This is a genomic window from Syntrophus buswellii (assembly GCF_046097065.1).
Taxonomy (GTDB): domain Bacteria; phylum Desulfobacterota; class Syntrophia; order Syntrophales; family Syntrophaceae; genus Syntrophus; species Syntrophus buswellii.
Genome location: NZ_CP175563.1, coordinates 458535 through 688754, shown reverse-complemented (window position 1 = coordinate 688754; position 230220 = coordinate 458535). Strand labels below are relative to the sequence as shown.

At 53.4% G+C, this 230220-nt stretch carries 219 protein-coding genes, 7 tRNA genes and 1 pseudogene (1 of these 227 cut by a window edge); 45 read left to right on the top strand and 182 right to left on the bottom strand.

Annotation, left to right across the window (positions count from 1 at the left end; genetic code table 11):
- From murF to ruvX, 8 genes are all read right to left on the bottom strand, one after another.
- Positions 1-1192: the 5' portion of a UDP-N-acetylmuramoyl-tripeptide--D-alanyl-D-alanine ligase gene (gene murF / locus ACJ77P_RS03150; protein ID WP_367360977.1), read on the bottom strand. It extends 236 nt beyond the left edge of the window; only the first 1192 of its 1428 coding nucleotides appear in the window; its start codon is at positions 1190-1192; its stop codon lies beyond the left edge, outside the window.
- Between the two features lie 186 nt (positions 1193-1378).
- Complete coding sequence (locus tag ACJ77P_RS03145; protein ID WP_367360978.1) at positions 1379-2935, bottom strand: UDP-N-acetylmuramoyl-L-alanyl-D-glutamate--2,6-diaminopimelate ligase; 1557 nt, start codon at positions 2933-2935, stop codon at positions 1379-1381.
- A gap of 18 nt (positions 2936-2953) precedes the next feature.
- Entirely contained in the window at positions 2954-4951 is a 1998-nt protein-coding gene (locus ACJ77P_RS03140; protein WP_367360979.1) for a penicillin-binding protein, read from the bottom strand.
- Entirely contained in the window at positions 4948-5295 is a 348-nt protein-coding gene (locus ACJ77P_RS03135; RefSeq protein ID WP_367360980.1) for a cell division protein FtsL, read from the bottom strand. Before ACJ77P_RS03135 ends, ACJ77P_RS03140 begins: the two co-directional genes overlap by 4 nt.
- A gap of 3 nt (positions 5296-5298) precedes the next feature.
- On the bottom strand, positions 5299-6246 hold the full coding sequence (gene rsmH / locus ACJ77P_RS03130; RefSeq protein ID WP_367360981.1) for a 16S rRNA (cytosine(1402)-N(4))-methyltransferase RsmH: 948 nt from the start codon (positions 6244-6246) through the stop codon (positions 5299-5301).
- 2 nt (positions 6247-6248) lie between these two features.
- Positions 6249-6695, bottom strand: a complete 447-nt coding sequence (mraZ, locus tag ACJ77P_RS03125; protein ID WP_367360982.1) for a division/cell wall cluster transcriptional repressor MraZ — start codon at positions 6693-6695, stop codon at positions 6249-6251.
- A gap of 83 nt (positions 6696-6778) precedes the next feature.
- Positions 6779-7801, bottom strand: coding sequence for an endolytic transglycosylase MltG (mltG, locus tag ACJ77P_RS03120; RefSeq protein WP_367360983.1), 1023 nt, complete (start codon positions 7799-7801; stop codon positions 6779-6781).
- A complete protein-coding gene (gene ruvX, locus ACJ77P_RS03115; protein ID WP_367360984.1) occupies positions 7798-8250 on the bottom strand; it encodes a Holliday junction resolvase RuvX in 453 nt (150 codons plus the stop codon). The genes mltG and ruvX overlap by 4 nt, the downstream gene beginning before the upstream one ends.
- Before the next feature lie 215 nt (positions 8251-8465).
- Here ruvX and eno point away from each other — a divergent pair, with 215 nt between their 5' ends.
- Positions 8466-9752 (top strand): phosphopyruvate hydratase, encoded by a 1287-nt coding sequence (gene eno / locus ACJ77P_RS03110; RefSeq protein WP_367360985.1) that lies wholly within the window; start codon positions 8466-8468, stop codon positions 9750-9752.
- A gap of 475 nt (positions 9753-10227) precedes the next feature.
- On the top strand, positions 10228-10575 hold the full coding sequence (locus tag ACJ77P_RS03105; RefSeq protein WP_367360986.1) for a hypothetical protein: 348 nt from the start codon (positions 10228-10230) through the stop codon (positions 10573-10575).
- Positions 10576-10624: 49 nt separating this feature from the next.
- Here the strand turns inward: ACJ77P_RS03105 and ptsP are convergent, their stop codons facing one another.
- The 3 genes from ptsP to ACJ77P_RS03090 are packed head-to-tail and all read right to left on the bottom strand — an operon-like array spanning position 10625 to position 13424.
- Positions 10625-12409, bottom strand: coding sequence for a phosphoenolpyruvate--protein phosphotransferase (gene ptsP / locus ACJ77P_RS03100; protein ID WP_408998953.1), 1785 nt, complete (start codon positions 12407-12409; stop codon positions 10625-10627).
- Positions 12406-12675 carry an HPr family phosphocarrier protein gene (locus ACJ77P_RS03095; protein ID WP_367360988.1) on the bottom strand — a complete coding sequence of 90 codons (270 nt, stop codon included), beginning with the start codon at positions 12673-12675 and terminating at the stop codon, positions 12406-12408. Before ACJ77P_RS03095 ends, ptsP begins: the two co-directional genes overlap by 4 nt.
- Entirely contained in the window at positions 12672-13424 is a 753-nt protein-coding gene (locus tag ACJ77P_RS03090) for a PTS system mannose/fructose/sorbose family transporter subunit IID (RefSeq protein ID WP_367361034.1), read from the bottom strand. Before ACJ77P_RS03090 ends, ACJ77P_RS03095 begins: the two co-directional genes overlap by 4 nt.
- A gap of 189 nt (positions 13425-13613) precedes the next feature.
- Here ACJ77P_RS03090 and ACJ77P_RS03085 point away from each other — a divergent pair, with 189 nt between their 5' ends.
- A complete protein-coding gene (locus ACJ77P_RS03085) occupies positions 13614-13895 on the top strand; it encodes a PxxKW family cysteine-rich protein (RefSeq protein WP_408998952.1) in 282 nt (93 codons plus the stop codon).
- 195 nt (positions 13896-14090) lie between these two features.
- Here the strand turns inward: ACJ77P_RS03085 and ACJ77P_RS03080 are convergent, their stop codons facing one another.
- From ACJ77P_RS03080 to rsmI, 13 genes are all read right to left on the bottom strand, one after another.
- Positions 14091-14438 carry a MerR family transcriptional regulator gene (locus ACJ77P_RS03080; RefSeq protein ID WP_367360990.1) on the bottom strand — a complete coding sequence of 116 codons (348 nt, stop codon included), beginning with the start codon at positions 14436-14438 and terminating at the stop codon, positions 14091-14093.
- Between the two features lie 154 nt (positions 14439-14592).
- Positions 14593-14868 (bottom strand): integration host factor subunit alpha, encoded by a 276-nt coding sequence (locus ACJ77P_RS03075; protein ID WP_367360991.1) that lies wholly within the window; start codon positions 14866-14868, stop codon positions 14593-14595.
- 40 nt (positions 14869-14908) lie between these two features.
- On the bottom strand, positions 14909-17323 hold the full coding sequence (pheT, locus tag ACJ77P_RS03070) for a phenylalanine--tRNA ligase subunit beta (protein WP_408998951.1): 2415 nt from the start codon (positions 17321-17323) through the stop codon (positions 14909-14911).
- Positions 17324-17361: 38 nt separating this feature from the next.
- Positions 17362-18378 carry a phenylalanine--tRNA ligase subunit alpha gene (gene pheS, locus ACJ77P_RS03065; RefSeq protein ID WP_367360993.1) on the bottom strand — a complete coding sequence of 339 codons (1017 nt, stop codon included), beginning with the start codon at positions 18376-18378 and terminating at the stop codon, positions 17362-17364.
- Positions 18375-18734, bottom strand: a complete 360-nt coding sequence (gene rplT, locus ACJ77P_RS03060; protein ID WP_367360994.1) for a 50S ribosomal protein L20 — start codon at positions 18732-18734, stop codon at positions 18375-18377. Before rplT ends, pheS begins: the two co-directional genes overlap by 4 nt.
- Before the next feature lie 63 nt (positions 18735-18797).
- A complete protein-coding gene (gene rpmI, locus ACJ77P_RS03055) occupies positions 18798-18995 on the bottom strand; it encodes a 50S ribosomal protein L35 (RefSeq protein WP_367360995.1) in 198 nt (65 codons plus the stop codon).
- 141 nt (positions 18996-19136) lie between these two features.
- A complete protein-coding gene (infC, locus tag ACJ77P_RS03050; RefSeq protein ID WP_367361035.1) occupies positions 19137-19646 on the bottom strand; it encodes a translation initiation factor IF-3 in 510 nt (169 codons plus the stop codon).
- Positions 19647-19724: 78 nt separating this feature from the next.
- Positions 19725-21641, bottom strand: coding sequence for a threonine--tRNA ligase (thrS, locus tag ACJ77P_RS03045; RefSeq protein ID WP_367360996.1), 1917 nt, complete (start codon positions 21639-21641; stop codon positions 19725-19727).
- Positions 21642-21795: 154 nt separating this feature from the next.
- A tRNA-Val gene (locus ACJ77P_RS03040) sits at positions 21796-21870 on the bottom strand.
- A 200-nt stretch (positions 21871-22070) separates the two neighbouring features.
- On the bottom strand, positions 22071-22610 hold the full coding sequence (locus ACJ77P_RS03035; protein ID WP_367360997.1) for a CDP-alcohol phosphatidyltransferase family protein: 540 nt from the start codon (positions 22608-22610) through the stop codon (positions 22071-22073).
- 164 nt (positions 22611-22774) lie between these two features.
- Complete coding sequence (locus ACJ77P_RS03030) at positions 22775-23380, bottom strand: GNA1162 family protein (protein ID WP_408998950.1); 606 nt, start codon at positions 23378-23380, stop codon at positions 22775-22777.
- A gap of 1 nt (position 23381) precedes the next feature.
- Positions 23382-23837 carry a hypothetical protein gene (locus ACJ77P_RS03025; protein ID WP_408998949.1) on the bottom strand — a complete coding sequence of 152 codons (456 nt, stop codon included), beginning with the start codon at positions 23835-23837 and terminating at the stop codon, positions 23382-23384.
- A 169-nt stretch (positions 23838-24006) separates the two neighbouring features.
- The gene (gene rsmI / locus ACJ77P_RS03020; RefSeq protein WP_408998948.1) at positions 24007-24867 is read right to left on the bottom strand and encodes a 16S rRNA (cytidine(1402)-2'-O)-methyltransferase; all 861 of its coding nucleotides are present in this window, start codon (positions 24865-24867) and stop codon (positions 24007-24009) included.
- A gap of 240 nt (positions 24868-25107) precedes the next feature.
- Here rsmI and ACJ77P_RS03015 point away from each other — a divergent pair, with 240 nt between their 5' ends.
- Both ACJ77P_RS03015 and ACJ77P_RS03010 read left to right on the top strand, forming a co-directional pair.
- Complete coding sequence (locus tag ACJ77P_RS03015) at positions 25108-26040, top strand: UDP-glucuronic acid decarboxylase family protein (RefSeq protein ID WP_367361001.1); 933 nt, start codon at positions 25108-25110, stop codon at positions 26038-26040.
- 46 nt (positions 26041-26086) lie between these two features.
- Complete coding sequence (locus ACJ77P_RS03010; protein ID WP_408998947.1) at positions 26087-27463, top strand: nucleotide sugar dehydrogenase; 1377 nt, start codon at positions 26087-26089, stop codon at positions 27461-27463.
- Between the two features lie 4 nt (positions 27464-27467).
- Here ACJ77P_RS03010 and ACJ77P_RS03005 read toward each other — a convergent pair whose 3' ends face one another.
- From ACJ77P_RS03005 to ACJ77P_RS02965, 9 genes are all read right to left on the bottom strand, one after another.
- The gene (locus ACJ77P_RS03005) at positions 27468-30122 is read right to left on the bottom strand and encodes a CBS domain-containing protein (protein ID WP_408998946.1); all 2655 of its coding nucleotides are present in this window, start codon (positions 30120-30122) and stop codon (positions 27468-27470) included.
- Positions 30123-30128: 6 nt separating this feature from the next.
- Positions 30129-31325 (bottom strand): metallophosphoesterase, encoded by a 1197-nt coding sequence (locus ACJ77P_RS03000; RefSeq protein WP_367361004.1) that lies wholly within the window; start codon positions 31323-31325, stop codon positions 30129-30131.
- 4 nt (positions 31326-31329) lie between these two features.
- Positions 31330-31905 carry a LemA family protein gene (locus ACJ77P_RS02995; RefSeq protein ID WP_367361005.1) on the bottom strand — a complete coding sequence of 192 codons (576 nt, stop codon included), beginning with the start codon at positions 31903-31905 and terminating at the stop codon, positions 31330-31332.
- Positions 31906-32050: 145 nt separating this feature from the next.
- Complete coding sequence (locus tag ACJ77P_RS02990; RefSeq protein ID WP_367361006.1) at positions 32051-32776, bottom strand: hypothetical protein; 726 nt, start codon at positions 32774-32776, stop codon at positions 32051-32053.
- Between the two features lie 13 nt (positions 32777-32789).
- Positions 32790-33605, bottom strand: coding sequence for a TPM domain-containing protein (locus ACJ77P_RS02985; protein WP_408998945.1), 816 nt, complete (start codon positions 33603-33605; stop codon positions 32790-32792).
- A gap of 139 nt (positions 33606-33744) precedes the next feature.
- Positions 33745-34038 (bottom strand): GYD domain-containing protein, encoded by a 294-nt coding sequence (locus ACJ77P_RS02980; RefSeq protein ID WP_408998944.1) that lies wholly within the window; start codon positions 34036-34038, stop codon positions 33745-33747.
- Positions 34039-34270: 232 nt separating this feature from the next.
- Positions 34271-35812 (bottom strand): B12-binding domain-containing radical SAM protein, encoded by a 1542-nt coding sequence (locus tag ACJ77P_RS02975; protein WP_408998943.1) that lies wholly within the window; start codon positions 35810-35812, stop codon positions 34271-34273.
- A 31-nt stretch (positions 35813-35843) separates the two neighbouring features.
- Complete coding sequence (locus ACJ77P_RS02970; RefSeq protein ID WP_367361010.1) at positions 35844-36395, bottom strand: NUDIX hydrolase; 552 nt, start codon at positions 36393-36395, stop codon at positions 35844-35846.
- 240 nt (positions 36396-36635) lie between these two features.
- A complete protein-coding gene (locus ACJ77P_RS02965; protein ID WP_408998942.1) occupies positions 36636-37553 on the bottom strand; it encodes a class I SAM-dependent methyltransferase in 918 nt (305 codons plus the stop codon).
- A 440-nt stretch (positions 37554-37993) separates the two neighbouring features.
- Between ACJ77P_RS02965 and greA the strand changes: the two genes are divergently transcribed.
- The gene (gene greA / locus ACJ77P_RS02960) at positions 37994-38479 is read left to right on the top strand and encodes a transcription elongation factor GreA (RefSeq protein ID WP_367361011.1); all 486 of its coding nucleotides are present in this window, start codon (positions 37994-37996) and stop codon (positions 38477-38479) included.
- Between the two features lie 123 nt (positions 38480-38602).
- Here the strand turns inward: greA and ACJ77P_RS02955 are convergent, their stop codons facing one another.
- The 12 genes from ACJ77P_RS02955 to ACJ77P_RS02900 form a co-directional block, all read right to left on the bottom strand.
- The gene (locus tag ACJ77P_RS02955) at positions 38603-39010 is read right to left on the bottom strand and encodes a F0F1 ATP synthase subunit epsilon (protein WP_367361012.1); all 408 of its coding nucleotides are present in this window, start codon (positions 39008-39010) and stop codon (positions 38603-38605) included.
- 15 nt (positions 39011-39025) lie between these two features.
- Positions 39026-40435: a F0F1 ATP synthase subunit beta gene (atpD, locus tag ACJ77P_RS02950; protein ID WP_408998941.1), complete on the bottom strand. Its 1410-nt coding sequence runs from the start codon at positions 40433-40435 to the stop codon at positions 39026-39028.
- A gap of 100 nt (positions 40436-40535) precedes the next feature.
- Positions 40536-41411 (bottom strand): ATP synthase F1 subunit gamma, encoded by an 876-nt coding sequence (gene atpG / locus ACJ77P_RS02945; protein ID WP_367361014.1) that lies wholly within the window; start codon positions 41409-41411, stop codon positions 40536-40538.
- A 100-nt stretch (positions 41412-41511) separates the two neighbouring features.
- Positions 41512-43026, bottom strand: a complete 1515-nt coding sequence (gene atpA, locus ACJ77P_RS02940; RefSeq protein WP_367361015.1) for a F0F1 ATP synthase subunit alpha — start codon at positions 43024-43026, stop codon at positions 41512-41514.
- 3 nt (positions 43027-43029) lie between these two features.
- Entirely contained in the window at positions 43030-43575 is a 546-nt protein-coding gene (gene atpH, locus ACJ77P_RS02935; protein WP_367361016.1) for an ATP synthase F1 subunit delta, read from the bottom strand.
- Positions 43572-44180, bottom strand: coding sequence for a hypothetical protein (locus ACJ77P_RS02930; protein ID WP_367361017.1), 609 nt, complete (start codon positions 44178-44180; stop codon positions 43572-43574). The genes atpH and ACJ77P_RS02930 overlap by 4 nt, the downstream gene beginning before the upstream one ends.
- Positions 44177-44608 (bottom strand): ATP synthase F0 subunit B, encoded by a 432-nt coding sequence (locus ACJ77P_RS02925; protein WP_367361018.1) that lies wholly within the window; start codon positions 44606-44608, stop codon positions 44177-44179. Before ACJ77P_RS02925 ends, ACJ77P_RS02930 begins: the two co-directional genes overlap by 4 nt.
- Positions 44609-45065: 457 nt before the next feature.
- A complete protein-coding gene (gene rodA / locus ACJ77P_RS02920) occupies positions 45066-46175 on the bottom strand; it encodes a rod shape-determining protein RodA (RefSeq protein WP_408998940.1) in 1110 nt (369 codons plus the stop codon).
- 39 nt (positions 46176-46214) lie between these two features.
- Complete coding sequence (mrdA, locus tag ACJ77P_RS02915; protein ID WP_408998939.1) at positions 46215-48158, bottom strand: penicillin-binding protein 2; 1944 nt, start codon at positions 48156-48158, stop codon at positions 46215-46217.
- Positions 48115-48636: a hypothetical protein gene (locus ACJ77P_RS02910; protein ID WP_408998938.1), complete on the bottom strand. Its 522-nt coding sequence runs from the start codon at positions 48634-48636 to the stop codon at positions 48115-48117. The genes mrdA and ACJ77P_RS02910 overlap by 44 nt, the downstream gene beginning before the upstream one ends.
- Positions 48633-49466, bottom strand: a complete 834-nt coding sequence (gene mreC / locus ACJ77P_RS02905; protein WP_408998937.1) for a rod shape-determining protein MreC — start codon at positions 49464-49466, stop codon at positions 48633-48635. The genes ACJ77P_RS02910 and mreC overlap by 4 nt, the downstream gene beginning before the upstream one ends.
- A gap of 62 nt (positions 49467-49528) precedes the next feature.
- A complete protein-coding gene (locus tag ACJ77P_RS02900) occupies positions 49529-50566 on the bottom strand; it encodes a rod shape-determining protein (RefSeq protein WP_408998936.1) in 1038 nt (345 codons plus the stop codon).
- Positions 50567-50749: 183 nt separating this feature from the next.
- Between ACJ77P_RS02900 and ACJ77P_RS02895 the strand changes: the two genes are divergently transcribed.
- Positions 50750-52351, top strand: a complete 1602-nt coding sequence (locus ACJ77P_RS02895) for a SurA N-terminal domain-containing protein (RefSeq protein WP_408998935.1) — start codon at positions 50750-50752, stop codon at positions 52349-52351.
- Between the two features lie 119 nt (positions 52352-52470).
- Here ACJ77P_RS02895 and ACJ77P_RS02890 read toward each other — a convergent pair whose 3' ends face one another.
- The 15 genes from ACJ77P_RS02890 to ACJ77P_RS02820 form a co-directional block, all read right to left on the bottom strand.
- Positions 52471-52674, bottom strand: a complete 204-nt coding sequence (locus tag ACJ77P_RS02890) for a rubredoxin (protein WP_367361025.1) — start codon at positions 52672-52674, stop codon at positions 52471-52473.
- Positions 52675-52984: 310 nt separating this feature from the next.
- Positions 52985-53821 (bottom strand): hydrogenase iron-sulfur subunit, encoded by an 837-nt coding sequence (locus ACJ77P_RS02885; RefSeq protein ID WP_408998934.1) that lies wholly within the window; start codon positions 53819-53821, stop codon positions 52985-52987.
- Between the two features lie 54 nt (positions 53822-53875).
- Positions 53876-56947 (bottom strand): FAD-dependent oxidoreductase, encoded by a 3072-nt coding sequence (locus tag ACJ77P_RS02880; RefSeq protein WP_408998933.1) that lies wholly within the window; start codon positions 56945-56947, stop codon positions 53876-53878.
- Positions 56948-57006: 59 nt separating this feature from the next.
- Positions 57007-58158: a (Fe-S)-binding protein gene (locus ACJ77P_RS02875; RefSeq protein ID WP_367359594.1), complete on the bottom strand. Its 1152-nt coding sequence runs from the start codon at positions 58156-58158 to the stop codon at positions 57007-57009.
- A 139-nt stretch (positions 58159-58297) separates the two neighbouring features.
- On the bottom strand, positions 58298-58837 hold the full coding sequence (locus ACJ77P_RS02870) for a (4Fe-4S)-binding protein (RefSeq protein WP_367361026.1): 540 nt from the start codon (positions 58835-58837) through the stop codon (positions 58298-58300).
- Position 58838: 1 nt separating this feature from the next.
- On the bottom strand, positions 58839-60815 hold the full coding sequence (locus ACJ77P_RS02865; RefSeq protein WP_367361027.1) for an aldehyde ferredoxin oxidoreductase N-terminal domain-containing protein: 1977 nt from the start codon (positions 60813-60815) through the stop codon (positions 58839-58841).
- A gap of 569 nt (positions 60816-61384) precedes the next feature.
- Entirely contained in the window at positions 61385-62215 is an 831-nt protein-coding gene (locus ACJ77P_RS02860) for a uridine kinase (RefSeq protein ID WP_408998932.1), read from the bottom strand.
- 12 nt (positions 62216-62227) lie between these two features.
- The gene (locus ACJ77P_RS02855) at positions 62228-62449 is read right to left on the bottom strand and encodes a hypothetical protein (protein ID WP_367361029.1); all 222 of its coding nucleotides are present in this window, start codon (positions 62447-62449) and stop codon (positions 62228-62230) included.
- Positions 62450-62472: 23 nt separating this feature from the next.
- Positions 62473-63192 carry a hypothetical protein gene (locus tag ACJ77P_RS02850; protein ID WP_408998931.1) on the bottom strand — a complete coding sequence of 240 codons (720 nt, stop codon included), beginning with the start codon at positions 63190-63192 and terminating at the stop codon, positions 62473-62475.
- A gap of 163 nt (positions 63193-63355) precedes the next feature.
- Positions 63356-64456 carry an ABC transporter ATP-binding protein gene (locus tag ACJ77P_RS02845; protein WP_367361031.1) on the bottom strand — a complete coding sequence of 367 codons (1101 nt, stop codon included), beginning with the start codon at positions 64454-64456 and terminating at the stop codon, positions 63356-63358.
- The gene (locus ACJ77P_RS02840; protein ID WP_367361032.1) at positions 64453-65151 is read right to left on the bottom strand and encodes an ABC transporter permease; all 699 of its coding nucleotides are present in this window, start codon (positions 65149-65151) and stop codon (positions 64453-64455) included. Before ACJ77P_RS02840 ends, ACJ77P_RS02845 begins: the two co-directional genes overlap by 4 nt.
- The gene (locus ACJ77P_RS02835) at positions 65152-66027 is read right to left on the bottom strand and encodes a substrate-binding domain-containing protein (protein WP_408998930.1); all 876 of its coding nucleotides are present in this window, start codon (positions 66025-66027) and stop codon (positions 65152-65154) included.
- A gap of 125 nt (positions 66028-66152) precedes the next feature.
- The gene (locus ACJ77P_RS02830; protein WP_408998929.1) at positions 66153-67016 is read right to left on the bottom strand and encodes a substrate-binding domain-containing protein; all 864 of its coding nucleotides are present in this window, start codon (positions 67014-67016) and stop codon (positions 66153-66155) included.
- 289 nt (positions 67017-67305) lie between these two features.
- On the bottom strand, positions 67306-68223 hold the full coding sequence (locus tag ACJ77P_RS02825) for a substrate-binding domain-containing protein (protein ID WP_408998928.1): 918 nt from the start codon (positions 68221-68223) through the stop codon (positions 67306-67308).
- A gap of 253 nt (positions 68224-68476) precedes the next feature.
- Positions 68477-69766 (bottom strand): IS701 family transposase, encoded by a 1290-nt coding sequence (locus ACJ77P_RS02820; protein ID WP_408997908.1) that lies wholly within the window; start codon positions 69764-69766, stop codon positions 68477-68479.
- 299 nt (positions 69767-70065) lie between these two features.
- On the opposite strand from ACJ77P_RS02820, the gene ACJ77P_RS02815 reads away from it, so the two are divergent.
- Complete coding sequence (locus ACJ77P_RS02815) at positions 70066-70386, top strand: hypothetical protein (RefSeq protein WP_408998927.1); 321 nt, start codon at positions 70066-70068, stop codon at positions 70384-70386.
- 888 nt (positions 70387-71274) lie between these two features.
- Positions 71275-73965 carry a LamG-like jellyroll fold domain-containing protein gene (locus ACJ77P_RS02810; protein ID WP_408998926.1) on the top strand — a complete coding sequence of 897 codons (2691 nt, stop codon included), beginning with the start codon at positions 71275-71277 and terminating at the stop codon, positions 73963-73965.
- Between the two features lie 32 nt (positions 73966-73997).
- Here the strand turns inward: ACJ77P_RS02810 and ACJ77P_RS02805 are convergent, their stop codons facing one another.
- The 23 genes from ACJ77P_RS02805 to ACJ77P_RS02695 all read right to left on the bottom strand — a co-directional run bounded on the left by ACJ77P_RS02805 (position 73998) and on the right by ACJ77P_RS02695 (position 105241).
- A complete protein-coding gene (locus ACJ77P_RS02805) occupies positions 73998-74846 on the bottom strand; it encodes an AAA family ATPase (protein WP_408998925.1) in 849 nt (282 codons plus the stop codon).
- A 70-nt stretch (positions 74847-74916) separates the two neighbouring features.
- Positions 74917-76479, bottom strand: coding sequence for a GumC family protein (locus ACJ77P_RS02800; protein WP_408998924.1), 1563 nt, complete (start codon positions 76477-76479; stop codon positions 74917-74919).
- 57 nt (positions 76480-76536) lie between these two features.
- Positions 76537-77169, bottom strand: coding sequence for a polysaccharide biosynthesis/export family protein (locus ACJ77P_RS02795; protein WP_408998923.1), 633 nt, complete (start codon positions 77167-77169; stop codon positions 76537-76539).
- 157 nt (positions 77170-77326) lie between these two features.
- Entirely contained in the window at positions 77327-79546 is a 2220-nt protein-coding gene (locus ACJ77P_RS02790; RefSeq protein ID WP_408998922.1) for a tetratricopeptide repeat protein, read from the bottom strand.
- A gap of 34 nt (positions 79547-79580) precedes the next feature.
- A complete protein-coding gene (locus tag ACJ77P_RS02785; RefSeq protein ID WP_408998921.1) occupies positions 79581-81203 on the bottom strand; it encodes an MraY family glycosyltransferase in 1623 nt (540 codons plus the stop codon).
- Positions 81204-81226: 23 nt separating this feature from the next.
- Complete coding sequence (xrtD, locus tag ACJ77P_RS02780; protein WP_408998920.1) at positions 81227-82804, bottom strand: VPLPA-CTERM-specific exosortase XrtD; 1578 nt, start codon at positions 82802-82804, stop codon at positions 81227-81229.
- A gap of 42 nt (positions 82805-82846) precedes the next feature.
- A complete protein-coding gene (locus tag ACJ77P_RS02775) occupies positions 82847-83611 on the bottom strand; it encodes a WecB/TagA/CpsF family glycosyltransferase (RefSeq protein WP_408998919.1) in 765 nt (254 codons plus the stop codon).
- On the bottom strand, positions 83599-85299 hold the full coding sequence (locus ACJ77P_RS02770; protein WP_408998918.1) for an alginate lyase family protein: 1701 nt from the start codon (positions 85297-85299) through the stop codon (positions 83599-83601). The genes ACJ77P_RS02775 and ACJ77P_RS02770 overlap by 13 nt, the downstream gene beginning before the upstream one ends.
- A 113-nt stretch (positions 85300-85412) precedes the next feature.
- A complete protein-coding gene (locus ACJ77P_RS02765) occupies positions 85413-87572 on the bottom strand; it encodes a bi-domain-containing oxidoreductase (protein WP_408998917.1) in 2160 nt (719 codons plus the stop codon).
- Positions 87560-88927 (bottom strand): phenylacetate--CoA ligase family protein, encoded by a 1368-nt coding sequence (locus ACJ77P_RS02760; protein ID WP_408998916.1) that lies wholly within the window; start codon positions 88925-88927, stop codon positions 87560-87562. Before ACJ77P_RS02760 ends, ACJ77P_RS02765 begins: the two co-directional genes overlap by 13 nt.
- A gap of 35 nt (positions 88928-88962) precedes the next feature.
- The gene (locus ACJ77P_RS02755; RefSeq protein WP_408998915.1) at positions 88963-89997 is read right to left on the bottom strand and encodes an acyltransferase family protein; all 1035 of its coding nucleotides are present in this window, start codon (positions 89995-89997) and stop codon (positions 88963-88965) included.
- A gap of 114 nt (positions 89998-90111) precedes the next feature.
- Positions 90112-91212, bottom strand: a complete 1101-nt coding sequence (locus ACJ77P_RS02750; RefSeq protein WP_408998914.1) for a glycosyltransferase family 4 protein — start codon at positions 91210-91212, stop codon at positions 90112-90114.
- Positions 91209-92432, bottom strand: coding sequence for a lipopolysaccharide biosynthesis protein (locus ACJ77P_RS02745; RefSeq protein ID WP_408998913.1), 1224 nt, complete (start codon positions 92430-92432; stop codon positions 91209-91211). Before ACJ77P_RS02745 ends, ACJ77P_RS02750 begins: the two co-directional genes overlap by 4 nt.
- Positions 92433-92480: 48 nt before the next feature.
- The gene (locus ACJ77P_RS02740) at positions 92481-93587 is read right to left on the bottom strand and encodes a glycosyltransferase family 4 protein (RefSeq protein ID WP_408998912.1); all 1107 of its coding nucleotides are present in this window, start codon (positions 93585-93587) and stop codon (positions 92481-92483) included.
- Complete coding sequence (locus ACJ77P_RS02735; RefSeq protein WP_408998911.1) at positions 93514-94806, bottom strand: O-antigen ligase family protein; 1293 nt, start codon at positions 94804-94806, stop codon at positions 93514-93516. The genes ACJ77P_RS02740 and ACJ77P_RS02735 overlap by 74 nt, the downstream gene beginning before the upstream one ends.
- A gap of 178 nt (positions 94807-94984) precedes the next feature.
- Positions 94985-96454, bottom strand: coding sequence for a choice-of-anchor Q domain-containing protein (locus ACJ77P_RS02730; RefSeq protein ID WP_408998910.1), 1470 nt, complete (start codon positions 96452-96454; stop codon positions 94985-94987).
- A gap of 153 nt (positions 96455-96607) precedes the next feature.
- Positions 96608-97948, bottom strand: a complete 1341-nt coding sequence (locus ACJ77P_RS02725; protein ID WP_408998909.1) for an O-antigen ligase family protein — start codon at positions 97946-97948, stop codon at positions 96608-96610.
- A 245-nt stretch (positions 97949-98193) separates the two neighbouring features.
- Complete coding sequence (locus ACJ77P_RS02720; protein WP_408998908.1) at positions 98194-100233, bottom strand: choice-of-anchor Q domain-containing protein; 2040 nt, start codon at positions 100231-100233, stop codon at positions 98194-98196.
- Between the two features lie 128 nt (positions 100234-100361).
- Positions 100362-101582, bottom strand: coding sequence for a non-hydrolyzing UDP-N-acetylglucosamine 2-epimerase (wecB, locus tag ACJ77P_RS02715; protein ID WP_408998907.1), 1221 nt, complete (start codon positions 101580-101582; stop codon positions 100362-100364).
- Between the two features lie 22 nt (positions 101583-101604).
- Complete coding sequence (locus tag ACJ77P_RS02710) at positions 101605-102618, bottom strand: NAD-dependent epimerase (protein ID WP_408998906.1); 1014 nt, start codon at positions 102616-102618, stop codon at positions 101605-101607.
- A gap of 29 nt (positions 102619-102647) precedes the next feature.
- Positions 102648-103640 carry a UDP-glucose 4-epimerase GalE gene (galE, locus tag ACJ77P_RS02705; protein WP_408998905.1) on the bottom strand — a complete coding sequence of 331 codons (993 nt, stop codon included), beginning with the start codon at positions 103638-103640 and terminating at the stop codon, positions 102648-102650.
- A gap of 24 nt (positions 103641-103664) precedes the next feature.
- On the bottom strand, positions 103665-104621 hold the full coding sequence (locus ACJ77P_RS02700) for a Fic family protein (RefSeq protein ID WP_408998904.1): 957 nt from the start codon (positions 104619-104621) through the stop codon (positions 103665-103667).
- Between the two features lie 416 nt (positions 104622-105037).
- Positions 105038-105241 (bottom strand): DUF6485 family protein, encoded by a 204-nt coding sequence (locus tag ACJ77P_RS02695; RefSeq protein WP_408998903.1) that lies wholly within the window; start codon positions 105239-105241, stop codon positions 105038-105040.
- A 273-nt stretch (positions 105242-105514) separates the two neighbouring features.
- Between ACJ77P_RS02695 and ACJ77P_RS02690 the strand changes: the two genes are divergently transcribed.
- From ACJ77P_RS02690 to ACJ77P_RS02670, 5 genes are all read left to right on the top strand, one after another.
- The gene (locus ACJ77P_RS02690; protein ID WP_408998902.1) at positions 105515-107992 is read left to right on the top strand and encodes a Lon protease family protein; all 2478 of its coding nucleotides are present in this window, start codon (positions 105515-105517) and stop codon (positions 107990-107992) included.
- 13 nt (positions 107993-108005) lie between these two features.
- Positions 108006-108449 carry an Hsp20/alpha crystallin family protein gene (locus ACJ77P_RS02685; protein ID WP_408998901.1) on the top strand — a complete coding sequence of 148 codons (444 nt, stop codon included), beginning with the start codon at positions 108006-108008 and terminating at the stop codon, positions 108447-108449.
- Positions 108450-108460: 11 nt separating this feature from the next.
- On the top strand, positions 108461-109168 hold the full coding sequence (locus ACJ77P_RS02680) for an MBL fold metallo-hydrolase (RefSeq protein WP_408998900.1): 708 nt from the start codon (positions 108461-108463) through the stop codon (positions 109166-109168).
- A gap of 34 nt (positions 109169-109202) precedes the next feature.
- Complete coding sequence (locus ACJ77P_RS02675) at positions 109203-110231, top strand: zinc-dependent alcohol dehydrogenase family protein (RefSeq protein ID WP_408999391.1); 1029 nt, start codon at positions 109203-109205, stop codon at positions 110229-110231.
- Between the two features lie 130 nt (positions 110232-110361).
- Entirely contained in the window at positions 110362-111255 is an 894-nt protein-coding gene (locus ACJ77P_RS02670; RefSeq protein ID WP_408998899.1) for an HDOD domain-containing protein, read from the top strand.
- A 9-nt stretch (positions 111256-111264) separates the two neighbouring features.
- Here the strand turns inward: ACJ77P_RS02670 and ACJ77P_RS02665 are convergent, their stop codons facing one another.
- The gene (locus ACJ77P_RS02665) at positions 111265-111726 is read right to left on the bottom strand and encodes a hypothetical protein (protein ID WP_367360629.1); all 462 of its coding nucleotides are present in this window, start codon (positions 111724-111726) and stop codon (positions 111265-111267) included.
- A gap of 140 nt (positions 111727-111866) precedes the next feature.
- Positions 111867-112226 carry a hypothetical protein gene (locus tag ACJ77P_RS02660; RefSeq protein WP_367360630.1) on the bottom strand — a complete coding sequence of 120 codons (360 nt, stop codon included), beginning with the start codon at positions 112224-112226 and terminating at the stop codon, positions 111867-111869.
- Between the two features lie 609 nt (positions 112227-112835).
- Here ACJ77P_RS02660 and ACJ77P_RS02655 point away from each other — a divergent pair.
- The gene (locus tag ACJ77P_RS02655) at positions 112836-114191 is read left to right on the top strand and encodes a DegQ family serine endoprotease (protein WP_408998898.1); all 1356 of its coding nucleotides are present in this window, start codon (positions 112836-112838) and stop codon (positions 114189-114191) included.
- Positions 114192-114357: 166 nt separating this feature from the next.
- Positions 114358-114999 (top strand): metallophosphoesterase family protein, encoded by a 642-nt coding sequence (locus tag ACJ77P_RS02650; protein ID WP_408998897.1) that lies wholly within the window; start codon positions 114358-114360, stop codon positions 114997-114999.
- Positions 115000-115070: 71 nt separating this feature from the next.
- Here ACJ77P_RS02650 and ACJ77P_RS02645 read toward each other — a convergent pair whose 3' ends face one another.
- Both ACJ77P_RS02645 and ACJ77P_RS02640 read right to left on the bottom strand, forming a co-directional pair.
- On the bottom strand, positions 115071-115895 hold the full coding sequence (locus ACJ77P_RS02645; protein WP_408998896.1) for a phosphoribosylformylglycinamidine synthase subunit PurQ: 825 nt from the start codon (positions 115893-115895) through the stop codon (positions 115071-115073).
- 102 nt (positions 115896-115997) lie between these two features.
- The gene (locus ACJ77P_RS02640) at positions 115998-118979 is read right to left on the bottom strand and encodes an AIR synthase-related protein (RefSeq protein WP_408998895.1); all 2982 of its coding nucleotides are present in this window, start codon (positions 118977-118979) and stop codon (positions 115998-116000) included.
- 615 nt (positions 118980-119594) lie between these two features.
- On the opposite strand from ACJ77P_RS02640, the gene ACJ77P_RS02635 reads away from it, so the two are divergent.
- Entirely contained in the window at positions 119595-120833 is a 1239-nt protein-coding gene (locus tag ACJ77P_RS02635) for a hypothetical protein (protein ID WP_367360635.1), read from the top strand.
- Positions 120834-121129: 296 nt separating this feature from the next.
- Positions 121130-122518 carry an NAD-dependent malic enzyme gene (locus tag ACJ77P_RS02630; RefSeq protein WP_408999390.1) on the top strand — a complete coding sequence of 463 codons (1389 nt, stop codon included), beginning with the start codon at positions 121130-121132 and terminating at the stop codon, positions 122516-122518.
- A gap of 69 nt (positions 122519-122587) precedes the next feature.
- On the opposite strand, the gene ACJ77P_RS02625 is transcribed toward ACJ77P_RS02630, so the two are convergent.
- The 7 genes from ACJ77P_RS02625 to ACJ77P_RS02595 all read right to left on the bottom strand — a co-directional run bounded on the left by ACJ77P_RS02625 (position 122588) and on the right by ACJ77P_RS02595 (position 127667).
- Entirely contained in the window at positions 122588-123496 is a 909-nt protein-coding gene (locus ACJ77P_RS02625) for a hypothetical protein (protein ID WP_408998894.1), read from the bottom strand.
- Positions 123497-123665: 169 nt separating this feature from the next.
- A complete protein-coding gene (locus tag ACJ77P_RS02620; protein ID WP_367360638.1) occupies positions 123666-124322 on the bottom strand; it encodes a DedA family protein in 657 nt (218 codons plus the stop codon).
- A gap of 132 nt (positions 124323-124454) precedes the next feature.
- Positions 124455-125066: an NAD(P)H:quinone oxidoreductase gene (wrbA, locus tag ACJ77P_RS02615; protein ID WP_367360639.1), complete on the bottom strand. Its 612-nt coding sequence runs from the start codon at positions 125064-125066 to the stop codon at positions 124455-124457.
- Between the two features lie 57 nt (positions 125067-125123).
- Positions 125124-125522: a hypothetical protein gene (locus ACJ77P_RS02610; protein WP_408998893.1), complete on the bottom strand. Its 399-nt coding sequence runs from the start codon at positions 125520-125522 to the stop codon at positions 125124-125126.
- Between the two features lie 6 nt (positions 125523-125528).
- Entirely contained in the window at positions 125529-126002 is a 474-nt protein-coding gene (locus ACJ77P_RS02605; RefSeq protein WP_367360641.1) for a hypothetical protein, read from the bottom strand.
- Between the two features lie 257 nt (positions 126003-126259).
- Positions 126260-126880 (bottom strand): hypothetical protein, encoded by a 621-nt coding sequence (locus tag ACJ77P_RS02600; protein WP_408998892.1) that lies wholly within the window; start codon positions 126878-126880, stop codon positions 126260-126262.
- Between the two features lie 70 nt (positions 126881-126950).
- Complete coding sequence (locus ACJ77P_RS02595; protein ID WP_367360643.1) at positions 126951-127667, bottom strand: hypothetical protein; 717 nt, start codon at positions 127665-127667, stop codon at positions 126951-126953.
- A 553-nt stretch (positions 127668-128220) separates the two neighbouring features.
- Between ACJ77P_RS02595 and ACJ77P_RS02590 the strand changes: the two genes are divergently transcribed.
- The 6 genes from ACJ77P_RS02590 (at position 128221) to alaS (ending at position 134917) form a co-directional block, all read left to right on the top strand.
- Positions 128221-128640 carry a phosphatidylglycerophosphatase A gene (locus ACJ77P_RS02590; RefSeq protein WP_367360644.1) on the top strand — a complete coding sequence of 140 codons (420 nt, stop codon included), beginning with the start codon at positions 128221-128223 and terminating at the stop codon, positions 128638-128640.
- Positions 128641-128704: 64 nt separating this feature from the next.
- Positions 128705-129961: a competence/damage-inducible protein A gene (locus ACJ77P_RS02585; RefSeq protein ID WP_367360645.1), complete on the top strand. Its 1257-nt coding sequence runs from the start codon at positions 128705-128707 to the stop codon at positions 129959-129961.
- A gap of 108 nt (positions 129962-130069) precedes the next feature.
- Positions 130070-130675 carry an RNA 2',3'-cyclic phosphodiesterase gene (thpR, locus tag ACJ77P_RS02580; protein ID WP_367360646.1) on the top strand — a complete coding sequence of 202 codons (606 nt, stop codon included), beginning with the start codon at positions 130070-130072 and terminating at the stop codon, positions 130673-130675.
- A 78-nt stretch (positions 130676-130753) separates the two neighbouring features.
- Positions 130754-131785, top strand: coding sequence for a recombinase RecA (gene recA / locus ACJ77P_RS02575; protein ID WP_408998891.1), 1032 nt, complete (start codon positions 130754-130756; stop codon positions 131783-131785).
- Positions 131782-132300, top strand: a complete 519-nt coding sequence (locus ACJ77P_RS02570; protein WP_367360648.1) for a regulatory protein RecX — start codon at positions 131782-131784, stop codon at positions 132298-132300. The genes recA and ACJ77P_RS02570 overlap by 4 nt, the downstream gene beginning before the upstream one ends.
- The gene (gene alaS, locus ACJ77P_RS02565) at positions 132281-134917 is read left to right on the top strand and encodes an alanine--tRNA ligase (protein WP_408998890.1); all 2637 of its coding nucleotides are present in this window, start codon (positions 132281-132283) and stop codon (positions 134915-134917) included. Before ACJ77P_RS02570 ends, alaS begins: the two co-directional genes overlap by 20 nt.
- Before the next feature lie 135 nt (positions 134918-135052).
- Here alaS and ACJ77P_RS02560 read toward each other — a convergent pair whose 3' ends face one another.
- The 62 genes and pseudogenes from ACJ77P_RS02560 to ACJ77P_RS02255 all read right to left on the bottom strand — a co-directional run bounded on the left by ACJ77P_RS02560 (position 135053) and on the right by ACJ77P_RS02255 (position 181262).
- Positions 135053-135394 carry a hypothetical protein gene (locus ACJ77P_RS02560; RefSeq protein WP_367360650.1) on the bottom strand — a complete coding sequence of 114 codons (342 nt, stop codon included), beginning with the start codon at positions 135392-135394 and terminating at the stop codon, positions 135053-135055.
- A gap of 190 nt (positions 135395-135584) precedes the next feature.
- On the bottom strand, positions 135585-136835 hold the full coding sequence (locus ACJ77P_RS02555) for a hypothetical protein (RefSeq protein WP_408998889.1): 1251 nt from the start codon (positions 136833-136835) through the stop codon (positions 135585-135587).
- Positions 136836-137125: 290 nt separating this feature from the next.
- The gene (locus ACJ77P_RS02550; RefSeq protein WP_367360652.1) at positions 137126-137998 is read right to left on the bottom strand and encodes a patatin-like phospholipase family protein; all 873 of its coding nucleotides are present in this window, start codon (positions 137996-137998) and stop codon (positions 137126-137128) included.
- 150 nt (positions 137999-138148) lie between these two features.
- Complete coding sequence (locus tag ACJ77P_RS02545) at positions 138149-138541, bottom strand: hypothetical protein (protein ID WP_367360653.1); 393 nt, start codon at positions 138539-138541, stop codon at positions 138149-138151.
- 487 nt (positions 138542-139028) lie between these two features.
- Positions 139029-140513 (bottom strand): cysteine--tRNA ligase, encoded by a 1485-nt coding sequence (gene cysS, locus ACJ77P_RS02540; RefSeq protein ID WP_367360654.1) that lies wholly within the window; start codon positions 140511-140513, stop codon positions 139029-139031.
- A gap of 55 nt (positions 140514-140568) precedes the next feature.
- Positions 140569-141606, bottom strand: coding sequence for an N-acetyl-gamma-glutamyl-phosphate reductase (gene argC / locus ACJ77P_RS02535; protein WP_367360655.1), 1038 nt, complete (start codon positions 141604-141606; stop codon positions 140569-140571).
- A gap of 128 nt (positions 141607-141734) precedes the next feature.
- Positions 141735-142127, bottom strand: a complete 393-nt coding sequence (rpsI, locus tag ACJ77P_RS02530; protein ID WP_367360656.1) for a 30S ribosomal protein S9 — start codon at positions 142125-142127, stop codon at positions 141735-141737.
- Between the two features lie 63 nt (positions 142128-142190).
- Positions 142191-142619 carry a 50S ribosomal protein L13 gene (rplM, locus tag ACJ77P_RS02525; protein ID WP_367360657.1) on the bottom strand — a complete coding sequence of 143 codons (429 nt, stop codon included), beginning with the start codon at positions 142617-142619 and terminating at the stop codon, positions 142191-142193.
- 148 nt (positions 142620-142767) lie between these two features.
- Positions 142768-144951, bottom strand: a complete 2184-nt coding sequence (locus ACJ77P_RS02520; RefSeq protein WP_367360658.1) for an LPS-assembly protein LptD — start codon at positions 144949-144951, stop codon at positions 142768-142770.
- Between the two features lie 61 nt (positions 144952-145012).
- Entirely contained in the window at positions 145013-146314 is a 1302-nt protein-coding gene (locus ACJ77P_RS02515) for a bifunctional folylpolyglutamate synthase/dihydrofolate synthase (protein WP_408998888.1), read from the bottom strand.
- Between the two features lie 117 nt (positions 146315-146431).
- Positions 146432-146692 (bottom strand): EF-Tu/IF-2/RF-3 family GTPase, encoded by a 261-nt coding sequence (locus tag ACJ77P_RS02510; RefSeq protein WP_367360660.1) that lies wholly within the window; start codon positions 146690-146692, stop codon positions 146432-146434.
- A 105-nt stretch (positions 146693-146797) separates the two neighbouring features.
- Positions 146798-147145, bottom strand: a pseudogene (gene rplQ, locus ACJ77P_RS02505) (50S ribosomal protein L17); the annotation flags it as partial.
- Positions 147146-147172: 27 nt separating this feature from the next.
- A complete protein-coding gene (locus tag ACJ77P_RS02500; protein ID WP_367360661.1) occupies positions 147173-148204 on the bottom strand; it encodes a DNA-directed RNA polymerase subunit alpha in 1032 nt (343 codons plus the stop codon).
- 60 nt (positions 148205-148264) lie between these two features.
- Positions 148265-148894, bottom strand: a complete 630-nt coding sequence (rpsD, locus tag ACJ77P_RS02495; RefSeq protein ID WP_367360662.1) for a 30S ribosomal protein S4 — start codon at positions 148892-148894, stop codon at positions 148265-148267.
- Positions 148895-148985: 91 nt separating this feature from the next.
- On the bottom strand, positions 148986-149378 hold the full coding sequence (gene rpsK, locus ACJ77P_RS02490; RefSeq protein WP_093881985.1) for a 30S ribosomal protein S11: 393 nt from the start codon (positions 149376-149378) through the stop codon (positions 148986-148988).
- 40 nt (positions 149379-149418) lie between these two features.
- The gene (gene rpsM, locus ACJ77P_RS02485) at positions 149419-149787 is read right to left on the bottom strand and encodes a 30S ribosomal protein S13 (RefSeq protein ID WP_367360663.1); all 369 of its coding nucleotides are present in this window, start codon (positions 149785-149787) and stop codon (positions 149419-149421) included.
- 31 nt (positions 149788-149818) lie between these two features.
- Positions 149819-149932 carry a 50S ribosomal protein L36 gene (gene rpmJ, locus ACJ77P_RS02480; RefSeq protein ID WP_367360664.1) on the bottom strand — a complete coding sequence of 38 codons (114 nt, stop codon included), beginning with the start codon at positions 149930-149932 and terminating at the stop codon, positions 149819-149821.
- Positions 149933-150024: 92 nt separating this feature from the next.
- The gene (gene infA, locus ACJ77P_RS02475; RefSeq protein WP_093881988.1) at positions 150025-150243 is read right to left on the bottom strand and encodes a translation initiation factor IF-1; all 219 of its coding nucleotides are present in this window, start codon (positions 150241-150243) and stop codon (positions 150025-150027) included.
- Positions 150244-150353: 110 nt separating this feature from the next.
- The gene (gene map, locus ACJ77P_RS02470) at positions 150354-151103 is read right to left on the bottom strand and encodes a type I methionyl aminopeptidase (RefSeq protein WP_367360665.1); all 750 of its coding nucleotides are present in this window, start codon (positions 151101-151103) and stop codon (positions 150354-150356) included.
- 34 nt (positions 151104-151137) lie between these two features.
- The gene (secY, locus tag ACJ77P_RS02465; RefSeq protein WP_367360666.1) at positions 151138-152445 is read right to left on the bottom strand and encodes a preprotein translocase subunit SecY; all 1308 of its coding nucleotides are present in this window, start codon (positions 152443-152445) and stop codon (positions 151138-151140) included.
- Between the two features lies 1 nt (position 152446).
- Positions 152447-152890 (bottom strand): 50S ribosomal protein L15, encoded by a 444-nt coding sequence (gene rplO / locus ACJ77P_RS02460; protein WP_367360667.1) that lies wholly within the window; start codon positions 152888-152890, stop codon positions 152447-152449.
- The gene (gene rpmD / locus ACJ77P_RS02455) at positions 152890-153084 is read right to left on the bottom strand and encodes a 50S ribosomal protein L30 (RefSeq protein WP_367360668.1); all 195 of its coding nucleotides are present in this window, start codon (positions 153082-153084) and stop codon (positions 152890-152892) included. The genes rplO and rpmD overlap by 1 nt, the downstream gene beginning before the upstream one ends.
- Before the next feature lie 18 nt (positions 153085-153102).
- Positions 153103-153597 (bottom strand): 30S ribosomal protein S5, encoded by a 495-nt coding sequence (gene rpsE, locus ACJ77P_RS02450; protein WP_367360669.1) that lies wholly within the window; start codon positions 153595-153597, stop codon positions 153103-153105.
- A gap of 41 nt (positions 153598-153638) precedes the next feature.
- On the bottom strand, positions 153639-154004 hold the full coding sequence (gene rplR, locus ACJ77P_RS02445; protein WP_367360670.1) for a 50S ribosomal protein L18: 366 nt from the start codon (positions 154002-154004) through the stop codon (positions 153639-153641).
- A 52-nt stretch (positions 154005-154056) separates the two neighbouring features.
- Positions 154057-154596 (bottom strand): 50S ribosomal protein L6, encoded by a 540-nt coding sequence (gene rplF / locus ACJ77P_RS02440; RefSeq protein ID WP_367360671.1) that lies wholly within the window; start codon positions 154594-154596, stop codon positions 154057-154059.
- 54 nt (positions 154597-154650) lie between these two features.
- Positions 154651-155052, bottom strand: a complete 402-nt coding sequence (gene rpsH, locus ACJ77P_RS02435; RefSeq protein ID WP_367360672.1) for a 30S ribosomal protein S8 — start codon at positions 155050-155052, stop codon at positions 154651-154653.
- A gap of 24 nt (positions 155053-155076) precedes the next feature.
- The gene (locus ACJ77P_RS02430; RefSeq protein ID WP_367360673.1) at positions 155077-155262 is read right to left on the bottom strand and encodes a type Z 30S ribosomal protein S14; all 186 of its coding nucleotides are present in this window, start codon (positions 155260-155262) and stop codon (positions 155077-155079) included.
- Positions 155263-155302: 40 nt separating this feature from the next.
- Complete coding sequence (gene rplE / locus ACJ77P_RS02425) at positions 155303-155842, bottom strand: 50S ribosomal protein L5 (protein ID WP_367360674.1); 540 nt, start codon at positions 155840-155842, stop codon at positions 155303-155305.
- Positions 155843-155853: 11 nt separating this feature from the next.
- Positions 155854-156174: a 50S ribosomal protein L24 gene (rplX, locus tag ACJ77P_RS02420; RefSeq protein WP_367360675.1), complete on the bottom strand. Its 321-nt coding sequence runs from the start codon at positions 156172-156174 to the stop codon at positions 155854-155856.
- A gap of 69 nt (positions 156175-156243) precedes the next feature.
- The gene (gene rplN, locus ACJ77P_RS02415; RefSeq protein WP_367360676.1) at positions 156244-156612 is read right to left on the bottom strand and encodes a 50S ribosomal protein L14; all 369 of its coding nucleotides are present in this window, start codon (positions 156610-156612) and stop codon (positions 156244-156246) included.
- Between the two features lie 34 nt (positions 156613-156646).
- Positions 156647-156904 (bottom strand): 30S ribosomal protein S17, encoded by a 258-nt coding sequence (rpsQ, locus tag ACJ77P_RS02410; protein WP_367360677.1) that lies wholly within the window; start codon positions 156902-156904, stop codon positions 156647-156649.
- Positions 156901-157098: a 50S ribosomal protein L29 gene (rpmC, locus tag ACJ77P_RS02405; protein ID WP_367360678.1), complete on the bottom strand. Its 198-nt coding sequence runs from the start codon at positions 157096-157098 to the stop codon at positions 156901-156903. The genes rpsQ and rpmC overlap by 4 nt, the downstream gene beginning before the upstream one ends.
- Positions 157088-157510, bottom strand: a complete 423-nt coding sequence (gene rplP, locus ACJ77P_RS02400) for a 50S ribosomal protein L16 (protein ID WP_367360679.1) — start codon at positions 157508-157510, stop codon at positions 157088-157090. Before rplP ends, rpmC begins: the two co-directional genes overlap by 11 nt.
- A 55-nt stretch (positions 157511-157565) precedes the next feature.
- The gene (gene rpsC / locus ACJ77P_RS02395) at positions 157566-158216 is read right to left on the bottom strand and encodes a 30S ribosomal protein S3 (RefSeq protein ID WP_367360680.1); all 651 of its coding nucleotides are present in this window, start codon (positions 158214-158216) and stop codon (positions 157566-157568) included.
- 18 nt (positions 158217-158234) lie between these two features.
- A complete protein-coding gene (gene rplV / locus ACJ77P_RS02390) occupies positions 158235-158567 on the bottom strand; it encodes a 50S ribosomal protein L22 (RefSeq protein ID WP_408998887.1) in 333 nt (110 codons plus the stop codon).
- A gap of 54 nt (positions 158568-158621) precedes the next feature.
- A complete protein-coding gene (gene rpsS, locus ACJ77P_RS02385) occupies positions 158622-158903 on the bottom strand; it encodes a 30S ribosomal protein S19 (protein ID WP_367360682.1) in 282 nt (93 codons plus the stop codon).
- A 3-nt stretch (positions 158904-158906) separates the two neighbouring features.
- Positions 158907-159728, bottom strand: a complete 822-nt coding sequence (gene rplB / locus ACJ77P_RS02380) for a 50S ribosomal protein L2 (RefSeq protein ID WP_367360683.1) — start codon at positions 159726-159728, stop codon at positions 158907-158909.
- Between the two features lie 17 nt (positions 159729-159745).
- Entirely contained in the window at positions 159746-160030 is a 285-nt protein-coding gene (gene rplW, locus ACJ77P_RS02375) for a 50S ribosomal protein L23 (protein WP_367360766.1), read from the bottom strand.
- The gene (gene rplD / locus ACJ77P_RS02370; protein ID WP_367360684.1) at positions 160030-160653 is read right to left on the bottom strand and encodes a 50S ribosomal protein L4; all 624 of its coding nucleotides are present in this window, start codon (positions 160651-160653) and stop codon (positions 160030-160032) included. The genes rplW and rplD overlap by 1 nt, the downstream gene beginning before the upstream one ends.
- Before the next feature lie 27 nt (positions 160654-160680).
- On the bottom strand, positions 160681-161310 hold the full coding sequence (gene rplC / locus ACJ77P_RS02365; protein ID WP_367360685.1) for a 50S ribosomal protein L3: 630 nt from the start codon (positions 161308-161310) through the stop codon (positions 160681-160683).
- A 101-nt stretch (positions 161311-161411) separates the two neighbouring features.
- Positions 161412-161720, bottom strand: a complete 309-nt coding sequence (rpsJ, locus tag ACJ77P_RS02360; RefSeq protein WP_093882010.1) for a 30S ribosomal protein S10 — start codon at positions 161718-161720, stop codon at positions 161412-161414.
- A 45-nt stretch (positions 161721-161765) separates the two neighbouring features.
- Positions 161766-162959, bottom strand: a complete 1194-nt coding sequence (gene tuf / locus ACJ77P_RS02355; RefSeq protein ID WP_408998886.1) for an elongation factor Tu — start codon at positions 162957-162959, stop codon at positions 161766-161768.
- Between the two features lie 142 nt (positions 162960-163101).
- The gene (gene rpsG / locus ACJ77P_RS02350; RefSeq protein WP_367360687.1) at positions 163102-163572 is read right to left on the bottom strand and encodes a 30S ribosomal protein S7; all 471 of its coding nucleotides are present in this window, start codon (positions 163570-163572) and stop codon (positions 163102-163104) included.
- 15 nt (positions 163573-163587) lie between these two features.
- Positions 163588-163959, bottom strand: coding sequence for a 30S ribosomal protein S12 (gene rpsL / locus ACJ77P_RS02345; RefSeq protein ID WP_093882013.1), 372 nt, complete (start codon positions 163957-163959; stop codon positions 163588-163590).
- Between the two features lie 63 nt (positions 163960-164022).
- Positions 164023-168168 (bottom strand): DNA-directed RNA polymerase subunit beta', encoded by a 4146-nt coding sequence (gene rpoC, locus ACJ77P_RS02340; RefSeq protein WP_408998885.1) that lies wholly within the window; start codon positions 168166-168168, stop codon positions 164023-164025.
- Between the two features lie 54 nt (positions 168169-168222).
- Positions 168223-172314, bottom strand: a complete 4092-nt coding sequence (gene rpoB / locus ACJ77P_RS02335; RefSeq protein WP_367360689.1) for a DNA-directed RNA polymerase subunit beta — start codon at positions 172312-172314, stop codon at positions 168223-168225.
- Between the two features lie 53 nt (positions 172315-172367).
- Entirely contained in the window at positions 172368-172751 is a 384-nt protein-coding gene (gene rplL / locus ACJ77P_RS02330) for a 50S ribosomal protein L7/L12 (RefSeq protein WP_367360690.1), read from the bottom strand.
- Between the two features lie 51 nt (positions 172752-172802).
- A complete protein-coding gene (gene rplJ, locus ACJ77P_RS02325) occupies positions 172803-173327 on the bottom strand; it encodes a 50S ribosomal protein L10 (protein ID WP_367360691.1) in 525 nt (174 codons plus the stop codon).
- Positions 173328-173619: 292 nt separating this feature from the next.
- The gene (gene rplA, locus ACJ77P_RS02320) at positions 173620-174318 is read right to left on the bottom strand and encodes a 50S ribosomal protein L1 (protein WP_367360692.1); all 699 of its coding nucleotides are present in this window, start codon (positions 174316-174318) and stop codon (positions 173620-173622) included.
- 144 nt (positions 174319-174462) lie between these two features.
- A complete protein-coding gene (rplK, locus tag ACJ77P_RS02315) occupies positions 174463-174888 on the bottom strand; it encodes a 50S ribosomal protein L11 (RefSeq protein WP_367360693.1) in 426 nt (141 codons plus the stop codon).
- 54 nt (positions 174889-174942) lie between these two features.
- Positions 174943-175473: a transcription termination/antitermination protein NusG gene (nusG, locus tag ACJ77P_RS02310; RefSeq protein WP_367360694.1), complete on the bottom strand. Its 531-nt coding sequence runs from the start codon at positions 175471-175473 to the stop codon at positions 174943-174945.
- 6 nt (positions 175474-175479) lie between these two features.
- Positions 175480-175683: a preprotein translocase subunit SecE gene (gene secE / locus ACJ77P_RS02305; protein ID WP_367360695.1), complete on the bottom strand. Its 204-nt coding sequence runs from the start codon at positions 175681-175683 to the stop codon at positions 175480-175482.
- A 41-nt stretch (positions 175684-175724) separates the two neighbouring features.
- Positions 175725-175801: transfer RNA gene (locus tag ACJ77P_RS02300), tRNA-Trp, on the bottom strand.
- A gap of 26 nt (positions 175802-175827) precedes the next feature.
- Positions 175828-175977, bottom strand: a complete 150-nt coding sequence (rpmG, locus tag ACJ77P_RS02295) for a 50S ribosomal protein L33 (protein WP_011416199.1) — start codon at positions 175975-175977, stop codon at positions 175828-175830.
- A gap of 22 nt (positions 175978-175999) precedes the next feature.
- A tRNA-Thr gene (locus tag ACJ77P_RS02290) sits at positions 176000-176075 on the bottom strand.
- Between the two features lie 144 nt (positions 176076-176219).
- Positions 176220-176295, bottom strand: a tRNA-Gly gene (locus ACJ77P_RS02285).
- A 77-nt stretch (positions 176296-176372) separates the two neighbouring features.
- Positions 176373-176457, bottom strand: a tRNA-Tyr gene (locus ACJ77P_RS02280).
- Between the two features lie 20 nt (positions 176458-176477).
- Positions 176478-176553, bottom strand: a tRNA-Thr gene (locus tag ACJ77P_RS02275).
- 167 nt (positions 176554-176720) lie between these two features.
- On the bottom strand, positions 176721-177299 hold the full coding sequence (gene amrA, locus ACJ77P_RS02270) for an AmmeMemoRadiSam system protein A (RefSeq protein ID WP_367360696.1): 579 nt from the start codon (positions 177297-177299) through the stop codon (positions 176721-176723).
- A gap of 2 nt (positions 177300-177301) precedes the next feature.
- The gene (amrB, locus tag ACJ77P_RS02265; protein WP_367360697.1) at positions 177302-178129 is read right to left on the bottom strand and encodes an AmmeMemoRadiSam system protein B; all 828 of its coding nucleotides are present in this window, start codon (positions 178127-178129) and stop codon (positions 177302-177304) included.
- Positions 178130-178266: 137 nt separating this feature from the next.
- Complete coding sequence (gene cysS, locus ACJ77P_RS02260) at positions 178267-180576, bottom strand: cysteine--tRNA ligase (protein ID WP_408998884.1); 2310 nt, start codon at positions 180574-180576, stop codon at positions 178267-178269.
- A gap of 269 nt (positions 180577-180845) precedes the next feature.
- Entirely contained in the window at positions 180846-181262 is a 417-nt protein-coding gene (locus tag ACJ77P_RS02255; RefSeq protein ID WP_367360699.1) for a DUF1178 family protein, read from the bottom strand.
- Between the two features lie 236 nt (positions 181263-181498).
- Between ACJ77P_RS02255 and ACJ77P_RS02250 the strand changes: the two genes are divergently transcribed.
- Positions 181499-181575 (top strand) — tRNA-Pro (locus tag ACJ77P_RS02250).
- A 3-nt stretch (positions 181576-181578) separates the two neighbouring features.
- Here the strand turns inward: ACJ77P_RS02250 and ACJ77P_RS02245 are convergent.
- The 8 genes from ACJ77P_RS02245 to rfaE1 form a co-directional block, all read right to left on the bottom strand.
- A complete protein-coding gene (locus ACJ77P_RS02245; RefSeq protein WP_367360700.1) occupies positions 181579-182790 on the bottom strand; it encodes a type II secretion system F family protein in 1212 nt (403 codons plus the stop codon).
- 245 nt (positions 182791-183035) lie between these two features.
- A complete protein-coding gene (rlmB, locus tag ACJ77P_RS02240; protein ID WP_367360701.1) occupies positions 183036-183788 on the bottom strand; it encodes a 23S rRNA (guanosine(2251)-2'-O)-methyltransferase RlmB in 753 nt (250 codons plus the stop codon).
- A 159-nt stretch (positions 183789-183947) separates the two neighbouring features.
- The gene (pyrF, locus tag ACJ77P_RS02235) at positions 183948-184691 is read right to left on the bottom strand and encodes an orotidine-5'-phosphate decarboxylase (protein ID WP_408998883.1); all 744 of its coding nucleotides are present in this window, start codon (positions 184689-184691) and stop codon (positions 183948-183950) included.
- Positions 184681-184956: a DNA-directed RNA polymerase subunit omega gene (rpoZ, locus tag ACJ77P_RS02230; RefSeq protein ID WP_408998882.1), complete on the bottom strand. Its 276-nt coding sequence runs from the start codon at positions 184954-184956 to the stop codon at positions 184681-184683. The genes pyrF and rpoZ overlap by 11 nt, the downstream gene beginning before the upstream one ends.
- A 36-nt stretch (positions 184957-184992) precedes the next feature.
- A complete protein-coding gene (gene gmk / locus ACJ77P_RS02225; RefSeq protein WP_367360704.1) occupies positions 184993-185625 on the bottom strand; it encodes a guanylate kinase in 633 nt (210 codons plus the stop codon).
- Positions 185618-186502 carry a YicC/YloC family endoribonuclease gene (locus tag ACJ77P_RS02220; RefSeq protein ID WP_367360705.1) on the bottom strand — a complete coding sequence of 295 codons (885 nt, stop codon included), beginning with the start codon at positions 186500-186502 and terminating at the stop codon, positions 185618-185620. The genes gmk and ACJ77P_RS02220 overlap by 8 nt, the downstream gene beginning before the upstream one ends.
- A gap of 55 nt (positions 186503-186557) precedes the next feature.
- Positions 186558-187091, bottom strand: coding sequence for a DUF4416 family protein (locus ACJ77P_RS02215; RefSeq protein WP_367360706.1), 534 nt, complete (start codon positions 187089-187091; stop codon positions 186558-186560).
- The gene (gene rfaE1, locus ACJ77P_RS02210; RefSeq protein ID WP_367360707.1) at positions 187088-188086 is read right to left on the bottom strand and encodes a D-glycero-beta-D-manno-heptose-7-phosphate kinase; all 999 of its coding nucleotides are present in this window, start codon (positions 188084-188086) and stop codon (positions 187088-187090) included. Before rfaE1 ends, ACJ77P_RS02215 begins: the two co-directional genes overlap by 4 nt.
- 211 nt (positions 188087-188297) lie before the next feature.
- Between rfaE1 and ACJ77P_RS02205 the strand changes: the two genes are divergently transcribed.
- The 6 genes from ACJ77P_RS02205 (at position 188298) to ACJ77P_RS02180 (ending at position 195929) form a co-directional block, all read left to right on the top strand.
- Positions 188298-189059 (top strand): lysophospholipid acyltransferase family protein, encoded by a 762-nt coding sequence (locus ACJ77P_RS02205; RefSeq protein ID WP_367360708.1) that lies wholly within the window; start codon positions 188298-188300, stop codon positions 189057-189059.
- A gap of 1 nt (position 189060) precedes the next feature.
- Positions 189061-191268: a DNA translocase FtsK gene (locus ACJ77P_RS02200; protein WP_408998881.1), complete on the top strand. Its 2208-nt coding sequence runs from the start codon at positions 189061-189063 to the stop codon at positions 191266-191268.
- Entirely contained in the window at positions 191265-192629 is a 1365-nt protein-coding gene (rimO, locus tag ACJ77P_RS02195; RefSeq protein ID WP_367360710.1) for a 30S ribosomal protein S12 methylthiotransferase RimO, read from the top strand. Before ACJ77P_RS02200 ends, rimO begins: the two co-directional genes overlap by 4 nt.
- Positions 192630-192640: 11 nt before the next feature.
- A complete protein-coding gene (locus ACJ77P_RS02190) occupies positions 192641-194173 on the top strand; it encodes an ATP-binding protein (RefSeq protein WP_408998880.1) in 1533 nt (510 codons plus the stop codon).
- Between the two features lie 539 nt (positions 194174-194712).
- Positions 194713-195099 carry a hypothetical protein gene (locus ACJ77P_RS02185; protein WP_408998879.1) on the top strand — a complete coding sequence of 129 codons (387 nt, stop codon included), beginning with the start codon at positions 194713-194715 and terminating at the stop codon, positions 195097-195099.
- Between the two features lie 461 nt (positions 195100-195560).
- Complete coding sequence (locus ACJ77P_RS02180; protein ID WP_367360713.1) at positions 195561-195929, top strand: DUF3135 domain-containing protein; 369 nt, start codon at positions 195561-195563, stop codon at positions 195927-195929.
- Here the strand turns inward: ACJ77P_RS02180 and ACJ77P_RS02175 are convergent.
- Genes ACJ77P_RS02175 through ACJ77P_RS02150 form a run of 6 tightly spaced genes read right to left on the bottom strand, consistent with a single transcriptional unit; the run spans position 195926 to position 201070 of the window.
- On the bottom strand, positions 195926-196735 hold the full coding sequence (locus ACJ77P_RS02175; protein ID WP_367360714.1) for a hypothetical protein: 810 nt from the start codon (positions 196733-196735) through the stop codon (positions 195926-195928). The genes ACJ77P_RS02180 and ACJ77P_RS02175 overlap by 4 nt on opposite strands.
- A 44-nt stretch (positions 196736-196779) precedes the next feature.
- On the bottom strand, positions 196780-197844 hold the full coding sequence (locus ACJ77P_RS02170; protein WP_408998878.1) for an MlaA family lipoprotein: 1065 nt from the start codon (positions 197842-197844) through the stop codon (positions 196780-196782).
- A 32-nt stretch (positions 197845-197876) separates the two neighbouring features.
- A complete protein-coding gene (locus ACJ77P_RS02165; protein WP_367360716.1) occupies positions 197877-198476 on the bottom strand; it encodes a phospholipid-binding protein MlaC in 600 nt (199 codons plus the stop codon).
- Positions 198477-198496: 20 nt separating this feature from the next.
- The gene (gene mlaD, locus ACJ77P_RS02160) at positions 198497-198967 is read right to left on the bottom strand and encodes an outer membrane lipid asymmetry maintenance protein MlaD (protein WP_367360717.1); all 471 of its coding nucleotides are present in this window, start codon (positions 198965-198967) and stop codon (positions 198497-198499) included.
- Between the two features lie 4 nt (positions 198968-198971).
- Entirely contained in the window at positions 198972-200216 is a 1245-nt protein-coding gene (locus ACJ77P_RS02155) for an ABC transporter ATP-binding protein (RefSeq protein ID WP_367360718.1), read from the bottom strand.
- A 5-nt stretch (positions 200217-200221) separates the two neighbouring features.
- Positions 200222-201070, bottom strand: a complete 849-nt coding sequence (locus ACJ77P_RS02150) for an MlaE family ABC transporter permease (RefSeq protein WP_367360719.1) — start codon at positions 201068-201070, stop codon at positions 200222-200224.
- Positions 201071-201443: 373 nt separating this feature from the next.
- Here ACJ77P_RS02150 and msrB point away from each other — a divergent pair, with 373 nt between their 5' ends.
- The 3 genes from msrB to ACJ77P_RS02135 all read left to right on the top strand — a co-directional run bounded on the left by msrB (position 201444) and on the right by ACJ77P_RS02135 (position 204938).
- Positions 201444-202538, top strand: a complete 1095-nt coding sequence (gene msrB / locus ACJ77P_RS02145; RefSeq protein ID WP_367360720.1) for a peptide-methionine (R)-S-oxide reductase MsrB — start codon at positions 201444-201446, stop codon at positions 202536-202538.
- 336 nt (positions 202539-202874) lie between these two features.
- Positions 202875-203672 (top strand): LamG-like jellyroll fold domain-containing protein, encoded by a 798-nt coding sequence (locus ACJ77P_RS02140; protein ID WP_367360721.1) that lies wholly within the window; start codon positions 202875-202877, stop codon positions 203670-203672.
- Between the two features lie 291 nt (positions 203673-203963).
- Entirely contained in the window at positions 203964-204938 is a 975-nt protein-coding gene (locus tag ACJ77P_RS02135; RefSeq protein WP_367360722.1) for a polyprenyl synthetase family protein, read from the top strand.
- 14 nt (positions 204939-204952) lie between these two features.
- On the opposite strand, the gene ACJ77P_RS02130 is transcribed toward ACJ77P_RS02135, so the two are convergent.
- On the bottom strand, positions 204953-206527 hold the full coding sequence (locus ACJ77P_RS02130; protein ID WP_367360723.1) for an NAD(P)H-hydrate dehydratase: 1575 nt from the start codon (positions 206525-206527) through the stop codon (positions 204953-204955).
- Positions 206528-206800: 273 nt separating this feature from the next.
- Between ACJ77P_RS02130 and ACJ77P_RS02125 the strand changes: the two genes are divergently transcribed.
- The 4 genes from ACJ77P_RS02125 to ACJ77P_RS02110 are packed head-to-tail and all read left to right on the top strand — an operon-like array spanning position 206801 to position 210056.
- Positions 206801-207724, top strand: coding sequence for a DMT family transporter (locus tag ACJ77P_RS02125; RefSeq protein WP_367360724.1), 924 nt, complete (start codon positions 206801-206803; stop codon positions 207722-207724).
- A gap of 33 nt (positions 207725-207757) precedes the next feature.
- On the top strand, positions 207758-208291 hold the full coding sequence (locus tag ACJ77P_RS02120; RefSeq protein WP_367360725.1) for a hypothetical protein: 534 nt from the start codon (positions 207758-207760) through the stop codon (positions 208289-208291).
- 11 nt (positions 208292-208302) lie between these two features.
- A complete protein-coding gene (locus tag ACJ77P_RS02115; protein ID WP_367360726.1) occupies positions 208303-209298 on the top strand; it encodes a CoA transferase subunit A in 996 nt (331 codons plus the stop codon).
- Entirely contained in the window at positions 209295-210056 is a 762-nt protein-coding gene (locus tag ACJ77P_RS02110; RefSeq protein ID WP_367360727.1) for a CoA-transferase subunit beta, read from the top strand. The genes ACJ77P_RS02115 and ACJ77P_RS02110 overlap by 4 nt, the downstream gene beginning before the upstream one ends.
- Before the next feature lie 51 nt (positions 210057-210107).
- Here ACJ77P_RS02110 and ACJ77P_RS02105 read toward each other — a convergent pair whose 3' ends face one another.
- From ACJ77P_RS02105 to trxB, 9 genes are all read right to left on the bottom strand, one after another.
- Complete coding sequence (locus tag ACJ77P_RS02105) at positions 210108-211289, bottom strand: hypothetical protein (RefSeq protein ID WP_367360728.1); 1182 nt, start codon at positions 211287-211289, stop codon at positions 210108-210110.
- 240 nt (positions 211290-211529) lie between these two features.
- Positions 211530-213605 carry a thioredoxin domain-containing protein gene (locus ACJ77P_RS02100; protein WP_367360729.1) on the bottom strand — a complete coding sequence of 692 codons (2076 nt, stop codon included), beginning with the start codon at positions 213603-213605 and terminating at the stop codon, positions 211530-211532.
- A 40-nt stretch (positions 213606-213645) separates the two neighbouring features.
- Positions 213646-215715 (bottom strand): transketolase, encoded by a 2070-nt coding sequence (gene tkt / locus ACJ77P_RS02095; RefSeq protein WP_367360730.1) that lies wholly within the window; start codon positions 215713-215715, stop codon positions 213646-213648.
- 464 nt (positions 215716-216179) lie between these two features.
- Positions 216180-216500: a divalent-cation tolerance protein CutA gene (gene cutA / locus ACJ77P_RS02090; RefSeq protein WP_367360731.1), complete on the bottom strand. Its 321-nt coding sequence runs from the start codon at positions 216498-216500 to the stop codon at positions 216180-216182.
- A 47-nt stretch (positions 216501-216547) separates the two neighbouring features.
- Complete coding sequence (locus ACJ77P_RS02085) at positions 216548-217333, bottom strand: TrmH family RNA methyltransferase (protein ID WP_408998877.1); 786 nt, start codon at positions 217331-217333, stop codon at positions 216548-216550.
- 2 nt (positions 217334-217335) lie between these two features.
- Entirely contained in the window at positions 217336-218160 is an 825-nt protein-coding gene (locus ACJ77P_RS02080; RefSeq protein ID WP_367360733.1) for an AAA family ATPase, read from the bottom strand.
- A gap of 55 nt (positions 218161-218215) precedes the next feature.
- Positions 218216-219139: a DUF475 domain-containing protein gene (locus ACJ77P_RS02075; RefSeq protein ID WP_367360734.1), complete on the bottom strand. Its 924-nt coding sequence runs from the start codon at positions 219137-219139 to the stop codon at positions 218216-218218.
- 68 nt (positions 219140-219207) lie between these two features.
- Entirely contained in the window at positions 219208-220053 is an 846-nt protein-coding gene (gene lgt / locus ACJ77P_RS02070) for a prolipoprotein diacylglyceryl transferase (RefSeq protein WP_408998876.1), read from the bottom strand.
- Between the two features lie 3 nt (positions 220054-220056).
- Entirely contained in the window at positions 220057-221043 is a 987-nt protein-coding gene (trxB, locus tag ACJ77P_RS02065) for a thioredoxin-disulfide reductase (RefSeq protein WP_367360736.1), read from the bottom strand.
- 534 nt (positions 221044-221577) lie between these two features.
- On the opposite strand from trxB, the gene ACJ77P_RS02060 reads away from it, so the two are divergent.
- A complete protein-coding gene (locus tag ACJ77P_RS02060; RefSeq protein ID WP_041584579.1) occupies positions 221578-221778 on the top strand; it encodes a cold-shock protein in 201 nt (66 codons plus the stop codon).
- A 160-nt stretch (positions 221779-221938) separates the two neighbouring features.
- Here ACJ77P_RS02060 and ACJ77P_RS02055 read toward each other — a convergent pair whose 3' ends face one another.
- Positions 221939-222787 (bottom strand): universal stress protein, encoded by an 849-nt coding sequence (locus tag ACJ77P_RS02055; protein WP_408998875.1) that lies wholly within the window; start codon positions 222785-222787, stop codon positions 221939-221941.
- Positions 222788-223324: 537 nt separating this feature from the next.
- Here ACJ77P_RS02055 and ACJ77P_RS02050 point away from each other — a divergent pair.
- The 6 genes from ACJ77P_RS02050 to ACJ77P_RS02025 all read left to right on the top strand — a co-directional run bounded on the left by ACJ77P_RS02050 (position 223325) and on the right by ACJ77P_RS02025 (position 228881).
- On the top strand, positions 223325-224530 hold the full coding sequence (locus ACJ77P_RS02050) for a sodium ion-translocating decarboxylase subunit beta (RefSeq protein WP_367360738.1): 1206 nt from the start codon (positions 223325-223327) through the stop codon (positions 224528-224530).
- Positions 224530-224721 (top strand): hypothetical protein, encoded by a 192-nt coding sequence (locus ACJ77P_RS02045; RefSeq protein WP_367360739.1) that lies wholly within the window; start codon positions 224530-224532, stop codon positions 224719-224721. Before ACJ77P_RS02050 ends, ACJ77P_RS02045 begins: the two co-directional genes overlap by 1 nt.
- Before the next feature lie 198 nt (positions 224722-224919).
- A complete protein-coding gene (locus ACJ77P_RS02040) occupies positions 224920-226263 on the top strand; it encodes a sodium:proton antiporter (protein WP_367360740.1) in 1344 nt (447 codons plus the stop codon).
- Between the two features lie 790 nt (positions 226264-227053).
- Entirely contained in the window at positions 227054-227194 is a 141-nt protein-coding gene (locus ACJ77P_RS02035) for a hypothetical protein (protein ID WP_408998874.1), read from the top strand.
- A gap of 48 nt (positions 227195-227242) precedes the next feature.
- On the top strand, positions 227243-228574 hold the full coding sequence (locus ACJ77P_RS02030; RefSeq protein ID WP_408999389.1) for a sodium ion-translocating decarboxylase subunit beta: 1332 nt from the start codon (positions 227243-227245) through the stop codon (positions 228572-228574).
- Between the two features lie 109 nt (positions 228575-228683).
- Positions 228684-228881, top strand: a complete 198-nt coding sequence (locus tag ACJ77P_RS02025; RefSeq protein ID WP_408998873.1) for a hypothetical protein — start codon at positions 228684-228686, stop codon at positions 228879-228881.
- A 66-nt stretch (positions 228882-228947) separates the two neighbouring features.
- Here ACJ77P_RS02025 and ACJ77P_RS02020 read toward each other — a convergent pair whose 3' ends face one another.
- Positions 228948-230024 (bottom strand): PAS domain S-box protein, encoded by a 1077-nt coding sequence (locus tag ACJ77P_RS02020; RefSeq protein WP_408998872.1) that lies wholly within the window; start codon positions 230022-230024, stop codon positions 228948-228950.
- Positions 230025-230220 lie beyond the last annotated feature (196 nt).

Below are 230220 nucleotides of genomic sequence, written 5' to 3'. Positions count from 1 at the left end.
CGGCTTCGAGCCCGACGGCTTCGTGAAGCTGCTCCGCAGACGGCCCCAGCTCCAGCATGTCGCCCAGGATTGCCACGCTGCGTGAGCTCCCCTTCAGAGTCTGGATGGTTTTCAAGGCTTCGCGAACGGATGCCGGGTTGGCATTGTAGGTGTCATCAACGAGAAACGCGCCATTCGGCAGGCAGTGGATTTCGAAGCGAGCGGTTACAGGACGGAAATTCCGGAGACCTTGAGAAATTTTATCGATGCCGAGCCCAGAAGCCCTGGACAACGCGGCTGCAGCCAAGGCATTGTATATGTTGTGCATACCGGAAGCAGAAAGCCGGACGGAAACCGAATCCGGACCACAGTTCAAACGGAAAGACTGCCCCGCTACGCCCTCTTTCGCAATATCCGAAGCAGTCAAATCGGCCTGGGAGATCACCCCGTAGGTCACTGTTCTTCCCGTCCACAAACGCCTCAATGGCGCCATGGCCTCATCATCTGCATTAAATACGGCCACACCGGATCTGGACATGGTGCCATAGAGATCGCCCTTCTCCTCACGGATGTTCTCGAGCGTCTTCAAGCCTTCCAGATGGGCGGGGCCGATATTGGTAACGAGCCCGATATCAGGTTCCGCTATTTCTGTCAACCGCTTGATTTCACCCCGGGCATTGGTTCCCAGCTCCACAATGGCCAGGTCGTGGCTTCGTTCCAGGCGGAGCAGGGTGAGAGGCAACCCGATCAGGTTGTTGAGGTTCCCCTCCGTTTTCAGTACGGAAAACGTCTGCTCGAGGACGGCGGCGGTCATTTCCTTGGTCGTTGTCTTTCCGGAACTGCCCGTTATGGCTATGACGGGCTGGCCGGATCGTCTCCGCCAGAAGCGGGCCAGATCGCCCAGGGCCCTTAAGGTATCCTCCACGACAATGACCGGGCAGCTTCCGGGAATTTTTGAAACCGTCTCCAGCATACCGGCATGATGGGCATCCATCAGAAGCCCGCCGGCGCCTCTCGCAATGGCCTCCCCCAGGAAATCATGGCCGTCGAAACGATCCCCCTTCAAGGGAATATAGAGATTGCCCTGAACAAGCTGCCGGCTATCGGTTGACACACCGCGGAGACGGCAAGCCGCCTCGCCCTGCAGAAGCTTTCCTCCCGTCGCCGTGACTACCTCGTCAGCCGGGAATTCCGGCCCGAATTTCTGATTCAAAGGAAGACCTCCCCATCCTGTATGGAATTGTCCTGTCCGTCTTAAACGCAGGAGAAAGAACCATTCCGCTGTACCAGATTCTCTTCTTCGGCAAAGGATCGTTCAGCTTCAGGTTATCAGGAATTATTGTGAGCTCTCAGGCGAGCAGAGGAATTCCGAACAGAGCGGACCCGCACCAAACCGGCGTCATTCATGATCGATCTTTGTGCTTGAAGGTGAACTCTCCAGGATTTCTTTCGCAGTCTCCCTGTCATCGAAATGGAGACGATTTGTTCCAATAATCTGGTAATCTTCATGCCCTTTACCGGCAATCAAAACGATATCTGAAGGCCGGGCCGACCGGATCGCCGCCTCAATGGCCTGCCGCCGATCGGGGATCACGACATATCCCCTGCCGGCCGGCTCCAATGGCCATTGCTCCGGAGATCCCTTGGGAATGGACTGACGATTGATGCCCACCTCGATATCCCCAATGATGGCCAGCGGGTCTTCCGATCTTGGATTATCGGAAGTCAGGATCGTCAGGTCGCTGTAATTTGTCGCCACTTTCCCCATGAGGGGCCTCTTTCCCCGGTCGCGGTCGCCGCCGCATCCAAAGACCGTGATCATCCGTCCTTGTTTGAAGGGGCAGAGGCTCTCAAGCACCCGCCGAAGCGCATCATCCGTGTGGGCATAATCGACGAACACCCGGGGCTGGGCCAATCCGCTCACCTTTTCGAGCCGTCCGGGCACCGCCGTCATCGTTTCGATTCCCCGGCAAATGGCCTCCGTGGGGATCCGCAGGGCAATGGCGGCGGAAACAGCGGCCAGAACATTCGACAGATTAAATTTGCCGATCAGGGGAGAGGCCATTTCGAAACTCGCGGGACCTACCTCGATGACCGCTTTGATTCCGTCGAGGGAAAGATCAAAGCAAGAGGGGCGTACATCGGCATTCTCTTCGATTCCAAAGGTAAGAGGCCTGTTCCCCGCCCCGGTTTCCCGGACGAGACGCTTCCCCCAGGGATCATCGACATTCACCACCATGGAATGTCGGCGAAGCTTCCGCCCCCCGGGAAGCACTTCCGAAAAGAAACGCTTCTTCGCCTGGTAATAATTTTCCATGGTCTTGTGGTAGTCCAGATGGTCCTGGGTGAGATTGGTAAAAATTCCAAGATCAAAACGGCAATCGTCGACGCGCCGGAGGTCAATGGCATGGGAAGATACCTCGGCAACCAGATGGGTCACGCCGCTTTCCGCCATATCCCTCAAAATCCGCTGCAGGTCCATGGATTCAGGCGTCGTGTTGGGGGCGGCCATCCTGATTCCGGGATAACGGTAATTGACGGTGCCCAGAACGCCGCAGCGGAATCCCGCCGCCGCAAAAATCGATTCAAGGATATAGGTGATGGTGGTTTTGCCGTTCGTTCCCACCACGCCGACCGCAACCAGCGATGATGAAGGATCGCCGTAGAACGTTCTCGCCAGACGCCCCAGGGCTTTCCTCCCGTTTTCCACACAAATCTTCGTGATGTCCGGGGGCGTTGTAACTTCTCTCTCGCAAACGACGACCTTGGCGCCGTGGCCTATCGCATCGTCGATATAGTCATGGCCGTCGGATTTAAGACCTGATATCGCCACAAAGAGTGAATTCGACGAACACTGCCGTGAATTGTAGCACAGGGACGTCACGTCCATCGCGCTGTCCGCGGGGCCGGTCATTCCCATAATGTCGAGTCCATTCAATAAGGCGGAAAGATTCATTTTCGGCAGCCCTTTTTTTCAATTCCCGTGACTGAAGATCACGGAGCAGGAGGCGGTCCGTGTCATCGGAGTTCCAGGCGCGGGATGCTGCTGCGTCGCCCAGCCGTTGCCTGCGATTTTGACTTCAATGCCACGCTGTTTCGCTTTTCTGAGGACATCCCGGATACTGAGGCCGAGGAAATTGGGCATCAGGGCTTCATCGGTCAGCATGTTCGCCGGCGCCACGCCGGGTGAAAGATCACCGGAAGAAGAAACCAGCTTCAGCTTCATGTTTCCGCCTTCTTCCTGGTCCAGCTCCGGAGTTGGATTGGGACGAATGTGAGGTTTAAAGCATGTCAGGATCTGTTCTCCAATCGCCTTGAAAACCGGAGCGGCGGCAACGCCACCCCAGCGGTCTTTTTGCGGTTCATCGAGAATAACCAGGATCGCAACCTGGGGGTCCTCAGCAGGGAAAAATCCCATGAACGACGTTTTCACCCGTTCGGATGAATAAGCATTCCGTGCATGATCATATTTCTGCGAGGTCCCGGTCTTTCCGGCAACGGAGACGCTCTCTATCCGGGCGTTCTTCCCTGTTCCGTCCTCCTGCCCCACGATATCGGTCATGATGGCCGTGAGATGCCTCGCCGTATTCGGCGATATGACCCGCCGAACTGCCGTGGGCGAGTAGCTGCTTACAATCTGACCCTTTTTGTCCACAAGAGCCCGAACGACATAGGGTTTCATCATGGTTCCCTGATTGGCGATCGTGGACAGCGCGGTGATAAGCTGAATGGCGGTGACCGAAATTCCCTGCCCAAAAGCGACCGTTGCCGCGTCCACCCTCGTCCAGTCGCCGACGGGGCGGAGCAGTCCCGGAATCTCCCCTGGAAGATCGATCCCTGTCCTCGCCCCGAAACCGAAGCTGCGGATATAGTCGTAAAATTTTTCCTTTCCCAGCTTTTCCGCAATCTTGACCGATCCGATATTGCTCGAATATTTAAGAATATCATGAACGGAAAGCATGGCGTGGCGCTTCCGCTTGGCTTCGTGAATTACCCGGTTGCCGATGGCATAGGCCCCATTTTCACAGTAGAAGCGGTCGCTTTCCCGGACGGCCCCCTCTTCGAGGGCGGCAGCAACCAGGAAGGGTTTGAAGGTTGATCCGGGGTCAAAGCAGTCTGTAACCGCTCTGTTCTTTTTGTTTTCCGAAGAGACGGTCCTCAGCGCATTGGGATCGAAGCCCGGAGAATTGGCCAGCGCCAGGATTTCTCCCGTCTTGGGATCCATCACAATCGCCAGCCCCCCCTTGGCTCCTTTGTCCCGGACAGCGGCTTTGAGCTGAGATTCCACAAGGTGCTGAATGCGGCTGTCTATGGTGAGAACGAGGCTCAAGCTTTCGTCAGACGAAATCGAAGCCTTTTCCACCCTGGGGAAAAGCACGTTGCCTTTTGCATCCCGCGTCCAGACAAGCTTTTCCGGTGTGCCCTTCAGGTATTGATCGTATTTGATTTCCAGCCCCTCCAGCCCGACCGAATCGTAACCTACCAAACCGACCAGCTGGCTGGCCAGTTCTCCGTTGGGATAAAATCTTTTGGGCTCCTTGACGAGAAAAATTCCCTCGATGCCCGCATCCTCCACCTTCCTGGCAATCTCGGAAGGGATTCTGCGGGCAATCCAGCAGAATCTTTTCGAGTGAAGAAGCTTTTTCATCACTTCCTGCCGGTCAATGTCGAGAATGGAGGCTATTCTGACGGCCGCATCGACGGGGCGGGCCATTTTCGAAGGATCCGCACAGACCGAATCGACCTGCAGACTCGCCGCAAGTTTTTCACCATTCCGGTCAAAAATGATCCCCCGTTCCGGCGGCAGTTGGAGGGTCTTGGTATGCTGCCTCTGTGCAAGCTCCTTCAAGGCCTTGCTGGACATAATCTGCAGATGAATGGCCCTGGAAAAAAGGGCAACGAACAAAACGACAAAAAAGACCAGCAGCGTCACCAGCCGAAACCTCAGCCATTTGACGGATTCCGTGTTCATCGCTTAGCCCCGCTTCCTCCAAGATGGATGATCTGTTCCCTCTCAGGGTAGGTCATCTGCAGTTTCTCTTTCACAATCGCTTCAATGCGACCCGGCGCCTTGAGCGTTGCAATATCAACTTTCAACTGGCGCTGTTCTTCCAGGAGCTGCCCCCTGCGATTCATCTCCTCGGCAATTTTATAATCCAGCTCCGTCATTCGAACGTGCGACCAGACATACACCAGGGCTACGCCCATCAGAACGAAGGCCGCGATGATCAGGTGCGTATACTTCACCCCCGTTGATTTGCTCTGCTCCGGCGACTCCTCGGGAGGCGGCATGTCCGGCGAATCGTCGATCGTCAAGGGCTAAATCCTTTCCGCAGTTCGCAGTCTCGCACTTCGTGATCGGGGATTGGCATCCACCTCGCTTGAGGACGGCGTGATGGGCTTTCTGTTCAAAACGGTCAACCGGGGACGTTGTCCACAGACGCAAAAGGGAATGTCGGGCGGACAGATGCACCCCTTCTCCAGAGAGCGGAACCGGGTTTTGACCATGCCGTCTTCCAGGGAGTGAAAGGAAATGATGGAAAACCGCCCCCCCGGCTTCAGGCAGTCGATCCCCTCGTGGATGGCCCTGTGAAGGTTGGAAAGTTCATTGTTAACGTAAATCCTGAGTGCCTGGAAGGTGCGCGTCGCGGGATGAATTTTCCTGTGCCGGGCAGACCCGGGCAATGCGCCGGCGACGATGGCGGCCAATTCCGTCGTTGTCCGAATCGGGGCGTCTTTCCGTTTCGCTGCAATCGCCCGGGCTATCCGACCTGCCATGATTTCTTCTCCGTACCGTCTTATGATGTCCTTCAATTCCCTTTCGGAACAGGAATGAAGAACATCATAGGCGCTTCGACCGGATTGCGGGTCCATGCGCATGTCAAGAGGCGCCTCATGAAGGAAGCTGAACCCCCTTTCCGCTGTGTCCAACTGATGGGAAGAAACCCCAAGATCCAGTAAAATACCGTCGACTTCAGAGATCTTTTCGCCTGCAAGCACGGCTCGAATATCGGCATAGTTCGCCTTGACAAGCCGCTTTCGCCGGCCAAAGGCCTCCAGGCGTTTCCCTGCGGCCTCCAGGGCCTGGCCGTCGACATCCATCCCGAGAAGAAATCCAGCGGGGGCCGATCGTTCCAGGATGAGCGCGGCGTGCCCTCCCCCGCCAACCGTTCCGTCAACGTAAATACCGCCGCTATGGCAATTCAGTGAAGCAACGGCTTCTTCAAGAAGCACAGGCTCATGATAGGAATCCCCCTCGGCCGGCATTCTCAGAGCCCGAGTTCCGTCATGTAATCCCCGAAACCATCGAGATTCCCCGATGTATCCTGACAATCCTTCTCATAGAGGTCCCGATTCCAGATTTCGATAACCCGCAGCATGCCGGCAAGGACGATCTCTTTTTCCAGGCTTGCATAGGCGCGAAGGCTTGGGGGAATCAGGACCCGCCCCTGGTTGTCGATGGTGCAGCTGACGGCGCCCGCCATGAAAAAACGCTGAAAAGACCGGCTTCTTTTGTCGAGCAGGGGGGCCTGCCGGATTTTGTCTTCGAGAAGCGACCACTCCTTTTCAGGAAAAACCATGAGATAACCGTCCCATTTCGCAATGATCAGGCGATTGTCATAGTAAGCAGCCAGAACCTCACGGAATTTAGCCGGAAAAATGATACGCCCCTTGTCATCAATGGTATGGGAATATTCTCCCCGAAAGCCAGCCATCCCACCCCTCACATCCACTTTAAACCACTTTACTCCACTAGGCTGCAAATATAAAGAGGGGATTCCTGTTTGTCAAGGAAAAATCACGCGTCTTTTTCCTTTGCAAGTCGGTATCTTAGAATAGCATCATTGTGTTCTTTCAGAGTCTTGGAAAACTGGTGGGATCCGTTGCCCTTGGACACGAAATAAAGATACTCCACCCTGGCGGGATTCAGCACAGCCAGGAAAGAGTCCTTGCCCGGATTCGCGATGGGACCCGGTGGAAGACCTTCTATGCGGTAGGTATTGTGGGAGGTTGGCATCGACAAATGACGACGCGTGATTTTTCCTTCGAAAGGCGCCATGTGGTAAACGGCTGTGGGATCGCTTTGAAGACGCATGCCTATTTTCAATCTGTTGAAAAAAACCGCTGCGATGAGAGGTTTTTCCGCACGATGGCCCGTTTCCTTGCCGATCAGAGAAGCCAGCGTGACAAATTCGTTCAAGGTCAGCCCCATCGCTCCGGCCTTATCGATCATTCCGGGATCGATGACGCTCCAGAATTGTTCCACCATGCGGCGAATCAGCTGTTCCGGGGTGATGACGTCGTCGAAAAAATAGGTATCCGGATAGAGGTAACCCTCGGCACTGCCTTCTTCAATCCCCAGGCTCCGCAAAAACGTCCGGTCCGTTGCCAGGGACAGAAATTTTTTTTCATCAACAAGATGCAGCCTGGCCAAATGGGCGGCCAGCTCCCTCAAATTCATATCCTCGGGAACGGTAATTCTGCAGACATCGGTTTCACCTCGTGAAAGTTTGTTTACAATGGCCAGCGGGGTCATCTTCCCGGAGAAGGTATATTCTCCCGATCTCAGATGTCTTGCGGCACCCTTCGTCAGAACCAGGACGCAGAAAAAGGGGGTGTTGCGAACCAGCCCCTCCTTCTGCAGCTTGTCCACCACCTCGAAAAATCCTGTTCCCGGAAGAATTCTCACCTTTTTCACTGGAAGAACCGGGTCTACCGGCCGGTCGATATAAAGGAGAAACCAGCCCGCCGTCAAATAAGCCACGATCAGCAGGAGCCGCGTCAGCAGGACGTTTTTCTTACTTCTTTTTTTTCTTTTCATGAGCCCTTTTCAACTTCGGTATCCGGTGATCTTTTTTCTTTTGAAAAGGCGTCCAGGTAAGACTGGAGGATCAGGCTAGCCGCCAGGCTGTCAACCACGGCTTTTCGCTTTTTAGGGGGAACCCCGGACCGGAAAAGGATTTCTTCCGCCTCCTTCGTCGTCAGGGTTTCATCCCATAACACGACCGGGATGCCCAGGGAGGCCTCCAGACGGTGGGCAAAGCGTGCAACCTTTTCGCACTGGATCCCCTCCGTTCCATCAAGCCGAAGGGGATAACCGATGACGATTGTCTCCACTCCATATGTCGTGACAAGAGCGGCAACGGACTCCACATCCCTTCGCCAGGATTTGTGGAGGATCGTTGTCAGAGACTGGGCCGTCAATCCAAGTTCATCGCAGAGGGCGACGCCGATCCGCTTCTCCCCATAATCAAGGCCCAGGATGCGCATATCAGGACAGACTCCTTTTTTTAAGGGGACTGCTTAACAATACCCTCCTCCCTTTGCAACAGAAAAAAACAGTTCCTGTGCGTTCAACACGCTTGAATCGTGATCATTTCCCGGTTGTTTCCGGGATTAAAGGCTTCATCGGTCTTGAAAACTACGTGGTTATGGTTTAGAGTGACGTTTAACCTTTATCGGCTTCACCATTCAGGAGGATGCACATGACTGAAATCGTAGCGATTCACGCAAGAGAGATACTGGATTCGAGAGGAAATCCCACCGTTGAAGCAGAGGTTTCCCTGCTTTCAGGAATAACCGGCCGCGCATCGGTCCCCTCCGGTGCGTCGACGGGAGAACATGAAATGCTGGAATTAAGGGACGGGGATTCCAGGCGTTATCTGGGAAAAGGCGTCACACAGGCGATCCAAAACGTCATTGAAAAGATCGCCCCGGAAATCGTCGGGAGGGATTGCCTCAATCAAAGGGAAATCGATTATGCAATGGTTGCCCTGGATGGTACGGAAAACAAAGGGTCCCTCGGCGCCAATGCCATCCTGAGCGTATCACTGGCGTGCGCCAAGGCGGCGGCGGCGGCCACGGAGCTTCCCCTTTACCGATACCTCGGCGGCGTCCAGGCCAAGGACATTCCCGTTCCCATGATGAACATCATCAATGGGGGTCAGCATGCCGACAACAATGTCGACATCCAGGAGTTTATGATCATGCCCGCAGGAGCGCCGACGTTCCGCGAAGGCCTGCGCATGAGTGCGGAAGTTTTCCACAGGCTCAAGACCGTCCTGAAAGGCAAGGGATACAACACGGCTGTTGGAGACGAGGGGGGATTCGCCCCCAACCTGAAATCCAATGAGGAAGCCCTCGCCGTGATCATTGAAGCGATCGTCCTGGCGGGCTATGAGCCGGGGAAAGACATCTTCATCGCCCTGGATGCCGCTGCCAGTTCCTTCTATAAAGACGGGAAATATCTGCTGGCCGCGGAGAAAAACCCGGAAAAAACCGCAGAGGAGATGATCCGCTTCTATGAAGACCTGGTAAACCGCTACCCGATCATCTCCCTGGAAGACGGCCTGGCTGAAGACGACTGGGAGGGCTGGAAATCTCTCACAGAGGCCCTGGGGTCCCGGATACAGATTGTCGGAGACGACCTCTTCGTTACCAACAGGAAACGTCTCGAGATGGGCATTTCCAGGGGCATTGCCAACTCCATCCTGATCAAGCTGAATCAGATCGGCTCCTTGACGGAAACCCTGGAAACGATTCAGACAGCCAAAGAAGCCGGCTATACGAACATCGTCTCCCATCGTTCCGGAGAAACGGAAGACAGTTTCATGGCGGATGTCGCCGTCGCAACGAACTGCGGCCAGATCAAGAGCGGCTCCCTGTCCCGCAGCGAGCGTCTGGCCAAGTACAATCAACTGCTGCGCATCGAAGAGGAACTGGGAAGCTACGCCGTTTACCGCGGGAAGGCCACTTTTTATTCCATCAGGTAAGGTGCCTTTCCGCACAGAACGGGTGAATCGTATACGCATGCGGCAACGTCGGGCATTTATTGAACCCTGAATTCGGGATGCTTCCAGTTCAGGGTTCGTCTTTTTCATTACCGTCGCCGGAGCCTGCGACCGCACCTTCGCTTCTCTGAGTGCACCGAAAATGCCCCGAAGCGGCAGGGCATTCCCTAACCGCATTTCATTCAGCGTCATCGTCAACAGGTCCAGGTTTCCCAGGATCAGGGAAGAAGAAGATCGGGAAAGGACTCCGGGGGGCGAACGTTCGCAGGCCAGACTCGGGGAAGGTGGAGTGAGGTTGGAGCGCCGCCTTCCGCCAGGGATTGAAAATATCTTGACGGGCTGCAGAGTTTCCTTTAGGGTTAACCTTTCTTATCATCCATTGAACGTGATGCGCAGGCGGATAACATCCACAGGACGCTGAAGGCAATGCGAAAATCATCTGAGGAAAGGGAATTTTGTGGATAAATTTACTCAAGTACCGCTGAATAAAATTGAATTCAATCAGAACAACCTCTACCGGGAAGACTCCTTCACGGATATGCAGGTCGGTTCGATCCGCGTGCTCATCCCCGTAAAACCGGACGGCTCGGAGGATTCTTCCAGAGCGGCCCTCTTCATCGGTCAGGCCCAGGTCATGTCTCCACAGGGCCCCCTGCCTCTTCAGGGCCCTATTGAGGCAAAATCCCTGAGCGAAGCCATGGATAAATTCCCGCAGGCCATGGAGCAGGCGCTGAAACAAATGCTATCCGAGGTCAGAGAGTATCAGCGTCAGCAGGAATCAGGGCTCATCCTGCCTGGCAAATGATTCCAGCAGAAGGAGCCAAGGGGGATGCTCTGTACCGCGACGGGCGTCCCTATTGTCCAGCCCCCTGGAACTCCTCGGGAAACCGCCTCCTCATGTAATGCTCCACATAATCGCGTATTTCCGTCGCGGAATTGAATGCAAGGACTTTATTCAACAGTTCGCGGGATTCCTGCAGGGTGGCATTCTGGATGATCTTCTTCATCCGGGGAATCCCCAGGGGATTCATGCTCAGCTCATCCAGTTCAAGGCCAAGAAGAATCAGCGCGTAGAGGGGTTCCCCCGCCATCTCGCCGCACATCGCCACGCGGATGCCGTTTCGGTGCCCGGCGGCTGTAATCTGTGCGATGAGCCTTAACACGGCAGGATGAAGGGGCTCGTAGAGGTAAGCGACCCGCTCGTTGATCCGGTCGATCGCCAGGACATACTGGATCAGATCATTGGTGCCGATGCTGAAAAAATCCACTTCCTTCGCCAATTCTTCCGCAACGATGCCCGCGGAAGGCACTTCAATCATCACCCCGATTTCAATATCGCGGCCGATGGGAACATGTTCTTCAATCAGGTCCCCTTTGACGATATCGAAGATGCGCTTGGCTTCATGGATCTCCTCGATGCCGGAAACCATGGGGAACATGACCCGGAGCTTGCCGAAGGCGCCGGCGCGGATAATGGCCCGCAACTGCACCTTGAACTGCTCGACTTCCTTCAGACAGAAACGTATGGCCCGCAGTCCGAGCTGAGGGTTCATTTCTTTGGCCAGTTTCGGATCGGAGGTAAACTTATCGCCACCCAGATCGAAGGTCCGAATCGTCGACCAGGCCAGTCCCTCGATTCCGACGGCCTGACGGTAATGGGCAAAATGCTCCTCCTCTGTCGGCAGACGATCCCGGTTGATATAGATGAATTCCGTCCGATAAAGGCCGATTCCTTCTGCGCCATGAAGAACCGCTGAAGGGATTTCTTCAATAAATTCTATGTTGCAGCCGATATCAACGCGGCAGCGATCTTTCGTCATGGCCGGAAGCCGGGCATATTTCAGGAAATCTTCCTGAACGAGCTCATAATGCTTCTTCTTCTCCTGGTAACGCCTGGCCACTTCCGGATCGGGATTAACGATAATCAGCCCCGATGTTCCATCAATAATCAAGTCGTCATTGGTTTTAACGACGCGCGTGATGTTCTGCAGACCCACAATGGCCGGAATTTCAATCGAACGGGCGACAATGGCGGTGTGGGATGTTTTGCCACCCATATCCGTGGCGAATCCCAGGACCTTGTGAACCATCATCTGGGCCGTATCAGCCGGAGAAAGATCCGAAGCCACAACAATAACCTCTTCCCGGATTTCGGAAAAGGGCGTTCTCTTTTCTCCCGAAAGATTGCGGAGGATTCGCTTTCCCACATACTGGATGTCACTGAATCGACTGCGGATATATTCATCCTCCACCCGGTCGAACAATTCCCGGTATTGATCCAGGGTCATTCGGACGGCCCATTCGGCATTGACGCACGATTCCTTGATATGCCCGACGGTGTGGCGGATGAACGCCTGATCCCGTAACAGCATAAGATGGACATCAATAATATACAGGGGCTCGGAACCGATCTTGCCATGAATGCCATCCTTGATGGCACGGAGCTCCCTCTCGGACTCCTTTAAAGCGGCTTCAAAGCGCTTGATTTCCTGAGGGATCAGGGATGTGTCACTCAGTTTGTACAAGGAAAGATCACTTCCCAGCGGATCAAAGAGGAAAGCCTTCCCACAGGCGATCCCCGGGGAAACACCGATCCCTTTCAACACGAACGTCTTTTTAACATCGTCCGTTATGCTCATGATTCACCAAATTTATCCTCAAAAAGCCCTTCGAGACTTTCTATGGCCTGAAGGGCATCGGCACCTTCCGCCCGGACCGTCACCCGGCTTCCTTGAGGACAGGCCAGGGTCAGGATGCCCAGGAGACTTTTTCCATTAACCTCCCGACCATCTCTTTCCAGAACAATTTTTGACTTAAATCCTCTGGCGGCACTTACAAGTTTTGCCGCAGCGCGGGCATGAAGACCCAGTTTATTTTTCAGTTCAAACGTCCGAATTTCAGTCATTTTACTGTGCACAGAAGGAAAACGATCACCACCATCCCGTACAGAATGTGCGCGGGAGACACCCCCTTCTTGACGGCCCAGAAGCACAAGAGGATACAGAAAAGCACCCCGATTTTCATGCCGATCCGCACCAGGGGAACAAGGGAAACCGCAACGTCTTTCGAGGCGATGAATGCCGCCAGAAGGGCAAGAAAGGACAGGGAAATCCAGCGGATCTTCCTTGCCTTCCCGAGAAGGTCCAAGCGCCGCACAAAATCGATCCCCATTTTACCCAATCGGTAGCCCTCGGTAAATCCCTTCCATCGCACCCATAAAGCCACCGAATTGTACATGCAGAAGGCAATCAGAGGCGCGGCAACAGATTCATGAACGGCCAGCAGCACGCCGGCCAAGGCGGACAGCGGACGATACGCTCCCCAGAAAAATGAATCCCCTATAGCCGCGTAGGGTCCGCAAAGGGCGTTTTTCAAGGTGCCGGCATCTTCATTTTGGATGGATTGCTTCTTCAGGTTTTCCTCTTCAATGTGAACAACCGAGCCAAGAATGGGGCCGGTCATATAAGGATGGCTGTTAAACAATTGCAGGTGCCGCACCAGCAACTCCTGCGTGCGCCCCCGATCACGGTTCAGCAACCGGATAAAAGGAATCAGGGCATAGACAAAACCCAGATTTTGCATTCTCCAGAAATTAAAGGACGCCTGGATCAAGAGGGACCGCAAAAAAATTGAAACCAGCCGGGAAGATTTCATCACAAAGATCCCTTAATTTCCGCAACACAGCTTACTAGCACGAAACTGCCATGAAGTCAATGAATTCGGCTGAGGCTTACAAAAATTTTCTTCCGGGAAAGGACTCGCCAAGTTTTGCTTGACAGGCCCCGATTGTTCTGTTAGTGATCACGCCCTTGGATATTAAATAAAGCTCAAGAGGTAAGAGAAATGCTTTGTTCAACAATCAAACCGGGAACCGACTGCGGATTCATGACCAAAAAAGGGTGCAGCTATGCCGGCGGTTCCTGCAAACCCGTTATCGACAGTTGCCTCGGATGCAATAAGATCGTTGAATTTGAAAGTGGAAACTACTGCAAACTCTATCCCGAGCCTGCCACCAAATGGCTCAAGGGAAAATGTCCCAGCGCTTCCCATGTCAAGCTCGAAATCAAGGAAGTCCAGGCGATCAACCCGCTGAAGGCCTCCAAGCGGGCTTCCAAGAAAAAATAATCTCTTGATTGATCGGCCGGTGAAAAATCCGGCCATAGTCAACAATAAAGCCCTTTGAAAACACAGCCTGGTCCCGCCGGGTTCCGCATTTTTCAAAGGGCTGAGGAAAAAATCGTTCGACAGGCGCGGTGTGCGCCTCGACATCCTGTATGAAGATGCCTCACTGTGGCACGGTGAGGGAAAAAATCTGTTTTATTATTCTTTGAGCCACTCCCGAAGTTGTGTCAATCCCGTCTTGATTTCCGCCAGCTTCCGAGCCGTATCCGTTTCGCCGGCTTGAGCCTCGCGTCCCCGCTTCCGCAGAAGAAGCTGTCTTTTCGCACCTTTTATCGTAAAGAACTCTTCGTAGAGGAGGGTCTTGATCGTCATCAGTTCTTGAACATCCTGTCTCCGGTACAGCCTTTGATCGGCTTTTGTCCGAACCGGCCGCACGGACTTGAATTCCGATTCCCAGTAGCGGAGGACAGAAGGCTCAACCCCAAGAATTCGGCTCACTTCGCTGATGCGGAAATATGCTTTTTCCGGGGGAAGGACATCGTTCATTATGAATTTTGTCGCTGATCCCGATCTTCAGAAATCAGATAAAAAAAATGATGTTTTCAGTTCCCCTGCCTCAACACCTGAATGAACGGTGAGTTGAATCGAAAAGGCCTGCCCGGCTTTCCGAAGTTAAGGCATACCATTTTTCCTGAAGACTTCAATCGTTGAGCGCTTTCCTGAGGACCTGGCTGGATTTGAAAGTCAAAACCCTGCGTTCTGAGATGGAAATTTCATCTCCGGTCTGCGGGTTTCTTCCTCTTCGCGATTTTTTCTCTTTAACGACAAAATTACCGAAACCGGATATCTTGATCTTTTCACCCCGCCCGAGACTTTCCTTAATGATATCAAAAACAGACTCGACGATGCGGGCCGAGTCTTTTTTGGAAAAACCCAATTTTTCATATACATTCTGAATGATATCTATCTTAGTCATTTGAGACCTCCTTGAAATGGTACAGATGCTCTGGCGCCAATCATCTGATCTGAGCTCCCGTCCGGTCAACGATCCGTTGAACGATCGTTGAGTGAACCCGGTTCACCGTATCATCCGTTAATGTCGCAGTAAAGGACCGGTACGTAAACCTCAACCCCAGACTCTTCTTTCCTTCAGGAATGCCAGCACCGGCATATACATCAAAAATACGGACTCTTTCAAGCAAATCTTCACCTGTTGAAAGGGCCATATCCAGCATGTCACCCACTTCCATGGTCGAATCGATGACGAAGGCAACATCCCTCGAGCTCTCCGGATAACGTGAAAACTCCCTGTAGGTGACACTCTGTGGAACCTCCCCGGAGATGGCATCTACATCCAATTCAAAAACCAGGGCGCGGTTCTTCAAATCCATGCGGGAAAGCACATCCGGATGAACCTCCCCCATGAACCCTATGGATTTTTCACCGAGAAAAATTCCACAGGCCCTGCCCGGATGGAGGAAGGTCTCGCGCGCCTTTGAACGGAACTGAACCCCCTTCAGCCCCAAGCTGTCGGTCAGGCTTTCAACGCAGCCTTTCAAATCGTAGAAATCGACACCCGGTTCTCCCAAAGACCACAACTCATCATCCCGCATGCCTGTCATAAGACACCCCAACCGCTTCTTCTCCGTGGGCAGTTCTCCAGGCTTCCCCTGCAGAAAGATTTTGCCGAACTCAAAAATCTTCAGATTATAATCCCCGGCATTGACATTTTCGCGCATCACCTTAAGCAGGCCGTAAATCAAGGTGGTCCGCATGACCGACTGCTCTTCCGTCAGCGGATTTGAAATCGAAACGACCTTTCTGCGCTCATCCTCAACATTCAGCGCCAGGATATCAGCGGCATCTGGAGAAATAAAGCTGTAGGTAATGACTTCAGATAATCCATTGCTTGTCAGGTGGTTCCGAATCTTTTCCTCGAGGACTCTTCTTAAACTCCTGTGAGCCGGAACCATCCCCGCTAGAGGGAGCGTCACCGGGATATGATGGTAGCCATGGATTCTTGCGATTTCTTCCACGAGATCAATCTCGCGGGTAATATCGACTCTGAAGGAGGGGGGCTTGACCAGATATTCCTCTTCTCCGCCCTCTTTCCGGCTGACTTCCATACCCAGATTTTCCAGGATTTTCGCCATGTCCGCCGCAGGGATCTTCGTTCCCAGAACAGCATTGGCTCTCCCGCAGCGCAGGGAAATTTCCTCAACGGTCTTTACCTGCCTCGGATGTTCGTCAATCCTTCCCCTGCAGATCGACCCTCCAGAGAGCTGGGCGGTCAATTGGGCGGCCCTGTCCAGCGCCCGAACAAGGCCTTCCGGATCAATCCCGCGCTCGAAGCGAAAGGCCGCATCCGTACTCATGCCCAAATCCCTGGCTGAGCGCCGGATGGAGGAGGGCGTAAAGTAGGCGCTTTCCAGGAGGATATCCCGTGTATCCGGCTTTATTTCCGAATTGAATCCCCCCATGATGCCGGCAATAGCCACCGGTTTGACGCCGTCACAGATCATCAGGGTGTCGGCCTTGAGAATACGCTCCTTTTCGTCGAGGGAGACGAATCGCTCTCCCTGCGTTGACCGCCGGACCACGATACGGTTCTCCTCCAGAAAACGGTAGTCAAAGGCATGAAGGGGCTGCCCCAGTTCCATCATGACAAAGTTCGTCACATCGACGACATTGCTGATGGAACGAAGCCCGACGGCTTCAAGGCGCAACCGCATCCACAGGGGGGAAGGCCCCACCGTTACATTCCGGACCATGCGCGCCGTATAACGCGGGCAGAGATCGGGATCAAGGATTTGCACCGAAGCAAGCCCCTGGATGTCTTCATCCCTTTCCTGGAAGCGGATCTCCGGCAGACGGACCGTCCGGCCGGTGAGAGCGGCTATTTCCCGGGCGATGCCGATCATGGAGAGGCAGTCGGAACGGTTTGGCGTGATTCCGATGTCAAAGACCGTATCCTTCAAGTCGAGGACCTCGGCAAGGTCGCCTCCCAGGGGAAGATCGGGAGACAGGATCATGATGCCTGTCGCATCTTCACCGATGGCCAATTCCTCCTCGGAGCAGAGCATCCCATCCGAGTACTCGCCACGCAGCTTTGAACGCTTTATGGTATAACCTCCCGGAATGGTCGCACCCACCCTGGCCAGGGGCACAACATCACCCTCGTGGATATTGTCCGCTCCACAGACGATGGGCAGGGTTTCAGCTCCCGTTGTCACGTCACACAGGTGAAGTTTGTCGGCGTTGGGATGGGGGCGGATTGACAGAATCTTCGCCACCACGACATGAGTAAAGGAGGGTCCAACTTCCCGCACCGCATCAACTTCGAGGCCGGTCATGGTCAGACAGTCCGCAACCTCGGCGGGCGTCAGATCAATGTCCACATAGTCTTTAAGCCATCTTAAACTTACTTGCATAATGATCTTTTACTCACGAATGAGATACCACCCTGTTATTAAAACTGCTGAAGAAACCGCCATTCGTTCTCAAAGAAAAGGCGGATGTCGGTAATCCCGTATTTGAGCATGGCAATACGCTCCACTCCCAGGCCGAAGGCAAACCCTGTAAACTCTTCCGGATCATAACCGACATTCTCAAAAACGGCAGGATCTACCATGCCCGACCCGAGGATTTCCAGCCAGCCGCTCTGCCCGCATATGCGGCAGCCGCTGCCTTTGCACATGACGCACCGGATATCCACCTCTGCGCTGGGCTCCGTAAAGGGAAAATAGCTGGGCCGGAAGCGGATCACCGTTTCCTCCCCGAAGATCTGCTTGAGAAACGCGTCGAGAATGCCCTTGAGGTCGCCGAAAGTGACGCCCCTGTCGACAAGCAGGCCCTCAACCTGATGAAACATCGGCGTATGGGAAACGTCGGAATCCGGGCGATACACGCGCCCTGGAGAAATGATTCTCACCGGGGGCGCCTGCTTCTCCATGATCCGAATCTGAACGGGAGAGGTATGGGTACGCAGCACGACCGTTTCCTCGATATAAAACGTGTCCTGCATGTCCCTGGCGGGGTGATCCTTGGGGATGTTCAGAGCCTCGAAATTGTAATAATCCTTTTCAATCTCCGGCCCGTCAACAATGGAAAAACCGATTCCTGAAAATATGGCACAAATTTCTTCGAGAACCTGTGTAACCGGATGGATCCGGCCATAGCCGCTGCGCCTGCCGGGCAGCGTGACATCAATCGCCTCTCTGCGAAGGGCGTCCTCCCTTTTCAGAGCGGCCAGGGCCCCCTGGGCTTCTTCAAAGCTTGAAGCCAGGATGTCCTTGATCTCGTTTGCCCGCTTTCCGTAAAGCTGCTTCTCCTCGATGCTTAATTGGCCTAAATTGCGCAGATACTGGGTCAGCAGTCCCTTTCTTCCCAGGAATTTGACCCTTACGGCAGACAGATCCGCTTCGGCTTTCGCCGCCTTTATCTCAGTCTCCGCCTCCTTCCGCAGTTTCTCCAGATCTTCAATCATGAAACAGGCTCACGCTTTGCGAGAAGAACGATTTCCGAAAACCCGCGGGGGTCATTAATGGCGATATCGGCCAGCACTTTTCGGTCAATCTCTACATTGGCCTTTCTCAAGCCGTCCATGAGCCGGCTGTAGGTCAGACCCTGTGCGCGCGAAGCGGCATTGATTCTGGCAATCCATAGCTTCCTGAATTCCCTCTTCCGTACCCTGCGATCCCGAAAGGCATAACTCAAAGCCCGGTCCACGGCTTCCGTCGCCGTCCGCAGCAACCGGCTCCTCGCACCAAAGAACCCTTTGGCTAATTTGAAAATCTTTCTTCTCTTTTTCTTGGCGGTAACACTTCTTTTAACCCTAGGCATGATCCTAAGCCTCCTATGTGTAATTCCACTCCCTGTTCCTCGGCTCCGAAAAGACGGCGCCTCCTACAGATAGGGAATCAGTCGTTTAATCTGCCTTTCATCCCTTTTGTCAAGAATGGCGGATTTTCTCAGGTTTCTTTTACGCTTTGTCGTTTTTGTCGTCAGAATGTGGCTGGCATTGGCATGGTGCCTCCGGACTTTTCCGCTGCCGGTCAGTTTAAAGCGCTTCGCAGCGCCACGGTGTGTTTTTAGTTTCGGCATTCTTCTCCCCTTGGTCTCCAAGCTGCCCGCAGAGGCAGTTCAGTCTGTTAGAATATCGTACAATCAAATAAAACACGGCAAACAGGATTCCCTGCCCCTAAATCCCGGAAAGGAACGAAAACCCCGCTATGTCATGATCCGCTATTTCTTAGGGGATAAAACCATCACCATACTTCTGCCTTCCAGTTTCGGCTGTTGATCTATGGTGCAGCTGTCACCCAATACACTTTTTATCTCTTCCAGGAGCCTACGCCCGATCTCCGTAAAGGCGATTTCCCTTCCCCGGAACAGGACGCTCACTTTTACCTTGTCATGCTGTTCAAGAAACTTTTTGATATGCTTGACCTTGACTTGAAGATCGTGCTCCTCAGTCTTCGGTCTCAGCCGAATCTCCTTTACCTGGATGGTGCTCTGGCTTTTCTTGGCCGTCTGAAGCTTCTTGCTCTGCTGGTACCTGAACTTTCCGTAATCCATGATCCGGCAGACAGGCGGCGCGGAAGTGGCGGCGACTTCCACCAGATCCAATCCCTCTTTCCTCGCTTCAGCCAGCGCCTCAGCCAGGGTCAATATCCCCAACTGCTCTCCCGTATGGCCGATCACCCTGACCGCGGGCACCTTGATCTCAGTATTGATCTTCAGATCCTTAGCTATTGGACACCTCCTGCATCGTTAAAAGAATATACCTGGATTTCCTTCCCCTGCCGCTGAAGCATGGCGCTTCCGTCCGCATTACAAATACCGCCTGCACCTATCCTGCACAAGCTCAATAAAGGAAGAAACCGGCATGGCTCCCAGATTGTCCCCGCCACGCTCTCGGGGCGCGACCTGCCCCGACGCCATTTCCTTGTCGCCGATCACCAGCATGTACGGTATTTTCTGGGTCTGAGCTTCTCGAATCTTATAACCCAGCTTCTCGTTTCGAAAGTCTGACTCCACGCGAATCCCGGCTTCCAGAAGCTGCGAACAGACCGTTTCTCCATACGGGATGTGCCGGTCCGTGACCGTAACGAGAACGGCCTGCACCGGAGACAGCCAAAGGGGAAAGGCCCCGCCGTAATGCTCGATCAGAATTCCCATGAACCGCTCAATCGCACCGAGAATAACGCGATGAAGCATCACAGGCCGATGTTTTTCGCCATCCGCCCCGACATACGTGAGATCAAACCTCTCCGGCAGGGTAAAGTCGCATTGGATAGTCGCACACTGCCACTTTCGCTTCAGCGCGTCCTTGAGCTTGAAATCAATCTTGGGGCCGTAAAACGCGCCGTCGCCTTCGTTGATATCATAGCTCATGGCGTTGTCCTTTAGGGCGTTCTCCAGAGCGGAAGTCGCCAAGTCCCAGTCCTCGTCGGTCCCTATGGAGTTTCCCGGCCGGGTGCTCAATTCGACTTCATATTCGAACCCGAAGATTTTCATGGCATAGCCGACAAAATCCGCGATGGCCCGGATTTCCGAATTCAGCTGTTCCGGGGTGCAAAGGATGTGGGCGTCATCCTGGGTAAACTGCCGCGCACGCATCAGGCCGTGCAGAACCCCCGTCTTTTCATGCCGGTGGACTGTGCCAAGCTCAAAGTAGCGAAGGGGAAGATCCCGATAGCTCCGCATCTTGGATTTGTAAATCAGCATATGGGAAAGGCAGTTCATCGGCTTGATCCCGTAGGATTGCCCTTCCACTTCGGTGAAATACATGTTTTCCCGATAGTGATCGAAGTGGCCGGATTTCTTCCAGAGATCCACCTTCAGAATCTGAGGCCCCATGACCATGCCATACCCGCGCTTCAAATGTTCCTTCCTCTCCCAATCCTCTATCAGGGTGCGCAGCATGGTCCCCTTGGGATGGAAGATGATCAGCCCGGCTCCCGCCTCTTCGCTGACCTGGAAAAGATCGAGATCCCTTCCCAGCTTGCGGTGGTCCCGCTTTTTGGCCTCTTCGATAATCCGGAGATACTCCTCCAGATCCTTCCGCGTGGCGAAACCGGTTCCATAGATACGCTGGAGCATCTTGTTCCGCTCGTCTCCGCGCCAGTATGCGCCGGCGACGTTGAGAAGCTTGAAGGCACGGATCATGGACGTCGAGGGGATGTGAGGCCCCCGGCAGAGATCGGTGTAGCCGCCCTGCCTGTAAAGGCTGACGGTTTTCACCTCTTCGGGCAGATCCTTTAACAGCTCGACCTTGTAAGACTCGCCCTTGCCCTGGAAAAAGGATATGGCCTCCCCGCGGGAAACCTCTTCCCGCATAAACGGAAGATCTTCCTTTATAATTTCCTGCATCCGGGTTTCTATTTTTTCGAGATCCTCCAGGGTGAAGGTGTTGTCATATTCAAAATCGTAATAAAAGCCGTCTTCAATGGCCGGACCGATACTGACCAGCACCCCGGGGAAAATATCCTGAACGGCCTGAGCCATCACATGAGATATGCTGTGCCGAAGAATTTCCAGACCTTCACGGGACGCGACATCGACCAGTTCCAGTGTTCCGTCCTCGGTGAGCGAGCGGTTCATGTCAATGAGGCCCCTGTTGAATCTGGCCGCTACGGTCACAGCAAGCACTCTCGGATCCAAGGAAGATACGACTTCCTTTACGGTGACTCCTTCCGGATAAGCCCGCTTTGATCCATCGGGTAAAACAATCTTGATTTCCTTCATAATCCCAATATTAACATCCAGGTTAAGAACTCTTTAATTCCCTTTATTAAAGAAAGGGCATCAGCGCGTTATCTTTGCGGATGCCCTTTCCCAACAGATCATATCTTCTTGAGTCGGTGAGACGAATCGCTCTGCAGGCTTGCATTGTAAAAAATGGTAGGCACGCAGGGATTTGAACCCTGGACATCCACCGCGTCAGGATGGCGCTCTCCCCCTGAGCTACGTGCCTTCACGCTTATCTTACCGCCAAACAGGGCGTAATACCTAACAACAAATCGGTCTCTTGTCAAGGCAAAAACTAAACTCCCTTGCTTTTTCCCGCCTTCTTCCCATCCCTCGGGAAGAGAACCCGGGAAAAGATTTCTCGGCCTGCCATCTGACAGGTTTACCCGTTCAGTATCCCGCACACAAAGCCCGTTGCAAAAGGCCCTACTGCAGAGAATTGATTAAGCGAATGCCACGGATCAAATAGACAATTCCGGATAGAATCGTCACCAGGGCGGTTACCCAGTACATCAGATACATTCCGCTGTATTCCCCTCCGCCGGCCAGGCCATGGACCATCAACACCATCAGCACCGTCAGAAGTTGTAACATGGTGGTGACCTTGCTGATGAAGGCGGGGCGGATTTCAACGGATATGGACATAAAGGACAGAACCGCAATGCCGAGCAAAATGATGCAATCCCTGCTGATGACGACGACGGTGAGCCACCCGGGAAGAATTCCCAGGATGGCGAGCGTCAAAAAACTGCTGGTTAACAGGGCTTTATCGGCAATGGGATCCAGATAGGCCCCCAGCTTCGTCTGCTGCTTCAGAGTGCGCGCCAGAAATCCGTCCAGCCCGTCGGACAGACCGGAAACGGCAAATACGATGAGGGCCTTGAAATACGAGCCTTCCATCAGAAAGATGACCAACACGGGGGTGAGAATAATGCGCAGCAGAGTTAAAATATTAGGTATATTCATTCGAGGATCGGCGATTCCCCCGTTGCAGAAATCGGTAAAGAATGGCCCCTTTCAATTTCCGTCAGGAATGATAAAGAACCCGATGGGATTTCCGATAGAAAATCCGCTTTAATATTGATCCGGAAGCCCATCACCTTCCATCACAAAGCCGTCCGTCCGCCACTTCACCCAAGAACCTCGGAACTGTCAGGGATTCCCTTCATCGCCTGATCAACCAGTTCCTGAATCGCGTCTTCATAGACCTGGGCGCCCTTTAACCGAAGGGAATCCTTTGACAGGCCATAGGTTCTCTTGATGGTGCTGTAGGAACTCCGCCAGAGCAACTGGCCGCTTCTGGCGCTCCGCAATTCAAAAACAGCGGAAACGGACAGAGGCGAATAGAGCCAATAATAATGGGTCCGGCTTTCCTGCAGGTCGCAATAAAGAACGGCGTCAACCTGCATCTGCCTTCCCAGTTCCCGGGAACATTCCGCTTTATCCTGTATCTCCGGCTCCTTAACCTGTTCGCCGTTCAATGTCTCATCAACAAACTGGGCCATAATTTTGGGATATCCCTTGAAGTAAAGGGCGTTCTGGATCTTTTCCCTCAAAAGCCGGGCGGCCTGCTGATCAGAAGTCTCATTGAAAACGGGGAACACGGCAATCCGATGAACCTCTTCCCTGTTGCCGTCTTTCAACACAGCGGCCGATTTTCCCGGGCCACACCCCGAAAGAATCAGCACGGTCACCAACAGCACGGAAAAGATAACATTTCTGCTTCGGTATATCATACTATACAGCCTCCTCCTCAGAATCCTGTTTCAATTTTTCGATTTCTTCTCTAATGACTCTTTCCGCAATGACCGGAATCATTTCCCGGGCCATTTTTTCAACGGTTTCCGTAATCAGTCTCCCCACTTCTTCCTGCGAAAGGCCATGGGGCTGATCCAGGATCGGCTTTTCTTCTATGGCATCGACGAGATCATGGATGATATCTGCCGGCGGTGGTTCCTTTTCATAGCCTCTGCCATCGATCACCAGGACCTCATGAGGCTCCCTGTTCCGCAAAATATCCGGCTCCTCGACAACATCGTTGAGATCATAAATTTTTGTCCGGGAGTCCTCAACGATCTCGTTAAGATCATAAATCCTGTCCCCAGGCCCCGGCAGATGCTGTTTCATCGTGCCTTTATTTATGGCGAATTCCCCGCCCCCGCTGAATTCCGGAACCTCTGAATCTCCGCTCATCCCTTTACTCTCCGGTTTTTATGATCGCTGACCCTGCAATTCTTCCGTATGCCCTTCTCTGGTTAAAACCCGAATTCTTCAGGAAATTATCATAGATATCCACTTAGTTCAATACATTATCGCTGAAGCCCCCAATTTCCATCCTTCCGGGAACCGCGAAGGAAACGCCTCAGCGATCAGGTCCGGGATTTTCAGAAATGACGGCAATCACAATTGCATAAACCCGCTTCCTGGATATTCCCGTTTCTTCGACGATCCGGTCCACGACATCCCGATCGGACAAACCGGTTTCCTCCCGATGCCGGAAATAGAGGCTTCGAACGTCTTCGTCAGACCAGGCCCTGGACTCCGGCTCCCGCCCCGCGATGACCAGTGTGATTTCCCCTTTGATCCGCCTGTCGCGCAGGCCGGCCAGAAGGTCCTGCAGCCTGCCCCGTGAAATCTCCTCATGAAGCTTTGTCAGCTCTCGCGCAATCACGATCTCCCGGTTGCCGAAAGCAGAACCGATGTCTTCCAGGGAAGCCGGCAATCGGTGGGGAGCTTCATAGAAAATCATCGTCCGTGATTCATTGTGCAACGAAGCCAGCAACTCCCTCCGCCTGTTTCCCCTGGCAGGCAGGAACCCCATGAAAACAAAGGAATCCATTGGAATACCGGAAACGCACAGGGCCGCGATACAGGCGGACGCCCCCGGGATGGGAATCACCTGGATGCCGCATTCCAGGGCCTGGCGAATCAATACAAAACCCGGATCGGAGATCCCGGGGGTTCCCGCGTCAGAGACGTAGGCCACATCATGGCCTTCCCTGAGCCGATCCATCAACGTCCGGCTCCTTTTGAATTCATTGTGCTCATAAAGGCTGATCAGGGGCGTGCTGATCGAATAAGCTTCAAAGAGCGTGCGGGTTCTCCGGGTGTCCTCGGCGGCAACCAGAGAGACCTCCTTGAGAACCCGGATCGCCCGGAGGGTGATATCCTCCAGATTGCCGATCGGTGTCGCCACAACGAAAAGTTTTCCTGATTCTTGCATACTTTATTCCTTTTTAAGATATTCCCGATGAGACAGGTTCATCCCATGATCGCTCGGATACAACATCAAGGCGGCAGACGGGTCGATGAAAGTCTCAACACTGGCACGATATTTGACATAAAAAAGATTTTACATTTTGGTGCTGATGCTATAAGGATATCGGCGTAAAATCAAGCGTCCCGAACAGCTTCTGAAGAGTCTTGAACACAAATCAACGGAAACATCCCTGCAGGCATCGTCATGCGCATATTGATTACCGGTGGAGCCGGCTTTCTTGGGTCCCATCTCTGCGAGCGGCTGCTCGCTGAGGGTCATGATATCCTCTGCCTGGACAATTTTTTCACCGGCAGCAAGGACAACATCCTTCACATGGTCAGCAATCCCCGATTCGAGCTGATCCGTCACGACATCACCCTGCCCATCTACCTGGAGGTGGACCAGATTTACAATCTCGCTTGTCCGGCTTCTCCCGTTCATTATCAGCACAACCCCATTAAAACCATCAAAACCAACGTCATGGGCGCCATCAACGCTCTGGGGATCGCCAAGCGGGTTAAAGCCAGAATTCTTCAGGCGTCCACGTCGGAGGTCTACGGTGATCCGGAGGTCCATCCCCAGCATGAAGCATACTGGGGGCGGGTCAACCCCATCGGGATACGCAGCTGTTACGATGAAGGGAAAAGGGCCGCGGAATGCCTGATGATGGACTACCGCCGCCAGAATGGCGTGGATGCGAAGATCGCCAGGATTTTCAACACCTATGGCCCCCGCATGGCCTTGAACGACGGCCGTGTCGTCAGCAATTTCATGATTCAGGCCCTCACAGGAAGGGACATCACCATTTATGGCGACGGTTCGCAGACCCGGTCATTCTGTTATGTCGATGACCTGGTCGAAGGCCTGATCCGGTTGATGAACACACCGCCGGAAATCTCAGGACCGGTCAACCTGGGCAACCCGGTGGAATTCACCATTCTCGAGCTTGCCGAAAAAATTCTCGCCATGACGGCCTCATCTTCCCGGATTCTTTTTTTGCCCCTGCCTCAGGACGATCCCATCCAACGGAAGCCGGAGATTTCTCTCGCCAGGAGGATTCTGAACTGGCAGCCGGGCACTTCGCTTGAAAAGGGATTGGAACTTGCGATATCCTATTTCCGGAACAGGCTGGGTTGAACCCCGTTGACGGAATCTCCTCAACTCATTCCAAGGATGGAGTCTTATGACATTTGAAAAGCATATCCTCTGCATCGGCGCCGGTTACGTCGGCGGCCCCACCATGGCCATGATTGCCCACCAGTGCCCGCAGTACAGAGTGACGATTGTGGACATCAACCCCGACCGCATCGCCCAGTGGAATTCCGATGTCCTGCCGATCTATGAACCGGGCCTCGATGAGCTCGTCAAGGCCACCCGGAACCGCAACCTCTTTTTCAGTACGAACATCGAACAGGGCATCCGGGAAAACGAGATCATCTTCGTCAGCGTCAACACGCCCACCAAGACCTTCGGAACGGGAGCCGGCATGGCTGCGGATCTTCAGTACTGGGAGAAGACGGCCCGCCAGATCCTGGAACACTCCACTTCGCCGAAAATCGTCGTTGAAAAAAGCACCCTCCCGGTCCGCACCGCCCAAGCCATGGAGCGCATCCTCAACACATCGCAAAACCATGTCCGGTTTGACGTCCTTTCCAACCCGGAATTTCTTGCCGAAGGAACGGCCATCAATGATTTGAAAAACCCGGATCGGGTTCTCATCGGTTCCCGGGAGACGGAAGAGGGGTTGAAAGCAAGAAACACGCTGGTTGAAATTTATGCAAACTGGGTCCCCCGGGAGAAGATTCTCACCACCAACATCTGGAGCAGTGAGCTTTCGAAGCTGGTATCCAACGCCTTTCTGGCCCAGCGGGTTTCCTCCATCAATGCCATCTCCGCCCTCTGTGAAAAGACGGAGGCCGACATATCCGAAGTGGCAAGGGCCATCGGGACGGACAGCCGCATCGGCTCCCGCTTTCTGAATGCCAGCATCGGTTTCGGGGGCTCCTGCTTCAAGAAGGATATTCTCAACCTGGTCTATCTCTGCCGATACTACGGCCTCGAGGACGTGGCCGATTACTGGGAAGGCGTCATAAAAATCAACGGCTACCAGCAGGAACGGTTTGTCAGGAACATGCTGACCGCCATGTTCAACACCTTGTCAGGCAAGCGGATCTGCCTTTTCGGGTTCGCTTTCAAGGCCAACACGGGCGATACGCGGGAAAGCCCGGCCATTTACGTCGCCCGCCGGCTTCTGGAAGAACAGGCCGAGGTCGTGATCACGGATCCCAAAGCCCTTGATAACGCCAGAATCGATCTGGCCGACGCCCGGGGCACGGTCCATTTTGTGGATGATCCCTACGAGGCTGCCAGGGGATGCCATGCCATCGCGATCATGACCGAGTGGGCGCTCTACGGCGAACTCGATTATGCTCGGCTTTACCGTCAGGCGGAGAAGCCAGCCTTTATTTTTGACGGCCGGAATATTCTGGACCCCCGACGCTGTTTTGAGCTGGGCTTCAATGTCTTTTCCATCGGGAAGCGACCCCTGACCCATTTCTAGCCTCTCAGACCCGAGGCGGCTCCCCCGGGGATCGCTCCCCCCGGGTCTCTGCCAGCCGGGATTGCGCAAACGCCAGGGCACCGGCAAAATCGCGGATTTCCCCGTTCAGGCACCGGTCACGGATTTCCTTCAGGCAGGCGCCCAGCTCCCGGTTTCCGGAAAACCCGATAGCCAGAAGATCCCGGCCCGAAATCGGCGGTCTGTAGTTCCGCCACGTTGTCACGTAGGTGGAAAAGATCTTTTTGAAGCTGGCAGATTTGGATCGCGACATGGCGTACAGAATTTCTTCCAGGGACGCTTTTTCCAGGATGTCGACCGCCTGCGACGGCAGAATGTCAGGCAGGGACGCCATTCTTCGCATGATTTCCCGAACCTTCTCCCGTGAGGAAAGGAGGATTTCGGCATCTTCTCTCCTCAATCCGAAGGCATCCCCGAGAGCGACGACGGTTTGAGGATCCATGGACTCCGTCATCGCCAGAAAGTAGAGGAACCAGACCCGGACTTTTTCGCGGGTGTAGAGAAGGCGGAACCACAGGAGCGTTTCTCGAACCGCATGGAAGGCCTCCCGCATCGGCTCATCGAAAATCAGGTCCGGATGGATCGCCTCAAGCACCTTCAATTCCCGGAGCCGGTCCATGCAGCGGATCGGATCCTCTTCCTGGAGGATCTGCCTCATTTCATGAAAGATTCTTCTTCCCGGGATATTCCGGAGGAAACCGGCGTGAACGGCAGAGGAAACCAGGGAGATCGTCTGCTTGCCCAGGGAAAAGCCGCGACGCTTCTCAAATCGAACGGCCCGGAGAATCCGGGAAGGATCCTCGACAAAGCTCAGGGAGTGCAGGACCCGGATCTTCTTTTCCCGAATATCCCGCTGGGCGCCGAAGTAATCGATCAGCTCGCCAAACCGTTGGGGATTCAAGGCCACGGCCATGGTGTTGATCGTAAAGTCCCGCCGGGAAAGATCCAGTTTCAGATTGGATTCCTCCACCTCGGGAAATGCGCCGGGCATCCGGTAATATTCCAGCCTTGCCGTGGCCACGTCAATTCTCACCCCCCCGGGAAGGCGGATCACGGCCGTCTTGTACTTTTCATGTGGAGAGACCTTGGCGCCGAAAGCGTTTCCCAGAACCCTGGCGAACACCACGCCGTCCCCTTCCACCACCAGGTCCACATCCAGATTATTGACCCTCATCACCATGTCCCGGACAATCCCTCCCACAAGAAAAAGATGGAATCCCATGGTCTCGGCCAGCTCTCCCGCCTTTTTCAGCAGTTCATAGATATTCTCCGGCATTCTTTCCCGGAGAAGGTACCGTACGGATTTTCCTGGAACCCCTGCCGATGAGCCCTGCTCAATCTTTGTCATCCGCTCGTGGAGGATCCTCATCAGGTCCGTACGGGTGATGACTCCCACGGCCTTGCGGTCCTCAACGACCGGAACCAGTCGCTGATTCCCGTCAATCACGAGGCTGCGGATCTCTCCCACGGAAGCCTCCGGACGAACGGTCCGGACATCCCGGATCATGTAGTCCCTGACCTTTGCCGCCCCCAGATCATGGCCTTGGGCACGGCTGACCACCTGGCGCGTCACGATCCCGCGGATCCGTTCATCGGAAGATTTCACGATCAGGGCGTTGATATGGTACTTGTTCAGGAGTTCGCTTGCCCTGTTGATGCTTTCGTCGAGATCGATCCCTTTGACCGGGAAGGTCATGATCTCCCGGGCGGAGAGGAGGGGCCTCGTTTCCGCCCGGATATGCCGAATCAATGACGTCTCCGCCTGATGAAGATTCAGGTCTCGCAGGGAAGCCGCCGCCGCCGACGCATGGCCGCCACCGCCGAAGAACGCGGCGACCTGCGCCGCATTGAGCTGCGGTTGGGAGCTCCGGGCCACCAGATAGATGCGATCGCCCATCTGCCCCAGTGCGAACAGGGCATCCGCGGCATACATGGCCCTCAATTTGTGGACCAGGATGGCAAAGTCTTCCACGTAACCTGGTGAAGAGGCCTTCGAAACAAGGACATGGAGGCCGTTGACCTCCAGCGTGCGGATGTTTTTGATCAGCTGGTCGAGCACATCCACCTGCTCCGCACTGAGCTCCCGGTAAATCGTCCGTGCGACCTGATCCATATCCGCCCCCCAGGTCATCAGGGCCGCCAGCGCCAGGCAATCATCCGGCGTCGTGGAGGGGAAAAGAAGAGATCCCGTATCCTCATAGAGGCCCATGGCCATGACCGTGGCAATCTCAGGGGGAGGCCGCAGCCCCCGCTCATTGAGAACCTTGACCATGAGGGCCACCGTTGAGCCCAGTTCCTCGCAGTACTCCAGATCCCCGGCAATGTCATCGGGCGACGAGCCATGGTGATCATAAAGGATAACCGTCAATCCCTCCCGGCCCAGAAGTTGGGAAAACCTGCCGATCCGGGATGCCTGCCTTGTGTCCACCACGATCATTCTCGATACGGCATCCAGATCGAGCTGCCGGGTCTTCACCATGTCCTCACGAACCAGGGATGGAGCATCCAGTAGATAATCGCGGACACTCTTCTCCTGTGAACCGGGAAAGACGATCAGGGCATCGGGATACAGAATCTTCGCCGCTAGCATGGATCCCAGGGCATCAAAATCCGTCTGAATATGAGAGGTAATGATATCCATGAAGTGTCAGTTCCTCCCGCCGGATGATTGCCCTGTCTGCCTTCCGCTGACGCGCTCCACCGGATTGCCCGCCGCTACCAGATCGATCACCGTCACTTCCGGAGGGCTGAGAAAGCGGATGGGCGGCCCCCAGGTTCCCGTTCCCCGGCTCACATGAAGGCGGGAAATGTCGGATAGGCGGAAGGAGCCCGAGTGGAAGGGGAAATACCACCGGGTGATGAGGCTGAAGGGGAAGATCTGACCCTTATGGGTATGGCCGGACAGCTGAAGATCAAACCGGTCCACGGCATGTTTGTCCACCAGGGGCAGATGCTTCAACAGGAGGGTAAAATGCTGCACCGGCATCGTGTTCAGCAGCTCCCCTTCCTCAACCGGGCGATGCCCTTCCACCGCCCGTCCGGTCGGATCGTCGATCCCCACGATATTGATCAATCCGGCAACCGTCACCCCCTCTCCCCGAAGCATCTGAAACCCCGCCTTGCGGGTGAATTCCGACGCCTGCGCAATCCCGGCGTAGAATTCATGATTGCCCGTTACCGCGTACTTGCCCAGACGCGGCCGGAGTTCCTGGAAAAGGGGAAGAACCTTCTCTATGCTGTTGATCTGTCCGTCCACAAGATCTCCGGTGGAAAGGAGAAGATCCGGCCCCGCCTCCTGAATGACCCGGACCATCCTGGAGACAAACCCGGGACCGTTCATCAGGCCGATGTGGATGTCGGAAATCTGGACAAGCCGCAGGCGGCCTGTTTCCGGGGGGATCTTGTCCGTTTGTATGGTCAGCGACTCGATCCGTATGTTGCGGGCGTCAAACCAGCCGTAAACGAAGATTCCCAAAGCCAGGAACAAGGGGAGGAAGAAGGCAAACCGGGCTGACAACAGAAAGGGAACGGCTTCCATTCTCCAGACCAACCCCGAAAGGAAAACAAGAAGGCGGCAGAGGTCAAAGGCCAGGGCAAAAGCAGCAAAGAGGAACAGTATCCCCATCCAGGCATAACCCGCATGGGACAAGATCCGGGCGGTCCACTCCAGACCGTGCCGTTCCGAAATCCGGATCAGGGCCGGGGCGACAATCATCAAGGCCATGACCGCCGCCACAAGCACGGAGATCACGGGCCCCGGGAAAAAGGCCGATCGGATCTTCCAGAAGGCGTACCCGTGAAGGCCGCCGTAAAGCAGGAAGAACATCAGCAGAAATCGAAACATACTTTTAAAATTTGACCTTCGGTGCCGCCTTGGCCGCCCCGGGCGCCTCGAAAAAGGCCGCCGTCTGAAAGCCGGACGCCGCAGCCACAAGGCTGTTGGGAAAGCGACGGACGGCCACGTTGTAGTGTTTAACCGCTTCGTTATAACGGCGCCTTTCCACGGCTATGCGATTTTCCGTACCGGCCAGTTCATCCTGAAGGCGGAGAAAGTTCACATTGGACTTGAGATCGGGATATTGCTCCACCACCACCAGAAGCCGGCTCAAGGCTCCCGAAAGTTCGTTGTTGGCCTCGATCTTTTCCGGAACCGTTGCAGCCCCTCCGACACGGGCCCGGGCATTGGTCACTTCGATCAGGACCTCCTTTTCCTGATTGGCATATCCCTTCACTGCTTCAACGAGGTTCGGGATCAGGTCATATCGGCGCTGAAGCTGGTTCTCCACCTGGGCCCAGGAGCTGTTCATGGATTCGTCCAACGTAACAAAATTATTGTATATCCCCTTGACAAAGGAATACAGAGAAAAAAGGACAACCACCGCGACCGCCGCGCCGACAAGAAAATTTCTCCCGCCTGCCGTCATACCTCCACCTCCCCGCGTCATCTGTTGTTGTTCCTGACCCTCCATCAGCCTGAACAATGGACATGAAAGGCCTGAATCCTTGTCCCGGAACGGTCAGATTCAGGCGGGAAATCGCACATTTTGGATCCCCGGCCCTGAAGGCGGATCACGCCTCTTCGGCCAGCACACACAACCTGGAAATCTGCTTCATAAGCTCATTCAACAGGCTTCCCAATACAACGGCACTGTGGCTGTCTTCCCCGTCCCGGATTTCCGCAGCCCTCAGGAAGGGTCCCAGATCAAGGGAGAAGGCCGAGGCCATGGCCTTGATCACATCCCGCCTCAAGGAAGGAATCTCCCGCCCCTTGAGATACAGAAAGGCGCCGAAAAGAGCCGTGAAAGCGGTCAGAGATCTTGCAACAAGATCCCTCATCGCGGATTGGCGCCCCTCCGATTCCAGGTAGCCTTTCCTCAGAAGAAACAGCTTTCCCTTCAGCTCCCGTTCAAGCTGCAGGCGCAATGCCCCGGAATCGATGGCAAGAGACTGCAGGACATCCTGGCCATATACCAGGCGATAGTTCTTCTTCATATTCAGAAATTCAACGGGATAGGAATCCAGGGAGGAGCTCAGATCGCTCCGGGTCAAAATCAGGGGTGCAGCCACCCTCCTGCGTCTCCATTTCCCGGCGACCGGGACCGCCCTCTCCAGGCGCTCCACGCCTGCATCGTCCACAATCAGCAGAAAGTTCAAGTCCGATTTTCCCGGTCGGTAATCTCCCGTGCAGCCGCTGCCGTAGAGGATCACGGACGTCAGCCCCTCTCCGAAAACCTGTCGATAGTCCGCCGTCATTTCGGGAAAGATTTCCTCGGGATTGTTCGGAATCTTCACCATGCTTCTATTCCCCTTAAAAATGACGGCCGGCGCCGCCTCCGCCGCTGCTGCCTCCCCCGAACCCGCCGAACCCACCCCCGAAGCTCTCAAAGCCCTCAAAATCCCCGTCACCGCCAGCTCTCCGGCGGGCACCGCTGAACAAAAGAGGATCGATTTCACGCCCCTTCCGGGTTCCCATCAGGAGGAGGAGAAGAAGAATGAACAGGATAAGGAACCATGACCCGGCCCCACCGCTCCGCTGCCCAGCCGCGCGGCCCACAGGCCGCCCGGCTTCCGGTCGGTCTGTCAGTGTCACCCCGGCTTCTTCAGCCAGAACCCCGGAAATGGCTTCGACGGAGCTGGCAAGGCCACGGCTGTATTCCCCTCGCTTCAGATAGGGAAGAACCTTTTGATCCAGAATTTCCCCCACGCGCCCGTCGGGAAGGACCCCCTCCACACCGTAACCGGTTTCAATCCAGATCGTTCTCTCCTGCAGAACCAGGACAATCAACACCCCCCGGTCTTCCCCCCGCTTCCCTATCCCCCAGAAGGAGTAAAGACGATTGGCATACTCCTGGATGTCATGGACCCCAATCGCCGAAAAGGTTGCGACAACCACGGCCGCCCCTGTTTTCTCAAGGACTTCCCGGGCAAGGGCCTCCGTCCGGGCAACATCTCCGGCGGACATCACTCCGGCAAAATCATTGACGGCTCCCCGCGGCGAGGGGATGGCATCCTGGGCCCCTGATGATCCGGAGATGAACAGAGCCGTCAGGATCGTCAACAGAACGACAGGGACATTCCTCGACCAATCCATCCGAATCGCCCGAACCACGCCTGGATTTTTCAAGGCCTTCCCGCCCTGGAAAAAAGAGGGATCAATAAACCATAACCTTCTAAAAATTAATGAGGAATATAATGTTCGATCGGCAGGCGTTGAAGACACGCGGCACGCCTGTGCCCTTTTCTTCAGATCGCTTCCATTCCGGTTATCTATTTTTCATCTCGGACATCAGGGAGTCGAAATGGGTGATGTCGATCACAGGGGAGGTTGTGAAGGAAATGCCTGTCAGCATGCTCAGTGCGGCAGACACCGCCAGGGCCTTCTGAATCGTAGGAAATTCAACGGTAAAGACCAGATCATGAATTCCCAAAACGGCATACATGGAAATCACCCGGCCTCCGTTATGTTCGATGATCTCTACGGACTTCCCGGTTCGCTCCGGCGACATCCCCTCCAAAGAATCCCGGCTGTATTTCCCGAACATCATGAATACGGGCATTTCAGCTCCCCCTTCCTCAATCGCCTGTAAAGATCTCTCCTCATCGGCCTGCTCTCCAGGATAGCGATCGGGCCGCAAAAATGGAAACAGGATTCCGCAACCATCTGCTTTTCCACGCAACAGTATAGGCATAAGGCTCCCGCGTGTCAATGAAAGACAGACTCCCGGGTGCAGGCGGAGCAGGGATGCAGCCGGATCCGAATTGCGGCGTCTGACCGCCCCTGCTGCCGGGTCAGAGCCTGGACGTGCCGGAGGACAGGGAAAAAAACGGTGCATGATTGGATGTAAACACGGGAGGATCCCGGAGGAGAATTTCCCGGATCGCCGGATGACGTTTGAATCTGCGGTCCAGAAAATGCCGGACGCGGAGTCGATCCCAGCCCAGGGGATGGATAAAATCCAGATACAGGGAAAGATCGCCGGAATAAAAAGTTCGAGTTTGCAGGGATGACACCTCCGCACTCCAGGCCGGCAGGTTAAAGACCGCCACATTCAGATAATCGATGCAGTGCGCGTGTTCGGCAACAAAGGCAAGCGTTTTCTCTGCCGATTCCCGGGATTCGGCCGGTGTACCAAAAAGCAGATACACGTAAGAGGCAATCCCTGCTTTCTTCAGCGTTTTCAACACTTCCGAGGCCCTGGTCAGAGAGATACCCTTCAAAAGGGCATCCAGCACGTTCTGATCGCCGGATTCCAGCCCCAGTTTGAGAATGACGCAGCCGGAGCGTTTCAGTAAACGGCAGAACTCCGGATCTCCAAGATGCTCTTCAATTCTCGCAAAGCCATACCAGGGCGCTCCCGGCGGCGCCTCGATCACGGCATTGAGCAGAGCCGGACTGAGGGCGTTATCCAGGAGGTGGATCAGGGCCGGTCGGTACCTTTGAACCAGGACCTGGAGCTGAGAAACGGACCGGTCCGCGGGGATGGGCGCATAGGGTTGCCCTTCAGCCTTTTCGGGGCAGAAGGCGCAGCGTCGCCAGTAGCAGCCCCGGGAGGCGCTGTAGGGCAGAATAAAGCCGGGAGCCAGATACGGATTTTTCCACACATCCCCGTAATCGGGCAGACAGTCCTCATGGTCCAACCCGCTTCCCAGCAGTTCGAGAAGGGGCCCCTCGCCTGGTCCGGCGATCATGTCGTCCACAAGTCCGGAAAAGGGGTTCCGCCAGTTGGGGGAACTCATCCAGGAGGTCACCAGCCCTCCTCCCAGAACGAGCTTCACGGAAGGGTATTCCCGCCGCAGGAACCCCATCATGGCAAAGGTGCAGAGCGCCTGGCTGAGAAAATTCAGTGAAAAGCCGATCATCGGGGGAGAAAGGGCTTCCAGCAGCCCCGACAATCGGCCGTGGAAGTAAGGATAAAAAGGATTGGCTTCCGGAAGTGATGCGGCGGCAAGCAGGTCGTCACTGCGAAGGGGCGAGAGGTCTTTCTCCTCATAGTTGGCCAGGGTCAGATGGGTGCCGGATTTTCTGCCCGTTGAGAATTCCAGGACTCGATTCAGATCACGGATCGACCGCTGGTAGCGATCGCGGTTTCGATAGCCCCCCCAATCACCAAGATCCTGAAGGTGATCCTGGAGGTGATTTCGAGCGCGGCGGGTCCAGGTATCCGAAGCAGCGCCTGTCACGGCCTTATCCGTCAGAAGATAGAGCAGTCCCTCCAGATTGGCATCCACCACGGTACAGGTCCGTCCGTGGCATCTCAGTGCGCCGGCAAGCTTCGCCAGGCCGGCAGGGGATTCACAGGGCTTGACAACAGGGGGGTGGATTAAAAGCATCGTGCCGCTTCTTCAAGAGAACCTTTGTTTTTCATGGTTTGAACGGATGTTCCAAATAGAATCGACAGAAGGCCGCGATGACAAGGGCATGATTAATCTCGCCATCCCTGATCAGTCTGGGAATCTCCGATAGAGGCTTCAGGATGACCTCGATATCCTCCTCTTCATCCTGTTGCTGCACCCCGACAGGATAAACATCCTGGGCCAGAAACGTATGGCAGAGGTTGTTCTGGATGGCTGGATTGGGATAAACAGCCCCTAAAGGGGCGAGCACGCGTTCCGCATAACCCGTTTCCTCTCGGAGTTCCCGTCGCGCAGCTTCCTCCGGAGAATCGGAATCTTCCACAAGCCCGCCGGGAATTTCCAGGGTGACACTGCGTACTCCATGGCGGTACTGCCGGATAAGGACAACGTCGTTTTGGGATGTGATGGGAATAATATTGACCCAGGGAGACGCCTCCACCACAAAAAAGTCCGAGGGCCGGCCAGTCCGGGGAGAAACGGCACGATCCTTCCGCAGGGAAAAGAGCCGGCAGAAACGTTCCGGCTCACTTGATAACAGGGTCCAGTCTTTAAGGGGCATCGCTTATCTCACTCCTTTTCTTGCAGTCAACGAGCTTGAACTTGCCAAATTTTCTGGATTTCGTTTATCATGCATTCCAGATTATTTCAATTTTCCGTGGCGACAGAATAACAAGGATCCGGGGATGAGGGGGGTTGAGAATGGAGCAGAACAAATGGCGGGTTGCGTACGTGGCTTCAGGAATGACGAATGCCCATATTATAGAAGGACGCCTGAAAACAGAGGGGATTCCCACCCACCTCATTTATGAGACGGCTGGAATCCTTTATGCCACAAATCTGGACGGCCTCGGTGAGGTAAAAATCCTGGTTCCCGCTGAAGATCTGGAAAGAGCCCTTCATGCTCTGGATCAATCTTACGAGGATGATGACCTCCAGTGACCCCTTCCTGCTTCATCCCGATGGCAGCGCCCTGGAGGGCCTGGCTGCCCTTGGAATTGGCCCCCAGCGGTTCGCGGATCAAATCCTGGATGGTCCGGTAGGTAGCCTGAACGGAAAAGGAAAAGCCCAGGAAGGCCCCGAAGGGATTTTTTCTCATGGGAATATGCCGTTCGAGACCCGAAAGATACGTGTACCACTCCAATGGGAAAAAGAGGACGCTTCCCCAGTATATGGGAACTCCAGGCAGCAGGTTTCTGACCAGACGGACAAGCTGCAATCCTCCCAGAGGTTGAACGGGGCTTTCCCCCGTTGAGGAACAGAAAAATTCTCTGTGGCCGCCATGAGGATTCATGATGGCGTACCGGTTCCACGTCCCCAGAAAGACCCTGTCCCGTGAAACGCGGACCGCCTCGCTGACGGCTTTTTGGGGATCCTCGACGAATTCCAGCGAGGCAATCATGGTTACAATATCGAATTCATTGTCGGAAAATGGAAGGTCTTCAGCCCGCCCGGCATGAATATCCGCCCGATGCCCCAGCTTCCTTTGAGCAGCCTCAACTCTTTCACGGGACGGATCAATCCCTGTAACACTGCATCCCTGATTTCTGAAGAACATGAGATGTTCTCCCGTTCCGCATCCAACATCAAGGAGCCTTTCTCCAGCACGGGGAAAGACTAGATCACGGATCAATTCCTCCCTCCGGACTTGGACAAAGCTCTCCGCGAAAGATCTCTTTTCCTTGTCCAGGGAAGGATTTATACTCCCATGCACCAGCATACCTCTCCCCATCCCCTCGCTTTTCAGCCTGTTTGTGCCTTCCTCGCCGTTTCCATTTCTAACACACTTCCATTTTGCGGGCAAGAATTGATAAGTTGCGGAGGAAAAGGTGGAATTCTCCCTTGACAGGGTCATTTTTCTTTATTAGAAATTCTGCAATAAAAAGACTTCTCGTGAAGCTGGCCTTCGATCTTTTCTGATGTTTGCAGATTTTCTAAAGGATGTCTTGCCGCTCTATCCGGATTTTTCTGGCTTCTTCTAAACCTGCTATTCCACGGAACAGTATCTTCATACATTCTCCTGGTGCAAAGGCCTGAAAACTGCGAATCGATTTGTTTGTACCGGCATAATTTTTTCATTGAGAACGTCATCGCTTTAACGATACGACCGCAATAGGTTCATTTGACGGTTCATCATATTTGAAATACAGGGGGCAGGTCATGGAAAAGATGCCAATCACGAAATCGGGTTTCGAAAATCTCAAGAAAGAGCTTGAACATCTGAAGACGGTTCTGATTCCCGCCAACATAAAGGATATCGAAACGGCAAGAGGGCACGGAGATTTGTCAGAAAACGCCGAATACACGGCGGCCAAGGAAAAGCAGTCCTTTTTGCACGGAAAACTGCAGGAGATTGAAAACAATCTCGCCCTATCCAACATCATCGATCTGAGCAAGTTAAGCAACGACAAGGTTGTTTTCGGCGCTAAGGTTGTCATTGAAGAGATCAGTTCCGGAACACAGACAAATTATCAGCTTGTGGGTCCCTTCGAATCCAACATCAATGCAAACAAGATTTCTGTTACGTCTCCCATTGGAAAGGCCTTGATCGGCAAATCGATCGGCGACGAAGTGAAGGTTCAGACACCCGGAGGAACTCGCAATTTCGAGGTTGTGGATATTATGATTGACCCGTCCGAGTTTTAATGACCTGAACCGGAAAGGGTGCTTCTTTATCCAGCGAACCTCTTCAGCAGGAAATAAAAAGCCGGCACTGAGAAAAATCCTCACTGCCGGCTTTTATGTCCCGTCTATTCTGAACTTCAGACCTCAGGCCTTCTCCGATACACCGATCCGAGTGACAGCCCTCTGCAGAGCAATGCTGAGCATCTCGAATTCCAACTCATCCTTGGACAATTTGGTCAGTTTCTCCTCGGCACGCTCTTTGGCTCTCATTGCTCTTTCTCTGTTGATCGTTTCAGCACTTTCTGCCGTTTCAACGAGAACCGTTACTTTATTCGCTGTCACTTCCGTATAGCCCGTATTAACTGCGAAATATTGTTTCTTGCCTCCTACGGTAAAGCTTAACTCACCTATTTCTACAGAACTGAGCAACGTTTCGTGCCCTCTCAACACCCCGAATTCACCTTCCGTTCCAGGTATGGTGACTTCTTCAACCTCACCGCTGAAGGCCATTTTCTCCGGGGTGACGATCTCCAATAACAGTTCTTCGGCCATTGCTTTCCCCTGTCCTTATTGCTCCTGATATTTCTTCGCTTTTTCTACCGCCTCTTCAATTCCACCGACCATGTAGAAGGCCTGTTCGGGCAATTCGTCGTACTTGCCTTCGAGAATTTCCTTGAATCCTCTGACGGTATCAGGAACGGAAACGAACTTTCCATCGACTCCCGTAAACTGCGCGGCAACGAAGAACGGCTGAGAAAGGAATCTCTGAATTTTCCGCGCCCTGTTGACGGTCAGCTTATCTTCTTCAGACAGCTCGTCCATTCCGAGAATCGCGATGATATCCTGCAGATCCTTATACTTCTGCAGAGTCACCTGGACCTGTCGAGCTACCCGGTAATGCTCCTCACCCAGCACGATGGGATCGAGAATTCTCGATGTCGAATCCAGGGGATCCACTGCGGGATAGATTCCAAGCTCTGCAATGGGTCTGGACAAAACAACCGTTCCATCAAGGTGAGCAAAGGTCGTTGCCGGAGCAGGGTCGGTCAAGTCGTCCGCAGGGACATAGACGCACTGCACGGCCGTAATTGACCCTTTATCCGTCGAGGTAATCCGTTCCTGAAGCTCGCCAAGGTCCGTAGCCAGCGTCGGCTGGTAACCGACGGCGGAGGGCATTCTTCCCAGAAGGGCGGACACTTCAGCACCAGCCTGAGTAAACCTGAAGATGTTGTCGATAAAGAGGAGCACATCCTGCCCTTCTACATCGCGGAAATACTCTGCTGCAGCCAGTGCGGTCAGAGAGACTCTCGCCCGCGCTCCCGGAGGTTCCGTCATCTGGCCGTAAATCAGAGCCGCCTGCTTGATAACGCCGGACTCCAGCATCTCTCGATAGAGGTCGTTACCCTCGCGGGTTCTCTCTCCGACGCCGGCAAACACGGAAATACCACCATGGTGCATGGCGATGTTATGAATCATTTCCATCATGACAACGGTCTTGCCGCATCCGGCTCCACCGAACAACCCCATCTTTCCGCCACGGGGAAATGGAACGAGCAAATCGATGACCTTGACTCCCGTTTCAAGAACGTGAACCGTTGTATCCTGCTCCGTAAACGAAGGGGACTCCCTGTGAATCGGCATGTGGTTCTTGGCTTCCACAGGCCCCATTCCGTCGACCGGTCTGCCCACCACATTGAGGATCCTGCCGAGACATTCCTTTCCAACGGGCACCGTAATCGGTCCACCGGTGTCCTTTGCCGGCATCCCCCGGACCAGACCATCCGTAACGTCCATGGCGATACACCGCACGACGTTGTCGCCCAGATGCTGTGCGACTTCAACAACCAGATTATCCTCCTCGTCGTTGATGACGGGATTTGTTATGGTGATGGCATTCAAAATTGCCGGCAGCTGCCCCTCTTCGAATGCAACGTCAATGACCGGCCCAATCACCTGTATAATCTTACCAATATTCATGTTAGTCTCCTTTTCGCTACGGAAATCTTAGTCCTTCAATTATGATATCGGATGTTTCCTTCTCCGATTATTCCATAACTCTTCTTGAATATTTCTAAAGTTATCCTTTCGCCAAGGCTTCTGTTCCACCAACGATATCCATCAATTCCGCCGTGATCGCGGACTGCCTCACCTTGTTGTATTGCAGGGTCAGCGTTCTGATCATCTCGTCGCAGTTCCTCGTCGCGTTATCCATGGCTGCCATCCTGGCTCCATTTTCTCCGGCGGACGTCTCAAGGAGCGCCCTGAAAATGAGGACATGGAGATACATGGACAAAAGCTTCTCAATCAATACTTCTTCAGATGGCTCATAGACATAATCGATGGTTTTATCCGGGTCCATTTCGCCTTCCTGTCCGACGGAAGGCAGAGGCAGCAACCTGACAACAACGGGCCTCTGCATGGAGACATTTCGGAACTCGTTGTAAATAATGTAGAGCTCATCGAACTCCTCGTTTACAAAGGGCGTGATGACGTCATCCGATATCTCTACGGCCAGATTAATGTCGAATTTACCGAGGATATCCGTTTTCTCGTTGATGATGGGATATTTTCTTCTGAAGTAATCCCGGCTCTTCCTCCCCACGGGCGTCAGCTCCACAGAAAGTCCCGCCGCCATCTTTTCCTTTACAAATCGTTCGGATGATTTGATCAGATTGGTATTGAAACCGCCGCAAAGTCCCCTGTCGGAACTCATGCACAGGACCCTGATCTTCTTCGGCTCCCTTGCTGCAAGCAGCGGATGGGCCTCGGGGTTCACCCGAAGCGCAAGGCTGTCCAGCACCTCCATGAATTTCATGGCGTAGGGACGAAAGCTCTCCATCCTCGCCTGAGCCGCGCGGAACTTCGACGCAGCCACCATGTTCATGGCCCGGGTAATCTGTTTTGTTTTCTGTACCGCAGCTACTTTTCTTTTAATGTCCTTTAATGCGGCCATTAAAATTACTCCTTTATCTCTGGTTGTCGGCCCGATTCAAGCCTTAACTTCCTGATTGATATCTAAAAAAATCATCTTTTTTTCAGACGAGAATGTTATCTCAGCCGGCTACAAACACGGAGTCGAAGGCGGTAAGGGCGTCCTTTAACTTCTGCTCCAGTTCGGGAGACAATACCTTCTGATCATCAATGTCCTTCATGACGGCTGCGTACTTGTTCTTCATGAACGCCAGCACCTGCGGCTCGTATTCCTTAATCTTATCCACGTCATACTTGTCAAGGAAACCGCGCGTACCCGCATAGAGAACCACGACTTCCTCAGCCAGGCTCATCGGCTGGAACTGCGGCTGCTTCAAAATTTCAACCAGACGGACTCCTCGATCGAGCTGTGCCTGGGTTGCCTTGTCCAGGTCGCTTCCAAACTGTGCAAAGGACGCCAGTTCGCGATACTGGGCGAGATCAAGTTTCAGCGTACCGGCGACCTGTTTCATGGCCTTTACCTGGGCAGCCCCGCCGACTCGTGAGACGGACAAGCCGACATTAATCGCAGGACGAATACCGGAGAAGAACAGGTTCGGCTCCAGGTAAACCTGGCCGTCCGTAATGGAGATGACGTTCGTGGGAATATAGGCCGACACGTCGCCCGCCTGGGTTTCGATGATGGGAAGTGCCGTGAGGGAACCGCCCCCCAGATCTGCGCTGACTCGAGCCGATCGTTCCAGAAGCCTTGAGTGGTTGTAAAAAATGTCTCCCGGATAGGCTTCGCGTCCAGGCGGCCTTCTCAGCAGCAGGGAAATCTGGCGGTAAGCCACGGCCTGTTTGGAAAGATCATCATAGATGATGAGGGCATCCTGGCCCCGATCACGGAAATATTCACCGATGCTGCATCCTCCATAAGCGGCGATGTACTGCAGGGTCGCCGGGTCACTGGCACAAGCGGCAACGACGCAGGTGTAAGACATCGCGTCGTGCTTCCTCAAGTTTTCGACGATCTGTGAAACCGTTGATTTCTTCTGGCCGATGGCAACATAAATGCATTTCACGCCCGTGTCCTTCTGGCGGATGATAGCATCAATTCCAATGGCCGTTTTGCCGATCTGGCGGTCACCAATGATCAGTTCCCGCTGCCCTCTACCAATGGGGGTCATGGCATCAATCGCTTTAAGGCCGGTGTACATCGGCTCATTGACGGGCTGACGCTTGATAACACCCGGGGCAATCATTTCGATTCTACTGAACTCCGTAGCTCCCAGCGGCCCTTTTCCATCAATGGGCTCTCCTGTCGCGTCGATGACTCTTCCCAGTACCGCTTCTCCAACGGGAATCTGGGCAATCTTTCCTGTCCGCTTGACAATGTCCCCTTCTTTGATGTGGGTCACTTCGCCGAGAACGGCCACACCGACATTGTCGGCTTCGAGGTTAAGAACCATTCCCATAATTCCGCCGGGAAATTCCAGCAGCTCCATGGCCATTGCATTCTCAACGCCGTATACTCTGGCAATACCATCTCCAACGGAAAGCACGGTACCGGTTTCGCTGACATCAAGCTTCCGTTCATAGTCCCGAATTTGTTTGGAAATAATCTGACTTATTTCCTCTGCCTTGATTGTATCCATGGTTTATACTGCCTCCCCCAAGAGATTCCTTATATTGTTCAATTGAGTCTTCATGCTTCCATCGTAGAGTGTATCCCCAACCCGAATGACAATTCCACCGAGCAGGGAACGATCTTCCTCAATGGTAACCTCTGTCTGCTTCCCGGTCATCTGCTCGAGACCCTTCTTGATCTCCGTTGTTGCTTCTTCCTTCAAAGGAAAGGCCGTCTTCACACTGACCCGAACTCTCTTCAAGACGTCATCCATGAGTTCACGGTAGTAATCCGCAATCTCGGCAAGCATACCTATTCTCTTCTTGTCCACGAGCAATTTCAAAAAGTTCGACGTCATTGCAGACATCTTTATCTTCTGAAGGATCGCTTCCACAACAGCCTTCTTCTCTGCCTGACCAAAGACCGGATTTGCGAGAAACTCTTTCAGATTTTTGTCTTCCTTAACGATCCGCGCGAAGCTGCTTAACTCACCATAGTACTGTTCGTAAAGCTTGTCCTCGCCGGCAATGTCAAAGAACGCCCTGGCATATCGCTTTGCAATACCGCTGTTGATCAATGTTTTCTCACCACCTTATCCAAGTAATCTTTAACCATGCTTTCATGATCTTCCGGAGTTATGGACCGCTTCAGAATATCTTCAGCCATCTGGACGGACAACTGAACGGCCTCCACTCTTAACTTGCTGCTGGCCTTCTTGTACTCCTGTTCGATTCGCGCCTGAGTGTCTTCCTTCATCTTCTCGGCAGCTTTCTTCGCGTCCTCCAGCATTCTTTCCTTTTCGGCCAATCCCTGGGATTTGATCATCTCATAAAGACCTTCGATTTCGCCGGTCGCCTTGTCCAGCTTTGCCGAATATTCCTCAAACTTCCGCTGAGCCTCTTCCTTGGCCAGTCTTGCCTCTTCCAGCACCGTTTTTATTTCTTCCCGTCTTCCGCCGAAGAAACTCTTAATTTTGCCAGCCAAGAGCCACCAGAGAAGCCCGACCAGAGCGAGGAAATTAAAGACCCGCCATCCGAAGTTGACCCAGTCTGGCCCCTCACCACCGTGTTCCCCGCCTCCCGAGGCCATCACGGCCGATGGCACCAGGACAACGAAAAGGAGGAAAGCCGGGATCAGCCAGAAACCATCCTTAGGGCAATGCAACCGCGTAAACCCTCTCATTTGATACTCCTTCCCATCACTTTTTCGGCAATTTCCGTTGCTATATTTTCCGACTGCTCACGCAGAATACGTCTTGCTTCATTGACTTCCTTCGATACTTTCGCTTCAAACTGCTCAACCATCTTGGGAATTTCCGCACGTGCAGCGTCAAGAACGCCTTTGGCCTCATCGGACCCCTGCCGGACGATCTCCTTCTTCTGTTCCAGGGCATCGTTTTTCGCCAGACGCAGCTTTTCTTCGTAACGGGCTTCTTTCTGCTCAATCGTAAGATTCAAATCCCGGATTTCCTGTTCCGCTCCCTCGATCTGCCCCTTCCTCTTCTCAAGAATCCCCATAACCGGCTTATAAAGCACGATATTCAGAATAAATATCAGCAAAAGAAAGTTCACAAGTTGTATCCAAAACGTATAATCGAGACCGATTGTCATGACGCATCCCTCTCTATCTAAAATTCAACTTCTGTTAATCTTGTTTCACGGCCATGAAAAAAATTGATAAAAAAAACCGAATGAACACTAACCCCTGTCCATCCGGTTGGGACATAACAAAACAGCGACTTCCGTGCGACCTTTCTTTGCTCGATCAGAAAACTGCTTCATATGGAAAAAAGCAAAACCCATGTGTTCATTAACTCCAAATATTATCAGTCGGCAGGCGTGTTTGCATTAACCATAACTAAAATAGAATGTCAAGAACTTTTGGATAGAAATAACGTCCTTTAAATGACGTGCCATCACGAGCATATCATCGGTTTCGAATAACATTGACCGCAACCTGATGATATCACCTGCGTCCACATTTCAGCTTCAAAATAGCCATTTATTTCCCTGCGGCATCGGAGAGGAGCACGGAGGTTGAAAAAACGGTTTTGCGCCGATTTGCTTCTCAAGGCTGAAGAATATATCTCCGCATACTGACGTTCAAGAGCAGCCCGATGCACGTAAGGAGCGAAACAACGGCAGAGCCCCCATAGCTGAGGAAAGGCAGGGGGATGCCGACAACCGGCATCATCCCCAAAACCATTCCGGTATTGATGAAGACTTCCCAGAACAGAAGCGAGGCCAGTCCGAAAGCGATCAGAGTTCCCAGAAAATCCCGGGAATGGAGGGCTATTTTCAAGCTCCAGAGGACCAGGGAGGTAAAAAGGAGAATGAGAATCCCGCCCCCCAGGAAGCCCCATTCCTCAGCGAATACGGAAAAGACAAAGTCCGTCTGCTGTTCGGGAAGGAACTGAAGCTGTGTCTGCGTCCCTTTCAGAAACCCCTTGCCCAGAATCCCCCCGGAGCCGATGGCGATCATGGACTGGATGATATGATAACCGGACCCCAGAGGATCGCGCTCAGGATTCAGGAACGTCAAAACCCTCTCCCGCTGATACTCCTTCATGAAAAACCAGCCCACCGGCATCATGAAAACAGCCAGCGTCAGAACATACAGCAGAGACTTCAGGCGTATTCCCACAAACAGAAACATGGATGCCGAGACGAAAAGCAGAATGAGCCCCGTTCCCAGATCGGGCTGCTCCAAAATCATGAGAAAGGGCACAAGAAGAAGCAAAAAGGGAATCCACAGTTCCCGTAGATAATACCCCTGCTCCAGCTTGTGCTCATCAAAATATTTCGCCAGGGCCAGGATCAGGGTCAATTTTACCAATTCAGAGGGTTGCAGCGAAAAGCTGCCCAGAGAAATCCAGCGCTGCGAGCCATGCGTTGCAAAGCCGTAGAAGAACACGATAACCAGGCAGAAAATCGCTATTCCGTGGAGAACATAAGCATACTGGCAGATGAACCGGTAATCGATGCAAAAGGCGATGCTCATGCAGAAAATGCCGATGAGCACCCACTGAAGCTGTCTGATATAAAAGGGATTCGCCTTTGCGCCTGCAAAGGAGTAGCTGGCGCTGAAAATATTCAACACCCCGATGGTGCAGAGAATGAGAACGAGAATGAGCAACGTCCAGTCAAAGTTCAGAATAAGGCGTCTGTCAAACCTCATCGGTCAGCCTCCGCGAAGATCGGCTCTTCGAAGGCCTCATCATTCATCCTGATTCCCACTGGCGCGTCTCCTTCTCCCCTCTCCCGATGTCGAGCGATTCCGGGATGCCTCCTCCAGTTTCTCCTCTTCCTCCGCAGGCATCTTATCGCCGTATTTCTTTTTCTTGTAATAGGCATCGATCACTTTCCGGGCAACGGGCGCCGCCGCCGATCCCCCGTGGCCGCCATGCTCGACAATGACCGCTACGGTGATCTCCGGATTGCGGCAGGGCGCGAAGCAGGTGAACAGGGCGTGGTCCTGGTAAATCCTTGCGGATTGCATGGCCCGTCGGGCCTTTTCGCTGGCCGGCAGTCCGACAACCTGGGCCGTCCCGGTTTTGCCGCAAACGTCCATTTCCGCACGTCGCAGTGCGCCGCCGGTCCCGCGCGGTTCGTTGACAACCCCCCACAGCCCCTGCTTCAACAGTGCAGTTGTTTTGCTGCTCATGGGAACGGTTTCCTGCTTTTCCGGCTTCATGCCCTTGATCAATCGTCCATCGGTTGCCTCGATTTTTTTGACGATCTGCGGCCGGTAAACCGTTCCGCCATTGGCCAAGGCACTGTAGGCCACGGCCAACTGGAGAGGCGTCACGGAGTTGAAGCCCTGTCCGATGGACACCGAAATGGTCTCCCCCGCCTGCCACGGCTTCTTGAATCTGGCAAGCTTCCATTCACTGGTGGGAATCACTCCAGCCTTTTCCCGGGGCAGGTCGATCCCGGTAACGGCGCCGAAGCCGAACTTTTTTGCATACCAGGCAATCCTGTCCACCCCGAGCTTTTTCCCCAGCACATAAAAATACACGTCACAGGATTCAACAATGGCCCGGTGAAGGTCCACCATCCCATGCCCGTGTTTCTGCCAGCAACGATAGGAACGGGTTCCGAAATCGAAGGAGCCGGTGCAGAGAATCGAGCTTTCCGGTGAAATCAGCCCCTCCTCCAGCGCGGCTGCCGCAACAATCAGCTTATAGGTCGAGCCGGGCGGATACTGTCCCGATATCGCCCGCTGCTCCATGGGGTGCAGCGGGTCGCGTGAGAGCATGTTCCAGTTCTCCGTTGAAATCCCCCCGTTGAACAGGTTGGGGTCGAACCCGGGTGAACTCACCATGGCATAGATGGAACCGTCACGGGGATCCATCGCCACAACCGCACCCGACTTTCCGGCCATCGCCTTCCAGGCGACCTCCTGAAGATAGGCGTCAATGGTGAGGACAAGATTGCAGCCAGCTACAGGATTGATCCTTCCCAAGCTTCGAACGGCCTTGCCGAGAGCATTCACTTCAACCTGTTCCGCCCCGTTTTTCCCCCGGAGGTAGGCATCGTAATACCGTTCTATACCGGTCTTGCCCACCATGTCGCCCGGGCTGCGAGCCCCCTTGGACCGTTCCAGTTCATCCTGGCTGACCTCACTTACATACCCCACAATGTGCGCAATCATCTCTCCGGCCACGTATTTCCGGATGGGCACAACCTCAATCGCTACACCCGGCAGCTCCAGAGAATGGGTTTCGATCAGGGCTAGTTTCTCCCGGCTGATGTTTCTGTCAATTTTTGAAGGTATAAAAGGATGGGCCTTTGCAATCGAGGAAAACTCATCCGGGATCTTCCACGATCGTGACGCATAGAGCTCGGTAAGCTTGGAAATCACCTGCTTCTTGTCTTCCGGACGATTGGGGATATAAACCAGATCGAAGGATGTCTGGTTATCGACGAGGACATGACCGCCCTTGTCCAGGATCATCCCCCGCAGGGGATTGATCTTGCGAAGTCTCACGCTGTTGCTTTCCGAGCGCTGCCGTAGCTCCGATCCCTTGATCACCTGAAGGTACCACAGCCTCAGAATGAGAAGGGACATGGCAATCAGCACAATGGCGAAAATCAGCCTGAACCGCTGCCGATAATCAGCGATTTCGTGACCTTTTATTCGACCTTTCAACCCGAACATTCAATATGTCTCCAAAGCGCCGGAACGAGTTAAAGCATACCGGACTCACGAGGGTGACCACCAGGATCTGCGGAAGGAAAACGGTGTCAAATTTGTGGAATAAATCCAGGCCCTGGATATGCTTGTAAAACAGCAGCACCACCCCGCATTCGAAAAGGGCGCAGGCGAACACGTAGGACAGGATGAATAATGCCCTTTCCGCATAGACCCTCAGCGACACCAGCATCGAGATAAAGAAGATCGACAGGTAGAGGATAATATGCAGACCGACGATCGTCCCTGTGATGACGTCCAGGAAAAACCCCAGGGCAAAACTCAACAGCCCCCCTTTCAGGACGTCCATATGGAATCCGGCATAAATCACCAGAATGAGGGAAATCTCGACACTGACCAGGTTGAGAAAGAGCAGTTCGAAAACGGTTGTTTGCAGGACAATAAATAAAAATGAAAAAAATGGCAAAAGGAGGTAGTGAATCAATCGTTCCTCCCCTTTTTGGGTGATGTGAGGACGAGGACTTCCTCGATCTTTGCAAAATTCACGGAGGGCAGCACCTCCACGGTCTGAAAGAGGCCGCTTTCTCCCCTGGCAACCCTGGAAACCGTTCCAAGCAGCCACGATTTCGGGAATACGCCGCAGATCCCGGAGGTAATGACGGCATCTCCCAAACGGACTTCTTCCATTTTCGGGACATATTTGAGAAAGCAGCGGCTGCTTCCGTCGCCCGAAAGAATTCCCTGGCCGCGACCCCCCTGAATAATCGAATCCACATTGCTGCTTTCATCGATGATCAGCAGGACCCGGGAGACATGCCCGGAGGTCTCTATTACCCTTCCCACAACCCCACGGTCGGCAACCACCGGCATTCCCGTCTTGATACCGTGGATGCTTCCCTTGTCGATCATGATCGTCTGGTGCAGAGATTTCCGGTTTCGCCCTGTGACGGATGCCGCAACCGTTTCGTAGCTGATCGAATCGCTCAGGGAGAGCAGTTTTTTGAGTCTCTGAGCCTCCAGATAACCTTCCTGATGCTGCACCAGTTGCCGGGTCAGCAACGCGTTGTGCTGAACCAGGCGCCTGTTTTCCCTTTCGAGCCCGATGAGGAAGAGATATCGCTTCCAGATGTTTTCAAGAGCTTCAACGGGGGTGTTGACGCCACGTTCCATGGTAGCGGCCAGATCCAGAACGATCTTACGGACAGGACCCAGTTCCACGGAAGGATTCACAACATGGTAAGAAAGCATGACCAAGGAAATCACAACGAGTATGGTTGCTGCGATCAGGGACCGATGTTTCTTGAAAAACAGCATGTTGCGTATTGTCTCTATGTGAAGGAGGAACGCTTGGTTAAAGCTGTGGATGAATCGGAAAATCAGGCCTGTATTGCAACTTCCTTCAGCACATCCAGTTGATCAAGCGCCATACCGGCACCGATGGCCACCGTCGTCAGGGGATCGGACGCGATGGTGATGGGAAGACCCGTCTCTTCACGGATCAGGACATCAAGTTTTCTCAGGAGAGCGCCGCCTCCCGTCAGCACGATTCCCCGGTCGACAATGTCTCCGGCCAGTTCCGGCGGAGCATTCTCCAAGGCATCCTTTATGGTGTCCACAATCGTCCGGATCGGTTCCATGATCGCCTCTCGAATCTCGTCGGAATTGATTTCCACCGTTTTGGGAATCCCGGAAATCAGATCCCTTCCCTTTACGTCGACGGTACGGATTTCATCCTCGGGATATGCGCAGCCGATGGTCGTCTTGATGATCTCGCCGGTCCGTTCACCAATCAGCAGATTGTATTTTCTCTTGATAAAATTGACGATTTCCGCATCGATCCTGTCACCCGCCACCCGGACGGACTGAGAATACACGATGCCGGCCAGGGAAATGACAGCGACTTCCGTCGTTCCACCGCCTATGTCAACGATCATTGAACTGATGGGCTCTGAAACAGGCAGCCCCGCACCGATGGCAGCCGCCATCGGCTCCTCGATGAGATATATTTCACGAGCGCCCGCTGATTCCACCGTTTCCCGGACGGCCCGCCTTTCCACCTGCGTAATTCCCGAGGGAATGGACACGATGATCCGGGGCCTGACCAAGGCCCGGCGGTTGTGCACCCTGAGAATAAAATGACGCAGCATGGCTTCCGTAATGTCAAAATCGGCGATCACCCCTTCACGCATGGGCCGGATCGCCACAATGTTGCCCGGCGTCCTTCCCAGCATCTTCTTGGCCTCGGTGCCCACGGCGAGAACCTTCTTGACGCCCCGCGAATCCTTGTGAACAGCAACAACGGAGGGTTCACTCAAAACAATCCCCTTGTTCTTGACGTAAACAAGCGTATTGGCTGTTCCCAGGTCGATGGCCAGATCGTTGGAAAACTTCCCTAAGATGAAATCGAACAGCAATGTCCTTCCTCCTAATATTCCTGTGGATTCTCTGTAAGAAGGAGCGTACTTCCCTTATTGCAGGCTGTTTCCTATATCTTATTTCATGGCCCTAATCAATGCATTTTTCCAAAATCATATTGCATTTTACAGGTGACTATAATACAAGCGGCAGGGATTGATGCCACCTCATAGGAGAAAGCAATGCTTGAACTGATGCGGAAACATGCCAAAAACTGGCTGATGAAATTCCTACTCGGAATGATCGTCATTGTCTTTATTTTTTATTTCGGTACGCAAAGGGGAAACGAGCAGACCGAAACCGTCGCCATCGTCGACGGGAAGGAAATTGCGCTGGCCCAGGTTCAGAAAGAGTACAGCGAACTCGTGGAATTCTATCGCCGGCAGTACGGCAACGACCTGCCGGATGAACTTCTGAAAGGGCTTGACCTCAAACAGAGGGCGTTGAACAACCTCATCAGCCAGGCCATCCTCGTTGAGAAAGCCGACGGACTGGGCATTGCAGCCACCGGGGAGGAAGTTCGAAGCTTCATTATGGCCTACCCCGCTTTTCAACGAGGCGGCGCCTTTGATGAAGCGTTGTATCACCGGATGCTGCGTGTGAACAGGACAACCCCGGAAGTCTTTGAAGCAGAGCAGCAGAAAATGCTGTCCGCCTTCAAGCTGGAACAACTGATTACAGAAGCGGTCAAGGTTTCAGACGAGGAAATTTTCGATTTCTTCCGGTTTCAGAATGAGCAGATCAATTTGAACTATCTGATGTTCAGCCCTGCCAGCTATAAAAGCTCCATTTCGCCTTCGAGGAAGGATCTCGAGGATTATCTGAAAGATCACGGAAGTGAATTCCGAGTTCCCGAACAGATACAGATCAAGGCGCTTTTCTTCCCGTGGAGGGATTATGCCGCATCGTCCGGGATCTCTGAGGCGGAAATTGCCGATTACTATGAGCGTCACTCCTCCAATTTTGCAAAAAAAGGAGAAAAAGCCCCCCCCATATCCGACGTGAAACCCCGCATCGTACAGGAACTGATGCAGATTTCCGGAATGGCGGCGGCGGAGGAGGCCGCCAGGACAGCCCACGACACGATCTACCAGCAGGAAAATTTTGACGCTTACGCAACCCAGAACAAGCTGAAAACCGTCACGACGGATTTCTTTACCATGGACGGCATTCCGGCTCCTTTCAACAAGCTGGCCGGCTTTCCGCAGATGGTCATGGACCTGCAGAAAGGTGACCTCGGCAAGGTCCTGTCGAATGAAGAGGGATACGTTGTCATCCAGGTCGCCTCCCGGAAACCTCCTTATGTCCCTCAATTGAAGGACATCGAGCAGGCCGTGGAAAATCGATATACGGAAATGGAAGCCCGCAACCTGTGCAAGAAAACGGCGGATGCCATGCTCAGCCGCCTTAAAAAGGGGAAATCTCTGAACCAGATCGCCCTGGCCAACAGAATGTCCGTTGAGGAAACCGGATTCTTCAAGCCGGGAGACGCCATTCCGAAACTGGGGACGAACCAGCAGCTCTCCCTGGCCCTCTATCAACTCTCAGAGGGAGCCCCCTTGCCGGAGAGCACCTTTGAGGTCAATGGCGGATTTGTGATCGTCTCCTTCAAAGAGCGGGGCAAAATTGATACGGCGGATTATGAAGCCAAGAAGGAAAATTTCAAAAAAATTCTGCTCCAGGCAAAGCGGAACGAAACCTTCACAACCTGGCTGGAAAACACGAAAGCCTTGTTGATTAAAGAAGGGAAGTTGAAATTCAAGAAGGACATCAAGGAACTGTAGCCAGCAGCACGTCCAAGACCACAGAGAAAGGGGCCCAGCTGGAAGACTGGGCCCCTTTCATTAAGCACTTCTCAACCGTGACCCTGCTTGAAGGCCAGCCAGGTCAGCTAGTTCATTCATCACTCCTTCGACAGGGAAGGGCCGTAACCGGGGAAGGGGCGACGTTCGTAACGACTATACTTGGATTTGTCGCTTCCGCACCCTGGGCAGCGCCAGCTATTTGGGACATCCTTAAATTCTGTGCCTGGCGGGATGCCCTGTTTTTTGTCCCCACGTTCCGGATCATAAAAATGATTGCAGTTTGCACACTTGTATTTTCCCATTTTCCACTCCTTTTATCTTGTGTTATCTTGTTGCCAGTGTTTCTAACATGCTGAGCATCACCATGAACAGAAAGGAAGAGCGGCACGATACAACGTCTCCTTTCCTGGCAGGACAAACCATCAGCTGAGCTTAAAACATCGAATAACGCATCGCCTTTCGCGTCCGATCAGACGGAATCAGAAGGCAGGCGTTTTTGCAAGTCAACGGAGCGCAGAGAAGGATCTGACCGCTATCGGCAATGTTTCCCGTTCAAGGATGGGCCGGGCAGCTCTCTTCTGCCCAGGCCCGGAACAATCATTTCACCTCAAGTCACGCTGTCGCTTCCTTGCCCTTTTTGACGATGTCCCTCTGGCCCTCCGGGGGAGGCGGGGGAACAGTCTCACCTACCAGCTTCGTAATCGCGCTGAACTGAGGCGGACAGGCGGCGAAGCAGGCACCACAGCGGATGCATTTATCCTGCTGAATGATATGAACCTGTTTCTTCTCGCTGATAATCGCTTCAACGGGGCACCGGCGCGCACAGGTCATACAGGCCTGACACTTCTGGGGATCGATGTAGTACGACAGCTTCTCGCTGAAGAGCTTCTCGACCTCCTCCGTGGTGAACAGCTTCTCCACTTCCTCGTGGCTGTACACAGGAGTCCCCAGCTTTTCGTTCGTCATCACCTTGATGTAGGGGATCTGCTGGGAAAGTTCCTCCAGCCGGGCATCGAGGTCTTCCTTGGCGATTCCTTCCTTGACGCCGAGTGGACCGATTTCCTTGATCGTCTTGACGAAGGCGTTGACGCAGTCCGCATAAAGGTTCGCTTCCGCGCCGGACATGAAGTTCAGCCGCAGGCGCTCGGGATCCATTCCGATGCGCTCCAGAAGCTTCTTCGCCAGGGCCACCATGTTCTGCGCATGGTAATTGCCGTTCGTGATGTAATTGCACTCCCCGAGGTGGCATCCGCCGACGAACACCCCGTCGCAGCCGTTCATGAAAGCACGAAGCACATGGGTTAAATCTACCCGCCCCGTGCACATGACACGGACCAGCCTCATTTCGTGTGTATATTGCAGTCTGGAAACTCCAGCCAGGTCAGCGGCGCCGTATGCTCACCAGTGGCACACGAAGCCGATGATCCGGGGCTTAAATTTTTCAGCCATTTCTTTCTCCTTCCTGAGATTCTTTCTTGCTGCTTCTCAACGGCCGCCTCGACCCTACTGGACTTCAGCCGCCACCTGTTCCGGAACGATCGCATCGATCTGGGCCATCAGCTCATCTTCCGTATAGTGCTTCAGATAAATCGCTCCCGTCGGACACATGGCATTACAGAGGCCGTCACCCTTGCAGAGAACGGGATTCATGGTCGCCTTCCGGCCCTGCTTGGTCTCGCGCATCTCGATGGCCCCGTAAGTGCACACCGTCGCGCAGGCACCGCAGCCCATGCACCTCTTCTCATTCACCTCGCAGACGGAACCGGAGGCGGTGACCGTATCACGGGACAGCAGCGTCAGGACCCGGCCGGCACAACCGTAAGCCTGGTTGATCGTTTCCGTGATGTGCTTGGGATACTGAGCCAGACCGCAGAGGAACACGCCGTCCGTGGCGAACTCCACCGGCCGCAGTTTCACGTGGGCTTCCTTGAAGAAGCCGTCCAGGCTCAAAACAACTTTGAACTGCGCCGCCACTTCCTTGGTCGCTTCCGATGGAAGCGTTGCGGCGGACAGGACGAGATAATCGGCGTCCAGGGCCATATACTGCCCCAGAATCGGGTCGGGAACGGTCACCCGCAGGACGGGACGCCCTTCCTCGACAACCGGCTCCACCTGGGGGGCATCCGCCGGTTCAAAGCGGATGAATTTCACGTCCTTCTCTGATGCCTCCCGGTAATAATCCTCGGAGAACCCGTAGGTCCTCATATCCCGGAAGAGGATGTAGATATCCATTTCGGGATTCTTTTCCTTCAGCTTCAGGGCATTCTTGATGGCATGGGTGCAGCAGATCCTCGAACAGTAATTCCGGTCCTCGTTTCTGCAGCCTACGCACTGGATCATCACCAGAGACTGGGCATTGCCGATCCCTTCGTCTTCCTTGACGATCTTCTCCTCCAGCTCCAGCTGCGTCATGACCCGTTCATCCTGGCCGTAGAGGTATTCGGTCGGTTTGTATTCCTCCGCACCGATCGCAAGGACGGACGCCCCGTGTTTGATCTCCGTGGTTCCCCGCGGAGACGTTACCGTCGTGACGAAATTCCCGATATAACCGGCAGCCTCTGTAATGGTCGCATCCGTATAGACATGAACCATTGGATTCTGGTAGATTTTCTGCTTCAGATCGCTCAGGTAGGCCTGAACATCCAGCCCTTCCAGGGTGTAATGGACCCGGTTGGCGTTGCCGCCCAGATCCTTCCCCTTTTCGATCAGGTAGACATCGTGCCCCTGTTCGGCGATGGAGAGGGAGCAGACCATCCCGGCGATCCCGCCGCCCACGACCAGGGCGTTGTTGTTCACGGGGAGATCGAATTCCTGCAGGGGCTGCAGCATACGGGCCCGGGCTACGGACATCCGCGTGAGGTCCTTGGCCTTCTGCGTGGCCTCTTCCTTTTCCTTCTGGTGCACCCAGGAGTTGTGCTCCCGGATATTCGCCATTTCATAGTAATACTGGTTGATCCCCGCCTCCCGGACCGTATCCCGGAACAGAGGCTCCAGGGTTCTGGGCGAACAGGCCGAGATGATCACGCGGTTGAGCCCCAGTTCCCTGGTCTTATCGGAGATCTCCTGGGCGGAGTTCGTCGCGCACGAGAACAGCTGCTCCTGGGCGTAGACCACGTTGGGCAGGGTCAGGGCGTATTCGACCACCTCGGGGACATTGACGATCCTGCCGATGTTCGCCCCGCAGTGGCACACAAAGACGCCGATCTTCGGCTCCTCAGCGGACACATCCTTCTCCTCCGGATAGATCCGCTCCGTGGACAGATTGCCCCGGCGGTAGTCGAGAAGCTCGCCGATCTGGGAGCCGGCCCCGCTGGCGCTGAACACAGACTCGGGAATGTCCAGAGGACCCTGGAAGCCGCCGCTGACAAAGATCCCCGGCTTCGTCGTCTGGATCGGATTTGTGAGATCCGTTTTGGCGAAACCGTGCTCATTGAGCTCAATGCCGAATTTTTCCGCCATCTCCAGATAATTCTTGGGCGGCGCCAGGCCGACGGCCAGGACCACCATGTCGAATTCCTCTTCCTTCACCCCTTCGTCGGGGGTGGAGTACCGAAGGATGACATTCTTGGTGACCGGGTCCTCACGGACTATGGAGACATAGCTGCGGATGAACCGGATGCCCTCCAGGGCCTGGGTCCTGTCGACGTAACGCTCGAAGTCCTTCCCATAGGAACGCACATCGTTATGAAAGATCGTGCACTCCGCCGTGGCGTCGTGGTCCTTCGTCAGGATCGCATGCTTCTGGCTGTAGGTGCAGCACACCATGGAGCAGTAGCTGTTCTCCCCTTCGGTCACCCGGCGGGAACCGATGCAGGAAAGCCACGCAAGCTTGTGGGGATGCTTCAGGTCCGAAGCCCGCAGGATCTCGCCGCCGTAGGGACCGGTGGAACCCAGCAGACGCTCGAAGTCCATCCCCGTGACCACGTTGGCAAACTCCCCGTAGTGGTATTCCTCCTTCACCTTGGGATCGAAGGGCTCCATGCCCGCCGCCAGGATGATGGCTCCCACCTTGATGTCCAGAATCTCCTCCGTCTGCTTCAAATCAATGGCGTCCGCCTTGCAGACCGCCTGGCAGATCTTGCACTTCTCTTCCTTCAGATAAAGGCAGCTCTCGTCGATATAGGTGATCAGGGGAATGGCCTGGGCAAAATACACATGGATGGCCTTGTTCTTCGAGATCTCCTGGTTGTATTGATCGGGATAAACGACGGGGCAGTATTCCACGCAAACCGTACAGCCCGTGCACTTGTCCTCGATGATGTATCGGGGTTTCCTCCTCAAGGTGATTGTGAAGTTCCCCGCCTCTCCCTTGACGCGATCCACTTCCGTGTACGTCAGGACCTCTATGTTTGGATGCCGGCCGACCTCGACCAGTTTGGGTGCGAGAATTCACATGGAGCAGTCGTTGGTGGGGAAGGTCTTGTCCAGCTGGGCCATGTGGCCGCCGATGCTGGGCGACGTCTCCACCAGGAATACCCTGAAACCCGCGGTCGCCAGATCCAGCGAGGCCTGAATGCCGCTGATCCCGCCGCCGACGACCATTACGTCTCCAAAATTGTTCTTTTCTTTTTCCATTTATATACCCTCAGCGAATTGATGAATTCGTGAAAAAAAAATATCTCATCCTCTATGTGCTAGATCACTTCCGCAATCACTTCCGAGATCTCCTTGACCTCGATCTTCTCGTCAAACCCCATGGTCACCCGGCTGTCCTCGAAGTTCGTGATGCAGTACGGACACGCCGTCACCAGCACCTCCGCGCCGACGCCCACCGCCTGATCGATCCGAAGGTCGCAGAACCGCTCCCCTTTCACCGTCTCCATCCAGATCCGGCCACCGCCGCCGCCGCAGCACAGGCTGTTGGCGTGGTGCTCCGGAAGCTCCGTGAACTCCGCTCCGGGAACCGCCTGGAGAACCTCCCGGGGCTCGGCGTAGATGCCGTTGTGCCGGCCCAGGTAACAGGGGTCGTGCCACGTCAGCTTCTTGGCGAACTCCCCGCTGAGGGTCAGCTTCCCGTCCCGGATCAATTCGGCCAGGAACTGGGAAATATGGACGATCTCGAAGTTCACCATGAACTCCGGGTACTCGTTCTTGAAGGTGTGGTAGCAATGGGGGGAAGACACCAGGATCTTCTTCACCCCGGCGTCGACAAAGGCCTTGATGTTTTCCTTGGCCAGGCGCCTGAAAACCTCTTCGTCACCCGCCTTGCGGATGCTCTCGCCGCAGCACACTTCCTTCTCGCCCAGGATGCCGAAATTGACCCCCGCCTTCTGCAGAACCTTAGCCGTGGCCACGGCCACCCTCTTCATCCTCGGGTCATAGCAGGCGTAGCAGTCCGGAAAATAGAGGATGTCCATATCCTCGGTGAACTCCGGAACGTTCAGTCCCTTGGCCCAGTCCGCCCTCTTCCCCCGCTCTTCGTTCAGGGGGTTCCCCGAACCCACGAGGCTGCCTCGAATCGACTTGATGGGCAGAACGGAATGGGGAAATACCCCGTACTCCGTGGCGATCCTCCGCAGGGCAACCCCGGATTCGATCTGCTTTACGTCCCTCGGGCACTGCTGGGGACATCTCCCGCAGGTGGTGCAGCGCCACATGTCCTCGCTCTCAATGTCCGTCAGGCCAAAGGTGGCCTCCCGGACCAGCTTGCGCATACTGAAGGTCGTCACCCGGTTCCAGGGACAGACACTGTCGCACAACCCGCATTGAAAGCATCGCTTGAAGGCGTCTCCACCGTGCGATTTCACTTCGACGATAATCTCTTTGTAAGGAGCTATAGTCTCCATCGATTTCCTTCCTTAAATAATAATCCTGTTTCCGACTTCTTCCTCCGGCGCGGATGCAGGGCCGTCCAATGACCTGCACCCCGACGGATTCAACCGGATAATTTCACTGGATGTCGTTACGTTACGGAGCGCTAAGCCCTCAGTCCTTCAGCTGCATCCGGGCGAAGGTGTCCTTCATCTTCTCCCAGCCGTACTTGTCCACCAAAGCGGCCAACCCTGTCTCCACATCCTCCATCTCCACCTGCTCCTCCACTTCCTCTTCTCTCTCTTCGTAGGTCAGGGCGTCATTGGGGCACCATCTGACGCAGAGGGGTTCTTTCTGGGGAGGATCGTCTTCACACATGTCGCATTTCAAAGGAAGACCGGAATCGGGTTCATGGAAAAGATCCCTGGACGGGCAGGCGGCCCGGCAGAAATCGCACTCATCGTATTCCTTGTCGTCGATAATATATTTTTCTCTTCCCATACATTCCGCCTCAACATAAGGGCCGGCATACATGGGGAGATACAAATCTCTCAGCGGATCACGGAAAAGCCGGATGCGGGATCTCTCAGGATTCATGACGCTGTATTTCGGGTTTGCGTGAAAGGCTGAACAGATCATCTCGCACGCCCGGCAGCCATTACACTTGGATACATCGACGTTGATCGTCTTGATAATTTTCTTTATCGTGGCCATTTTATAAAATACCTCTCTTCTCAAAGTCTTCTACAACATACCCCAAGCCCAGCTCCAGCAACGTCTCCTTGGTGGGAATCCCGTCCATGTTCCAGCCCTTGAACTCATAGTACGCATCGAGGAGCTGCTTCTCATATTCCGGAAGCCGTTTCGCCCAGTGGTCTTCAGGCGGCGTATCGTCCTCTCTTCTCCATCCTCTGCGGACATTGTTGGCCCGGACCAGCTGCCGCTCCCGCTTGGTGAAGGTGATCAGCTTTTCCTCGTCAATATCGAGACCCGTTGCATAGGCAATAATGTTCGGATAGTTGTGGATATGATAGGGCGGCTTCAGGTGGAAAGCCGAAATGCCCGTGCAGACACCGGTGGCGTCATCGATGTAGTGCATCATCTCCATCCAGTTCACGATCTCACAGCACTCCTTGATTCCCGGATAGTAGGGCATTGCGAATTCTCCCTTGGGCTCCCATTTCAGGAAGTACTCCTTGTAATGCTCAGCGGGAACATGGAACCAGTCCTTCACAAAGGCCTCCCTGTCCGCCGGATCCTTGTAGGGCATCTGGGGCCATTGGCCTTCAATCTGGGTGATGTTCAGTTTTTCATTGGTGGCATACATCAGGTAGTAAAGGGGATTGACCATGCCGAGCTTGAGAGGAGTCTGCTCATGTTTCCGGATTGTATTGTGATCGTACACTTCCGCACCTTTACCGATCTTACGGGCCGCCCAGTAGACACCATTGGCCAGGATGTCTCCGATGCCCTGGCGGCGGACGATCCGATCCATCAGCCACTCGAACCTTTCGGCATTGTCACCCATGGGACAGGGAGGATATTCTTCCGTTCCCGCAAAATCCTCATCCGTGAGAATTCCCGCTTCCCAGAGTTCCCAGGCAAAGGCGATGACCTGGGGCGTCGAGAACCCGTCCAGACCGTATTCCGTAGCCTTCTGAGCCATCGTCAAGCTGAACTCCAATGAATCCACCATGGCGCCCAGGGCATAGGTGAGCTTGGTAAAGCATTTCATCATGTAGGCAGCCTGTCCCGGAATGGTGATGACGGCGCCGCACTTGATGGGACAGTTGTAGCAGCTGATCAGCCGTGTGCGCACGCTGACCTGAGTATGTGTCCAGGCTTCCTCGATTTCCGGCGTCCAGAAATTCTTTCTCCGGGTCCGGGCATTTCCCCACACGAAATTCTCCGTGTGCCACTTCTCGTCACATTCCATCATCTCCTGGGGAGATCCGAGGATGGCCATGATGGGCATCATCTTGGGAACCGGGTTCTCCTGGCGCCACATCATGTATTCCATCATCCAGTCGCATTCCTTGTGCAATTCGGCCGGCTTATATACATTGATATCCTTGGTGCCCCGAACCGCGATGGCCTTGACGCCCTTGTCTCCCATGACGCCGCCCAGTCCCTGACGGCTGGCGCTGGAACGTCCCTGTTCGATGGATGAATACCAGACCCTGTTCTCGCCCGCCAGACCAATGGCCGCCACGTGGGCCCGCGGTTCCTTCAATTCCGCACGGATCAGATCCTGCGTCTCCACAGCCCCCTTGCCGGAAAGATGAGCGGCATCGCGGATTTCCACCTTGTCGTCTTTAATCCAGATGTAAACCAGCTTCGGGGACTTGCCGCGAAGGATGATCTTGTCATAGCCGGCATACTTCATTTCCGGCGCAAAAAATCCCCCCATCATCGAATAGGCCATGAACCGCGTCTGGGGAGAAACCGTCGTAACGATTGTGCGATTCGCCCCAGGACACATCGTGCCGCACAAAAGGCCAGCGCCGAAGATGAGCAGATTTTCGGGATCAAAGGGTTCGACTTCCGGGGGTACCCTGTCCCACATGATTTTGGCGTTGGTACCCAAGCCCCCCAGCAATGCCTCTGTGTCTCTCGGGTCCGTTTCCACCTTCTCAATGTTTCCGGTGGTCAAATCAATTTCCAAATTGTACCCAGTCTCTGCGTACCTCATGTTTTTACTCCTCTATAGATGTTCATTACAATCTGTGATGCTACCTTTATCATAACGTAATCACTTGTCAAGTATAATGTAGCTTATTTTTGGACGGCAAAGAGATTCACATCTGATTCACTTACATAAAATCAATTTTAGATTACCGCGTGATTTCATATACATATAGCAGAAGCCAAAGAGTTGAATTCAAGAAGATTCTGACGGCAGGACGAGAAATAACTTGAATGACAGGACATACAACAGGTCAGATATCATTACAAATTGTAATGTTTATTTAAACAAGTGTAATCTGTTGTCAAGAAATATCGTTTATATTTGCCTGATTTTTTCGGAAAAATGGAGAGGACGGATTATTTCCAAGGAAGAGCCATCCAGGGCGCGAGAGCAAAACCTGGCGGATCATTTTCCTGACGGATAATACGGAATAACATGATGGCAGAACTAAAAGGAAAAATAGGAGAGGCCCTGCAGCTTCCGCGAGATTCCCGCTTCCACCGCAGGATTGGTTGCGGAGGGATGAAATGAATAGGACATTTCAGGATTCGCCCCCGGAGGCGATCATCCTTTCATTCCTTTACAATGATGGTTCCCACATGTTCGCCCTTCAACGCCCGGGTAATGTTGCCCTTTTCCAGACCGTTTATGATCTGGATGCTGTTGATGACCTCACTGTTCTGCAAAATTTCGAGGCAGGGGCGCTCAATGATCAAATCGTCAAAATCCCGGGCTAGAAGTTCGGTAGCGTTGATTATAGAAACGAATTCCGCCTCGGGATTTTTTTTGGGGTCATCCGTGTACAAACCCTTTTCATCCTTGATGTATATGCAACTGCGCGCACCGATCAAGTCTGCCAGGATAATGGTTCCCACATCCGTCCGGTGCACAGGAACCCGCCACCTCTTTGCCGGAATTGCGAAATAATCGTAGGGAGGCATTCCATGCATCACCGGGATGCAACCCTGGGCAAAATAGGTTGACAATTTAATGACTTCATCATGCCCGATCTTTATTCCACCCGAGGGTGACAGCATGGTCGACACCAGCAGAGCATTCTGTTCCGAAATCGAGCTGCCGAACTTGGCGATAATGCCCGTGGGCATGCCCAGCTCCAGTCCGATGGAATAGATATGCCGGCTGCGCGTGCCGCCCCCCGTGGTGATGAGCATCTTGTGATCGTTTTTGTTGGCAACGATCTCTTCGATGATTGAGGGGAGGGCCTTGACGCCCCGGTCACAGATGGACTGTCCGCCAATTTTTATAATGTCCACATCGGGGAAAAACCGCCGCTGCGGAGCAACGGTCATGCTCTCCATAAACGACCGGCTGACGAGGCTTTCCCCCATCAGTTTACTCTTTACATGCAGACGCCGTCCGTCCCGTTCACGCCAAAGCCCCATGAGACTCCCCCCTTAGTCCTTAACTTCCACTTCCTCTTCCTTTTCCTTTTCGCCATGAGTCAACAGGACAAGCTCCGCCCCTACCGCTTCAGCAATCTGCTCCAGCTCCTTTTTGCGCATGTGTTTCGGATAGAAGGTAAGATCCAGATCCGTCACGGCAACCAGAGTGTACCGCGGCTTCTTTTCCCCTTCACCGACTTTCCGGCGTTCCCGATAAAAAATTTTACCTGCCATGGTCATACCTCCTCTGTGATGTGTTATTGCTTTTTCCGTTTTCCACCCAAACTTTCCCACTGGCCTTTACCCGTCTGAATCACGGGCAAAACGGCGCTGTGCCCCCAATGCCTGGGACGCAGCCAGCCCTTTGTGAAAACCATATCTTCCGGATGCGGGATCACGGCGTCTCTATCCAGGGAAACAACGGTAATTCCGCACTCCGTCAATCTGGACACGGACAACACTTCTGGATGGGCCCTCAGATCCCTAAACTCAATGAATCGTCCGCTCCACCCCCAGGCTGAAAGCCCTACCGCGGCGGCCGCTCCGATGATTCCGCCATTCGTCCCGCCATGGCCGGACAGATGGACTCCCCTGGCTGCCTCCAAGGCCTCCTGCTGGGTGACAATTTTTTCCGTGCATCGTTTGCCGAAAGCGATCAGGGCGGACAGAACGGGGTGCCCTTCCAAGGCCACGCATAATCCGGGATCGCTCCCCGGCAGGGATTCCCTTTCGATATGCTCGACTGCCCGCTTTAGAATTGCCTCGTTAACCGACACATCGGACATCTCGATAACCACGCAGGCAGAACTGTTGTGAGAGGTGTAAGGTATTCCGGGATCAACGAGAAGTTGCTGTCTGACCACCCCCCACAGGCGGCAGCCTCCGGGAAGGAGGTCTTCAAAGTGACGCGCCAGCTTGCCGGTCCCGATTGTCGCTTCCGCATTGTCCGTGTCATCAAATCCAATGTACAATTTCATATAGGTGTTAAATCGATCCTTCTTGATTCCCAATTATCAGTACCATGAAATTCATTTAATCTATATTGGAAGAAACATAAAGCATTTTCTTCTTCAGACCTAAGCGTGAACCAATGGATGAACCAGGATCTTCCGCCCGGCGGAAGAAGGTGGCGGAAACAAACTACGATGATTTCTTGATTACATGGATGGCCGTGGCCTTGAAGGAGGCCTTGACGGTCTGGCCTTCGCGGAGCCCCAGAGAATCAAGGGATGAGCGGGTTATGTAAGAAATGAGGTCGAAGCCGCAGTTCAGATCCACGCGGTAAAACAGTCCATGGGGCGCGATGCGGACAATCCGGCCCGAAAAGGTGTTCCGGGCGCTGCTGTGCTCTGCAGGCGAGTCCGTCGAGAGGATGACATTCTCCGGACGAACAAAGCATAGCACATCCTCCCCTTTGGGCAGATCTCCCACAGCCTCTATTTCCCGTTTGCCGACGGCGAGAATCATCCGGTCGCCTTCCAGGATTTCCCGGACGGTACCGGTTAAAACCGTATCCATCCCGACGAAGGAGGCGACAAATTCATTGATCGGATGGTTCATCACCATGTCTGCCGAACCGGTCTGGGCAACCTTCCCCTGCTGGAGCACGGCGATGCGATCGGATAGGCGCAGGGCATCCATCTGATCGTGCGTGGCCATGACCGCCGTTGTGTCCGTTTCCTGCAGAAGCCGGTTGAGGTCCGAGATCAAGCCCTCGTGCGTGGGCGGGTCCAGCGCGGAAAAGGGCTCATCGAGAAAAAGGATGGCCGGACGAATCGCGAAGGCGCGGGCGATACTGGTCCGCTGAGCCTCTCCTCCGGAGAGCTTGCACGCTGAACGTTTCGCCAGATGCGGGATTCCCAAGCGCTCCAGGTAATCTTCCGCAATCCTTGTACGCTCGCGTTTATCCACCCCCCTTATTTTCAGGCCGGAAGACACATTCTCCAAAACCGTCGTATCAAAGAGAAGCGGATCCTGGAACACAACGGCAATCTGCCGTCGATAGTCGAGTTCGCTCTGTCGATTGTTGATCTGCCGCCCGTTGAAGATCAGCGTGCCCTTGTAGAGCTTCAGCAGGCAGGACAGGGTGAGAAGGAGCGTGGATTTTCCGGAACCGTTCGGTCCAATGAGGGAAAGGACCCCTCCCTTCTTGATCTCGAAGTCCGGAATATCCAGAACGGTAATTCCTCCACGCTTGACCACAAGTCTTTTTCCCTGGAGGATCGGGGCGGACATGGTCATCGGGGGCGCTCCCGCTGCTGGATCCGTGTCAGCAGGTAATTGATCATATAGGCCAGCAATAAGAGAATGATGCTCAGGGCGATGGCCGTGTCAAAGTTTCCCCGCCCCGTCTCCATAACGGTGGCCGTCGTGAGCACCCGGGAATATCCCTTGATGTTTCCACCCACCATAATGGAGGCACCAACCTCGGAAATGACCCCGCCGAAGCCGGCCATGACGGCGGCCAGCAGGGGCAGGCGGGCCTCCCGGATGAGAAGCCAGAGCATCTGAATGCGGGTAGCCCCGAGGGCCAGGATCTGGAGGCGCAGATTGGGAGGAAGATTCTGAATGGCGGCCAGGGTGATGCCGGTAACGATCGGCGTGGCAATGACCGCCTGGGCGATAATGATGGCTGTCGGCGTATAGAGAATCTCCAGAAAGCCGAAAGGCCCGTTTCTCCACAGGAAAATGGTGACAAAGAGCCCCACCACCACCGGAGGAAGTCCCATTCCGGTGTTGATCAGGCTGACCACGAACTTTCGGCCCGGGAACCGGGTGAGGGCCACCGCGGTTCCCGATGATATGCCGAGAAAAAGACTGATCAGAGTGGCTGTTCCTGATACCCTCAGTGACAGCAGCGTGATTCCAAGGACTTCAGGATCCAGGGAAACAAGCAGCTCGATGGCCTTCAGGAAGCCTTGAAGAATCAGTTCCATTTATTTCCCCAGGTCCTCCACGCGCTTGCCTGCATCGGGGAAAAACAGGGGGGAACCGTACTTGTCCACGCCGAAGGTCTTGATGACTTTCTGGGTTTGGGCGGAAACCATGAAATCGGCGAAGGCTTTGGCGCCTGCCGCATTGACTTTCGGCCACTTGGCATGGTTGACTTCTATGACATGATAGATGTTCAGCAGGATTGGGTCTCCCTGCATGAGGATGGGAAGCCCCAGATTTTTCTGCAGGGAGAGCCATGTCCCCCGGTCGGTAAGGGTGTAGCCCTTCTTCTCCGCGGCCACATTCAGGGTCTGCCCCATGCCCAGCCCTGTCTGCTGATACCATTTTCCGCCTTCAGGGTTGATCCCCGCGGCTTTCCAGATGGCCTTTTCCTTGGCATGCGTCCCCGAATTGTCTCCCCTGGAGACAAAAAGAAATCCCCCGGCAATCTTCTTGAAAGCTTCCGGCGACGATTTGGAGCCTTTAATAGCGGCTGGATCCGCAGGCGGACCCACGATCACGAAGTCATTGTGCATGACCAGGCGGCGATTGATCCCGTATTGCCCCTCCATGAATTTCTTTTCCGCATCAGGGGAATGGACGAGGAGAACATCCGCCTCACCCTTCTGCCCCATAGCCATCGCCTGTCCGGAGCCAACGGCGATCGTCTTGACGAAATAGCCTGTTTTCTTTTCAAACATCGGGATCAGCTTGTCCAGCAGGCCTGTATCCTGGGTGCTGGTCGTGGTGGCCAGAATCAGGTTTTTCTGTTTCGGGGCCGCCGAAGCGGTCGGAGTGGCGACAAGCCCTGCAATCAGGAACAGGAGCGCAAGAAACACCAGATGACGAAAGACAGGTTTTATCGGTTTTAGCTTCATGTGTGTCCTCCTTAAGATCTTATTTTTTATGTTATCCAATGGATGAGATAAGGGGCTGCATCTTCAAAAATGCTCGTCGATTCTATCGCTCCCGCCCCTGCTTCCGGAACTTGGAACCTTAAATTTCACTGATTTCCCTGCCCTTTCCTCCAGGCATCCGAATTGGGGAAGAAAAGCGGGGCGCCGTATTTTTCCTTACCGAAGTCCCGGATAATGATCTGTCCCTTGCTGGGGTCCGTCAGCCAGTTTATGAACTGCCTTGTATCACTTGCGTTGACATTTTTGAATTTTTTCTGATTGACGGGAATCAGGCTGATATAGTTCAGCAGGGCTTCGTCCCCTTCGACGAGGATGATCAGCGCAATTTGATCCTTCAGGGCCAGGTAGGTGGCCCGGTCAATCACTGTATAGGCCTTTTTCTCATTGGTGAACTTCAGCGTGGAGGCATTTCCCTCGGAACCCTTTTCATAAACCACATACCACGATCCGGCGGGTTTGAGGTCTGCCTTTTTCCAGAGTTCCATTTCAGCCACGTGGGTCCCCGATTTGTCTCCGCGGCTGACAAAGGGTGCGCTTTTTTCCGAAATCCGCTTAAGCGCTTCCGCAGCCGTTTTCAGCCCTTTAATTCCCGCCGGATCAGCTTCGGGGCCGACGATGACGAAGTCGTTGTACATTAACGCAATCCGGTGAGTTCCATACCCTTCCTGGACGAACTTTTCCTCCAGGGATTTGGCATGAACCATGACGAGATCGACATTGCCCTTACGGGCGATATCCAGCGCCAGGCCGGTGCCGGCGCCGACGTGACGCACCCGGATTCCCCTTTCCTTTTCAAAGGCATTCTCAAGAACATCCACGATGCCGGAATCGATGGGGCCAATGGTTGAAGACAGCAGAATGAATTTGCTTCCGTCAGCGGCACCAACCAATCCAGGAAAGCCCAGCACGAGAAACGCAAAAAGATACAAAAACAGCCTCTTCATCTTCATGGAACTTCTCTCCTTTCTCATGTCACGTTGTAATTAAAACATTTCCAGATATTCGCCCAAAAGCGCCAACAGCCACACGGCTTCTGTCTACACGACCAACTAGGCATACATCAATTAAAAATCGTAGGAAGTCAATATGTTATAAATAACAGAAAACAAGATGGGCTTGTGCAGGGACCAGGCATGGGAGGGATATCGGACGAGAGAACAAGACTTGTTGGCTAGTGACAGGCCCCCTGGAACGGCTCATGGCGGAAAGGCTTTGTTTTTGCCGGGAACGGCCAGGGCCTCAGGTGGTGGAATAAAGAATCCGTCCGGAATCGGAAAAGTCGTAGCGGCTCATTCCTTCAACCCGCTGACGGAATGCCGAGTCATGGAGAACATCCATCAGAGCCTGCACGGCCTTTTCAAAAAAAATCCCCTGATCCAGCACCATGTCAAAGCGTTCGCGGGTGATGGGCACAAAATCCAGTCCCAGAAAGTTGGCGATGGCGATGGAGGCGATTCCGACATCGGTCGTTCCCGCAAGCACGGCGAGGCCGACTTCAAGGTGGGTGCACACCTCCTCATCGTAACCAGATATCAGGCTCTTATCAATGCCGAGGCGCTCCAAGTGGATGTCCAGAAGCACCCGGGTTCCAGCCCCCGACTGGCGGTTGATGAAGCGGACCTCCTTGCCCACAAGGTCTTCAAATCCCTGGATGCCCAGGGGATTGCCCCGCGCAATCACGAAGCCCAGTTCACGGTAGAAAAGATTGACCACAACGCCTCTGCGGTCGGGCACATATTGGGCCAGGTAGGGAATGTTGTATGTGTCATTCCGGGGATCCCACAAGTGGGTCCAGGCGATATCGGTATAACCGGCATTGAGGGCCAGCAGTCCGTCCCTGCTTCCCGTACTGGCCGAGAAAATATAAAATTCCGGATGTTCCTTCCGCAGAGTGGCTTGAAGAATGTCCAGCATGGGATCGTTACTGCCGGCAGCCAGAAGGGCACCTCCCATTTTCCGGCTTCTCTGCCGTGCCTCACTCAGCCCTGTCCGGGCATCCTCAAGAAGCCATTCATCTATCAAATCCTTTGGAAAAAGCCACTTCCCCGTTACCCGGGTTGCCGGAATCCGTCCGGATTTAATCAGTGCATAGACCTGCTTTTCATTGATATCCAGGTACTCCGCAACTTCCCGCGTATTCATGAGAACATTTGACATAATCGGCGTTACCATCTTCAGCCTTTATTTTTGAAACTACAGCGCTATTTTATAATCACATCGCTTTGAGCTTGCAAGGAAAAAATGTGCGGCACCGATTACCCCTACAACGACAAATGAAAGTTAATGGAATTGCTTTTTCTTTCTATGAGACAAATAGGCACGATGATTTCGCCTTTGTATTCCGGCCACTAAAGAAATGGCGCTGTCAACATCAAATTTTCGGAGGGGAAGCACGACCTCCAATAAGATCCTAAGCTGCGATAGCGTAACAGAGGGTGCTTTTTTTCCCCAACCTGATCTTGAGGTGCCAGAGAAAAAAGTGAGCCAGCATACAGGTCAATATGTGATGATGCCATCCGGAGAATTTCCTGACCTCGTACTGATCAAGCCCCAATTCCGACTTGGCTTCTTCAAAACATTGTTCGATCGCCCATCGAACGCCGCTGAGCCAGACAAAAACCGGCAGGCGGGTGCTTCTGGGAGCATTGCTGATGAAGTAAGAATAAACGGGCTCCGCACCAAGGGTTCTTTTGACAATCAGCCACACGGATTTACAGGGCAGGCCATCTCGGTGCAGAAAGATCTTTCTCCTCATAAATTCGTAAGCAATCGGCCCTTTCGCGCCCTCGGCAACGATTCTCCTGTACCAGAAGTAGTTGTTCAAATTCCGGGCAAAAGCTTCCACCGTCACCGGGGCTTTTTCAGTTTCCGAAAGAACGGTCCGAGAGCGCTGCTCTCCTTTGTAAGTGTAGGCCTTCTTGTGGGTAACGGGAGAGGTGAGCCAACAAAGCGTGTCACAGGGCACCGCAAGAAGGTAAGTCTTTCCCGGATGTTTCTCAATGGCCTCGATAAACTCGATGCTTCTACCATAGGCCGTATCGGCAACCACGTATCGAAAGGGAAGAAGTTCCTCCTTCTGGACATGATCAAGCATCTCGATGGCCAGTTCCACCTTGGTCTTAAACGTTTCGCTATCGGGCAATCGGCACTTCGACCGCCTGTCTTTGTAAGGTTCGGAAAACCACTTCTCCGGAATAAACAATCGCTTGTCCAGAAGGGCATAGCCATGAGGAGAGGCATAGGCTGCAAAAACTCCGACCTGGCAGTTTTCCACTTTTCCCAGAGAGCCGCAGTATTGACGGGAAACACCGATGGAATCATTGCCCTTCTTGACAAACGATGTCTCATCAAAAATCAAAATGCCATCGCCATGCGCCATATCATCCCCGATCAATTGATGATAACGCTTCGCGATCAGGTCTTCGTCCCATTGGGCATCGCTGATCATCCGCTGCATGGAACGGACGGTCCCACCTTCGACCGTCAATGCAATAGGCTCTATCGATTTCCTGTCCAGTTCGCTGAATTGTCCAACCATGTAATGAAAGAAATTCTCGCGAGTTTCGCTACGCGTAAAGCAACTCTGAAAGGTGCTATGAAATCCTCTCAATTCATCCATGAACCCTTCAACGTCAGTCTTTTCTACAGCGAACTTTGGTATGCTAAAAATCTCTGTTTCACTGAAATTGTTAAAGATCATGCTGTCCTCCTTCTGGATAATTGATCCTTCAGGAGGATTATTGTTCATTTAATTTTTGTTGTCAAATATTATATGTCGTTGTAGTGTTACGGCCCAGGAAACCTCTTGACTTTTCCTTGACAGTTCATTGGGCTTTTTGTGCTCACTGGGTTCTCTAACCTTCTGAATTCATTCTATCGCTCTTTGAAAAAAACGAGGTCATCTCAAAACGATGGTGTCAAATGATCGGTTGATTGTTCTTGACATAGAGGAGCGTATTTCATATTCATGGGACGCTCAGAGAGGAAGAACTGTTCCAGATGCGCCAGGATCTGTCCAGTGGTCTGGGTATCGTTTTCTTCTATAACCACCTTTTTTTACATTTTGAGGGAGAAGAAACTCTTGGTCGACATGGTCACTGCAAGGATCATCGTTCCGATGTGAACCAGATAATTGTCGGTGTCATTCTCTACAACAATGGCAACCCCGTCTGTTGCGACATGTGGCCGGAAAACACGGCGGATGTCAAGGGGCTTATTTCCATTTTCAAAAGAACCCGGAGTCGCTTTCCTAATCGGCAGATTCTGTGTTGTTTCCGACCGGGGGATGATCCGTCATGCAATGCTGGCCTGGCTGGATAAAGAACAGATCCCTTACATTCTGGGAGCCCGGATGGGCAGGGTCAGGAAAATCAAAGAGAAAGTTCTCTCCGCGAACGGAAATTGCAGGAAGGTCTTGCCGGAGAGTACATCTTCCACCGATTCTTCTCTGTTCGAGGATGAGCGCTTCGACGGGAAATGGTTCCTCCGGACCAATACAGATTTTACGCCGGGGCAGGCAGCCCTCACATACAAGGAGTTCTGGCCAGTTGGAACATGTCTTCCGGGACATAAAAATCCGTCCTGGATGCACGGCCGATCTTTCAGCGGGGCGATGAGACCACCAGGGGCCATATCCTCTTAAGTTTCTTTTCCCTAGGTATTGCGGAAGGAATTAGTCGATATTTTTGCCCTGCTCACGGGAATTCAAGACGCCTTCCGGTGCATGAAATCAGAACTTGGGATGCGTCCCGTCCATCAACAAAATGAACCTCGGGCCAACGGTCATCTGTTCATTACAGTGCCTGGGTACCATGTTCTTCACGCCATTCGTCTCCATCGGCGGACTCAGGAAATAAACGACAGATGGACAACGGTCCGCAGAGGGTTGGCCACTCATGTCCGTATTACAACCAACATGAAAAGCGATGACCGGAACATCCTTCATGTCAGGACATCATCTCTGCCGGGACTATACCATATGGTATAACACGGCAGAAAATTTATGACGTCATGGGCCTGGCCCATAGGCCGGAAAATACGATCAAGACGATTCTCTGATATTTTAAAATGTGTAGTGCCCAAATGAGCCATTGCATAAAGGTAACATCAGGACACTACTTATAATATTTTTCGTGATCGTGAAGTTGGGTTAGCGTTGAGATCCTGAGGATAAGAAGTTGAATTCCCCCCATAATAATGAGGTAGAAAATGAAAATTAATGATTGCTTGTCAGACGTTATCGCGCCCCCTGTCTCCCATCTTATCCACAGCAAGCCTCAACGGCAGACCAAGAAAAGTTCCTTTATTTTAATTCTTTTCTCGCTCTATGCCCTCCTTCTCTTTCAGCTGATTGTCCCATTGCAGGCAACGGCAGGCTGGGAACACATTGGACCGGACGGGGGAGGCGAAAATTCTGCTGTTGTCATAGCGAGTTGGTCCGGAATAGACATCATCTTTGTCGGCAACGAGTTGGGTGGTCTCTATAGGAGCATGGATCAAGGTGAGACATACACTCCATGCAACGACGAAATGAAAGTCAATCCCACAATAAATGCGCTTGCTTATAATCCAGCTGTTCCGGGCGTCCTTTACGCGGCAACAAATATAGGAATTTACAGAAGTGCCAATTATGGAGATTCCTGGACGCTTATTTTCCGGGTCAGTTCAAAATCGACACAAATGTTTACGGCTGGGGGAAATCGATTGGTGGTTGACCCATTGAATCCAAAGTTGATCTATTATGCCTCCAACATTGAGGGACTCATCAAGAGTGATGATGGGGGAGATTCGTGGCGAAATATTCAGTCAGGCGCTTTACCTGGCAACCCCAATTCCATCACCATTGGAGAAAACGGCTATCTATTTGCTGCTATTTACGATTGTGGAATTTACAAGAGTATGGATGGCGGATCGACTTGGAGCTATGTTTCCAAAAGCATACCTCAAAAAGATATTCTGACAGTGAAGGCCAGCATCACCTGCCCAAATGTCATGTATGCTGTCAGTTACATGGGGGGAGTCTACAAGAGTATCGATGGAGGAAGATCCTGGATTGCTAAAAATAATGGCATCGAATTTTCGAATACATATGACTGCTATCGCGCTTTAGTCATTGATAACGAGAATCCTAACATTGTGTACTTGTCGGCTTACCGCTATAGCAAAGTCTTCAAGACTGTCGATGGTGGAGAAACATGGATCAAATCCAAGAATTTCGTTCAGGAAGATAAGCAGTCAGACGGATGGTCCAAAAGAGATATGGCTCTCGGGGTGGCCGACCCTGATGTTCTTGTATTAGTCACTGGCAATGCTGTTTTCAAAAGCGATGACGGAGGGGTGAATTGGCTCAGAAAACAAGTAGATATGAAGTCCGGCATGGTCGTTGATGTACAGTACGATCTAAACTCTTCGACACTATGGATGGGTAATTTTGACCAAGGGCTTTACACAAGCACAGACGCAGGCAAAAGTTGGTCAAATACAGCACGAGCCTCAACGAGGGGCTTATTGGTCGACAGCCGTGTAAATCCATCGAGAATTTATTGGTCTATTAGTGATGGTATCCGGAAAAGCATTGACGGTGGAAACAGTTGGTATAACACGACTGGACATCCTGGTGGTGGGCATATTTATCCGTGCGACCGCGCCCTTTCAACAATGTATGCAACCGCCAACAACGGCAAGGTCTACAAGAGCTCGAACGGGGGTGAATCCTGGTTTCTAACTCCAGCACAACCCGCTGAAGGGCTATATTTTGTGTTTACCATTGCTGTTGATCCGGTCAATCCGTCTATCGTCTTTGCAGGAACAGTATCGCCCGATGGGGGGATATACAAATCCACAGACGGCGGCTACAAATGGAACAGGTGTTTCGCTCTGGACAACGCTAATGTTCGATCTATCGCCGTGAGCAAATCAGATCCTGCCACGCTGGTAGCCGGGTATGAACGGTGGGTTCGTTATGAAGGACTCATCTACAAAAGCGAAGATGGCGGTGCAAACTTTACGAAAGTCTGGGAACAGCAGGGCATGCCTATACAAAAAATAGAGTTCAATAATGATCACGATGGAGTTCTTTATGCGGCCATAGGCTCTGACAATCCAAAACGGGAGCTTAGCGGTGGAATCATATCGAGTAATGACTGGGGGAAAACCTGGACCTCCCTTTCCGAAAGCTTACCGATCTACGGGTTCTGGACCGTGGCTAAAATCCCCGGTGAGAACAGCACCATCATGGCCGGAGGAAACGGGAGCAGTTTATGGAAACTCAATATCAATCCAGAACCAATCGTGCACTGGGCAATGGATGAAAATACGGGTTATATTATTACCGATAGTACCCCAAACGGCATAAGCGGTACGTTATCAGGAACAACCTGGACAAAGGACAGCGCAACCGGTCTTTCAGCTCTTGCATTTAACGGAACTGGAAGCCATGTGATTGTCCAAGACAATTATGGACTTTTCAACTTCACAGATCAGTTTTCTATAAGCGCTTGGATAAAGTATCGAGCAGGTGAATACTCTGCCGCTATAGCGGGAAAGAACTTCGGCACTTATCAATTCTACGTCGATCGCTTAAAGCATCGATTGATTCTGCAAGTCAATTCGCAAACGGTTGTTATTGGGCAGCCTAACAGTCTTTCACCGGATGTCTGGCACCATGTAGTCTGCACATACGATGCGGCAACAGGATCCAAAACCTATGTCAATGGTAAACTGGACATGATCAACGCCACCTTTAAACAGAGATTGGCAACATCTTCACTGCCTTTGAAAGTAGGATCCACCGGTTATGTGCCCACCGACTTTTTCTCAGGCATTATTGATGATGTAAGGATTTATGATAAAGCGTTGGGAGAGAAAGATGTAGAAGATTTATATAGCGGTAGTATATGATTTGAAAAAAAAGGAGGGGTTATCGCCCCTTTTCAGGGGTGATAACGGTTAAGGACCAGGCCCAGCAGCTTTTCTCTCGGGATCAGCTGCGCCGCTTTGTTCACTTCGCCAAGGGGCGTCTTGTCAGCCTGCACGACCATCACGATGAAATCGGCCAGCAGGGCGAAAGTCAGTGCGTCGGCGCCCACCAGAATCGATGGAACGTCAAAAAAGATGTACCGCTCCGGATAACGCCTTTTCATTTCCACAACGAGCTCTTTCATCCGGGGGGAACCCATGATTTCGCTGCTTTCGTTGATCGTTCCCCCCCCCGAAATAAGTGTCAATTTCTCGACGCCAGGCCAGACAAAGAGGTCTTCCACCGGGCAGTCCCCGATTAAATGATCGACCAGCCCCTTGTCACTTTGAAACCCCATCATCTCATGGATGCTCTGCTTCTTGAGATCGCAGTCCACAAGCAGGGCGGTCTGCCGGAATTCCCGGGCGAAGGTGAGGGCCAGATTGATGGCCGTCAGGGTTTTTCCCTCACCGGGTAAAGCACTGGTGATCATGATCAGATTGCCGCCGGATTCCCTGGTACGATTTAAAATCTGCGTCCGCAGGATCCGATAGGCCTCAACCTCTTCCCGGCTGGGGAACATGGCCACACAGCGGTTTCTTTCCATCACCTCGGGATCCAGCGAAACGTTTCGGGACTGGGTGTAGGACGGCGAAATCCGGTCAACTTTCTCGGGAACGACATCCCCTTCCCATATCTTCAGGGTAGGCAGATGGATATCGTCGACGGAATCCGGTGAGCTTTCCGGCATCCCCGTTGAATCCGAATAGGAATCGCCCCTCGCTTCCTTGGCTTTTTCTAATGCTTTCTGTAATTTGCTCATGGAATTGACCTTCCCTTTATCTTTCGTCAGATCCTGTTTGATTTTTTTGTTGCTGTCGTCTACTCATCATCTATAGCGCCAACTGCCTCATGATCCTGGCGATCAGGATATCAAGATCCATGATCATAAAATGAAAAATCAGGAGCCCGCATACAGCGGCAACGCCGGAGAGGATCAGCATCAATTTGCGTCTCTTTTTTCCCCGCTCCCGATCTTCATTGGTCACAATCTCGGGAATCGCCGCCAGGACATTCAGCTGGGTGATCCGTTCCAGATCCTCCGGCAGGTGTGCCGACTTGTCGCTGAATTCCCTCAGGGAAGCCGTTCCGACACCTGCACCCGTACCAAGTATCAACCCGAGGAGCAGCACGACAGGGATATTCGGACTGACAGGCTCTTCAGGCAGCCGGGCCGGATCGATGAGGGTGAAGCGTTCCCCCATCTGTGTTTTTTCCAATCCCTGGGCGACTTTCGCCTCCATGCCTTTCTTCATCAGGTCGTCATATTTGGCCTGAAGATTGTTGCGCTCCATGATTAGAAGCTTGTACTGCTCTTCCGTCCGCGGTCCCGACTCGATCCGGTTCCGGTAACTGTCCCGTCTGCTTCGGGTGTCACTGATCTGATTGTTGACCGAGTTGATATCCGACCGTATGCCAGCAAGCTGCGCGGACAGCGCGATATAAGCCGGGTTATCCGATTGCCCGCCCAGGGCCGTCTGCTGGCGGCCAGAACTCAACCTTCTCTCCAGCTCTGCAATCTCCTGCTTGCTCTTGACCACATCGGGATATTCCTCGGAGTAACGGGTGCGCAGACTGACAATCTTGGCCCGCAGTTCCTTGAGCCTCTCCTTGTCCGGATTGGCAAGATCCTGGGGAACGCTGGCCAACTGAGTCAGCAGTGAACTCTCCTTTTCCTTGAGGCTGCGAAGCTGGTTGTTCAATTGATCGATCTCCTGATCGCTTCGCTGCAGCGTTTGAAGATTAAACTGAGTCAGTTCCGGAAGGGAGTTGAGATTGCTCTGCTTGAACGTGGCGATCTTCCCATCCAACTCCGCCAACTGCGTCTGGATTTGCTTCCCCTCCTCTTCAATAAATCTCGATGCCCCGGCAGACTTTTCCTCCCGGCTCTTCAGATTCTCCTCGAGATAAAGGGATGCCAGGACGTTGGCCACCTGCTGCACCACTTCCGGCTTTTCCCCTTCGTAGGACACGGTAAACGCAATGGTGGCTGCCTTTGCCCGTCCCGTACGATCGATAACATCGGCGCTGATGGTCTCGAACTGAATGCTGTCGCGCATTTTCTGGACAACCTCTTCCATGCTGGATTTGCCCCGGATATCCGCATAGAGATTGAACCGGTTGATGATCTCCATCAGCCGGTTATACGTCATGATCCGCTGGCTGATCGTCTGCAGACGCTGCTCCGCGTAGCCCGTTACCGTAGACATGACATATTCCGGCGGGATTTCCTGCTCTTCGATCAGGATGGTTGACGAAGAGCGGTACGTCGGCGGCCAGAGTACGGCGCCAACCAGGGCAATCAGAAAAATCGCAATGATCGGCAGAATGATTTCCAATTTCCGCCGCTTGACGATCCTGGCAAGCGCTTTGAATTCCAGTGTATTTTCTTCCATGAAATGACCTCGCTTTGGTTCTTCCCTATGCCGGTAGCAAACTCCCTGGTATGACCTCTATGGAACAACTACGACATCACCCCGCAAAAGCAGGATATTCTGTTCCAGCCGCTTGCCTTCGATCACACTGTCATAATCAAAGTCGAGGATGCGGGTTTTGGGTCCTTCCTGGCGGAAAATCTTGATGCTGCCGCGTTTGGCAAAGGGATTAAGCCCGCCGGCGGTGGCCAGGACCTGTAGCACGTTAATCTGGGAATTCAGAATCTGGCGTCCGGGGTTGTTCACTTTGCCGATGACATAAATGATCATGCTGTTGATCTGCTGAACGTTGACATGGAGGTCCACGTCGGGAACATATCGGGACAGATTCCCCTCGATTTCCTTTTTCAACTGGGCAACCGTCTTTCCCTCCGCGATAAGCTCCCCGATCAACGGAAAGGAAATTTTTCCGTCCGGTCGAACCACCGGCGTTTTTGTGAGGGCTTCATCTTTCCAGACAGCGACTTCCAGCACATCACCGGGTCCGATAAGATAATCCCGGTCAGACTTCACCAGCAGAGGTTCTCCCGCTGTCTTTCCGGGCGTTGCCGAGGCCTTCGTCGGCTCGGCCGCCGGCAGCGGAGCCGCCGCCAGCAGAATTCCGCCGAGGATCACCAAGGTAAACAATACGGCTATTTTTCTGACTTTCATTCAATGTCTCCCCTTAAAAGATAAAAGCAAACGGCTTGTCATGCAGAAACCTTCTTCATCCCCTGAAGTATTTAGCAAAAAATATCCCACTTATGGCTTTCCTGCATAATTCATTTTTCGAAATCTGTCAAATAATCCATCTCCTTGCTTATTTTCTTCAGCGCATTCCAAGGATGGCCAGGGCTTCCTTCCTGCCGGTAAATTCCTCTCCGCTCTGGACCGCCCAATTCAACCTTTCCCTGCCTTTGTCCACCTGGCCGGTCTTGAGAAGAACCATTCCATAGTGATAATTGAGCAGGACACTGGACGGAGCCTTTGCCAGGGCTTTTGTGAGCATCTCCTGGGCATGGCGATAGTCGCCCATTTTGTAATAGATCCAGCCAAGTGTATCCAGAACCGCCGGGTTGTTCGGCTGCTTCCCGTAAGCTTTACCAGCCAGGGCGAAGGCCCGTTTCAGATCGTCCTGTTGCGTTCCGTATTCTGTCAGCAGAAACGCCAGATCGTTAGCGGCGATCCACTGGTCGGGCTGCCTTTCCAGGATTTTCTCATACACGGCCATTGCCTGCCGGTAGGCTTCCTCGGCCTTCCGCTCATTGCCCTGAGCGTTGTAGATCTGTCCGCTCATGCTGTGGGCGAGGGCATCCATGGGATTCTGTCGGAGCCGGTTTTCCAGTACGGCGAGAGCGGCGTTGTACTTTTTCTGCTTCATGTAAATCTGCACCAGGGAAACGGAAAGTGGCGCCGACCGGGGATCCAGTTTCAGGGCTTTCTCCAACTCCGCCGCAGCCCGGTCCAGCTGGCCCTGAGCCATGTAAAGGCTGCTGAGCCGGACATACCCGGCAGGATGCGCAGGAATCTTCTTGACCACATCCCCGTAAGCCGCTGCGGCACGGGTATAATCCCTCTGCGCCAGGTAAAGATCGCCCAGTGCAAGCCCTGCATCCGGATCGTCGGGCTTCTGGCTCAATATCCGACGGATGGTCTCCTCCGCCTTGGCATAGTTCTTCTGGGCCATGTCGAGTCGAATCATCGCCTGAGTCACTTCACGGGAATCCGGGCGGATCTTCAGGGCGTTCTGCAGGGTATCGGAAGCGAGGCTGTACTCCTTGTTCATCATGTGGGCTTCCGCCAGCCGGATATGGCCGAGGATAAACTGCGGGCTCTCGCTTGTTACAGTGCGGAACTCGGCAACGGCTTCCGTTCCGTTTTTGTTGATCAGGGCAATGTTCCCCTTGGTGAAATGGGCGTCCACATCCTTGGCGCTTTCTTTGATGACTTCGTCCACATACCGTGCCGCCTCTTTAACCTCCTGGCGGGCCAGGTAAACCCGGGCCAGGGCGTTTTTCGTCTGAAGGATATAGCGGTTTCCGGGGTCCTTCTCCAGCGCCAGGCACTCCTTCAGAAGCGCCAATGACCGATCCGTCATGCCGGAATTGAAGTAAAGGTCGCTCAGGGCAAAACGCAGCTTGAAACTTTTGGGTATTGCCGCAATCCCATTTTTCAGCTCACGTTCCGCATCGGCTGGTCGCCCCTTGGAAAGGTAGAACCCCCCGGCCTGAAGCCTGTTTTCTTCGTTGCCGGGCTCAGCAGCCACCAGTTCCGAAAGAAGCACTGTTGCCTTGTCCTGCTGGCCGGCCTGCCAGTATAAATTCGCCAGATTCAACCGGTAGCGGTTGTTTTTGGGCTCCAGGGCAATCACCTTCTGGAGGGTCGCCGCCGCCTCATCGATTTTCTTTTCCCGGGAATAGAGGTCCGCCAGGGTAAGATGGAGGACGATGCTCTTGGGATTGGCTGTGATTCCTTCATTTAAAATTCCCTGGGCCTCCAACAGCCTGCTGTTCTGGAGATGGGTGGAAGCCAGCAGCAGAAAAAGCTCCGGGCGTTTTATTCCCCTCTGCTGCATCTCCTGCAAAAGGGCGAGCGCTTCCGGGCTTTTTTTCATGGAGAGCAGAGCAGAGGTCTTGAGCAGCAGGGCATCCTCATTGGCGTTAGACAGTTTCAGAACCGTTTCCGCTTTTTCCAGGGCCTTCTCCGGCTGGCGGCTCATCATGTAAAGGTTCCCCAACTGTATCTGGGCATCCTGCAGGTTCGGATTCAATTCGACGGCCTTTGAAAGCTCCCCGAAGGCTCTCCTCGGATTCTTTTTCTTCAGCTCCACCATGCCCAGCATGTAATGGGCATCGGCAAACTTGGGATCAATCTGGATGGCATTGCGGAACTCAAGCCCGGCCTTGACGAAATCTCCCTTTTCATACAGAGACTTCCCCTTATTGAAGAACTTCTGCTTCTTTTCCTCCGGTCCGCTGCAGGCTGCAACCAGGGTGATCAGGAGGGCAAAGGCCACTCCCAGAGAAAGCATTCTTTTTCTCAATTTCATACCTCCTGAAATATTTATTGATCTATACATTTTTTTAAATCCCTCTGGCGGCTACAACGGCAAAGGCCAAAAATGTAAACAGAGCCGGCTTGCCGAGTTGCTCCCGAACTTCGCCAAAGATAATCTCAAAGGCAAAAAACATCAGGATCATCTTGACCCCCAAAAGCCCGAACTGTTCCCTCAGACCGGGCAGGGCCACGAGAACCAGTGCAAGAAACACAAGCAGATAATCCATCGGGGTTGTTTTGAAACCCTTTTTGCGCCGTGTTAAACGCAGGGTAAGGAAGCTCAGAATCGCCACAATCAGAAAAGACAGGTTATAGAGATTTTCCGGTACCCCGTTCATCCAGGACGCCATACGGACATCGTTCAAATAGATCAGGAAGGGGATGAAAAAATAGAGAAAGAGGTTCAGAATCCACCGGATCCAACGCCGGCCAAGGAACCAGACGCCTGCCAGGACGACGCACCCCGCAGCAGCAAAAAGAGAAAAGTACCGGGGAATCTCTGCAGGCGCCAGGGCGAACGCGATCAGAAGGACAAAGGTGAAACTCTCCAGGGACTGGAAGGCAATCCGAATGAAAATCCCCTGTTCCCGCATTCGTCTCAGTTGCTTTTTAACCTGCTCGATCAGGAAAAATCGGGGAATGAGCCGCCCGGAGCTTTCAACTTTATGAAACAACCACAGGACAAGCCCCGCAAAGACCAGGTAGCCCCCCAGGAGGAGATTTTCCGAATGAAACCGGAGCAGATAAGCCGATGCCACCAGCAGAGACTGAAAAACGTAAATGACAAAGACGGCCTCGCTTTGATACAGACCAAGGGCCATGAGCCTGTGGTGAAAGTGCCCCTTGTCCGGAGCAAAGGGAGACCTTCCCTCCACCATGCGCTTGACCATGACCGTTGCCGTATCCAGGATCGGCCATCCGAGGATGAGGAGCGGCAGCACAGGGCTGAAGGCCGTATTTTTCTGGGTCAGCGAAAGGGAAAGGCAGACAGCGGAAAACCCCAGAAGCTGGCTTCCGGTATCCCCCATGAACAGGACAGCCGGGTGGGTATTGTACCGCAGGAATCCAAAGATGGAGCCGGCAAGGGCCGCGGAAACCAGGACGATAAAGAGATCATCGTCCATCCAGGCAAGATAGCCGATGCAGAGCAGCATCAGAAGAGCGATCCCGCCCGCCAGCCCGTCCAGGCCGTCCGTCAGGTTGAGCGCATTGGTGACGCCGACGATGACCACCACGGCCAGAAAAATGCCGATCCCCTCCATCAGGATCATGTCGTCCGGCAGCAGTGAGCCCAATCGGGTGATGCGGATTCCGCCGTAGAGGACAACAATCAGGGCGGCGGCAATCTGGGCGGCGAACTTGATTTTAAAGTCCAGTTCAAAGAGATCGTCGAGCAGGCCGAACACCACAATCACCACCGCTCCGGCCAGAAAAGCCAAGGCAAAGGTATTCGCAACGCTGTAGATCAGGACGGGAACAAGGGCCCCCAATGCCATCGCCACTCCGCCGATTCGGGGAATCGGCTTCGAGTGGACCTTGCGGGCATCGGGCTGGTCATAGATCCCGGCCCTGATGGCCACCGCAATCAGGAGGGGAATCAGCGCGATCGTGACGATCAGGGAGAGAATAAAGGAAAAAAGAACCGTCATTCGGGGATAAATAACCTCGTCGTTTAATCCGGGATGAAGGCGGGAAGAAGTGGAACCGCCTCATTGAGGAAATTCCGAATCCGCATATCCGCATCCGCCGTTTTTTCCGAACTTGCAATGGGGGTAATGACACGGACCAATGCACCATCCGTCCGCTGTCTCGTCAAGGCGTCCCAGAAATTGTAGAGTTTCAACTGGTAGAGTTTTGTCAGCACCCGGCCCCGCATGGGGAACCAGTAGTAAGCCAACTGCTTTTCGCCGTCTTTTTCCATCAATACCCGATTGACCCGCATGGATTTGCCCTTTTTAGCTTTAATGACAACTTCCTCTGCCTGGCTGAATTTCCACCCACTCCCGGGAAGGCATGTATCCGGCGAATGGATGGATTCGCCCTTTTGCTGGTTTTCATAATAAGCAGTGTAAAAGTTAACGGCACGATTCTTTCGGTCTCTGTAGTTTACAATAACATAGTCGCTTAAATCCAGCGTATCAATAAATGCCTGCTCCATAGCCTCCCTGGTACCGCTCCATTCTCCGATCTGCAAGGGAAACTCATGAAGAGGCTGCTTACCTGGCGTTTTCCCCTGGAATTCAACGCCCTCTGACAGGCCGAGCGTCAGCGCCAAAAAGATACCTGCCGCCAGGAACTGCGGCTGCAAAAAAGACCGTTTCCAGTTGCCGGAATTCATAGTTTCTTCAACCACCTCAGTGCCGCTCTCACAAACCCGGGAAGCAGTCTCAAGATCATCCTTGCCGATTTTATTGAGAATCCACATTTCCACCAGCATAATCCCTGTCGTGAACAGAAAAATCAGCCAACCAGAAAAACCGTGAAAGAAGCCCTCCGCCACGGCAGGACCCCAAAAGCTATAAAGCACGCCTGTCAGGGCAATGCGGAAACTGTTTACAAAAATTGCCACCGGTATGGATGAAAGAAAAAGGACCGCTTTCTTCCAGAACCGGGCCTTGAACCAATAGGCCAGGATGAGACTCAAAACCATCAGCGGGAACAAATAGCGCAGACCGCTGCACGCATCCACGACCTGCAGCTGGGTAAAACCGAGGTCGATTACGTTCCCTTCCCGATAAGCCGACATTCCGTAGAGGTGCAGCATCCAGACGCCAATCTGGGAAGAGATCAGCTTCAACCCCAGGGATATTTTCGTATTGATGAAATGCGGCAGGGGAAACATGGCCAGCATCATGATGAAGGCGAAACCGATGGCCTTTATTTTCCGCCAGCCCAGATGTATCCAGCACACCCCTAAAACGACCAACCAGAGAGAAAAGTATTGGGCAAAGAGTTCGCCCCCCAACTCACCCAGCCAGAAGAAAACTAACCCCAGCCCCAGAGGAAACATCCCACCCCAGGAAGGTGTTGAAGGAAGTTCCGCCAACTCCCTGCGTTTTTCCCACAGCAAGTAGAGGACGACGAAGGGAATGAGGCAGGCATAAGAGTAGTCTTCTCTTGGCCAGTCATTGAGGATCAGCCATTGGAGGCTTGACCGATAGATTACCAGAAGAAGAAGTCCGTACAAGATCCCCTTCATCCAGCTTGCCGGTTTGATTCTCTGCAGATAAATCCTGAATTCTTCCATCATCTTTTGGCTTCCTTAATTAACCTCTGTTCTTATTTTATTGTCTCAGGAACGTCCCATTAATTGTACTTTGGCGGCAATGACACGCCAGGCAAATATCGGAAGGACCTTCTGCCTTCGGATTCGCTTCGGCTCGGAAAGAAGTCGATAAAGCCATTCAAGCCCCAGGTTGCACCAGAGTTCCGGCGCGCGAGTGACGTTGCCGGTGATGGCGTCCAAAGTGCCGCCGATCCCCTGGCAAACCCTTATCGTCTTCAGAGAATCTTTATAATCAGAATACCACTTTTCCTGCATCGGTGAACCAAGAGCCAGAAAAAGAATCTCCGCATTGGAATCGTTTATTTTCTGAATCAGCTCAGACATTTGCCCATCTTTTACGTATCCGTTGGCCCGACCGGTAATCCGGATTCCCGGATATCTCTCCATAAGAATTTCAACGGCTTTACGATTCACCTCTTCCTTCGCCCCGTAGATGAATATCCGATATTTTTTTTCAGCCGCCAGTTTGCAGATTCTCTCCATAAGTTCAACTCCGGGGACTCTCGACAGCGTCGCATGGTGCAGAATACGGGCGGCCATCACGACCCCGATCCCATCAGGAATGAGTAGATCCGCGTTTTTGAATGTCTCATACAGAAGAGGATTGGCCGGAACTGAAAAATTCTTCTCCGGGTTGACGGCAAAGATGCAATGGGGCCGATCGCCATTCTCAACGAATTGCCGGACTCTCTCCAGCGCCCCCTCCATATCGACGGGATCAACCCAAAGATCAATCACAGGAAGCCTGTTACCGATCTCTATACCCTGCATGCCAAAGCCTCCAATTCCCTCCCGCTGAGTACATCCCCGGTGCAGATGGCCGTGATAAATTCGACGGCATGCACATGGCCCGCTTTTCTGCATTGCAGGACGCTGCATGCGCTCTTCATGCCATAACTCGGGGAGAACCACCCCAGAAGAGGATTTTCCTTCCCACAAAACGGCAGCAATGAATCACCTTTCAGAAGAGTGAGATAAAGAGTTATTTTCCCGTGCTGAATCCGCCACCATCCCGACTCAAATGTGACCTCGGCATCCGGGTGAAGATGGTAATTCAGTTCAAATTCGTGTTGACCGACCCCATCAAACTGATCCTTGATAATGAATGTGTTGTGATCATTGAGGATTGTTCTCGAATGCCATACGTTGTTTTTCAGCATCGCATAACCGTCATGCTTCGCTTCAATCATCATCCCGTTTTGATCTATCCTGCTTCTGGTGATCCGGGACGAATAGGCATGGCTCCAGACAAAGCCTGTCTCCTGAACGGCCTGATCCATCTTATCTACAGTCACTGTGTTGTGCGCGCGCGTGCTTTTGAAATATCTTCGATATTCAGGATTTCCGTTGTAACGGTACGTTCCGGGATCAACGAGGAAGGGCAATCCCTCTTTGGACAGAATTATGGATAGTGCATCCGCATGACCGTGATTATACAGGGGCGGCATTCCCAAGGGGCCATGATCGAAGATCAAGCGCGTACCGTTTTGCGTGCAGAAAACTGAATATCCTGACTCAGGAAAGGTTTTATGTTCAACCGGAGCAAAGTCGGATTGCATCCGGCGAGGGATAACACCCGGTGCAACGGCATAGCCATCATCGCTGTCACCCAGAGCCGGCCAATCGGCCTTGCCGGTTTGCATGACAGACAGGAAATGCTCACCCGCAGATAGTCTCGGCATGAGACTTGCCAGTTCCGGATCGCCGTTTTTCTCCAGGAAGTCAAGGCAATACCAATATAAATCCAGGACAAAGCGGTGATAATTGATAGACTGCTCAGCGGGGCCGCCGTCGGGAAGAATCTGGTGATAAGCCTCCTGCTTAAGAATCGCTTTGCCGGTTTTTAACCAGCTCTTGCCCACCGGTGAATTTCTGAAAACAATCCCAGCGAAGACAAGACCTGCGCATTCCGCAATGGTGTGATTGCCAAGGGAAGAATAAAGGGAGAGTCTGTTGGATATCCACCATGCATGGAGGTAAATGGCTTGCGCTATGCGTCGGGAATCCTCAGGATCAAGATTTTTCAGAAGCTTGAGGATGTGCAGAAAAACAGGGATCCTCAAACCGCATTCCATTGCGGAGGCGTAATGCGGACCGCAGGGGAATGGATTGGAATCGAGCCATTTTAAAACCTCGCTCCCGACAAAATCAGCGATCTGCTCCTCCTGTTCAATATCTTGCCGAGAACAGAGAAGAAGGATCAGAAGATGCTGGAGACGGGCTGGTTCCCACAATGACCGTATGTCAGTGCGAGGTCCGGTTTCCAGCATTTTATCGTAGGGTTCCTCACAAGACTTTTGGTCATCATCTAAATAAAATGTCTTTCCTGCCAGAATCCGTTCGACAAGAGATTGATCAACCTTTAGAGAAAGCCCGGGTAATAAAATGCCATCCAGGATTTGAATGCTTAGTGACGGTATGCCTTGTATAAGGAATTGCCTTCGTTTTTTTGCATACAAGGCGGATAAAGCTTGCCTGATTCGATATAATAGCTCTCCCGTCGACGCGTTCTTAAATCGGAGTAGATAAAACTTAAGATTTCTTGGGGGCATGAATCACAGCAGGTGTGAGCTCATTGCAGCAGTCTAACTTGATTATTTCTAATCGATTCCAGGATTTCGAAGGTCACCAAAGACGTGCTGTACATCTCTTTGAAAGGAATTAATGGCGGCTTCCCCTCCACGATTGCCTCAATAAACAGTCCCACTTCTGATTTCTGCCCTTTGTCCTGGCTCAGAAGATGTTTCTCTTTTTTCCTGCCACCAGCATAGATCACCATGTTCTTGAAGTCATCAATTACGGCCGTACAGCCATGCGCAAAGATTTCGATACGTTCTTTGGCAAGCCCCTTATCTCCATTTGCCAGGTAGGATATTGAGCCAATGGAACCGTTTTGAAATTTCAGTGATATAACAAGGGTATCATTCAGCTTGTTGGAAGCCGCCATCACATCCGCATACACAGAAATGGGAAGAGAGCCGTTAAGAAAGGTAAGAAAGTCGACGAAATGACAAATCTCGCCAATTACCCTGCCTCCGCCAATTTCCATGTCTTGAATCCAGGAATCGGCGGGGATGGAGCCCGAATTTATCCGGTAGGTCATGGCCATGGGACCATCTCCAAATTCTTCTTTAACTCTTTTTGCCAGGGGTGAAAACCTCCGATTGTACCCTACCATCAACCCAATTGGATTTTCTTCGTGCCGCGATGACTCATAAACAGTCTTGATGTTATCCAAATCGGTCCGGGACAAGCACAGTGGTTTTTCGACAAATACATGTTTTCCCATGTTCAGCGCTTTTAAAACATAATCTCCATGAGAATCATGACGTGTTGCGATAAAAATCGTGTTGATCACCGGACTTTCAAGGATGTCTTTCTCATTCGCTGTACAGAAATCAAATCCGTACCGGTCGGAAACAGAACGAGAACTGGTCCCCGTGGCAGTCATGACCCCGACAAGATTGATCTCCTTGCTCCTGGGAATATTGGGCAGCAGATTGCTTTGCGCATATGATCCCGCTCCAATGAAACCAACGGAAACTGGCGATTTTCTTAGTTTCGCATCTAGCGGAACTGACCGCGGGCTGTCAATTGTCAATTTTTTTTCTGTATCGTATTCTATTAAAATACCAATATACGGTTCCGACTTGGCAAGGAGCATATCATAAGCGCTTCTCGCCTCGGCCAGTTTGAACGTGTGCGTCGTCAGGTAACTCACATCCATCTTACGAGAGTGAATCAGTTCCTGAAAGGCCTGCATGTTGCGCTTTTCCGTCCAGCGCACATAGGCAGCAGGATAGTCGATCCCTTTTTCCTCATAAAGAGGATCATAGCGTCCGGGACCGTAGGAACAGGACATTTTAACCTGAAGTTCCTTCCTGTAAAAATGGGGCTCGCGATCAAATCCTGTCGGAACCGCCCCGACAACAACAACGGTTCCCTTTTTTCTTGCAATGGAACCGGCAAAATTGATCGGGTCCAGTGAATTCGCTGCGGCGGTAATGATGACTGCATCACAACCAATTCCGCCTGTATATTCCATTATTTTATTCTCAATACCTGCAGAATGACGTGTAATTGCGAGATCTGCACAGTGATCTTTTGCTATGTCGACCATAGCTTGATCGATATCGGTTCCAACGACCCTGACGCCTGATGATTTCAGAAGGAGTGCCGTAATCTGCCCCAACAAACCCAACCCGATCACAGCGCAGGTTTCTTCCAACCGAAGGTCAGCCTGTCGGACTCCCTGCAGGGCAATGGCACCCAACGTGTTGTAGGCGGCCTGTCGCAAATCTGCATCCGCATGCAGCGTGACACAGAGATTGACCGGCACCGAAACGATTTCAGCATGGCATGCCGTCAAACCACCACAGGCAACAAGATCCCCAATGGAAAATTCCGTCACTCCCATACCAACTGCCACAACCTCGCCGACAGAGGAATAACCCATTGGCGAATGGGCATCCAACTTCTTCATCACCGCGCGATAAGCCTGTTCAACCCCCTGGCTCATGGCCACATCAATAACCTGCTTCACCTGCTGGGGACGCTCCTTCGCCTTGGCCAGATAACTGCTGCGGGCCGTTTTCACGGTGCTGCCTTCAGTGCCGGCACTGATCAGGGAATAATGGTTGCGCACCAGGACACAACCCTTGGCAATCGAGGGGGCAGGCACTTCAAGTACTTGTATCTTTCCATCTTTTAATTTCTGGGTCAGTTGCAGCACGTAGTTGAACCCCCTTCATCCATAAACGCACACGGAAGATAATCGCGGATATCCAATTCCTGCTCTACAAGTTTCGCCTTGCCGATAGGGCTTTTATCTATCGTCTCTGAATAGACGATCTTGATTGCCATCCGGTCACCCATTAAGTCCTTCATCCTGTTCTTCATCAAGTGAACAAGCTCTTCATGAAAGCCTTCCCCTTTCACAATTACAATTTCAATTGCACCAGGTTTGTGTTGGTGAACTTTAATCGACTCTATCCCATGGAACGCTTTGTAGTGTGGGCCCATAATGAAACTGGTTGCACTGATCAGGGACCCATGGGCATCAACAATAAATTCCTGCTGCCTGCCGATCACTTCATCGATAAGCAAATAATTCCGTCCACAACGGCAACTCTGGGATTCAGAAAGCACAGCATAATCACCGGTACGGTATCTAATCAACGGCATTACCCTGTTATTGAAGCCCGTCGCTATAATTTCGAATAGCTCTCTTCCGGATTCATCGGTAACGCCTGTCGGCAGTAACTCGGTGTAGCCATACTGTGGGTAAAAATGAAGAACATCAGAGCACTCACACGCGCCACCAAGCGCCAAACATTCACTGTGCCCATACCAGTGATAGACCTTGCAACCCAGGATCTCTTCAATTTTTGCCTTCTGGTATGGAAATAGTTTTTCCGACCCACAAAAAACGGCCGTGGGTTTGATCTGCAATTTTCTACCCGCATTTTCCATAAGTACAGCCAATTGATACATCGTTGACGGGTATCCATGGAGAAAACGGGGCATTATCCGATTAATGGCGGTGATATAGTCATTTACAGTTGTCATGCTTAGATCAAGCGACGACGCATAGTAGATGTTAAATAACATGTCATGATCTACAAAATGTCCCTTCTTGGGTGTTCTTCCCCTTAAGTTGAATATCGCATCACCAAAACGGTATCCTACTCTACCCCATTGATCAAAAATGAATGCCTTCTCTACCTGCCGAGTTACTAAGCGATCCAAATAGAATGCCATCGGATTGCCTGTTGAACCACCTGTGTAAACTTTAAGCCGTCTATATGCCGGACCGGTTAAAAAATTCTCAAGCTCATTACGTATTGCGTTTTTGTCTATTATTGGGAAAGAGGACAAAAATGTAAAAGGATCCTTATGATCACATATTTTGGGTTGCGATATATTTCGTTGGTAAAAGGGTATATTTCTGACCGCGTGGTGAAGAATTTTGTTTAATAAAGATGATTGCAAGTCATTCAGTTTTTCCCTGGTAAAAGTTTCTGTACGTCTTAGCAGATTTTTTTTCGCAATGTATGGAGGATATCCAATAATTATACTACGCAGCATTTCAGAACTCTCTCAAAGTGAAATATTGACTGATTCTACCTGAATAGTGTTGAATATATTTTATCGAAAAAAATCAGCCTTTTAGCAGAATATTCGATCCCCCAGCACATCAGGACAGTAACTATAAGAACAAATATTCCTATGAACACACAGGATAATGCGCTTTGAGAATGTTTGTTTACTACAAGGAACATGGAATTAATCAGTAGGATATGAAAGAGATAGGCAAACAACATATTTTTCGAAAGAGGTAACGTTATCAGTCGCACTGGCCTAAGACAGTTTATTTTAATTTTTTTAGATGTCATATAAATTAAAAGCAAGATCGTCATGGTTGGAAGAACAGGAACAAAAAAGGTAATGTATGCACCGGCACCCTCATCCGTAAAAAGGATCAAATATAAATAATAGAGGAGCACCAGCACACTTAATATTGTTAATGCATTACCTTTATAAAACTTCTCCATTAAGTTATCCCAATCCTGAGGATTTACAATTTTACCTACGCATCCGCCTATAAATCCAACAAGAAGTAATTTAATATTATAAGAATCCATTATGCCCATATTCACTTTTTCCATAAATCCAAGCAGTACGAATACGCACATTGCCAAAGGGAAAACCCACTTGTCTCTGACTAAAGCAAGCAGTACGCAAGTAATAATCATAGTATAAGCAATGGGAATCAACACTTCAAAACCAAAGATATCGTGCCTTTGTCCTAGTAAAATGTCCCTTAAAATTTGGTCAGGACTCAATAGAAGTAGCTTGCCAAATCTTTCGGGAAGAAGCACCATAATACTTAAATTACACAAGAAAAATAGCACAAAAAGCTTAAAAGACCCTTTGAAATATTTGGCAAAATAAAAAGATGGACGATGATTCATATAGTCAGTATGTTTAACGCCAACCACAAAACCTGATAACAAAACAAATCCTATGAGAACGCAGGAGGTAAAGTTCCCATTGAAAGTTTTTATGTAGAATTGCTCGAATGCATGCAAAAATACCATTGATGTAACGAGAAAAGCACGAACACTGTCAAAATCATAATCGTGTTTTTCCAGCAATCGCAAAAAAAATTCCTTTCATTTTATCGTTGTGTTGAAGCGTCTCTTTTTGCGTTTCTCAGTAGCTAGCGCTTCTACAATGATAAAATCACAAGATGATTCCAATGTTATAGATTAGTTCTTATTTTGAACTATTTCAGCAATTATCCGTCTGAATTCCTGCCTGAACTTATCAAGCGTATAGTGATTGAGAAATTTTGAACGGCCATTTCGGCCTAAGGATATTCTTAACTCAGGAGAATTGATTAGATGCGCTATTTTGTCAGCTAAATCCTGCGGATCTCTTTTTTGTGCAATTAGACCTGTTTTACCATTTTCGATAATCTCAGCAATTGCCCCTTCATCTGTTGTTACAATCGCTATTCCATAAGATAAAGCCTCAAGCAATACCAAGGGGAAACAGTCCTTGCACGTGGGAAGTACAAAAATATCGGCCTTTCTTAGAAGGGCTTTTTTTTCATCACCGTAGGCAGGCCCAAGATGCTTTATAAAACCTTGCAGACCGAGTTCCTTGATACGATCCTGAATAAAAGAAACGGAGATATCCCGGGAGGGCATACCAGCTAAAAAAAGATTAAATCTAAAACCAGCCTTCACCAGAAGTCCACACGCATTCATAAAATCTAGCATCCCCTTAGAAGAAACAAAATTAGACAAATACAATATATTTGGGGTTGATGAATCGTCGGTGCGGCTTTTACTAAAATCCTCGTACTCAATTCCATTGGCTAGAGAATATATCCTACAGCCTTCCGTTAAACCATCCAAATCCTTGAACAGCAAAGGTGAGAGATGTATGATATTTGTTCGGTTAAAAAAGAGCTTGTATGCGTGCCGATATAGCCGGTTACATGCCTGTTCCCGAATTCCCTTGCCATGTAAATGATAAATAATCTCTGTTCCAAATGCCTTGAACAGGATTGCAAGCGCAAAGTCCCTAAGGTAAGAAATTCCAATGACTGCGGGAACAAAGTACACATAGTGCGGTCGAAACATGACAAGGTTGATAAGTAACTTAACCCATATGACGAGAAATTGCACAGCTTTACTAAAGCGAAAACTGCCAATATCACTGATCTCACGGGCATACCTTATTGGCAAGATCCTGCTATTTACCAAATCGCCCAGTTCAATAGAAGCAACATACTGATTCACAACGTTGGAGCCATGCATAGGTGGTGGCATGGGCATAACGAGCAACATCCTTTTTTTCATACGCTCCTTTTTCTCGACACGAAGTTACCGAGTTTCACTGTGAAGAAACTAAGCATGACCAGCATCCCTGCTTGGGATAATATATAGCTGAGTGCGGCACCGGAAAGACCGTAGTAAAAAACTAACGGATAGCAGAGCAGCAAAGAAACTGCAGCCGAACCTATCCTCGAAAGAAAAATATATTTGGGCTTGCAAATTACACGTAGATATATATCAAAGGGTTTGAAAAAGATGTTTAGAGCAATTCCGAATGACAGTAACAATAATATAAATGCGAACTCACTATACTTACCATAAACCAGGTAGAGTAGTTCTTCAGCAAAGATATTTATGATGGCAAGATAGGCCAAAAGGATTAAACTGATTGTAACAAAAAAAGAACCAAGGTTAGCCTTAAATGCCTGATCCCCTTTTTTAGCATAGATACCCGAAAAATATGGAAGTACATAATTCATCAGGCTGACAAGCAAAATAGAAACCGGCGCTACAAAATTGCGAATGGCACCTAGCGCACCGGTTGCCTCATTACCAAGAACAAACGTTACGATATATACGTATAACTGGCCAGATAATACAAAGGGGAGCCAATCCAATAGTGTCCACTTGCCATAATCGAATATCTCAATCATGACTGGTTTCTTGAACTTCATCAAATGTAGATCTAATTTTATCTTTCTTAAACCGATCAGAATGCTTGTGAGAGAACCGAGCGAAATAAAATGGAGTACGATCACAGCACTGGACAAATCAAGAAAAAAAACTGCAACAAGCGCCAGTAATCTGATTGAATAAGCGATAATATCAAGTAAAAGTGTGTTACCAATATCAAGAATAGACAAAAAGGACTTGCGCAGCAGTTCACTGCCCATGAACGCAACAGCTGTAATGTTAAGGTTCAGAAGAACTATCGCGTTTCCACCATAAGTCGTACCCCTCAGTAAAAAGAAGGAAGTAGTCAAGGCAGCTATAACAAGCAGTGAGATAATTACATGAAAAATAAGGGAGTGAAAAACCAACTCACGCCATTCTGACCTGTTTTTACGTGCTGCAATCACATTTAGAGGTGCTGATACGAGATTGTTCTGCAACCCCTCTAGTATGATGAGAGTTGTAAAGCCGAATACATACAAGCCATATTCGGCAGCAACCATAAACCTTGCTAGTGCGAGGGAAATAAGGAAATTAGTTCCTGAAATTGTTACTTGATCGGCAATTGCCAAGAAAGGCTTTCTCATTTGTAATACAGAAAGCTCAAGTGTATCAAATATTTATTGAAAAGCACTGACAAATCGATCAATGAAATACTCAAATTTAACTTCATCTTCGATGACTTTGAAACAGCCTTGTCTCAATTTTTCCATACGCTCCTTGTTAGAATAGTTGTGAATTATCCATTCTTTTATATCTTCAAGACTTCTACCTATATAACCGTTGCAATCACTCTTCAGATAAGCGATTTCCGGACCATGCCCAGCGTCTTGAAATGTTATGAAAGGCAGACCACAGATAAAACTTGTAACTATTGACAATCCAACGGCCCCAGGTTGGACCATCATATCGGCTTTCATAAGAAGCGGCACTAAACTCTCAGGCTCATTGATCGTCCCATAAAAAACAACTCTATCTTCTACCCCCTTAACTTTCGCTAATGCCTCAAGACGTTCTCTTTCTGGACCGTCACCTATAATCAAAGCACTTACTTGAGGGTATGACGTCCTCAACAGCACCACCAAATCAATTAGAATTTCAATTTTTTTTGCTTTTGTAAGTCTGCCAACCATAGCAAGCTTCAGCTTTTCTTTATCGCTGCCGATTATCTTTTCGCTCGTCCGAAATTTCGTGATATAAAATTCATATAATTTTTCATTGATTGTGTTGTTAAGTATAATTATCTTCCTCGCAGGGATTCGCCAACGGATTAGTTCTTTGTAGCCATATTCGGTGTACAACAAAATTTTAAAGGCCATTCTCATAAGGATGGTCTTCACGAATCTGTCAACAAAGAACCTAATATTCTTCTCTTTCAAATGAACATTATATCCATGTGTCCAAAAGATCAGTTTAATTTTCCGTATCCGGCAAAGAACGGCAATAAGCAGGTTAGAAAGAATCTTTAGTTCCAATCCAAGAACCACATAATTATAATCATCAAAGAGAATTTGTTTGGTTAGTTTTTGGAGTGTGAAACCACGTACTTCTGTCATATTCACATGCTCGTTTGAAAAAGGGAAAGATAACGACTCAACCAGGCCATCATTGGATAAATAAGAAGAATGAAATATTTTAATACCTGGCACCCTCTTACACAACGCTATAAACAGTTCCTCTCGATAATGAGGGATTTTCACTTGTACAATGGCTACTTTCTCGTTCATGTAAGATACCTCTGTTATTATTTATGAGAAAAAACCATGATACCCAGAATAAAAGCCCACTTGAACTTGTAGGGCTCATAATGACGCTTTCTGTCATATTTGCCAAAGCAAAGAAAAATATGAAAAAGCAGAATAACCTTGAATCTTTTAACTCAACTTCTCGTATTGCTTTTTTAATTCCCGTAAGAAAGATTAAAAGGTAGAAAGAGAAGCCTATAATTCCGAGATCTGCAAGAGCCTGCACGTATCCATTATGTAAAGCTGCTTTAAAAGTTGAACGCTCGAACATATCAAATTTATGACGTGGCATATAGATACTACCAACTTCGTTTAAATTTGGATTGAAGGCTGTTCCTCCAAGACAATAGCCAAAGCCCGTTAATCGACCCATGGCATTAGGAACCGCCTTGGACCAAAGTTCAGTCCTTCCTGAAAGCTTGCTTAATGATCCACTTCGTAAATGCTGAGGATTATGTACAAAAGCAGCAACTATCAGAATAATTATCAGGAGAATTCCTCCAATTAGTTTATAACGTGTTTTTTGATCAATTTTAAATAGCAACAGACCGATGCCTAACAGGGAAAGTACAACAGATAGCAACATCCCGCGAGAACCACTTAACACTAACGAGATAAGCGCTACAGCAACAATAATAAATTGGTACTTTTTGTGTTTTACGTTAAATAAAGCAAACCCAACAAGAGCTCCACTAGTCAGTCCAAGAAGTGATGGTTCCCCATACATCCCGTTGAAACGCTTTATGCCACCTTCAATACTATACATTTCCTTCAAGCCGAATAAACCACCGAAAACACTCCCTAAAACAATAAAAAAATATATTATCATCATTACATTCAGCGCCTTGGAACCTCGATGAACAACCAAATATTGTCCGAAGGCGCAAGCAGAAATGAGCAACCCCACTTGTAATCCTGCTTGCACAAGTGAATATAGCGAATTTACAGATCCGACTGAACTCACGAATAAAAAAATAATATAACAGAATACGCCAATAAGTGGAATAACACCGCCATTGGTTAACTTTTTAAAATTAATATGAAAGATGCTATAAAGGCCACAAATGAATAAGACAAGAATTTTAAAAGCCAGAGTATAAGAAGCTAAGGAAGCTGCATATATTTGATAATACAATATATAACTAAAAAAAAGCAGCACCATAGGTAAAGTACTAATATCTCTAATTTTTATAAAATTCATTCTGGTTTACTTTTTTGTATGAAATTTACAAGGACGCTACAGGGTCCAACCTTTCGGATGGCCCCAGCACAGAGATCTGGGCGGTATAAAACTGAGCAGGTACAGAAGTGAAAAAACTGCTCTCCCTAAGATTCAGCAAAAGATGGAAGGTGTTGTCCTGAATACGCAGCACCACAACTTAAATATTCTCATGGGCTAGGACCTTCAACCCGCATGGCACAGATGGATGATAGGAAGTTGAAGATTGATATTCATAAGCACCAATGTCAGGCAGCCCTATTATTGGACTGCCAACGTAGTCGGACATAAGTCCTACATCTATTCCAGCGTTAATGGCTGGTGAGGTGGATTGGATACGATAGTCCGAGCTAGATATGAAGAGAGGATCAGCTATTACATTATTTTCTCCACCGGTACAATAATTATAAACATATATGGATTCTGTGTTGAAAAAAATATTATAGTTGATATCCAGGTTTATTGTCGCTGATACCCCAGTTTGATATATTGCCTTGGTAACTGTGTGCATGATATTGTTTTTTATATCTATAATATAGTTATTGGTTGGAAAAGTTATCCCCCCATGAGATTTATGCATTGTGTTATTATAAATATCAATAATAGTACCCGCAGGAGAATTGCTTTGAACAGAAATGGCATAATCACTGGCTCCGGACATAATGTTACTGTAAATATGAGCATTTCCAAGTGGAGTTATAGAGTGCTTTCCACCATAAAGTTTATTATACCTTACGATTTGTCCATTAGTAATGTCCTCAGCAGAAATAATTCTGCTATTAATACCTTCAACGGCAACTCCTTGAGTGCAAATATTACGTTCAAAAATTAGTGGTTTTCCAATAATTTTTGCTGTGTTAGTTCCAATAAAACAGTGTTTGGTAGCTTTTGAGCTATGATCTAATATGTTTCTATGAATCCATCCTCCAACCATATCACCGAGTTGAATGCAATCTCCTCCAGGGGTTCCTGTTGTTTGATCAACATCATGAATGTAGCATCCACTTATTGTGGTATTTGCCCCCACGTGATAAATTCCATCATACCAAATATTATATATAGTGGAGTTTGTTACAGTTAGTCCTACACCCCGGCCATCTATTCCATTACCAGCTAAGATATCATGAATATTACAATTGTTAATTGTAACTTGTAATGCTTCTGTGGAGGCACTACTAGTCGCTCTCAGCAAAACACCTACGGTTAGGCAATTTTTTATTTCCAAACTGTCAATAACTAAGTAATTCACCCCAACTTTGGGATACAATCCGTAAGTTAGTAGGCCACCTCCATCAACGGTACCTGGATGTCCCGGATAATCACCACGATATATTATAGGATGTCCAGTTTCTCCCGACGTCGGGGGACTAATCGTTGATGTAATAACATCGCACAAATAAAAAACATCATCCTTTGTCCATGTTCCAGAATTGTGATTGCTGACACTCATGGAATCTTCATATTTCAATCCATTTCTACTCCCTGATCCATTTTGAGTAACATAGTAAGTTGCAGCACTTGCCTTTTCTATTCCCCCATAAAGGGAAACCACTAACCACAATAAGACAAACAAAAGTTCCCCAATAAAACCCTTTTTTGTTTTTCTGAAGTATCCGTCTGATATACACATATTCACATCCTTTATTTTCTATGTGGGACACAACATCCGGAAAAGTTCAAGGAGGTCATGCCAAAATGGTTGCTTTCCCCTCAGCCGCCTGGCTCAAAATACCGGCACCAACTGATCCAACGCAACACTAATTTGTTTGGAATTGTCTGATTTTCATTGACACATTCCGGGATTATTCAGGCGCTGATGTTGTTTGCTCGCATTCAAGGCAAAGCCAATAAAGAGGAATGTGTAAAGCCCCAGACTCATTACATAGTCTATAGTATTGTCTGTAGCCATTGTGATCAGGTAAAATATTAAACTCGCAATAGCCAATCCAGAATATTTTCTCTTGAATTTTTCTTCAAATGTATTTCCACTGTCACTCCTTCTGAAGACTGCCAGCAACATGGCAAGATATTGGGTCATTGCCAAAATGAAGAGAACAATGCCAGTTATACCAACCTCGCACAGCAGTCTGAGATATTCAGAGTGAATTGCACCACCCCGATGCTTTTCATAATAAAAACCTTGTGTGGCTCCAAGGCCCGCGCCGATGATCGGGCTTTGGTGAAAAAACCTTTTGAGTCCCTTTTCCCACAGCTTTGTTCTTCCTGAGGTGTGTATGTTTTTAGCAAATGCTCCTGGTTTTTTCATTAATTGAGATAAAGATGCCTCTGAAGGATTTTGAAAACTTCTTTCCTTAAGCCTATCAAAGTTAAGAAAAGCAACTGTTATTCCCAAACAGAGCAAAACGGGCAGGAGCACCTTCAGTATTGTTGACTTAGCCAACAAGAAAATTAGGACTGAGCATGCGACGATCAGTCCTACAATTGAAATCCTTGTAAAGGCCCAAAAAACCGCTATGCTAAAGATTGCAAAAAGAAGAAGGTACGTTTTTCGCCTGTCGCTGATATAGTTGGCGAGCGAAAGCATCGCTCCGCAGGCCATGCTGAAAGAAAAAGGTGCCGGACTGTGGAAAGGAGCTGTGAGTATGTTCTTGACTCTCCATTCATCAGTCGAGGCATCGCCAAGAAATCCAGTAAAATGGTTGAGTAATGCTACGAAAAGCAGGATAAGGAGCCCGATAAAAGTAGCCTTCTCGATGGTAACAGTGTTAATATTATCAACAATCATCAAATGAGCTATCAATAGAAAAATGAATGGGGACAAAAGTTTCGCGAGCATTCGGAGGCTAAATACAAAGTTCGGTGCCCAAAAAATGGAAAGAATACAAAAGAAAAAAAATAAAAGTTGAACGGGGTATCTCAAAACATCACTAATGACATTGCTTTTTCCAAAGCTTAACAGAATAAGCGCCCCTCCCAATGTACCAAATAACTGGATAGAACCTGACCCCATACCCTCCAGCGATTGTAAGAGAGCTTCTCCCTTAGAGAAAATACTCCAAGGAATTCCATTAGCGATCAATATATAAATAATGAATGTTTTTTGATTAAGTAAAGCCAGCAATAATGGCAATAAGAATATAAGAAGACTTGACAGTATATGCAAATTTATGGTCCTCTCCAGTTGAATTTAAACGTTTGCATAAGTAGGGAATTTATTTGAATGCTCAAAATGGGTAAACGCAATCAGCTAAATATACTGAACATTCCGGATTGTGAATTTCCCTAGGATGAGAAATCCGCAGTTATGCAAACGTTTCGAATTTATTTGATAGTTAACCGGATACCCGTGTCCTCTCTTATTCTATTTCTCGTTACACTTTCTTGGGAACTCAGGCTACACATCTTTTGTTATTGAAAAAGAACCACCTGAATATTTTGTGGAGACTTGGGTACTGTAATTCCAAGATATTCATATGCACCTATGTCATAACCTGAACCGGTTGGAAGTGTTGTCCCGATATAGTCACTTGAAAAACCGACGTTCGTTCCTTTATCGATAGCGGGGGAGCTTGATTGAACGCGGAAGTCACCACCAACTGCATTTACAAACATAGGATTAGCATTAATCGAATGGGCATCTCTTCTCGTCTCATAAGAATAATAACCAGCTTCATCCCCTATGATTTTCTGGTAGTCATAAGTCTTATTGTTATAAACTATAGCGTTACCACTTTTTCTGTAGAACAAGTTGTAATCAGAAGATAATCCTGACAGTGCCCCGGTGTTCTCATAAATCAACAAATCGTTAGTTATGTTACAGGAAATGATATTATTTTTTATCTCAATAGAAGATGAAAGTGGCGCGGTAAAATTCTTATAAACAACTAACCCACCTCGTTTATTAGGATCGTTAGAAGCTAATCCATCGTTGTTGTATATGATTGAATTTAGAAGTTTAGTCCCATTCATTCCGGTTCCATAACTCGGTTTAATAATCACGCCTCCAGAAAAAGCTCCGTCGTTTGTGGCAATCTTACCATTACTATGTACTATACCATAAGCCAAAACGTTGTTATATCCATAAGCGCCATCAACTACTTCAACTCCGGCTCTAGCACAATTATAGACAAGAAAATTCCTCAGCAGAACATTATTTACTTGATAGAAAAAGATACCCAAGTTATTGGCGGATACATTATCCCCAACATCGTGGACTATTATATTGCTTAAAGTGAATCCGCTTGAAATTCCGTAACCATTTATACCAATACCTTCTCGATCCAGAGCGCTAAATCCTCTTGTATCATTCTCGAATTGAGCTATGTGGTGGACATGTAGATTATCAAAGGTTATATTTGTTACGCTATAAGATGGGGTCTCCCCGTGAACCTGAATTCCGTTTCCCGAATATGAAATTTCACTATTCTGAACAGTTATATCCTCTAAGTCCCTTGTAGCAGCCTTTATATACAATCCGGTAATCCATGAATATCTAACCAGTATATTATTAAGAGTTATATGCGTAGAATCTTTAATATCAAAAGTAGCTCCATCAGTAGAATAAAGGTTACCATTTCCACCTTGTACTGTTAAATCGTTGAAAGTTACATAGTCCTTGCCATTTACATAGACTGCCCGATATCTTCTTGCCGCCTCCAACGTATATTCTGAAGCTGCATGGCCTGCGGGCGGTTTGTACCACATCTGTCCACTTGAATAGTAGTAATAATCGGCATTTACGCTAGAACTTGTATCCTTTGGAATCAATAAGCCATCACGCAACATGGTACGTACTACCACCCCATAACCAGGATATAAGTTATATGTCGCATCAATAGTAGTCCATGTTGAATTATCAACCAGATCATAACAAGAGATAATAGGATTTGCTCCACTCCCATATGCCCCGAATGTTATAACACTTTCTGGACTACCACTAGAAGGCACGGTCAGTTGTTCCCTAAATGTGCAACCTCTCTTGAGATAAATATTATCTCCTGGGTTAAAGGCTGTTATATTTAGTTTTTTGATTGTTTTCCATGCAGCATTTTCATTTGTACCAACGTTATTGTCATCTCCCGAATTACAATCAACATAGTAATTTGTACCCCACCCCAAAGCGGGGAAAAGTATGAACATAAATATCAGAACAATGTTTCTCATTATGTTGGTGCTTTTTTTACTATGCTGCAGTGGATCATGATTGTCGGGAATTGGAACACTTATCGTTGAATTGATTAAATCTCCATTCGATAACGCTATCCTATTCAACTCAATTGCGTTACGATTGTCAGCATTGATCTCTGATTCAATATTGCTTCTCTTGGCAACGGAGAAACCTAAACCATGAAAAGTCCTTGGACACATGCAATCCTTATAATGCTCAGATTCATTTTGCATTTCATTTATGGTTAGAACAAACGTCTTTTTGGGGTCGCAAGTCTTCATTGGATATCCTCCGAGTTGTTATGAATAAGTAAAGGACTCTTTTTCCTTACTTGATCATCACTCAATATCCAAAATTGTACCAATATCGAAAGTTATTCCCAAAAGTTCATATACCATCGCCGTTTGACTTACCCAGAAGTTAATTGTTCACTCAGAACGGAAATGATTCGTTCAGCGGTTTGCCCATCCCACAAATCAGGACGTCTGCCCTTACGGCTTCGGCCCTCCAGCACCTTGCTCACTTCCGCAACGATTTTCTGCGGATCATCGTGGACCAGGACATTGGTCCCCTCCGTGACGGTAATGGGGCGCTCGGTTGAATCCCGGAGGGTAACGCAGGGAATGCCGAGGACGGTGGTCTCTTCCTGGATGCCCCCGGAATCCGTCAGAACGACCTTCGCGTTGGCCATGAGCTGCAAAAAGTCCAGGTAACCGAAAGGTTCAAAACAGTGGATTTTCGGCATTAATCCATTCTGATCCCTGTAGGATGACATGTCGACGGGCAACGCATCGTGGAAAACAAAGTTCCCGTCCAGTCCGAAGGTGTGCATCTGCTTTCGGGTCCGGGGATGCATGGGAAAGATAACGGGAATGCGAAGGGCAACTTCGAGCAGACCCGCCAGAATACGGTTGAAGGTTTCACGGTTATCGACACTGGCCGGCCGATGAAGCGTCAGCAGGGCATAGGGAATCGACGGCATGGCCGGATTCTCATCGGCGTTAGAATTGGAAAGTCCCAGGAGAGAGAGGATTGACGTTTTTTTTGCCTGCTCCAGGTTGAACAGAAGGCTGTCAATCATGATATTGCCGACCAGAAAGATCTTTTCTTTTGGGATTCCCCCCCCAAGGAGATGTTCATCTCCATCGGGTGACGGAGTAAAGAGAAAATCCGAGATGGCATCGGTGACGATCCGGTTGATCTCCTCCGGCATGTCCCGGTCGAAACTGCGCAGGCCCGCTTCCACATGGGCCACGGGAATGTGCAGTTTGACAGCCGCAAGGGCGCAGGCCAGGGTGGAGTTGACATCCCCCACCACGATAACGAGATCCGGCTGTTCCTGAAGCAGGATCTTTTCGAATTCGATTAAGACCTTACCCGTCTGCTCGCCGTGATTTCCCGACCCGACCCCCAGGTGGACATCCGGCTCCGGCAACTGGAGATCGCGGAAAAAGGCATCGGACATGCGGACATCGTAATGCTGCCCCGTATGAACGAGAAACGGCTCAATCCTGTTGCCGTTCTTGTTGTTGTGCGCGGCAATGGCCCGGATCAGAGGAGCTATCTTCATAAAATTCGGCCTGGCGCCAACCACCAGGATCCATTTAAACGTATCCGCAGTTCCTTTCACTTTTGTTTCTCCCTTCAGCCATTTATCCTTGGTTGTAATACTCCCGGTACCAGGCCACAAACCGCCGGAGCCCCTCTTCGATGGGGGTCGCCGGCTGAAAGCCCACATCCCGCACCAGGTCGTCCACATCGGCATAGGTGGCTGGAACATCGCCGGCCTGGAGGGGCAGGAAATTCTTTTCGGTCTTTTTCCCCAGGCAGTTTTCCAGGACCTCGATAAAGGTCAGCAGTTCCACCGGGTTGTTGTTGCCGATGTTGTAGACTTTGAACGGTGCATAGCTGGTTCCGGGGTCGGGATAAGCGCCGCTCCAGTCCGGATTGGCCTCGGGAACCCGATCCATCACCCGCACAACGCCCTCGACAATGTCATCGATGTAGGTAAAATCGCGCTGCATTTTCCCATAGTTAAACACAGGGATGGGTCTGCCTTCGAGAATCGCCCGGGTGAAGAGAAAATAGGCCATGTCCGGACGCCCCCAGGGGCCGTACACCGTAAAAAAGCGAAGGCCCGTGGTGGGCAGTTCATAAAGGCTGGAATACGTGTGCGCCATCAGCTCATTGGCCTTTTTGGTGGCGGCATAGAGGGAAACGGGATGATCCACATTCTGGTGCACGGAGAAGGGCATTGCCGTATTGGCGCCGTAGACGGAGCTGGAGGAGGCATAGACCAGATGCCGGACTCCGGAATGGCGGCATCCCTCGAGGAGATTGATGAAACCGACGATATTGCTGTCGATGTAGGCATAGGGGTTGGTCAGAGAATAGCGCACCCCCGGCTGGGCGGCCAGGTTGACGACGATCTCGAACTTTTCGTCTGCAAAGAGCCCGTGCAACGTATCCCGCTCTTCCAAACCCTGTCGGATAAAACGGAAATTCGGGATGGGCGCCAGCCGGGCCAGTCGGGCCTCTTTCAAGCGGACGTCATAGTAGGTGTTCAGATTGTCCAGGCCGACGACGGAATGACCCTCCGTCAGCAGCCGCCGGGACAGATGAAAGCCGATGAAACCGGCGGCGCCGGTGACCAGTATTTTTTTCATGAAATTCCCTGAGTTATTCTATACGAGGATTACAAGTTTGCCTTGAGCCGGGACGAATATTTCAACTCCCAATCCCAAGCAGTTTGGATAATGAACTCCAGATCGTCGTGGCGGGGCTGCCAGCCGGTTAGGCGGCGGAGCTTCGTGCTATCCGCAATGAGCTCCGGTGGGTCTCCTGCCCGGCGGTCCGTTTCCTCGACAGGAAAATCGATCCCCGTCACCTTTTTGGCAACGGAAACCACTTCCTTCACCGAGAAGCCATGACCGTAACCGCAGTTCATAATCTCCGTTCTGCCCGTCTCGACCAGGTAGTTCAGCGCCCGGATATGGGCGTCGGCAAGATCGTCCACGTGGATGTAGTCCCGGATGCAGGTCCCATCAGCGGTGGGGTAATCCGTTCCAAAGACGGACAATTTTGGATACTCGCCGTGGGCGGTCTTGAGGGCCCGGGTGATGAGGTGGGTGGCGTCCGCATAGGCCTGCCCGATACGGCTCTGCGCATCCGCGCCGGCTACGTTGAAGTAGCGCAGGGCAATGTAGCGGAAATTCCCCGCGGAGGCGATATCCCGAAGAACGGTCTCCATCATGACCTTGGAGGTCCCATAGGGATTGATGGGATTCAGGGGCATGGTCTCATCGGCGGGCATCCGGTCGGGAATGCCGTAAACAGCGGCGGTCGAGGAGTAGATGAGATTGCGGACCCCATGGCGTTCCATGGCATCCAGGAGGTTCAGTGAATTGGAAACATTGTTGCGATAGTAGCGCAAGGGCTTCCGGACCGACTCCTCCACCTGGATCGAAGCGGCAAAGTGCAGAACCGCTTCCGGCTTGAATGCGGAAAAAGCCTCGTCCAGGCAACGGGAATCCGCCAGCTCCCCTTTTACCAGTTTGCCGTAAAGGATCGCCCAGTCGTGCCCCGTGGAAAGATTGTCATAGACGAGCAGCTCATGGCCCTCCTCGCCCAGCGCCTTCACAACATGGCTGCCGATGTAACCGGCGCCGCCCGTCACCAGAATTTTCATCCACTTCTCCTTTCACGCGCCTTTTCAGCGCTTCCGTATTCTCCATTGCACACCCGGCCCACGGCCGAGGCATTCCACAGACCCGTCATCCCGGAGATCGCGCAGTACTTTTCTGACCATATCGTGGCTGATCCCGGGACAGGTCTTTTCCAATTCGGTAAAGGTAAAAGGACCCGTAAACCCCTGGATGGCCGCTTCGATCCGCCGGGTTTTCGCCCCTCTCTCGCCTCGGGTCGCATTCAGGCGGCTCTCCAGTTCCTGGTAGGCCGCTTCAAGGATGAACAGGAGACAATCGATGTACGGCCATGGGTTGTGGCTGCCGTTCTGCCATCCCCGCGAACTCTCCTGGAGGGCCTCGTGATATCGGTTTCTGTTCTGCTCGATCAGGCGCTCAAGGCTGATGTATCGTCCCACATCGTAGCCGAGGTGGCAACTCTGGAGCCTGAGCAGCAGCCGGGACATCCGGCCGTTTCCATCGGGAAATGGGTGAAGGCACAGAAAATCAAGATTGAAAGCCGCCAACAGAAGGAGGGGGTGGACCCATTTTTCCTGGAGGGAGTGCATCCACAGGCCGACAAGATCCTCCAGCCCTTCCGGGGCGCTGACCTGCGAATCTTCTCCGCAGACAAGCACGTGAAGATGAAGCAGAGTGGCCACCGAGAAGGGCAGCTCTGCCCCCTGCCGGATGATCAGCTCCAGCGCCCTGCGATACCCTTGAATCGCCTCATCGTCCCTGCGCGGTAACCGCTTAACCGAAAGCGCCTGGCCGTGAGGCTTTGCCCTTTCCCTCATGCCGTCGTTCCGGTTCACGGAAGACGAGCTCTCCATCAGGGCGTGCTTCTGCAGGGTCATGAGCCGGGATGAGGACTGCCGTGTATACGATGTATGCCTTCCGCACGCTTCGGCCAGATCGGCAATGTGCCAGGATGTGGATGCGGGGATGGCTTCCGGTTTCCCGGAAAATCGCTGCAGGGTTTTCATGTCCGGATTCTGCCTGTTCGGGGGGTGAGGTGTTTGATCTCAGGAAAGATCTTTTGCAGGAATTCTTTTGCTGAAGCCGTCCGGCCTTAAGTGCCTGCCAGGTACAGCTCCGCCCCTTGGATTACAAAGGCTGCTGCCCGGAGGATCGCTGCCGGTATGGACATTCGGCAATGCATTTTCTGAGCCCTCCAGGAGGCCTTCACCTCCTGAACATACTTTTCGCTGCAGGATCCGTAACGCTCTGCCCCCGAAAACAACTTTTTCGCGGGGAAATGTAACACACAGGCCCAAGAAGATGCAATCAGGCAATTATGTATTATTACCCATTTTATCCCTTAATCCGACATCCTCCATAGGATTAGATTTCTCTTAAGGGTCATGGACAAAGATGAGAAAATGAAGGCGGGAGAAAAGAATTAAATCTTTCCCTCCCCAACAAGACGGGCAAAATGCTCAAAGGAACGGTCATAGGTGGATTCCGCCTCCGCGGAAAAGCAGCATCCGGGAAGCTGACGGCTTTCAAGGTGATAGCGGATGCAATCGCAGCACACCCCTTTTCTGGAACAGGAATAATACGTGCACGAACAGGACTCAAGATTCTTTTCTTTTTTGCACTCCATGCTATCCTCCTTTTGTCTTCCTTGATTCTTCCCGGATACGGCATTGAAGGCCTTCGGTGGTTCCCGCGGAATCCCTTATTCGAACAGTAGAGAAACACCACCCTTTTGTCAAGCCCGAGGCAAAACGGCGAGGGAACTTCGATGCTCTGATTGTATTTATAATGGACATTTGATAACATGCCTTCATCGCTCATTCATGAAGACTGAATTCAGCCGTTAAATCTTAACCATTGGATTGCATGCCTGAAAAGACAGAAAGGATGATGATACGCCATGTCGGACATTCAAACTCTTTTAGCCATATCCCCGGAAAATCTTCGCTGGAAACTGGACCCCCAGACCCTGCCTTTTGAAACGACAAAGGAACTCGATCCCTTGACGGAAATTATCGGCCAGGACAGAGCCCTGGAGGCATTCCGTTTCGGCCTGGGCGTCCGGAAGGAGGGCTACAACGTTTTTGTTACCGGTTCCACCGGTACGGGCCGAATGACCACAGTCCTTAAAATTCTTCAAGAAATGGCCGGGAAGGAATTCATCCCCGACGACCTCTGCTACGTTTACAACTTCAAGAATTCGGAATCGCCTCACCTGCTGCGCTTCAAGGCCGGAATGGGGCGAAAGTTCCGAGACGATATCCACTCCTTTGTGGAAAGCCTGAAAAAAGACGTCCCCATGCTCTTTGAGAGCGAAGACTACCTCACCATGAAGAAGGACATCCTTGAAAAGTACGAGGAAAAGGGAAAACAGTTCTTCAAGGACCTGGATGCCCGCGTCAAGGAGGAGGGATTTGCCATCGTTCAGATCCAAATCGGACAGATGACGCGCCCCGTGGTCATGCCCATCGTCAATGATCAGCCAACCCCCATGGAAAAGCTGGAATCCATCGTTGAGCGGGGGGAGTATCCGCAGGAAAAGTATGATGCGATCAAAGACAAGCACCATCAGCTCACGGAACAGGTGGACCGCATCTTCATGGAGATCCGGGACATGCAGCGCGAGGTGCAGAAGCAGCTGGAGGAAATGGATCGGTACGTCTTTCTCAAGAGCGTCACCAATCCAACGGATGAGCTGAAGAAGAATTACGATCATGAAAAGGTCCATGCCTATCTGGATGAGATGATCCAGGACATGGCGGACAATCTGAACGTGCTGCGCATGGGTCCTCAGCAGCCGATGGCGGTGGGAGTAGCCCTTCCCTTCACCCAGGGCAACCCTTTCCTGCCCTACTCGGTGAATCTCATCGTGGACAACGGTGACACGGAAACCCGACCCATTATCGTGGAAAACTACCCCAATTTTAAAAACCTCTTCGGCACCTTTGAACGGGTAGTCGACCGCACGGGCATCTGGACGACAGACTTCAGCCGCATCCACGCCGGTTCCCTTCTGAAGGCCAACGGAGGCTTCCTCGTCATCAATCTCCTGGATGCCATCCTGGAACCGGGAGTCTGGCAAGGTTTGAAACGCGCCCTCAAGGCAAACTGCTTTGAGCCGCAAACCTTTGATCCCTTCTACATCTTCACGACGGGCGGCATGACCCCCGAGCCGATTCCCCTGGACCTGAAGGTTGTGGTGATCAGCAACGCCTATCTCTATTATCTTTTGAATGCCTATGACGAGGATACGCAGAAGATCTTCAAGGTCCGGGCGGACTTCGCAAACACCATGGACACAACGGAAGAGACGATCCGGCAGGTGGGCCGTTACATTCGCATGAAGTCCGATGAAGACAGCCTGAGGCCCTTCGACCGGACGGCCGTCGCTGGAATCATCGAAGAGGCGGTACGCATGACCGGGCGGAAGGAAAAAATCTCCACTCACCTCCTTTCCGTCGGGGAATTGCTCATTGAGGCGGATTTTCGCGCAGAGCAAGAAGGCGCCGACATCGTTTCAGCCCGGCATGTGGAGCAGGCCATCCGGTCCAGGATTTACCGCTCCAACCTGATCGAAGAACAGATCCAGGAAATGATTGACCGCGGAACCCTGCTCATTGATACGGAAGGATCCGTTGAAGGCCAGATCAACGGCCTGTCCGTTTACATGCTGGGAGACTACGCCTTCGGAAAGCCCACCCGCATCACCGCCGTGACATCCATGGGCCGTGGCGGCGTGATCAACATTGAACGGGAGGCGGATCTTTCAGGAAGCACGCACAACAAGGGTGTGCTCATCCTGAGCGGTTACCTGAGGCGGAAGTACGCCCAGAAAAAGCCTCTGAGCATGACGGCCAGCATCGCTTTCGAACAATCCTATTCCGGCGTTGATGGAGACAGCGCGTCCTCAACCGAAATCTACGCCATCCTGTCGAGTCTTGCAGAGTGCCCGCTCCGCCAGGACCTCGCCGTCACCGGCTCCGTCAATCAAAAGGGCGAGATTCAAGCCATCGGCGGAGTCAACGAAAAAATCGAGGGGTTTTTCGACTGCTGTCGGGCAAGGAAGCTCACCGGCACGCAGGGCGTTCTGATTCCGGCCAGCAATGAGCAGGACCTCATGCTGCGCCCGGACGTCATCGAGGCCGTCGCCCGCGGAGAATTTTCCATCTACCGCGTCCACACCGTCGATCAGGGGATCGAACTGCTCACGGGAATCCCGGCAGGCGAACCCGACGCAGAGGGCGTCTACCCGGAAGGAACGATCCACGCCCGCGCTCATGACAAGCTGGAGCAATTGGCAAAGGGGTTAAAGGAATTCGGGGCGCAAGAGGACGAGCAGAAGAAAGACAACACCAGGGACAAGTGCCAGAGTTGTTGAGGAGTTTTCAGCCATGCTTAATCGGATTGAATGGGAGCGAAGCGAATTTTCGACATTGAGAGCGCAGATGGAGGAGTTGTTCGATTCCTTCTTCGGCGACCTGACGAGCCGCTATTTCATTCCTGCCGTGGGGACCTTTGCCGACGGCCAGGTTTTTGAAAACGAGCGGGAATTCATCCTGGTCATCGCATTTCCCGATATGGACAAGGATGATATCGAAGTGACGGTCCAGGGCAATAATCTGACCGTCAAGACTCTGAAGGCCGAAGATTACGAACATGATTCAGAAGGAGCATCACACCGGAAGGTGATCAAAAAGACCAGCGTCCGGAATGTCCGGCTGCCCGATGATCTGCAGACCGACCGGATCGAGGCCTCTTTTGTGGATGGAATGCTGAAGATTATCCTTCCTAAAAAAAAGGGGAGAACGCTCCAGCGGGTCAAGGTCAAACCCTGAAGGCACCGCTCATGACTGCCTTAGCCGTTGAACAGTTCCGCTACGGGCCGGACAATCTGGGTTACCTCATCTTCGGCGAGCGGAGCGCCATCGCCGTGGACGGGGGCGCCGTTGGTGAAATCCTGACGTTTCTGCAGAAGCGCCGACTCGACCTTCTGTTCGTAACAAATACGCACGGCCATTATGATCATACCCGGGGCAACGAAGACCTGCTGAGGCATTCCCGGGCGGCCTTCCTGGACTGCGCGACCCTGGCCGGCCGCGGCCGGCTGGAGCTGGAGGGGGAAATCATCACCCTTTACGCCACTCCCGGCCACACCCTCGATTCTCTGTGCTTTCACGTGGATTCGATTCTCCTCACCGGAGACACCCTGTTCAATGGAACGGTCGGCAACTGTTTTTCCGGCGATACGCACAGCTTTTACCGGTCCATCAAAAAAATCCTGACGCTGCCCCTGTCAACGGTCATCTATGCCGGGCATGATTACGTCAGGGATTCCCTGGCCATGGCCCGCCATCTCGAACCGGGCAATCCCGCCCTGGATCGGTTTCTTTCCTTTTACGATCCGAATCACGTCTATTCAACCCTGGCGGAGGAGATGAGGATCAACCCCTATCTTCGCTTCAACGACGAACCCATTGTCCGTCTCCTTCGCGAACTGGGACTCCCCTGCGACTCGGAAGAGGAGCGCTGGCAGGCCCTCATGTCATTGGAGTGAATTTTAGAACAGCAGGAGGACGCGTCACATGCGCATGGAAGCCATGATTCTGAAAAGCCTGTCCCAGTACAGGGAATCCTGGAGCCCCCTGGAGTTTGTGGAGCTTCCGATCCCGGAACCCGGCCCGGGTGAAATCCGTCTGAGGGTTTCGGCCTGTGGAGTCTGCCACACGGAGCTGGATGAAATCGAGGGCCGGACCCCCCCACCCCGTTTTCCCGTCATCCTGGGGCATGAGGTGGTCGGCAGGGTCGAAAAAAACGGGCCGAACGCCTCCGCATTCCGGATCGGCGACCGGATCGGAGTCGGCTGGATTTACTCCTCCTGCGGACAATGCCGGGAATGCCGGGAGGGGCGGGAAAATCTCTGCTCGGAATTCCGGGCGACGGGACGGGACGCCAACGGGGGGTATGCCCAGTTCATGGTGGTGCCGGAGTCGTTCGCCATCCCTCTTCCTGAAATCTTTTCCGATATCGAGGCTGCACCTCTTCTGTGCGCCGGGGCCATCGGGTACCGGTCGCTGCAGCTGACGGGGCTGGTAGACGGCCAGAGGCTCGGCCTGACGGGGTTCGGTGCCTCGGCCCACCTCGTCCTCAAGATGGTCCAACGACGATGCCCCTCGACCGACGTTTATGTATTTGCCCGCAACACCAGGGAGCAGGAATTCGCGCGGCAGCTCGGCGCTGTCTGGGCGGGAGACACCTCCGAGCCGTCTCCCCGGAAACTCGACGCCATCATCGACACAACGCCGGCCTGGAAACCCATTGTGGAAGCCCTCAAAAATCTGGAAAAGGGGGGCCGGCTCGTCATCAATGCCATCCGCAAGGAAGAACGGGACAAAAGCGAGCTGCTGAATCTGGATTATCCCGATCATCTCTGGCTGGAGAAGGAAATCAAGAGCGTGGCCAATGTAACACGCCGGGACATCAGGGAGTTCCTTGAATTAGCCGCCGAGTTTCCCCTTCACCCGGAAACACAGGAATATGAATTGCATGACGCTAACAGAGCTCTGGCTGAACTCAAGGAGGGAAAAGTCCGCGGGGGGAAAGTGCTGGTCATGCGTTGATGCATCAGCCTTTTATTTCAACGCGGAACGGGAAAGAACATCAGGGCCATGCCAGGCGTACGTCACGCCGTGCGTCGAGGGGCCGACAGACATGACTGCATCATAACTCTTCGAATTCTATGAATATGCAATGATGGAACCGATCTCCAATCAAGATACCCGTCTGGAACAGCTTTCACAATCCGTCGCCCGCATGCCGAGCCTGTCCGTCACCATGATGAAGGTTCTGGAAATCTGCAATTCCCCCGAAGCCTCGCCTGATGACCTGAACCGCGTCATCTCCCTGGACCCGGTCCTGGCCGGCAAGGTGCTCAGGCTGGTCAATTCCGCCTATTATTCCCTGCGCACCCCCGTCCAGTCATTGACCCGGGCCGTCATGCTGCTGGGCATCAACACCGTAAAAAATCTCGCTTTAAGCGCCGCCGTCCTGAAATGCCTGGAAGGGAAGGATTCCTTCCGAGGCCTGTCCTCAAATGACTTCTGGCTTCATTCTCTCGGCGTAGGGGTAGCATCTAAGTTTCTTGCCGCTGAACTGGGGGTCCCCCTGGCGGACAGGGAAGAGTACTTCGTCGCAGGGCTTCTCCACGATCTGGGTAAAATCCCCCTGAATCGTGAATATGCCATGGAATATTCGATGGCCATGAAAAAAGCGGAGGAGGAAAACAGGTCGCTGCACACGATGGAAGAGGAGATTTTCGGCTTCAACCACTGTCTTGTGGGAGAAATGATCATCAACAAGTGGCAGCTGGGGGGGTTGTTTCTCAATACGCTTCGCCATCATCACCGCCCGGCGGACGCTCAGGGCGATAAGCGTTCCTTCATTTCCATCGTTTCTCTGGCAGATTTTCTTATCAACACGCTGGGGATCGGCTCAGCGGGAAACCCGGTGAAAAACCAGGACATCCTGCCGGCCCTGATCCGGATTCATGACGCCAACATGGACCAGTCTTCGCTCTACAGCCTTCAAAGCGCGGTGCTGGAGGAAATTGAAAAGGCCAAGATCTTCCTCCAGATCAGCCAGTAGGATCGGGGCCTATTGTTCTCCGCACTGCATCAGCAGTCGGCAATATTCGGCAGCCACCCGGGCCGCCGGGTAAAGGATTTCCTCCTCCGTCCGGAAATGCAGGGTCAAGCGTTCAACAAACCGGACCTCTTCATTTCGGCCCAGGGCCAGGGCCGCACTTGAGATTCTGCGGAGAGCCTCCTCAAGATTCTTGTGGTCTTCGAAGAGTTCCTCGTAGAGCCCTCCCTTCAGATCGGCGGCAATGTCCTCCATCGACTTCACTGATTCAGGAATCCGTCCCTCCGCAAGCCGGGGCAGGGCTTCCAGAGCGGGGAGGACCCGCTCCTCCTCCTTGACGGCGTGCATGTAAAACAGCTCCATCACGGCGCGCGCCGCCGCACCAAGATCATTGTCCTCCTTCGTGAGGGCGTACAGCTGTTCCCTCAGCTCCAGATGTTCGAGCCTCAGTGTTTGAGGAACCTTCAGTTCCATAATGACCTTTCTGCCGTTGTCCCGGACGGCATTTCGAAAGAGAGGATTCGCACGACATCCCCGAATGGCCCCAAGGGGCGTTTTCCACCCCTTGGGCTCGGCATAGTGATCCCTTTTAAAAAATCCGGCTTTTATTTCTTTTATTTCGACAGGCGGCTGATCAGCTCGTCTATCAGGGCGCGCCTGCTTTTCAGAAACTGAAGATAATCTCTGTTTGCCAGCTTTGTCGCGGCTATGGACCGATCCAGGACTGGAATCGCATCCTTGAGCATGGCAATACTGCCCTCCGCTTCCTCGTCGGTCAGATCAAAGGTCGTCATGGTCTCCAGACGCCTCAACAGTTCATCGACAAGGGCGCGCCTGGCTTTCAGGAACTGGCGGAAATCCCTGTGTCCCAGATCCACAGCGGCTATCTGCCGATCCAGCGGATTAATCACGGCCTTGAGCATTGCACGGCTTTCGGCGGCTTCTTCTTCGGTCAATCGAATTGTTACCATCATCTGCCTCCTTATCATCTTCAATTCAGCGTTTTCCCCTGTTTCCCTCATCCTGTAAAACAAGGCCTCATGTCTCGCCCCCGGAGGCTCGCCTGACACGGGAAGCGACAATCCATACATATAATTGTTATTTAATAACACATTTTGTTCAGAATGTAGAAGCGAATATTCCTGCACGTCCTGAATTTCCTGAATTTCCTGAATGTCCGGAATGTCCGGAACCGCGCAGGACCGTCTCGATAGACCCTGTTTTCGCCCCTTTTCCCTTTCCACAGCGTCGTCGGAAGCCCCCTCCCATCCCCAGAACGCGTCAAAAAAAACAAATTGGACAAAAGCTTGAATCTATGGTTAATTTCTGCCTGCGTTCGATAGAAAATGGCATCGGCAGGAAATCTCCCGCAGGGCATTTCTAAATTGGCATCACAAGAGATCAGGGGGTTGTTTAAAATGACACAAAACGGTCAAAGTAAATTTATCTTGGGGATTCTGATGTTTCTGATGATGAGCTGGGTTCTGATGCCCGCTTACCCCTTTCCGGTGGCCACACTTTTATGTGAATCGGGAAAGGCTTTCGCCCGCGAAGGAACTCCAGACTCTGGGGCTCCCGCTTCTTTGGCTGATCTGACAGAGAAACTTGGTCCCTCCGTCGTGAATATCAGCACCACCAAGGTCATAAAAGGCAGATCCGGCAGAGGTTCCGGCGGGGAGGCGCCATTTGACCGATTTTTTGGCAACGATGAATTTTTCCGTCGGTTTTTTGGCGATCTTCCTGAAAGGGAACTCAAGCAGCGAAGTCTTGGATCGGGATTTATCATTTCCAGTGACGGATATATCTTCACCAACAATCACGTCGTGGAAAAAGCCGATAAAATCCGGGTAAAATTATCCTCGGGGAAAGAATATGACGCCGAAATCAAGGGAAAAGATCCAAACACCGATATCGCCCTGATCAAAATCAAGGCGGATAAGCCTCTCCCCATTGTTACACTGGGCAATTCCGACCAGCTGCGGGTCGGTGAATGGGTGTTTGCCATCGGCAATCCTTTCGGCCTGGACCACACCGTCACGACGGGCATCATCAGCGCAAAAGGGCGGATGATCGGCTCCGGACCCTATGACAATTTTCTCCAAACCGATGCGTCCATCAATCCGGGTAACAGCGGCGGCCCCCTGTTCAACATGAGCGGAGAGGTGGTGGGAATCAACACGGCAATCGTAGCCCACGGCCAGGGAATCGGCTTTGCCATTCCCATCAACATGGCCAGGGAAATTCTGGACGACCTTAAATTCAGGGGAAAGGTGACCCGCGGCTGGCTGGGAATCACCGTGCAGGACATCACGGAAGAGATCGCCGCCAACATGAAGCTGAAGAATCAGCAGGGCGCGCTGGTCAGCCAGGTTCTGGAAGGTGAACCGGGTGACCGGGCCGGCCTGAAATCGGGTGACATCATCACCCGGATTGACGGCAAGGACATCGACAGCACCAGGGATCTGCTCAACACCGTGGCCGGGCTGAAAGTGGGCAGAACGGTGCAGCTCCAGGCGCTGAGGGACGGGAAGGAGATGAACTTTTCGGCCATCGTCGGCGAGAGAAAAGACACCCTCCAGGCATCCAGGGAAGCGGTTCCCGATACACTGGGCATGACCGTCCAGGAGATCACTCCGGAGTTGGCGCGTCACCTGAAACGCAGAACACCGGGGGGCGTCATGATCACCAAGATCCGCCCGGGGTCACCGGCCGATGAGGCGGGGCTCCAGGTCCAGGACATCATCCTCTCGATCAACAGGAAGCCCATTCGTACTCTGAAGGATTACTCGAACGCCCTGGCACGGAAGCCGGAAAACAGCAGCTGGCTGCTGCTCATTCAAAGGGGGAGGACATCCTTCTTTGTGACCCTGGAAAATGCGGAGGAAAATGGAAATCCGGATCAGAATTCCGAACCGGAGCAGGACGAGGATCTGCAATAGTCAGCCGGAAAGACTTCCTCCCGGGCTGACTTCCTGGAGCTGACGGCTTTGTCATCCGCGGCGGCAGCGTCTTTCCGGAGCCTTTCATGGAAGCGGCGTCGGCTCCCCGCCGAAACCGATTGAAGGCAACCCGGCATCGAGGATGCTTTGTAACGGAGATTCTCAAATGGAACGGATCTTTGCCGTCGGGGATATCCATGGCTGCCTGCACCAGCTGAAGGGGATGATTTCCCTCCTGGATATCGACAGAGAGCACGATATCCTCGTTTTTGTCGGCGATTACATTGATCGGGGGCCCGATTCGAAAGGCGTTGTGGACTTTATCCTCGAGCTGAAACGGGATCTCAGGAATGTGGTCTGTCTTCGGGGAAATCATGAAGAATTGCTTCTCGACTTCTATCTGGAGGGGAAGGACGAGCCGCTCTTTCTCAATAACGGCGGCCTGGAAACCCTCCATTCCTATGGGTTGAAGAAAAAATCCGAGGGGCCGTCCCTCCGGCTGCCGGACACGCACCTTCAGTTCTTTCAAACCCTTCCCTTCTACTTTGAAACCGGCGATTTCCTCTTCGTCCATGCCGGGCTGCGCCCAGGACTTTCCCTGGAAGAGCAGGACCTTCATGACCTGCTCTGGATCCGCCACGAATTTTTCCTTTCAGACGCCGATTTTTCCAAGGTTGTGGTGTTCGGACACACTCCGTTCGCCCGGCCCCTGCTTACGGAACACATCATCGGCATCGATACGGGCGCGGTCTATGGAGGGAAACTGACCTGCATCGAACTTCCAGGAAGAAAGATTTATCAGGCATAGAGTGCAATGGGTGATGGAGGAAAATCAGCCCCCATCGGGCCGATGTTGGCGGGATTTGGTCTGGAGGGGGTTCAGAACTCCCGGCGGATAAAGGTGACGGCGTTGCGGAAGATCTGCAGCCCCTGCCCCTCTTCCGGTAACGTTTCCCGCGTCCAGCGGGGATGGTTGGTGGCATGCAGATAGGCCTCCGGATGGGGCATGAGACCGAAAAGGCGCCCCGTCTCATTGCAGATGCCGGCTATGGCGTCCGTGGAACCGTTGGGGTTCCGGGGGTAAGTCATTTCGGGCTCCTGGAAGGATTCGTCACAGTACTGAAAAACCACCTGATTCTGATCGTGCAGCCGCTTCAAAACCGCTTTGTCCCCAGGCACCAGTTTTCCCTCTCCGTGGCGGACGGGAAGATAAACCCCGTCCAGGCCCAGCGTAAACACGCAGGGAGAAGCGGCATCCGGTTTCAGGTAGACCCACCGGTCTTCAAATTTTCCGGAATCGTTGTAGGTCAGGGTGACGGTCTGAGTCCCGTAACCGCCATCAAAACCGGGAAGCAGACCCAGTTTCACCATCAGCTGAAACCCGTTGCAGACGCCCAGGATCAGTTTCCCTTCACCAATGAAACGCAGCAGCGAATCGTAAAGGCGCTCTTCCGTTCCCCGGACCCGGACGTGCAGCAGGCGGTTTGCGTTGGCCTTGGCGGAACCGAGATCGTCGCCATCGACAAACCCCCCGGGAAGGTTGAGAAAATGATAGTCGTCGAGACGCTTTTCCCCGCTGAGCAGTTCACTGATGTGGACGATATCCACCTCATCCGAACCGGCAAGACGGCAGGCATGGGCCATCTCCCACTCGCAGTTCGTCCCGTTTCCCGTGATCACCATGGATCTTACCCGTTGCAACATCGCCTATAACGCCCTCTGCTTACCCTGTTTGTTCCGGTACTTCCTGAGGGAGGAACCTTCCACTCAGCGTCTTTTTATCCTTATCTCCACACCCGTGAGCTTCTACAGATCGCGAAGCGTCTGCTGCCAGGCCTCCTTCAGGGAAGCCAGGTCCTCCTCCATAATGGCCGCGCCCTGCAGCCCAGTGACCACAAAGGTCCGATCCCCGGTAATGCAGCCGATACAGGCCGTCTCCGAATCGGCCATGATGGCTTCGAAGGCCTCCCTCGCCGCCGGTGCCACGGTCACGACAAACCGGCTCTGAGATTCGGAAAAGAGCAGCTCGTCATTGCGATCAATCCCCGAGGAAGGCACCCGGGAAAGATCCACGGCCATCCCGAAGCCCCCGGCAAAGGCCGTTTCCGCAAGAGCGATCCCAAGGCCGCCGTCGGCGCAATCGTGGCAGGAGGCGATCAGTCCGGCATCCATCGCCCGGCTCAGAGCCTCGTAACGGCTTCTCGCCCTGCGCGCATCAACCCGGGGCACACCGTTGCCCACAAATCCGTTCAGGGCATACCACTCCGATCCTCCCAGTTCCCTCCGTGTCTCCCCGAGAACGTAGACCAGGTCTCCCGGCTTCTTGGCGTCCATGGTCACGGCCTTGCGCACGTCTTCCATCCGGGCGATGACGGAAAAGAGCAGCGTCGGCGGAATGGATATTTTCGTTCCCCCGATCATGTAGTCATTCTTCATGCTGTCCTTCCCCGAAATGCACGGCACGCCGTAAATCCGGGTATATTCATACAGGGCTTCGTTGGCCCGCACCAGTTGTGCAAGTTTGTACTGCCCATCGGGGGTCTTCTCCGATTCCACCGGATCGCACCAGCAGAAATTGTCCAGCCCGGCCATTCTGCTCAGCGGCGCCCCGACGGCCACGGCATTCCGAACCGCCTCGTCAATGGCGCAGGCGGCCATGGCGTACGTGTCGATATCGCTGTAGCGGGGACAGATCCCGTTGGACACGACGATCCCTTCAAAGGATTCCAGAAGGGGCCGCAGAACGGCGGCATCTCCGGGACCGTCCTCGGCGATCCCCACAAGAGGCTTGACGACGCTTCCGCCCTGGACTTCATGGTCGTATTGACGAACGATCGCTTCCTTGCTGCAGATGTTGAGACGGCCCAGCAGGTCCTTGAGAGCCTGCCCCAGGTTGGACGGTTCGGGGAAATCGGGCTCCGGGTTGATGGGCGGCGTCCAGCGGGCCTTCAGCTTCATCTGGGGCAGCCCTTCATGGAGGAATTCCATATCCAGAAAGGCCACCGTCTGCCCGCCGTAGCGCACGTGGAATTTGCCCGAATCGGTAAAACGGCCCAGGACGGTCGCCTCCACGCCCATTTTGATCGCCAGGGCCTGAAAGGCTTCGATCTTTTCGGGATAGACCGCCAGGGTCATCCGCTCCTGGGCTTCGGAGATGAGGATCTCCCAGGGGTGAAGACCCGCATACTTCAGCGGCGCATTTTTCAGGTCGATCTCACATCCGCCGGACAGACTGGCCATCTCGCCCACGGAAGATGAGAGGCCGCCGGCGCCGTTGTCCGTTATGGCGCGGTACAGCCCACGGTCGCGGGCCACGAGAAGAAAGTCGGTCATCCGCTTCTGCGTGATAGGGTCCCCGATCTGGACGGCCGTAACCGGTGAATTTTCATTGAGCTCTTCCGAAGAGAAGGTCGCCCCATGGATGCCGTCCTTACCGATCCGGCCGCCGGTCATGATCACAATGTCGCCCGGATGGACCTCTTTGATGTGGGACGGTTCGCCCAGGATCCGGGCCGGCATGATTCCTCCCGTTCCGCAGTAAACCAGGGGCTTGCCGAGAAAGCGCTCATCGAAGACGAGGCAGCCGTTGACGGTGGGAATCCCGCTCTTGTTGCCTCCGTGTTCCACCCCTTCCCGCACGCCTTCATAGATGCGTCGCGGATGGAGGATACGGGGCGGCAGGGGCCCTTCATGAAAGGGGGAGGCAAAGCAGAAAACGTCCGTATTGAAGATGAGTTTCGCCCCCTTGCCGGCGCCGAAAGGATCACGGTTCACGCCCACGATGCCCGTCAGGGCGCCGCCGTAGGGATCAAGCGCCGAAGGCGAGTTGTGGGTCTCCACTTTGAAGACGAGATTGTAGTCTTCGTTGAATTTGATGATCCCGGCGTTGTCGACAAAAACGGACAGGCACCAGTCCTCGGGACCGAGCTCTTCCCGGATGGCGGCCGTAGAACCCTTGACGCAGCTTTTAAAGAGGGAGTCGATGACCCGGATGTTTCCCCGCTCATCCTCGTAGGTAATGAAGCTGTTGAAGATTTTGTGCTTGCAGTGCTCCGACCAGGTCTGGGCCAGGCACTCCAGCTCCACATCCGTGATCCCTTCGCCCAGCCCCGCCTCCCTGCGGCCGCGCCGCACCGTCTCATCCTGGAGATAATTCCGGATGATCCGCATTTCCTCTACAGTCAGCGCGAGAACACGGCGGCTGCTGATCTCCTGAAGCCGGGCATCATCATCGGGCAGGTCCACATAATCCGTTCGGGGCGCATCCGCCACGACCACCCTGGGGACATAGGGTTGGATGCTTTTCCCCGGCCGCCAGGTCCGGCCGTCCACAATCTCGAATCTTTGAATCAGGTCATTGGCGAGCAGACCCGACGCGATCTCTTCCACCTGCCCGCGTTCCAGTATCCCTGTGAGAAGATATTGACGCGACGTGTAGACCTTTACGCCGTTTTTCTGCGTCCCCTCCATCAGCAGCTGCACGGCCTCCGTTGCCGTTCGGCCGACGTTATCCGTTACGCCCGGCCTGAAACCCACTTCGATCAGCCAGTCGAAACGATCGGCCAGACTGCCGTCGATGGCATAGCGCTGAATGACCGGGTCCGAAAAAGGCCCCGCCGCGACCCGCTCCAGCAAATCGTCCGTCAGATTCCCTTCCAGGGTATAGACTTCGATCGTCTCCACCCGCTCCACGGAAAGATGGAGATCGTGGAGTATCCTGCGCCGGGTTTTTTCCCCCAGGGCGTCCCGGACCCCCGGAAGAAAGCCGACTTCAATTCTGCTGACCATGTTCTATTCTCGCTTTTCCTGTCCCACCGTTTTCTCGTCTTGATGGCCCCGGCCCGGTCTTTCGGACTGTGAGCGGATGCATCGGCAACGTGAAAGAAGAGTTTACGTACAATACCTGACCTTATAATGCAACAGGGAAAAAAGACGGATTTCAAGGGTCTTCGGCCCCGGCGTACACCGGGGCCGAACGATGATCGAGACGGGAACATCGCATGTATCAAGAACTTCCTGTTGACATCGTCCATCAACTGTGAAATTTTAGCCGCATTGTGATTGCATTTTAATCAGAATAGAGCAAAAAGGAGCGAATTTCTTCCTACCCGATGATTCACCGCTCAAGGCAGTGGCAAAAAATCATAGCCATCACGGGAACATGAATGTATCCGCGCATTGTTCAGAGACACTGCAAACGAGGAATCTTCTTGATAAAATTTACGGAAAGGAGGTGAAAATGCAGGGGAATTGATCGTCATGTCCGGCTAACGCTTTTTCCGGACATGGTTTCAGGTGGCATTTTAATTTCAGGCATTTCGCCTGAACCTGTCTTCTGTGACGGAGGCAGGAATTCTGATCTGTTCTGTATAATCTGTTATTCATAAAAAAGGGGAGAAAAAAATGGCAGATGAGTATGTTGTGAAACGCAGTTTCAATAGTCTTATTACGACAGGAATTGTTGCCGTTGTGTTGACGGTTATTGTCAGTCTTCTTTACTGGCCTGTCTGGGGCTGGATCTCCAAAGCCGTCATTCTGGCGTTCGGGGCTCCGGGGCTCCAGGAGGTCGATCCCAAGACATACAACAAGTATCTTCAGTGCTTTGCCGAGGCCACCTTCTTCTGGATGTGCATCAACGCGTGGATCTGGCAGGCCCTGGTCTTCGGCGGTTACGGGAAATATGCCGTAACGCAGCGCCAGCCCGGTGCCGGTCTCTGGTATTCCGCCGTCGGTCTGCTGGTCGGCCTAATCGGTTTTTTTGTCATTGTGGGATTTTCCGGCCTCTGGTGGCATCCTTTCAGCTTTGCCATTCTGTTTACGCCTCAGAATGCCGATGAAGTCAAACTGGCCATTGAAGGATGGGAAGCCAGCAACTTCTATGCGCTTCCGGTCATCCTGGCCAATATCGGCTATGCGGCGTTGTTCCACAAATGGCCCTTTGCCGGAAACATCAAGGCCCCCTGGGACAGCCTCGGCGCCTGGTCGCTGAGCTCCTACTTCTGCCTGCTGGTGTGGTTCGCCATCATCATTCCCAGCTTCTGGTTTCACCTGGATCTCGAAGGACATCACGTCGTATCCAAGCCCATGGGCTCCTGGCCGACCTTTGTGGCCTACGCCCAGTGCTTCATCTGGTTCTTCCTGATTCCGGCCGAGGGCGGCGAGCATTATCCCATGAAACTGTTCGCCAAGAAGCAGCCCTGGATGGGAATCATCGGTCTCATCATTACCTGGCTCGGCGCCTTTGCCATGCTTTACGTGGTGCGGGCTATCGTCAATCCGCTGAACCTGATGCCGGGAGTGCCGCCGGACGTTCCGGTTGCATCCGTGGCGCTGTCCATTGTCATCGCGACGCTGCTGTGGCATCACGTCTTTGACGATTGGCCCACGGCAGCCATGGTCCCGAATCCGGTCGCCCGGATCCTGACCCGGATCGCCATCTGGTGGGTCATCGGCCTCGCTTACGGCATCATCTGGGTGAAAATTTTCAAAATGGTCCCCTACGCCGGCACCGACATGGGGATGGGCTACCCGGTCATGGGCATCCTGGCAGGCCAGTTCGTCTGGCTCATGGCGTTCCTGTACTACAACACCTTCTTTGACAAGTGGCCCCTGGTCAGGAAAGTGCCTGCCGGTAAACAATAGGATGCTTTGCTGATCGGGCAAGCGTCCGGCCGCTTTTCATGATCCATTTATTTTTAATGGCGCCTGCTTTCAGGGACCTAAGAAGCCCCGAAGGCAGGCGCTTTTTGTTGAATGGAAACTTGTTGGAAAATCCATCTTGATCCAACCAGGGGATAATGTTAAAATTCATGTAATTTCGAGACAGTAGACGCACAGGATGACGTATAGGCAAGGGACAGCACGCTCAGTGGCTTTTAAAAGCGGGTGGCATGATGAAGAAACCAAGCCCGAGTCACAGTTTCCGCATTTCTCTGGACATGCCGGATGGATCGGATTGCCGGTCGAGCCTTGAGGCTGCGGCGCGCGGCACGGGCGGCGAGATCATGGAGATGAAGATCCTTTCCCGGCGCGACGGCAGAATCACCCGGGAAATTCTGATCCAGGCACCCGATGAAGACAGCGAAAAAAAAACGGTCGAAGCGATCCGGAATCTGAAAAACTGTCACATCCTCGAACTCATCGACTGCACCTTTCATCTCCACAGGGGGGGGAAAATCGAGATAACCAGCAAGATTACCCTCAGGGACCGCAACGATCTCGCCATGGCCTATACCCCGGGCGTCGCCCGAATCTGCATGGCCATCCAGGATGACATTGAACGGGCCGGCGATCTAACGATCAAGAAAAATGCGGTGGCGATTGTTACCGATGGGACGGCAGTCCTGGGGCTGGGTGATATCGGTCCGACGGCGGCCCTGCCCGTCATGGAGGGAAAAGCCGTTCTGTTCAAAACCTTCGGCGGCATCGACGCCTTCCCGATCTGCCTGGACACCAGGGACCCGGAAGAGATCATCTCGGCGGTAAAATGGATGGCCCCCTCTTTCGGCGGGATCAACCTGGAAGACATTTCCGCTCCCCGCTGCTTTGAAATTGAACAGCGTTTGAAAAGGGAGCTCGACATTCCCGTCTTCCACGATGATCAGCACGGCACGGCGGTCGTTATCCTGGCGGCCCTCGTGAACGCCCTGAAGCTTGTCAACAAGCGCCTCGAAGAAATTCTGGTTGTCGTAAACGGTCTGGGAGCGGCCGGGACAGCCTCCATCTTTCTGCTCCGGGCTGCCGGCGTCCGCCGGATTATCGGCTGCGACCGCAGCGGCATCCTGTATCGAGGGCGGCAGGAAAACATGAACCCTGTCAAGGCGGACCTCGCCCTGATAACCAACCCCGGGAAACGAAGAGGCACCCTCTATGACGCCCTGCGGGGCGCTGACGTTTTTATCGGTCTGTCCAGACCCGGTTTGCTTCAGGGTAAGGACATCGCCGTTATGGCCAGGGACCCCATCGTCTTTGCCATGGCCAATCCGATTCCGGAAATCATGCCGGAAGAAGCGGAAGGGTACGCAGCCCTCGTGGCCACGGGCCGCTCCGACTACGCCAACCAGGTAAACAACGTCCTGTGCTTTCCCGGCATTTTCCGGGGGGCCCTGGACTGCCACGCCCGGGACATCAACGAGGCCATGCTGCTGGCCGCCGTCCATGCCATCGCCTCCAGTGTTGAAGCAGACAAGCTCAATCGGGATCGGATCATCCCAAGCATCTTTGACCCCGCCGTGCAGCCCCGCGTTGCAGAAGCCGTAAAGGAAGCGGCGAGGGAATCGGGCGTTGCCCGTTCCCACAGTGCCTATTCCTCACCGATTGATCCGTAGGGTATATTTAAAAGGGTAATGAGAAGCGACGCTCCGCCCCGGCCATAACCGTTCATCTCCAATGGAATTTCATGGCGTTTCCTGAGAAGCGGCAGGACGGGAAGTTGTCAACGGGTGGGTGCCGAAACGGGTCGCGAAAACCCCGCCGATGCCGACGACCAGGGCAAGAATCTTGACCATCCATCCCAAAACGGGGATCCAACCCACGATCCACAGAAGGAACAATCCCCAGAAGGTCTCCTTGAGAGCCCTGGAGTTGCTTTTCTTGAACAGCGCCAGGAGCTTGCTTCCGATCAGCCGGGCGATGGAAACCAACCCAAGAAGCGCCGCACAGGCAATCAGGGTGAGTTCAAGGGGGACCAGAACGATCCCCACAACGGATATGGTCAATAAGACCGCCAGGGGGACCATGAGGATGAGAACAAGGAGCCCCCAGAGCCCCACCTGAAGCAGGTGGGTCTCGATGGCCTCCACAACCAGATTGACCGGTTTGGGAATCAGGGTGACGATCAGCAGGGCCAGTATCAACAAACCGGTGAAAACCAGGATGGAAAAAATCGTAAAGACCCATGACCACCCTTCCCAGTTGTCATTCAGGACATCGGAAATCGCCTCGGAAAGATTCGAAGAGTTGATTTCCGTCAGGGTCCCTGCGATCTGCGCCCCCTTACCCAGCACGACAACCCCCCCAAGGCAGACGACATCCCCCCCGACCTTGGCGGTGCGGCTCAGTACGATCGGCCCTCCCACAGAGACGACATGAGACTGCACGGTCCCGGAAACGGTAATCTGCCCCCCGAAGGAAATGACGTTGCGAGCCCACTGCCCTTCGGCGACATGAACATTTTCATTGATCTTGACGATCGTCTTCTTCTCGGCGGAAGCCTCCGTTACAAAGCAGAAGAGCAGGATTAATCCAAAAAGACAAACTCCGATCCGCCTCATGTTCTCCCGCCACCCCGACTGGAAGATTCTCATATGTAAAGAAGCCCCTGCTCCCGCCCCCAAAAAAGTCCGCCGGTTCAATTCGGCCCACCACTATAGCACTTCTTGACTCAGTCCGTTATTAGAGTCTCCACGCCCGTGCGCTCGGTGCTATCCCCGTTTCCATCCCTCCGAGCGCCCTGCTCCACAATCCGGAACGGCACTAGGATTCGAATCCTTCAACCATCCCCCGACGCCGGCGGATCAGCTCAAAGAAACCGGGCAACAGGGAAACAATGATGATCGCCAGAATGACAAGCGTGAAATTCTCTTTCACCAGGGGCAGGTTACCGAAGTAATAGCCGCCCAATAGAAAAAGGACAACCCAGAAAAGGCCGCCCGCGATGCTGTACGAGAGAAACCGAAGGTATGCCATTCTGCCGATTCCCGCCACAAAAGGGGAAAACGTCCGGACAATAGGGAGAAACCGTGCGAGGACAATGGTTTTTCCCCCATGCCGTTCATAAAACCTGTGGGTCCGATCGAGATATTCCCTCTTGAAAAACCGGGGATTGTTCTGATGAAAGACGCGGGGCCCGATATATTTGCCCAAGGTATAATTCACGTTGTCCCCGGCCACTGCAGCAACTGGGAGCATCAGCAACAGGAGGTCCAGCTCCAGCGCTCCGGCAGCGGCAAGAGCCCCCAGCCCGAAAAGCAGGGAATCCCCCGGAAGAAAAGGGGTCACGACCAGTCCCGTTTCGCAGAAAATAATCAGGAAAAGAATAACATAGGCCCAGACACCAAAGCTTGACACCAGGATACTCAGATACCGGTCGAGATGAACAAAAAAATCAATAACAGTGACAAGGATTTCCATGCGATAGATATTCCGTTCCTATTCCCTTTGTGAGCGCGGAGTATAGGAAAGGACTTCCGGAAAGTCAAGAAGTCCCCTGTCCTTTTTCACACTTCAGCCAGCGGGGTGGAAAGATCCCGCCCTGCCTGTCTTTCAGCGGAACAGTCTTCCCGCGATGCCGGCCACATGGCGCCCCTGGAAACGGGCTCCAGCCAGTTCATTTTCACTGGGCCATCGTTCATTCTCCGTCCCAGCTATTGTTGAAGCTCCGTAGGGTGATCCACCCGTGACTTCGTCATTCCTTGTCTGCCCCTGGAATGAATAGGGAAGGCCAACAATAATCATGCCATGATGCAGCAGAGTCGTATGAAAGCTGAGGATTGTAGATTCCTGGCCGCCATGCTGTGTTCCCGTGCTGGTGAACACACTACCGATCTTTCCGACCAGCGCCCCCCTGGCCCACAGGCCTCCCGTTGCGTCCAGGAAGGAGCGCATCTGACCGCACATGTTTCCGAAACGGGTGGGTGTGCCGAAGATGATTGCATCGGCTGCAACCAGTTCATCCGCAGCGCAGACCGGGATGTGGGAAAAGGCCTTTTGCGCGTCGAAAATGCCTATCTTTTTAAGCAACTCTTCCGGGAGTGTTTCCGGGACCCGCCGCATCACGACCTCGGCGCCCGCCATTTCTCCCGCACCTTCAGCCACGGCCTCGGCCATGCGGTGAACATGGCCATAGGCGGAATAATAAACGATCATAATCTTCATGATTGAACCTCCGTGAATGGTTGAAACCCGTTCCAATACACCCTTTTTTACATCCTTTTACAAAACCCCGATAAGGATCAGTCCGGACAGGACGGTTATCAGCCCCATTGCCCCGGTCAACCGTCCAGAAACGCGATGAGTCGCCCTGATTTCAGGAGCATGGCCCGGAAAACGGAAGGAAGATAACCCGAGCAGAAGCGTCATGAAAGCACCCAGCAGCGTGGCGCCCCCCAGCCAGGTATGGGGTGACGCAAAGTGCGCCCCGGCGGACTGCGATACCAGGAGGATGGCGGCCAGAAAGCCGCCCAGCAGAACGAAACCCGCCCCGATGCCGGCGCGCCGATGCACCTTCAACCACCAGCGTTTGCGGCGGAAAACCATGGCCACGGCCACACCGGCCAGCAGCAGTGCCATCGAGACCAGCATGAATCCGATATGCAGATAGAACAAGTTCATGGGGCCTTACCTTGCTGACGGGCTGGGCATCACGATGCTGACGGTACGGGTCCCATAGATGTTGCAGAACACCTTGACATCCACCCGGTCACCATCCGCCAATGTCATTTTGTAGACATAAACAAATCGGGATTTATCCGGTTGGCTCTTATATTCGTAAATCTCCGGTTTATCCCTGTTCTTTTGAATCTGGACCTGCTTGACATAATGAGAACCCGGGAACGGTGTGCTGTGCGTGATGGTGACCTGAAGCGCCTGCTGGTCTTTCAGGTAGGACAATTTTACGTCCCCCGGAGGATGAGCGTAGACCGACCACGGACCCATCAGCACCAACGCCGATAACCCGGCCAGATACAACCCGAACCGGAATCCGCCCCGCAAAGAAAAGGGTGAACGGCTGATCCGGACCCCGGAGGTTCTGCCTGTCCTCCGGAATATTCCTTTTTTCCCGATGCGATCTAAAAAAAACGATCTGCTCATGGCGGTTTCCCCCTTCATTCTTGGTTTTACCTCGTCAAGGCCCGGTTTTGCCGGGAGCTTTCAAGGCCATCACCTTGATCGCCTTGTTTTACAAATTAACACAAAAATGATCTGAACTAAATATCTAAAATATTTTCAATTTATTTCTTTTCACGTAGGGTTGCAGGACATCAAACCAAAGAGGCCACAACCGGTTGAAACCGGCCATGGCCTCTTTGAAAGTGACGTTTTGTAACGGGGGTGTTTTGTGTCTGTTCTTAACGGGATCGAGCTCCGGCCAATTTCTTCCTGAAGCCAGCCAGCGCGGCAAGACCCGGGGCAAATAGCCACAAAGCGCCGGGAATCGGGACCGCGCTCCCATAGGCCTGGATCTCGGATACCGAATAGGAATTGTCACCGGAAAGAGCATAGAAGCGAAGAGCATCCGTGGTAATGGGTGTTTCCAGAACATACTTTTCCGTATCGTCGGCGGGATTCGGGCGAGTCTGCATTCCACTGCCATAACCGTCATAGTTCGGCACTGTCCACGCAGTCCACCAGGAATCTGTTGCTATGTCACGGAATTGGACCATGTACTGATCATTATCATCGGCCTGGGCAATCATACTGTTGATGACATAGGTGCCGCCCAGATCGATCTCCGCATACGCGGCCGTCCCGTTCCAATAAACGGTCCCACTTGTCCAGGAAGTGCCTCTAGGGCGGAAAATCCCATCGGTCAGGGTACTCCCCGCTGCACCATACATCGTCCCATTGAGCGTAACCGCCTTTCCCAAGGCCACATTCACCTCGGCGCTCATGCCCGCTGCAGGCAAACAAACGATTGCCGCTGCAGCAAGGGCACACAACCATCCCTTAACGCTTTTCATCCTGATCATTGCCGTACCTCCTTTCAAATGTTCCTTCGTCTCCATAATCAATCTGCAGTCCTTTGTGCTTTAGCTGTAACTATTTGAATAATTCCCGAAACCTTAGTTTTCTTCGACTCAGGGCTCCAAGCCCGACAAGACCACTGCCGAGGAGCAGAACCGACGGAGGAACCGGGACAGGATTAACCTCTACCGTAGCGGCGGCAATAAAGGGAATACCGCTGCGACCTTTGTCATAGGCCGTAAATACAATGTTCGTCAGCGTTTCGTCGGAAAAATCCGCCGGCAGCCAGTAAATCTGCATGTCCAGCCTGGCCCTTCCGTTGCCGTTGTCGAATGCGGCTACGGCATTAGTACCGTCGATGATGTTATTGTAGCCGCCTGCAAAGTGATCCCGCACATTTCTTCCCTCCTCGAGATCTGCGGAATAATAGGCTCCGTCGGAACCGTTAAACTCGACTTTCCCGATAACCGTCCCGTATTCGCCACAATAGGAATTGATGAGCGTATAGGCATTGGTTGCGCCGTAGACATTCACAGGTATGGTAAGAGTTCCGTTATAAAACACATTATTTCCGGTGTTTTCTTCCACTTCCAACTTGAAAGGGACGCCGTTCCACGTGCGGAGGCCAGGGAAAACGCTGTTGTACGTACTGCCATCGCTCCACGTGGAAATATTCGTGTTCAGTGCAGGAAGTGTCAAGGTTGTGAAAGACGGTGCTGCCTGGGCAGCAACGCCAAACATCAGGCTGCCGAAAACGAAAGCAAAAAGGGCAGCCATCACAAGTTTACGCATAGATTCCTCCTTATATCTGTATGGGTTATTCTCCTCTTCTCCTACGTCTGATGACTCATTGACATGGCAACCATCTTCACATTGCCTGCGGTCAGCGGCCTCCCACCCCCTTTTCCATCCCGTCTTCTGTTATTCAATCAATCCTTCGAAATCGGTGACTTCCCAAACTCAGGCTTTCCGAAATCTCCGCCCGGAGACGGAACGTCATTTGTCCGTCGGCAGGTAAGGCAGGAAATCTGAAATTTGATATTTTAACATTACCGAAGTCAGCAGGAAAAAGTAAATACAGATAAAACCGTATTTTATCTAAGAGATTGGTGTAGAACTCCGATGATTTTCCAGGAATCCAAATCCTTAATCTCATGATCGGTTTCATGGGCTGGGTCAGACCGATCACGAAGGACCCGGATGCCCCCGACCAGATAACCAAAAGAATTGACAGATGGGTGGAAAAAGGATAGCTTAGCGCCTGACGCAGAGTTCACCTGCCCGATATTGCACAGAAAGAGGTGTTTCCCCGACGGATAAATGGATCAGAATTGCCGCCACCGGATTGGGAGCCGGTTATGCCCCCGCCGCACCGGGTACTGTGGGCACAGTCCTGGGCATTCCCCTTTATCTCGCCATTTCACTCTTGTCCCAGCCGCTTCACATCCTGGCCATCCTGGCCCTGACGGGTCTGTCCATCGGGATTTCCCAGAGGGCGGAGGCCCTTTTCATGGAGAAAGATTCTCCGCACATCGTCATTGACGAGGTGGTCGGCCTTCAGTATGCTCTCCTTCCAGCGGAACAGAACATCTCTCTGATCATCATGGGATTTCTGCTTTTCCGATTCTTCGACATCGTCAAGGTTTTTCCGGCGGGATGGGTTCAGGACAAATTGCCGGGCGGTTACGGCATCGTGGCGGATGATGTTGTGGCGGGAATTTATGGCGCTCTGCTGCTCTGGTTTTTAAGCGGATTCTGGGCATGAAAAGCCCGCGGGAGGTTTTAAACGAACAGGCTGTTGGAAGAGGGACAGGACAAGGAGGCAGGCAATGCAGGTCGGCATTCTGACCATCGGCAATGAACTGATCAGTGGCAGGACCCAGGACACGAACACCTCCCATATCGCCAGGGAGCTGAATATACAGGGATGGCAGGTCCCGATCCTGATGTCGGTGGATGACGACGAAGCCGCCATCAAAACGGCACTGGACCATATCCTGGCCCAGACGGACGCCGTCATCGTAACGGGGGGACTGGGACCGACGACAGATGACAAAACGACGGAGGCCATTGCCAGGGCTTATGGTTTGAAACTGTACCGCGATGAAACCATTCTTTCCAAAATCAAGGCCATTTTTGACCGTTACGGCCTCTACTGGGCCCCCAGCAACTCCAAGCAAGCGGATTTTCCCGAAGGGGCCGAACCCATCGCCAACCCGGTCGGGACGGCCTGGGGCTTCTCTCTGAATGTGAAGGGCAAGCTCATTGCGGTCCTTCCAGGCGTTCCGGCAGAGATGAAACGGATGCTGTCCCAGGGCGCCCTGCCGACCCTCCGCCGAACCTTCCCGGAGGCCGCCCAGGCGGTGGCCTCCCGCACCATCAAGCTCTCGGGAATATCGGAAGCCGAAGTGGATCAGCGCCTGGCCGATGCGGATCTGGAAGGCCAGGGGGTGTCCGTGGGCTTTTATCCCCATTTTCCGGAACTCCGGCTGGTCCTTACCGTCAGGAAGCCGACGGAGGAGGAAGCCCGGTCGCTACTGAAAATCGCCGAAGCTCAAGTCGTTGAAAGGCTGGAGCGCCACATCTTCGCCTACGATCTGGAAACCCTGGAAGGAACGGTTGCAGCGTTACTTTCTGAACGGAAACTGACCTTGTCCGTCGCGGAATCCTGCACGGGTGGGTTGATTACCGACCGCCTGACGGACATTTCCGGAAGTTCGATCTTTCTGGAGAGGGGCGCCGTCACCTACAGCAATCTCGCCAAAACAGAACTGCTCGGCGTTCCGGAAGAAACGCTCAGGGTGCATGGCGCAGTCAGCGAACCCACCGCCCGGCTGATGGCCGAGGGGGTTCGGAAACTGGGGCACACCGATCTCGGCCTGTCCACCACAGGCATTGCCGGACCGACCGGTGGAAGCAGGGAGAAGCCGGTGGGCACCGTGTACATAGCCCTTGCAGACGGAAGAGAAACGGTCTGCCGAAAATATCTCTTCCGGTGGGAACGGCGGCGCGTCAAAGTCGCAACCTCTCAGGCGGCTCTGACGCTGCTGAAACGATATCTTATTTCGATTCCCGGGCAGACATGATATCCGGGCAGGAACGCCTCGACGCGACATTGGCATGGAAGACGTCTGCTTTCCCGGAGTGCAGCAGTACTCCGCGTGCGCCTTTCCGCAGGGAGGGAGGCTGGCGGCGTGACTGAACTGGAGCCCATCCGGGCCTTTCTGGCCATCGAGCCGCCGGAGTCCGTGCGCCAGGCGGCAGCCACCCTGCAAAGCCGCCTGCGATACAGCCTGTCCGGCGCACTCGGTTGGGTCCGTCCGGAAGGCATGCATCTGACGCTGAAATTTTTTGGAAACATTTCCGAAGGAGACATTCCCCGGATTTCCGCCGCTGTCGAACCGGTCACGGCCCGCTTTGCCCCCCTGAATCTGGAGGTGCGGCGGCTTGGCCTTTTCCCCGATTCCAGGCGTCCGCGCGTTCTCTGGCTGGGCCTGTCAGGGGACCTGGGCGCCCTTAAGGCCCTTCAGGAAGAAGTGGACAGAGAGCTGGCCCGCTTCGGGTTTCAGCGGGAGGAGCGCCCGTTTCGTGCCCATCTGACGCTGGCCCGGATAAAATCGGCCCGAGGGTTGTCCGGCCTTGACCGGGTCATGAACAAAGCCGAGGCCTTCGAGGCAGGCCGTTTTCAGGCCGTCAGCCTGACCCTTTTCCGGAGTCGTTTGACTCCCCGGGGAGCCGTCTACAGTAAACTGGCGGACTATCCCTTCCTCAGCGGCGGAGAATTTGCATCGAGAAGCTGAAAAAATTTCACCTGTATTAATGCAGGATACTCGCGAACAGGAGATTCCCAATATTTCGTAATTTTTCCGGAGGTCATCATGGGCACAGATGGAGATAGAGCAAAGGCGGTGGATCTGGCGATCAGCCAGATTGAAAGGCAGTTCGGCAAGGGTTCGATCATGCGGCTGGGGGCCAAAGAGAAGATCGAGGACATTGCGGTCATTCCGACCGGTTCACTCAGTCTGGATATCGCCCTTGGCATCGGCGGCGTTCCGCGGGGACGGATCATCGAGATCTTCGGCCCCGAATCCGGAGGCAAAACGACCCTGGCCCTGCATATCATTGCTGAAGCTCAGAAAAAAAACGGGCTGGCGGCTTTTATCGACGCCGAGCACGCCCTGGACGTCTCCTATGCCCGGAAGATCGGCGTCAACACCGACGATCTGCTCATTTCCCAGCCGGATACCGGCGAGCAGGCCCTGGAGATAGCGGAAACCCTGGTTCGAAGCGGCGCCCTGGACGTTCTCGTCGTGGATTCCGTGGCCGCTCTGGTCCCCAAGGCGGAAATCGAAGGGGAAATGGGCGATGCCCAGATGGGGCTGCAGGCCCGGCTGATGTCCCAGGCGCTGCGCAAGCTCACGGGCAGCATCAGCAAATCGAACACAACGGTGATCTTCATCAACCAGTTGCGAATGAAGATCGGGGTGTTTTTCGGTAACCCGGAAACGACGACCGGGGGAAACGCCTTGAAGTTCTATTCATCCATGCGCCTGGACATCCGCAAGTCCGGTTCCATCAAATCGGGGCAGGATGTCATCGGCATGCGCACCAAGGTCAAGGTTGTGAAAAACAAAGTGGCTCCGCCCTTCCGGGAGACGGAATTCGATATCCTGTTCGGCGAGGGGATTTCCCAGACCGGGGACATCCTCGACCTGGCGGCGGAGAGCAACATCGTGGAAAAGAGCGGCGCCTGGTATTCCTATGAGGGGGAACGCCTTGGCCAGGGCAGGGACAATACCAGAAACTTCTTAAAAGAAAATCCCGATCTTCTGGCCCGCATTGAGGAGCAGGTGAGAATCAAATACGGCCTGAATCCCCGGCAGCCGGCTCCGGAAGAACCCGCTGGATGATCGACGACGTCCTTCCAGGGAAAGATCCCAGGGAAAAAGCGCGGCAAAAGGCCTGGCGTTTGCTGCAAATCCGGCCTCACAGTGAACGGGAGCTCTGGAAAAAGCTCCGGGACAGGGGCTTTCCACCGGAAGTCCTGGCGGACGTCTTCCAGGAGCTCAAAGACTACCGCTATCTGGATGATGCCGCTTATGCCCGCCTGAAGGCCCGGCATCTAGCCGTGGACCGGCTGCTTGGCGACCGCCGCATTGAGCTGGCCCTGCGCGAGAAGGGACTGGATGCGGACCTCATCGCCGTGGCCATCGGGGAAACCCGCCAGGACTTTCCCGAAGCGGAGGCGTTGCAGCGCTTGATTTTCCGTATGCTGAAAGGTGGTCCGCCGCCCGGACCGGGGAATCGGCATTTTCAAAAAATCGTCCGGAGTCTGGAGGGAAAGGGGTTTCCCATCGACCAGATCTTCAAGATTTTAAAGAGCATAAAAGAGGAGGAAGAGTTGAATGATTCTATCGGGGCGTGATATTCGCGAAAGTTTTTTAAGATTTTTTGAGGAAAAGAGTCACACGCGGGTCAGCAGTTCATCCCTGATCCCCAAGGACGATCCGACGCTCCTTTTCACCAATGCCGGGATGGTTCAATTCAAGAACGCCTTCCTGGGACTCGAAGACCGGGGCTACACCCGCGCCGCCTCCTGCCAGAAATGCGTCCGGGCGGGGGGGAAGCACAACGACCTGGAAAATGTCGGCTTTACCGCACGCCATCACACCTTCTTCGAGATGCTGGGCAATTTTTCCTTCGGCGACTACTTCAAAAGGGAAGCCATCTCCTTGGCCTGGGAATACCTTACCGAAGTCATGAAGCTTCCCAGGGAGCGGCTCTGGGTGACCGTTTATCTGGATGATGACGAAGCGTACCGGATCTGGCAGGACGAGATGCACATCCCGGCGGAGCGCATCGTCCGGCTGGGGGAAAAGAGCAACTTCTGGATGATGGGAGAAACCGGCCCCTGCGGTCCCTGCTCGGAAATCATCTACGACCAGGGCGAGGGAACCGGTTGCGGCCGTCCCGACTGCCACATCGAATGCGGCTGCGACCGCTACCTGGAGGTCTGGAATCTGGTCTTTACCCAGTTTGACCGGGATGAAACGGGAACGCTCACCCCGCTTCCCAAACCGAACATCGACACCGGCATGGGGCTGGAGCGCCTTGTCGCCGTCGTCCAGGGTGCAAAGAGCAACTACGACACCGATCTGTTCGCCCCGTTGATCGCAGCCATCACCGAAACGGCCAATCGGCCCTACGGGGTGAATGAGGAAGACGATGTATCGATCCGCGTCATTGCCGACCACAGCCGATCCGTCACGTTTCTCATCGGAGACGGTATCCTCCCCTCCAATGAGGGCCGGGGCTACGTCCTGAGGCGCATTCTAAGGCGGGCCGCGCGGCACGGAAAATTGCTGGGCCTGAATCGGCCCTTTCTCCACGCGATGGCGGCGATCGTTATCAAGGAAATGAAGGGCGCCTACCCGGATCTCTGTGACAAGGAATCCTATATCACAAAAGTTATTCTCAACGAGGAACAGCGCTTCATGGAAACCCTCGACGCCGGCCTGAAAATTCTCCAGGACGAGGTCGCCAGGCTGAAAACAGCAGGCAAGACCGTCATTCCGGGGGACATTGTTTTCCGCCTCTATGACACCTTCGGCTTTCCCACGGACCTGACCGCCGATATCGTGCGCCGCGACGGATTGACCCTTGATGAAGAGGGCTTCCAGAAGGCCATGGAGATTCAGCGGGAAAAGGCCCGGGAATCCTGGAAAGGCAGCGGCGAGGAGGCCGTTTCCATCCTGTACCAGAAGCTTCCCGGACAGGGAATTTCCACGGTCTTTGTGGGCTATGAAGGCGTCTGCACAGCAGAATCGAGGGTGACGGCCCTGCTGAACAAAGACGGCCTCGCCGAGGAGCTGGGGGAGGGCGAGGAAGGGGAAGTCATCGTCGCCGAAACCCCCTTCTACGGGGAGATCGGCGGGCAGATCGGAGATACGGGAGCGATCGAGGGGAAGGATTTCGTCTTCGACGTCCTTGACACCCGGCGCCCCCTGGACAACCTCATCTCCCATGTCGGCAGGGTCCGCACAGGGCGGATCAGGAAGGGAGATTCCGTCAATCTGACCGTCGCCGAAGAAAAGCGCCGGGCCACGGAGGCCAATCATTCAGGAACCCACGTGCTTCAGGCTGCCATGAAGCGGGTTCTGGGGGATCACATCAAGCAGTCCGGCTCGCTGGTCACCTCAGAACGGCTTCGCTTTGACTTCACCCACTTTTCCAGGATAGAGGACGACGAACTGGAGAGGATCGAAACCCTGGCCAATGCGGTGATCCGAAGGAATATGCCTGTCGTTACCCAGGTCCTTCCCATTGAAGAGGCTTTGAAAACCGGAGCCACGGCCGTCTTCGATGAAAAATACGGCGACCGCGTGCGGGTCGTTCGAATGGGCGACTTCAGCATGGAGCTCTGCGGCGGGACGCACATCCGGAGGACGGGAGACATAGGGTTCCTGAAGATACTTCACGAATCCGCCATTGCTGCCGGCGTGCGCCGCATCGAAGCCGTCACAGGCGGTGAGGCCGTCAAATACGCCCGTCGGGTCGAAAACGAATTGAAAAAGGCTGCAAATCTCCTCAAGTCCAATCCCTCGGAGCTTTCGGAACGCGTGGAGAAGCTGGTCAAAAACCAGAAGGAGATGGAAAAGGAGTTGGAGACGTTCAAAAGCCGGCTGGCCGCCAAGGATTCGGCCGACCTGCTCAGCCAGGCGAAGGAGATCGGGGGAATTAAGGTTCTTACCGCCGCCGTGAACGCGCCCGACGCCAAGACCCTCCGTGATTTCGGGGATAAGCTGAGGGATCGCCTCCAGTCCGGAATCATCCTGATCGGCAGCAGGGCGGAGGGAAAGGCCATGCTGCTGTGCCTGGTTACGAAGGATCTGACGGACCGCTACTCCGCCGGCAATATCATTCGGGAGATCGCCCCCATCGTCGGCGGCAGGGGCGGAGGCCGTCCGGATATGGCCCAGGCCGGCGGCCCGAATCCGGAAAATCTGGAACAGGCCTTGAAGCGCCTGGAAGAACTGATTTAGATCGGATAGGGATACCGGGGGAAATTCGGCCTTTTCAAATGGTGCCGGTTCCCCTGAAAAATAAAAAACGGTCCGAATGGATCAGGACCTTGCCTGACTTCTTCGGACCGTTTGATTATTCTATCGTCTGCTAGGTTAGTGCTTGGCCTTTTCTTCCACTTTCGCAGCGGTGTCCTTCACTGCCGCAGCGGTGCCTTCAACTCCCTTCTTGACAGCATCCTTAGCTTTTTCAGCACCTTCGCCGATCTTCTCTCCAACCTTTCCCGCAGCGTCTTTTGTAGCTTCAGCACCTTCTTCAACCTTCTTACCGGCATCCTGTACAGCATCCTTTGTTGCTTCAACCGCTTTATCAGCTTCCTTTCCGGCCTGCTCCATGGGACCTTCCTGCTTCTGACAGCCGGACACTCCAACAACAAATACCAGAACAACCATTACAGAAAACATGCCCTTCAACAATGCTACAATCGTTCTTTTCATGCTGATCCTCCTTTTATTGTCGGTAATTGGTGGATAAGATACAACAGGTTCAAATCGAAAATCAAGCAATAAAGATGTTTAAGCAATCCCGGTACCCTGCCGGACAGGTCATTTGCTTATTTTCAACCCTTCACGTTATCGGCTGTCCACGGTTGAATTGCTTCATGGCTGTCATGTTTTCTCCTCTGTTTCACTTCCCAGACAAAGCGCGCTTCACCTCTGCATAAAGATAGGTCACCTCTTCATCGGGTAGCCCCGCACCAAAGGCCAGCCGTCCCGTCCGGTGCTTGACGATAACCCCGGTGGACCTGTTCAGCCGGACCAGCGCCTTCAGCCAGCGGGGCGGAACCGGCGGCTGCGTCCCCAGATGGGGCCGGCGTGGAGGGCTCCCGGCAGAATCCATGGCCTTTTCCAACAGGCCGGAGGCGGTGCTGTAATCGAGGTCCACAATCTCCCCTGCCGGGAGCGTTGTCACCGATTTTTTCCAGGCCCCCTGCTGCGTCAAGCGCAGTTCCTGCGATGTGGCGATTATTTCCGTATAGCTTCGCAGCGCATTCACGATGTTGGAGATGAAACGGAAGAGGGGAATCAATCCGAACAGGATCAAGGCAAACCCCAGGAAAAACATCTGGACCGGAACGGGTGTCCGGGTGCGGTCGAAGAACTCCAGAAAACCCGGTCCGAAATAGAGAAGCACTCCCACTGAAATCGCAACGGGAAGAAGGAGGGTCCATTTGAAGCCGTCCCCGGGAATTCGAATAAGAACGCCGCCGGGAATCATCTCAACCCGGCTGCGCAGAGAAACCGGCCGCGTTGGCTCCTCCGTGCCGGACATTCGCCCCTGGATCCTCTCCGCCAGGGACTGCCGAAGCTCTCCGCTCTCCAGGACCGTCTTGTGGTCGCTTGTCGCCTCTTCCAGCGGCACCCGGAGCAGCTCGGCCAGGTGTACGGCCAACTGACGGGATTCACCGTAGCTGGAACCATTCTTGAGTTGAACATCGGGACAGATGGCATCTCCCTTGAGGACAATGGGATATGTATCGGGAGAATCGGAATCGCCGGATGAAAGCCCCAGTTCGACGCTTCTGAAGGACTCCAGGCGGAAATTTTCACTCTTTATCGGCATAATCAGCCACCAGCGGCGCGTCAACGTCCCTCTGGCGGCATCAAGAGTAATCCGGGTTCGTGAGAAAACGAGACAGCCACCCACAGAAGCAAAGGCCAGCCCCATGGCGATCAGTAGCGGCTTCCCCCACCAGTCCATGGATTGGGCGTTTTCCAGGGGAATCAGGCCGAGGCCAGCAAGGGTCAGAAAGATCCCCGCCGCGAAAAAGAGCAAACCGAAGAGGGTCAGACAGCCGCCTCCTTCCCGAATTTCCAGGCAGTCTCCCGAGATCCGCTCAAAGGACATTCCACTGGTTTTCCGCAAAGATGAACTCATTCTTTTACTGTCCGGAAACGGCACAGGATCGTCCCCACCCTCTAAAATGACGGAAAAGGCGCACTTCTCCGTGATGGACTTCCGTGACAGCATAAATCGGGCCTGTTATAACGCTAAGCCGACTTTCACGAAAGATCATGCTCCGCCGCTTTACGGCTGGACCAAGTAGCTGTTCCGTTGGAAGTGATGGCGATCGTTCGGTCAATAAAACGGGAGGGTGCTTCGAGTTTCTTCAGATGATTCACGCAACGGCTTAGCGCCATCCCCGATGAGGATGAAATGGTCTCGTTTCATGGGCACGGGGTCCGCTTTATGGCCGTTTTTCGGAGGCCCCCTGTCCGATAAGTCACTGTTTTCAGTCTTTTTCTCAACAAGTCGATGGCTGGCGCTGCCTGCAGGAAAATCTCCTCCGCCTTTCCAAAATCAAGCATTCGCACATCCTGGATCTGCGGCTGAACATAAATATCGGGCTTGCAGTGCTTCATCTTTTCCGCAATGGCTGAAGCCTGCATGATATTGAAAGCCCGCAGAACAGACTCAAGAGCGCCGGGAATTTCTCCTTTTCCATGGTTGCGCACCTTGCTCACATCCACGGCGATGGTGAAATCGGCCCGCTCTAAAAGGTGGTCGTAGGGCACCAGGTTAACGACGCCTCCATCCACAAGGACTCTCCCCTCGATGGACGCCGGGGCAAAGACCCCCGGCACAGCCATCGTGGCCTGCAGCGCAGGGATCAGATCGCCTTTCTCAAACACGATCTCCTCCGCAGTCCAATAGTCCGCGGCAATGACCAAAAGAGGAACCTCCAATTCTTCGAAAGTCCGAATCCTTATCTCGCTGAAGAGATACTCCAAAAATCCCTGCGTTTGAATGAACCCGCCGCGTGGAAATTCCGCGGAAAGGGCCGTGACCCATTTCAAGAGATGGTTTTTTTTCGCCATGATGTCCCGCCAGGTATCATCTTTCAGGATGAGGTGCCTGCTGATGCGTTCTCTGATCTCCCTGCCGGACATCCCGGAGGCATACAGCGCGCCGATAACCGCACCCATGCTGGTTCCTGCGATAATGCACGGCTTGATGCCTAAATCATCGAGCGTCTCCAGGACAGGAATATGCACCAAAGCTCGAACGCCGCCACCTCCCAAAGCCAAGCCGATTTTCATGGTCCCCCTTTTTTCAGTAGAATAGAACGCCGAAATCAACGGCGGCTGTAAGATCTCCGATGTTTTAAAAAACTCGTATAGTCCTGGTTTCTTGACTCTTGATACCATTGAATGCGCCGCCCGTCTTTCCGGGTCGGCACGAGTAAAATATCATGAGGAGCCTCTCATGAAATCTGAAGCAAAAGATTCTTTCAAGGGGCCTAAAATTGGCTCCAACTCTGATGGATCAACTGTTTTTGCAGAGAGCCCTTTTTGCTGCCCTTGATTTTTAAAGGCATCATCCGCTGGAGAGTTTCCAGTTAAGATTAACATGTCCGCCCACTGGTTTTTGGCCTCAAATGCTGTTTGAAATAATTCTTTTAAATCCTTTTCTTGGGGCGCTTCATCCACGACACGGAATAAAACATGCCCCAATACATAACAGCTGGCGGCATCCACCAATACATAAACATCGTAAGGTTCATCCTGGATAAACAAGAAACGTTCATTAATTCTGACTGCAATCCATGCTTCATTTACTCGAAATTGATCCGGGGTAATCATTTATATCCCATCCTTCTGCTGTTCAATTTATCGAGACTCTCAAAACAGTCCCAAATGTTTCTGAGTGGCAGATCAGACAGACAGATGATGCAATGCCGCTCTATTTCTGTTCCGTAACGTGCTTCGCTGAGAAACCGGCGATCTGTCCAACGCGGTTCGTTCAAAACGCGGACAACGCTTTCCTGTTGCCTTATCGGTTGAGGAAGCAAGAAAAACACTCATATAATGTCTGGAAAAATCGCCTGATTCGGGAGGTTCAGGGGCTTCTTGGGCATAAAAATGTCGAAACGACCAATGACCAATGGTGGACCAATGATCTTGCCCACGTGCTGAGACAGGACTGGAGCGTCTAAAAGCCCATTGGATGACCTGTTCGGGAAAGACAAAAGCCATATGTGAAAAGATTGCAGAGTTCTTCCTTGTGGCAATCGGAAACTGATGCAAGGTGACCTTACCATCCCGGCCGGGTGGTCAGAGGTCTATGGCGCTAGGCCACTTTCCAGGTCGTCCCGGTCGGGGTGTCCTTCAGGACAATCCCTTTTTCCGTCAGAATTTTACGGATTTCGTCAGCCCGCTGCCAGTTCTTTTCTGTTCTGGCCGCCCAGCGCTCGGCAATGAGCTGTTCAATCTCGGCGGGTTCGATGCCCCGTTTGCGGGTTTCCCGTTCGCGGTCCCTCTGGAAATAGAGATCGGGATCCTCCTGGAACAGCCCCAGGACGTAACCGATCTCCTTGATCGTCTTTTCCGCCAGCGCCAGGACGTTGCGTCCCGCATCGGACCTGGCAGCTTTCGCATCACTCAGGAATGCGTTGAGCTGGCGGGCGGCATCAAAAAGGTACCCGATGGCCCGGGCGGTGTTTAAATCATCGTCCATGGCCTCGACAAAACGATCCGGCAAACTCTGAATAAGGGTGAAGAGCTCAGCCGTTTTTCCCGACAGGGATTCGGGCGAAGGGGGCGCGGAATCCCCCCCGGATGCCGCTAGAAGGTCCGAAATGGCCTTCAGGGCTGTGTAGAACCGATCCATGCCCTGGCGCGCCTCCGACAGGGATTCCTCGGAAAAATCCACAGCGCTGCGGTAGTGGCTCTGGAGCATGAACAGTCGGATGGCCTCGGCGGAGTAGCGGGACAACATCTCCTGAATGGAAAAGACATTCCCCAGCGACTTGGACATCTTTTCGCTGTTGATCTTCACAAAGCCGTTATGAACCCACAGATTGGCCAGCGGCTTGCCCGTGGCCCCCTCGGACTGGGCGATTTCATTTTCATGATGGGGGAAAACCAGATCCTCGCCGCCGCCATGGATGTCAAAGCTGTCGCCGAGATACTTCTGGCTCATCACGGAGCACTCGATGTGCCAACCCGGCCGTCCCGGCCCCCAGGGGCTGTCCCAGGCAGGTTCATTGGGTTTGCTGGCCTTCCAGAGGGCAAAGTCCATGGGATTGTTCTTTTGCTCATCGACATCGATCCGGGCACCGGCCATCATGTCTTCCAATTGGCGCCCTGAAAGCTTTCCATAACCGGGGAACCGCTCCACGGCATAATAGACGTTGCCGTTCACGGCATAGGCCAGTCCGCGCTCCACGAGCTTTTCAATGAGCCTGATCATTCCGTCGATGTGTTCCGTCGCCCGTGGAGTGACCGTCGGCCGAAGAACCCCCAGGCCCGACATGTCTTCATCGTGGGCGGCGATATAGCGGTTGGAGATATCATAGATGCTCACCCCTTCCGCATTGGCGCGGGCGATGATCTTGTCGTCGACATCGGTATAATTCTTGACATAGATGACTTCGTAACCCCGGTACTCCAGGTATCTTCTCAGGACGTCAAAGACAACGGCCGACCGGGCATGACCCACGTGGCAGATGTCGTAGACGGTGATTCCGCACACATAGAGTCCGACCCGCCCCTCCTGAAGGGGAACAAGGACTTCCTTTCTGTTTCTAAGGGTGTTGTAAAGCTTCAAAGTCATGGAATCCTCCGCGTAAAAACGCCTTTTGAGACCATTCAGCGGGTCATGCCGGATCTCAGGGGAACAGAGCAATCATCTCGAGCCCCATGTCCTCCGGAAATCCACAGAGTATATTCATATTCTGGATGGCCTGACCGGCCGCGCCCTTCACCAGATTATCAATGGCCGAGACGACGATCAGGCGATGGGTCCGGGGATCGACAGCGGTGCCGATATCGCAGTAGTTGGAGCCGCGGACGAAGGCCACATTTGGAAATGTTCCCGGCCGGCATATCCGGACAAAGCGTTCTCCCGCATAAAAGTCCCGGTAAATTTCCGATAGTTCCGCTGAGGTCACCTCTCGGGTGAGCGTCGCATAGATGGTGCTCAGAATGCCCCGATCAATGGGAAGGAGGTGCGGGGTGAAGGAGATGTTCATCTCCTCACCGGCCAGGCGGCTCAACTCCTGTTCGATCTCGGGTGTGTGGCGATGGCTGCCGACCTTGTAGGCCTTGAACGCTTCGTTGACTTCGCAGAAGAGAGACCCTACCTGGGGTTCACGGCCGGCGCCGCTGGTGCCGGATTTGGAATCCACGATCACAGATGCCGGGTCAATGAGCTTGTTTTTCAAGGCGGGGGCCATTCCAAGGATGACGCTTGTCGGGTAACAGCCGGGGTTTGCCACAAAACGGGTCTTTGCCACTTCCTCCCGATACAGCTCCGGAATTCCGTAAACGGCCTCTGGAACGAGGTGAGGGGAAGCATGTTTTCCGTACCAGGATTCGTAAACGGCGATGTCCCGCAACCGATAGTCCGCGCTGAGATCGACTACCTTTTTCCCGCTTTCCCAGAAAAGCGGGGCAACCTTCATGGATTCGCTGTGGGGCAGCGCCAGAAAAATCACGTCGGCCAGTTCAGTGACCTCCTGCGGCGAAGCATCCATGAAACTCAGGGAAGTCAACCCGGAAAAAACCGGATAGACATCAGCGATGGGAAGCCCGGCATACCGCCGTGAGGTAATCGCCACCACCTCAACGCCGGAGTGACGGAGAAGCAAGCGGAGGCATTCCTGGCCCGTATAACCACTGGCGCCGTAAATCCCTATTTTAATCATAGATTATCCCTCTCTCACTCTACGGTTCCTGGTTCCGATGCCGGAGCTGGGCGCTTCCGCATGGAAGAAAGAAATTCGAATGTTCGAACAGCAAAAAAAAGGGGGCCATGGCCCCCTCTGTAACGTTCTTAGCGCTTTGAAAACTGGAAGCGTTTCCGCGCACCGGGCTGGCCGTATTTCTTCCGCTCCTTCGCCCGAGGATCCCGCGTCAGAAAACCCGCTTTTTTAAGGGGGGAACGCAGGTCTGCGTCATACTCCTGAAGGGCCCTCGAAATGGCATGCTTCACGGCTCCGGCCTGACCGGCAATCCCGCCCCCTCTGACATTGACGTAACAGTCAAAGGCATCGGGCTTTCCGACAACCTCAAAGGGCTGACGAATGAGCATCTTCAGGCTTTCCCGCGGAAAATAATCATCAAAGCCCCGTTTATTGATCGTCAGCACTCCGCTGCCTTCCTTCATATAGACCCTCGCGATGGCGCTTTTCCTTCGCCCCGTCGCATAATAGCGTTTTTCTAACATACGATTCTCCACATCCGCAAATTTACAGTATTAATCATAAGCCGGGGAAGCCATCCCCGGTCCCTACAGCGAAAGCAGCTTGGGACACTGCGCTTCGTGGCGATGGTCGTTTCCGGCATAAACCTTCAACTTCTTCAACATCCGCCTTCCCAGGGAATTTTTGGGAAGCATACCCTTTACGGCCATATTCAACACTTCAACAGGCTTTTCCTTCATCATCTTGCCCGCGGTAGTCTCTTTCAATCCGCCGGGATATCCGGAATGATGATAGTACATTTTGTCGCGAAGCTTGTTGCCTGTAAGGACCATCTTCTCCGCATTGACGACAACAATAAAATCACCGGTATCCGTATGGGGCGTGTAAACAGGTTTATGTTTACCGCGAAGCCGCCTGGCAATTTCACTGGCCATTCTTCCCAGCACCTGCCCTTCGGCATCAATCAGATACCAGTCCCGTACAACTTCAGATTCCTTCGCTTGATATGTCTTCATAGAAACACCGATCCTTGAAAATTCAAAAGCACTACCTATGCAATTTCAGGATGTTTGTCAAGAGAAAAACCGAATCGGTTTCGATATTATTCCCTTTCCATCCAGAGCCCGCCTTCCAGCGCCGATACTCCCTCATCCCTGAATGCACTTAGTTTCCAATGCCATAAAGGGAAACGGACAGAAGAAAACGCTGGTCGTCACCCTCGTCTGCAAAGCCGACATCAACGCTCCAGCACTGTCTGTGATATTTTATCAGCACGGATTTTTCCACATCTTTACCGTCCTGTTCGTTCCTCTTTATGGTAAACAGGGCGTCCAGGTCGCGAGTCAATTTTGCGTTGACCCGTAAATTGATTTCTTTCACCAAATCTTCGGTATACCGATACTGCAGATGGGCCGAATCTCCCCGTTGGTCCCTCACCACGAGATCGTAGTCCGTTTTCCACCACTCCCCGTTGTTCACGTTCAGCCTGTTGCGTGCGGAAAAGGAGAGAAAGGAGCAGGGGTCCAGATTGAGTTCCATATTGAGATCCTGGAAGTGCTCATCCTCGGGCTGTCCGACCTCATGGTAATAATGCTCCACCTTATCGATCTCATAGGTCTGAAACACCTTGAATCTCAATATTTCCCTGTATGTGGTTGTCCCGTCTTCGCCCTTCATCCTCGCCGTCAGTGTGTTGGTCAGTGCATAGGTCAGCCCGTTTGTTTCATCAATCCGCTGCACATAATCCGGGGCATCATCCTGATGGGGATCAGGAATATACGCATAGGTCAATTCCGGCTTGATCACATGCCTTAGCTTGTCGAACAGCTTCCACCCGACAGAATAAATCCGGGAGAATTCCGTATTCAGATTGGCCTCCATCCTATAGACCTGGCGGTCTCCCTGGTGGGTTCCCTCGGATGAGTTCTCTTCATCATGGTCATTCCGATCCCAGATTGTCTGCTGCACACTGAATTCCGGAACAAACCGGGCATAACGCCCCAGGCGGACGGGAAGAGTAACCACCGGCTGGACATCGTACAGGTGCCCCTTCTGTCCCTCGGACCGGTAAAAATAATCGTAGGTCCCATTCACCATTCCATACAGAGGCGTTTTCAGGAGAGGCCGCCTGACGGTATAAAGAGAGATTTCCGGATATTTCTGCAGGGTTTCGTCGTTGGACGGGCTCCTGAAATCATCGGTATAGCGCGCCAGGGCCGTAATATTGTAAAGTTCCTCATCCTTCACCATCCTTACCGTGGAATCCAGGGAGTTGAGGGCCTTGTCGGCATCGAAGGAAACCTTCCTGAACCGCTGCATCGGATCGGTGGAATAGTTGCTCTTGTAATAGTTCTGAGAGGAGAAATCCTTGAAATACCAGTTGTCGGAAACTTTATTGATGTCGGTGCGCAGGTAAAAGCCCGGGCTGAAGGTGGTCTGGGAGTTGAAGTAGAAGGACCCACGCTGTTGATCAGAGTGCCAGTCACGCTTGATGGACCCGGAAGTCTCCCTGATATCCTTGGTGTCATTCAGATAGTCCGCATAAAACGTCCCATAGGTATCCGGGCTGATCATGTAACGGAATTCCACCCCTTCCTTGAAGCCGCGCTTGGACATATACCTCTGGTAAAAGGTCGCGTCAAGGTTCTTGGAGATTTCCCAGAAGAATGGAACTTCAACATCCACGCCGTGCTTATCCCGTGAATAGGCGAGGGTGGGCATCAGCAGACCGGATTGCCGGGTCGTTTTAACGGGGAAGATGAGATAGGGGGTGTAAAATATCGGCTGATCGAGAACGTTGAATTTCCCATGTTTCACGGTCCCGTACCCGTCGATCGTCACAGCCATTTCCTTGCCCGAGATGCTCCATTCCGGGATTTCTCCATCGCATGTCGTGACTTTTCCGTCAAAAATCCGGTAATGCGCCTCCCCTTCCTTTTCGATGCGAGCCCCCTTCAAATAGACATTGTTGCGTACCATGAAAATCCGCCCATTTTCAGTGGCCCCGCTTTTTGTTTCTATATTGAAGCGAAGAGTATCCCCTTGGAGAATATCCCCCCCGCTTTTCAGGACGACATGCCCTTCGGCCAACGCTTCATTCGTCGCCTTGTTCAGGGAAACACGATCCGCTTCCAGAACCCCGTCGGTAAAGCGGATGATCACATTTCCCCTGGCAAAATACGTGTCCTCATCCTTCCTGTAATCCAAGAAATCCGATTCAATATTAACCGGTCCCTGAATCTTCCGGGTCATTGCCGAAAGGTCTTCCGCGGGAAGCAAGAGGGCCAGGAACAGGAGAATTAAAAAAAGAATTCTCCCGGTTCCACCTGCATAACGGTTGAATTTCATATTCCTGATTCCGAAAGACGCGCCATTCGGGCTCATTCTCACCTTCAACGCCGACAAATGTTCAGTTTACGCTTGTTGTCAAGGAATTCTTCCTGTCGCTTCGGCCTGTTTCCGTATATCGCTTTTTGATTTCTCCGACCAGATAAAGTGAACCGGTGACACAGATCAGGTCATCCTCTTCTGCAAGAGACAGGGCTCTTTGCAGTGCCTCCAGGCTGTCCTCCACGGCATCGGCCGCATGGCCATGATATCCTGCGATCGGGACCAACTGATCCAAGTCCACGGCTCGCCCTGTCTTCGGCTTGGTAAAAATGACATGGTGAAAAAAAGGCAGCAGTTTTTTCAGCATCATGGGATAATCCTTATCAGCAAGAACACCGAAGACGAGCAGCCGGCGCCTGTCTCCGCGGCGGCTCCGAAGAGCTTCGCAGAGCGCACTGGCCCCTGCCGGATTGTGAGCCCCGTCGACGAGGACGGTGGGCCTCTCCTGGAGAATCTCCAGGCGCCCTTCCCATTTTGCCCCGGCCAGCCCCATACGCATGTCCTGTTCATCTACCCTTCGCCCCTTGATGGCCATGAGCTCCGCCGCAGCCAGGGCAAGAGCCGCATTCCTGAGCTGATGCGCACCGGATAACGGGCAGGTAAGGTGAGGGATCTTACAGCCTATACCTGAATAGGAAAAGGCTCCAGCCCCTTTCGATCGAATCCGTATCTCCTTTCCCAGCCGGAAAAAGGGGATCCCCTTTTTCCGGCACGCCTCCGTCAGAATGCCAAGGACCGCCCTCTGATTTGCAGCACTCACGCAGACGCTCTTTTCCTTGATGATCCCCGCCTTTTCAGCGGCGATATCCTTCAGATGGCGGCCAAGGTAGTCCTGGTGATCCTGATGAACATTCGTAATCACGGATACCTCTGGATCCACCACATTGGTCGCATCAAGGCGCCCCCCCATGCCCACTTCCAGAACGGCAGCATCCACCTTTTCCTGGAAGAAATACAGGAATGCCGCCGCCGTAAGAAATTCAAAATACGTCAGAGATTCTTCAAGACAGCTGCGGACGATCTCGATGCACTCCTGCATTCTCTTTTCAGAAATCAGGCGATCGTTGATTTTGATCCGCTCGCAGATGTCGATCAGGTGAGGAGACGTATAAGTCCCGATTTTGAACCCGCTGTGCCCCAGGATAGATGACAGAATGGCGGCAACAGACCCTTTTCCGTTGGTTCCTCCAATCAGAACCGCGGGATATGCCCGTTGCGGATTGCCGATTCTTTCGAGAAGGCGCGTGATGGGCCCCAGGCCAAGGTGAACGACATCCGAGTTCAAATCCGGCAATATCGGGAGCCTGCTGTTCTTGCCCATTCGTCAATTCCGGTCTTTCTTTCAAATCCGATTCAAAACAAAAAAGCCACGGACTTTTCTTTTTGAAATCAAATCATCCATGGCTTCTTCTGACTTTTCAGCTTTTAAGCAGCTTGCTTAATCGGAGGTGACCTTGAAAACCTCGTCACCGGGACGCACGCGGCCGGATACCTTGATCCCGATGAAATCGCCGGGAACCGCTTTGTCGACCTTTTTGTTGTCCACTTCAATGGACTCAACGGTATCGGAAATATCCGTTGTGTGCCCCACGTACTTGATGGTGTCCCCGATGCTGAGTTGACCTTGCGTTATTTTTACCGCCGCAACACTCGGCTTTGCAAAAAACTTGACCACTTCACCGACTTTTTCTTCTGCCATAACGAAATCTCCTCCGTCAGCACATCTTAAAAAGCTAGCATTGTTTAGTCCTGGCCACCACGCTCGGTCTCTCGTTAACGGTTCTGGCACCCCACCGCCTTATCGAACGCACTCGATAATGGAGATCGGAGCGTTATCCCCTTCACGGTATCCCATTTTAATGATCCGGGTATATCCACCGGAGCGTTCGCGGTACCGCGGAGATATTTCATTGAACAATTTCGCCACTACATCACGATCCCGGATCACGGCAAGCGCCTGCCGTCTCGCATGCACGTCGCCCCGCTTCCCCAGGGTGATCATCTTCTCTGCAATTTTCCGTAATTCCTTCGCTCTTGTATCTGTTGTCTTCACAGATTCATACTTCAAGAAGGAAGTCACCATATTTCTCAACATGGCAGCCCGGTGGCTCGATGTTCTACCTAATTTTCTTCCTGATTTCCCGTGACGCATACGATCTTAACCCCTTTTTCGTAATGTTTATCCTTCCTCTGGGATTTCGGCTGTTTCTTCTCTCAGTTCCTTATTCCAAGGGGGAAACTCCAGTTTCATTCCAAAGGTCAAACCATACTCTGCAAGTATTTCCTTGATTTCACTCAGAGACTTCCTGCCGAAATTCTTGGTCTTGAGCATTTCGGCTTCACTCTTCTGAACGAGTTCCCCGATCTGATTGATTCCAGCATTTTTAAGGCAGTTGGCGGATCTTACCGACAGCTCCAGGTCTTCCACATGCCTCAGGAGGATATCGTTGAGATTTTCCTTTTCGCTGATTGTCTCCTCTTCCTCTTCAATCTCTTCAGTGCCGATGACCGTATGCAACCCAACAAAGACCTGTAGCTGCTGCTTCAATATCTTCGCCGCCAGCGCTATGGCATCCTCAGGAAGCACATCGCCATCCGTCCACACCTCAAGAGACAGCTTGTCATAATCGGCCACCTGCCCTACACGGGCATGCGTTACGGTATAGTTCACCTTTTTTATGGGCGAATACAGGGCGTCAATATTGATTGTCCCCTCCGGCTGGTCGATATCCCGTTCCTTTTTTGCAGGCACATAGCCTCTTCCGATGTTGACGACCATCTCCATTCGGAAGGGAATTTCACCCGATCGCGAAGCGATATAATGGTCTGTGTTCAGCACTTCCACCGTACCGTCTGTAATGATATCCGCCGCGGTGATGACGCCTTCCTTCTTTGTATCGATTCTGATGACTCTCGGACCATCGCTGAAGAGCTTCAACCGAACCCCTTTAAGATTGAGGATGATGTCGGTCACATCTTCCTTCACCCCTGGAACCGTTGAGAATTCATGAAGAACGTTATCAATTTTTACCGAAACGATTGCTGCCCCCTGGATGGAGGAAAGCAATACCCTTCTCAATGCATTACCGAGGGTGATGCCGAAGCCTCTTTCGAGCGGTTGACAGACAAATTCCCCATAAAACCTGGTATGGGTATTTTCGTCAATTTCTATTCTTCTTGGTCTGATTAAGCTGCACCAATTTTTAACCATTGTTCATTCCCTACCCTTCGGGTCTTGACAACTGACATCGTATTCAGAATACACAACGCTTTATTTTGAATAAAGCTCTACGACTAATTGTTCTTGAATTGGCATCGTCAATTCTTCGCGGGTTGGGAACATTTTTACCTTTCCCTTGAAATTCTCCTGCTCCAGCTCAAGCCATTGCGGAACTCCTCGTCTCGCAACAGTTTCCATCGCTTCGATAATTTTATTGTTGGTTCTGCTTGCCTCTGTAATTTCTATGGCGTCCCCGATATCAACCAGGTAGGAAGGGATATTCACCTTCTTCCCATTGACGGTGAAATGATTGTGCCTGACGAGCTGTCTCGCTTCATTTCTTGAATTCGCGAAACCCAGACGATAAACCATATTGTCCAGCCTTCTCTCAAGATAAAGCAAAAGATTTGTACCTGTTATTCCCTTTTTCCGGTCGGCTTTTTCAAAGTATCCCTTGAACTGCTTTTCAAGCAGCCCGTACATCCTCTTGAGCTTCTGCTTCTCCCTCAACTGCACCCCATAGTCCGACTGCTGTTTCCTTCTCAGCTGACCGTGCTCTCCAGGAGCGTATCCTCTCCGTTCAAACGCACACTTTTCACCATAACAGCGGTCTCCCTTGAGAAAGAGCTTCAAGCCTTCCCTACGGCACAGCCTGCACACGGATTCCTTATATCTTGCCAAGAATGCCTCCCTTTTCCATCATGTCTTTCATATTTATATTTATTGATTTAATCGACTAGTTTTCTGCAAATACATCTGTGGTACAGAGATCTTAGACTCTTCGTCTCTTCGGGGGACGACAACCGTTGTGCGGAATCGGAGTTACATCTCGAATCAGGGATATGGTCAACCCGGCAGCCTGCAGTGAACGCAACGCAGATTCACGACCGGAGCCAGGGCCCTTCACATAAACCTGCACCTTTCTCAAACCGTGCTCTTTCGCTTTTTTGACGCAGTCTTCAGCAGCCATCTGAGCGGCAAAGGGTGTGCTTTTCCTCGATCCTTTAAACCCCTGCATTCCGGAAGACGACCACGCGATCACGTTGCCCACCGGATCGGTAATGGTTATGATCGTGTTATTGAAAGTGGACTGTATATGCGCAATTCCCTCGGGAATATTCTTTTTTTCCTTCTTCTTGCCTGTCTTTCTGACTTGCTTTGCCATTTCCTTCCCCTGTCCAATTCTTTTGTATTCTATTTATGGTTTATTTTTTCTTTCCGGCAATGGCTCGTCTCGGACCTTTGCGTGTCCTCGCATTGGTATGAGTTCTCTGTCCTCTTACGGGTAGCCCCTTACGATGACGAAGGCCTCTGTATGCCCCCACATCCATGAGTCTCTTAATCGACATGGAAATCTCTCTTCTCAGATCTCCCTCCACTTTGTGGTCCCTGTCGATAATATTCCTGATAGCATTGATTTCAGAATCAGCAAGCTCATCACTCTTGGTATCATAGCTGATTTCCGCCATATCCAGTATTTCCTTGGCCTTGGTCCGGCCAATTCCATAGATGTATGTTAACGCTATTTCGATTCTTTTATTTTTTGGTAAATCTACTCCTGCAATTCTTGCCACCGGATTTCCTCCTGCTCACAAATTCGATATGCTATCCCTGCCGCTGCTTATGCTTTGGATTTTCGCAGATAACTCTCAGCAGTCCGCGCCTTTTGATGATCTTGCACTTATCGCAGATTTTTTTGACAGATGATCTTACTTTCACGATGTTAATTCCACCCCTCTATCTGAATATTATTTATTGCCCCAGGACGTTGATGCGCCTGACAAGCAGAGAGCTTTTCTCCGCCTGCTTTTTTATTTTGTCCGATAGACGATTCTCCCCCTTGTCAAATCGTAAGGGGACAACTCCACGGTCACTTTATCGCCGGGCAAAATTTTTATGAAATGCATCCTCATTTTACCGGAAATGTGAGCCAGAACACGATGGCCATTCTCCAACTCCACCCTGAACATCGCGTTCGGCAGGGGTTCGATCACGCGCCCCTCTACTTCTATGGGTTCTTCCTTGGCCATAACCTATCCTATCCTGTTTCTAAATCGCTACGAAAGTTCACAAATCCGCGTTCATGCGGATCCCTGATTCTGACTCACCCTTTGCCAGCCGCCAAGCTGAGAACGGCCGTTCAGTTTACGTAGCTTAATATTTCCGGTCCCTTATCCGTTATCGCAACGGTGTGTTCAAAGTGAGCAGAATTTTTACCGTCCTCCGTCACGACAGTCCAATGGTCCTTTAAAACTTTTATCTGGAATTTACCGGCATTTACCATTGGTTCAATCGCAAGGACCATCCCTTTTTTCAGCAGCATTCCCCTGCCTTTGATGCCGTAATTAGGAACCTGGGGATCCTCATGCAGGCTTTTGCCGATGCCGTGTCCTACATAATCTCTCACTACGGAAAAACCGGCGCTCTCGACGTAATTTTGTATGGCCGCCGAAATGTCTCCTAGACGATTTCCTTCCTTCGTCTCGTCAATGCCTCGATAGAGACCTTCCCTGGTCGCCTTCAGCAGCTTCGACGATTCCTCAGAGATCTTGCCAACCGGCACCGTAATCGCTGTATCTCCATAATACCCGTTGCAAAAGACACCGTAGTCGAGGCTGACAATATCCCCTTCTCTCAGGACACGTTTCGAGGGCATCCCATGAACAACCTCCTCATTCACGGAAACGCACAACCCGAAGGGAAATCCGTTGTAGCCTTTAAATGCCGGGCGCACCTTTTTCCGGGCGGCCAGTGCCTCGGCATACTGCTCGAGCTCCATGGTTCTGATGCCAGGCTCCACCAGACTTTCCAGTTCCTTCAAGACCTCGGCCGCAATCCTGCTGCTTGTCCTTATCTTCTCAATCTCTTCAGGCGCCTTGATAATAACCATTGATCCGTTCACGCGGCTGCCAAGACCGACTCCGCTACCTTCTTCTCGCGATCTTGCCCTTCTTCAGGAATCCCTCATACTGCCTCGTGAGGAGATGCGTTTCCAATTGGCCTGCCGTGTCCAGAGCAACGCCCACGACAATCAGCAGCGCCGTACCTCCGAAATAGAAGGGTACGTTGAAATACGCGATCAGGATGCTTGGCAGGACGCACACGGCAGACACGTAAATGGCGCCACTGAACGTCAACCGGGTCAAGACATCGTCTATGTATTCCGCCGTTTTCTTCCCGGGTCGGATTCCCGGGACATATCCGCCGTACTTTCTCATATTTTCGGCTACATCGGTGGGATTGAATGTTACAGCTGTGTAAAAATAGCAAAAAAAGACGATAAATCCCACATATAAAAGTTCATAGCCTATTCTTCCCGGAATTAATGCATCCGCCACGGCCTTCATCCACGGATGCGGGATAAAATTCGCGATCGTGGCGGGAAACATGATGATGGAAGAGGCGAAGATCGGCGGAATGACCCCTGCCGTATTCACTTTCAGAGGCAGGTGCGTCGACTGGCCTCCGTATACTTTCCTACCTACAACCCTCTTGGCATATTGCACGGGAATTCGTCTCTGCCCGCTTTCAACGAACACGATGGTCCCTACGACGCTGATCATCATGACAATCAGGATAATGATCAGGAAAAACCCCATCTCACCCGTCGATAAGAGACGGAACGTATTGATGATCGCTTCCGGTCCCCGACAGACGATGCCGGCGAAGATGATCAGGGAGATGCCGTTTCCTATACCCTTTTCGGTAATCTGTTCTCCGAGCCACATCAAAAACGCCGTACCGGCCGTCAAGGTCAATACGGTCATTAACCGGAATCCCCAGCCGGGCTGAAGAACGATTGACACCCCCGTGGGACCGGCCATGTTCTCCAGTCCGACGGATATTCCAAATCCCTGGATGATGCTCAGTCCGACGGTTCCATACCGGGTGTACTGGGTGATCTTTCTTCGGCCCGCCTCGCCTTCCTTTGACAGCCGCTCGAGATGAGGAATGGCCACGGTAAGGAGTTGAAGAATAATGGAAGCACTGATGTACGGCATGATCCCGAGGGCAAAGACGGACAGGTTACTCAACGCTCCGCCGGCAAACATGTCAAAGAGCCCCAGCAGCGATCCCTTTGCCTGCTCGAAAAAGGCCATCAACGCCGCCGTATCTATTCCGGGAGTTGGAATATGCGCCCCGACTCGATATACGAACAGCATCAAAAGCGTATAGAGAATTCTCTTTTGTAGCTCCGGTATTTTATTGATATTTCTTAAGCCGTCTATCAAATCAGACTACCTCGATAACCGATCCACCTGCCGCTTCAATCTTCGTTCGTGCCCCTGTACTGATCATCGCTATTTTCACCGTCAAAGGATGATCAACTTCTCCGCATCCAAGAATCTTGACGTTTTTCGCGGAATTCTTAATCAGCCCGCTTTTCCTCAGCTGATCCACATCGATGACCATGCCGGTCTCAAAGACATTCAGCTTATCAAGATTGAGCGTAGCGATATCCTTGCAGAGCCTGCTCCGGAATCCCCTTTTTGGCAAACGCCGCGTCAAGGGCATCTGTCCGCCTTCGAATCCGTCTCTGACACCACCGCCGGACCTTGAATTCTGGCCTTTGTGGCCTTTACAGGCTGTCCCGCCGTGTCCGGAACCGTTTCCTCTGCCGACTCTCTTCTTCTTTTTCCTCGAACCCGCAGGCGGCGCTAATTGACTGAGATCCATTATTCCCCTCCCTCAAGTTCCTCGCAAATCACAAGATGACTCACCTTGTTCACCATACCTCTTATTTCAGGACTGTCCTTGAGGATGACCGCCTTGTTGATCTTCAAAAGTCCCATGCCCCTAAGGATATCCCTCTGCTTGGAAGGTCTCCCGATCATACTTTTCTTGAGCGTTATCTTCAGTTTCCTAGTCAATGTACCGTCCCCTTAATTCTATAGTTCCGCTACGGTCCTGCCGCGCAGAGAAGCAATCCTTTCCGGGCTGTCCAATCGACGCAGTCCCTCAAGAGTTGCCTTAACAAGGTTATGCGGATTGTGAGAGCCTAAGCATTTTGTAAGGATATTTCGGATTCCGGCTACTTCCAGCACTGCCCTGACGGCTCCACCCGCAATCAACCCGGTTCCTTCGGATGCCGGTTTCAGAAGCACGCGCCCCGCCCCGAATTTGCCAATCACTTCGTAGGGTATGGTCCCTCTTTCGACTTCGATTCTCGTCATGCTTTTTTTGGCCTGCTCCATGCCTTTTCTGATGGCTTCAGGAACCTCGTGCGCCTTTCCCAAGCCGGCGCCGACAGACCCGTTGCCGTCACCCACAACGACAATCGCACTGAATCGAAATCGCCTTCCACCTTTCACGACCTTCGCAGTCCTGTTGATCGCGATGACCCTGTCCAGAAATTCAACTTCACCGAAATCTTTCTTATCCAATGATCAATCCCTTCAAGATGAATAGAAAATGAATTTTTGTTCTAAAATTTTAACCCTTCTTCCCTGGCACCGTCAGCTAATGCCTTCACTCTTCCATGATACAGGTAGCATGAGCGGTCAAACACGGCCTCTTGTATCCCCATAGCCTGAAGTTTCCTGGATATTTCCCGTCCAACCTCTTTGGCCGCGTCCACCTTTTTCGCTTCAAGCACCTTGCTCTTTACTTCTTCATTAATTGTAGAGGCCTGCGCAATCGTTTTCCCTACATTGTCGTCCACGGCTTGCACGTAAATATGCTTCGCGCTCCTGAAGACTGCCAGCCTCGGTCTCTCGGTCGTACCGCTGATCTTTGCACGAACCCGAGATTTTCTCTTCTTCCTGATTTCCTGAACTTTTTTCGACGCCAACTTTCTACCTCGCCGTATTACCGATATAAATTGTATTGTTTTACTTTAGACGTCATGCCCCTACAGATTTCCCGACCTTGCGTCTTACTACCTCACCGGCATATTTGATTCCCTTTCCCTTATAGGGTTCGGGTTTTTTAATTCTGCGGATGTCAGCAGCAACCTTTCCCACCTGCTCCTTGTCGATTCCGGACAGGATAATCGCTGTCTGCTTTTCGATCCTGAAATCGATCCCCTCGGGCACGGTATAGATTACAGGACTCGAAAAGCCGATGGTCAATTTAAGATTTTTCCCGTCCGCCTCCGCCTTGTATCCAACACCCACGATCTCAAGATTCTTCTCATAACCGGTATTCACACCAGTAACCATATTCTGTATCAGGGTTCTTACCAGTCCGTGATACGCCCGGTCCTGCCTGCTGTTTGAAGGCCTGTTCACCACGACCTTCCCGGGCTCCATGACAACATCGATCCGTTCCGGTATAATGGCCGCCAATTCACCGCGCGGACCGGTAACTTTTATTGTGTTTACCGTGCGCTCACATGTTACCTTCGCCGGCAGTTCTATCGGTTTTTTACCAATTCTTGACATGATAACTCTCCTGTCGTTATCCTTCTGCTACCCTATCACCAACTCCTATGCTTCCTACCAGACCTTGCAGAGCACTTCGCCACCGACGTTCTTTTCCCTGGCCTCTTTGTCTGTAATCACACCCTTCGATGTGGATATGATGGCGACACCGTATCCGTTGAGCACCTTTGGAATCTTATCCCGCTTGACATAGATCCGTCTGCTTGGTTTGCTGACCCTCTGGATGTCTTGAATGATGGTCGTCTTGCTGTCGGGATATTTCAGATAGACATTAAGAACGTCGAAGCCCTTCTCGTTCTTTTTGATGTCATATCCGCCAATATACCCGGCTTTCTTTAACACTTTCACTATGTTCAGATTGATCCCTGAATGCAGCACCTCGACACTCTTGAAACGTGCTCGATTTGCATTTCTTATCCTTGTGAGCATATCTGCGATCGGATCGGTCATCCCCATATACCTACTCCTTAAATATATTGACTACCAGCTGGATTTAATCACGCCGGGAATTTCGCCTTTTGACGATAACTGCCTCAAACATATCCTGCACATACCAAATTTCCTGTAATATGCCCTTGGCCTGCCGCATATCGCACATCTATTGTAGGTTCTCACAGAATATTTCGGCTCTCTTTTTGCCTTCGCTATCAAGGATTTTTTTGCCACTCCGACTCCTCCGGTTATTTCTCTTCCCTAGCTGTTTTCTTTAACTTCTGAAAGGAACTCCCATATGCTTCAAAAGTGCCCTTGCTTCCTCATCTGTGGCGGCATTCGTCACGATGGCGATATTCATTCCTCGAATTTTTTCTATTTTATCGTATTCAATTTCAGGAAAGATGATCTGCTCTTTTACACCGATCGAAAAATTTCCACGGCCGTCGAACGTATTGGGGGATACCCCACGGAAATCGCGAATCCGCGGAAGGGCCACGTTAATGAACCGATCGAAAAACTCATACATTCGCTCACGCCTCAACGTGACTCTGCATCCGATGGACATGCCCTTTCTCAGTTTGAACGTAGCAATCGACTTCTTGGCTTTCGTAATAACAGCCTTCTGACCCGTAATCAGTTCCAGCTCCCCGGTTGCTGTATCAAGAATCTTCACGTTCTGTATCGCCTCACCCAGCCCCATGTTTACCACAATCTTCTTCATCACCGGAACCTGCATGGGATTGCTGTATCCGAACTGTGAAATCAGAGCAGGAACGACTTCTTTTTTATAATACTCCTTTAATCTCGCCATGTCTCCACTACCTACACATCCAATATTTCACTGCATTTTTTGCAAATCCGAACTCTCTTCCCGTCCTCGAAAATCTTGATGCCGATCCTTGTTTCCTTGTTACACTTTCCGCACAGAATGCTTACATTCGATGCGTGAATCGGCCCCTCCTTCTCCACGATGCCGCCTTTTCCCATTGCATTGGCTTTCTGGTGCCTTTTTATCATGTTAAGCTTTTCTATAACGACCCTGTTATTATCCTTGAGCACCGTCAGGACTTTTCCGGTTTTCCCCTTTTCCTTTCCTGCGATGACCTTGACCAGGTCGCCTTTTTTCAAATGCTTCACTTGCATTTCCTATTCTCCATCTTCTCGTCCGCGGTTATGCCTATCATCAACAGCGCAATTTCAAGATCCCGAGTTTCAGAGCACTTCCGGCGCCAGTGATATAATCTTCATAAATTGCCTGGCCCTGAGTTCCCTTGCTACGGGGCCGAATATTCTTGTTCCAATGGGCTCCATCTGGTTGCTGATCAGAACGGCAGAATTGTCATCGAACTTCAAATAAGATCCATCCGGACGTCTGACCTCTTTTGCCGTTCGAACGATGACGGCTTTCATGACATCGCCTTTCTTGACCTTCGAATTCGGCATGGCTTCCTTTACAGCCACAACTATGACGTCACCCACGCCGGCATACCTTCGTTTCGAGCCCCCTAGCACTTTAATGCAGGCGACTTTCTTAGCACCGGAATTATCGGCCACATTAAGCACCGTTTGCATCTGTATCATAACGCGACTCCATCAACCTTCCCGTATTTTCTATCTACTTCGCCTTTTCGACGATATTGAGCATTCTCCATCTCTTCAATCTGCTGAGCGGGCGCGACTCCATGATGATCACGGTATCTCCCACCTGACATTCATTTCTTTCATCATGAGCAAGGTATTTTGTGTGCCTTTTTGTGTATTTATGAAAAACAGCATGCTTCACAAGGCGCTCGGCTCGAATGACGATGGTTTTGTCCATCTTGTTACTGACGACAACCCCTTTGATTGTTCTGTTCTTACCCCGTTCTTTCAATGCTCCTTAACCCCCTTTTCCCGCAATATCGTTTTTGCCCGGGCGATATCCTTCTTGATCTTTCCGAATGCAGCCGTAGATTCAAGTTGCCCTGAAGCACTGCGCATTCTCAGGTTAAAAAGCTCCTCAACCAGCTCGTTCTTCTTCTGCCTTATTTCATCAAGGCTTTTGTCTCTCCATTCCTTAGCCTTCATCTGACAACTCCCTAGCAAGAAACCTCGTTCCTATTGGAAGTTTATGTGATGCAAGCCGGAAAGCTTCCCTTGCCACATCCTTTGAAACTCCCTGCATCTCATAGAGCACCGTTCCCGGCTTGACGACCGCCACCCATTCCTCCGGCGCACCCTTTCCTTTTCCCATTCTCGTTTCGGCTGGTTTCTTAGTTATCGATTTATGAGGAAATATCCGTATCCATATCTTTCCGCCTCTGCGGACATGACGCGTGATGGCAATTCTGGCCGCTTCAATCTGCCTAGCCGTAATCCAGCCGCATTCCTCGGCTTGAAGTCCGTAATCTCCAAAGGATACTTTGCTGCCACGTGTTGCAGTTCCTGTTCTGCGTCCTCTCTGCAGCTTTCGATATTTAACTCTTTTTGGCATTAACATGGAACTTATCCCTCTGTTCTTTTCTGCATGGTTTTATGTTAGAACTTGGCGGATCCTATGGCCGTTCCAGTTCCTTCTTCCCCGGCAGGACTTCTCCGTGAAAGATCAGGACCTTGATGCCGATCTGTCCGTAGGCCGTCTTCGCTTCCGTGAAGCCGCTATCGATATCCGCCCTCAGTGTATGCAACGGGACTCTTCCTTCGCGGTACCATTCGGTCCGTGACATCTCAGCCCCTCCCAATCTTCCCGAACAACTGACCCGAATACCCTTCGCACCGAATTTCAGCGCGGTGAGGACGCACTTTTTCATGGCCCTTCGAAAGGCGACTCTTCTCTCCAGCTGCATTGCAATATTTTCGGCGACAAGCTGCGCATCAATCTCGGGTTTCCGTACTTCAAGGATATTGATGATGATCTCGCTCGTCGATACGTTCTCAAGGTCTTTTTTCAGCTTTTCAATCTCGGCACCCTTTTTCCCGATGATGATCCCGGGGCGCGCCGCATATATATTTACCTTGGCCTTATTGACCGCTCTTTCGATGTCAATATGGGAAATGCCCGCGTGATAAAGCTTCTTCTTGAGATACCGGCGGATTGCCAGATCCTCATACAGCATCTCCCGATAATTCTTATCGGCATACCACCTGGAATTCCAGTTCTTGTTGATTCCCAGCCTCAGACCGACAGGATTAACCTTCTGCCCCAATCTAGCACCTCCCACTCGTTACTTTTCGTCAAGTATAACGGTAATATGACTCATCCTTTTTTTGATTGATGCAGCTCGGCCCTGGGCCCTGGCGCGCCATCTCTTCAATGATGGTCCCTGATCGACGAGCACTTCCTTCACGAAGAGAATTTTCTCGTCTATGTTCGGATTCTGTGTAGCATTCGCAACCGCCGATTTTAGAACCTTTCCCACAATTTCGCCGGACCGCTTCTGAGAATAGGTCAGAATCTCCCTTGCATCTTCCACCCTTTTGCCGCGGATCAGATCCACAACCAGCCTCGCCTTCTGGGGTGACATTCTTATATATTTTGCTACTGCTCTCGCTTCCATATTTTCCGTCTCTATGATCTTTTCTTTGTCGGTTCTGTCAAAATAACCAATTTCCTATTTCCGCACTTTCGATTTTCTGTCACCTGCATGACTGAAGAATATCCTCGTGGGTGCAAACTCACCCAGTTTATGGCCGACCATGTTTTCTGTCACGAAGACCGGTATAAATTTCTTTCCGTTGTGCACCGCAAAGGTAATTCCTATCAAATCAGGGGTTATTGTTGACCGGCGCGACCAGGTTTTAATGACATTTTTATTCCCTGAAGCAACAGCCTTACTGACCTTATCAAGAAGCTTTTCATCAACAAACGGACCTTTTTTGATTGATCGTGCCACTGCCTATCCCCTTCTCTTTACGATGTATTTATCTGTATCCTTATTGGTTCGCGTTTTATGCCCCTTTGTTGGTATGCCCCAGGGAGTGCACGGATGCCTTCCCCCGGAAGACCTTCCTTCACCGCCACCCATCGGATGATCAACCGGATTCATGACCACACCCCGGACCTTGGGTCTTTTACCGCTCCATCGTGTCCGTCCCGCTTTTCCGATGCTGATATTTTCATGATCGTTGTTTCCGACCTGACCAATGGTGGCACGGCAATTGATGAAGATTTTTCTCACTTCACCCGAGGGCAGTCTTACTTGAGCGTAATTTCCTTCTTTCGCCATTAACTGCCCATACGTTCCGGCGCTTCTTATGAGCTGACCGCCCTTCCCCACCTTCAATTCTATGTTGTGGATAAGAGATCCAAGGGGAATGTTTTTCAAGGGCAGGGCATTGCCTGCTTTTATATCCGCCTTCTCGCCGCTTAAAACCTTTTCTCCAAGTTCGACTTTTGCCGGGGCAAGAATATAGCGCTTTTCTCCATCTTCGTAGTTGACCAAGGCGATCCTGGCGGACCGGTTCGGATCATACTCTATCGACGCGATTCTGCCGGGCACATCCAGCTTTTCCCGTTTGAAATCGACGAATCGATAGCGCCGCTTATGCCCGCCACCAACGTGTCTGCTCGTTATTCGTCCTAAATTGTTTCGACCGCCTGTCTTTTTAATTGTTTTCAGAAGACTCTTTTGCGGTGAATCCGATGTAATCTCTTCAAACGTCGAGCAGGTCTGATATCTTCTCCCTGGTGAGGTTGGTTTATATTTTCTGATCGCCATCCGTCTCTATCCCTTCTCTATACACCGTATATGTCAATCGAATTTCCCGGGGCAAGCGTTACGACCGCCTTTTTCCAGTCTTTTCTCTTCCCCATCGTCCGGCCCATTCTTTTCTTCTTGCCCTTAACATTTATGACATGCACGTCATCAACGACCACCTTCAGAAGTTTCTCCGCGGCCCTGCGAATCTCTATCTTGTTCGCCCTGGGATCCACTTCAAAGAAATACTTATTTTTTTCTTCCTTTTCGATGGTGCTTTTTTCAGTAACCAACATTCTCTTAATAATCGAATGCATTTCCATCATGACAGCAGCGCCCCTTCCAATTTCTTGACTGCCGGCTCCAGAATGACAAGGTGCTCATGATTCAGGACATCATAAACATTAATGCCTTCGGACCTTATCATCTTGATCCCTTCTATATTTCTGGAAGATTTTTCCAGGACCTCATTGCGCTCGTCCGTTACAAACAAGGCTTTCCTCAATCCAAACCGATCAACGACTTCCTGAAACTTCTTGGTCTTTATCTCTTCCAGCGGGAACTCCTTCAGGACGACCAGCTTCTGCCCCTGATACTTCATGGTCAGTACGGACCGCAACGCACTCTTTCGCACCTTCTTGGAAACTTTATGCTTATATTCTCTCGGCAATGGCCCGAAGACGATTCCTCCGCCCCGCCAGATGGGTGACCGGCTCGTTCCCGCCCGCGCCCGCCCGGTACCCTTTTGCCGCCAAGGCTTCTTACCGCCACCACTCACATCACTTCTACCTTTGGTCGCTGCCGTACCCAAGCGCCGTGACGCCATCTGCATTCTCACCACGTCATAAATCACCGCATCATTAACTTCGGCACCAAACACGGCATCATCAAGCTCGATCTCAGACACTTTATTTTTACTTATGTCAAATACTTCAGCAACCAACATCTTCAATTCCCCTCAAATAGCAAACATTCACGCCTTTGCAGACTGTTTTATGAATAGATAGCCGTTTCGCGCACCGGGCACGGCTCCTTTGATCATGATCAGGTTCTTTTCAGAGCGGATGCTCCAGATCATAAGATTCTTCACCGTCTTCTGCTTGTTGCCCATTTGCCCGGGCAGCTTTTTGCCTTTAAGAACCCGCGACGGGTACGCGCTGGCGCCTATGGATCCAGGGGCCCGATGAAACATCGACCCATGCGTCGCCCTTCCTCCACCAAAACCGTGGCGTTTGATGACCCCGGCGAACCCTTTTCCCTTGGTTGTTCCCGTTATATCCACGCTCTCGCCGACGCTGAACGCCTCCACCGTAATTTCCTGACCCAATTCATAGTCATCGATCGAGTCTGAACGCATTTCCTTCAAGACGCGGAAATATCCCTTGTTCGCCTTGTTAAAATGACCCTGTAACGGCTTCGTCACCTTGTTCTGCTTCATTCTGCCATAACCAAGTTGAACCGCGTCATACCCGTCTGTATCGACCGTTTTTTTCTGAGTAACCACCGATGGTTCAACTTCAACGACCGTCACCGGAACGGCAGCCCCATCCTCGGCAAATACCTGCATCATCCCGATTTTTCTGCCAATGATCATCTTTTTCATCAGATCCACTTTATCATCTACGTGTATTTTTTAAACGTTTGTTGCCCGACTACCAACGATACCGCCTGTCCGGAGAGTCCCGTCCACCGCCTGCTTGGAATCTAAGCCTTTATTTCCACATCTACGCCAGCCGACAAATCCAGTTTCATCAAGGCATCCACCGTTGATTGCGTTGGCTCTATAATGTCAATCAATCGTTTGTGCGTTCTTATCTCAAACTGCTCTCTTGATTTCTTGTCGACATGCGGGGAACGATTCACACAGTACTTGTTGATCTCCGTCGGAAGCGGCACAGGGCCCGCCACTCGAGCGCCTGTACGCCTCGCTGTCTCCACAATCTCCTCTACCGAACGATCAAGTAATTTATAATCGTACGCTCTTAGACGAATCCTAATTTTCTGATCTTTCATGTCCTCGTTCGACCCAATATCTCATCAAGTATTTCATTCAATTGCTTATTCAATGACCTTACTGACAACGCCGGCACCGACGGTTCTTCCACCCTCCCGGATGGCAAACCGCAGCTGCTCTTCCATGGCAATAGGCGTGATCAGGGTCACTTCCATCTCCACATTGTCGCCAGGCATAACCATCTCGACACCCTCAGGGAGCTTCGCCACACCGGTCACATCGGTGGTCCTGAAATAGAACTGCGGACGATAGCCTGTGAAGAACGGGGTATGCCGACCGCCTTCCTCCTTGGTCAGAACGTACACCTGAGCCATGAACTTCGTATGCGGGGTAATGGAACCCGGTTTGGCGACAACCTGGCCTCTTTCAACATCCTCCCGCTTGATGCCGCGCAGCAGCAAGCCGACATCGTCACCGGCTCTTCCCTCATCCAGGGTCTTGCGGAACATCTCCACGCCTGTGCAAACGGTCTTCTGTGTCGTACGGATCCCGACGATTTCAACTTCCTCACCGGTTTTGACGATTCCCCGGTCCACTCTTCCCGTGACAACGGTTCCACGACCGGAAATGGTAAAGACATCCCCGACAGGCATGAGAAATGGTTTATCCAGAGCGCGTTCCGGCTCAGGGATATAATTATCGACGGCGTCCATCAGTTCATAGATGGATTTCACGTCGGGATCTTCCGCACTTTCGCTTTCCAGGGCCTTCAGCGCCGACCCTCGGATAATGGGAATGTCATCTCCGGGAAATTCATATTCGTTCAGCAGTTCCCTCAACTCCAGCTCAACGAGATCAAGAAGCTCCGGGTCATCGACGAGGTCTACCTTGTTCATGTAAACCACGATGTAGGGAACCTGCACCTGCCTTGCAAGAAGGATATGTTCACGGGTCTGCGGCATGGGGCCGTCTGAAGCGGCAACCACGAGAATCGTCCCGTCCATGTGAGCCGCACCGGAAATCATGTTCTTGATATAGTCGGCGTGCCCCGGACAGTCCACATGGGCGTAGTGGCGTTTGTCCGTCTGATATTCCACATGGGAGATGTTGATCGTAACGCCTCTTTCTTTTTCTTCCGGCGCATTGTCGATGGAATCAAAGGCCCGGAATTCGGCTAAGCCTTCTTTTGCAAGCCACTTTGTGATCGCTGCCGTCAAAGTGGTTTTTCCGTGATCGACATGTCCAATGGTTCCAATATTCAAGTGCGGCTTTGTCCTTTCAAATTTCTTCTTAGCCATCCTCCGACCTCCTTAATCTTTATAATTCTCTTGAATAAGTATCATCCTTGATCCTTCAGGTCCCGCCTGCTGCGAAGCCCAAAGATGTTTTCCGGTTCCTGCATCAACGAAAGGCTGATCGACATCAGCCTTCTGCAAATATCTAGAAGCGGTAGTGGGCAAAAGCCTTATTCGCCTCTGCCATTTTATGCACGCTTTCTCTCTTTTTGATTGACCCGCCCCGGTTATTGGCTGCATCCATAAATTCACCGGCCAGTTTTTCCCTCATCGTTTTTTCAGACCGGTCGGTCGCGTTGGAGATGATCCAGCGGATGGCAAGGGCAACTCTTCGCGATGACGCCACCTCTGTGGGGACCTGATACGTCGATCCTCCCACCCGCCGCGACTTGACTTCAATGACGGGTTTCACATTGTTGACGGCCCTTTCAAACAGCTCCACGGGGGATTCCTTCGCCTTTTTCTCGATGATATCAAAAGCACCGTAAAGGATGGACTCGGCAACGCTCTTCTTCCCCTTCTTCAGAAGGTTGTTGACGAACTTTGCCACGAGGACATTCTTGTATTTCGGATCCGGCAGGATCACCCTTTTCGCAATCTCTCTTCTTCTTGGCATAATCAGAACCCCGTTCTAACTTGGCTTTTTAGCCCCGTATTTTGATCTCCCCTGTTTTCTGTCCTGAACGCCGACCGCGTCAAGGGTCCCGCGGACAATATGATATCTCACACCGGGAAGATCTTTGACACGCCCACCGCGAACCAGCACGACGGAATGCTCCTGAAGGTTATGGCCGATCCCCGGGATGTAAGAAGTCACTTCATAGCCGCTGGTCAGGCGGACCCTGGCCACTTTCCTCAACGCGGAATTGGGCTTTTTGGGTGTCGACGTGTATACCCGGACACATACCCCGCGCCTCTGCGGAGACCCTGCCAGAGCCGGCGTTGATGCTTTTTTTGCAGCCCGCAATCTCCCATTGCGAACCAACTGATTAATCGTAGGCATTACCCCTCCAGTAAACTGTACTTCAAGCAAAAATAATTTGACTAAGAAAAGTTTGGTTAACTATCAATTCGTTGCGTGCATGTCAAGAGATTTCTCGCCACCTTGATCATTCTCTTCGATTTCAGCGGATTCGACTGCATCGTCGGCAGCGGTTTTTATGCCGAGCTTCCGATACATGACAAGACCCGTCCCTGCAGGAATGAGCCTGCCCATGATGACATTTTCCTTCAGTCCACGGAGATAGTCCACCTTGCCCGCCAGGCTCGCCTCGGTCAGAACCCGTGTCGTCTCCTGGAACGATGCGGCGGAGATGAAGCTCTGCGTGCTCAGGGAGGCCTTGGTTATGCCCAGAAGGATGGGCTCACCAACAGCGGGGCGCTCACCCCGCGAAATGGCCTTTTCATTTTCTTCCTGGAACCGGAACTTCTCGACCTGCTCGTCTGCCATAAAGGGAGTGTCTCCTGGATCGATGACCTTTACCCGCCGCAGCATCTGGCGCACGATCACTTCCATATGCTTGTCATTGATCTTCACTCCCTGCAACCGGTAGACTTCCTGCACCTCATCGACAAGATAGCGGGCCAGCGCCTTCTCTCCCTTGATCATCAGAAGGTCATGGGGATTGTTTACGCCGCTCATCAGGGGCTCCCCTGCAATGACCCGGTCGCCTTCCTGGACGCTGACATGCTTCCCCTTGGGAATGAGATATTCCTTCTCCTCGCCGATTTCCGGAATGACGATGACTTTCCGTTTCCCCTTTGCATCCTTTCCATAGGACACCACCCCGTCGATCTCACTGATAACGGCGAAATCCTTGGGTTTACGCGCTTCAAAGAGCTCGGCGACCCTCGGAAGACCGCCGGTGATGTCCTTGGTCTTGGTGGTTTCTCGAGGAATTTTCGCGATAATATCGCCGGCTTTAACCTCATCCCCCTCGGACACGACAATGTTCACGCCCACGGAAAGAAGATGCCTGGCCGCGGCACTGATTCCCGGCACCTTGGCTGTTCTTCCCTTGGCGTCCTTGATGGACACCCGGGGTCTGAGGTCTGCGCCCTTGAACTCAACGATTACTTTCCGGGAAAGGCCGGTCACTTCATCAACCTGCTCCTGCATCGTCTTTCCCTCTATGATGTCGCCGAATTTGATCGTCCCGTCCACCTCTGCAAGAATGGGAATGGAGAAAGGATCCCACTCCGCCATGCGATCCCCCCTCTTGACGGAAGCGCCATCCAGCACTTTAAGGTGAGCGCCGTAGGGCACGGTATACTTTCCCCGGCTCCTCATGTGCTCATCAAGAACATGAATTTCTCCGTGGCGGCTCATGACGACCAAATCACCCGTCTTACTGGTAACATAATTGAGATCCACATATTTCACACCTCCGTCATGGCGCGAATCCAGGGTTGAATGCTCCTCAAATTTCGCCGTACCGCCGATATGAAAGGTTCTCATGGTCAGCTGAGTCCCCGGCTCTCCGATGGACTGCGCTGCAATTATTCCAACGGCCTCTCCAATGTTGACCAGGTGTCCGTGCCCCAGGTCCCTGCCGTAACATTTTGCGCAGACGCCGTATTTGGCTTTGCAGGTCAGAACCGAGCGAATGTTCACACCCTCGATGCCCGCCCGGTCTATCTTTTCTGAGAGGGCCTCATCAATTTCCTGGTTGGCCCCCACGAGGACTTCACCCGTGAAGGGATCCAGGATCTCTTCCAAGGCCACGCGTCCGAGGACCCGCTCACCCGCCGTCTCGATGATTTCTCCGCCCTCCATCAGGGCGGAGACGGAAATGCCGTCCACCGTTCCGCAATCATGCTGGGTGATGATGCAATCCTGGGCGACATCGACGAGCCGCCTCGTCAGGTAGCCGGAGTTCGCCGTTTTCAGCGCCGTATCGGCAAGGCCCTTCCTGGCGCCGTGGGTTGAAATGAAATATTGAAGGACGGTCAATCCTTCCCGGAAATTGGCCGTAATCGGCGTTTCAATGATTTCTCCGGAGGGCTTTGCCATCAACCCGCGCATACCGGCCAACTGCCGGATCTGCGCGTTGCTTCCCCGTGCTCCGGAATCAGCCATCATGTAAATCGGATTGAAGCTCTCGATGACTTTTTTTCCGTCTGTCGTAAGCTGCTCCTCTGTTTCAATCCCTCCCATCATTTCCGAAGCGATTTTTTCCGTAGCCTGGGCCCAGATATCGATGACCTTGTTGTACCGCTCGCCGTCCGTAATCAAGCCGTCCATGTACTGCTTCTGGATCTCCAGGACATCGCGGTCCGCGCGGCTGAGAATATCCCTCTTGTTTCCCGGGATGTTCAGGTTCCTGACGGCAAAAGACATCCCTGAATGGGTTGAATATTTGTAGCCAAGGTCCTTCAACCGATCGGCAAGGATAACCGTCACTTTCTCCCCGCAGGTCCGGTAGCAGTAGTCGATCAGATTGGCCAGTTCCTTCTTGTTCATCACCTTGTTGATGACATCAAAGGAGATGTCCTGCGGTATGATATCATACAGAAGGACCCGGCCCACGGTGGTCTGCTTTAATTCCCCGTTGATCCGCGCCTTTATTCTTGCGTGTAATTCCAGAGCCCCTGCGTCATAGGCGGAGCGGACTTCCTCCGGATCGGAAAAGGTCATTCCATCGCCCGTGGCATCTTCCTTCGCCCGGGTCAGATAATAGATCCCCAGGACGATATCCTGGCTGGGGATGATGATCGGCTTTCCATTGGCCGGTGAAAGAATGTTGTTTGTGGACATCATGAGCACCCGCGCCTCCGTCTGGGCCTCGATGGACAGGGGCACGTGAACGGCCATCTGGTCACCGTCGAAATCGGCGTTGAAGGCCGTGCAGACGAGGGGATGCAGCTGGATCGCCTTTCCCTCGATCAGGACCGGCTCGAATGCCTGAAGCCCCAGCCGGTGGAGTGTCGGAGCACGATTCAGCATGACCGGATATTCACGGACAACCTCATCCAAGGCATCCCACACCTCAGCCGTCTCGCGCTCCACCATTTTCTTGGCGCTCTTGACGGTCGTCACATAGCCCTTCTCCTGCAATCGGTTGTAAACGAAGGGCTTAAAGAGTTCGAGAGCCATTTTCTTCGGCAATCCGCACTGGTGCAACCGCAGATCCGGACCGACGGTGATCACGGAACGGCCGGAATAATCAACGCGTTTTCCCAGGAGATTCTGGCGGAAGCGCCCCTGCTTCCCCTTGAGCATGTCGGACAGGGACTTCAAAGGCCGCTTGTTCGTTCCCGTGATGGCCCGGCCCCTTCTGCCGTTGTCAAAAAGAACGTCCACGGCTTCCTGGAGCATTCTTTTTTCGTTTCGAATGATGATTTCGGGCGCGTTGAGCTCCTGTAAACGCTTCAGCCGGTTATTCCGGTTGATGACCCGGCGGTAAAGGTCATTCAAATCCGAGGTGGCAAAACGACCGCCGTCCAGGGGGACCAGGGGTCGCAGGTCCGGCGGAATAACGGGCAGAACGGTCAGAATCATCCACTCCGGGCGGTTCCCCGATTTGCGGAGGGCTTCGATGACCTTCAATCTCTTGATGACTTTCTTCCTCTTTGTATCCGAAGAAGCGGTCTTCAACTCCTCACGCAACTCCACGTCCATCACATCCAGGTTCACTTCTTCGAGCAGCCTTCGGACAGCCTCCGCTCCGATGCCCGCCTGGAAGGCGTCCGCACCGTACTGCTCCCGGTAATCATTGTATTCTTCATCGGAGAGCAGCTCTTTTTTTCTCAACGGCGTGTTTTTGGGATCCAGAACAATCCATGATTCGAAATAGAGGATCCGCTCCAACTCCTTCAGGGTCAGATCAAGAACATTTCCGATCCGGCTGGGAAGGCTTTTGAGGAACCAGATATGGGCAACCGGCGTAGCCAGGGTAATGTGCCCCATGCGCTCACGCCGGACCTTCGACTTGATGACTTCTACGCCGCACTTTTCACAGACCACGCCCCTGTGCTTCATCCGCTTGTAACGTCCGCAGAGGCATTCATAATCCTTGACGGGACCGAAAATCTTCGCGCAGAAGAGCCCGTCACGCTCTGGCTTGAACGTTCGATAATTGATCGTTTCGGGTTTCTTGACCTCACCGAAAGACCAGGACAGAATCTTGTCCGGTGAAGCAATGGATATCTTTATTGCGTTAAAACGGATCGGATCTTTTGGTTTTTCAAAATAGCTGAAAACATCTTCCACAGTTTTTACTCCCGGTTATATGTAACTCGATGTCGGCGATGAAGGAGGCCTTTACTATTCCTCTTCAATCAATTCCACATCAAGGCAAAGACTCTGCAGTTCTTTTACGAGAACGTTAAACGACTCCGGCAGGCCTGGTTCTGATGTATTTTCACCCTTAACAATCGCTTCATAAATCCTCGTTCGGCCGGCAACGTCATCCGACTTGACGGTCAAAAATTCCTGCAGCGAATACGCGGCGCCGTAAGCTTCCATGGCCCAGACTTCCATTTCACCGAGTCTCTGCCCGCCGAACTGGGCCTTCCCGCCCAGAGGCTGCTGAGTGACCAGTGAGTACGGACCGATGGATCTGGCGTGAATCTTATTGTCCACAAGGTGATGCAGCTTGAGCATATAGATCATACCCACCGTGATCTCCTGGTCGAAGGGTTCGCCCGTGCGGCCGTCATAGAGCGTCGCCTGCCCCTTCGACGGAAGACCCGCCAGTTCCAGCATATCCCGGATATCCTCTTCACTGGCGCCATCAAAGACCGGCGACGAAACGGCTATGCCGCGCTGAAGCCTGCGCACAAACCTCGTGACGTCCTCTTCCGTTGCCCCGTCGACAAATTTGTCAAACTCTTTCGACGAGTAGATGTTCTTCAACTCGTCCCGAACGGGGTTCCGGCTTGAATAGCGCTCCAGCAGATCATTGAGCTTTTCGCCCAGTCCTTTCGCCGCCCAGCCGAGATGCGTCTCAAGGATCTGGCCCACATTCATTCGTGAGGGAACCCCCAGGGGATTCAGCACGATGTCGACGGGCCTGCCGTCCTTGAAATAAGGCATATCCTCTTCCGGCAGGATTCTGGAAAGAACACCCTTGTTTCCATGCCGTCCCGCCATTTTATCTCCGGCTTGAAGCTTTCTCTTTATGGCGATATAGACCTTCACCATTTTGATCACTCCGGGCGGCAGTTCATCGCTGGCTTTGAGCTTCTCCATCTTCTCATTGTAGTAAGCCTCGACGAGCTCGATCTTGTTATAGAGGTTGGTCATCATGCGGACGACCGCCTTCTCGGTCTCGTCATCATCCACGAGGGAAATTTCCTTCCACAGATTCAGGGGAATCTCATTCAAAATTTCAGGGGTGATGACATCGCCTTTTTTGAGGCATATTTTCTTTCTCTTCGGATCCACAATCCGGGCACCGGACTGTTTTCCCTGAAGCAATGAGCTGACGTCCTTCTTCACGGTTTCCGTAACGATCCGGATCTCGTCATCCCGGTCCTTTTGAAGCATCGCTGCCGCTTCATCTTCAATGTACTGAGACCTCAGATCCTTCTCCGCTCCCTTGCGGGTAAAGATCTTGGCATCGATGACGGTCCCCTCGACACCCGGCGGAACACGGAGCGAGGTGTCCCTCACATCGCTGGCTTTCTCTCCGAATATGGCGCGGAGGAGTTTTTCTTCGGACGACAGCTGGGTTTCCCCCTTGGGGGTGATTTTACCCACCAGGATGTCGCCGGCCTTTACGGAGACACCCATCCGAACGATTCCGCTGTCATCGAGATTGCGGAGGGCCTCTTCGCCGACATTTGGAATATCCCTCGTGATATCCTCCTTGCCGAGCTTGGTGTCCCTGGCCATGGTTTCAAATTCTTCAATATGGATGGATGTGTAGATATCCTCCTTAACGATCCGTTCACTCACGAGGATGGAGTCTTCATAGTTGTACCCCCCCCAGGACATGAAGGCGACCATCACATTGCGGCCCAGGGCGAGTTCACCATTATCCGTGGCCGGTCCATCAGCGATGATGTCGCCTCTCTTGACCCGGTCCCCCTTGTTGACGATGGCCTTCTGGTTGAAGCAGGTATCCTGGTTGGAGCGCTGATATTTGATCAGGGTATAGATATCGACGCCTGTATCGCTGTCCTCCTTTTCTGCGTCCTCGCACTTGATGACGATTCTGGAGGCATCGACGCTCTCGACAACCCCGGATCTCCTGGCAACCACAACCGCTCCGGAATCCCGGGCGACAGCCCTTTCCATGCCGGTTCCCACGAGAGGGATCTCCGGCCTCATCAGGGGAACCGCCTGCCGCTGCATGTTCGATCCCATGAGGGCGCGGTTTGCATCGTCATGTTCAAGAAAGGGGATCAGCGTCGCCGCGACGCTGACCAGCTGATTCGGAGATACGTCAACCATGTTGACGTCCGAGGGAACCACCGAGACAAAGTCTCCACCCTTTCTTGCCGAAATCAGCTCCCCGATGAAGCTTCCGTCGGGATTCACCGGCTGGTCGGCAGGGGCGACCACCAGGTTTTCCTCTTCAATGGCTGTCAGAAATTTGATATCCGGCAGGACCCGACCCTCCTGCACCATGCGGTAAGGCGTCTCAATAAATCCGAACTCATTCACCCTGGCGTACGTGCTGAGGGAAACGATCAACCCGATATTCGGTCCTTCCGGTGTCTCCACGGGGCAGATTCGACCGTAATGGGTGGGATGAACATCCCGCACCTCAAACCCGGCCCTTTCCCGTGTCAGGCCGCCGGGGCCCAGGGCGGACAGTCTCCTCTTATGGGTAATCTCGGACAGGGGATTGGTCTGGTCCATGAACTGCGAAAGCTGGCTGCTGCCGAAAAACTCACTGACCACTGCGGACACGGGCTTTACATTGACGAGGTCATGAGGCATCATGGTTTCGATGTCCTGAAGGCTCATTTTCTCCTTGATCGCCCGTTCCATGCGCACCAGACCGATACGGTACTGGTTTTCGATCAGCTCGCCGACGGAGCGCACCCTCCTGTTACCGAGGTGATCAATGTCATCCACACTGCATTCCGGAACCCCGTTTTTAAGGTCGATGAGATATTTGACGGCGGCCATGATGTCTTCGTTTCTCAAGACCGTCACGTCCGTGGAAACATCCAGGTGAAGCTTGTAGTTCATCTTCGCCCGCCCGACCGCGGACAGATCGTAGCTTTCGTTCTCAAAGAAGAGGCTGTTGAAAAACTTCTGCGCCGTATCGGGCGTCGGCGGATTGCTTGGCCTCAAGCGGCGGTAGATTTCGATGATGGCATCACCGGAGTTCTCCGTCCGGTCAACCAGCAAGGTGTCCCGTATGGAGGTGTTTGCCATATCCTCGCCGATCTGAATGACGCTGAGCTTCCGGATCCCCTTTTCCCGGATCGCGTCAACGGCTGCGGCAGTCAACGCCTCATTGCAGCGGAAGATGACCTCTCCCGTTTCCGGATCCAGGACATCGGCCGCCAGAATTCTTCCCGGCAGCTCCTCGACCTCCAACGGAATCCGATCAACATGCTGCTCCTTGATTTTTTTGAAGATCGTCTTGGTGATGCGGCGTCCCTTCTTGAACAGGACGTCACCCGTATGAATGTCCCGAATATCGTCAGACAGCTTGTGGCCGACGAGAGATTCTTCGACAGCTACAGCGAAGGAATCTCCTTCGCAGAAGACGTGTTCCACATCATAAAAGTAATTAAGCAGATCTTCCGTGGAGTAACCCATCGCCTTGAGAAGAATGGTGACGGGCATCTTCCTGCGGCGGTCGATGCGGACATAGAGCAGATCCTTGGAATCAAATTCCAGATCCAGCCAGGATCCTCGGATGGGAATGATCCTGGCTGAATAGATCAGTTTTCCGCTTGTTAACGTTTTTCCTTTATCATGGTCGAAAAATATGCCTGGGGATCGGTGCAGCTGGCTGACGATAACGCGTTCCGTTCCATTGACGATGAAAGTCCCCTTTTCCGTCATCAGAGGAATCTCACCGAAATAAATCTCCTGCTCTTTGATGTCCCGGATGTTTTTCTGATCGGACACGCGGTCCGTATCAAAAACAACGAGCCGCACGACGATCTTAAGGGGAGCTGCATAGGTCATCCCCTTCTGAATGCACTCGTTGACGTCATAACGAACAGCCCCTATCTTATAGCTAACAAATTCCAGCGAACATTTCCCACTGAAATCCGAAATGGGAAAAACGCTTTTAAAGGCACCCTGCAGACCGTAATTCTTTCGATTTTCCGAAGCCACCTTCTCCTGGAGAAAAATCTCGTAGGACCTGACTTGAATGTCAATCAGGTTGGGAACTTCCAGAATTTCCTCGATACGGCCAAAGTTTTTTCTAAATTCGCCCATGGCATTCCTAAATAATAGTTCGGGCACAATGACTGTGCCCTTGTTATATTCAATTATTTAACTTCGACGGTCCCGCCGACTTCTTCAATCTTCTTCTTGATGTCAGCGGCCTCATCCTTGGATACCGCTTCCTTGATGGGTTTTGGTACACCTTCCACCAGGTCTTTCGCCTCTTTCAGGCCAAGGCCCGTGATGGCCCGGACAACCTTGATGACCTGGATTTTCTGATCGCCGAATCCCGTCAGGATCGCATCGAATTCCGTCTTTTCTTCGGCTGGCGCCGCCGCCTCCGCCGGGCCCGCAACCGCGGCAACCGCTACAGGGGCCGCCGCCGACACACCGAATCTCTCTTCCAGTTCCTTGACCAGCTCGGACAGTTCCAGAACGGTCATCCCTTCAATGAATTTCACAACATCTTCTTTTGTAATATCCGCCATTTTCTATCCCTTCCTGTGTGTTTTGTTTAATGTTCCTCAAGGAATGGGCCTTTAATTGCCCTCTTCCTTTTTAGCTCGATATCCATCCAGCACCCGGACAAACCCTCGCGGCACAGCGCTGAGTACATTGACCAGCTGCGTCTGAACGCCCACCATTACAGAAAGCATCTTGGCAAGCAGAATCTCCCTGCTGGGTAGTTCCGCCAACGCCTTCAACTGCTCAATCGTAATGACCTTATCGCCCAACATGCCGACTTTAAGCTCCAATTCTGCATTCTTCTTCGCGAAATCAGACAGAATCTTACTCGGCTCCACGGGATCGCCATAACTGAGAATCAAAGCCAACGGCCCTTTGAAATGGTCCTGCAATGCCTCAAGGGAAGTATCCCGTGACGCGATGTTCAAAAGGGTGTTTTTTACAACTTTCAACTCCGTGTTAGACTTCCGCAGGTCATTTCGCAGGGCTGTCATCTTGGCGACATCGATTCCTCTGAAGTTTGCCAAAACGGCCAGCTTGAATGACTTGACCTTCTGGTGGAGCTCAACGGCAACCTGCTCTTTCGTTCTCCGATCCAACCTTAACCTCCTTTCTCGCCCGCCACGCGATGGGCATGGCGGAATAAATTATCTTCCCGGGAAATCAGAACCTGTTACTAAGGAATTAAAAAAATAGGAGAACTGAGCAGCACACAGGAACATACACACAAACTTATGGCACTGAAGCATGACTCTGCTTCACTCAATAGCTATCTCGGCAGGCCGATGCGCGCATCGTTTAAACCCTGTACCTGCTGTCTCAGATTTCTCTATTTAGTGGTATGATTTCACATCTGCCTTGAACTGATTAAAACAGAAGTAATTTGAATTCTTAAAGATTTCTCAAATCCAGCGGATCGACCCTCACCCCGGGTCCCATCGTCGAGGAAACCGCAACCCCTTTGATATAGGTTCCCTTGCTGGTGGCGGGTTTCAACTTGACGATCATTTCCATGAGAGCCTGAATGTTTTCCATCAGCTTCTCCGGGCCAAAGGATACTTTTCCCACCGGGCTGTGGACGATTCCTGCCTTCTCCACCCGGAATTCGACTTTACCCGCTTTGACATCCCTGACGGCCTGGGCGACATCGAAGGTCACCGTCCCCACTTTCGGATTAGGCATCAATCCCCGGGGGCCGAGAATCTTCCCGAGCTTACCGACATTCCCCATCATATCGGGTGTTGCGATCACACGGTCGAATTCAAGCCATCCCCCCTTGATCTTTTCGATGTATTCATCGGATCCGGTGTAGTCGGCTCCCGCGTCCATGGCTTCCTTTTCCTTCTCGCCCTTCGCAAAAACCAGAACCCGCACCGATTTCCCCAATCCGTTCGGCAGAACGACGCTGCCCCGGACCATCTGATCCGCATGGGCCGGGTTCACACCGAGGCGGACAGCGGCCTCGACCGTTTCGTCAAACTTCCCCCTTGCAGAACTCGTTACAAGTTCCAGGGCTTCGGAAAGCGTATAGCGGTGTCCCGCCTCTACCTTCTCTTTCGCAGCTAGATATGTCTTTCCCCTTTTTGGCATGATTCAACCTCAATGTACAGTTTCGACCCGTCGTGACGGACAGCATCCTCTTTTTCAGGGTCTCAGCTGGTTTTTTTATAGAATCGATCTTTCCGTCTTCCCTGAAAAACACTTCAGGCAACCGCAGATGGCATGGCCCGCAGCTTAATCGGCGATCTCAATCCCCATCGATTTCGCCGTCCCTTCGACGATCCGAATCGCCCCTGCCATGTCCACGGCGTTCAAGTCCTTGTACTTCAAATCGGCAATCTCCCGCACCTGCTGTGCCGATACCGTCCCCACCTTGTCCCGCTTCGGGTCACTGGCGCCCTTGGCGATTTTTGCCGCCTGCTTCAGCAGTACGGAGGCAGGGGGCGTTTTTGTGACAAAGGTAAAGGACCGGTCCGCATAAACGGTTATCAGCACGGGGATGACCGTCCCTTCCTGGTTTTGCGTCAAAGCGTTATACGCCTTGCAGAATTCCATGATATTAACGCCATGCTGGCCCAAAGCCGGACCGACCGGCGGTGATGGTGTTGCTTTTCCCGCTTTGAGTTGAAGTTTGATATTAGCGATGACTTTCTTGGCCATAATATAACCACCTTACGTTATGATCTTGAGGCTGTCCGGACGGTTTCTTCCTGATCAGCTCTGAACAACCTGAATAAAATCCAGCTCCACCGGCGTCGGTCGACCGAAGATGCTGACAATGACTCTCAACTTTCCCTTCTCAGCCTTGACCTCGTCGATCACTCCATCGAAATTTGTAAAGGGACCATCCACGATGGTCACATGGTCACCCACTTCAAATTTGAACTTGGGCTTGGGCTTCAAGGTCCCTTCGTCGATTCTCGTTTTCAGCAGCTCCACGTCCCGGTCGGGAATAGGCGAAGGTTTCTCCCTGCTTCCGATGAATCCCGTCACCTTCGGAGTATCCTTCACAAGGTGCCACGTATCATCGTCCAGCTCCATCTTTACAAGAATGTACCCCGGAAAGAACTTGCGCTTCGACGTCTTTTTCGTACCGGACACCAGTTCGACGACATCCTCTTCGGGAATCAGGATGTCTGAAAAACGGGACTGCATGCCTGCGGCCCCTATCCGTTCCTGCAGAGACTGTTTCACCTTGCTTTCGAAACCGGAATATGTATGCACGACATACCATTTGAAAGCCATAGTATTTTAACCTAACACCAGCTTGATCGTCTTGGTAAGGCCGAAATCTACGATCCCGAGGAAGGTGGAAACAATGAAGACAACGATAATGACCACGGAGGTGGAAGCCAAGGTCTGCTTCGGCGTGGGCCACGTCACCTTTTTAAGCTCCGCCCTCGCTCCCTTTAAAAACAGGCTTATAATTTCGATATAGCCCTTCAACTTGATCATTATATTTCCCATGTCCAGGACCCTTGACCTACTAAAAAAAATGGCAGGCCAGGAGGGACTCGAACCCCCAGCATCCGGATTTGGAGTCCGGCGCTCTATCCATTAGAGCTACTGGCCTGTAAGTGTCGCGCAAATATGATTCGCCTATTTGGTCTCCCTGTGGAGCTTGTGTGAACGGCAGAACCGGCAGTATTTCTTTATTTCAAACCGACCCTGCATCGTCCTCTTGTTCTTGGTTGTCGTGTAATTCTTCTGCTTACACTCCGTACATGCCAAAATAATAATATTACGCATACCTCTCCTGCCTGCACACCACTGGAGCCCACGACCAGGATTGAACTGGTGACCTCATCCTTACCAAGGATGTGCTCTACCGACTGAGCTACGTGGGCGTTTATGATTTTATCTGCGTTACTTCCTGACTTTTCGCGGTTCGTTCCTGCCTCTCCAGGATGCAACATGCTGCGCAATCGATTTCTTCTGCCATTACGCCGGAAGACGTTATCAACCCCGCACATTCCTGAAATGGAACTAAATGGAGCGGGAAACGGGATTCGAACCCGCGACCCTCAGCTTGGAAGGCTGACGCTCTAGCCCCTGAGCTACTCCCGCTTACCGATGGAATTCGATGGATAAAACCCGGAAAGTTCCTGTACCAAACCTTCATCCTCCGTAAGGGAGGCAGTAAATGGTGGAGGGGGGAGGGTTCGAACCTCCGTAGGCTGAGCCGACAGATTTACAGTCTGCTCCCTTTGACCGCTCGGGAACCCCTCCAATTTTAAAAATACTCAATCTGGAGCTGGCGATGGGACTCGAACCCGCAACCTGCTGATTACAAATCAGCTGCTCTACCGATTGAGCTACGCCAGCACAAACTCATTCACAAGTTGCCTCAAGAGTCCGATTCTCGGAAACAATGCGAGAAAAACCCTGAAGCGGTGAACTTAATTGGATTGCCTACGTTTGTCAAGTAAATTTTAAACAATCTTTTTCCCGGTTTTCTCTGCCTTTGTGGAACAATCCAACTATTTTTTCCATCAGTCCGGCCCTGCCATCCCCCCAGGTTCTTCAATGATTTCAGCGGAAAAGGCGTAGATAGCCGCACGTTCATCCTGCCAGGCGTCGTTGGGCAACCCGGCCTTATAGCAGGTCTCCTCGAGAAAAGTCAAGGCATCCCAGCCATATTCCGTCGCTACCTGAGGCAACAGCAAGCCCGAACGATTTCCCAGCACGATGTACAGTCCATGTTTTCCGACTTCGATTTCTTCCGGGCGCTCTATTCTTTTCAAGGGTGACAGCACGGATATCTCTACGGAGATTTCCCCCAGTTCATCACGGCTCAAGGGGGAAAATCTCGGGTCTTGAAAGGCGGCGGCCAGGGCCATTTCTCTCACGGCCTGTTCAAGAGGCCTGAAGGGCTGTATATACCCGATGCAACCCCGCAATTGTCCCCGCTTCTTGAGGGTGACAAACACGCCCCTTTTCTCCTGAAGTACCGAGGGAATTCGGCTGTCCCCCGGCGTCTCGCACAATTCTCCACCAGCCTGGAGCTTCCCTTCGATCGTTGAACGGACGATCTCGAGCAGGGCCTTTCTTTCTCCTTCCGACAGGCTCATCCCTATTCCCCCCTGTAGAAAACGGAGGCGGCATATCCGACGACACCGCTTCGATCCCCGGTCACATCCCCGGAATTCGCGTACGTTAAAACTGCCGCCTTGTCCGCACCCAATCCTTTAGCCACCATCACCGTCACAGCCGCCGGCCCGCCACCGCAGGCCTCACCGACTCCCCTCTGCAGATCCCTCAATAAGCCCTTCTCGTCCATTCTGCCGAGATGATCGAGAATGCGCCTGTCCATTTTAATCGCTTCCTCGTAGTTGTGATAGTGGGACAGATCCGAGCTGCCGACAACCAGAATGTTCTGATTCCCGGCGCTGGAAATGATGGCATCGGCCAGCATTCTGCAGGTCTCTTCATCCTGATCGCCCATGATCAAAGGAACAAAGAGGAATGCCCCGAGTGCAACCTGCAGAAAGGGCAGCTGAATTTCCACGGAATGCTCCTGCAGATGTACATCCGGCAGAAAGGAAATTCGAGGGCTCCCTTCGAGAAGCCCGGCGGCGACGGACTCATGGACATTGACGATGCCCAGAGGCGTTTCATACCCTCCCTGGTTGAAAAGGGAGACACCCCGGAAGTAGGATCGGTGACTCGGACCGATCACGAAGACGACATCGTAAGCCTTCCCCGTGATCTGCTTATAGGCGTGTGCCGCAACCTGTCCGGAATACATGTATCCCGCATGGGGTGCGACGAGACCGAGAATCTCCCCCCCAATCGGGTCATCCGGCACTTTCTTGAAATAATCAAGGATATCCCGTTCGAGAATTCGAGGATTTCCCGGGTACCATGAACCTGCAATCAGGGATTTTTTAATATAGTCCATAGCGAACTCCTCCGTTCCATGGCAGCTTTCAGGCTGGAACGGTTTCTTCCAGCCGCCGCGCTGCATCTGTTGTGGCTGGTTCCTGATTCAAAGGGACGTTCCGGATCGCCCCTTGGCCAGTCCCCTGCAGGCTTCCGTTATTTCAGACGCCAGACCATGCCTTCCGGCGTATCGGCCACCACAACCCCCATCTCGAGCAGCTTCTGACGGATCTCATCCGCCTGCGCCCACCGCCCCGCAGCACGCAGGGCCTCTCTCTCCTTCATCAAGCGCCTGGCCTCCCCGCTGATCTGCTCCTCTTCAAACTTCATCACTCCGAAAACGGAATCGACCTTCTTCATGGCCTCCAGGACCGAATCGCGCTGCTCAAGGGTCAAGAGGCCCCCGGCAAGGGGGACACTGACTTTCTTGACGAAGGCGAAGAGGGCGGCCAGCGCCCCGGATATGTTCAGATCATCATCCATGGCGCCGATAAATCCCTGCCGGAGATCGTACATCGACTGCTCCAGTTCGGGATAGCCGCTGCCGGCCTTGAAGCGGATCAGACGCTGGATGAAGCCATTGAGTTTGAGGACCGTATATTTTGCCGTATCCAGGGCTCCAAACGAAAAGTTAAGCGGTTTCCGATAATGTGAGCTGAACAGGAAAAACCGGACCTCCCTGCCGGAATAGCCTTTCTTCTCCAGGTCCTCAAGGGTCAGGGCATTGTTGAGCGACCGGGACATCTTTTTTCCGCCGACCATGACCAGGTCCGTATTGATCCAGTAATTCGCGATCTTCCTGCCCGTGGCGGCCTTGCCGATGGCCATGACATTCTCGCAGTGGGGGAAGATGATATCGGAACCGCTCGCATGGATGTCGAACGTCTCCGCCAGGTAATGCCGGGCAATGGCGGCGCATTCGAGGTGCCAGCTCGGCCGGACGTTACCCCAGCGGGTTTTGAAGAACACGCCCCGCTTCAGCTCACTGAGCGTGGATCGCTTCAAGAGGGTAAAATCAACGGGGCTGTCCTTTTCATAGTAATCCAGATCAATCGTCCGTCCGTGTTGAACCCGGGTGAGGTCGACATTGGAGAGACATCCGTAATCTCTTAATTTCGAGATGTCGAAATAAACAGACCGCAGTTTTTCATAGGCAAATCCCCTCTCGACCAGTTCATCCACCAGCTCCAGCATGCAGTCAAAATTCTCGCTGGCCCGGGGATAATTCTCATCCTTTTTGATGCCGAGCTTTTCGATGTCACGGAGAAAGGCATCGGCGCAGCGGGCCGTATAGACGGCCAGATCCGTATTTTCCCGCTCGGCGCCCCGGATGGAGCGGTCCGCAAGGTCGATAATGTTCAGGACATGCTTAACCGGATAGCCTCGAAATTCGAGATAGCGGCGGATCAGGTCGGAGACCACGAACCGGCGATAGCTGCCGATGTGCGGGACTTCATGGATCGTGGGGCCGCAGGAATGCATCAGGACCATCTCCGGATTGATGGGCCGGAAGAAGGTTTTGCTCCGTGACAGGACATTGTAAAACCGGATGGTCGATTCTTCCTTGTCCATGAACAGCTCGGTGCTCAGGTACCGCTCACCGCTGTCGGGAAAGATCACAACGATGAAGCCTTCGTCCATCTCTCGAGCCTTCTGCATCGCCACGTACATGGCCGCCCCGGAACTCATCCCCGCCAGAATGCCCTCCTCCCGGGCCAACCTTCTGGCCGTCTCATAGGCATCCTCATCCTGGATATGGACTTTTTCATCAAGCCTCTGCTTATCAAAAATCCCGGGCACGTAGGATTCCTTTAAATTTTTCAGGCCCTGAATGCGGTGCTGAAGATAGGGCTCCACTCCCACCACCCGGACCTCCGGATTGTGCTCCTTCAGCCTTCGAGACAGCCCCATCGCCGTCCCTGTCGTTCCCATGGTGGCGATGACCGTGGTGACCTTCCCATCGGTCTGTTGCCAGATCTCCTCTGCCGTTCCGTAATAGTGAGCCAGGATGTTATCGGGATTGTTAAACTGGTCCGGGACGAAATAGCGGTCCGGATTTTCCCGCATCATGCTGTAGACCTCTTCAATGGCACCGTCCGTCCCCATGCCGGCCGGGGTAAAATACAGTTCGGCCCCCAGGGCCTTGAGAATTTTCTTCCTTTCCTCACTGGCCGATTCCGCCATGGCCAGGCACAACCGGTAGCCTTTGGCCGCCGCAATGAGGGCGAGCCCTATGCCCGTGTTGCCGCTGGTCGCCTCCAGTATGATTTTATCCGGGGTCAGTTCCCCCCGCTTTTCAGCTTCGCTGATCATGTACAGGGCCGTCCGGTCCTTGATGGATCCACCCGGGTTGAAACTTTCCAGCTTGGCATAGATCTTTACCTTCGGATTCGGATTCAACCTGCGAATCTCAACAAGTGGCGTATTGCCTATCGACTCAATAATATTGCTGTAGAGTTTCTTCATCTTTCTCTTTTCAGTCCAACACCGCCTTTTGATCACGGCTGTGCCGCTTGTCTGCAACACTGTTCCTACCACCGGAAAGGGACGATCCGTGGGTGTCATCTGTCAGGACGCGGGGGTGAAAATATTAATGATGGCTCTGGACTTTGCCTTTGTGAAAGTTCTGTTCGGGTGTGATCTTCATTTAATGAAATAACGGCGGCCTGCCGGCTTCCGGGTGTCGACCCCGGCGCATTGTTCGCTGTGATCTTCTCTCCGACGGGGACCTGGAATCAGCTGTCCAGCTTGGGAAGGGGAACCTTAATAAATTTCACGCCTTCGTCCTTCAACGCATCCTCTTCCCGCTTCGTCGTAGTCCCCTTGATGTTTCTCGGATCCTCCTTGCCGTGAAAGATGTTCAAGGCCACTTCCGCAAAACGCTCGCCGACATCCTCGAAGTGTTTATTGATGTATTCGTGAAATTTCTGCAGCACGCTTGGCCGATGGGCCTTGGGGGAGTTCTTTTCGGAATCCCTTCCTGAGTGTCGCGTCACGATCTTCGGCGAAGAAGGGAGTTCCCGGGCTTCAAAGCTTCCACAAACCGGACAGGCAATCATCTTCTGCTCCTTCTGTTTCTCGAAGGCCTTCCGGTCCTTGAACCACCCCTCGAATGTGTGTCCTTTTTCACATTTCAGATCATAAATAATCAAGAATACTACCTCTTTAATTATCTTTCCTCTTCAATACCATGTTAACAGTCAAAAAACAATAGAGCAGCAGCACGACGGGTCGGACAACAGGTATCTTCCAGCAGGATCTGGTGAAAAAGTCTTCAATTTACGCCATTCGACAGCGGTTTTTCAAAGGTGCAGGGAAATATTTTATTTTGGATCATGCAAATAAAGATGGACATTTCCGGATAAATTTTATATGAACATCCCCCTGTCGGGATGTGGCCCAGCTTGGTAGGGCACTGCGTTCGGGACGCAGGAGTCGCGCGTTCAAATCGCGCCATCCCGACCATTTTTATCCGCCCACCACGGAAGCCATCTGGAAGATCGGCAGATACATGGCGATGATCATTCCGCCGACAACACCCCCCAGAAACACCATCATGAAAGGTTCCAGGAGCGCGGTCATGGCACTTACCGCCGCGTCCACTTCATCATCATAAAAATCAGCGATTTTAGCCAGCATGGCATCCAACGCGCCGGTGTGCTCCCCTACCGCGATCATCTGAACAACCATGGGAGGAAACAGCCCCGATGCTTCAAGGGGTTCTGCGATCGTTTTCCCTTCACTGATACTGCGCCGCGTGTTCATCAGCGCCTCCTCGACGATCTTGTTTCCGGACGTTCTGCTCACAATGGCCAGGCCGTCGAGAATGGGAACGCCGCTGCTCATCATTGTGGAAAGGGTCCGGGTGAATTTGGCCACGGCTACCTTTTTAAGGAGCGGTCCGAAAACGGGCAGCTTCAGAAGCGCCCGGTCCACAAGAACATTCCCCTGTTCGGTTCTGTAAAACTGCTTGAAGGCGAAAATCGCGGCAATGACCGCCGCAACCATATAAACGAAATAGTGCTGCATGAATTCGCTGCAATTGACCAGGAACTGAGTCGGCGCCGGCAGGGCACCACCCATATCGGCAAACATTTTCTGGAATACGGGAATCACCTTCAGAAGCAGCAGCGTCACCACGCCGATGGAGATTACCAGGACGCTGATCGGGTACGTCATGGCTCCCTTGACCTTGCGTTTGAGTTTCATGGCTTTTTCCATATAGGTGGAAAGTCTTCCCAGGATGACATCCAGAATGCCGCCGCTTTCTCCGGCTGCAATGAGATTGACAAAGAGTTCGTCAAAAATCTGAGGGTATTTTTTCAGCGCATCCGTCAAAGAAGCTCCACCTTCAATATCTTCCTTGATGGCCGTGATGACCTTGGCGAAGGTTTTGTTGGTTTCCTGCTGCCCCAGAAGATCAAGACATTGAATCAGGGGAAGGCCGGAGTCGATCATCGTCGAAAAGATACGGGCAAAAACGACAACCTGCTTCTCTTTGACTTTCTGTTGAAGAAACGGCAGATATTCAAGAAGGTCCTTGGGCTTTTTCCTGATCGATATCGACCGATATCCCTGCCTCCGTAGCAGCCTTTTCAACGCCGCTTCATCGGCAATCTTCATTTCACCTTTCTTGACCTCACCTCTGCGGGTGGTTGCTTCCCATACTAACTCCGTCATGACGACAACTCCTTCTTATTCAGGACGCTCCGTGAAAAAAAACCGTGGCAACTCTTCCAGATAGCAAAAGGCATTGGAAGAAATTTTATTTCAAGAAACGTTCCCTGTTGTCGTCCCGGCTTGCACCCTGTTCCAACATGAGATCGATTCGGCGGGCGGAGCCGACGCGGTCACAGGCAAAATCGGGTTGGGAAGCCGAGAAGAGGGCCGATGAAAAGAAGTGGTTTGATCAGGGAAGGGGATTGTTACCGCTGTCCTGCAGGATGGCGGGATTGTTTCCGCCGGATTTCATGCAATACAATCCCCGCTGAGACGGATACATTGAGCGAATCGATTTTCCCAAGCATCGGGATGGAGATGAGGAAATCGCACTTCTTCCGGATGAGGGGCCGCATCCCCTTACCTTCAGCCCCCATGACCAGACCTACGGCCCCCGAATAATCCGGGGCCGATACGGATTGGGAGGCCTGCGCGTCAGCTCCGAAAATCCAGAAGCCCCGCGTTTTGAGTTCATCAAGGGCACGGGCCATATTGGCGACACGGGCCACCGGGAGATGGCGGACAGCCCCTGCGGAGGTTTTAATAACGGTGGCTGTCACGGAAGCCGCACGATGCTCGGGAAGGATGACCCCGTTGGCGCCGAAACAGTGCGCCGTTCGGATAAGGGCACCCAGATTGTGGGGATCTGTGATCCCGTCCAGAATGAGCACCAGATCGTACAGGCAGGACGGATGCCGATTGGCGATCACCGCATCCAGGTCCTGGTAGTGATAAGCCCTGCATATGCCGAGTACGCCCTGGTGAGAAGCCTTCCCGGTCAGTTCATCCAGGTGCGACCGCTCCCGGACCTCAACAGGCACACCCTGTTGAGCGGCCAGGATTCGAATCTCGCGGATCGCCGCTTCGGTCCGACCCCGGGCCAAAACGATTTTCTCCACGCCCCCGCGGCCGCTGATCAGCGCCTCCTTCAAAGGATTGACGCCATAAATGACTTCCATGGACATCCCTGCCGATCCGGTACGTACGTGAGGCCCATCTCGAACAAGACCCCGAATAATCCCGCCAGGGCGATAGAGAACCGCCGGCGGACATCAAGCCTGATGCGGGGCGGCCGTGGAGATCCGCCACCGGGAAAACCCCTCCAATCTGAGGGGAACTTATCCCGCCGTCAGCCCCCGGGCGATCTCTCTGCAGAGTTCATCCGCAGCAGCCACGGGGTCTTCCGCCGTCTGAATCGGCCGACCGACGACCAGGTAATCCGAGCCCCGCCGGATGGCCTCTTCAGCGGTGAGGACGCGCTTCTGATCATCTCCGGCCACCCTGGCCGATCCGCGAATCCCCGGCGTTACGATGGCAAAGCCCTCGCCGCATGCCTTCCGGATCGCCTCGACGTCCTGCGCCGATGCAACGACCCCGGAAAGACCGGCGTCCCGGGCCATGCGCGCCAGCCTCAGAACCAGCTCCGCCGTTGAGCAGGAGAAGCCCAGGGCCCTGAGATCGTCGTCGTTCAGGCTGGTCAGGACCGTCACCCCGAGAACGACCGGCTCGGGAAGCTCCCGCTTCCGCGCCGTCTCCCGCACGGCCTTCGCGGTCTCTGCCATCATGCTCATCCCGCCCAGCGCATGGACATTGAACATGGCCACCCCCATCTCCACGGCGCCTTCAGCGGCTCTGGCAACCGTATTGGGGATGTCATGGAACTTGAGATCCAGAAAAACCCGTGACCCCGCCTTCTGGATCTCCTCGACGAGCCTGGGGCCGAAACGGGTGAAGGCCTCCTTGCCGACCTTGAACAGCCCGACATGCCCCGTGAGAAGCCGGACCCAGGACATGGCCTCGTCGAATCCCCTTCCCATGTCCAAGGCAAAGATGAGCTTTTCCCGCGCCGCCTCATTCGACATAGTCTTCGTCACCGATAAATTCTGTCGTATCATCAACGATGAGCTTAAAATCTTCCTTGGCCCCCATGAGATATTCCGGGTGGGAAAAATAAACCTTGTTATCGGCAATTTCCCGGAGCGCAGCGACAATCTCCCGGTTGTTGCGTGTATTGGTTAATGGTTGCGAACCTTTCAAAAGCTGCTTGGATCGTTTCACCGCCAGCAGAACCAGGGCGAAGCGGTTCCCGGTAACTTGCAGAGCGTCTTCAACAGTTATTCTTGCCATGCTGAACAGGCCTCCCTGAAAAATATATTCCCTGTGTTAATCCTCTTTTTCCTCATCGAGGATGTCCTGAATCTGTTTTATTCTTCTTTCCGTCCGGCTTTTTTCAGCCAGATAAATCGCCTGAAGAGAGTCGACCGCCCGATCCAGTGAATCATTAAAGATGACATAATCATACCCGAGCGCCTCTTCTATTTCCTGAAGGACCTGGCCCAGGCGTTTCTTTATTTCGGCGTCCGATTCTCCCCTGTTTTGCAGCCTCGACTTCAACTCAGCCAAAGAGGGAGGCAAAACGAAGACATAGATACCACCGGAGTAATTCTTTTTCAATGTCTTTGCCCCCCTCATTTCGATATCCAGGAGCATATCCCGACCCTGATCCAAAAAGCGGTCCATCATTTTCCCGGATGTCCCGTAACAGTGACCGTAATTCTCCTCCCATTCGGCAAATTCACCCTGCTCGATCCGTTCCCGGAATTCCGCCTCGGAAATGTAGAAGTAGTCCTTTCCGTCAACTTCTCCCGGTCTGGGTTTCCTGGTGGTATAGGAAACGGAAAATTGAACCTCGGGATGCCGTTCGAAAAATTTTCGGCGGATAGACGTCTTGCCCGCACCGGAGGGAGCGGACAGGACGAGAAAGATTCCCCTGGGTCTCCCATCGGACTTATTCAATATTCTGCACCTGCTCTCTCAATTTCGCCAGTTCACTCTTGATCTCGATCACCCGCCGGGAAATTTGGGCGTCGCTGCTCTTGGAACCGATTGTATTGATCTCCCTGCCCATTTCCTGGATGAGAAAGTCAATTTTCCTTCCCACGGCCTCCGCGCTGTTCATCATGGCCTCAAATTGTTCGAGATGGCTGCGGAAACGGACGGTTTCTTCCGTAATATCGCTCCGCTCCGCCATGACCGCCACTTCCTGGGCCAGGCGCGCCTCATCGACGACCAGCCCCTTGGTCAATTCCTGAACGCGGGCTACCAGGCGGGCGTGATATTCCTCGAGGAGCACCGGCGTTCTCTGGACGATCCCGTCGAGAGATGTGCGGATATAGCCAATCCGGTCCACGAGATCCCGATAGAGGATGTCTCCTTCCGTCTTCCGCATAGCCTTCAGCTCCGCCAGCGCTTCATAAAAGACCGGCTCCACCTTTCCCCAGCAGGCCTGCAAATCGGGGATCGCCTCCACGGGGGTCATCACGTCCTTGAAGCGCGACAACAGCTCCAGGGTAATCTCATCCGCAAGATTCAATTCATTTTTCATCTCAACCAGCAGAGAAAAATAATTTTTCAACAAGGGCAGGTTGAGGGAATATCGGTTTTCACCCTCCCCTCCATTGTCGGCATCCATCTTGATGGACACATCAATCCGGCCGCGGGAAAAGTGCTCGCCGACCTTTCTTTTGATCTCCATCTCCATCGGGAGGAAAAGGTTTGGGAGGCGAAGGGACACCTCCAGGTATCGGTGATTGAGCGACCTCATCTCAACCACGATCTTTCTTGTGTTATCCGTGGATTCCGCCCGTCCATAACCGGTCATACTGCTGATCATGTCTTGTTCCCCTATTCCTTAAAATTCCTTCCACGCACGGCAGGCTGCGTCTGTTTCAGCCCTTCCGGCTCTTCAACTGCTCGACATACCTGGCGCGGATCTTGTTGAACATTTCAATCGAGGATTTTTCCGCGTAATCGGGATACGTCCAGGGAAGTGTTGAAAAGGTTTTATGACTGTACATCAGGGTCAAGTCCGCGTAAATCCCGTCCCGGAGATAGGGCCGATGGGTATACCCCTTGCCCGTGGCCAGAATCAGATGGGCCTTGGCAATGTAGCCGGGATCAATATTGACCGTCCTCTTTCCGGCCACCGCAAACCGGTCCTCCAGGGAATTGGTCCGGTTCTTGATATCGGGAAGGCTTTCCGGGGGGATGAGGCGCTCGAAGGACACAAACCGCCTCAGCAGCGAAGACCCCATCTCCTCGGCATAGTAAGACGTATAGTCGAAGGGAAGCAGGCCGCTGATGAAGTCCGTCTCCCCGTAAGTTTCGATCACGCAGGCCAGAATGTCGCGCAGTACGTCCCGATCCACGGCAAACAGACTCATGATCAGCTTGACCGCTTCAGCTTCGCGAGGCCGGCTCATAGGACCTTTTTCAACTCCTGGCGGGTCACCGTTGCCGTTCCCACCTTGCCGACGACGATGCCCGCGGCGCAGTTGGAGATCGCCGCCGCTTCCCGGAAGCTGGCCCCCGAAGCCATGCACAGGGCGAAGACACCGATCACCGTATCCCCCGCGCCGGTGACGTCAAACACCTCCCGGGCTTCCGTCGGGAAAAGGGTATGCAGAATTCCCCCCCCTTGCCCGTCTCTTTCAAAAAGGCTCATCCCTTCCTCTCCCCGCGTGATCAGCAGGGACCGGAAATTGTAGCGGGACAGCAGTTCCTTTCCGACCCGGACAAGCTCATCCCCTGTCGGCGCATCCACGCCGACGGCCCTGCCCGCTTCATGATGATTGGGGGTTATGATGTCCACCCCCGAATACAGGGACAGGTCGTTTCTCTTGGGATCGGCGCAGACCACGATATCCGTTCCGGCCACGACCTCAAGAAGGCCCGTCATCAGCTCCCTGGTGACAACCCCTTTGCCGTAATCGGAAACCACGATGGCTCCCAGTTCTCCCCGTAGCGTCCGGGCATAGGCAAGCAGTTTTTCAATGCTCTCCGCATCCGCCGTCTGCCGGCTCTCCCGATCGAACCGGACCACCTGCTGTCCGTGGGCAATAATCCTTGTCTTCAGGGTCGTCGGGCGCCCCGTTTCGACCACCAGCCCCGCCGGATCAATGTTCCTCCCGCGGAACTCTTCCCGGATCCGCTCGGCCATGGCATCCTCGCCGACGATCCCGGCGCCGTATACCCTTCCTCCCATGGCATAGATATTATTGATGACATTGGCGCAACCGCCGAGAAGGAGACGGTCCCCGGAAACATCCACAACGGGAACCGGCGCCTCGGGAGAAATCCGGGCGACCCTCCCCCGGATAAAATGATCCACCATGACATCTCCGACAACCAGCACGCGGGCCTCGGAGAAACGTTCAACAATTTCCCGCGCTCTCTTCCTGTCCAGAACTTTTTTCATATCAGATTTATCAAATATTAGATTTTCAAGCGAATTTTATTCCTTTGAGGGCGACCGATGCTAGTACCATGAGGCATGTTTGTCAAATCATTTCTTGCCCTGAAATCCCGCTCCCGGTTTTGCCGGTCTATTCCTGATTGACTTCACATGAATTATCAAGTAGAGGGAAATGCTTAGAATAATAAACAGGTTTACTCTGGGAAACGCGTTCATGATCCGGTCGATTCTCCTAATTTTTGTGGGTGTGTCCATTACCGCTTTTTTCTCTTTCTGGGCGGTGGCCTTCTCCCTCCTTGGCGCGGGCGAGAACCGCATCCACAGACTGGCGCAGCTCTGGGCCAGGATGCTGCTGGCCCTCTCCTCGATACCCGTGGAAATATCCGGCCTGCGCCATGTCCTCCTGGACAGACCCCAGATCTTTGCCGCCAATCACCAGAGCGACATCGATACCCTGGTGGCCCTGGCCTGCATTCCCGTTCAGTTCCGCTGGATCGCCAAGCAGGAGCTCTTCAGCATTCCCCTTTTCGGCACCGCCATGCGCAATGCGGGATACATTCCCATTGACCGGAGAAATCATGACAGCGCCCTGAGAAGCCTGGAGAATGCCGCCCAGATCATTCGAAGGGGCCGTTCCGTCATGACCTTCCCCGAAGGGACGAGAAGCGGCGATGGGACGATCCAGCCTTTCAAACAGGGGGTCTTTCATCTGGCGATCTCGGCCGGCGTACCTGTCGTCCCGGTAACGATCATCGGAAGCGGGGCCATCATGCGGAAACGCTCTCTGAAGATCACTCCGGGCGGCGTGAAGCTGATTTTTGACAAGCCGATCGACGCGGCGAACTATTCCATTGAAACGCGCCACCAGCTCATCGACGAGGTGCGTAATACCATTGTTGAAAATTACCGGAACGATTCATCCCCTCCCAAGCCCGGTTCGGCCGCTCACCACACCGGAATAAAAAAGGGAGTTTGAGGTGGAAACGAAATCTTCAAACCATCCGCCTTCCCGTTCTTCATGGAGGCACGAGATTCCCGGCGTCATCAGCCTGACGGCGGCCCTGTTCCTGCTGCTGTGCCTTTTTTCCTATTCCCCGCAGGACCCATCCATCGGCCATTACGTCCCGCCGGGGGGACCGGTCCATAACCTCATCGGCCGGTTCGGCGCTCACCTTTCCTATGCCCTTCTGTGGTTCTTCGGGATGAGCATTTTCCTCCTGCCCGCCGGATTGCTGACCCTCTCCATTCTGTATTTTGTCCGGCCGGATTTCAGGACAGGCAAAAAAATCTTCATTGGATTTTCCGGATTGATGCTTTCTTCCTCCGGGCTCCTTTCTCTTCTGGCTCCGGCGCTGAGCCTCCACGACGTGCAGGATCAGCCCGGCGGTCTGCTGGGAAAGGCGCTGACAGGACTGCTTTCTTCCTCCCTTGGCTCCGCCGGCACAGCGCTCCTGCTCCTGTTTGTCCTGACTGTCTCCCTGATGATCCTGTTCCGGTTCTCCCTGCTGTCCCTGGGAAGCCTCCTGAAGGCGAATCTGGCGGCGGGCGGGCCGGCCCTGATGTCCCTGTTCCGCAGGGGAAGAGCCATCCTCCCGGAAAGGAAGGAAAAGATCCCCCGCATTCATACCCGGAAGCCGGCGGCCCCGCCGGCCGGGGAAAAGGCCAACCCGCCGGAACCGCCCCCCCTCGTCCCCGTTGTGCGGCGTGGAGGAGGGTATACGCTGCCGCCCCTTACCCTGCTGGACTACAAGGAGCGCAGGGACGCGAAGGTCAGGAAGGACTCCCTGCTGGCCAACTCCCGCACCGTTGAAAAGACCCTGGCCGATTTCGGCGTGGTGGGGAAGGTCGTGGAGGTTCAGCCCGGACCCGTCGTCACCCTCTACGAGCTGGAGCCGGCGCCGGGAGTCAAGATCAACCGGATCACCACCCTTTCCGATGACCTCGCCCTGGCCCTGAAAGCGCCCAGCATCCGGATCATGGCCCCGATCCCCGGCAAGGCCGCCGTCGGCATTGAAATCCCCAACGGCAACAGGGAAACCGTCTATCTCCGGGAGGTCCTGGACAGCGAGACGTTCCGCGAATCCCGCCTCGTCCTTCCCATCGCCCTGGGCAAGGATATCGTCGGCAACCCCATGGTCGCGGACCTGACCCGCATGCCCCATCTCCTCATCGCCGGGACCACCGGATCGGGGAAGAGCGTTTCCCTCAATGCCATGATCTGCAGCATCCTGCTCAAAGCCGCGCCCGAGGATGTCAAGTTCCTCATGATCGATCCCAAGCGGCTGGAACTCTCTTCCTATGAAGGGATCCCTCATCTCCTCCACCCCGTGGTGGTGAACCCCAAGAAGGCCGCCCAGGTCCTCAAGTGGGCCGTGGAGGAGATGGAGCGGCGCTATCAGCTGATCGCCGCGTCGGGCGTGAAGAACATCGATTCCTACAACAAGGCCCTTGCGACGGCCGCGCCGCAGCAGCCCCTGCCCGGACTGGCGCCCTCCTCCGAAGGAGCGCCGCAGAGTGCATTGCCTTCCAAACTGCCCTATATCGTCATTATCATCGACGAGCTGGCGGACCTCATGATGGTCGCCCAGAAGAATGTAGAGGACTCCCTGACCCGGCTGGCCCAGATGGCCCGGGCGGCGGGCATCCACCTCATGCTGGCGACCCAGCGCCCCTCGGTGGATGTCATCACCGGCCTGATCAAGGCCAACTTCCCCACGCGCATCTCCTTCCAGGTCTCCTCCAAGGTGGATTCCCGCACCATCCTGGATCAGCAGGGCGCGGAAAGCCTGCTGGGATCCGGCGACATGCTCTTCCTGCCCCCCGGAACCGCCAAGATCTCGCGGATTCACGGGGCCTTCGTCTCCGACCGGGAGATCGAACGCATCACGGAATACATCAAGACGCAGGCACAGCCCACCTACGACGAATCCATTTCCCGCTACGAAGCGGACTCGGATATGCGGGAGGGGGAAAAGGGGAATGAGGTCGTTGACGAAAAGTATGACGAGGCCGTGGAACTGGTGACGGACCTGGGACAGGCCTCCATTTCCCTCGTCCAGCGCTACATGAAGATCGGCTACAACCGGGCCGCCCGCCTCATCGAACGGATGGAGTCGGAGGGCATCGTCGGGCCTTCCGACGGCGCGAAACCCCGGAAAGTCCTGGTCGGGAAGCTGCCGCGATGATAGAAAGCACCGTTCACGTCGTCAACCTCGGCTGCCCGAAAAATCTCGTGGATTCGGAGGTGATGGCCGCCCTGCTGGCCCAGGCCGGTTGCCGGATCGTCTCCACGCCGGAAGAGGCCGAAATCGTGCTTCTCAACACCTGCGCCTTCATCCTGCCGGCCCGGGAGGAATCCATCGATGAAATCTTCCGGCTCGCCGAATGGAAAAGGCAGGGGAACTGCAGGCATCTCATCGTTACCGGCTGCCTGCCCCAGCGCTACGGCGTGGAGCTGGCGGCGGAGATCCCCGAGGTGGACCTCTTTCTGGGGATATCGGAAGTGCCGAACATCGCCGATCATCTCCGGAAGCTGCGAGACGGGCAACTCGATGCGCAGGCAAACCGCGCCGTGGTGACCCCGCCCCTCTTCCTCATGAATGCCGGCCATCCCCGCCTCCTTTCCGCGCCGACCTTCAGCGCCTACCTCAAAATCGCCGAGGGCTGTTCGCATCGCTGCGCCTACTGCGTCATCCCCGAGATCCGGGGAAAGGCCCGCAGCCGGCCCGTCGATGATCTCCTCGAGGAGGCGCAAGGCCTGGCCGATCGCGGCATCCGGGAACTGATCCTGATCGCCCAGGACACCACCGCCTACGGCCGCGACCTGCCCGGAAGGCCCACCCTGGCCCTTCTCCTCCGGGAACTGGCCGCCCTGGAGGGCCTGGCCTGGATCCGCCTTCTCTACACCTATCCATCCGGCCTGGCGGACGAACTCTTCGCGGTCATCGCGGAGCATGACCGGATCTGCCCCTACCTGGATGTCCCGATCCAGCACATCGACGACGCCGTTCTCAAGGCCATGAAGCGCCAAGGCGACAGCCGCCGGATCCGGAAGAGGCTGAGCCGCGCCCGGGAGGTCATCCCAGGCCTCGCCCTGCGGACCTCACTCATCGTGGGTTTCCCCGGAGAGACACCGGCTCAATTCAACCGCCTCCTGGCGTTTGTCCAGGAGATCCGCTTTGATCATCTCGGGGTCTTTCCCTATTCCCCGGAAGAGGGGACGCCTGCGGACAAGCTGCCCCGCCAGGTCTCGGAGCGGACCAAAAAGGCCCGGCGCAATCTGCTCATGGAGGAGCAGGCGGTCATTTCCAACGAGATCAATTCGACCCTCGTGGGCTCCCTCCAGGAGGTGCTCATTGAAGGCCCGAGTGGCCATCCCGACTATCCCTTCGTGGGGCGCTGCCGCCGCCAGGCCCCGGAAATCGACGGGGTGACCTATGTAAAAGGCGGAAACCAGGCCCTTCCGCCCGGCTCCCTCGTCCCCTGCCGGATCGTTGCGGCAGACGACTACGATCTCTTTGCAGAGCCTGTTGGATCGCCGTATTGAAGAGGGCCGACATGCCTGATAAAAAGCGCATCTTCATCAGTTCTGTCCAGAAGGAGCTCGAACTGGAGCGGGCCGCCGTCTCAGGCCTCATTGCCACGGACCCCTTTCTGATGCAGCATTGCAGCCCGATCCTATTTGAACGGGAGCCTGCCTCTTCCCGCCCCGCTTCCATGCCCTATCTCGACAGGCTTCGCGAATGCTCCGTTTACGTGCTCCTCGTCGGAACGGAGTACGGTCGACCGGACGGGGGCCTTTCGGCCACCCACCACGAATACCGCCTCGCCCGGGAGCTCAAGCTTCCCTCCCTGATTTTTCTCAAGGGGATGACCGATGAAGGCCGCTTGCCGGAGACGCGGGCCTTCATCGAAGAGATCAAAAAGGCCGGCCACACCTACAAGAGATTTCATGATCGGGAAGACCTCAAGCCGGAAATGCTCCGGGCGCTCCTGCGCACCCTGGCCGAACAATTCGGGATTCAGGCCACCAGCGCCGAGCAAAACGAAAGCGAACACCTGATTGAAGCGGCCTCGTCCTTCGAGACAGCCATGCTGCGGGATGTGCCGGTCAGCGAACTCGATCAGCGGCTGATCGAGGAATTCAAGGGCCGGATTCCCGGCGATATCCACGAAACATGGTCTGCCGCCGAGGTGCTCCATGCCCGGGGTCTCCTGCTCCGCTGCGATCATCCGGCCGCATTCTGCGCCAGCGCAGCGGCACTCGTTCTTTTCGGCGAACATCCCGCCTTTCGTTTTCCCCAATGCGAAATCCTCGTCGATGCCTACGACGATACGCGCATCTCGGGCCGACCCAAAGGTCAGCTGAACGTAAACGCCCCGCTTCCCCATGCCCTGGAAGAGATCCTTGCCTTCATCGACGCTCACACCTTCCATCCCCGGCGCGTGGTCGGCCTCAACAGCATCCGCCTCAATGAGTATCCACAGGCGGCCATCCGGGAAGCCCTCCTGAACGCCGTTGCCCACCGCAACTACGAGGACGCTTCGCGCAAAGTCTTCGTCCGCCTCTTCAGCAACCGCATCGAGATCGCCAGCCCCGGCTACCCGCTCAAACCGATCACCCTGGCCAAATTGCGAAAAGGCAACTACCGCCCCTGTTCGAGGAATCCCCTGATCGCCCAGGGCCTCTGCATCCTGGATAAAATGGAGCAGCGGGGAACGGGCTTCGCCCGCATGCGCGACGCCATGCTCAACCACGGCCTCGATCCGCCCGTTCTCGATCAGCAGGACGGCTTTTTCGTGGTCACACTGCCCGGACCGGCCGGCAACTACGACCGCCTGAGGCCGCCTACCGATGCGCCGGGCTTCATTACTCCCGCCATGGAAGCCCGGCTCAATGAGCGACAGCGAAGAATTGTGATGCAGATCCAAGAGGGCGGCAGCGTCACCAATAAGTGGATCCGGGACACGTTCAACGTGGTGCGTGATACAGCCTATCGCGATATCCAGTTGCTTCTTGACCTGCACATCATCGAAAGGAGAGGGCGTGGGCGTTCAATCCGCTATGTTCTTACAGGAGAACGGGCGTAATCATCCGATAATCGTCCGGTGAAATTCCCTAATCATCCGATTTCGGAAATTGGGTGAGGTGTAAAACGCTTTACCGCAAATCTTTTGATATAAAAGAGAAGATCTTCCAATAGGATTGGATATCATCATGATCGAGGCCATCGGGAAGCAATTTATTCGTTGGGTTGAATTTATCAAATCCCGACACGACAGGATCTTCTGAATCAGGGGAGCGGGGTCTTTCAACCCCTTTTTCTTTAAATCTGCCCCGTTGGACCAACACCCGAAAACAGGATTTTTGAAAGCATGCCCATACCCACTGAAAACGATAGAGAAACCATCATTCGACTCCTCCAGTAAGGAAAACCCCTTCCTGAAATCTACAAGTCCCGGCTCTTTCCCTTGGAGGTCAGGGATTATGTGGCGTTGACGAAGATTGATCAGCTTGTTTACTCAGAGAAAAAACGCGGGAAGACGTCATTGCGGAAACCCTGGCCGGCCCCCTCCAGGAGGTACGCACCTTCAATACGGACAATCCCTTTCCGGATGGCTGGCGAAACATGCTCATTTTCGGCGACAACCTCATGGCCCTGAAGATTCTCTATGAAGATCAGCGCGGTCCGGACAAGTGCGGAACAGGGAAAGGGACAACCTATCGACTTTCCCGTAAGGCAGCCGCCATTCTCAATGAAGGGGTGGCCTATGACATAACGCGAAGATTGGATCTGGAAGCGATCAAGGTCCTCATCCGGTCCTTGCTTAAGGATCGTCCTCTCCGCAATTCCGACATCAGGAGCTTCACAGACTTGGGCCGCCAGCAGGTCTATCGGATCATGAAAGAGCTTGAAGCAGACGGTCTGGTCTATCAAGAGGGGCGCGGCCAAACTGCCCTGTGGCATTTGAAGCAAACATATGCGATGTCATCCAGGATATCAACATCCGCATAGCCAATGGCACCGAAACAATAAAATGAAGAATATTAAGAACTGGCAGTGGCAGGCGTAGCTCTGGAACGGACGACTTCAAAAGACGACAGGCTCTGCGTGCGGCTGGTCTGTGCAACCCCTCCCTGTCTCCCCTTGTAGTCACTGTGCAACGATTGGTGACGCACCCGCACCTGTTTCGTCTCCCTTTACATACTCCCATACCAACCCTTGAAAGTTCCTTCATGATCTTTGAAATTTCAAGGATGATCCTGCAACCTGAAATGTGAAAGGAACTCACAGAATGACCGGATATTCAAGATTACGGTGATTGGATAGCCCCCTCCAATTTCCACCTAATTCTTAGACCAAAATAAGGAATTCCAGGTATTGCCCTCCTCGGGCATTCAGGGCATATTCGGTTCAAAAGAAACGCCACCATCCTCGTGATGCGAGTTCTGAGGCTAAACAATGAGGAGGCTCCCATGAACCAGCCCCAGTGGGAAGAAGAGAGTGAAAAGCGAAGAGAGGAATCGGAGAAGCGTCACGCGCGGATGGCCAGGCTTTTTAAAGAAGACCGCCTGGCCTTTGAACGGGAGCGCAAGCGGCTTCTCGATGAGTTTTTCAGCAGTGTCGAGGATGAAGATCTGCGCCAGCGGCTGCGAGCTCTGCAGGCTTCCTTCGAAACGAAAATGAAGCACGCCGGATCAGCCCACAATCGGTTCGTGCTGGCCCAGACATTGTTCTGGGACAATTTTCACAACAACTGGGAGCCCGGCATCCTGCAGTTCAATGAATGCCTGAAGAGCCTGGAGAGAAACTACAGCGCCTTCGATGATGAGCCGGATTCTTAGAGCCCGCCGTTCTGGTAGGTGTAGGTTACGGCGACGCCGGCCGAAAACCTCTCCGAATATCGGCCTTCCGCGTTAAGATGAAACCCCCTGCCCAGGGGCACGGAAATTCCTCCATAACCGCCGATCTCCGTTTTATTCTTCATAGTGGCGTCTTCTTCCAGCAACGGGATTCCAGAAACATGGCGGGAGGAGGTCACACGGGCTTCCGAGTAATGGATGAAGGGACCGGCATACAGGATGATCCCGCGGGCGGCGGTGGCTGATACGCTGATCCCCGACGTGATCTCCCACAGATCCCTGACGTTGAGTTCCGCCTTGTAGGGGGCGCCATTCCAATGCCCCCTGACCTCGTCTCCGAAATCGCCGAAGAAGAAGGAACCCTGAAGAAAAGCGCCGATGCCGAAAGCCCCTCCCAGGGGAAGGAAGACCTTGGCCCCCAGGGCACCGAAAGGCGTTTCATTTTCCTCGAAATCATCGGGAGAAGAGGTGGTCGTATTTATCCTGGAACGGAAACCATCTTCGATCTCCAGATCGGCGATCCCGATTCTCCCGTAAACTTCCCAGAGGTGGCGGGCGCCGCCATAGGCCACCTGCGAATATACCCGGTTCTGCCGGAATACGCAGGTCCCGTTACCCTCGAATTTATCCTCATGATAGTCAAACCCAACGGTCGTGTTCAATCCGCCTTTCTCCCTTGAAAGCGACTGCGGGGGGCCGAACAGGCCGCCCGCGGCAGCAGTTCCCGGGACAGAAAAAAGGACCAACAGAAGGGACATCCCTAGAAATTTCATCAGTAGTTTCGCCATTGAGACCTCCGGAACCTCTGCATCATCCCTTGTCAGGGTTGCTCTTATTCAATCCCGCTGCCGACGCTCACGGGCATTTTTCCCTCTCCGGACGGGAGCTGTTTCGTCAGATGTTTTTTCCGCGCTTCAATTTTCTGCTTCCGGTACTGGGCAAAGGCATCCCGGATGGAGAGATAGGGGTCGATCGCCGCCCCCTTGAGCGCCTCATAATCACCAATCCTCAAGGAGGTATCGTTGACCGCCTCGTATCCCCTCACCGTCATGGGGGCATACCAGGGATTCAGATAGGAGACGGGGGAAAGGAAATGCCTTCCGGCAATGTCAACCGTATCCCGGAGGCTGGACGGTCCCAGGACCGGCCAGACGATGTAGAAGCCGGGCCCCAGGCCGTAAATCCCCAGGGTCTGTCCCAGATCGACATTCTGTTTGGGAAGATCCAGTTCGTTTTTCGATGAGGGATCCAGAAGTCCACCAACTCCCCACAGGGTGTTCACAACAAAACGTCCCGATTCCTTGACGGCGCCGCTGAAATCGGCCTGAAGCAGGCAGCTGAGAAACCGGACTGGAAAGGCGAGATTTGAGAAAAAATTCCGGACGCTGATTCTCGCGGGCTCGGGAACAACCTCGCCATAAGTCTGAGATACAGGCTTGAGCAGCCAGAAGTAGAGCTTGTCGTTAACATGGTACATGGCCCGGTTGAAAGGCTCCAGAGGGTCATAGAGGGTTACCGGCGCTTCTCCCTCTTCCTCCGGAACATAGTCCGACTCCAGATCATCGGTATGCCCATTCCTCTTTTCCTCCTCCGGAAGCTCCGGGGACGTCCCCGGAGCGACGCTTTCCGGCGCACTCCCTGCCGGCACCGCCCTGCTCTCAGGCTCAGCGGCTGAGGGTTCGGCCATTGCAGGGCTTTCGACGCTTCCCGGATCAGGCTTTGACTCTCTTGCCGGAGGTTCCTGCGAAGCCGGCTCAAGCTGGTTCGAGTTGCCCGCACTCGGGAGAAGAATCGGCGCCGAGGCTGAGGTCGCCACGGCAGACGAGGCGTCGGCACGCGGAGCACCAACGCCTGCAAGAAGAACGAGAAAAAGAACGGTCAAACAGAAATGTTTCATGGCCGGGATCCCCTTTTCCTGTGCTCTGGAGACTACGTTTCTTTCACCTTTTTCCTCAGGGTCTGAAGCATCTGTTCCGGGGTGTTTTTTGCCAGTATTTCATTGAACTGCGTACGGTAATTCTGGATCAGGCTGACGTTTTCCACAACGACGTCATAGACTTTCCAGGTATTCCCCTTCCGGATCATGCGGTATGTGAACGGAATCGTCTTTGAGGATGACAGAATTCTCGTTGTCACTTCGGCCTGGTTGTCCGAAAGCATGGTTTCCCTGTCAAAAATAACATTCTCGTTGGCATAGGCGAGAATCCTGTCCGCGTAGGTTTTTTCAAGCACCTGCCGGAAGAGGTGAACGAACTCCTCGCGCTGAGCGGCGTTGAGGCTGTTCCAGTTCCTGGCCAGGGCCCGCCTGGACAGCTCCACTTCATCGAACATGAGGACGTAAATAGCTCGGAGCTTATCCTTTTTGACCTCCTTGGCCGATGCCGGCTTAAGCGCCGGATCCTTTAGAATTTCAAGCACCTTGTTGACATGAATCTTCAGCGTGTCCGTGGCCGCACCGGCACAGGCCGGCGACGGCAACAGCGAAAGTACAAACCATAAAACGATTGCAATTCCGAGGTGTTTTTTCATGGCGAATCCTTTTCTGTCTCCTATTCAGCGCTGTCTGTCTCTTTTTTGATCTCACCGAAGGCATATTTGCCGATGAGGCTTTCGATATCCAATGCCGGATGCGTCTCAATGATCGCCCCACCCGGGCGCAGGAGTTCGCCCCCTCCTCCCGGATCGATGCTGAGATACTTGTCTCCGATCAATCCCTCCGTCTTAATCGAAGCGATGGCATCGTCATAAATCTTGATGTCCTTTTTGATCTTCATCTCCACAACCGCTCTCAGGTCCTTCTGGTCTATGAAAAGCCTTTCCACCCTGCCGATTTCGATGCCCATCATATCCACGGTGCTGCCGGCCCTCAAACCGGAGACGGAGGTAAAGCGGGCAATAAGCCTATAGGTGTCATCGCCGAACAGGGAGACATGCCCGAGCTTCACGGTCATGTAACCGATCAGAATCAATCCGAAAACAATAAAGATACCCACGGTCGTTTCCATGGCATATTTTTTCATGGCTTTACTCCTGCGTGTCGCACGTTATGCGGCCGATTTCTTTCTGCCGGTCTCTTGCGCACTCAATGACAGACTCAATTTTTTCCAGCAGGTTGCCCTGGGCCATTCCGGCAAGAACAACCAGTTCAACACACCCATCACCCATTTTGCCGACGGCCTCGCCCTGGATGCCCCGGATCCCTTCTTCCTGGAATTCATTAATAAAATCAACCATGAGGGCATCCGCTTCGGTCTGATCCGAATAGGGGAGCATGGTCACGAACTGTTGAGCATTGACCCGGGTGGAAAAACCGCCGATGGGACCAAAGTGCTTATCGATGAACAGCCCGGTGCTGTGGATCGCCTTCTGTGCCGCATCGTGTCCCAGGTTGCTGATGACGGAATCCAGCCCCTCCAGGGTAAAGATGATGATGGTGAAGCTTTCCCCCAGAGCGCCCCCTTTCATGCTTGCATGATACTGAATCTTGAACTGCCGCTTGGAGCGCAGCCCCGTCAGTTCCTGCTGCAGGCCCTCAAGACTGCGTATGACCTCATCCTTGAAGGGATGGTCAAAATCCTCCAGCTCCTCAACGGTTCCCTGAAAGACAATGGTCCGGTTGTACAGGGCCAGGATTCGATTGGAGATGAAGTAGACGTCGGGAATCTCGTGGCTGACCAGGACCGCGGTAAACCCGAATTTTCTCTGATACTGGGCGATCATGCTCAGGATGGCATTTTTCCGCACCGGGTCCTGTCCGGACGTCGGTTCATCGAAGAGGACGATCTGGGGATCGATGACCAGGGCCCGCGCCAGGGCCGCCCGCTTCTGCATGCCCCCGGAAAGTTCGGAGGGATATTTGTACATCGCGTCGATCAGCTCCGTCTGCTCGATCCGGGCCCTGACCCTGCGGTCGATTTCCGCTTTTTTGAGCCTCGTCGTTTCCCGAAGGGGCAGAGCGATATTGTCATAGACGGTCATGGAATCAAAGAGCGCGTTGTCCTGAAACATGTAGCTCATCCGGCCCAGAGCGGCATACCGTTCCTTTTTGCTCATCTGGTCCAGGGGCTGCCCCCGGAACAGGATGCTCCCTTCATCCGGTTGAAGCAGACCGATGATATGCTTGAGAAGGACGCTCTTGCCGCCACCGCTCAAACCGATGATGGTCGTGACCTCCCCCTCATAAATTTTCAGATTGACCTTTTCCAGGACGGTGAGGGATCCGAAACGCTTCGTCACGTCCCGAAATTCGATCAGTGGATTATCCATCATCAACCTCAGAGCAGAAGGGAGGTAACCACATAATCCGATACCAGGATCAGCACACAGGAGAGGACGACGGCCGAGGTCGTTGCCAGACCGACGGCTTTCGCCCCGCGGCTCTCCGAACGCATATGGGCAAAATAGCCCTGATAGCAGCAGACCGTGGCGACAATGACCGCAAAGACGAACGCCTTGACGAACCCATCGGTCACATCCTTCATCTCCACACTGGACTGCACGCGATAAAAATAGGTGCCGGCGTTGGCGCCCATGATCCAGACACCGGAAACGTAACTGCCCAGAATGCCGATCAGGTCAAAAAGGGTGGTCAGAATGGGAAAGCTGATAATGGCCGCTGCAATCCTCGGGCTGACGAGGTATCTCAGCGGATCGATGTGCATGGTGTCGAGGGCGTCAATCTGCTCGGAGATTCGCTGGATTCCGATTTCCGCGGTAATGGCGGATCCGGCCCTGGCCGTGATCATGATGGCGGTCAGGACGGGTCCCAATTCCCGGATCAGCGACAGGGCGACGAGGGTGCCTAGGGCCCCTTCCGCACCGACCTTGACCAGGGCGTGGTAGGATTGAAGGCCCAGGACCATGCCGGTAAAAAGGCCGACCAGCATGATGATCATCATGGATCTCGCCCCGATGTAATAGACCTGCTGAATCACCTTCTCCAGTTGGCGGGCACGGGGGATCCTCATGATGGCCAGCAGCAGAAAGATCACGGCAGCGCCTGCATGGTTTACCCAGTTAAGCGCCGTACTGCCCAGCAGCGCAAAGGGCAGGGTCAGCAGCCTGCCCGGCCGCCGCGGTTCCCCATTCTCAAAAGATTTCTGTATCTTCGCAGACAGCGTCATACATCAAGCCTCTATCCGGTTGGACTCTTTGACGACTTCCCCTGTCCAACATCCGTTCCATACATCATTAAACCGGATCTTATTATCAGCTCCCGGCGGAACAAGTCAAGCAGAGCTTCCCTGTTTCACAAAGGATTCATTAAATTCAACCCATTGGGATGAAGGATCGACCCCTTGGAATGAGACGGCCTGTCCGATGCGGCCCATCTCTCTTCGCTGTGTCACATCGTCAGGGGGCGCGTTCAATCCGTAAGGAGAGACATCTTCTCCGAGAGCGATGTGAAAATTGCAATTTTCATGCGCCCTTGATCAACTGGAAATCGTCACTACATTATATTCTAAAAGAAAAACAGAACACAACCGGAGGCCGACCATGCGAAAGATATTTTCAGTCATTCTGATTCTGATCCTGACGTTCGGCTGCAACGGCAATTCCCCTTCCCAGAAAGGAGCAAACACGATGACAGAGCAGAAACGCAGCACCCGGATCGCCACCTTTGCAGGTGGCTGTTTCTGGTGTGTGCAGAGCGATTTTAAAAAGGTGCCCGGTGTGATCCAGGTTGTCTCAGGATATACCGGAGGGTCAGGAGAAAACCCGACCTACGAAACCTACGGCAGAACGGGCCATGTTGAGGCTGTTCAGATCGCCTATGATCCGGAGAAGATCTCCTATGAACAGCTGCTTGATATCTTCTGGCGGCATATCGACCCCACGGATGGAGGAGGACAGTTCGTTGACCGCGGCCCCCATTACCGGAGTGTTATTTTCTATCATGACGAGGATCAGAGGAAGGCGGCAGAACGATCAAAACAGGACCTGGATCAGTCGGTGAAGTTCGCCAGGCCGGTGGCCACAGAGATTCTTCCCGCTACCCGGTTCTACGAAGCGGAGAGCTATCACCAGGACTACGACAGCAAGAACCCGCTGCACTATCAACTCTACCGTTCCGGATCCGGCCGGGACCGGTTTCGGGAAAAAGTCTGGGGCGGGGAAACCGACACGGTTCCCTCGAACAATGGCCGTGCCTGTGTCAAGCCCGGCGAGGCGACCCTGAAAAAGATCCTGACGCCCCTGCAGTACCAGGTCACGCAGCAGGAAGCTACGGAACCTCCCTTTCGTAATGAATACTGGGATAACAAGAGAGAGGGAATCTATGTGGATGTGGTTTCCGGCGAACCGCTGTTCAGTTCCCGGGACAAATATGATTCCGGAACGGGGTGGCCAAGCTTTACCAGACCTCTGGAGCCGGGCAATATCGTGGAGCGGGATGACAACCGCCTCTTTTCCCGGCGCACGGAGGTCCGCAGCCGCCATGGCGATTCCCATCTGGGTCATGTTTTTCCCGATGGACCCGGGCCGACAGGTTTGCGCTACTGCATGAATTCCGCCGCGCTGCGCTTTATCCCCAGAGAGGATCTGGAGAAGGAAGGATACGGAAACTATGTCCGGATTTTCAGCGAAGACTAACCTCTGGATAATTTTGAATCCGCAACGGGCTCATTCGTAAGGATTTTAGAAGTAAAAAATCAGGATAAGACCGATTGCTGAAAACGGCCGTATCCTGTATCTTTATTACTGAACTTTTATTTTCCCAGTGAAGCTCCAGATCCTAAGAGAGATTGCCGGCTCTTGTTCTTTTCGTGCATTCATCTGTCACCCTCTGGCAGAACCGGGAAATCGGAAAGGAGGATGTCGAATTCTTCATAGACCAAGCGGCAGGGAAATCGAAGGGCTTCAAGATGCTGCCGGCAAGGAGACCCATCAGACACCGCCCGGACAGCAATAACTTATCAGGAGGGGAGTATGAGAAAATTCATTGTATTCATTTTTGCAGCAGCCGTTTTATTGATGTCCGCGCCGAACGGGAATGCGCTGTTAACGGTTCCCTATACTGTTGACGCCAACACCGTCGCCCTTTATCACCTCGACTCCGAGACCGGGGGCGTGACTCCCGACAGCGTGGGCAACCATGACGGAGTCCTTTATGGAAACGCACAGATCACCGGTTCCGGAAAATTCGGAAGCGGTCTCGCACTGGACGGCAACGGAGACTACGTCCGCCTCGGCAATGTGCATCAGAATCCTGTGAAGGACTATACACAGGGAAGCGTCGAGGCATGGGTGAATCTGACCGGTTCCCCTTCGTACATGGTGGTGCTGGGCTCCGGCACAGAATATGGGAACAATTGGGACGATGGATGGTTTCTTGGAAGGCATGGGAGTTACTCGGACAAGCTGGTGTTCATGATCTGGAATGGGGGCTGGAATATCGCCAGCAGTGAGATGACCCTGGAAAGCCTGGTGGGCGGATGGCACCATCTCGCGGGAACATGGGGATCGAAGGGTATAGAAGTGTGGGTGGACGGTGTTCTTAAAGGGACCAACCCCACTAACGTGGCGCCCAGCAACCCGAATTATACAACGGCCCTCATCGGGACAGACTCCTGGACATGGGCGACTCCGGGAACGATCGACGAGGTCAGGATCTCCGATATCCAGCGAGACTTCACGGCCACAGCCGTTCCGCTTCCCGCCAGCCTTCTGTTCCTTGCTCCGGGGCTTGCCGTCATTGCCGGACTCAGGAGAAAACTGAAGGCATAAGCAGATACAACCATCGCGTTTACTTCTAGAAATATCGGGCAGGATCCCTTGGCGGTCCTGCCTTTTTTATGCGGCTCTTCCAGCAGGATTGGCCTCTCTTGAGGGATGAAAGAATTGACATTTCCGGCCGCATCTCCTATAGTTCCGCCGACTCTGCGATTGTCCCCGAAAATGCTTCCATCGCTTCCGGGCATCAGATCGTGGAATAACATCAACAATCCGGCTGATTTTTCCGTTTCCGGCAATCCCCTGGAGCGGGTCCGTTCAGCCGGTTACAGGACTGGAGTTATCATGCAGATTCAGGAGGTCTTTTCCCGTTACGCTTCGGAACTGAAACGCGTCGAAGAGGAAATGGAGGCCCATCTTCGTTCCGAAGTATCCGTCATCCCGGAGATCGTCAACCACCTGCTGGGCAGCGGCGGCAAGCGCTTCCGACCCCTGCTGGTTCTGGCAACGGCCGACCTCTTCGGCTACCGGGGCACGCGCTGCTACACCCTTTCCGCCGTCATCGAGTTCATCCATACGGCGAGCCTGTTCCATGACGATGTCATCGACAAGGCGGAGACCCGCCGCGGCAAGGTCTCGGCCAACAATATCTGGGGAAACGCCGCCACGGTCCTGGTGGGCGATTATCTCTATTCGAAGGCCTACCAGCTCATGGCAAAAGACGGAACCATGGAGATCATTCAGCTCATTTCGAACACCTCCAACGTCATGTCGGAAGGGGAGGTCTTTCAGCTGATCAAATGCGGCGAAGCGAACCTTTCCGAAGAGGAGTACCGGAAGATCATCGAGAAAAAGACCTCCATTCTCATCTCGGCGGCCTGCGCCCTGGGCGGCCATCTGGGCGGCGCCGGAACCGAACGGATCGAAGCGCTCAAGCAGTTCGGCCTGCGCCTGGGCTCGGCCTTCCAGATTACGGACGACACCCTGGACTATGTCGCCAGCCAGGATGAATTCGGGAAGGAAATCGGCAAGGACCTCGGCGAGGGGAAGATGACCCTCCCCCTGATCTATACCCTGAAGCGCTGTACACCGGAAGAGCGGAAATTTATCGAAGAGGCCCTGGCGGAAAGAAAAGCAAAGGAAATACCCGTGGCGGAAATCCTGGCCCTGATTTCACGATACGGCGGCATTGCCGACGCCCTTCGCTCGGCGGAAATCCTCATTGACGAGGGAAGGGCGTTTCTGGACGGGATGCCGGAGGGGCCGGCAAAGGAAGCCCTGCTGGCCATTTCCGAATACGTCCTGAAACGGAACCTTTAAGATCCCTTTTATCCTTACAGCACCTCAGGACCTGCATAGCGGCGGCGCAGATGCTCCGGCAATCCCGCCCGGTCCGCCCTTCTTGCCTCGGGCAGAAATTCGAGGATGTCCGAAGCCGTCATTCCATCTTCTCCCCGGCTTTCCGCCGCCAGGTCCCCCGACAGTCCGTGAATGAAAACCCCCTTGCAGACGGCCTCATCCAGGGGAAGCCCCTGACCGTACATGGCCGCGATCGTCCCCGTCAGCACATCCCCGGATCCCGCCGTTGCCATTCCTGCGTTCCCGCTGAGATTCACAGAGACCCGTCCATCGGGCATTCCGATGAGAGAATGGGCCCCTTTGAGAACGATGAGGGCCCGGAGATCGGCCGCCGTCTCCTGCAGAACGCCAATCCGGTTCCGCCGGATATCGGGAATGCCCTTCCCGGAGATTCTCGCCATTTCCCCCAGGTGGGGGGTGAGAATCGTCGGCGCCTTCCGTGCCCGGATTTGTTCGAGGCGGGAAGCAATCGCCGTCAGGCCGTCGCCGTCGATGAGCAGGGGGACAGGAATATCCCGGACCAGCCTCCCGACAAGGGCCTGGGTTTCCCCTTCAAGAGAAAGGCCGGGACCGAGGACGACCATGTCCATCGTGGAGGAAAGGGCAAGCAGGGCCTCGAAGTTCTCCTCCGACAGGCTGCCTGCCGCCGTTTCCCTCTGTGGGACGAAAACGATTTCTCCGCCTCGCTGGGCCATGGCGGGAATCATGGATGCCGGTGCCGCCAAACGGGAATACCCCCCTCCCGCCTTGAGAAAGGACAGGGCGGCAAAGCAGGGCGCCCCGAAATAGTTTGCCGCACCGGCAATAAAAAGGGCCTCCCCCATGCTCCCCTTGTGCGCGTCGGGATCACGCGGCGGAACAGGCGGCGGTGTGTTGATCCGGACGCGGATCGACTCTCCCGTCTGCAGATCCGGGGGAAAGGTGATATGGCAGACATGGAGTTTTCCTCCCCGGGCAAATCCGGGATACAGGAGATTGCCGATTTTCGGAAGCCCGAAGGTTACCGTGTAATCGGCCCGAACGGCGACCCCCAGGATCTCACCCGTATCGCCGTTCACGCCGGAAGGGATATCCAGGCTGAGCACTTTTTTGCCGCTGGCATTGATTCGTTCGATCACCTCTTTAAAGAGCCCCCCGACAGGGCGGTCCAGTCCGGTGCCCAGAATCGCGTCCACAATGCCATGGCAATGGGCGACATCGCCGCGGATCCGCTCCGGGGAATCCAGGCGCACCAGTGACAGGGGCAGCCGCTTTATGATTTCCAGATTGGTCCGGGCCGCTCCTTGAAATTTTTCCGGGTCGGAAAGGAGGAAAACCGTGACGGATCCCCCGTCGGACAGGATTTTCCTGGCCACGACAAAACCGTCGCCCCCGTTGTTTCCTCCGCCGCAGAAAACCGCAAATCTCCTCCCCGGGATTCCGATTTCACGATTTAAAACCGCCGCCGACGCCAATCCCGCATTCTCCATCAGAATTTCTTCCGGAATGGCCAGCTTTTCAATGGCATACCGATCCATGGCGCGCATTTCCCGAACGCTGCATACTCTCATATCGGACTCCTTGGCTTTTCGTTCCGCAATCTCTCTCTTTCTTTATCCTCAAACCGGTGGAGATGGCAAGAAGCGATCTTTGAATTTGTATTTTCCGGGAAAGGTGTGCTAGATTCTGCCTCAGGTGTTCAGGCGCAAGGATCATGCGGTGCGGAGCAACCGTCAAGCCATCGCCCGTTTCCGGACAAAAACGGCAGCCCGGCGTTACCGGACCCAAAACGGATGGGCACAGCCTCTCCGGCTCTGCCCGTAAGCAGGAGACCATCGTTTTTGATGCACATCGCTACCTCCCGAGACGAAGCGCTGGGAATGCTCAGTCTTCTGGCCGCCGTCGCTCTTTTCAGCACCGTGGAAATCGCCAGCAAACTCATTGGACCGCAGGTGGACCCCCTGATCCTGACGTTTCTGCGCTTCTTCCTCACGGGCGCGGTCCTTCTGGTGTGGTCTTTTCCCGTCCTTCGCCTGAGACTCGAACCGCTGGCGGCAGGGGATTACGGGATCTTCTGCCTGAACGGCCTGCTGGGAATCTCCCTGGCCATATCGATGTTTCACACCGCGATCCAGACGATGGACAAAGCCGCCTCCTGTGCGGTCGTCTTCAGCATAAACCCTGTTTTTGTCATGATCCTCGCGCGTTTTGTCAATGGGGAATCCTGGAATCGGCGCAAATGGATCGCCGTGGCCACGGGCGCTGCCGGGGTTTGCCTCTTTGCCGGCGAAACGGGGGCTCTTTCGCTCTCCTCCCTCGTCGGCATCGGTCAAATGCTCCTGTCGGCATTCTTTTTTGCCTTGAGCATCTGCATTTCCCGGCGCGTGGTCGGGCGGTACGGGGCGGTTGTGCTGATGGGGTTTTCCGCGCTTTTCGGAAGCCTGTTTCTTCTGCCCCTGGCCTGGCTGCGCTTTACACCGGACACCCTGACCCGCCTGGGGGATGCCTGGCTGCCCGTGCTTTATCTTGCCCTGCCGGGCACCGCCCTGGCCTACGCTCTTTATTACTTCGGGTTTCTCAATATCCCGGCGCAGAAGGGGTCCATGATGTTTTTCATCAAACCGGCACTGGCCTCGGTGCTGGCCGCCCTGCTGCTCCACGAGGACATCAATGCCTTTATGTTCGCCGGTACGGCCCTGATTCTTTTCGGGCTGGCCTTTTCCCTGGGCGGACCGGAACAGGGGCCATCAACGCAGAGAGCGCTTTGAATATGGAACTGGAACCATCAAGGAGGAAGACCAATGAACAGAGGTAAAAAACTTGGCATCATCGCAGTGGTTGTCGTCGTCCTGTGTGCCGCCCTTTACCTGGGAGGCATGTGGCATGGGAGAAGCCAGGTGAATGCCCAGAAGGAAAAATGCCTTCAGCAGCTGAAGGAAAGCGAGGCCAGACGGATTGCTGCGGAAAACAGCACCCACTTACTCAAGGCCCGGACTGCCCTCTTCCAGACGCTCTTCGACCTCGATCAAAGAAACTTCGGCCTGGCCAACGGCCATCTCCGGGAAGCGGACGCTCCCCTCTCGAAGCTGAACGCCGCAAGCCTGGGGATCGACAAGGCCCATCTGGATGAGTTAAGGCGCGAAATCGCCGGCACCAATATCCAGGTGGCCATCGATCTGGAAGTCCAGCGGAACCTCATCCTGAATTTTGAAAGACGCCTCGACAACCTGATCCCCAAACCAGCCGCCCCGTTCGTCATGCCGCCGCCAATGGCCGCACCACCCCCGCCGACGGCCGCACCGCAGGCGACTCCGGCAACTCCGGAATCAAAATAAAAGGGTAAGCGATGGAGGATTCCCGCAGCAAGGTCATGGACCTGGATGAGGCCGTCCGGACCTTTGTCCGGGACGGCAGCCACATGTCCATCGGCGGATTTTCCATCAGCCGCAATCCCATGGCGGCCGTTTACACGATCATCCGCCAGGGAATCAAAAATCTCCACTTCTATGTCCATTCCAACGGGACCGGAATCGATGAACTGATCGGCGGGGGCTGCATTTCCCGCCTGGAGATCGCCTATGGCGGCAACGGAAAGGCGGCGACCACCTGCATCCGCTTCCGGAAAGCCGTTCAGGAGGGGGAAATCCAGGTGGAGGACTACTCCAACTATCAGATGACCCTGCGTTTCGCCGCCGGTTCCATGGGCGTACCCTTCCTTCCCACCCGCTCTTCCCTGGGCACCGACATCATCAACCGGTGGGGCTTCTCGGAGGAGATGCGGCAGAAGGACCCGAAAATCGCCGGCAAAAAGCTGGTCGTTGTGGACAATCCCTTCGGCTCCTGGGCCGACGCTCCCAGGGTGGTCCTCGTTCCGGCGATCAACCCCGACGTGACGATTCTGCATGTGCAGAAGGCCGACTACCAGGGAACCTGCCGGATCCTGGGGCTTACCTATGCGGATATCGAACAGGCGAAGGCCTCGCGACACGTCATCGTGACCTGCGAAGAGCTGGTTGAACCCGGCGAGCTGAGGGAAAATCCAGGACTGAACCAGATCCCCTTTATTCACGTCAGCGCTGTCTGCCATGTCCCCTACGGCGCCTATCCAACGGCCGTCTATCGCTGCTACGATTATGACCCCGACTATCTCATCGCCTACGCCAAGGCGGCCAGGGATGAGCGGCTCTTCCGAACGTACCAGGATCAGTTCATCTACGGCGTGAGCAATCACGGAGAATTCCTGGAACGGGTCGGCCGGAAAAGGCTGGGGGAAATAAAGGCGGACCCGACTCGGGGCTACGCCACCAACCTGCAGTGGTATGACCGCGGGGAGGCGCCATGAACGGCACCTCACCGGAAATCATGACGATCATGGCCGCCAGGGAAATCCACAACGGCGACATCGTGTTCTGCGGAACGGGCATCTCCATGCTCGCCGCCATGGCGGCAAAGAACATCTCCGCCCCGGACAGCGTGATTTTCTTCGAATCCGGGGCGGTCGACGCCCTTCTGGAAGATCTTCCCTGGGCGGTGTCCGATTCCCGGGTCATGTGGGGAGCAAACTCCACCGGGGGGCTGATGGACGCCTTTGCCACCATGCAGAACAGGATTACCGGGAACCGCGTCATTGCCATCCTGGGCGCCGCCCAGATTGACATATACGGCAATCTGAACACCACAGCCATCGGCGACTACTCCAAGCCGAACACCCGCTTTGCAGGAAGCGGGGGCGGCTGCGACGTGGCCTCCTTCGTTCCCCGCTGCATCGTCTTCATGCACCACGAGAGGCGAAAGTTCGTTCGGAAACTGGACTATCTCACGAGCCCGGGAAATCTGGACGGCCCCGGAGCCCGCCGGCGGGCGGGCCTGCCGCCGGGCGGCATCACCTGCGTCGTCACCAATATGGCGGTGATGCGGTTCGATGAGGACACGAAGGAAATGTATCTGGACCGGTTCTATCCGGGCATCACGCCTCAGCAGGTCCTGGAGCACATGGAATTTGCCGTCGATATTTCCCGCGCACGGCCCGCCGATCCTCCGACGGAAGAAGAGCTGCGGATACTGCGGGGAAAATGCGATCCCCGGCGGATGCAGCTTTAAAAACCCCGTGGGGCATTCCGTCGGAGGGGCCATACCGGCCGTGCATGGCGATCAGAGCGAGAGATACCCGTCCGGTGCCAGGCTGGTTGCCAGCATGACCATATTGATGTCGCGATGCGCCAGCCATCCGCCGGTATTCCTGTGTTCGGGCATGAGCCAGTATTCCTCGATCACATCACTCAGCGGGGCATATTTGATCAGGTCTCGGGCCTGAGCATGGAGGGATCGTGTTCTCTCCGAATCTTCCGGGGCTTGCTCGAAGAGCTTCAGCAGTTTCCCCATGGCGCGGATCCCGATGGACAGCCCCAGTTCCCGGAAGGCAAGCCGGTATTGGGCGGGAAGCCGGAAAAAACTCCTCCCCTCGAACGATTCGAGGCTCGACCTCGAGGATTTCAGCAGGACCTCGAGAACGTCTTCATAGGGCAATCCCTCGTGGAGGATCAATTGAGCCAGCTTGCAGGCAAAGCTCAAGAGCTCGCCGATACCGAGGGGGTCATCGGTGGTCCAGTCCTTTCCACGGCAAAGATGAACCGTGTCTTCCACTTCCGCGTCAAGGACGGACCCGGCTGCTGGGTTGAAATGCTTCGCCGCCGTTTGCAGCTGGAGGTAGGTGACGAGTCCGTCGAGAGGATCGTGGTGCCCCATGGACGATACAAGGGGACAGGAAAGGTCTATGCTCATTTTCCAGTACATCCCTTTCCGGTTCCCTGACGGCAGGACATAGACAAACCGGGCATGGACCGCCTTTGCAAGTTCAATCGCCCAGCGGTTGTAGACGGCCTCCCCGCGGACGCGGCTCACACGATTGAGGGCGTGCATCCACTTCGTCAGATAGTGGTAGTATTGTCCATCCCGATCCCATTCCAGCTCTTCGTTATACGGTTCATCGAATCGGCGTTCGTTCATCTCCTTGCCGATTCTCAACCCGCCTGCGGTGGGATGGATCGCGCCATGCTCGTCATCAAGACCGCTGATCCAGCCGGTTCGCCTGTCATCGCCACGGTGCCGTCCGAGGATGTCATGGACCTGGCCGACCAGTTCCAATGCAAGCTGTTCAAAGCGCTTCTCCCCCGTCCTCCCGTAAAGCTCCAGAAAATTGCAGACGGCAAAGGCGTCCGTCCACAGATAACGCCGCGGCGCTCTCCCTTGCGGCTGCAGACCGGTCAGATCGGCGAAATCCAGCATGAGATTCTGAACCATGGACGTTAAGTCCTCCGGTTGCATCTTTTCCATATGAACTCCTCGAAGAGGGGATCCGTTTCCCTTCGCACACAGGAAACGGCCTCTCTTGAGTTACTCTTCCGCATGGTCGGAAGTCCATAAGCAGGGAGACTGGTGAAAAGCCCCGGAATCGATTTTACAGGTGCCGGAGGCCGTCACGATGAATTTCTGAGCTTGTCCTGGAATGGGCGCGGGAGAACGGCCGCAGAAAGAAGCACCCATCGAGACCTGCCGGCTGGACGGGCCGGTCCGCTACTCTCGGAGCCAGGCCATCATGTCCGCCGGATCCGTTGTTGGCTGCCGGCAGGAAAAATTCCGGCAGACATAGGCCGCCGCCCTGCCGTTGACCGGGGTCATGCCCCTGGCAAACTCCGGGATTCCGGAATGCTCCCCCTTTTCTACCCCGCCGGGGGACAGGAGAACCACCGTGCGTGGCAGAAAAGCCCGGCGAAGCTCCCGCAGCATCCCGCGAGTATCCTCCCCGTCAGCGTTTCCGGCAATGACGACCTCGGCCGAGGGGCCGGCCAGGTAATCCAGGGCGACCAGAAACTGGGTGTGGCCCGCGGGCAGAGAGCTGATATGGGCGGCAAAGGCCTTCCCCGTCGCCACGGCCCGCTCCTCCAGATCCACCCGGCCCGTCAGGCGGGCCAGGCGCAGCAGATTGAGCATGGCCACGGCATTTCCCGAGGGGATGGCGCCGTCGTAGCTCTCCTTCTGGCGGATCAGCAGAGGTTCACCGTCTTCGGGCGTAAAATAATATCCGCCGGATTCCCGGTCCCAGAACGAGGCATTTTGCTCTTCCTGCAGGGAAAGGGCAACCTGGAGAAGCTCTCCGTCAAAGACGGCCTCGTAGGCTTCGATCAGCCCCCAGATCACAAAGGCATAATCATCGACGCTGGCCGGCATGGCGGCCTCACCGTCCCGCCAGCGGTGAAGCAGTCGCCCCCGGGCATCCCGGAGGTTCCCGAGAATGAAGGAGACGGCATCCCCGGCCGCCTGCAGGAACAGGGGGTCTTCAAAGACGAAAGCCGCCCGGGCCATCGCGGCAATCATCAATCCATTCCAGTCCGTCAGGATCTTGTCGTCCCGAAGGGGGCGAATCCGCTGCAGCCTCCGCCGATAAAGCTTTTCCCGCGCGGATTCCATGAGCAACGAAAGGCGCTCCTCCGGGACATTCAACATCTCCGCCAGGCCCTTTCGCGGGTATGGGCAGTGCAGGACCTGCGCTCTGCCGCCCGCCTGAAGATCGTAAGCCCGGATCAGGAGGTCCGCTTCCTCCGGCGCCAGGACCTGCCGAAGCTCTTCCACCTTCCAGAGATAAAAGGCCCCCTCCTCCCCGGCGGTGTCGGCATCCTCCGCCGCATAGAAGCCGCCCCCCGGAGCGGTCATGTCCCTCAGCACGTACGTCAGAATTTCCCGCGCCGTTCTCTCATAGAACGCCCGGCCCGTGGCCGAAAAGGCCTCGGTATAGGCCAGGGCCATCAGGGCCTGATCGTAGAGCATCTTCTCGAAATGAGGCATCCGCCACTGGGCATCGGTGCTGTAGCGGTGGAAGCCGAAACCGACCGAATCGTAGATTCCCCCCTGCCGCATCGCCTCCAGGGTCTTCTCCACCATGGCCAAGGGCGGGGACTCGCCGGTCCTGTCCGCGTAACGCAGGAGGAAGAAGAGATGCTCCGCCATGGGAAACTTGGGGGCGCTGCCGAATCCGCCGTAACGCTCATCGAAGCGGCGGCGCAGATCGTCATAAGCATCCCGCAGCACCGCATCGGGAGGAATCTCCCCGCTTCCGCCCGGATCCATCCGCTGCAAAACCCCTTCAATCTCCTCGACGGAATCAAGGACCTTCTCCCGCTCCCTGCGCCAGACCTCGCCGAGCCCGGGGATCAGCGCAAGCATCCCCGCCATCCCCGGGCGGCCTTCCCGGGGGATGTAGGTCGCGGCGTAGAAGGGACGGCGATCGGGCGTCAACATGATCGTCAAGGGCCACCCGCCGCCGCCGGTCAACACCTGGCAGACGGTCATATACAGCTTGTCGATATCGGGACGCTCCTCCCGGTCCACCTTGATGGAGACAAAATTCTCATTGAGCAGCCGGGCGACCTCCTCGTTCTCGAAAGACTCATGGGCCATCACGTGGCACCAGTGGCAGGTGGAATAGCCGATGGACAGGAAAACCGGTTTATCCTCCAGCCGGGCTTTTTCAAAGGCCTCCTCGCCCCAGGGGTACCAGTCTACGGGATTGGCGGCATGCTGCAGCAGGTATGGACTTTTCTCAAATTGCAGGCGGTTTCGGAAGGAACCTTCCCGGGAAGAGTGCTCCACCATGGTCTTTCTCCTTTTTCAGGGGCAGGGGGCCCGCCCCCCGTCACGAGGGGACGGCGGCATGCAGGAGTGCTCTGGCCGCCGCCATCACGTTGTCCACCGTCAGGCCGAACTTCTCAGCAAGGACGTTGGCCGGGGCGCTGGCTCCGAAGCCATCCATTCCGATGACCGTTCCGTCCAGCCCGACATAGCGCTCCCAGCCCAGCTTGATGCCCGCTTCCACGGCGACCCGCAAACGAAGGGTCGGCGGCAGAACGGCCTCTCGGTAGGCAACCGGTTGGCGGTCAAAAAGTTCCCAGCTGGGGAGTGAGACCACCCGCACGGCAACGCCGTCGGCTGCCAGCCGCCTGCCGGCCTCCAGGACCAGAGGAACTTCGGATCCCGTTCCGATAAGAATGATCTCCGGGGCTCCCTCTCCGGATTCCCAGAGGATATAACCGCCCTTCTGCAATCCCGTTGCAGGGGCCAGGGTTTCCCTGTCCAGGACAGGCAGATTCTGCCGTGAAAAGATCAGGGCCGTCGGCCCCTTTGAATTCAGGAGCGCCTCCCGCCAGGCTTCCACGGTTTCGTGGGCATCGGCGGGACGGATGACGGTGAGGTTGGGAACGGCCCGCAGGTTCATGACCTGCTCGATGGGCTGGTGCGTCGGTCCATCCTCGCCCAGGCCTATGCTGTCGTGAGTAAAGACATAGAGGACCCTCAGGCCCATGAGGGCTGAAAGGCGCATGGGCGGCCGCATGTAATCGGCAAAGGTGAGAAAGGTGCCCGTATAGGGAAGGACTCCCCCATGGAGGGCCATTCCGACGGCGATGGCCCCCATGGCGTGCTCGCGGACTCCGTAATGGACATTGCGGCCTTCATAGCCCCACGATCCGCCGACCCGGCCCTGCAACCCCGCCGGGGAGAATCCGGGACTCTGGAAATCCCCCATCCCCTTGAGCCAGGTAAAGCAGGACGGATTGAGATCCGCCGATCCGCCCATCAGCTCCGGAACGCACGGGGCAAGGGCCTGCATCACCGTTTCACCGGCCTTGCGGGTCGCCACATCGGCGGCTCCGCCCTGGTAGACGGGCAGCGCCTTTTCCCAGTCGTCCGGCAGCCGTCCGTCCATCACCCTCTGCAGCTCCGCCGCGAGCTCCGGATACTGCCGGCCGTAGCGCTCAAACGCCGAAAGCCACTGCTCATCACGGACCTTGCCACGGTCGGCGGCCTGGCGGTAAAAATCCGAAACGTCTTCAGGCACGAAGAAGGCGGGCTCCAGCGGCCAGCTCAGATTTTTCTTGGCGGCGTCGAGTTCATCCCGGCCGAGGGGGGAACCGTGTGAATCCGCCGTCCCCTGCTTATGGGGAGCGCCGTACCCGATGGTCGTCTGCACAAACAGGATCGAAGGCCTGGACAATTCCGCCCGCGCCTGACGAAGGGCCTCATCGATGGCCGCCGGCCGGTTGCCCTCGGGAACCCTCAGAACCTGCCAGCCGTAAGCTTCATAGCGTTTACCCACATCTTCCGTAAAAGCCAGGCCCGTTGAACCGGCAAGAGAAATGCGGTTGTCATCATAGATCACGATGAGTTTTCCCAGCCCCAGGTGCCCCGCCAGGGAGCTGGCCTCGGCCGTTACCCCCTCCATGAGGTCGCCGTCGCTGGCCATGACATAGGTGAAGTGGTTGATGATCTCGTTGTCGGGGCGGTTGAATCGGGCGGAAAGATGGGCTTCGGCGATCGCCATGCCCACGGCGTTGCTCAGGCCCTGCCCGAGGGGACCCGTGGTCACCTCGATGCCCGGCGCGCAGTGATACTCAGGATGACCCGGTGTTCGGCTTTCCCATTGGCGGAAGGCCTTCAGATCGTCCAGGGAAAGGTCGTATCCCGTCAGATGGAGCATGACGTAAAGAAGCATGGAGGCGTGCCCCGCGGAAAGGACAAAGCGGTCCCGATCGATCCACAGCGGATTCGAAGGATTGTGCTTCAGGTGGCAGGCCCACAGCGTATGGGCGGCGGCGGCGGCTCCCATGGGCATGCCGGGGTGCCCTGATTTCGCCTTTTCCACGGCATCGGCGGCTAAAAAACGAATGGTGTTGATGCATCTTTCTTCCAATTCGGCTGGTCCAGACATGAGGTTTTCTATCTCCTTAAGACATTCCCAATCGCATCATGGCGATTCCGGATCCGAAGCAGCCCTTTTGCCGGCATCCCTGTCAGCTCCTCGCGCATGTCGTCAGCATGCCTGCATCGCCTCTGTTCAGCCGCCCGGCGATTCCCCCTGTTCGGTCTGTTCGGAAACCGGAATGACGAATTTCCTCGATCCTTGAATGTTATTTTCTGCGCTTATACTCCAACCCCGGCTCTTAGACAAGCACATTAGTTCCCGGCCCCTGAAGCGCATTCAAAGATCGGAAATCATGAAACAAAGAACGGATTTCCAAGAAGCCGTCCCACCGCGGCGGGAAAAATCAGGAGGGGATGGAGGGGGGAACAGGTTTCGAACCTGACGGCGCAGCCGAGAAGGGAAAGAAGGCCGAGCGAAGCCCCGGCTCTAAAGGCTGCCGCTCCCGGCGGCCATCCGGAGAAGAGCCCCGTTTATTTTCCGGCGAGTTCCCCGTCCAGCCAGGCCAGGTAGGATTCACTGCCGGCAATAATCGGCGTCACAATCACTTCCGGCACCGAATAGGACGAAAGGGAGGCAATGACCCTGTCGGCAGCTTCACAGAGATCCTCCCTTGTCTTCGCGCAAAGCCGCCATTCTCTGGCGGTTTCAACGTTTCCCTGCCAGCGGTAGATGCTGGTAATGGGCGAAATCTGGACACAGCCCGCCAGCCTCTGTTCTACCAGAACCCTGGCGATTTTCTCCGCATCCTCTTCCCGATCCACCGTGGTCGACACCTGCACATAATTCTCCATTCTTCTATTTCCTCTTAACGGTTCTTTTCTCAAGCACACCAAGGTTTCTACCCCCGGGGAGAGGCCTCCCGCACGATCTCGTACATCATAATGGCTGCGGCCTGGGGAAGGCTGAGCGATTCGCCGGCGCCCTTCCGGGGGATGTGCCACTGTTCGTCGGTCATCCGCAGCAGGGAATCGGGCAGGCCATGGCTCTCGCTTCCCAGGAGCAGCGCCGCCTTCCCCCCACAGGGATGGGGAAGCGTTCCCGCTCTGGCTGAGCTTCCCGCCACCAGGAACTCCTCTTTCAGCATCGGGATCAGCTCCTGCAGATTGACACCGGCGACGAAGGGAAGCGAGAAAAGGCTTCCCATGGAGGCTCGGATCGCCTTGGGATTGAAGGGATCCACCGAACCCTGGCCCAGGATCATGCCCGAAAAACCGAACCAGGAAGCCGAGCGCGCAAGCGCCCCCAGGTTCCCGGGATTGCGTATTTCGTGAAGCAGCAGCAGCGGCCCCTCGTCCGCTCCGGCCGTCATGTCCGCGAGCGTCGGCTTGGGGGGGATGCGGCCCACAGCCATGATCCCTTCCGGAGAGACATCCTGGGTCAGACCCGTCCACTCCCCTGCGGTCAATCCGTAGCACGGCAGAGAAGCCGGCAGCCGATCGAGGAACGCCGCCCGCTTCTCCTTCCCGCCTTCCAGGGTCAGCAAAGCCTGAACTTCCCAATCGCTTTCAAGAAGGGCTTGAACGACTTTGAGCCCTTCCGCCAGGAAAAGGCCCGCTTCCTCTCGGATTTTCGACCTGCCCAGCCGGTTCCACAGCCGGAGCTGCGCCTTCGAGGGATACAGCATCTTCAGATTCCGCGGAAGGGCCAGGAGCCGCGATAGCTGAGGCGGAATTCGACGACGACATCGCCCGTCATTTTTCTTACCTCCTCTTCAATCCGCTTATGCTGTTCAAGATTGCGCACCACCCCCCGGATCACGAGGAAGTCGTCCTTCACATCGATTTCCAGGGTGGGTACGACACAGCCGGGCGACGTCATGATTCTGGCCTTGACCCGAGTCGCCAGGGCCCTCATGGAAAGCATCCTCCACGCCTCCTCCTCGAAATCCCTCTGCTTCTCCAGCAGGCCGTCGCGAAGGCTGCAGGCGATCTCCTCCCAGTCCCGGCTGGTTGTATCGATGACCCGATCATATTCCGTGGGATCCTTCCAGTTCGCCCCATAAATCTGCTGGATCGTCACCGCCATTTCGCGATCCGCTTTTTTGGCCATCAGGGCGGCAATGTCCTCACCGACCTCTTCCTTTTTCATGATCCGCTGCACCCGGGCTTCAAAAGGAGCCGTCATGAAAACCCTCAGGGCATGGGGAATATCCTTCAACAGGATATTGCCGCCCCTCGTCATCACCACGGTATCGTTGCGAAGGGCGTAATCCAGGACGACTCTCTCGCAGAATGCGGCAAAGACGAGAAAGGACCAGTCAATCTGCTCCCAGAGGCCGGGAACGTGCGAATCGAATTTCTCGACGAGCCGCTGCATTTCCGTTCCCGCTTTCGCGGCCTCCTCAAAAATCCGGCTCAGGGGGATGTACTCATATCCCAGAAGGTTTGCAACGGAGCTTCCGATCTCGCCCCCTCCGCTCCCAAACTGTTTGGTAATCGCCAAGATGGCCATTGCGCCTCCTTATCCTCTCCGATCAATGTCCCGTCCGGGTGGCCGGGAAAAGATCCTACTTCTTTCCGTGCGCCTGCTTTATTTCCTTCACGGACAGAATCATGAAGAAACTCAATATGACGATCGTATTAAGGGGCGCAAGCCAGAAGGGATGCTCCTGACCAAAACTTTCCAGAATCATCAGGGTGCCGAGCACGCCGATGGAGTACATGGCGCCGTTTTTCAGATAGGCATACTGGGCGATCACATCAATCCCCTTGATGGTCAGTTCTCGCACCACAAACGCCCCCAGGCCGTTCCCGAGAATGATCAGCGGCACCGACAGCGTAAAGGCGAAAGCGCCGATGACGCCATCGATTGAAAAGGACGTGTCCAGGACCTCCAGATAGAGGATTTTGCTCCAGGCGCTCAAGTTGCCCGTCAGAAGCTCCCGTTCCTTTTCTTCGGCGTTCTTTTTGAATCCATCGGTAATAAAAAACGCGGAGACACCGAAGGTTGCAGCCAGCGCCAGGGTGGGATCAATCCGGATCGAGACGAAGACAAGCACCGTGGTCACCACCGAGACAATGGCATAAAACCAGACGCTCTGGCGCTTCAGGAACCGTTCGACCAGGAAGGCATAGTTCTTTTCCTCGAGAAACAGCCAGGATAAAGCCACGTAAAGCAGATAGATGCCTCCGCCCAGGAGCAGCAGGGGCTTTGATTTTTCCATCGATCTGGCCGCCTCGCCATTCTCGGAAAAGCAGGCCGTGAAAACTTCGGGAATCGTCAAGCTGGTGTTTGTCGCCCAGACAATAACAAAGGGGAGAAGTCCCCGCACCACGAAGACGGCGAAGAGGATACCCCAGAACAGGAATATCTTCCTATACTTGTATGACATGGTCCTCAAGACGGACGCATTGATAATGGCATTGTCCACACTGCAGATGATCTCAAAAATGCACAAGCCAAAAACAATAATCAACGTCTCGATGATCATGGGATTCCCTCAGTCGGATTTCCGAACCGGTTTCTCAGCGATCCTCCCGCCCCTGGACGGGGATTTGGTCAAGCACGGCAATGATCGGCCCTACGGAAAAAGTAAATCAGGACGCCGGCAGCCATCATGAGCAGGCACAGCGCCTGCCCCATGGTGAAGACACCCCCGAAGATCAGTCCCAATTGGACATCCGGTTCACGGAAAAATTCGATAAAGAACCGGACAAAGCCATAGCCGAACAGGTAGGCGACAAAGAGAAATCCGTCAAAGGGGCTTCTTCGACGGATGCTCCAGAGAACCGCAAACAGGACCAGACCTTCAAAGAAGGCTTCGTAAAGCTGCGATGGATGGCGAAGCTGATGCAGGGAATCCAGGGGGAAATACATTCCCCACGGCACGTCCGTCATCCGCCCATAGAGCTCCCCGTTGATAAAGTTGCCGATCCGGCCGAAGGTATAGCCCAGGGGGACGGCGGGAGAAAAAAGCTCGAGAATATTCCAGAAGGAGATGGCCCGTTTCCGGCAGAAGATCAGCGTCGCCAGAAGAACGCCGATCGCCCCTCCATGATAGGACATGCCGCTGATTCCCACAAACCGGATCCCGCCGGAGAACTCGAAGGGCAGAAGAATCTCCAGGGGGTGGCTCAGATAATAACTGAAATTATAGAAGAGGACATAGCCCAGCCGCGCCCCGACGATCAATCCAAGAATGGTCCAGAGCAAAAGGTCCTGAATCGTTTCGCTGGAATAGGAAAACCTCTCCTTTCGGATCCGGTACATGACCAGGACATAGGTCAAAAAAAAGGCCACCAGGTACATCAGGCTGTAATAGCGAACGGAGAAGGAGCCGATGGAAAACAGCTCCGGCCGGAGTTTGGCGGGCAGGTACTGCCAGAAGAGCAGAAAGGAATCCATGCATCAATCCCTTCTTCCCAGATAGGAATCCCCCTTCAGGTCTTCCACGTGGAGCTGAGCCGAAAAGGCCGCCGTCGCCGCATCTCCGCAGGCCGTAACGACCTGGCGCAGCAGCTTGGAAATGCAGTCCCCGCAGGCAAAGATCCCCTTCGCCGATGTTTTCATTTCGCTGTCTGCAAGGATGTATCCGCTTTCATCGCAATTCACCACATTCCGGACAAATTCCGTATTGGGCGTCAACCCCACAAAGACAAAGGCCCCGTCTGCCGGGATCACGCGCGACCGTTCAGGATCCTTGAGATTCCGGATCCGGACGCCCTCCACGAAGGCCCCGCCCTGAATTTCCTCCACCACGGAATCCCAGGCAAACCCGATCCGATCATGGGCAAGGGCTTTCTGCTGCAGAACAGGGGTCGCCCTCAGGCGGTCCCTGCGATGTACGATCGTGACCTTGCGGGCGAATTTCGTCAGGAAGAGAGCCTCCTGGACCGCGGTATCTCCGCCGCCGATGACGACAACCTCCCGGTCCCGGTAAAATGGACCGTCACAGGTGGCGCAATAGGACACGCCCTTCCCGGCAAAGGCCTCTTCTCCAGGCACTCCAAGGCGGCGCCAGTTGGCTCCCGTAGCCACAATGACGGCCAACCCCCGATACGTCCCTTTTCCGTTTACGATCCAGCCGCCTGTCGATTCTGAATCCCCCGGCCCCCTGGAAACGGCCCTGACATCGTCGGCCTGCACCGTCACCCCGAACTGGCGGGCCTGCGCTTTAAAGCGCTCAACGAGATCGTACCCGTTGACCCCTTCGGGAAATCCCGGATAGTTTTCCACCAGATCGGTCACCGTGATCTGGCTTACGGAAGACTCCCCCTCCAGCAGCAGGGTCTTCAAACCGCCCCGGGAAGCATATAGCCCCGCCGTCAGCCCTGCCGGTCCCCCGCCGACAATCACCACGTCATAACACGATTCCGGCCCTCTGATTTCTTCCATATCCCCTTCCCCCTGTCGAATACCACGCCGGCATCAGAAAGTGCCTGTGCGTTCGGTCCCCTGCATTTAATCGTTATCCCGTAAAATTGTAAAGCACAAATTTGTCGCCCTGATGCCCGCAACGGCTGCAAAACCGACTTCCCCGGCGAATTTTTTAGCCCGGCATGGATTTCGGAGCGGATCAGGAAAGCCTATAATCATTTCACAGCTATAATAAGGCTTTGAAAATATTCAGAACGGGGTGGTTTTCAGCACCGTTCAGACCGCTGCAGCCCAAGCAGGGCCAAGGATTCCGCCCAAAAAAATACTTGGAAATACCCCTTGACATTCGTGAAGGTTCATACTAAAAATAATGGAAATTTTAACTGTACGCTCGGGAAGCTGGGAGCTTGTTCCCGTGTATGGTATACAGCAAGTTGGCTTAAGACATTTTGAAGTGCAAAGGTTTACCGCCATGCTCTTTTAGGTCTTGGCGGTTTTTTGTTTCAGAGTGCCGGTCCAACGGAAAAAAATTGAGAAAGGAAGAGAGAAGCGATGCCGGAAGGGAAAGTAAAATGGTTCAATGAACAAAAGGGATTCGGCTTCATTGAAAAGGATGAGGGCGGTGACGTATTCGTTCATTACAGCGCCATTCAGAGCAGCGGGTTTAAAACCCTGTACGAGGGACAGCGCGTCAGTTTCGAGGTACAGACAGGTCAGAAAGGACCGGCGGCGGTTAATGTAAAACCTATATAACAACTTGTTGCCCAACTTGTGAGAAGGACATGAAAAAGCACTCCGGCGCAGGGTCTTCGACCCCGGGAGTGCTTTTTTGTTTTGCAGAATTGTTGCCCTGTCCTCTCCCGCCCGGAGCTGCCTCGCAGGGAAGCAGGGAAAAGGGTGGGCTTTTTTGTCTTTAATGGAATATAAACAGGGGAATTGAACCGTCCCGAACGACGTTCTTAAGGGAATTTCCCAGAAAAAAACTGGCGACTTCATTGCTGGCGCTCGTACCGATGACCAGCAGGGTCTTCTTCCCCTCTCCCATCTCCTTGACGGTCCGGTGGATCATCTCCCTGGGCCTGCCCGCCCGCACCTTCGTTCTGGTTTTCAATCCATGAGCACTCAGATACCGGTCGGCCTTCTCCAGGGTCTTGTCGCCTTCACTGGGGTCATCATTGACATTCAATAAGGTCGCCGACGGGGAAAAATGGAACAGATCGTTCATGCCGGCAAAGGCCTTCAGGGCATTGTTGGACTTCAGATTACCGTCGTAGGCGATCAGGACATCCATCTCCAGGGGAAGCTCCTCGTCCGTGACCGCAAGAAGCGGGCATCTTCCCTGGCTGACCACCTTTTCGAACGTATCCCCTGGACCCTCGATCGTTTCGAAATGAAAAAAAGTCCTCACGCCCATAATCAGGAGGTCCGCCAATTCCGATTCACGAACGATCTCCTTGGCCGGGGTTCCGCTCGTCATGATCTTTTCGTATCGTACGCCGTTGTTTCTGCAGTGCTCTTCGAATTCATCGAGCAGCTTCTCCAGTTTTTCCCGGGACTCGTTAATTTTTTCGTCGATCAATTTCTGGGCGAAGTAAAACGCTCCGATGTTCGCTCCGGCGGAGTGCCTTTCAATTCCGAAGGTGTCGACAACGCATATCCCCGCAAGCGTGGCGCCGCTCTTCTTCGCCAGGGCGATCCCGTAAGCAATGGCCCGCTGCGCATAGTTCGAATCGTCAATCCCGACCAAAATCCTCAAGCTCATGTGCGCACCTCAACGTAGTTTTTTTCATTGTTTACATGGAAACAAGCGGGGGGTCAACATCAAGTTCCGCGTCACCGAATTCTCAAGTTTTTTTTTGATGTTCCGGCCTTTCTCCACAAAAGCGCCCCGATCGGCGTCAAGTGACCTTTTATTATTTACAAACAATAACAAGATATTACATATTCAACAGCCGCATGCACTATAAGGATTTCATATATAGTAACATTGCAGTCTTTTTATGTTTATTTTTCCTGCCTGTTGTTTGTATACATCCGGAACCTGATCGTCAAGCAACCGAAGTTTTTCTTAGTAAAAATTAATAGGAAGGAGGAAAAAAAATGACTGTAGGCGAATCCATTCAATTTGCCGGCCTTGTATACCTGATTTTAATTGCCATCGGATTTGGAACCGCGGGCCTGATTAAGGCGATGTCGATGTTCTTTGGTAAAGGGAAGTAATGATCTCCATCTTTAAAAAGGTGCACTACAGAAAAAGGCACATAACCGAAATGATCATATTTTAAACGGAGAGGATAACATGTTAGACTTCGAAGTATTACAGTTGTTTCAGGGTATCGCCACCCTGGTCGCCCAGGACCCTATCCATGCGATTGCCCGCGTGGTTCTGATGCTGATGGGAATAGCCTTTGTCTATCTTGGCTACAAGGGAATCCTGGAAGCACTCATCATGATCCCCATGGGTCTGGGAATGGCGGCGGTCAACGCTTCCGTGTTGTTCCTGGCGCCGGATAAAACAGGAACCATCTTTCTCGATCCCCTGATTACGGACCCCGCAGCCCTGGTCAACATCATCCAGGTCAACTGGCTCCAGCCCATTTACACGATGAGCTTCAGCAACGGTTTGATCGCCTGCCTCGTTTTCATCGGCATCGGGGTGCTCTGCGACATCGGCTACGTTCTGGCGCGCCCTTTCAGCAGCATGTTCATCGCGCTCTGGGGTGAGCTGGGATCCGTTGCCGTCTTCCCCCTGGCCATCGCCTTCGGCATGACCCCCCAGGAAGCGGCGGCGACGGCCATCGTCGGCGGCGCCGATGGCCCCATGGTGCTCTTCACCTCCCTCATCCTGTCCCCGCATCTTTTCGTTCCCATCGGGATCGTGGCCTATCTCTACCTGAGCCTCTGTTACGGATTGTACCCCTACCTCATCAAGGCCATGATTCCGAAAAAAATGGCGGCCCTTCCCATGGACCTCAGCAAAATGCCCAAAATTACGCCCCTGCAGAAGATCATGTTTGCCGTCATTGCCTGTACGATCCTCTGCCTGCTCTTCCCGGTCGCCGGGCCGCTCTTCTCATCCTTTTTCGTGGGCATCATCATCCGGGAAGCGGGCGTCAAGCCCTACATCGAACTGCTCGAGTCCACCATTCTTTATTCATCGACCTTCTTCCTGGGCCTGATCCTCGGCGTCCTCTGCGAAGCCAACACCATTCTCGACCCCAGGGTTCTGAAGATCCTGGTCCTCGGCTCCACCGCCCTTATGGTATCTGGTGTCGGCGGTCTTATCGGCGGTATTCTCATGTATTACATCAGCGGGAAGAAATACAACCCGGTGGTGGGAATTGCCGGCGTCTCCTGTACACCGACCACGTCCAAGGTTGCCCAGAAGTACGTCGCCAAGGTTAATCCCCGTGCGATGATCATGCCCTTCGCCCTGGGCTGCAACGTCAGCGGTGTCATCACGACGGCGATCCTGGCCGGCATCTACTGCGCCCTGCTGAAATAATGTTCAAGCAGAGACGCCAGTGGTGGTGGATTGTTGGAACCTGCATTGCCCTTCTGGGGGTTGCTCTGGTGCGCCTGCTCGCCCCGGAGTACCCCCCCGGAACCACCCGCATGGTGATCAAGGCCGTTGGCTATTCAGTGGTCATTGTCGGGCTCTTCACGATCCCCCTGGCCATGCGGGAAGACGAGTAAGACGTTAAAAAGATCCAATTCTCTTGAAAATTTTCAATTCTGCCAGTCCTTCCGCTTTTTCCGCTGCAGGAAGGAGCGGAAGGAAGCACCTCAGTCACAACCGACCTTTGAAAAAAAAGACCATAACGGCTGTGCCCCTGCTGATGCGGGCTTCGGGTTTATCTTAAAACAAACTTTCCTAAACAATGGAGAATAAAGATGTTTTACGGAACATACGCTAGAATTGTATCCATCGGTCTTTTGCTGCTGCTTCTTCCTTCGCTGGCCATGGCCTCCGAAGGAAGCCACACGGTGGATTTTCCCCTGTGGAGCGGTGTCTTCTTTGTCGGACTCCTTCTCTGCATTGCCGTCATCCCCCTGATCAACGGGGACTGGTGGGGCAGGTATTTCGGCTTGGTCTCTCTCGGATTGGCCATCCCGGCGGCTCTCCTCGTCATCTTCACGGAGTGGACCCTGCTGCTGCACGTGCTTCAGGAATACATCTCCTTCATTATCCTCCTGGGGTCCCTCTTCATCATCGCCGGCGGGATTGTCATCCGCGTCGGGGCCCAGGGAACGCCGATGCTGAACGCGATCTTCCTTCTCATCGGGTCCGTCTTCGCAAGCCTTATCGGCACGACGGGCGCCAGCATGGTGCTTCTCCGGCCCCTGATCCGGGCCAACAAATGGCGGAGGTACGTGGTCCACATCTACATCTTTTTCATCTTCATCGTTTCCAATATCGGCGGGCTCCTGACGCCCCTGGGCGATCCGCCCCTGTTTCTCGGGTTTCTGCGGGGCGTACCCTTTTTCTGGACGCTGAGGCTGCTGCCCATCTGGGCCTTGGCCATCGGAATCCTCCTGATTCTCTTCTTTGCAATGGATTCTCACTTTGTGAAAAAAGAGAGCAAGGAACGGGCCCGAAGGGCGATGGAACGGCTTCCCGAAAAAAAACTGGAGATCAAGGGCAGGATCAATTTTCTCTTTCTCCTTCTCGTTATCGGCTCTTTCTTCCTTCCCCCCATTCCCTGGCTCCGTGAGGGCGTCATGATCGCGGCCGCCGGCCTGTCCGTGTATTTCACCGAAAAGGACCTGCGGGAAGAAAATGCCTTCACCTATCACCCCATCAGGGAAGTGGCGATCCTCTTCGCCGGGATCTTTGTCACCATGGTTCCCGTCCTCACCATGCTTCAGGTGCACGGCAGTCAGCTCGGTGTGATTGCTCCCTGGCAGTTCTTCTGGGTATCCGGATTGCTCTCCAGCTTTCTGGACAACGCCCCCACCTATCTCGTCTTCATGAGCACCGCCCAGAGCGTCGCCCACGCCCAGGGGATCCTTTCCGGACTCGTCGTGGGCGTCCCCGAAGCCCTGCTGAAGGCCATTTCAGCCGGATCCGTTCTGATGGGGGCAAACTCATATATCGGCAACGGTCCGAACTTCATGGTCAAGGCGATCTGCGAGGAGAACAAGGTCAGGATGCCCTCCTTCTTCGGCTATATGGCCTGGTCCACAGGCATCCTGATTCCGCTTTTTCTCTTTGTCACATGGATATTCTTCGGCTAGACAAAAGCTGAAGGGCCGGAAGGAATCCCTTCCGGCGGGGGGACACGACGGACATCCGGCGGGAATTTCTCACGATTGCCGGAAGATGTCCATTGACGGGATCTTGAGAACCGCCAACGGCATTTCCCCTTCTTTCAGACAGGACAGGGAGGAGAATCCTGCGGTTTCCTTACCGCATCAAGGGTTCCTTCCTGTCTTTGTCCGAGTTCCCGGACGCAGACGAAAAAAGCCATCCCTCTAATCCCCACCCCGATTTCCGTTTTAAACAGCTCATAGAACAGGGCCTGCCGTTTCCGTCATCCCAATTCAGGACAGGCCTTTCCCTTCCCGGCTGCGGGAACGTCGAAGCTCCCGGCGGCTCACCAAAAAGGAGCCCATTCCATCCTGAAAAACCCGGCCATTTTCACCCTATAATAACATTGATATATTTAATCATAAAATATAAATTGAATAAGCTACTTACAGAAATACATATTACCGTAAGCTTGACAGAGGCGGAAAAGAAACGTATGAACAGATCGTAAAAGCCGATCCGCGATGTCAGTCAATGAGCATGTTCAAGGTTTGTTTGTCGTGGTATTCCTGCTCTAATTATTTAATTTAATTAAAATTATATAATTAAAATTATCAGGATGAAAGGAGATGAGCGTTTCTGTCATGGCACCATCGCCGGAAGATGTTCATGACCCTTTGCCAAGGGTCGGTATCGGGATCGCAAGGGAAGAAAGAACCCCTTTGAGATCAATGGTTTATTTTATGATTCCGGTTTTTCCGGACAGAAGGAGCGTCTATGGATACGATTGATTGGACTTTGGCGATAAAAACAGCGGCCGGCGGATTCGGGCTGGTTTTCGGCATCTTGATGCTGCTGTGGATATCAGTGGAACTGACGAGAATAACCTTGGAGAAATTTTTCGGTGTCAAGAAATAGACTCCGTTCAGATCGAGTAAAGGAGGAAAAGAGGTGATTTTTGGATTAATGGAAACAGGGTTCCCGCTGTTTTACTGGGGAAACGCCCTGATGATCGTAATAGCGTTGACCTTGATATATCTTGCAATTGCAAAAGGGATGGAACCCCTTCTGCTGGTTCCGATCGGGTTTGGGATGATTCTTGTCAACCTGCCCCTCGGAGGCATGATGGACTACGAAATGATGCTGAGGGCCCCTCAGGCGGGAACGGTGATGGAAGTGTCCATGAACAAAGGGGACGGCTTCGACAAAGGCGCCATCGTATGCAAGCTTGATACAGGGGAGGTTCAAGCCCCCGTTTTCGGACGAGTCGACAGCCTGAAGGTGTCCAAAGGCCAGCGGGTGGAACAGGGGCAGGTGATAGCCTCCATTCTGACCATGGAGCAAACCAACCAGGCGGAACTGCCTTCACGCCCGGTAGGACTCCTCTCCCGGATCTTTCAGTTCGGCGTGATGTGGCAGATCCTCCCGCCCCTCATGTTTCTTTGCCTGGGCGCGCTGACGGATTTCGGTCCCATGCTCGCCAATCCCAGAACCCTGCTCCTTGGGGCGGCTGCACAGTTCGGAGTTTACCTTGCCTTCTTCATGTCTCTATTCTTCGGATTCAGCCTTACGGAAGCGGCCTCGATCGGGATCATCGGCGGAGCGGAAGGCCCCACCACGATCTACGTAACCTCCGTGCTTGCTCCGCACATCATCGGAGCTACCGCTGTGGCCTGTTATTCATACATGGCCCTTGTCCCCATCATCATTCCTCCCGTGATACGCCTCCTGACCACCAAGAAGGAGCGGCAGATCTACATGAAGCCCTCGCTCAGGAAGGTATCACGGCTGGAAAAAATCGTCTTTCCCTTGATCACATCCATTATCGTCATCCTGCTCGTGCCGACCTCCGCCCCTCTGATGGGCTGCTTCATGCTGGGGAACCTCTTCAAGGAGTGCGGCGTGACGGAAAGGCTCAACCAGACGGCGCAAACGACCTTCGTTGATCTCATCACCATCTTTCTGACCCTGGCCATAGGGGCGGCAATGCCCGCACAGAACTTTCTCCAGCCCAAGACCCTGCTGGTTCTCATCCTGGGTGTCGTCTCCTTTGCCAGCGCCGCCGCGGCAGGGGTCGTCCTCGCCAAGATCATGAACCTCTTCTTGAAGGAGAAGATCAATCCCATGATCGGGGGCGCCGGCGTTTCCGCCGTCCCCATGTCCGCCCGGGTTGTTCAGGTGATGGGTCAGGCGGAAGACAAGAAGAACTTTCTCCTGATGCACGCCATGGGGCCGAACGTCGCCGGGGCCATCGGCGCGGCGATCGCCGGTGGTGTCTTCATCGGAATACTGGGTTAAACGATCTGAGATCACGGCTGAAAGAGCGCTTTCCGTGATCCGGTAAAAACCGTGCAACAAATTCTCGGGGGGAGGCTTTTTCTGCCCCCCCTTTTTTGACGATCTTCTTATGACCATCTTTAAAAAGAAACGTTACTGGTGGTGGATTGTCGGGACATGCATCGCCCTGTCGGGTGTCGGCCTTGTGAGGCTTCTCGCTCCGGAATACCCCCCGGGCATGACACGGATCGCCATCGGGGCCACCGGTCACGCCGTGATCATTTTCGGACTGTATTCCCTGACCTTTGCAACACGCAGGGATGAGTAGAGCCCGTGGAGAGGCCGCCGGAATTTTCCGCTCCCTGCCGCTTCCCGGCAACGAGATCCTTTTTTTTCAAGGCAGGAGGGACAGGTGAGAGGCCAGGTTGATTTTCTTATGATTCAACCCGAGCTTTTTCCGGATGTGATTGCGATGTAGAGCCACGGCACCCGGGCAGACATTCATCAATTCGGCGATCTCCTTGGTTGTTCGGCCATCCTTGATCAGCAGGGCGACCTGGACCTCCCGCGGCGTCAGGTTCAGGGACTGGGAAGTCAACTTGTGGCGGAATGGGGAGGTGATTTCATTCAGATGCGCTTCCAGAATATTCATGTAGTTCATCTGGGTGGCATCGAGGGCGGTCATCTTGATCTTCTTTACATAGGGCAGCACCATGCTCTTCACGTTGGAGAGGACCTTCTCCTCCAGCTCGTTTTTATCTTCCTCCCTCTTTTTAAGTAACACCGTAAGAGCGGCATTGAGTTCCTCGAGGTTTTTCGTATTGATTTTGAGCTCTTTCTCCCTTCGTTTCAGGACCTCCTCCATCCGCTTGCGCTCAATAATCTCCTCGTGCAATTCCGCATTGACCTTCTGGAGATCCGCCGTCCTTTCCTGAACGCGCGCCTCCAGCTCTCCCAGGGTCTTCTGCAGCATCGCCTCCGCGTGCTTTCGCTGGCTGATGTCATGGTTGATCTCCAGGATGGCCAGGGGTTTTCCCTGCTCATTGCGCCTCAAGCTCCACCGGCTCTCCACCAGGATCGGACTCCCGTCCCGCCGGATCTGGTTCAGTTCCCCCTCCCACTGGCCACAGGCGATCAGGGTTTCCTCTATGTTCTTCAGGCTCTGCGGGAAGCTGGTCCTGAGAAGGGTATGGATGTTCTCGCCCCGAACGTCCCTCCGGCTCCAGCCGTACTTTTTCTCCGCACCCCGGTTCCAGAACAGAATGTGGTGATCCATGTCCAGAACCATGATCAGGTCCTCGGCCAGGTCAAGCAGTTCCGCCTGCTCCCGGAGGGCATCCGCCTGCTTCTTCAGAATATCCGCGGAAGCCGCATCGACGGGCGGAGCGGACAGTTCCTGATCAAAGAATTTCTGATACAGCACATCATATTCGACGATTTTTTCCTGGCGCATCCTTTTGTCAGGCCCCATCGTTCAACTCCGCCTTCCCGTAAGAAATTCTTTGTGATATGCTCAGTGTGCATGAATGGAAACAGGAAAAACGCTATAATGATTTTTTTTCATAGATCAAGTGATTTCACAAATTGTCGCTTTATTTTTTTCGTCCAGGGCACATATTAAGGAAAATTCGGATTGCCCGATTGCCGGAAGTGACGACGGGAAGCGG

What these genes read in the sequence shown, in the direction of transcription:
- ACJ77P_RS02165 (WP_367360716.1), bottom strand. Translation starts at nt 198,476, where the DNA reads ATGAAAAAACACCTCGGAATTGCAATCGTTTTATGGTTTGTACTTTCG.
- argC (WP_367360655.1), bottom strand. Translation starts at nt 141,606, where the DNA reads ATGATTAAAATAGGGATTTACGGCGCCAGTGGTTATACGGGCCAGGAA.
- ACJ77P_RS03090 (WP_367361034.1), bottom strand. Translation starts at nt 13,424, where the DNA reads ATGAAATCTTCCCGGCTGGTTTCAATTTTTTTGCGGTCCCTCTTGATC.
- ACJ77P_RS02125 (WP_367360724.1), top strand. Translation starts at nt 206,801, where the DNA reads ATGCACATCGCTACCTCCCGAGACGAAGCGCTGGGAATGCTCAGTCTT.
- lgt (WP_408998876.1), bottom strand. Translation starts at nt 220,053, where the DNA reads ATGGATTCCTTTCTGCTCTTCTGGCAGTACCTGCCCGCCAAACTCCGG.
- ACJ77P_RS02850 (WP_408998931.1), bottom strand. Translation starts at nt 63,192, where the DNA reads ATGAAATTGTACATTGGATTTGATGACACGGACAATGCGGAAGCGACA.
- ACJ77P_RS02965 (WP_408998942.1), bottom strand. Translation starts at nt 37,553, where the DNA reads ATGCTGGTGCATGGGAGTATAAATCCTTCCCTGGACAAGGAAAAGAGA.
- ptsP (WP_408998953.1), bottom strand. Translation starts at nt 12,409, where the DNA reads ATGAGCATAACGGACGATGTTAAAAAGACGTTCGTGTTGAAAGGGATC.
- ACJ77P_RS03080 (WP_367360990.1), bottom strand. Translation starts at nt 14,438, where the DNA reads ATGAACGATGTCCTTCCCCCGGAAAAAGCATATTTCCGCATCAGCGAA.
- rpsK (WP_093881985.1), bottom strand. Translation starts at nt 149,378, where the DNA reads ATGGCAAAGCAAGTCAGAAAGACAGGCAAGAAGAAGGAAAAAAAGAAT.
- rplM (WP_367360657.1), bottom strand. Translation starts at nt 142,619, where the DNA reads ATGAAGACATATCAAGCGAAGGAATCTGAAGTTGTACGGGACTGGTAT.
- ACJ77P_RS02170 (WP_408998878.1), bottom strand. Translation starts at nt 197,844, where the DNA reads ATGAAACATTTCTGTTTGACCGTTCTTTTTCTCGTTCTTCTTGCAGGC.
- ACJ77P_RS03000 (WP_367361004.1), bottom strand. Translation starts at nt 31,325, where the DNA reads ATGTTTCGATTTCTGCTGATGTTCTTCCTGCTTTACGGCGGCCTTCAC.
- ACJ77P_RS02650 (WP_408998897.1), top strand. Translation starts at nt 114,358, where the DNA reads ATGGAACGGATCTTTGCCGTCGGGGATATCCATGGCTGCCTGCACCAG.
- ACJ77P_RS02875 (WP_367359594.1), bottom strand. Translation starts at nt 58,158, where the DNA reads ATGGAGACTATAGCTCCTTACAAAGAGATTATCGTCGAAGTGAAATCG.
- ACJ77P_RS02660 (WP_367360630.1), bottom strand. Translation starts at nt 112,226, where the DNA reads ATGATGGTAACAATTCGATTGACCGAAGAAGAAGCCGCCGAAAGCCGT.
- rplP (WP_367360679.1), bottom strand. Translation starts at nt 157,510, where the DNA reads ATGTTAATGCCAAAAAGAGTTAAATATCGAAAGCTGCAGAGAGGACGC.
- ACJ77P_RS02740 (WP_408998912.1), bottom strand. Translation starts at nt 93,587, where the DNA reads ATGAACGAGAAAGTAGCCATTGTACAAGTGAAAATCCCTCATTATCGA.
- ACJ77P_RS02155 (WP_367360718.1), bottom strand. Translation starts at nt 200,216, where the DNA reads ATGATGGATAATCCACTGATCGAATTTCGGGACGTGACGAAGCGTTTC.
- rpsI (WP_367360656.1), bottom strand. Translation starts at nt 142,127, where the DNA reads ATGTTAGAAAAACGCTATTATGCGACGGGGCGAAGGAAAAGCGCCATC.
- ACJ77P_RS02995 (WP_367361005.1), bottom strand. Translation starts at nt 31,905, where the DNA reads ATGACGGCAGGCGGGAGAAATTTTCTTGTCGGCGCGGCGGTCGCGGTG.
- rplK (WP_367360693.1), bottom strand. Translation starts at nt 174,888, where the DNA reads ATGGCCAAGAAAGTCATCGCTAATATCAAACTTCAACTCAAAGCGGGA.
- map (WP_367360665.1), bottom strand. Translation starts at nt 151,103, where the DNA reads ATGGTTATTATCAAGGCGCCTGAAGAGATTGAGAAGATAAGGACAAGC.
- ACJ77P_RS02150 (WP_367360719.1), bottom strand. Translation starts at nt 201,070, where the DNA reads ATGACGCTGTCTGCGAAGATACAGAAATCTTTTGAGAATGGGGAACCG.
- ACJ77P_RS02830 (WP_408998929.1), bottom strand. Translation starts at nt 67,016, where the DNA reads ATGAAGATGAAGAGGCTGTTTTTGTATCTTTTTGCGTTTCTCGTGCTG.
- ACJ77P_RS03005 (WP_408998946.1), bottom strand. Translation starts at nt 30,122, where the DNA reads ATGGATATCATTACCTCTCATATTCAGACGGATTTTGATGCCCTGGGA.
- amrB (WP_367360697.1), bottom strand. Translation starts at nt 178,129, where the DNA reads ATGGACTATATTAAAAAATCCCTGATTGCAGGTTCATGGTACCCGGGA.
- ACJ77P_RS03085 (WP_408998952.1), top strand. Translation starts at nt 13,614, where the DNA reads ATGCTTTGTTCAACAATCAAACCGGGAACCGACTGCGGATTCATGACC.
- ACJ77P_RS02245 (WP_367360700.1), bottom strand. Translation starts at nt 182,790, where the DNA reads ATGACGGAGTTAGTATGGGAAGCAACCACCCGCAGAGGTGAGGTCAAG.
- ACJ77P_RS02930 (WP_367361017.1), bottom strand. Translation starts at nt 44,180, where the DNA reads ATGAGAGGGTTTACGCGGTTGCATTGCCCTAAGGATGGTTTCTGGCTG.
- ACJ77P_RS03030 (WP_408998950.1), bottom strand. Translation starts at nt 23,380, where the DNA reads ATGATATACCGAAGCAGAAATGTTATCTTTTCCGTGCTGTTGGTGACC.
- ACJ77P_RS03025 (WP_408998949.1), bottom strand. Translation starts at nt 23,837, where the DNA reads ATGAGCGGAGATTCAGAGGTTCCGGAATTCAGCGGGGGCGGGGAATTC.
- rodA (WP_408998940.1), bottom strand. Translation starts at nt 46,175, where the DNA reads ATGAGGTTTGACAGACGCCTTATTCTGAACTTTGACTGGACGTTGCTC.
- ACJ77P_RS02040 (WP_367360740.1), top strand. Translation starts at nt 224,920, where the DNA reads ATGTTTTACGGAACATACGCTAGAATTGTATCCATCGGTCTTTTGCTG.
- ACJ77P_RS02700 (WP_408998904.1), bottom strand. Translation starts at nt 104,621, where the DNA reads ATGAAAACCCTGCAGCGATTTTCCGGGAAACCGGAAGCCATCCCCGCA.
- rpmG (WP_011416199.1), bottom strand. Translation starts at nt 175,977, where the DNA reads ATGCGTAATATTATTATTTTGGCATGTACGGAGTGTAAGCAGAAGAAT.
- mreC (WP_408998937.1), bottom strand. Translation starts at nt 49,466, where the DNA reads ATGCTGTTTTTCAAGAAACATCGGTCCCTGATCGCAGCAACCATACTC.
- ACJ77P_RS02180 (WP_367360713.1), top strand. Translation starts at nt 195,561, where the DNA reads ATGAACCAGCCCCAGTGGGAAGAAGAGAGTGAAAAGCGAAGAGAGGAA.
- ACJ77P_RS02220 (WP_367360705.1), bottom strand. Translation starts at nt 186,502, where the DNA reads ATGATCAGCAGTATGACCGGTTATGGACGGGCGGAATCCACGGATAAC.
- ACJ77P_RS03075 (WP_367360991.1), bottom strand. Translation starts at nt 14,868, where the DNA reads ATGACTAAGATAGATATCATTCAGAATGTATATGAAAAATTGGGTTTT.
- ACJ77P_RS02970 (WP_367361010.1), bottom strand. Translation starts at nt 36,395, where the DNA reads ATGCCCCTTAAAGACTGGACCCTGTTATCAAGTGAGCCGGAACGTTTC.
- ACJ77P_RS02750 (WP_408998914.1), bottom strand. Translation starts at nt 91,212, where the DNA reads ATGAAAAAAAGGATGTTGCTCGTTATGCCCATGCCACCACCTATGCAT.
- rplT (WP_367360994.1), bottom strand. Translation starts at nt 18,734, where the DNA reads ATGCCTAGGGTTAAAAGAAGTGTTACCGCCAAGAAAAAGAGAAGAAAG.
- ACJ77P_RS02050 (WP_367360738.1), top strand. Translation starts at nt 223,325, where the DNA reads ATGTTAGACTTCGAAGTATTACAGTTGTTTCAGGGTATCGCCACCCTG.
- rsmH (WP_367360981.1), bottom strand. Translation starts at nt 6,246, where the DNA reads ATGCCGGCCGAGGGGGATTCCTATCATGAGCCTGTGCTTCTTGAAGAA.
- ACJ77P_RS02895 (WP_408998935.1), top strand. Translation starts at nt 50,750, where the DNA reads ATGCTTGAACTGATGCGGAAACATGCCAAAAACTGGCTGATGAAATTC.
- atpA (WP_367361015.1), bottom strand. Translation starts at nt 43,026, where the DNA reads ATGGATACAATCAAGGCAGAGGAAATAAGTCAGATTATTTCCAAACAA.
- ACJ77P_RS02825 (WP_408998928.1), bottom strand. Translation starts at nt 68,223, where the DNA reads ATGTCAAATGTTCTCATGAATACGCGGGAAGTTGCGGAGTACCTGGAT.
- ACJ77P_RS02840 (WP_367361032.1), bottom strand. Translation starts at nt 65,151, where the DNA reads ATGGAACTGATTCTTCAAGGCTTCCTGAAGGCCATCGAGCTGCTTGTT.
- rsmI (WP_408998948.1), bottom strand. Translation starts at nt 24,867, where the DNA reads ATGCAAGAATCAGGAAAACTTTTCGTTGTGGCGACACCGATCGGCAAT.
- rpoZ (WP_408998882.1), bottom strand. Translation starts at nt 184,956, where the DNA reads ATGGCAAGAATAACTGTTGAAGACGCTCTGCAAGTTACCGGGAACCGC.
- rpsG (WP_367360687.1), bottom strand. Translation starts at nt 163,572, where the DNA reads ATGCCAAGAAGAAGAGAGATTGCGAAAAGGGTGATCCTGCCGGATCCG.
- ACJ77P_RS02570 (WP_367360648.1), top strand. Translation starts at nt 131,782, where the DNA reads ATGATCGACGACGTCCTTCCAGGGAAAGATCCCAGGGAAAAAGCGCGG.
- ACJ77P_RS03010 (WP_408998947.1), top strand. Translation starts at nt 26,087, where the DNA reads ATGACATTTGAAAAGCATATCCTCTGCATCGGCGCCGGTTACGTCGGC.
- ACJ77P_RS02835 (WP_408998930.1), bottom strand. Translation starts at nt 66,027, where the DNA reads ATGAAGCTAAAACCGATAAAACCTGTCTTTCGTCATCTGGTGTTTCTT.
- ACJ77P_RS02130 (WP_367360723.1), bottom strand. Translation starts at nt 206,527, where the DNA reads ATGAGAGTATGCAGCGTTCGGGAAATGCGCGCCATGGATCGGTATGCC.
- ACJ77P_RS02710 (WP_408998906.1), bottom strand. Translation starts at nt 102,618, where the DNA reads ATGAAAAAAATACTGGTCACCGGCGCCGCCGGTTTCATCGGCTTTCAT.
- atpG (WP_367361014.1), bottom strand. Translation starts at nt 41,411, where the DNA reads ATGGCCGCATTAAAGGACATTAAAAGAAAAGTAGCTGCGGTACAGAAA.
- secE (WP_367360695.1), bottom strand. Translation starts at nt 175,683, where the DNA reads ATGATCAAGTTGAAGGGCTATATCGAAATTATAAGCCTGTTTTTAAAG.
- ACJ77P_RS02175 (WP_367360714.1), bottom strand. Translation starts at nt 196,735, where the DNA reads ATGGCGAAACTACTGATGAAATTTCTAGGGATGTCCCTTCTGTTGGTC.
- ACJ77P_RS02110 (WP_367360727.1), top strand. Translation starts at nt 209,295, where the DNA reads ATGAACGGCACCTCACCGGAAATCATGACGATCATGGCCGCCAGGGAA.
- ACJ77P_RS02025 (WP_408998873.1), top strand. Translation starts at nt 228,684, where the DNA reads ATGACCATCTTTAAAAAGAAACGTTACTGGTGGTGGATTGTCGGGACA.
- ACJ77P_RS02635 (WP_367360635.1), top strand. Translation starts at nt 119,595, where the DNA reads ATGGCAGATGAGTATGTTGTGAAACGCAGTTTCAATAGTCTTATTACG.
- ACJ77P_RS02135 (WP_367360722.1), top strand. Translation starts at nt 203,964, where the DNA reads ATGCAGATTCAGGAGGTCTTTTCCCGTTACGCTTCGGAACTGAAACGC.
- rpsL (WP_093882013.1), bottom strand. Translation starts at nt 163,959, where the DNA reads ATGCCTACGATTAATCAGTTGGTTCGCAATGGGAGATTGCGGGCTGCA.
- ACJ77P_RS02030 (WP_408999389.1), top strand. Translation starts at nt 227,243, where the DNA reads ATGGAAACAGGGTTCCCGCTGTTTTACTGGGGAAACGCCCTGATGATC.
- ACJ77P_RS02035 (WP_408998874.1), top strand. Translation starts at nt 227,054, where the DNA reads ATGGATACGATTGATTGGACTTTGGCGATAAAAACAGCGGCCGGCGGA.
- atpD (WP_408998941.1), bottom strand. Translation starts at nt 40,435, where the DNA reads ATGAATATTGGTAAGATTATACAGGTGATTGGGCCGGTCATTGACGTT.
- rplL (WP_367360690.1), bottom strand. Translation starts at nt 172,751, where the DNA reads ATGGCGGATATTACAAAAGAAGATGTTGTGAAATTCATTGAAGGGATG.
- ACJ77P_RS02735 (WP_408998911.1), bottom strand. Translation starts at nt 94,806, where the DNA reads ATGAATTTTATAAAAATTAGAGATATTAGTACTTTACCTATGGTGCTG.
- ACJ77P_RS02925 (WP_367361018.1), bottom strand. Translation starts at nt 44,608, where the DNA reads ATGACAATCGGTCTCGATTATACGTTTTGGATACAACTTGTGAACTTT.
- ACJ77P_RS02980 (WP_408998944.1), bottom strand. Translation starts at nt 34,038, where the DNA reads ATGCCCGTATTCATGATGTTCGGGAAATACAGCCGGGATTCTTTGGAG.
- rplO (WP_367360667.1), bottom strand. Translation starts at nt 152,890, where the DNA reads ATGGATCTCAGTCAATTAGCGCCGCCTGCGGGTTCGAGGAAAAAGAAG.
- ACJ77P_RS02205 (WP_367360708.1), top strand. Translation starts at nt 188,298, where the DNA reads ATGATCCGGTCGATTCTCCTAATTTTTGTGGGTGTGTCCATTACCGCT.
- ACJ77P_RS02625 (WP_408998894.1), bottom strand. Translation starts at nt 123,496, where the DNA reads ATGAGAATCTTCCAGTCGGGGTGGCGGGAGAACATGAGGCGGATCGGA.
- rplA (WP_367360692.1), bottom strand. Translation starts at nt 174,318, where the DNA reads ATGCCAAAAAGGGGAAAGACATATCTAGCTGCGAAAGAGAAGGTAGAG.
- pyrF (WP_408998883.1), bottom strand. Translation starts at nt 184,691, where the DNA reads ATGTCGAATGAGGCGGCGCGGGAAAAGCTCATCTTTGCCTTGGACATG.
- ACJ77P_RS02610 (WP_408998893.1), bottom strand. Translation starts at nt 125,522, where the DNA reads ATGAACTTGTTCTATCTGCATATCGGATTCATGCTGGTCTCGATGGCA.
- tuf (WP_408998886.1), bottom strand. Translation starts at nt 162,959, where the DNA reads ATGGCTAAGAAGAAATTTGAAAGGACAAAGCCGCACTTGAATATTGGA.
- rplW (WP_367360766.1), bottom strand. Translation starts at nt 160,030, where the DNA reads ATGGAAATGCATTCGATTATTAAGAGAATGTTGGTTACTGAAAAAAGC.
- rplE (WP_367360674.1), bottom strand. Translation starts at nt 155,842, where the DNA reads ATGGCGAGATTAAAGGAGTATTATAAAAAAGAAGTCGTTCCTGCTCTG.
- ACJ77P_RS02555 (WP_408998889.1), bottom strand. Translation starts at nt 136,835, where the DNA reads ATGAGTTCATCTTTGCGGAAAACCAGTGGAATGTCCTTTGAGCGGATC.
- rplN (WP_367360676.1), bottom strand. Translation starts at nt 156,612, where the DNA reads ATGATACAGATGCAAACGGTGCTTAATGTGGCCGATAATTCCGGTGCT.
- thrS (WP_367360996.1), bottom strand. Translation starts at nt 21,641, where the DNA reads ATGAAGGAAATCAAGATTGTTTTACCCGATGGATCAAAGCGGGCTTAT.
- rplX (WP_367360675.1), bottom strand. Translation starts at nt 156,174, where the DNA reads ATGCAAGTGAAGCATTTGAAAAAAGGCGACCTGGTCAAGGTCATCGCA.
- pheT (WP_408998951.1), bottom strand. Translation starts at nt 17,323, where the DNA reads ATGCAAGTAAGTTTAAGATGGCTTAAAGACTATGTGGACATTGATCTG.
- rlmB (WP_367360701.1), bottom strand. Translation starts at nt 183,788, where the DNA reads ATGGAAGTCATTTATGGCGTCAATCCTTTGAAGGAGGCGCTGATCAGC.
- ACJ77P_RS02730 (WP_408998910.1), bottom strand. Translation starts at nt 96,454, where the DNA reads ATGTGTATATCAGACGGATACTTCAGAAAAACAAAAAAGGGTTTTATT.
- ACJ77P_RS02105 (WP_367360728.1), bottom strand. Translation starts at nt 211,289, where the DNA reads ATGGAAAAGATGCAACCGGAGGACTTAACGTCCATGGTTCAGAATCTC.
- cysS (WP_367360654.1), bottom strand. Translation starts at nt 140,513, where the DNA reads ATGACTTTGAAGCTTTACAACACCCTTAGAAACAGAAAGGAAGTCCTT.
- infA (WP_093881988.1), bottom strand. Translation starts at nt 150,243, where the DNA reads ATGGCCAAGGAAGAACCCATAGAAGTAGAGGGGCGCGTGATCGAACCC.
- ACJ77P_RS02645 (WP_408998896.1), bottom strand. Translation starts at nt 115,895, where the DNA reads ATGTTGCAACGGGTAAGATCCATGGTGATCACGGGAAACGGGACGAAC.
- ACJ77P_RS02585 (WP_367360645.1), top strand. Translation starts at nt 128,705, where the DNA reads ATGCAGGTCGGCATTCTGACCATCGGCAATGAACTGATCAGTGGCAGG.
- ACJ77P_RS02665 (WP_367360629.1), bottom strand. Translation starts at nt 111,726, where the DNA reads ATGGAACTGAAGGTTCCTCAAACACTGAGGCTCGAACATCTGGAGCTG.
- ACJ77P_RS02695 (WP_408998903.1), bottom strand. Translation starts at nt 105,241, where the DNA reads ATGGAGTGCAAAAAAGAAAAGAATCTTGAGTCCTGTTCGTGCACGTAT.
- cutA (WP_367360731.1), bottom strand. Translation starts at nt 216,500, where the DNA reads ATGGAGAATTATGTGCAGGTGTCGACCACGGTGGATCGGGAAGAGGAT.
- galE (WP_408998905.1), bottom strand. Translation starts at nt 103,640, where the DNA reads ATGAAAATTCTGGTGACGGGCGGCGCCGGTTACATCGGCAGCCATGTT.
- ACJ77P_RS02675 (WP_408999391.1), top strand. Translation starts at nt 109,203, where the DNA reads ATGGAAGCCATGATTCTGAAAAGCCTGTCCCAGTACAGGGAATCCTGG.
- rplF (WP_367360671.1), bottom strand. Translation starts at nt 154,596, where the DNA reads ATGTCAAGAATTGGTAAAAAACCGATAGAACTGCCGGCGAAGGTAACA.
- ACJ77P_RS02805 (WP_408998925.1), bottom strand. Translation starts at nt 74,846, where the DNA reads ATGAGCAAATTACAGAAAGCATTAGAAAAAGCCAAGGAAGCGAGGGGC.
- rplV (WP_408998887.1), bottom strand. Translation starts at nt 158,567, where the DNA reads ATGGAAGCGAGAGCAGTAGCAAAATATATAAGAATGTCACCCCAGAAG.
- ACJ77P_RS02075 (WP_367360734.1), bottom strand. Translation starts at nt 219,139, where the DNA reads ATGATCATCGAGACGTTGATTATTGTTTTTGGCTTGTGCATTTTTGAG.
- ACJ77P_RS02080 (WP_367360733.1), bottom strand. Translation starts at nt 218,160, where the DNA reads ATGGCCATCTTGGCGATTACCAAACAGTTTGGGAGCGGAGGGGGCGAG.
- ACJ77P_RS02595 (WP_367360643.1), bottom strand. Translation starts at nt 127,667, where the DNA reads ATGCGTAAACTTGTGATGGCTGCCCTTTTTGCTTTCGTTTTCGGCAGC.
- ACJ77P_RS02215 (WP_367360706.1), bottom strand. Translation starts at nt 187,091, where the DNA reads ATGAGCCGGCCTCGCGAAGCTGAAGCGGTCAAGCTGATCATGAGTCTG.
- ACJ77P_RS02870 (WP_367361026.1), bottom strand. Translation starts at nt 58,837, where the DNA reads ATGGCCACGATAAAGAAAATTATCAAGACGATCAACGTCGATGTATCC.
- ACJ77P_RS02670 (WP_408998899.1), top strand. Translation starts at nt 110,362, where the DNA reads ATGATGGAACCGATCTCCAATCAAGATACCCGTCTGGAACAGCTTTCA.
- ACJ77P_RS02820 (WP_408997908.1), bottom strand. Translation starts at nt 69,766, where the DNA reads ATGATCTTTAACAATTTCAGTGAAACAGAGATTTTTAGCATACCAAAG.
- ACJ77P_RS02720 (WP_408998908.1), bottom strand. Translation starts at nt 100,233, where the DNA reads ATGAAGACTTGCGACCCCAAAAAGACGTTTGTTCTAACCATAAATGAA.
- ACJ77P_RS02815 (WP_408998927.1), top strand. Translation starts at nt 70,066, where the DNA reads ATGCGCCAGGATCTGTCCAGTGGTCTGGGTATCGTTTTCTTCTATAAC.
- ACJ77P_RS02620 (WP_367360638.1), bottom strand. Translation starts at nt 124,322, where the DNA reads ATGGAAATCCTTGTCACTGTTATTGATTTTTTTGTTCATCTCGACCGG.
- rimO (WP_367360710.1), top strand. Translation starts at nt 191,265, where the DNA reads ATGATAGAAAGCACCGTTCACGTCGTCAACCTCGGCTGCCCGAAAAAT.
- ACJ77P_RS02955 (WP_367361012.1), bottom strand. Translation starts at nt 39,010, where the DNA reads ATGGCCGAAGAACTGTTATTGGAGATCGTCACCCCGGAGAAAATGGCC.
- ACJ77P_RS02140 (WP_367360721.1), top strand. Translation starts at nt 202,875, where the DNA reads ATGAGAAAATTCATTGTATTCATTTTTGCAGCAGCCGTTTTATTGATG.
- mltG (WP_367360983.1), bottom strand. Translation starts at nt 7,801, where the DNA reads ATGAAAAGAAAAAAAAGAAGTAAGAAAAACGTCCTGCTGACGCGGCTC.
- ACJ77P_RS02860 (WP_408998932.1), bottom strand. Translation starts at nt 62,215, where the DNA reads ATGGGGCTTTGGCGTGAACGGGACGGACGGCGTCTGCATGTAAAGAGT.
- ACJ77P_RS02640 (WP_408998895.1), bottom strand. Translation starts at nt 118,979, where the DNA reads ATGGTCAGCAGAATTGAAGTCGGCTTTCTTCCGGGGGTCCGGGACGCC.
- ACJ77P_RS02680 (WP_408998900.1), top strand. Translation starts at nt 108,461, where the DNA reads ATGACTGCCTTAGCCGTTGAACAGTTCCGCTACGGGCCGGACAATCTG.
- ACJ77P_RS02020 (WP_408998872.1), bottom strand. Translation starts at nt 230,024, where the DNA reads ATGGGGCCTGACAAAAGGATGCGCCAGGAAAAAATCGTCGAATATGAT.
- amrA (WP_367360696.1), bottom strand. Translation starts at nt 177,299, where the DNA reads ATGAGCCTGTCGGAAGGAGAAAGAAAGGCCCTGCTCGAGATCGTCCGT.
- ACJ77P_RS02890 (WP_367361025.1), bottom strand. Translation starts at nt 52,674, where the DNA reads ATGGGAAAATACAAGTGTGCAAACTGCAATCATTTTTATGATCCGGAA.
- recA (WP_408998891.1), top strand. Translation starts at nt 130,754, where the DNA reads ATGGGCACAGATGGAGATAGAGCAAAGGCGGTGGATCTGGCGATCAGC.
- trxB (WP_367360736.1), bottom strand. Translation starts at nt 221,043, where the DNA reads ATGGAAGAAATCAGAGGGCCGGAATCGTGTTATGACGTGGTGATTGTC.
- ACJ77P_RS02690 (WP_408998902.1), top strand. Translation starts at nt 105,515, where the DNA reads ATGTCGGACATTCAAACTCTTTTAGCCATATCCCCGGAAAATCTTCGC.
- mlaD (WP_367360717.1), bottom strand. Translation starts at nt 198,967, where the DNA reads ATGAAAAAATATGCCATGGAAACGACCGTGGGTATCTTTATTGTTTTC.
- ACJ77P_RS02060 (WP_041584579.1), top strand. Translation starts at nt 221,578, where the DNA reads ATGCCGGAAGGGAAAGTAAAATGGTTCAATGAACAAAAGGGATTCGGC.
- ACJ77P_RS02115 (WP_367360726.1), top strand. Translation starts at nt 208,303, where the DNA reads ATGGAGGATTCCCGCAGCAAGGTCATGGACCTGGATGAGGCCGTCCGG.
- ACJ77P_RS02810 (WP_408998926.1), top strand. Translation starts at nt 71,275, where the DNA reads ATGAAAATTAATGATTGCTTGTCAGACGTTATCGCGCCCCCTGTCTCC.
- ACJ77P_RS02190 (WP_408998880.1), top strand. Translation starts at nt 192,641, where the DNA reads ATGCCTGATAAAAAGCGCATCTTCATCAGTTCTGTCCAGAAGGAGCTC.
- ACJ77P_RS03145 (WP_367360978.1), bottom strand. Translation starts at nt 2,935, where the DNA reads ATGAATCTTTCCGCCTTATTGAATGGACTCGACATTATGGGAATGACC.
- rplC (WP_367360685.1), bottom strand. Translation starts at nt 161,310, where the DNA reads ATGAAAAAGATGATCATTGGCAGAAAAATCGGGATGATGCAGGTATTT.
- ACJ77P_RS02560 (WP_367360650.1), bottom strand. Translation starts at nt 135,394, where the DNA reads ATGAAAAGAACGATTGTAGCATTGTTGAAGGGCATGTTTTCTGTAATG.
- ACJ77P_RS02775 (WP_408998919.1), bottom strand. Translation starts at nt 83,611, where the DNA reads ATGCAGGGTATAGAGATCGGTAACAGGCTTCCTGTGATTGATCTTTGG.
- ACJ77P_RS02185 (WP_408998879.1), top strand. Translation starts at nt 194,713, where the DNA reads ATGCTCATTTTCGGCGACAACCTCATGGCCCTGAAGATTCTCTATGAA.
- ACJ77P_RS02520 (WP_367360658.1), bottom strand. Translation starts at nt 144,951, where the DNA reads ATGAAATTCAACCGTTATGCAGGTGGAACCGGGAGAATTCTTTTTTTA.
- ACJ77P_RS02045 (WP_367360739.1), top strand. Translation starts at nt 224,530, where the DNA reads ATGTTCAAGCAGAGACGCCAGTGGTGGTGGATTGTTGGAACCTGCATT.
- ACJ77P_RS02550 (WP_367360652.1), bottom strand. Translation starts at nt 137,998, where the DNA reads ATGAAAATCGGCTTGGCTTTGGGAGGTGGCGGCGTTCGAGCTTTGGTG.
- ACJ77P_RS02785 (WP_408998921.1), bottom strand. Translation starts at nt 81,203, where the DNA reads ATGACGGTTCTTTTTTCCTTTATTCTCTCCCTGATCGTCACGATCGCG.
- cysS (WP_408998884.1), bottom strand. Translation starts at nt 180,576, where the DNA reads ATGAAGAAACTCTACAGCAATATTATTGAGTCGATAGGCAATACGCCA.
- eno (WP_367360985.1), top strand. Translation starts at nt 8,466, where the DNA reads ATGACTGAAATCGTAGCGATTCACGCAAGAGAGATACTGGATTCGAGA.
- rpmI (WP_367360995.1), bottom strand. Translation starts at nt 18,995, where the DNA reads ATGCCGAAACTAAAAACACACCGTGGCGCTGCGAAGCGCTTTAAACTG.
- ACJ77P_RS02845 (WP_367361031.1), bottom strand. Translation starts at nt 64,456, where the DNA reads ATGACCATGTCCGCCCCGATCCTCCAGGGAAAAAGACTTGTGGTCAAG.
- nusG (WP_367360694.1), bottom strand. Translation starts at nt 175,473, where the DNA reads ATGGCTTTCAAATGGTATGTCGTGCATACATATTCCGGTTTCGAAAGC.
- ACJ77P_RS02600 (WP_408998892.1), bottom strand. Translation starts at nt 126,880, where the DNA reads ATGATCAGGATGAAAAGCGTTAAGGGATGGTTGTGTGCCCTTGCTGCA.
- mraZ (WP_367360982.1), bottom strand. Translation starts at nt 6,695, where the DNA reads ATGGCTGGCTTTCGGGGAGAATATTCCCATACCATTGATGACAAGGGG.
- ACJ77P_RS02120 (WP_367360725.1), top strand. Translation starts at nt 207,758, where the DNA reads ATGAACAGAGGTAAAAAACTTGGCATCATCGCAGTGGTTGTCGTCGTC.
- rpsJ (WP_093882010.1), bottom strand. Translation starts at nt 161,720, where the DNA reads ATGAAAGATCAGAAAATTAGGATTCGTCTAAGAGCGTACGATTATAAA.
- ACJ77P_RS03035 (WP_367360997.1), bottom strand. Translation starts at nt 22,610, where the DNA reads ATGAATATACCTAATATTTTAACTCTGCTGCGCATTATTCTCACCCCC.
- rfaE1 (WP_367360707.1), bottom strand. Translation starts at nt 188,086, where the DNA reads ATGAAAAAAGTTCTGGACAGGAAGAGAGCGCGGGAAATTGTTGAACGT.
- rpoB (WP_367360689.1), bottom strand. Translation starts at nt 172,314, where the DNA reads ATGGGCGAATTTAGAAAAAACTTTGGCCGTATCGAGGAAATTCTGGAA.
- ACJ77P_RS02975 (WP_408998943.1), bottom strand. Translation starts at nt 35,812, where the DNA reads ATGCTTTTAATCCACCCCCCTGTTGTCAAGCCCTGTGAATCCCCTGCC.
- rplB (WP_367360683.1), bottom strand. Translation starts at nt 159,728, where the DNA reads ATGGCGATCAGAAAATATAAACCAACCTCACCAGGGAGAAGATATCAG.
- ACJ77P_RS02515 (WP_408998888.1), bottom strand. Translation starts at nt 146,314, where the DNA reads ATGGGCAAGAACAGCAGGCTCCCGATATTGCCGGATTTGAACTCGGAT.
- alaS (WP_408998890.1), top strand. Translation starts at nt 132,281, where the DNA reads ATGATTCTATCGGGGCGTGATATTCGCGAAAGTTTTTTAAGATTTTTT.
- ruvX (WP_367360984.1), bottom strand. Translation starts at nt 8,250, where the DNA reads ATGCGCATCCTGGGCCTTGATTATGGGGAGAAGCGGATCGGCGTCGCC.
- ACJ77P_RS02085 (WP_408998877.1), bottom strand. Translation starts at nt 217,333, where the DNA reads ATGCTGTATCCCTCGAAGGCGCAGCTCCGGCTGTGGAACCGGCTGGGC.
- ACJ77P_RS02760 (WP_408998916.1), bottom strand. Translation starts at nt 88,927, where the DNA reads ATGCTGCGTAGTATAATTATTGGATATCCTCCATACATTGCGAAAAAA.
- ACJ77P_RS03095 (WP_367360988.1), bottom strand. Translation starts at nt 12,675, where the DNA reads ATGACTGAAATTCGGACGTTTGAACTGAAAAATAAACTGGGTCTTCAT.
- ACJ77P_RS02990 (WP_367361006.1), bottom strand. Translation starts at nt 32,776, where the DNA reads ATGGTGAAGATTCCGAACAATCCCGAGGAAATCTTTCCCGAAATGACG.
- ACJ77P_RS02545 (WP_367360653.1), bottom strand. Translation starts at nt 138,541, where the DNA reads ATGATTACCCCGGATCAATTTCGAGTAAATGAAGCATGGATTGCAGTC.
- rplD (WP_367360684.1), bottom strand. Translation starts at nt 160,653, where the DNA reads ATGTTGGTTGCTGAAGTATTTGACATAAGTAAAAATAAAGTGTCTGAG.
- ACJ77P_RS02855 (WP_367361029.1), bottom strand. Translation starts at nt 62,449, where the DNA reads ATGGCAGGTAAAATTTTTTATCGGGAACGCCGGAAAGTCGGTGAAGGG.
- ACJ77P_RS02685 (WP_408998901.1), top strand. Translation starts at nt 108,006, where the DNA reads ATGCTTAATCGGATTGAATGGGAGCGAAGCGAATTTTCGACATTGAGA.
- rpsH (WP_367360672.1), bottom strand. Translation starts at nt 155,052, where the DNA reads ATGGGGATGACCGATCCGATCGCAGATATGCTCACAAGGATAAGAAAT.
- ACJ77P_RS02100 (WP_367360729.1), bottom strand. Translation starts at nt 213,605, where the DNA reads ATGGTGGAGCACTCTTCCCGGGAAGGTTCCTTCCGAAACCGCCTGCAA.
- mrdA (WP_408998939.1), bottom strand. Translation starts at nt 48,158, where the DNA reads ATGTTCGGGTTGAAAGGTCGAATAAAAGGTCACGAAATCGCTGATTAT.
- greA (WP_367361011.1), top strand. Translation starts at nt 37,994, where the DNA reads ATGGAAAAGATGCCAATCACGAAATCGGGTTTCGAAAATCTCAAGAAA.
- rpmC (WP_367360678.1), bottom strand. Translation starts at nt 157,098, where the DNA reads ATGAAGGCTAAGGAATGGAGAGACAAAAGCCTTGATGAAATAAGGCAG.
- ACJ77P_RS02500 (WP_367360661.1), bottom strand. Translation starts at nt 148,204, where the DNA reads ATGGTTAAAAATTGGTGCAGCTTAATCAGACCAAGAAGAATAGAAATT.
- ACJ77P_RS02510 (WP_367360660.1), bottom strand. Translation starts at nt 146,692, where the DNA reads ATGGCAGAAGAAAAAGTCGGTGAAGTGGTCAAGTTTTTTGCAAAGCCG.
- xrtD (WP_408998920.1), bottom strand. Translation starts at nt 82,804, where the DNA reads ATGATGGAAGAATTCAGGATTTATCTGCAGAGAATCAAACCGGCAAGC.
- ACJ77P_RS02795 (WP_408998923.1), bottom strand. Translation starts at nt 77,169, where the DNA reads ATGAAAGTCAGAAAAATAGCCGTATTGTTTACCTTGGTGATCCTCGGC.
- ACJ77P_RS02790 (WP_408998922.1), bottom strand. Translation starts at nt 79,546, where the DNA reads ATGAAATTGAGAAAAAGAATGCTTTCTCTGGGAGTGGCCTTTGCCCTC.
- ACJ77P_RS02865 (WP_367361027.1), bottom strand. Translation starts at nt 60,815, where the DNA reads ATGAGGTACGCAGAGACTGGGTACAATTTGGAAATTGATTTGACCACC.
- msrB (WP_367360720.1), top strand. Translation starts at nt 201,444, where the DNA reads ATGCGAAAGATATTTTCAGTCATTCTGATTCTGATCCTGACGTTCGGC.
- pheS (WP_367360993.1), bottom strand. Translation starts at nt 18,378, where the DNA reads ATGATTGAAGATCTGGAGAAACTGCGGAAGGAGGCGGAGACTGAGATA.
- ACJ77P_RS02605 (WP_367360641.1), bottom strand. Translation starts at nt 126,002, where the DNA reads ATGAGCAGATCGTTTTTTTTAGATCGCATCGGGAAAAAAGGAATATTC.
- ACJ77P_RS03015 (WP_367361001.1), top strand. Translation starts at nt 25,108, where the DNA reads ATGCGCATATTGATTACCGGTGGAGCCGGCTTTCTTGGGTCCCATCTC.
- ACJ77P_RS03140 (WP_367360979.1), bottom strand. Translation starts at nt 4,951, where the DNA reads ATGAACACGGAATCCGTCAAATGGCTGAGGTTTCGGCTGGTGACGCTG.
- ACJ77P_RS02630 (WP_408999390.1), top strand. Translation starts at nt 121,130, where the DNA reads ATGCCGGATGGATCGGATTGCCGGTCGAGCCTTGAGGCTGCGGCGCGC.
- ACJ77P_RS02800 (WP_408998924.1), bottom strand. Translation starts at nt 76,479, where the DNA reads ATGGAAGAAAATACACTGGAATTCAAAGCGCTTGCCAGGATCGTCAAG.
- ACJ77P_RS02055 (WP_408998875.1), bottom strand. Translation starts at nt 222,787, where the DNA reads ATGAGCTTGAGGATTTTGGTCGGGATTGACGATTCGAACTATGCGCAG.
- wrbA (WP_367360639.1), bottom strand. Translation starts at nt 125,066, where the DNA reads ATGAAGATTATGATCGTTTATTATTCCGCCTATGGCCATGTTCACCGC.
- tkt (WP_367360730.1), bottom strand. Translation starts at nt 215,715, where the DNA reads ATGTCTGGACCAGCCGAATTGGAAGAAAGATGCATCAACACCATTCGT.